Source organism: Dactylosporangium sp. CS-033363 (assembly GCF_050942475.1).
Taxonomy (GTDB): domain Bacteria; phylum Actinomycetota; class Actinomycetes; order Mycobacteriales; family Micromonosporaceae; genus Dactylosporangium.
Window position 1 is genome coordinate 10013220 of sequence record NZ_CP192032.1, and the last position, 225985, is coordinate 10239204.

The following is a 225985-nucleotide window of genomic DNA, read 5'->3' on the forward strand; positions in this document are numbered from 1 at the left end:
CGGCGCTGGCCGGAGCGTTCGCCTATTTCGCGGCCAAGGTCCACCCGGACGTCCGGCTCGTGCACGAACAGGGCAGCCTGCTCGCGGATCGCTTGGAACAGGCACGCGCGGCCGGTGCAGTTGCCATGCTGGCGTTTGTGCTGCCCAGGTATCCACGCGAGGCGGTCGACGCGCTCCGCGAGGCGCGGGCCGCCGGGCTTCGCGTGGTCACCGTGACGGACTCGCCGGTCAGCCCGGCGGCCGCGGAGTCCGATCTGGTCCTGCCCGCGCCCGTGGGCTCCCGCCTGGTGTTCGACATGCACGCCGCGCCGATGGCCATGGTGACGATGCTGCTCCAGGCGATGTGCGACGCCGAACCGGCCGAAACCCAGGAGCGGCTCGAGGCATTCGAGCGCTCCGCCGCCACCCGTCAGGTATTCCTGCCCTAGCCGAGGAGAATCATGGAACCAGTCCGTGCCCCTCGGGGCACCCAGTTGACGGCGCGAGGATGGCAACAGGAAGCCGCCCTGCGCATGCTCATGAACAACCTCGACCCTGACGTCGCGGAGCGCCCGCAGGACCTGGTGGTCTACGGCGGCACGGGCAAGGCCGCGCGCGACTGGCCCTCCTACCGCGCGCTGGTCCGCACGCTGACCACCCTCGCGCCCGACGAGACGATGCTGGTGCAGTCCGGCCGCCCGATCGGCGTCCTGCAGACCCACGAGTGGGCGCCGCGGGTCCTGATCGCCAACTCCAACCTCGTCGGCGACTGGGCCAACTGGCCGGAGTTCCGCCGGCTGGAGGCGCTCGGCCTGACGATGTACGGCCAGATGACCGCCGGCTCCTGGATCTACATCGGCACGCAGGGCATCCTGCAGGGCACCTACGAGACGTTCGCGGCGGTGGCGGAGAAGCGGTTCGGCGGCACCCTGGCCGGCACGCTGACGGTCACCGCGGGCTGCGGCGGCATGGGCGGCGCCCAGCCGCTCGCGGTCACCATGAACGGCGGCGCCTGCCTGATCATCGACGTCGACCGGGCCCGCCTCGAGCGCCGCGTCGCCACCCGCTACCTCGACGTCGTCGCCGACTCGCTGGAGGACGGCGTCCGGCTCGCGCTCGAGGCCAAGGCCGGCCGCAAGGCACTGTCGGTCGGAGTCGTGGGCAACGCCGCGGTACTGCTGCCGGAACTGCTCCGCATGGGCGTCGCGGTCGACATCGTGACCGACCAGACCTCCGCGCACGATCCGCTGTCCTACGTCCCGAGCGGGATCGCGCCCGAGGACGCGGCCGACTACGCGGCCAAGAAGCCCGAGGAGTTCACGGACCGGGCCCGCCAGTCCATGGCGCGGCACGTCGAGGCGATGGTCGGGTTCCTCGACCACGGCGCCGAGGTGTTCGACTACGGCAACTCGATCCGGGGCGAGGCCCAGCTGGCCGGCTTCGATCGGGCGTTCGCGTTCCCGGGGTTCGTCCCGGCGTACATCCGGCCGCTCTTCTGCCAGGGCAAGGGCCCCTTCCGCTGGGCCGCCCTGTCCGGCAACCCCGCCGACATCGCCGCCACCGACCAGGCGATCCTCGACCTGTTCCCGGAGAACGAGTCGCTGCACCGCTGGATCACGATGGCCCGCGAGCGCGTCGCGTTCCAGGGTCTGCCGGCCCGGATCTGCTGGCTCGGCCAGGGCGAGCGCGACCGCGCCGGCCTCCGGTTCAACGAAATGGTCGCCGACGGGACGCTGGAAGCACCGATCGTGATCGGCCGCGACCACCTGGACACCGGCTCCGTCGCCTCGCCGTACCGCGAGACCGAGTCCATGCGCGACGGCTCCGACGCGATCGCCGACTGGCCCCTGCTCAACGCGCTCGTCAACACCGCCTCGGGCGCCTCGTGGGTCTCGATCCACCACGGCGGCGGCGTCGGCATCGGCCGATCCATCCACGCCGGCCAGGTCTCGGTCGCCGACGGCACCGCCCTCGCCGCGCAGAAGCTGGCCCGCGTCCTCACCAACGACCCCGCCATGGGTGTACTGCGACACGTCGACGCCGGCTACGAGGACGCCACCGACGTCGCGGACGCACACGCCATCCGAATCCCGATGCGCGAGGCGCCAACCGGCGAGCGGACCGACGAGCGGACGCCGTCCGTCCCAGCTGGGCCCCGCGAGCAGGTGCGCATCAGCGGCCCCGGAGCCAACGAGCAGGCAGCAGCCACGGCCGGACCGGCAGACGAACGGACACAGGCCGGAGGCGGCCAGATCGGCGTGACCGGAGCCGAACACGGCCAGGCCGGCGTGACCAGAGCCGAACACGGCCAGATCGACGTGCCCGGAGCCGAACACGGCCAGATCGGCGTGGCTGGAGCCGAGCACGGCCAGATCGGCGGCGGAGGGGCTGGTGAGCGGGCGTGATGAGCGCTGAGCGGTTCGCCGCGCTGTGGGGCTCGCTGAGTCCGGTCGGGAAGGCCGGGGACGACGGCGGGTACGTGCGGCACTCCTGGACCGACGCCGACATGGTGTGCCGGGAGTGGTTCGTCGAGGAGGCGCTGGACCGCGACCTCGAAGTCGAGATCGACCGGAACGGCAACCTGTGGGCCTGGTGGGGCGAGCCGGAGCAGGGCGGCGCCGTGGTCACCGGGAGCCACCTCGACTCGGTGCCACACGGCGGCGGGTACGACGGGCCGCTCGGGGTCGTGTCGGGGCTGCTCGCCATCGACCGGCTCCGGGAGCGGGGCGTGAAGCCGGCGAAGCCCGTGGCGGTCGTGGTGTTCACCGAGGAGGAGGGCGCGCGGTTCGGAGTGCCGTGCCTGGGCTCCCGGCTGATGACCGGCGCGTTCGACCCGGCGAAGGCGCTGCGGCTGCGGGACCGCGAGGGCTTCCACCTCGCCGAGGCGATCGGGCGGGCCGGGCTCGACCCGGAGCGGCTCGGCCCCGATCCGGAGCGGCTGGCGCGCATCGGGTCGTTCGTCGAGCTGCACATCGAGCAGGGACGGGCGCTCGACCACCTCGACGTACCGGTGGGCGTGGCGAGCGCGATCTGGCCGCATGGGCGGTACCGGTTCGACTTCACCGGCGAGGGCAACCACGCCGGAACGACGCGGATGTCGGACCGGCACGATCCGATGCTCACGCTCGCGGCCACGGTGCTGGCAACGGACGAGGTCGCCCGGATGCACGGCGCCCACGCCACCGTCGGCCGCGTCGACGTCGCCCCGAACGCCACCAACGCGATCGCCGCGCGCGCGTCGGCCTGGCTGGACGCCCGTGCCGCAGACGGCGAGACACTGCAGAAGCTGGTCGACGCGATCCGCCTGCGGGCCGAACGCCGCGCCCGCCTCGACGGCACCCGGGTCACCCTGGCCACGGAGTCCCTGACCGGCGAGGTCGGCTTCACAGGCGACGTCAGCCGGCTCGCCGCCCTCGAACTCCAGGCACCCGTACTCCCCACCGGCGCCGGCCACGACGCGGGCGTGCTCGCAGGACACGTCGACACGGCCATGCTGTTCGTCCGCAACCCGACGGGCATCTCCCACGCCCCGCAGGAATCCGCCTCCGACGCCGACTGCGCTGCCGGGGTGGAGAAGCTCACCGACCTCCTGGGCCGGCTATGCCAGTGACCCGGCACCGCACGCCCGGCAACGCGGTCGCAGCCGCGGTTGAGACCGACCGCGCCGTTGAGGGCAGCGTTGGCGCGCAGGCCGGCCACGCAGTTGGAGGCGCGGCGGGCACTGACCGCACCACCGCACACGGCGTCGACGTTCCGAACGGCCGCCGCGTCGCTGTCCCAGCCGAAACCGACCGCGCCGTTGGCAGCAGCGTTGGCAACCAGACCAGCCACGCGGTTGAAGGCGCGGCGGGCACTGACCGCACCACCACAGACGGCGTCGACGTTCCGAACGGCCGCCGTGACGCAGTCGAAACCGACCGCGCCATCGCCATCGCCGTCGGCGTCGGCGTCGGCGTCGGCGTCGGCGTCGTGAACGGTCGCCGTGACGCAGCCGGAACCGACCGCGTCGTTGCCGGCAGGGGTGGCGTGCAGACCGGACGTGGCGTGCAGACCGGGCGTGGCGTTGGAGTCGGGGGCGGGACACGCGGCGATCGGGTGGGGCAGCCATGTCGGTGACGCGGTTTCACTGTGCGCATGCCTGGTTGCCGGGTGGGGCGGCCGAGGACGTGCTGGTCGAGGTTGCGGGCGGGCGGTTTGTGGCCGTGCGGCCGCTGACGCCTGTGGACGCGCCTGAGGCTGAGGGGGCGGTTCGGCTCGGCGGGATGACGTTGCCGGGGCTGGCCAATGCGCACTCGCATGCGTTTCATCGGGCGTTGCGGGGGCGGACGCAGCGGGAGCGGGGGACGTTCTGGACGTGGCGGGAGCAGATGTACGCCGTGGCGGGGGCGCTCGATCCTGACTCGTATCACGCGCTGGCTACCGCGGTGTATGGGGAGATGGCGCTGGCCGGGATCACGTGTGTGGGTGAGTTTCACTACCTGCATCACGGGCCTGGTGGGGTGCGGTACGGGGACCCGAACGCGATGGGTGAGGCGCTCATCGCGGCTGCGGCGGATGCGGGGATCAGGATCACGCTGCTGGACACGCTGTATCTGGCGGCGGGAGTCGGTGGGGAAGAGCTGCAAGGGGTACAACTCCGGTTTGGGGACGGGTCCTTCGAGGGCTGGTCGAGCCGGCTCGATCGGCTGCGGGGGCGGCCCCATGTCCGGCTGGGGGCGGCGGCGCACAGTGTGCGGGCGGTGCCGGCGGAGGTGCTGGCGGCGTTTGCCGAGCGTACCGATGGGATGCCGACGCACGTGCACCTCTCGGAGCAGCGGGCGGAGAACGAGGCCTGCTTGGCGGTGCACGGGCGTACGCCGACGGAGTTGCTCGCCGATCACGGGTTGCTGGGCGGGCGGGTGACGGCGGTGCACGCGACGCACCTGTCGGACACGGATCGGACGGAGCTCGGGGACAGCGGCACCGGGGTGTGTTTCTGCCCGACGACCGAGCGGGATCTGGCCGACGGGATCGGGCATGCGCGGGCGCTCGTCGAGGCCGGGAGTCCGCTGAGCCTGGGCAGTGACAGCCACGCGGTGATCGATCTGTTCGAGGAGGCGCGCGGGGTGGAGATGCACGAGCGGCTGCACACCGAGCACCGCGGGCACTTCACCGCGGGCGAGCTGATCGATGCGGCCACGGTGGCCGGACATGCGGCGCTCGGCTGGTCGCACGCCGGGTCGATCGCGGTCGGGGACCGGGCGGATCTGGTGAGCGTGGCGCTCGACTCCCCGCGTACGGCCGGGTGCGAGCCAGGGGCCATCGCCTTCGCGGCCACGGCGGCGGATGTGCGGCACGTGGTGGTCGACGGCCGGGTGGTCGTGCGCGACGGAGTCCACCTGGGAATCGGCGACGTCGGAGCTGCGCTGGCGGAGGCGATCGCCATGCTCGGCGAGCGCGCCGCCGGAAACGCCGAGCGGATCGGGGCGGCACGATGAGGTCGCTGCCAGCCACCGCCACCGCGAGGCCGGATCGCCAGGAGGCGATGAGGGCACGCCCAGCGGATCGGGGCGGCGCGACCAAGTCGCTGCCAGCCACCGTCAGCACGAGGCCGGATCGCGGCAGGGCCATCAGGTCGCTACCAGCCACCGCCGCCGCGAAGCCGGATCGCCAGGAGGCGACGAAGGCCCTCCGAGCGAATCGGGACGGCGCGACGAGGGCGTGTTCGACCGCAGACGTCAGTGCACCGGCGACCGCGAAACAAAAGCGCGGCGAGGCAACAGCGTCGATGGGAGCGCCGCGAGGCGGGGAGAACGCTGCGCGGATCGGGGCGGGGCGATGAGGTCGCTGCTGGTCACGAACATCGGCGAGCTGGTCACCGGCGATCCGAGCTGGGGCGAGGGGCCGCTCGGCATCAGGCGGAACGCGGCGCTCGTCGTTGACGGTCGGCGGGTTGAGTGGATCGGGCGGGCCGGGGATACGCCGGCGGCCGATGCGCGGCTCGATGTCGATGGGGCGGCGGTGCTGCCGGGATTTGTGGACAGTCACTCGCATCTGGTGTTCGGGGGCGATCGGGCGGCGGAGTTCGCGGCGCGGATGGCGGGGCAGGCGTACACGGGGGGCGGGATTCGCACGACCGTCGGAGCCACTCGGGCGGCCGACGACGAGCAGCTGCGGGCGAACGTGGCTCGGCTGCGCAATGAGGCGTTGCGGCAGGGCACGACGACGATGGAGATCAAGTCCGGGTACGGGCTGAGTGTGGCCGATGAGGCTCGGTCGTTGCGGATCGCGCGGGAGTTCAGCGGGGAGACGACGTTTCTCGGGGCGCATGTGGTGCCGGCGGAGTATGCGGACCGTACCGATGACTACGTGAGCCTCGTGTGCGGGCCGATGTTGTCGGCGGCGCGGGGGGCCGGGGCCAAGTGGATCGACGTGTTCTGTGAGCGGGGGGCGTTCGACGCCGATCACTCGCGGGCGATTCTGACCGTGGGGGCGGCCGAGGGGCTGGGGGTGCGGGTGCATGCGAATCAGTTGTCGGAGGGGCCCGGCGTACAGCTGGCGGTGGAACTGAACGCGGCGTCGGCGGACCACTGCACCCATCTGACGGAACGGGACATCGCGGCGCTGGCCCAGGCGGACACGGTCGCGACGCTGTTGCCCGGGGCGGAGTTCTCCACTCGGTCGCCCTATCCGCCGGCTCGGAGACTGATCGACGCCGGGGCCACCGTGGCGCTGGCCACGGACTGCAACCCGGGTTCCTCGTACACGACGTCGATGCCGTTCTGCATCGCGCTCGCCGTGCGCGAGATGAACATGACGCCGGCCGAGGCCGTGCTTGCCGCCACGCGCGGTGGGGCGGCGGCGCTGCGCCGGGATGACATCGGGCGGCTGACGTACGGGGCGCGCGGCGACCTCGTCGTGCTGGACGCCCCCTCGTACGTGCACCTGGCCTACCGGCCCGGGGTGCCGCTCACCAACCACGTCGTGCTCAATGGGGAGCTGGTTTGATCACCATCACCGCCTCTGGCATCAGTCCCGACGACCTGATCGCGGTCGCCCGGGCCAACGCGCGGGTGACCCTCGCGCCGGACGCGCTCGACGCCATGCGCGCGAGCCGGTCCATTGTGGACGCGATCGAGCGGGACGGGCGCCCGGTGTACGGGGTGTCGACCGGGTTCGGGGCGCTGGCCAACACGTTCATCGCGCCGGAGCGCAGGGCCGAGCTGCAGCACGCGCTGATCCGGTCGCACGCGGCCGGGGTCGGGGCGCCGATGCCGCGCGAGGTCGTGCGGGCGATGATGCTGCTGCGGATTCGCTCGCTGGCGATGGGGCGCTCGGGCGTGCGGCCCGAGGTCGCGCAGGCGCTCGTCGAGTTGCTCAACGCCGACATCACGCCGTGGGTGCCGGAGCACGGGTCGCTCGGGGCCTCCGGCGATCTTGCGCCGCTGGCGCACTGCGCGCTGGTGCTGATCGGCGAGGGATGGGTACTGGCGAAGGACGGAACCCGGATCAGCGCGCTGGACGCCGGGGTGTCGCCGATCGCGCTCTCCTCGAAGGAGGGGCTGGCGCTGATCAACGGCACGGACGGCATGCTCGGGATGCTGATCATGGCCATCGAGGACGCGCGGCATCTGTTCACGATGGCGGACATCACGGCGGCGCTGTCGATCGAGGCGATGCTCGGGTCCGACCGGCCGTTCATGCCGGAGCTGCACGAGATCCGGCCGCATCCGGGGCAGGCGGCGTCGGCGGCGAACATTCACCGGCTGCTGCAGGGCTCGCCGATCATGGATTCGCACCGGGACGACCTGGTGCACGCGGTGCAGGACGCGTACTCGATGCGGTGCGCGCCGCAGGTGGCCGGGGCGGCGCGGGACACGCTGGAGTTCGCGGCCACAGTGGCCGGGCGGGAGCTGCGCTCGATCGTGGACAACCCGGTGGTGCTGACCGACGGGCGGGTCGAGTCGACGGGCAACTTCCACGGGGCGCCGCTCGGGTTCGCGGCGGACTACATGGCGATCGCGGCGTCCGAGGTCGGGGCGATCGCCGAGCGGCGGGTCGACCGGCTGCTCGACGTGACGCGGTCGCGGGAGCTGCCGCCGTTCCTGACGCCGGACGCGGGCGTGAACTCGGGGCTGATGATCGCGCAGTACACGGCGGCGGGCATCGTCGCGGAGAACCGGCGGCTGGCCGCGCCGGCGAGCGTCGACTCGCTGCCGACGTCGGGGATGCAGGAAGACCACGTGTCGATGGGGTGGGCGGCAACGCGGAAGCTGCGGACCGTGCTCGACAACCTCTGCAGCATTCTGGCGGTCGAGCTGCTTTCGGGTGTACGGGGTATTCAGCTGCGAGCCCCGCTCGAACCCTCGCCGGCCGGGAAGCTGGCGGTCGAACTGGTCGAGCAGTTCGCCGGCCGACCGGGGCCGGACGTGTTCCTGGCGCCGGTGATGGAAGCGGCCCGCGGCATGGTGTGGTCGCGAGAGCTGAAAAAGGCGATCGAACAGGTGGCGGGGCCGCTCAGCTAAAGCGCCGGCGACCCCGCGGAAGAAGCAGCAACAGAACCAGAAAAAGAAGCAGCAAAGAAGCAGCAAAGACCTACAGAACGGCGGCGAGGGCGCGGAAGGCGATCCCCCGGTGGCTGATCGCGTCCTTGGCATCGGGCGAAAGCTCGGCCGTCGTCTCCGAGTGCCCGTCGGCGACGAAGATCGGGTCGTACCCGAACCCGCCCTCGCCCCGCGGCGCGCGGATCAGCCGGCCGCGCATCTCGCCGCGGAAGACCTGCTCGCGGCCGTCCGGGTACACCAGGGCGGCCGCGCAGACGAAGGCCGCGCCCAGGTGCTCGTCCGGCACGTCCCCGACCTGCGCGAGCACGAGCCGGAGGTTGGCGCCGTCACGGTCGGGGGCGCCGCTCGGCAGCCCCGACCAGCGCGCCGAGAACACGCCGGGCATCCCGTTGAGCGCGTCCACGGCCAGGCCGGAGTCGTCGCCGATGCTGGGCAGCCCGGTGTACTGCACCGCTTCACGGGCCTTCAGCAGCGCGTTCTCCTCGAAGGTGAGCCCGGTCTCGGGCGCCTCGGGGTAGGTCTCGACGTCGTCGAGCCCGACGAGCTCGATGTGCGGCGCCGAGGACTCCAGGACGCGGCGCAGCTCCACGAGCTTCTTCTTGTTGCGGGTCGCGAGCAGCAGCTTCATCCGGCCAGCGCCTTCTGCTGCAGCGCGGTGAGCTCGGCGCAGCCCCGCGCGCCCAGGTCGACCAGCGTGTCGAGCTCGGCGCGGGTGAAGATGCCCTGCTCGCCGGTGCCCTGCACCTCGACGAACTCGCCGTTGCCGGTGCACACCACGTTCATGTCGACGTCGGCGATCACGTCCTCCTCGTAGCAGAGGTCGAGGCGCGGGTCGCCGGCGATGATCCCGACCGAGACGGCCGCGACCGAGCGGTGCAGGACGTCGGCGGGCTTGCCGGCGAGCTTGCGCTGGGTGGCGAGCCAGCCCACGGCGTCGTGCAGGGCGACGTACGCGCCGGTGATCGCGGCCGTGCGGGTGCCGCCGTCGGCCTGGAGCACGTCGCAGTCCAGGACGATCGAGTTCTCGCCGAGGGCCTTGAGGTCGATGCAGGCGCGCAGGCTGCGGCCGATCAAGCGCGAGATTTCGTGGGTACGGCCACCGATCTTGCCCTTCACGCTCTCGCGATCGCTGCGGGTGGTGGTGGCGCGCGGGAGCATCGAGTACTCGGCGGTCAGCCAGCCCAGGCCGGAGCCCTTGCGCCAGCGCGGCACGCCCTCGGTGACGCTGGCGGTGCACAGCACGCGGGTGGCGCCGAACTCGATGAGCACGGACCCCTCCGGGTGCATGCTCCACTGGCGGGTGATCGATACGGGTCGGAGCTGGTCGGCGTTACGTCCATCGGGTCGGGCCATGACAGCCAGCCTACGGAAACGCCGCACGCAGAACTCAGGCGACCTTCCCGGAAACAGCGACGGGGTCCAACTCCAAAGGCGACCCATGTCGCCACTCGGACCAGGCGAGGCGCACCAGGCCGGGCAGCAGGTCGGTCGAGCGGCGGATCACCCACTGCGTGCCGGCCGTGGACAGCCACAGCCCCTGCGCGAGCTTCGACGGCGGCCGGCTGCTCGGCTCCGCGGCCGGCCGCTGCGGGTCCAGCCCGTCCGCGAGCAGCGACTTCACGACCCCCCGCTCGTCCAGCAGGTCGAAGAACGAGCAGGCCAGGAACCGGTGCCCGCGCTCGCTCGGGTGCAGGCGGTCGACGCTCCACATGTCCCGCTGGTACGAGTCCGGGTGCCCGGCCGCGTCGAAGTGCACGGTGTCGTACTGCACCGAGACCCGGTCCGCCGCCTCGTTGATCTCGGCCATGCGGCGGGCGAGCGGCCGGGCCAGCGGACCGGGCAGGCCGAAGATCGCGCCGGGGGCGGGCAGCCGGATGGTGAGCACCTCCGCCCCCGAGTCGCGCAGCGCGCCGACGGTCCGCTCGAGGTGGCCGGCGAACCGGTCCGCGTCGAACGGATCGCGCAGCGTGTCGTTGGTCCCGATGACCACGGCGGCGACGGTCGGGGCCACCGCCAGGGCCTTGGGCAGCTGGTCGCGCTCCAGGTCGTGGACGCGCGCCCCGCTGGACGAGAAGTTGTGCAGGCGCAGGCCGAGCGCCTGGGCGAAGATCGGCGCCCAGCCGCGCCACTTGCCCTTGACGCGGTCGCCGTAGCCCGCAGTGGTCGAATCACCAAGAGCAGCGAACACGGTCACAGGATCACCCCCGAAGAGCGGGTCCGGAGCAGGCACGGATCACGAGACCGCTCCGGACAGGACGAGCGAGTGGTGCACGGCCAGGAACCCGGCGACCGCGGCCGGCCAGGAGAACTGCTCGGCGCGGGCGCGGGCGTCGGCGCGACGGGCGGCGTCGGGGCGCTCGAGCACTTGCAGTACACCGGAAGCGAAATCGTTGGTGACGGCGACACCGGCGGCGCCGATCACCTCGGGCAGGGCGGACGCCGCGTCCACGACGACGGGCGTGCCGCAGGCGAGCGCCTCCAGGGCCGCCAGCCCGAAGGTCTCGATCGGGCCGGGTGCGATCACCACGTCCGCCGTGGCGAGCAGGGACGCGACCGCGGTGCGCTCGGTCACGAACTCCATGAAGTGCACCTCGTGCCCGCGGGCCTGCTCCTGCAGCCGGGCGCGCAGCGGTCCGTCGCCGGCCACCACGAGCACCGCGTCGACCCCGCGCTTGCGCAGGGCCACCAGGGCGTCGAGGGAGCGCTCGGGCCGCTTCTCCGAGGAGAGCCGGCCGCAGTGCACGAGCAGCACCTGGTCGGGCTTGGCCCAGCGGGCCCGCAGGGCGTCGTCGTAGCGCGACGGGTTGAACAGTTCCAGGTCGACGCCGAGCGGCACCTGGGCGAGGTTGCGGGCCCCGATGCGGCGGAACTCGTTGGCCGCCCAGCCGGTCGTGCAGACGATCCGGTCGTACGAGCGGAAGCTGCGCGTGTTGAGCATGTTCGCCCACGGATTGCTCAGCGGGCCGGCGAACGTGAGCAGCCCGGCGAGGCTCTCGTGGGAGATCATCACGGACGGGATGCCGCGCTCGCGGGCCCAGCGGCCGGTCCAGCGCAGCGTGAAGCGGTCGGAGACCTCGAGCCGGTCGGGTTCGAGGTGCTCGAGCAGCTTCTGCAGCCGCCGCCGGGACAGGATCACGCGGTACCCGCCGGTGCCCGGCACGACCGGCCCGGGCAACGTGATCACGCGGCCCTGCGAGGTCATCTCGTCGCCGTACTCCGACCCGGGCACGATGAGGATCGGCTCGTGCCCCGCGGCGAGGTACCCCTCCCCCAACGCCTGCAGCGCGGTGCGCAGGCCACCGGAGCGCGGCATGACGAAGTTCGCCAGCCGCACTATGCGTGAGCTCATGCGGGAATCGGGACGGACCGCGCGGCGATGCCGCCCGAGTGCACGTCGACGTAGTGCTTGATCAGCTCGTCCCCCACCGCGGCCCAGGTCCGCGAGGCCACCGCCACGCGGGCGGCCACCCCCATCGCCAGCCGCCGCTCGGTGTCGTTGACCAGCGAGGCCACCGCCGCCACGAGCGACGAGGCGTCGCACGGCGGGACCAGCAGCCCGGTGCGGCCGTCGTCGACCAGGTCCAGCGGGCCGCCCTGGGCCGGCGCGACCACGGGGACGCCGCTGGCGAGGGCCTCCTGGATGGTCTGGCCGAACGTCTCGAACGGCCCGGTGTGCACGAAGAGGTCGAGGCTGGCGAAGATCCGGGCCAGCTGCGCCCCGCGCCGCTCGCCGACGAAGACCGCGTCCGGCATGGCCCGCTCGAGGTTGGCCCGGGCGGGGCCGTCGCCGACCACGACCACCCGGACGCCGGGGATGCGGCTGACCGGGGCGAGGAGATCGACGCGCTTCTCGACGGCGAGCCGGCCGACGTAGCCGACGATCACCTGTCCCTCGGCGGCCACCGCGCGGCGCAGGGCCGCGGAGCGGTGCCCGGGGTCGAAGCGGGAGGCGTCCACGCCGCGGCGCCACAGCCAGACCCGCTCGATGCCGTGGCTGTGCAGGGCGGTGGCGGCGGCGGTGGACGGGGCCAGGGTCCGGTCGGCGGCGTTGTGGATGTGCCGCAGCCAGCGCCAGGCGGCCTGCTCGCCGAGGTTCGACTTGTAGTACAGGCGGGCGTAGGCGGGCACGTCCGTCTGGTAGACGGCCACCGTGGGCAGGCCCAGCGACGCGGCGACCGTCATGCCCCGGGCCCCGAGCACGAACGGGCTGGCCAGGTGGACGAGGTCGGTGCGGTGCGCCTTTAACGCGGCGGCCAGGCGGCGGCTGGGCAGGCCCAGCCGGAAGCTCCCATAGCCGGGCGTGGCCACGGAGGGCACCCGGATGATCTGGTACGGGAACGAGCCGGTGACCGAGCGCGCCCCGGAGGACGGCTGAGGAGCGATCACGAGCGGCTCGTGGCCACGCGCGACGAGGTGTTCGGCGACCCGGACGACGGAGTGGGCCACACCGTTCACATCGGGCGGGAACGATTCGGTGACGATCGCGATCCGCATGCCATGACCATGAGGGGGGTGTCCATGCATGCGGCCACAGTAGGTTGACCAGTCGGCAAACGGGGCCCTAAATGTCGTACCTGGCCCCGGGTCGGACGATATCAATTTGGCCAGCGAAGGCGCTCGATGCCGCCTCGAGCGTCAGGGCCTCGCTCCCCCAGGCCGGGACCAGGTGCGTGAGCAGCAGCCGGCCGACTCCCGCCTTGGTCGCGTGCTCGGCCGCCTCCCGGCCGGTCAGGTGCAGGTCGGGCGGGTTGTCGACGCCGTCGAGGTAACTTGCCTCACACAAAAACGCGTCGGCGCCCTGGGCCAGGCGGATCAGGGCCTCGCAGGGCGCGGTGTCGGCCGAGTACGCGAGGACCTTGCCGTCGTGTTCGAGGCGCACGCCGTACGTCTCGATGGGGTGGTTGACGCGGTCCACGGTCACGCCGAACGGGCCGATGGGAAAGCTGCCGGGCTGCAGGGCGTAGAAGGTGTACACGTCACCGATGGACATCGGCTCGTTCTCGCCGCCGTAGGCCGAGGAGATCCGCTCGGGGGCGTTCACCGGGGCGTAGACCGGCAGGGGCGGGAACGGTCCGGCGGGGGCGTAGCGACGGGCCACGATGTACGAGCAGGCGTCGAGCATGTGGTCGCAGTGCAGGTGCGACAGCAGGATGGCGTCGACCGCGTAGAGGCTGCCGTAGCGCTGCAGCGCCGACATGGAGCCGGGGCCGAAGTCCATCAGCAGGCGGAAGCCGTCCGCCTCCACGAGGTAGGCGGAACAGGGCGCCTCAGGCCCCGGAAAGCTGCCGGCGCAGCCGAGAACCGTGAGCCTCATGATGCTGCCCTCAACCCGCCGTCTCCTCGTCTTCGTACCAAACCGTGGATCGCATATGGCCAGGACCCGTCAGGGTGAGGATAGATCCAATCCTTGAACAGGCACGGCTTGGCCCGTTCACGCTGCGCAGCCTACGCCGCGGGGGCTGCTCAGGCCGAAAGATCGGGGGCCGGATGTCGCCAACGTGACACGCTCGCGTCACGGTCGCCTGCCTCGCTCGTTGCACGCTGTGAAGCGGTAACAGAGGAGGCGACCGTGTCGGTTGACGTGTCCCGAGCCAAGCGGCTGCGCCGGCAGCTGCCCGACGCGTTTCGCCTGCCCACGGAGGCCGACCCGCGCCCCGACAACCGCCAGATCGCCGCGGTCTGCGCGTGGGCGGCGGCGCTGGGCCTCGGGGGCATGGCGGTGGCGCTGCGGGCGTTCGTCGGGCTCATCGCCGAGTACCGCGTCTGGTACGGCCCGGTCGTCATCACCATCGGCCTGCTCGGCCTGGCGTGCACGATCGCCGCGTTCGCGAGCGTGCACCGCCGCCGCCTTCCGTACGCGCTGCTCGGCGCCGCCTCGGTCAGCCTGCTGGTCGGCTGGGTCGTGACCGGGCTCTAGGCCCAGAGCTGGCCCTCGAGCGCGGTCTCCGCCTCGGCCAGGGTGCCGCCGTAGGCGCCCGTCGAGAGGTACTTGAACCCGCCGTCGGCCACCAGGAACACCACGTCGGCCCGCTTGCCGGCCTTGAGCGCCTGGTGGGCCACCGCCAGCGCGGCGTGCAGCACGGCGCCGGTCGAGAAGCCGACGAACATGCCCTCGACCTCGACCAGCTGCCGCGTGCGCAGCACCGAGTCCTGCGTGCCGACGGAGAAGCGGCGGGTCAGCACCTTCGCGTCGTACAACTCCGGCACATAGCCCTCGTCCAGGTTGCGCAGGCCGTAGACCAGCTCGCCGTAGCGCGGCTCGGCGGCGATGATCTCGATGTCCTCGACCTTTTCGCGCAGGTACCGCCCGACGCCCATGAGCGTGCCGGTGGTGCCCAGGCCGGCCACGAAGTGCGTGATCGTGGGCAGGTCGCGCAGGATCTCCGGCCCGGTCGACTCGTAGTGGGCGCGGGCGTTGGCCTCGTTGCCGTACTGGTACAGCATCACCCAGTCCGGATGCTCGGCCGCGATCTCCTTCGCCACGGCGACGGCCCGGTTGGAGCCGCCGGCCGCGGGCGAGGTGATGATCTCCGCGCCGTACATCCGCAGCAGCGCGGTGCGCTCGGCGGAGACGTTCTCCGGCATCACGCACACCAGCCGGTAGCCGCGTAGCTTGGCCACCATGGCCAGCGCGATGCCGGTGTTGCCGCTGGTCGGCTCGATGATCGTGTCACCGGGGCGGAGGCGGCCCGATTCCTCGGCCGCCTTCACCATCCACAGCGCCACGCGGTCCTTGACGCTCCCCGTCGGGTTGCGGTCCTCGAGCTTGGCCCACAGCCGCACGTCGGCGCTCGGCGAGAGCCGGGGCAGGCCGACGAGCGGCGTGTTGCCGCACGCGTCGAGCAGGGACTCGTAGCGCGCCACGGGATCAGCCGCGCAGGGCGTGGGCGGCGGCGAACGCGAACGCGCCACCCGCGACGGCGGGCAGGATCGTCACGGAGTCGCCGTCGTTGAGCTTCGCGTCGAGCGCGCCGAGGAAGCGGACGTCCTCGTCGTTGATGTACACGTTGACGAACCGGTGCAGGCCACCCTCGCCCGTGATCAGCCGGTCCTTGAGCCCCGAGTGCCGGGAGTCGAGGTCGGTGAGCAGGTCGGCGATGGTGTCCCCGGAGCCCTCGACGGTCTTCGCGCCGCCGGTGTAGCTGCGCAGGATGGTGGGGATGCGAACCTCGATAGCCATGGCAAAACTCTCTCTTGATGAACGACTGGACAAAACGGGTCAGAACGGATGGGGCGGCTGATCAGCTGCCGGTCTGACACTCGTAGTCGACGGTCGCCGGGCTCTGCCCGAAGAGGTACTTCTGGACGGCGTTCGAATCCACGACTGCATTCACTACCCGAACCGGCTCCTCGGTGACGGCTCCGTCCACGATGCGGAACGAGCGGACCTCGGTCACCTCGGGGTCGCGGGTCGAGACGAGCAGATAGTGCGCGCCCGGCTCGCCGGCGAAGGAGACGTCCGTGCGCGACGGGTAGGCCTCGGTCGCGGTGTGCGAGTGGTAGACCACGACCGGCTCCTCGTCCGCGTCGTCCATCTCCCGCCACAGCCGCAGCTGCTCCTTGGAGTCGAACTCGTAGAACGTCATGGAGCGGGCCGCGTTCTCCATCGGCACGTGCCGCTCCGGCCGGTCGGAGCCGGCCGGACCCGCGACGATCCCGCACGCCTCGTCCGGGTGATCCCGGCGGGCGTGCGCGACGATCGCGTCGAGGATCGCGGCGTCGATGGTCAGCACGCCCACAGCCTACCGAAACCCCGGCGTCACTTGCCCGTGACGGGTGTCTCAGCCCATCAGCGCGCCGACGAGCGACTCCTGCAGGTAGGTGAGGTACTGGTAGACCGACAGCTGCGCGACCCGGGCCGAGGTGGGGTCCTTGAGGATGGCGTCGTCCAGCTCGTCCTCGATGTCCACGTCGTCGTCGGCGATGCCCAGCCGCAGCCCGAGGGTGAGCCGCACGTCGGTGAGCGCCCGGAGCCACGCCTCCGCCTGCTCCTCGTCCAGCGCCACCTCGCCGCCCTCGACGGGCAGGGCGTCGAGCAGCAGTGCCGCCTGCTCCAGTTTCGAAGAGCGAAGATCGTCTTCCGTGTACCGCCTGAGCTCCGCCGACAGCGCCGGATCATCGCGGTACACGTCGGGGAACAGGCGCTCGATCACCGGATCGGTGCGGTCGAAGCCCTCGGACAGCAGCGTGATGACCTCGAGCATCACCTCGTTGAGCACGGCCGCCTCGCCCGGACCGAACCGGGCCACGCAGACGGTGCCGGCGCGCACGAACATGGTCACGACTGCTCCACCGTCGCCCAGAGGCCATGGGCCTGCAGCCGGGATGCGTCGTACTCCATCTTCTCGCGGGCGCCGCTGGTCACGATCGCCTTGCCCTTGTGATGCACGTCGAGCATGAGGCGTTCGGCCTTCTCCTTGCTGTACCCGAACAGCTTCTGCAGGACCCAGGTCACGTAGCTCATGAGGTTGACGGGATCGTTCCAGACGACGGTCACCCACGGACGGTCGGTCTGGGGCACCTCGTCAACCTCGACATGGGTCTCTTCGATCGGTAGGACCTGCGGCGCCGCCATACCAACATGGTGCCATCAAGCGAGCAGCACGCCATGGTCGACCGCGTCTCCAGCGATGATCGACAGCGCCTGGCGCAGCTCGGCGTAGCGCTCGCTGAGCTCGTGGCCCAATTCGACCTCGATCTCCCGCAGCGCGTGTTGCAGCCAGCGCCGGCAGTCCTTCTTGTCGGGCAGCTTCGGCGGGCCGCCCGGGCCGGTGCGGGGCTGCCACATCGCGTACGACCCGGCGTTGAGCCCCACCCCCAGCGGGGAGAGCACCTGGCCGTCCTCGGGGCCCGTCCCGGTCGCCGAGAGGCTGTCCAGCGCGCCGGCGCCGGCCAGCGAGGCCACCCCCGAGGTGGTGGTCACCAGCAGCGCGCGGTCGCGGTCGCGGCCGTCGTCGCGGCCGTTGTCCACGGTGCGGCGGGCGGCGGTGGCGATGCGGGCCAGCACCACCTCGTCGGGCGGGGTGTCCAGCAGCGCGCCGAAGACCGAGTCGATCACCTCGCGGGTGTCCACCCGCAGCTGCCGGGAGCTGCGCACGGAGAGCGCGTGCAGCTGCCGGTCGAGCACCCGGGGCAGCTCGGGGCAGCCCTTGCCGGAGCCCAGCTCCTGCACGCAGCGCACGTGGATGGTGGCCAGGTCGATCGAGACCCGCTCGACGGCGGCCAGGCGGCGGGCCCGGATCTCCCGGTCCAGCAGCTCCTGCCAGGCGTCGCCGGTGGCCGAGACGGTGGCCGCGGCCACGCCGCCGGCCCGGGGGCCGGTCGCGGCCTGCTCGTCGGCCCAGGCCTCGAGCTGGTGGCGCAGCTCGGCGACGCCGAACGTGGACGCCGGGTCGAGCGAGACCGGGAACCAGGGCGCGGTCGCCAGGCGCGGGCCCCGCGCGGCGAGCAGCGCGCGGTTGGCCGCCAGCATCTCCGGCCACTCGTCGTGCTGGTCGATGCGGGTGAGCACGAACGCGATGCGCTCCAGCCGGTCGGCCGCGGCGGCGAGCAGGTCGAGGTCGGCGCGCCCGAGCGGGGCGGCGGCGTCGACCACGAAGAGCAGGCCGAGGCCCTCGGCGGCGGCGTCGAGGGAGATCTCGGCGGTCACCGGATCCAGGCCCCCGCTGCCGGGCGTGTCGATCAAGGAGACCCGCTTGAGCAGCGGCGACGGGTGCGCGACCTCGATCCGCCGGGCCGGGCGGACCGGGCCCTTGACCGTGCTGCGCTCGGGGAACGGCCGGGGCTCGCGGCGGCCGGGCACGTAGGCCCACGCGTCCGCGCGCTCGCCGTGGCGGAACACCACCCAGGCGTCGCCGGCGTCGATCGGCCCCGCGGCGCGCCGGATCAGCGCGTCGACCAGGGCGGTCTTGCCGGACCTGGCGGTGCCGGCCACGATCGCGCAGGCCCGGTGGGGCGGTTGGGACGGGGCTGTGGATTGCCGGTGGTTCCGGCTACCGCGAATCGGCATGGCGGCTGCTGATCTCCCGCTCGTCGTGATGCCGAAGGCCGGCGCCGACGTGACGGTCAGTTCGATCAGCGGTGCCTGCATGACCCCGAAGCCCATGTGTGCGACCTCCTTGTGCACGCCCGGAGAGCCCGTCCGACACGCTGCCGGGCAGCTTTGCCGGGCGGGGCATCGGAACGCTACGTGAACGGGCACTTACAACAGCAGGGTTTCTGGTACTCACTGGGGCCGAACGCACTACTCAAGTTCGTGCGTCCGCAGGTACACGCAGTAATCAACGTATCGATATGCTGCGACGGTGCCTCCCTGGAGCTTTGTCGGCAGAAACGCAGAACTCACCCGTGTCGCCGAGGCGGCCTCCGGTTCCACCGGTCGCGGTCTGATTCTCGGCGGCCCGCCGGGCATCGGCAAGAGCCGATTGCTGCGCGAGGGCGTCAATGCACTTGACCAGGACAGACTCGCCGTCTGGACGGCCACCGCCAACGCCGCGACGGCCGGCCTGCCGCTCGGCGGGCTGGCCCAGGTGCTGCCGCCCGACCAGCCCGCCGGCGGCTCGCCCGCCGGGCTGCTGCGCTGGGCGGTCGACGCGCTGCACCGCCAGGCGGCCGGTCGCCCGATCGTGGTCGCGATCGACGACGCGCACCTGCTCGACCCGCTGTCTGCCGCGCTCGTGTACTACGTCGCCCGCTCGGAGAACGCCACGGTGATCGGCACCGTGCGCACCGGCGAGCCGGTGCACGACCCGATCAGCGCCCTGTGGAAGGACGACCTGGTCGAGCGGATCGAGCTCGGGCCGCTCACCCTGCAGGAGACCTCCGACCTGCTGCAGCAGGTGCTCGGCGGCCCGGTCGACTCGGCCTCGGTGGACCGGCTCTGGCAGCTCTCCCAGGGCAACGCCCTGCTGCTGCGGGAGCTGGTGATCGGCGCGCACGCGGCCGGCGAGATCATCGAGAGCTACGGCATGCAGCGCTGGACCGGCAAGGTCGACCTGGCCCCGACCCTGACCGAGGTCGTCGACGCGCGCATCGGCAAGCTCACCCCGCAGGAGCGCGCGGTGCTGGAGCTGGTCGCCTTCGGTGAGCCGATCGGCCTGCCGCTGCTGGTCAAGGGGACCGACCTGGCCACGGTGGAGACGGCCGAGGAGCGCCAGCTCGTCCGCGTGGTCGTCGAGGACCGGCGGACCACGGTGCGGCTGGCCCATCCGCTGTACGGCGAGGTCGTCCGCCGCCGCTGCCCGGTCACCCGCAACCGGCGCCTGCTCGCCGACCTCGCCTCGCTGGTCGAGAACTGCGGTGCGCGGCGCCGCGACGACCTCCTGCGCGTCGCGGTCTGGCGGCTCGACTCCGACACCGCGCGCGACCCGGTGCTGCTGCTCAACGCGTGCCGGCTGGCCTTCGCGACGTACGACATGGCGCTGGCGATGCGGCTCGGGCGTGCGGCGGTGGCGGCGGGCGGCGGGTTCGACGCCGCGGAGACGCTCGCCACGATCCTCATGTTCGCCAACTGCCCCGACGAGGGCGCGCTGCTGCTGGACCAGAACGAGGACCAGATCGGCGACGAGGGCCAGCGCAGCCGCTGGCTGGCGATCCGGCACATCATCTCGCACTGGGGCGTCGGCGACTCGTCGACCGCGGACGAGATGGACCGCCAGGCGCACAAGATCGTCGACCTGCGCGAGCGCTCCCTCGCGCTGTCCGTCGAGTCGACCATGCGGCTGCACCGCGGCGACTTCGGCCAGGCCCTGACGCTGGCCCGCACGGTGCTGGACAGCCCCGCCTCCGCCCCCGGGCCGCGCGCCCTCGCCCGCTCGATCATGGGCCACCTCCAGGCGATGCGCGGCACGCCGGTGCAGACGGTCAAGGCGATGGCGCTGCTGGACGCGGACGCGACGCAGTGGCGGGCCGAGGTGCCGTACATCCAGCTGGGCATCGAGCTCGCCCGCGGCACGGCCATGATCCTCGCCGCCGACCTCGGGGCCGTCGACGCGATCGTGGCCACCGAGTTCGCGGGCATGGCCGACGCCGGCAACTTCCTGCTCGGCTCCGGCTACCTGCAGATCGTGCGGGCCCAGGCGGCCCGGCTGCGCGGGCACCTGCAGGAGGGCGGCCGGGCCGCCAGCCAGGCCAGCGCCATGCTCGCCACCGGCCGGATCTTCGTCGCCCTGGCCCACGCCGAGCGCGCCCACATCGCCGCGCTGCAGGGCGACGCGGCCGGGGCCGCCGCGGCGTTCGCGCTGGCCGAGGAGGCGCACTACCGGTCCATGGAGGTCCTGTACCCGTGGCTGGAGGAGGCCCGCGCCTGGGTCGCCGTGGCCGCGGGCGACGTGACCACGGCCGCCGAGGTGCTGCGCCTGCTCGCCGCGCGCAACCGCAGCGACGGGTTCGCCGCGCACGAGATGTTCGCCCTCTACGACCTGGGCCGCCTCGGCTTCGCCGCGGAGGTCAACGAGCGCATCGGGGCCCTCGCGCAGACGGTGGAGGGCCGGCTCGCCCCGGCCATGGCGTGGCACGTGCGCGCGATGGCCGAGGAGGACGGCGGCGCCCTGCTCTCGGTGGCCGAGGAGCTGGCGGACATGCAGCTGTACCTCTTCGCCGCCGAGGCCGCCGCCGGCGCCGTCACGCTGCTGCGGGGCATCCGCTCGCCGCAGACGCCGCGGGCCGCCCAGCGCCTGGCCGAGCTGCGGGTGGAGTGCCCGCACGCGGTGACCCCGGCCCTGGTGGTCCCGCAGCCCATGCTGACCGGCCGGGAGCGCCAGATCGCGCGGCTGGCGGCGGCCGGGGTGCCGTCGAAGGAGATCGCGGACCAGCTTTATCTGTCCTCTCGTACCGTCGACAACCACCTCATGCGCGTCTACGCCAAGCTGGGCGTGACCGGCCGGGCCGAGCTCGCGGCCGCGCTGCGCTCGCTGCCGCCGGAGGAGTGATCGCCGGACTGCAGCGCTTGGAAGCCGCCGCGCCCCGCTCGCTGCCGCCGACGAGTGATCGCCGGACTGCAGCGCTTGGAAGCCGCCGCGCCCCGCTCGCTGCCGCCGACGAGTGATCGCCGGACTGCAGCGCTTGGAAGCCGCCGCGCTCCGCTCGCTGCCGCCGACGAGTGATCGCGGTCCTATAAGCCTTGGAATATGTTGTTCATGTGACGACGAGCGCGTTCCTGACCGACCACTACGAGCTGACCATGCTGTCGGCGGCCCTGCGCGACGACACCGCCGACCGGAGTTGCGTGTTCGAGGTGTTCGCCCGGCGGCTGCCGATCGGGCGGCGCTACGGCGTGGTCGCGGGGACGGGCCGGCTGCTCGACCTCATCGCCGAGTTCACCTTCGGCGATGAGGAGATCGCGTTCCTGCGCGAGCGCGGGATCGTGGACGACGCGACGGCCGATTGGCTCGGGAAGTACAAATTCCGGGGTGACGTCGACGGGTATGCCGAGGGCGAGCTGTTCTTCCCCGGCTCCCCCATCCTGACCGTGAGCGGCACGTTCGCCGAGTGCGTCGTGCTGGAGACGCTGATCCTGTCGGTGCTCAACCACGACAGCGCGATCGCGGCGGCCGCGGCCCGGATGGTCACCGCGGCGCGCGGGCGCTCGGTGATCGAGATGGGCTCGCGGCGCACCCAGGAGGAGGCGGCGGTCGCGGCGGCCCGCGCGGCCTACCTGGCGGGCTTCGCGTTCACGTCCAACCTCGAGGCCGGCCGGCGCTACGGCATCCCGACGACCGGCACCGCCGCCCACGCCTTCACGCTGCTGCACGACTCCGAGCAGGCCGCGTTCCGCTCCCAGGTCGAGACGCTGGGCAAGCAGACCACGCTGCTGGTCGACACCTACGACATCGCCCAGGGCATCCGCAACGCGATCGCCGTGGCCGGCCCCGAGCTGCGCGCGGTGCGCATCGACTCCGGCGACCTGAGCGTGCTCGCGTCCGAGTCCCGGGCGCTGCTGGACTCGCTGGGCGCCACCGACACGCAGATCGTGGTCTCCGGCGACCTGGACGAGTACGCGATCGCCGCGCTGGCCGCCGAGCCCGTCGACGTCTACGGCGCGGGCACGGCCGTCGTGGTCGGCTCGGGCGCGCCGACCGCCGGGCTGGTCTACAAGCTCGTCGAGGTCGACGGCCGGCCGGTCGTCAAGCGCTCCGAGCACAAGGGCACGGTGGGCGGGCGCAAGACGGCGGTACGGCGGCACAAGCCCACCGGCACCGCCACCGAGGAGGCCGTCGTCTCCCTCGGCACCCCCGACGCCCAGCCGCACGACCGGGCCCTGCAGCGGCCCCTGCTGCGCGGCGGCGAGCCGGTGGCGGACCTGCCGACGCTGCGCGAGTCGCGCGAGCACCTGCGCCAGTGCCTCATCTCGATCCCCTGGGAGGGGCTCAAGCTCTCGGCCGGCGACCCCGCGGTCCCGGTGGTCATGACCGGCGGAATCTCAGGAGGCACCGCATGACGCGGGCGTTGATCGTGGTGGACGTGCAGAACGACTTCTGCGAGGGCGGCTCCCTCGCCGTGGCCGGCGGGGCGGGCGTGGCGAAGGAGATCTCGGCCGCGCTGGCCGCCGGCGGTCCCTGGGACCACGTGGTGGCCACCCAGGACCACCACATCGACCCGGGGGCGCACTTCGCCGAACACCCCGACTACGTGAGCACCTGGCCGGTGCACTGCGTCGTCGGCACCGGCGGGATCGGCTTCCACCCCAACCTGGACACCAGCCGGGTCGAGGCGGTCTTCGAGAAGGGCTCCTACCAGGCCGCGTACTCCGGTTTCGAGGGCGCGTCCGACGGCCGGGGCCTCGCCGAGTGGCTGCGCGAGCGCGACGTGACCGAGGTTGACGTGGTCGGGATCGCCACGGATCACTGCGTCCGCGCGACGGCGCTCGATGCGGTCCGGGCCGGCTTTGTTACAACCGTGCTCCTCGGCCTGACCGCGGGTGTCATGCCCGCCACAACCGAGTCCGCCCTGGTTGAGCTGCGGGAAGCCGGCGTGACCTTGGTTGGTGAACCGGTCGTGGCCGGGAGCTGACCGTCCGGCGGATGGCACATGGCTGGACTTGCCGTGTAACAACCGACGTGTACCGTCATCCGGGCAAGCCGGTTCCGCGGCACCGATGTGAGGACTTCTCACGTCACTACGTAAGGAGCACCTACACGGAGCGTGGCGAAAATGGTAAGACTTCGCTACGCTTGCGGGACCTCGAAGGGTCGTCCATGGTGGACGGCTCAGCACCAGGAGGGTCACGTGAAGTTGTCGATCGAGACTCGCCCTTCGGATCAGCGAGAGTCAGTGCTGACGCTGAGTGGCGAAATCGACTATGAGACCGCTCAGGAGCTCCGCACCGCGGTGAGCTCAGTGCTCGACGGAAGCATCGACCTCCTTGTCATCGACCTTCAAGGGGTCACCTTCCTCGACTCCACCGGCATCGGCACCCTCGTCGTTGCCAAGCGCATCTGCCACAGCATGGGCGTCAAGCTCGACATTCGCCGGCCCAACCCCTTCATCGCGCGGCTGTTCGCGGTGGTGGGAGTGAGCGACATTCTCGGCGTGCCGATCCCGCCCGGCACCGTGTCCGGCCGCCTGCCCGCCCCGCGCGGCGGGGTCACCCAACCGGCCTGACACGCATTACGGAACGTATTACTCTCCCGGCTCCGGCCGAACCCCACCTTGACGACGCGCGCGGAGCGCCCCACCCCTACCCCGGGCGGCGGCGCCTCCGCGCTGACGACGATTCCAGGTGCACGCTGCGTTACTGCCGCAGCTACCTTCTGTGAGTGAATCACTCACTCGGGTGATCACCGCGGCTTTTTCACGAAACTGTCACAACGCCGTTTTGCCCGATTCGTCCGATCTCTGGCCGGCCCGCTGAGTCGGCCGTGCCGCCGTGCCGCCGTGCCGCCTTGCCGCCTTGCCGCCTTGCCGCCTTGCCGCCTTGGGATGACGCCGGCCCGCTCAGTTGGCCGCTGCCGCCGCGGACGACGCCGGCCCGCCTGCCGCCGCGGACGACGCCGGCCCGCCAGCCCGGCCATTGCCGCCCTGCATGACGCCGGCCCGCTCAGCCAGCCGCTGCCGCCGTGGGTGACGTAGGCCGGCAACGGAACGCCCCCGACCGCTTGTGGCGATCGAGGGCGTTCAGAGCCTGTCCGGCGCGGGCGCTACGACTGTTCCTGGTAGCTGGCCCCACCGTCGGCCTCGTGGCTGAGCGGCTTGGCCCCACCGGGCGGCGGCGCCTCCAGCGAATGGCCGGGCGCGTGGGCCGGGTACCGGGCGTCGAACGCCGGCCGCTCCGAGCGGATGCGCGGCATGCTGTCGAAGTTGCGCAGCGGCGGCGGGCAGGACGTGGCCCACTCCAGCGACATGCCGTGACCCCACGGGTCGTTCACCTCGACCACGCGGCCGGTCTTGTACGACTTCCACACGTTCCAGATGAACGGCAGGGTCGACAGGCCGGTGATGAACGAGCCGATCGTGGAGATCGTGTTCAGCGTGGTGAAGCCGTCGCTGGCCAGATAGTCCGCGTACCGCCGAGGCATGCCCTGCGTGCCCAGCCAGTGCTGCACCAGGAACGTGGTGTGGAAGCCGATCGTGGTCAGCCAGAAGTGGACCTTGCCCAGCCGGTCGTCGAGCATCCGGCCGGTCATCTTCGGGAACCAGAAGTAGATGCCGGAGTACACCGCGAAGACGATCGTGCCGAAGAGCACGTAGTGGAAGTGGGCGACCACGAAGTAGGTGTCGGAGACGTGGAAGTCGATCGGCGGGCTCGCCAGGAGCACGCCCGACAGGCCGCCGAAGAGGAAGGTCACCAGGAAGCCCACCGCGAAGAGCATCGGTGTCTCGAAGGTGATCTGGCCCCGCCACATCGTGCCGATCCAGTTGAAGAACTTCATGCCGGTCGGGACCGCGATGACGAAGCTCAGGAACGAGAAGAACGGCATCAGGACCTGGCCCGTGGCGAACATGTGGTGGGCCCACACGCTCATCGACAGGGCACCGATCGCGATCGTGGCGCCGACGAGGCCCTTGTAGCCGAAGACCGGCTTGCGGCTGAAGACCGGGATGACCTCGGTGATGATGCCGAAGAACGGCAGCGCCACGATGTACACCTCGGGGTGGCCGAAGAACCAGAACAGGTGCTGCCAGAGCATCGCGCCGCCGGTCTCGGCGTCGTAGACGTGCGCGCCCAGGCGGCGGTCGGCCTCCAGGGCCAGCAGCGCGGCGGCCAGGATCGGGAAGACCATGATCACCAGGACGCTCGTCACCAGGATGTTCCAGGTGAACATCGGCATCCGGAACATCGTCATGCCGGGCGCGCGCAGGGTCAGGATCGTCGTGATCATGTTGACCGCGCCGAGGATCGTGCCGAGGCCGGAGAGCACCAGGCCGACGATCCAGAGATCGGCGCCCACGCCGGGCGAGTTGATGATGCTGTTGAGCGGCGCGTAGGCGAACCATCCGAAGTCCGCGGCGCCGCCCGGCGTGATGAAGCCGATCAGCGTGATCGAGCCGCCGAACGCGTACAGCCAGTACGCGAAGGCGTTCAGCCGCGGGAACGAGACGTCCGGCGCGCCGATCTGCAGCGGCGTGATGTAGTTCGCGAACGCGAAGACGATCGGCGTCGCGAAGAACAGCAGCATGATCGTGCCGTGCATGGTGAACAGCTGGTTGTACTGCTCAGGCGAGAGGAACTGCAGCCCCGGCCGGGCCAGCTCGGCGCGCATGAGCAGCGCCATGAACCCGCCGATCATGAAGAACACGAACGACGTGGTGAGGTACATCAGGCCGATCTGCTTCGCATCCGTGGTGCGCAGCAGCCGAGCGAACGCCGAGCCCTTGACCGGCTTGTGCACCGGCCAAGGCCTGGTGACGATCGGCTTCGGTGCGACGGTGGTCACGAAAGGCCTCCTGAGGCTGTTGAACCAGCTGGCGAGCCAGCTCCGCGAGGCTCCGGGCGATCGGCAGTGCGATCAACACGTCACCCCGCAGGCAGAATAGTCCCTTCGCCCGACGCGAAAACGCTGGGGTTCAGCTCCCGCCCTTGGCCCCGAAATCAAAGCTGATGGCACCCGCCGCGATGGCGGCCAGCACCAAGAGCATGATCCCCCAGAAGATCAGCCGATCGGCGGGAGTTGGGCTTTTCACCGCGCCGATGAGCCGGCTGCCGAGCGGCTCGGCCCGCGGGGCCGGCGGGGCGTCGACCACGACGGTGTCGGCATTGTCCGCGACGGGCGCCACCGGGGCGGGCGCCAGGCGGCGCTCGGGGAGGGCCTGCAGCACGATCAGGACGGCCCCGGCGAGCACCAAGAGCACCCCGAGCACCGCGACGATCACAGCGATCCAGTCACGCATCCTTGCCTCCTTCGATGCGCAGAGGCTAGAGAACCCGGTGGGTGCGCGTCGAGACCTGACTCACGGCCCGGCGCTGAAATTTACAGTCAGAACCCCGGTAGCGAAACCTTGCGGCAATCTCGTGTTGACACCGCAGAAACCGTGTATGACGCTCCGATATGGAAGCGCTCCCAAAATCGACGACTTGCTATCTAAGGAGGTCGCGATGTCGATTACCGCCGCTCCGGAAACGCAGGATCCCACGCACGACCCCATGCGTGACACCGCCGAACACCCCACCCTCGCCCACGTCGCCGCGCTCGCGGGCGTTTCTTCCGCCACCGCATCGCGCGTGCTCAACGGCTCCGCCCGCGTCTCCCCGGCCGCCCGCCAGCAGGTCCGCGACGCTGTCGACCGGCTTGGTTACGTCCGTCAGCGTGCCGCCCGCGCTGTGGACCGCCGCCCCCGCTCCGTCGCCGCCGTGGTGTGCGAGCCGAACGCACGCCTCTTCGCCGATCCGTTCTACTCCCGGGTGCTCGCCGGGGCCAGTGCCGCGTTCGCCGAGCGCGACATGCCCATGCTGCTGGCGGCGGGCGAGCGGCCGGCGTCGCTGCAGCGGTACCTCAGCAGCGGCCACATCGACGGCGTACTGCTGATCTACTGCCGCAGCAGCCACCCCCTCGTCGTCACGCTCCCCGCGCTCGGCGTACCGGTCACCCTGATCGGCCGCCCGTTGCAGGGCAGCGCGCTGTCGTACGTCGACGCGGACAACCGCGGCGGCGCCCGGCAGGCGGTGGAGTACCTGGCCCGCACCGGCCGCCGCCGCATCGTGACGATCGCCGGTCCGCCGGACGTCTCGGCCGGGGTGGACCGCCTCGCCGGGTTCCGTGAGGGCCTCGAGCGGGCGGGCCTGGACCCGGGCCCGATCGCCTACGGCGACTTCACGCGCCCGGCCGGCGTACACGCGATGACCCGGCTCTTGGATCATCGCCCCAACCTCGACGCCGTCTTCTGCGCGTCGGACCTGATGGCCGTCGGTGCGCTGCACGCACTGCGGCAGTCGGGCCGGCGGGTGCCCGAGGACGTCGCGCTGGTCGGCTTCGACGACCTGCCGCTCGCGTCGTTCACCCAACCGCCGCTGACCACGATCAAGCAGCCGGTCGAGGAGATCGGCGCGGCCGCGGCCCGCCAGCTGCTCGCGCAGATGTGCAACGAACCCTGGGACGAACCGCCCGTCCTGCCCACCACCCTGGTGCGCCGGCAGAGCGCGTAGATCGGCGTTGCGGCCGCCGGCCGCGACGTGTCCACCCCTCGCAACGAGGCATGAAGCGTTCCCACGGCGGCCTCCTGCCGGTCGCCGGCAGCACCGCCCCCGGGAGTTCGGACCCCACACCCGCGCTCCCGGTGCATCCAAGCGCCGCTATCCAGGCGAATGACTGGGTATGCGGCTCTTGGACCTGTTGGACGCGGCCCGGGACCTGGACAGCGGCGCCGTCGCCGGCATCGTCGTCACACTGACGGCGCGGCACGGCGTCGCCAGGACCTGGACCGGGGCCTGCGTACCCGCCCTGCGTCGGGCCGGGGCGGGTGGCGGCCCCTTCGACATCGCGGTCGAGCACGTGCTCAGCGAGGGCATCGCCCGCGGGCTCGACCTGTCCAGCGTCCCGCGCCACGGCGACATCCGCAGCAACCACGTCCTGCTCGCGTGCGCCCCCGGCGAGGAGCACGACCTGCCGCTGAAGGCCCTCTCCGCCGCCCTCTTCGAGTGGCGCATCGGCACCTTCCCGCTCGGCGCCGACGTCCCGTGGCGGGCGTTGCGGGCGGCGACCGAGCGCACGGCGGCCGGTACCGCCGTGATCTGGTCCCAGACCGCCACCACCGCCGACGCCGCGGGCCTGCTCGCGACGGCCGCCGACTTCCCCGCCACGACGTTCGCCCCGGCGGGCCCCGGATGGCTCGCGGCCGGGGTGGTGCCGGCCCTCACCCGGGCGGGACTTTGCCATCTCACCTCCCTCGACCTGGCCATATCCGCCTGCGCGCGGGTCCCGGAGCCGCTAGACATGGAGGCGTGAAGGCGATCACGCTCACCGCGGAGCACACGCTGGCCCTGCGGGACCTTCCCGACCCGCGCCCGGCTCCGGACCAGCTCCTGCTGGCCATCCGGGCAGCCGGTGTCGACCGCTCCGACCTGGACCTCGACGACGGCGCTCCCGCGTCCGCGCCCGGTCCCACCGCGCCGGCGTCCGCGCCCGGTGCCGGCGCAGCCGCGGCCGGGCCTGGTTCCGGCGCAGCCGCGGCCGGGCCTGCTGGCGACGCGTCCGCGCCCGGGACCGCTTCCAACGCAGCCGGGTCCGGGACCGCTCTCGGCACGTCCGCGACCGGGCCCGCTTCCGGCACGTCGGCGTCCGGAACCGCTCCCGGCGCGCCCGTGTCCGGAACCGCTTCCGGCGCGCCCGCGACCGCTTCCGGCTCGTCCATGGCCGGGCCCGCTTCCGGCTCGTCCATGGCTGGACCTGGTTCCGGCGCGTCTACGGCCGGACCTGCTTCCGGCTCGTCCGCGGCTGGACCCGGTTCCGGCGCGTCCGCGCGGCGGCCTGGGGAGAGCGTGCCCGGGCGCGAGGTGGCCGGCGTCGTGCTCGCCCACGGGCCCGAGGTCACTGGCTTCGTCGTGGGCGACGAGGTCTACGCCTGGACCGAGGGCGCCTACGCCGAGCGGGCCACGGTCCCGGCGCGCGCCGCCGCCCACAAGCCGGCGGGTCTGACGTTTGTGGAAGCCGCAGCGGTACCGAGGGCAGCCGTCACCGCCCTCCAAGCCCTCCGCGCCGCGGGCACCGGCGAGGGCGACGTGGTGCTGATCCACGACGCGGCGAGCGGCGCGGGCCACTTCGCCGTGCAGATCGCGAGAGCTCTCGGCGCCGAGCGCGTCCTGGGCACGGCCCCCGAGGCCGACCGCGACTTCCTGCGCGAACTCGGCGCCGAGCCCGTCGAGGACCCCATGGAACCGGTGGACGTGGCCGTGGACCTGGTCGGCGGCGAGACGACGGCGGCCACCCTGCGCGAGGTCCGCGACGCCGCGCGCGCCGTCTCGACGGTCAACCCGGCGATCGCGGCGGCCGGCGGGCGGTACGTGCCCGCCGAGCCCTCCGCGGCCGACCTGCGCTGGCTGGCCGACCTGGCCGACCGCGGCCGCCTGCGGGTGGCCCTGCACCGCGAACTGCCACTCGCCGAGGCCGCCGACGCGCACCGCCTCCTGGACGCCGGCCATGTCCGGGGCAAGCTGGTCTTGACGCCATAAACCGCCCTGAGCTGCCGAAACACGACTCGGCCGGGGCGCCCGTGACAGGGTACGTTCGCAGCCATGATCAACGCCCCCACCGCCTACACCGGCCGGCGGCGGGCGCGGACGCATAGACCGGCACCCGTGGTACTGGCGGCGGCACTGATCGTGATCGCGGCGGCCTTCCTGCTCGTCAACGCCCTCACCGACCCGACGCCGCGCGATGTGATCTGGGACGCGGGCGCACCGGCGACCCCGCCGCTGTCGCTTCCTTCGCCGTCCCCGTCCCTGTCGCCGTCCTCGCCGTCTTCATCGCCGTCGCCGTCTTCTTCGCCGTCGTCGCGCCCCTCGAAGTCCCCCACGCGCAGCCCGTCCCGGACGCCGTCGAAGGCTCCGGCGGCCGTCACGGTGGAGGCGGAGGCGGGCGGCCGCTCGGGTCAGATGGCGATCCGGGAGGTGCGCGGAGCCTCGGGCGGCCGCGCGGTCACCGGCGTCGGCAACGGCCGGCTGCTGACGTTCCCGGGCGTGACGGTGCCGGCGCGCGGCGAGTACCGCCTGACGATCTCGTACCTGTCGGCCGAGACCCGCCGCTGCTTCCTCGGCGCGGGCCGGCGCTGGACCCTGATCACGTTCCCGCCGAGCGGTGGGGCCGACAAGGTCGCCACGATCACCGTCACGGTCCGCCTCGAACAGGGCCGCAACACAGTCGAGGCCGGGAACACCCCCGGCAGGTGGTGCCCCGACCTCGACCGCATCAGCGTCGCCCTTTAGCTGACCACCCCAGCGAGGCAACGACATGAGCAACGTTTTGGCGTGACCGCGCGCCGGTGGACCATCCAGGGAGGCTTCCGGTTTTTCCGGCGCCGGTCACACCAAGAACTATGCGGGCCTGACCTGGGGACCGCCCCAAACGGCGCTGTGAAGTTCCTGAGTACGCGGCCGCTCAGGCCACCCGCAACGTCTCCCCGAGCACCCGCACGACGTCCCCCTTGTGCAGCTGCCGCCCGCGCCGCGTGTCGACCTCGCCGTTCACGGACACCTCGCCGTCGAGGATGAGCTCCTTGCTCTCCCCACCCGACTCCATGACGTCGGCAAGCTTCAAGAACTGCCCCAGCCGAATCATGTCGCCCCGGATCTCGATGTCTCTCACATCGCGCAGCGTATCCGCCCCCGCGCGGACGCGGATGCACGCCGCCCCGCCTCCGACCAGCCGCAACCCCACCACGCCGCGCAGCCGCGAGCCGCGCCCTCAGGCCACGCCGCGCGGACGCAGGCCACGCCGCACCCACGCAGCCCACGCCGCGCGGACGCGCGGAGGCGACGCCGCGCGGACACGGAGGTGCGCCGCGCGGACGCGGAGGTGCGCCGCGCGGACGCGGAGGTGCGCCGCGCGGACGCGGAGGTGCGCCGCGCGGACGCGGAGGTGCGCCGCGCGGACGCGGAGGTGCGCCGCGCTCGCCTCCAACCAGCCACAACGCCGCCACGCCGCGCAGACGCGAGCCGCGTCCCACGCACGCAGGTCACGCCGCGCGGACGCGGAGGCCACGCCGCGCGGACGCGGAGGTGCGCCGCCCTCGCCTCCAACCAGCCACAACGCCGCCACGCCGCGCAGACGCGAGCCGCGTCCCACGCACACAGGTCGCGGCGCGCGGACGCGGAGGCCACGCCGCACGGACGCGGAGGCAGGCGGCGTGGATCTCGGGTGGCGATGGCGGCGATGGAGCGGGCGGCGCGGCCGTCGCGGCGGTGCGGAGCCGGGTGCCCTGACCAGCGGCGGCGCCGCTAACCAAAGTGCTCCCGAAAAAGCGTTGCGGGTGATCCACGGTGCTGGCTAAGTTGGGCGTACACGGGAAAGGAGGTGGTCCAAAGTTGTGTAGCAATGGGACTCGTGAGGTGACTGTCCGCTAGTCGCCGTCCTCTGGACTCGCACTTCGTGTGTCCGCCCGGATGGCGGTCAGGCGAATACGAGACAGCCACCCAGCCCCCGAGGCTTTCCGGTGTCAGTCCAACCGGCCCACGCGCAACAGCGCGGGAACCTCGGGGGCTGTTCCATGTCCGGAGAAAAGTCCGGAGAAAAGTCCGGAGGATGGGCCCCGAACGAGGGGCCTCCGGAACCACGGGGCCGTCCGGCGGTTCTCGTGCGGGCCGGGAATTCCCTATCCTGTGGCGGTGATCTCCGCCAAACGGCTTCGCGCTCATGTCGAGGCGCTCACCGCGCTCGGGCCCAGGTTCGAGGACCAGCCGGGGGTACCGGGCTGCTTGCGGTACATCACCGACCAGCTCTCGGCGATGGGGCTGAAGGTGCGCGTCGAGCGGTACGGGACCGAGCTGCACCAGGTGAACCTCGTCGCCGAGATCGAGGGGGGCACCTCCGACGACGCGGTCGAGCTCTGTGCGCACTGGGACTCCGTGGAGCACACGCCCGGGGCCGATGACAACGCGAGCGGGGTGGCCGGGGTGCTGGAGGCCGCGCGGGTGCTGCGCGATGCCGAGCTGCCGGCGCGCACGATCCGGTTCTGCCTGTTCGGCGGGGAAGAGGCGCACTTCGACGGGAGTGCCGCGCACCAGGCGTTCATCACCGCGCAGACCGAGGCGATCGTGTTCGAGATGATCGGGTACACCGCGGCCTACCAGCGGTTCCCCGAGGAACTGGCCGGCTTCATCCAGGCGCCCGAGCGCGGGGACTTCATCGGGCTGGTGGCCGACGAGCCGTCGCAGGGGTTGCTGACGCGGTTCGCGAGGCACATCGCAGTACCGACGCTGCCTCTTGTTCTTCCGGCATTCGCGCAGGAAGTGGCGATGCGCAGCGATCACGTGCCGTATTGGGAGGCCGGGCGGCGGGCGCTGCTGGTGACCGACACGGCGGACTATCGCAACCCGAACTATCACGGGCCGGGCGACACCGCGGACACGCTCGACTACGACTTCGCGGCCGGGGTCGTCGAGGCCGCGGTGCAGACGATCGCCGAGCTGGCGCAGTGACGCAGATCACGATGGGGTGCGGTGGCCGGTGTCCATTCGACTGCTGATCGCCGACGACCAGGCGCTCGTGCGCGGTGCGCTCGCGGCGCTGCTGGATCTCGAGGCCGACCTGAGCGTGGTGGCCGAGGTCGGGCGCGGGGACGAGGTCGTCGCGGCCGCGCGGGAGCACCGGCCCGACGTCGCGCTGCTCGACGTGGAGATGCCGGGGCTGGACGGGATCGCGGCCGCGGCGGCGCTGCGCAAGGCCGTGCCGTCGTGCAAGGTGCTCATGGTGACCACGTTCGGACGGCCGGGATATCTGCGCCGGGCGATGGCCGCGGGCGCGTCCGGCTTCGTGGTCAAGGACACGCCGGCCAAGCAGCTCGCCGACGCGGTCCGCCGCATCGCTCAGGGCCTGCGCGTCGTCGACCCCACGCTGGCCGCGGAGACGCTCGCGAGCGGGGACAGTCCGCTGACGCCGCGCGAGGCCGATGTGCTGCGCGCCGCCCGCGAAGGGGGCACGGTCGCCGACGTCGCCGGGCAGCTCGGCCTCTCCGAGGGCACCGTGCGCAACCATCTGTCGGCGGCGATCGGCAAAACGGGGGCGCGCACACGCGCGGAAGCGGTGCGGCTGGCGGACGAGAACGGCTGGCTCTAAAGGGATGGGCGTCAACCTAAGGGCTGAATGATTCCGGCCGGGGACGTAGAGTCGCGGCATGACCGCACTTCTCGCCAGCGGCCGCGACGCGGACATCTATGCGCTCGACGAGCGGCGAGTACTCCGGCGGTACCGGCGCGGCGGGGACGTGACGGCGGAGGCGGCCACGATGCGGTACGTCGCCGATCATGGATTTCCGGTCCCGCGCATCTACGAGGCCGAGGGTGCCGACCTGGTCATGGAGCGCCTCGAGGGCCCGACCATGCTGCAGGCCCTCGGCGACAACACGCTCGACCTGAGCTCCGGCGCCACCGTGCTGGCCGACCTGCTGGAGCGGCTGCACAAGGTGCGCGTGCGCTCGGCGACCGACCCCGGCACCCGCATCCTGCACCTCGACCTGCACCCCGAGAACGTCATCATGACCGAGGGCGGGCCCGTCGTCATCGACTGGCGCAACAGCTGCGAGGGGCCGCCGGAGCTGGACGTGGCGATGACGGCGCTCATCATCGCGACCGTCTCGGTGCTGCCCGGGCACCGGTTCGAGCACCAGGCGGAGCCGTTTCTCGACACCCTGATGAGTTGTACCCGCGACAACCCGCTCTCCCAGCTCGAGGCGGCCGTGCACCGGCGGGTGGCCGACCCCAACGTGACCGCCGAGGAGAAGGCGCACCTCCACGAGGCCAAGCTCCTGGTGACCACGGCGGCGCGGGCGCACTTTTAAGGCCCGAGATAACCCGATCGGGGCGGCGTCCGCGCGTCCGGGCGGCGCCACGCTTCTGTTCATGGAAGAACTCTTCGTCCGGCAGGTGGACATCGGCGTGGCCGACATGGACATCGAGGTCGACGACCGGCTCACCACCACCCGCGTCGTCGTCGAGCGGGCCACCGCCACGGACCGCCACGGCGGCAAGGACCGCGAGCTCCTCCTCGTGTACGGCGCGGCCGAGACGAAGGCCGTGGCCGAGGCCCTGCAGCGCGCGTCGGAGCTCGCCGGCCACTAGCTATTGTTGAGTGCTCAACTAAAGCGCTACTCTCCAGTACATGACCGAACTGCCCCTCCTCGCGCAGCACCTCGCCGAGGCCGTCCCCGCCAGCCGCGACCAGCGGATGTGGACGCCCGAGGACGGGGCGCTGCCGAGCCTGTACATCAGCCACGGCGCCCCGCCCCTGCTCGAGGACGCCCAGTGGATGCGCGAACTGCTCGACTGGACCCTCCAGCTGCCCAAGCCCAAGGCGATCCTCATCGTCAGCGCGCACTGGGAGTCCGCCCCGCTCAGCGTCTCCGCGACCCCGGCCGCCACCCCGCTGGTCTACGACTTCGGCGGGTTCAAGCCGGTCTTCTACCAGCTGCAGTACAACACGCCCGACGCCGCCGGCTTGGCCGAGCAGGTGGCCGCCCTCATGCCCGACACCGAGCCGCTGTACGAGCACCGCAGCCGCGGCCTCGACCACGGTGCGTGGGTGCCGCTGATGGTGATGTACCCGCTCGGCGACGTTCCGGTGCTGCAGCTCAGCCTGCCCACGCACAACCCGGACCGGCTGCTCGAGCTCGGCCGCCGGCTCCGGCCGCTGCGCCAGGAGGGCGTGCTCGTGATCGGCTCCGGGTTCATGACCCACGGGCTGCCGTTCCTGTCCCGCGAGCACTGGACCGGGCACGGCAACCCGCCCGGCTGGTCGGCCGACTTCGACGCCTGGGCCGCCGACGCCCTCGCGCGCGGGGACGTCGACACGCTGACGCGGTACGCCACCCAGGCCCCCGGCATGCCCTACGCGCACCCGACGGCGGAGCACTACTCGCCGCTGTTCGTCACGCTGGGCGCCGCCGACCAGCCCGACGCGCCCGTGCGCTCGGTCATCGACGGGTACTTCATGGGCCTGTCCAAGCGCTCGCTACAGACGGCCTAGGACCTTCTCCCGGGTCCGCTCGGGCAGCGCGGTCGCCACCACGAGCCGGGGCAGCAGCTCCGGCTCGATGGTCAGCGCCCGGAACGCCAGGCCGATCGTGACGTCGTGCGCGGGCGTGTGCACCACGCGGATCTCGTCGCCGGCGCGCACCGCGCCGGGCGTGATCACGCGGAGGTACGCGCCCGGAATCGCGCGCTGCGTGAACGTCTTGATCCAGCCGCGCTCGCCCAGCCAGCCCGCGAACGTGCGGCACGGGATGCGCGGCGCGCTGACCTCCAGCACGACCTCGTCGCCGATCAGCCACCGCTCGCCGATGCGCGCGCCGGTGACGTCGAGCCCCGACGTGCTCAGGTTCTCCCCGAACACGCCGCCGGCCAGCTCGCGCCCGAGCTCGGCGGACCACTTGTCGAGGTCCTCGCGGGCGTACGCGTACACGGCCTGATCGGGCCCGCCGTGGTGCCGCGTGTCGCCGACCAGGTCGCCGGCCACCCCGGTCTCGACGCTCCCGCGCGGCCCGGGCACGCCGATCGCCACCGGCCCGTCGACCGGCCGCTTGTCGATGCCGGTCAGGTCGACGTCGGAGTGGTCGGTCGGCACGAGCGCCCCGACGTTCACGGAGATGAGGTAGGCCACTCCGGCAACCTAACGGTAAGGCGCCGATGACCACCAGGTCATTTCAGGCGCTGATCAGCGCAAGGTCCTCGCCCGCGCGAATTCCAGGCCCGCCGACGGTACTGACAATGCCCCCCGGCCCCGCATGCACCACCCGCGCGCCCGCGAGGTAGCGGATGGCCACGTTCTCCGCGAAGTTCCGGCCGTTCGGGAGCCCGCCGGCGGCCATGATCGTGCCGATGTCGACGCCCCACACGCGGTGCCCCTCGTGCCCGTCGCGGAAGAGCACGGCCACGTCCCCGCTGAGATAGGCGTCATAGACGATCCGCACACCGAGATTGATGCGCAACGCGAGCAGCTCGTCCCCGCTCGCTCCCGTGGCGAGTTCGACGCTGGACGATTCGACGGTGTCGGCACCCCAGACGTGCTCATACCAGAGGCGCTGCCCGTTCGGGATTTCGATGTCGTACCGCACGTGCTCCCCCGCCACCACCCCGCCGATCGGCGACCACAGGTGGGCCGCCGTGGCCGTCAGCTTCGGAGCGTCCCCGAGCGGCAGCTCGACCGGCTCGGAGCCGACCCCGGTGATCGAGGCGCTCGCGACGCGCAGCGTGGTGGTCACGGGCGTCCACCCGTGCGTGCCGTGCAGCAGTCCGTCGATCTGCACCCGGTCCGGCGCCCGCCCGAGGCACTCCCCCGCGGCCTCGGCGAGCCCCTCCTCGCCGAGCCCGAAGAGCTCCACCTCGGCCGCGCTCGTCGCATGGCGGTCCTGCCCGTGGGCATTGACGCTCGACGACGCATAACACTGGCCCGCAACGATCGACAGCTCAATGCTCATGACCGGCCCCCGAAAGATCACGCAACGTTACGCACACGTTACAGCCAGCCGAACGGACTTGACCTTGGAACCGGGCGCCCGCAACTAGCGTGATATTCGGACAAATGCTGATATAGGAGATAAGTCGCGGCGCGTCAGCGCCCGACTTATCTGAGCCAGCCCCTACGAGCCGGCGGGCGCCGTCAGGAACGAGGGCGCCGACTGTTCGGCCGGCTTCACCGCGGTCGCCTTGCACAGGCGGAGCTCCGCGTCGAAGGACTCGTCGTCCAGGCTCCGCTTGGCCGCCGCCGCCATGTCGGCCGCGTTCGCCGTGTGCCGCTCGATCTCCGAGGCCTCCTGGTACGCGCGGAACTTCCGGTCGCGGATGACCCGCTGCAGCATGAGCTGCTGCGCGAACGGGTGCGCCTTCGGGTCCCAGCCGTCGCGGTGCATCAGGGCGTCCGCGAGGTCGCTGGCCGAGATCTCGCCGCGGTCGTGGGCGGCGTTCACCATGCGCACGAGGTGGCGGCGGCGGTTCTCCGGGTCGTCGCCGGTCAGCGGGAAGGCGTTCGCGCGGCGCAGGCGGCTGACGTCCTGCTCCGACTCCTCGAACGCGCGCCAGGCCGCCTCCTGCGTGCGCTGGGCCGCCTCCCATTCGTTGCGGCGGCGGTCGGCCATGGCGGTGGCGCGCTCGGCGGCGACGGCGACTTCAGCGCAGTACCGCTGCAGCTCCTGAAGCTCTTGGGCACCTCGCTCGGCCTTGGCGAGCTTCTCGCGCTTCGCGTCGGGGTCGCGGATCGCCTTGCGCAGGCGGCTCCACCACGACGGGCCACCCTGGCCGCGCCGGGACATGTGGGACATCACGAAGAACGCGATGATGGCGGCGGCCAGCAGGGCCAGCCAGATGGTCAGGGCTTGCTGCATGCCGTGCGAGAAGTTCTGCATGACTGGGGCACCTCGGGGGGAACGAGACCGGTCAGGGAGAGGTTCGTCTCACGCCAGGTGCGGCGGTGGGGCCCGGCCCGCGACCGCGCCCACGGACCGGCCGTCGGGCAGGACCAGGTCGGCGGTGACGGCGGCCGGCGCGGCGAGCGCGGCCGGCTGCGGAGAGTCCACTGTGGACTCCTGCGCAACCGCCGGGGCGGCGTGCAACGACACCGCGGCCGGGCGCTGGGGGTCCACTGTGGACGGCAGGGCGGGGGTGAAGCCGGCGCCGATGATCAGGGCGCACACGGCCATCGCGAGTCGTCGCACGCTGCGCCGCAGACGGCTGGGCGGCGAGACGACCTGCATGCCATCAAACATGCCCGCTCGGGCCGAAGGTCGCAACCGGAGGTGAAAAAACCTACAGTGGCGCGGTGGATCTGACCGTCATCCTCGGCCCGATGAAGAGCGGCAAGTCGCTCGAGCTGGTGAGCCTGCTCTCGCCGCTGCAGTACACGGACGCGCGGCACCGCGTGTTCCAGAGCGCGCGGCACGTGCGCGACGCCGGCGTGGTCTCGCGCAGCGGCGCCGCCCTCGCGACCGTCAAGGCCACGTCGCTCGCCTCCGCGCTGGACGAGGAGCTCGACGTCGTCGGCATCGACGAGGTGCACATGTTCAACCTCGCCGACATGGACGTCGTGCGGCAGCTGCTGGTGCGGGGCACCCGGGTCGTCGCCGCGGGCATCGACCTCGACCACCGCGGCGAGCTGTTCGCCCCGGTCCGGGCGCTGCTGGAGCTCGGCCCGGCCGCGGTCACCTACCGCCGCGCCGTGTGCGACTGCTGCCGTTCCTTCTCCGCCGTGTACACCCAGGTGCTGGAGCACGGCCGCCCGATGATCCGCGAGCTGCCGCCCTCGACCGCGCTGCCGGACGACGGGACGTACACGTACGAGGCCCGCTGCCGCATCTGCGTCGTGCTGCCGAGCGTCACGCCGCGGCCGGCTCCAGCGCGAACCGGGGATTAGGCGTCGGCCGGCCGAAGTGGTAGCCCTGGGCGTAGCGGTAGCCCAGCCGGTACAGCTCGGCCGCCTGCTCCGCCGTCTCCACGCCCTCGGCGATCGCGTCGAGGTTGAGCCCGTCGCTGACGTTGATGAGCGCGGTCGCGATGACCGAGTGCCGGCCCGCCATGGTCACGTTGTCGACGAAGGACTTGTCGACCTTGAGGATGTCGACCGGGCACGTCTGCAGCAGCCCGAGCGACGAGTGGCCGGTCCCGAAGTCGTCCAGCGCGATCCGCACGCCCAGGCGGTGGACCGCGTCGAGCGCCTCGATGGCCCGTCCGCCGCCGAAGACCGCGGTCTCGGTGACCTCGATCGCGAGGCGCTCTGCGGGCAGGCCGGTCGCGGCCAGTACCGCGGCCACCACCTCGGCGAAGTCCGGCTCGGCGAGCTGGCGCGCGGACACGTTGACGCTGACCTTGCCCGGCGCCGCCGGCCCCAGCTCGGCCAGCCAGGCCGCCGCCTGGGAGCACGCCTCGAGCAGGATCCACGCGCCGAGCTCGACGATCTGGCCGTTGCGCTCGGCGACCGGGATGAAGTCGGCCGGGCTCATGAACCCGAGCTCGGGGTGGTGCCAGCGGATCAGCGCCTCCACGCCGGCGAGCTCGCCGCGCGGGAGGGCCACGATCGGCTGGTACACGAGCTGGAACTGGCCCTTGTCCAGGGCCTCCCGCAGCTGCGCGCCGAGGCGGGCGTGCTCGGACGCGCGCTGGTCGAACTCGGGGCGGAAGCGTTCCTGGCGGGTCTTGGACTCCTTCGCGGCGTACATCGCGACGTCCGCCCGGCGCAGCACCTCGAACGGGTCCCGGGTGCCCTCCGCGTCCGCGACGCCGATGCCGGCCTGCACGAGCAGGTGGTGCTCCCCGGCGTACACGGGCTGCTCCAGCGCCGCCGCCAGTTCCCCGACGAGCGCGTCGGCCGCGGCCGGGCCGGTGTCGGGCATCAGCACCGCGAACTCGTCCCCGCCGAGCCGGGCCACCCGGTCGCCCGGGCGCAGGACGCCGGTGAGCCGCCGCCCGACCGCCGCCAGCAGCTGGTCGCCCACGGCGTGGCCGAGCCCGTCGTTGATCCCCTTGAAGTCGTCCAGGTCGATGAAGGCGACCTGCGGGTGCCCGCCGCGCCCGAGCTCCTGGCGGATCATCTCCTCCAGCAGCCGCCGGTTGGGCAGGCCGGTGAGGTCGTCGCGCATGGCGAGGTCGCTGAGCTGGTCGGCCTGGGTCTGCACCTGGGCCACCAGGCCGCCCATCCGCACCACGACGAGCAGGAACAACACGGCGGCGACGGCCCCGATGGCGAGCCAGTCCATCCGCTCGACGCCGGCGAGGCCCTGGGCCAGCAGCAGGGCCGGCGCGATGAGGGAGCTGACGGCGAGGACGGCCAGGCGCCCGCGCGACAGGCTCGACCCGGCCGGCCCGGCGGGCTCGGTCAGCGTGCGCATGGACGGGTGCAGCGCCGCCGCGCCGAGCGCCGCGTAGGACGCGAGCCAGCCGGCCTGGATCAGCCCGGCGGGCAGGGCGGAGCGGGTCGCCAGCACCGTGAAGCCCACGTCGGCGACGCACATCAGCAGCGTGCTCGCGACCAGCAGCCAGTAGCTCGGCGTGCGCCTGACCCGCCCGGTGAGCAGCCGGGCGAGCAGCACGAGCAGGATCACGTCGGCCATCGGCGAGGCCAGGGCCAGGCCCCGGTCCAGGAACGGGACGCCGCGGGCCTCGGCGAGCGGCTGCACCACGAACACCCAGAACAGCAGGCCGGCGCCCGAGGCGGTGATGCCCGCGTCGATCAGCCCGGCCTTGTCCCGCCCGTGCGCGCGCAGGAGGCGCCAGAGGCCGATCGCGATGGGGACGTACGCGCCCAGGTAGAAGACGTCGGTCACCGAGGGGAAGGGGACGGTGCCGCGCTGGCGGTAGATCAGGCCGTAGATCACGTCGCCGAGGGCCCACAGGGCCATGCCGGCGGCGAGCAGGTGCCACACGCCCGGGCGCGCGGGCCGGTGCCACCGCACGCCGAGCAGGATCATGATCACGGAGCCGAAGCCGAGGCCCTCGTAGGCGGCGCTCGCGGCCCAGGACATCCCGGGCAGCAGGGGGTGCGAAGCGGCCGCCAGACCGCCCACCAGAAGCCAGACGACCCACAGCCGCCGGCTCATCCGCTCTCCCACGCGTGGGCTATCGGCACCGCCCCCACCGGGTTGAGCATTGTGACCTGGTTTTATACCCCCCGGGGGTTCCAGGAAAGCGCGCTATGCTTTCCGGCATGACTGCGCCGACGCCGCGCGGGTACACCGCGACGAAGGACCAGCTCCAGAGCCGCCTGCGCCGCATCGAGGGCCAGGTCCGCGGCGTGGAGAAGATGGTCGACGAGGACCGCTACTGCATCGACGTCCTCACGCAGATCAGCGCCATCCAGGCCGCCCTGGACAAGGTGGCCCTCGGGCTGCTCGACGACCACGCCCGCCACTGCATGCACAACGGTGCCCAGGAGGGCAACGGCGAGGAGATGGCCACGGAGATGATGGCCGCGGTTGGCCGCCTGCTCCGCCGGGGATAACGCCTCCATGCCCGACTATGCGTACGTGCGGCAGACGGACGGTTTCACCTGCGGCCCGACGGTCGCCATGGTCGCCGCCGCCGCCCTGGACCCGCAGTACGGCGCGACGGTCACCGACCCCGCGACCGAGCAGCACCGCATCCACGCCGCGGCCAACCGGCTCTGGCCCCGCAAGCTGGGCACGACGCCCTGGGGCGTGGCCGCGTTCATCTCGCGGCACACCGCTCCGCTCGGCGTGCGGTACGGCTGGCGGCTCTTCCGCGGTGACCTCGGCCCGGCCATCGCGGCGGTCGAGTGCGACTGGCCCGTCGCCATGCTGATCGGCCAGGGCGTCCCGCGGCACTGGGTTCTGATCGTCGGCCACGAGGGCGACGAGCTGCACTGCTTCAACCCGGCCCGCGGCGTGGTGACCACGATCCCGGTCGCCGACGTGCGGGAGCGCCGGCTGGAGCCGCTGGGCTTCCCGCGCGCCTACGCGCTCGTCCTGCCGCGCCACGTCGTCTGATTTCGTGCCGTGGTACCGCTGACCTACCTCAAGGGCGACGCGGCCAGCCCCCAGGCCGCCGGGCCGAAGATCATCGCGCACGTCTGCAACGACCTCGGCGGCTGGGGCAAGGGCTTCGTGCTCGCCGTCTCCCGCCGCTGGCCGGAGCCGGAGCGCGACTACCGCGCCTGGCACCGCGAGCGCGCCGGGAACGACTTCGCACTCGGCGCGATCCGGGTCATTTCCGTCAGAGCGGACATCTGGGTCGCGAACATGATCGGCCAGCACGGCATGCGCACCGGCTCGAAGGGCCCGCCCATCCGGTACGACGCGCTCGACCGCTGCCTGGCCGCGCTGGCCGGCCACGCCCGGCGCCTCGGCGCGTCCGTGCACATGCCGCGCATCGGCGCCGGCCTGGCGGGCGGAAAATGGGAGCGCATCGAGCCCTTGATCATCGAACGGCTCTGCGCCCAGGAGATCCAAACCGTCGTGTACGACCTAACCTGAACACCGACGCCGCCGAACATCGTCCGCTGGGAGTGTGCAGTGAGGCGCATCCTGAGTCTGCTGCTGGTCGCCGTCGTGGTGGCCGGCTGCTCCAACGACGAGAAGAGCATCCCGGAGCCCGGCACGCCCGCCGCCGGCCCGGTCAAAGCCATGAAGCACGCCGACGCGCAGGCGCTGGCCGACAAATACCGCACCGAGGCCGTGGACACCCTCGGCACCCCGCTGTCCGGGACCCCGACGAGCAACCTGATGGCCTGCGAGGGCACGGGCACGTTCACCGCCATCACGTACGGCGATGTGCCCGTCCCCGCCGCCCAGCAGCCCGCGGCCCTGCAGAAGCTCCGGGACCACTACACGAGCGCGAACTACACCGTCGCGCCCGCACCGACCGACGGCACCAACGTCCTGAACGCCACCACCGCCGACCGCGTCATGATCACCATCGACGCCGACAGCCCCGACACCCTGCGCGTCAACGTCGCGACGCCCTGCTACTCGTCGGACGAGCCCCTCTAGATCGCGTCGCGGACCCGGTCGGCGAAGGCGACATCGCGCCCGGCCGGGAACGCCGCCGCGAAGCCGAGCACGCCGCGCTCGTCGTGCAGCCGCACCAGCACGTGCGGGCACCCGTCCCCGCCCAGCGCCGCCATCCCCGCGGTCGCCAGCAGCGCGACCGGCTCCCGCGCGCCCACCGCCCGCACCGCGGGGCGCGACGCGATCCCGACCACGGTCCCGGCGACGACCCGCCCCTCCCGCCGCAGCTCCACCCGGTCCCCGACCCGCGCCCCGCCGCCCACGAGCAGCATCTCGGCGGCCCCGGCCGGCATCCGCCCTTCCTGGAGAGCAAAGCTGCGCATGGCGGTGTCGCCGGTCGCGGTGACCGCGGTCCCCTCACGTTGCCCGGCCACGCTGACGCCGTACAGCTGCTCATCGCACTCGGCGGCCGCGACGTCCGGCCTGGCCCGAATGGCCGCGACCTCGTCGGCGCTGAACGGCCCCTGCACCCGCACGTGCGCGCTTCCGGCCAGGTCCGCGAAGTGCAGCCCCGACTCCTGCACCAGGTCGTGCGCGGCGAACAGCACCACCCCGGCCAGCACCGCCACCGAGATAACCGCCGTGCGTATGTCCACGGGCGGATGATATGCAGGGAAGGTGACGTACGTGACTGACCCGCGCGTCGACGCGTACATCGACGCACTGCCGGCCTGGCAGCAGACCATCTGCCGCCAGGTCCGCGACCTCGTGCACGCGGCCGACCCCGAGGTGACGGAGACCGTCAAGCGCACGGTCCAGCCGTACTTCGTCCTGCAGGGCAACATCTGCGCTCTGCTCGCGGCCAAGACGCACGTGAACGTCTTCCTCTACGACGGCGCCATCGTCCCCGATCCGGACGGCATCATCACGGCGGGCCACGACAACAAGACGGCCCGCACGGTCGCGGTCCACGAGGGCGGCGAGCTGCCCACCGCCCCGCTCCTGGCGATGTTCCGCCAGATCATCGCCAACAACCGCGCCGGCGGCTGGCGCAAACTCAAGCCCCGCGACTAGGCGATCTCGCCGTACAGCCGCAGCAGGCTGTTGAGTTTGCGCAGCTTCTCGATGGTCCCGGCCGGTGGCGGATCGGGGTTGAAGTGCATGACGTCGTTGCGGATCTGCCGGATCTCGTCTAGCCGTTCGATGAAGGTCGCGCGGTCCAATGGCCAGCCGAGGCTCGACCAGACGCCCGGATCGGCGAGCACCCGCTGGTACTCGCCCATCGTCAACTCGTCGAACGAGCGCACCCGGCGGTTGCACACCGCGCCCACCTGATCGAGGTCGACGTCCCGCGCGATGATCCGCCGGAGACTGCGGTCGAGCTCGCCGATCTGGAAGAACGGCATCGCCATCTCGCCGTACGCCTGCACCACGTCCGAGGTGGTGACGATGCCGGCCACGATGTTCTGCTCGTTGCGGACGAAGACGAACCCGTTGCGCTGCAGATCCGGCAGTACGTCGATGAGCTCCTTGTCGTACCGCACGTCGACCGCCTCCGGGTCGATCGCATCTGAGAGCTTGGCGTGCGGATCGGCGTGCCGGGCGTGCGCGATCGACTTCCAGGTGATCGCGCCGCGGAGGTTCCGCGGACCATTGAGCACGGCCAGCTGCGAGAAGTCGTTGAGCAGCAATTTGGTGATGGCCTCCTCGAACGTCGCGTTCGGCGCGACGGACTTGAGGCCGCCCAGCGCGGAGGGCAGGTTGCCGACGGTCAGGCCGATCGGGTCGTCGGCGGCATCGCTCTCGTCGGCTGCGGCCGCGGGCGCCCCGACCTGCGCCACGGACGCCTCGTCGGCGTCGCCGGATGAGACGATCAGCCGGACCGTCGAGTCCAGCGTCACCTTGCGGAAGCTCGGCGAGGTGATCAGCCCGTGGTTGGCGAGGTCGGCCTCTATGCGGGTGATCTGGTCGCCGCGGTCCTTCGCGCCCCACAGCGACAACAGCTCACGGACCGAGAACTCCTCCGGGTGCTGCTCGTCCGCGCGCCGACGGGCCTCGCGGAGCCGCTCGTGCACCCGCAACTCCCGGGTCTCGTCACCGGGCTCCTCCGTCGCGGTCGCCACGGCGCGGTCGAGCAGATCCTGGCGCAACGCGTCGAGCGGCTTGCCGGTCTCCACCACGGTCCAGGCCAGCCAGCCGTCGACGGCGCGCATGCCGGCTGCGACCATCGCGGCCCGGGACGGCGACTGGAACTCCTGCCCGTCCGGGATCAGCCGCACCTTTCCGGCCTCAGTGACCTCGGCGTGGTACGTGTCGCCGACCCGGCGGCGGACGAACCGCAGCTTCGCCCCGGGCCTTAGCAGCCTGGCCTCAAGCAGATCGCGGACCTGCACCCGTCGGCCACCGAGCAGGTACATGGAGCGCTGCGCGGGCACCGCCGGCACGGCGGTCAGAACGGTGTCGGTCATGGATTCCACGTCCTCATCCGGCCCGCAGCCCGGCGTGCTTGCTACGGGCGGCGACGAGCAGGTTCAGAATCCGCCGGGCCAGGTCGGGCTTGGTGCCGCTCGACGGGATGTTGAGCGTCTTGGCGACCGACTTCAGGTTCGTCGCCGACAGGTTGTGCGCCGCCAGCCGTTGGGTGGCCTCAGCCACCGTCTCGCAGGCGCGAAGCTCGGCCACGACCGCCTCCGCGTCGAACTCGACGTTCCGTGCAGCCGGCTTGCGCAACTTGGGTGCGACCGTGATCGGGAGGGCCGACGCAACTGGAGCCGTAACCGCGACCGGACCGGATCCGCCGTCGACGACCCCGAACGACAGGCGACCATCGGCGAGCGCGGCGAGCTGATCGGCAGGCAACTCGGCCAGGAACGCCGAGACGCGGGCCTGGAGCCGTAGGAACAGCGCAATGTCGCTCACCTGGCAATGCCCTTGTCAATGCCGCGCTGGATCTCGGCCGCCAGGGTGCGGAACTCGACCACGACCTCGTCGGTGACCGGCGACCGCAGCACCATCGGCACTCCGTCCTCGCCGGCGTCCCCGAAATGACGCGGGCTGTCGCGCATCACACCGCTCAGCACTGGGATCTCGCCGTTGAGGCGCACGTCCTCGATGTAGTACTGCTGCGTCCCGATCGGCTTGTTGGCGTAGAACTTCACCATCGTGAAGACCACCCCGAGGAACCGCGTCTGGATCGGCCGGTCGGCTCCGGCACCGTGGGCGGCGTAGTCGTTGTACTCGGCGACGAGGGTGTCGCAGTTGCCGACGAGGTACTGGATGCCCAGTGTCGACAGGTAGTCGGCCTTCGCCGGCACCAGTACGTGGTCGCTCGCGACGATCGCGGTCTTCGTGACGAGACCGAAGTTCGGCGCGCAGTCGATCAGGATCAGGTCGTACTCCTGGAACCGCTCGTGCTGCAGGGCCCGCGCCAGGCAGCCATGCAGGTCGAGGAACTTGCGCTTGGACTCGCCCAGCGTCGTGCCCCCGCCGAGCCGGGCCGCAAGCTTGAGGTCGATGTCGATCAGTTTGAGGTGCGAGGCAATGAGGTCGAGCCGGCCACCCGTCTCGGTGAGCTGGTCATTGACCGTGGGCGGCGTGACGATCAGGTCCTGCAGCGCTATCTCACGGCCGGGCATGTCGCCCTCGTACCACCGCATGATCGTCGTATCTTTGCGCAGTTCCTCGCGCCATTCGTCCATGCTGTAAAACGAGAACGTGAGGTTCGCCTGAGGATCAAGATCGATCAGCAGCACCTTTTGTCCGAGATTGGCGATCTCGGCGCCGAGATTGGCGGTGAGCGTGGTCTTGCCAACGCCACCCTTGTAGTTCATGACCGCGATGACCTGCATGATGGTCCTCCAACGATCGGTCTGCCGGGTATCGCGACCCTAACCGGCACACCGGCCGGGAAACATGCCCGATCCCGGAGAAGAAATCACCGATGGCGCGAATTATCGCGGCGACACTGGCGGGGCGCTGCAGCTATTCCGACTTTACGACCATCCCCGCTGGCAGCGGATTGCAACACCTGTCGGAATGAAATTCCGGTTTGGTCGCAACCCAAAATTATCGCACGTGGCCCACGCAGGGGTCGACCACGTGCGATCGGATGAAGATTTCGGCATGTTCGGCGCTTCGCCGCGACGGATGGATCCGTGTAGGGCTAGGCCGGCCGGAGGACCGGCCGGCCCGCGTGGACGCGCTCGCGGAGGGCGGCGAAGCCGACCAGGAGCTCCGCGCCGCCGCTGATCGTCTCGCCTTCCACCAGGTCCGGTTCGAACTCGGCGTCGTAGGCGATCGCGCCGGCGCGCAGGTCACCGTGGATCATCACCAGCTTGTCGGTCATCTCGCCGGCGAAGAGGCCGACCTCGACGTTCCCCTGGACGATCAGCTTGGGATCGCACCAGAGGAAGACGTCGCGCGCCCTCAGCGTGCCGAGCACCACGAGCGCGGCCGCGCCGTCGTCCTCGTCGTAGAGGTTGCCGTCGACGGTGAGGGAGCCGTCGACGATGTACCCGGTGACGGCGCCCGCGCCCGCGCCGAACGGGTCACCGTTGAGCCGCAGGTCGCCCGCGAGGTGCGTGTCGCCGCTCACGAGCAGGTACTCCTCGTCGTAGAGGTTCTCGTACGACGACTCCGGCAGCCCCCGCCGCTCGAAGAGCTGCACGGCCTCGTCCCACGTCAGTTCGCGAGTCTGCATGCGGCACGGTAGCAAGCCGTGATCCACTCACCGGCCCGATGGGGTTCGCTCCAGCTCGGCCTGGTGCTCGCGAGCGGTGTGCGCGCCGTTGGGGTGACGTCGCGTGCGGAAGGCGAGCAGGAGGAGTACCGAACCCAGAAGCGCGACGAGAGCGGCCGTCGCGGCGGTCGTGTGCATGGCCGCCACGAAGGCGTCGTTGGCCTGCTCGGCGAGGTCGGGCCGGTGCAGGGCGTCCGCGACCGCGCGGGTGTGCTCGGCCGAGGGCTCGGCGGCCGCCCGCGCGGCGTCGGGCAGGCCGGACAGCGCCGGGCCGATCCGGTCGCGGTACGTCGTGGCCAGCACGGTGCCCAGCAGCGCGATGCCGAGCACGCTGCCGACCTGCCGCACGGTGTTGTTGACGGCCGATCCGGCGCCCATGCGGTCCAGCGGCAGCACGGCGATGACGGCGGCGACGGTGGGCGCGATCGTCATGCCCATGGCGGTACCGCTGACAAGGCCGACAAGGCAGAACCAGACCAGCGGCGTGTCGACGTCGAACCACAGGTTGGCGAGGAACGACGCGGCGACGACGAGCAGGCCGCCGCCGCTGACCAGGGCCACGCCGTGTCGCTTGGCCAGCCGCGCGCCCAGCACGGAGCCGAGCGCGACGCCGAGCGCGCCGGGCAGGAACGCCAGGCCGGTGTCGAGCGCGCCCATCCCGCGGGCGCCCTGTAGGTAGAAGTTGCCGTAGAACATCTGGCCGGTGATCGCGAAGAACAGCGCGGCCAGCGCGACGTTGCCGGCGCTGAACCGGCCGTTGCGGAACAGCCGCGGGTCGAACGACGGCTCCCGCGAGCGCCACTCGAAGACCGTGAACGCCGCGAGCAGCGCCAGCCCGGCCAGCACCGGCCCCCACACCCGCACCCGGGCCCAGTCGGTGTCCTGCCCGGCCTCGATGAGGCCATAGGCCAGCGCGGCCAGCCCCGCGGTGGACAGCACCAGGCCCAGCGGATCGGGACGGCGCTTCGTCGCCAGTTTCGGATTCGGTACCACCAGTGCCACGCCGATCAGCGCCACCGCCACGACGGGCAGGTTCACCAGGAAGACCGACCCCCACCAGAAGTGGTCCACGAGCACGCCGCCGAGCAGCGGGCCGAGCGCGACGCCGACGCCGCTGGACGCCGACCAGGCCGCGATCGCGCCCGCGCGCCGCTCGGGCGGGAACGTCGCGCCGATGATCGCCATCGAGGTCGGCATCATCATCGCCCCGCCGAGGCCCATCAGGCCGCGGGCCAGGATCAGGCCGGTCGCGTCGCCGGCCCAGGCGGCCCAGATCGAGGCGGCCCCGAAGACGGCGAGGCCGAGCACCAGGATCGTGCGGTGGCCGTACCGGTCGCCGAGCGCGCCGGCGGCGAACAGGGCGGTGGCGAAGAGCAGCGCGTACGAGCCGACGGCCCACTGCAGCTGCCCGGGCGTCGCGCCGAGGCCGGTGCGCGGGTCGGCGATGCGCTCCAGCGCGATGCCGAGGATGGTCGTGTCGATCCAGATGAGCACGGCCGCGAAAACGAGCACCGACAGCACGCGCCGCTGCCGAGGTAGATTTATTGACAGGTCCCTGACGGTCATGTTGGCCACACTCCACGATTGACAGGTTCCTGTCAATCGTGGCGCGGCGCACAATGTGGAGGTGACTCCTCCGATCGACGCCTGCTCGACCTTCCTCGTCCGCCACGCCTGGCTCACCCTGCGCGGCGTCGTCGCCGAGGCGCTGATCGAGCACGAGCTCTCGGTCGCCCAGTTCGCCTCGCTGCTGCTGCTGGACGAGTCGCCCGGCATGTCCGTGGCCGACGTGGCCCGCAAGGTCTCCACCGCCCGGCAGTCGGCCAACGAGATGCTCACCGGCCTGGAGAAGGCCGGCCTGGTCGAGCGTCGTCAGCACCCGAACGATCGGCGCTCCCAGCAGATCTTCCTGACCGACGCCGGACGGGCCCGGCTGGGCGAGGCGGTGCCCGCCGTACAGGCCGTCGAAGCCCGTCTGGCCAGCGGTTTCACCCAGGAGGAGCTGGGCGTCGTGAACGCCTGGCTGCGCCGCATGACCGAGGCGCCGGCTGCGGAGAGCGAGGAGATCCCCACGCTCTGAGCTGGACATGGGTGTGTCCCGCGTCACATCATGGAGTGGGCGGGAGGTGCGGCATGGAATTGCTCGGCGGCATTCACGGCATGCAACACGCCATCCAGACACCGGTCGGCGACCCGGCGTTCGGCACCCGGGTGTCACACGCGGTGGCGGAGCTCAAGGCGGCGTTCGCGGAACACATCGAGGTGACCGAGGGCCCGGGCGGGCTCTACGCGGGGGTGATGCACGACGCCCCGCGGCTGGCCCCCTACCTCAACAGCCTGGTCGGCGACCACCGTTCGGTGTGGACGGCGCTGGACGAGCTCGAGGGGCGGCTCTGCGACCGGCACTCGCCCGAAGTGGTGCGCCGGGACGCGGACCGGCTCATCCAGGAGATGTGGGAGCACCGGCAGCGGGGCGCGGACCTGCTGTACGAGGCCTACACGACCGACCTCGGCGGCGAGACCTGACGATCCCCTTACGTCCCCGGCGCTCGTGCGGCGATCCATCGTCCGCGCTTTAGGCTCGAACAATGGGGCAACGCGTACTGGTGGTTGACGACGACCCGACCGTCAGCGATGTCGTGCGGCGATACCTGGAGCGGGCCGACTTCGGCGTGCGTCTGGCGGGCGACGGGCAGTCGGCGCTGGACGAGTACACCCGCGAACGCCCGGACCTCGTGGTGCTGGACCTGATGCTGCCCGGCATCGACGGGCTCGAGGTGTGCCGGCGGCTGCGCACCCAGGACCCGACCCTGCCCATCATCATGCTGACCGCCCTCGGCCAGGAGTCCGACCGGGTGCTCGGCCTGGAGATCGGCGCCGACGACTACGTCACCAAGCCGTTCTCGCCGCGCGAACTGGTGCTGCGGGTGCAGTCGGTCCTCCGCCGTACCGTCCCCGCGCCCGCCGCCGACCGCTCGGACGAGCTCGTCGACGGCGACCTGCGCGTGGACGTCGCGCGCCGCATCGCCACCCTGCGCGGCCACGAGCTCGGGCTCACCGTGCGCGAGTTCGACCTGCTGGTGTTCCTCATGCGCAACCCGGGCCGGGTGCTGCGCCGCGCGGAGCTGCTCGAGCAGGTCTGGGGCTGGACCTTCGGCGACCAGTCCACCGTCACCGTCCACATGCGACGGCTGCGGGAGAAGGTCGAGGACGACCCGGCCGAACCGAAGCGGATCCTCACGGTGTGGGGCGTCGGATACCGGTACGAACATGTCTGACAACATCCCCGACGTCCTGCGCACCTTCGCGCTGGCGCTGACGGTCTCCCTGTTCGTCGCCGTCATCGGGCTGGTCGTGCTGCGCGCCCTGCGCGGCCGCTCGGTCACCGCGCACATCGTCGTCATCCTGTTCATCACCGTGCTCAGCGTGCTCGCCGGCATCGTGAGCTCCGCGCTGGCCATGTTCATCTCGGATCACGACCTCGACGTGCTGCTCATCGTCGTCGGTACCGCGGCCACGGTCTCCCTCGCCGTCGGGCTCTGGGCGGCCCGGCGCCTGGCCCGCGCCAGCATGTGGGCGGTCGAGGCGCGGGAGCGCGAGCGCACCGCCGAGGCGCGCCGCCGCGAGCTGGTCGCCTGGGTGTCGCACGACCTGCGGACCCCGCTGGCCGGCCTGCGCGCGATGGCCGAGGCGCTCGACGACGGCGTGGTGGACGACCCGGAGACCGTCGCGGAGTACCACCGCCGCATCAGCGCCGAGGCCGACCGCATGGCCGGCCTGGTCGACGACCTGTTCGAGCTGTCCCGCATCAACGCGGGCGCGCTGCGGCTGGCCTTCGCCGACGTACCGCTGGGCGAGCTGGTCTCCGACGCGATCGCCTCGGCCTCACCGCTCGCCGCGGCCGAGCGGATCAGCATCGTGGCCGAGCCGACCACGGGCTGGCCGGTGGTGCGCGGCTCGGTCCCGGAACTCTCGCGCGTCGTGGACAACCTCATCCGCAACGCGATCCACTACACCCCGCCAGACGGCACGGTCACGGTCACCGGCGGCCAGGACGACGACGGCGGCGGCTGGCTCGCGGTGAGCGACACGTGCGGCGGCATCCCGGACGCCGACCTGCCGCGGGTCTTCGACGTGGCATTCCGGGGCACTCCGGCGCGGACACCCGCCCGCGGTGCCGGCGGCGGGCTGGGGTTGGCCATCGTCCAGGGACTCGTCGAGGCCCAGCACGGCTCCGTCGCCGCGTCCAACGTCGGCGAGGGCTGCCGCTTCATCGTGCGGCTGCCCAGTGCTCTTATGGGAGAAGGCCGTCCAGCGCGTGCCGGCGCGGGACGGCCGGGGCCCGCTGCCGCTTAGCACTCAGTGCTGCAGGCCGTCCAGCGCGTGCCCGCGCGGGACGGCCCGGGCCCGCGGCTGCTGCCTAGCTCTCTTTGGAAAGGCCGTCCAGCGCGTGCCGGCATGGGTCGTCCGGGTTCTGCGGCAGCTGCGGGATGAGGTCGAGCAGGACGCCGCGCAGGCGGTCCGTGTTCTCCCCGAAGACCCGGAAGACCTCCTCCTGGGTGACCCCGTGCTCGCCCTCCACGCCCGCGTCGAGGTCGGTGACCAGGGCGATCGAGGTGTAGCAGAGCGCCAGTTCCCGGGCCAGCACCGCCTCCGGGTGCCCGGTCATGTTCACCACCGCGCCGCCGATCGCCGTGAACCACCGCGACTCCGCCCGGGTCGAGAAGCGCGGCCCCTCGACGACCACCATCGTCCCGTCCCCGGCCTCGATGCCGTGCTCGGCCAGCACTTTCTTCGCTGTTGTACGGCCTGTGGCGCAGTACGGATCCGCGAAGTTCACATGCACCGCGCCGGAGTCGTAGAAGGTCTGCACCCGCCCCGACGTGCGATCGATGAGCTGGTCCGGCACCACGAACGTCCCCGGCCCCAACTCCGGCCGCAAACCCCCGACCGCACAGGGCGCCAGCACCTGTGACACGCCGATCTCCTTCAGCGCCCACAGGTTCGCCCGATAGGGGATCCGATGCGGCGGAAACCGGTGATCCTTTCCGTGCCGGGGCAGAAACGCGACGCGCCGCCCGCCCACCGTGGCGACCGTGATCGGGTCGGACGGTGGGCCATACGGCGTGTCGACCACGTGTTCCTCGGCGTCGTCGAGGAGGGCGTACAGCCCCGATCCGCCGATCACGGCGACGTCCGCGAGTGAGGTCACGGAACAGACCCTAACCGGGACGCGCGGGTCAGGCTATGGTGCGAGACATGACCCTCGCACCGCCCTTCGACGTTTGCTGGTGGGGCTGATGTCCATGCACGGGGATCTCGGTGAGCCCCCGACCGGTCGCGGGTCACCGAGACCAGGCAATTCCGGCACGGGCCGGGGAACGTCCAGGCAGCGTCGAGGGAGGGCGATGGAGTCGCTGACGGGCCGTCTGCTGGTGGCGACGCCCGCGCTCCGCGACCCCAACTTCGAGCGCACCGTCGTCCTGGTAGTCGCCCACGAGGAGGGCGGCGCCCTGGGCGTGGTGCTCAACCGCGCCACCGAGGTCCAGGTAGCCGACGTCCTCGGCGGCTGGGGCGCCCTGGCGGGCGAACCCCCGGTCGTCTTCGAGGGCGGCCCGGTCCAGCCCGAAGCCGCGATCTGCCTGGCCCGCACCCGCCCCGGCGTGGAGGACCTGGCGGGCTTCAACCGAGTCTCCGGCGCGGTGGGCACAGTAGACCTGTCGGGCGACCCCGATCTGCTGGTAGCCGGAGTCCTGGGCGTACGAGTCTTCGCCGGCTACGCGGGCTGGTCCCCCGGCCAGCTGGAACGCGAAATCGAGGGCGGCTCCTGGTTCGTCTTCGACGCCCTCCCGAGCGACGCCTTCGCCCCGCGCCCCGACGACCTGTGGCACATGGTCCTGCGCCGGCAGGGCGGCCTGATGGCGGCGGTCGCCCACTACCCATCGGACCCGACCCAGAACTAGGGATACCCGATGTGACCCCTACCCCGGGTATGTGTACTATTCCGTGAGTGCCCGCGAGAGCGGAGCACACCAGATGGGGCCGTGGCGCAGCTGGTAGCGCACCACACTGGCAGTGTGGGGGTCAGGGGTTCGAGTCCCCTCGGCTCCACCCGTCTGAGAGCACGACAAACGCCCTGGTCATCGCGGGTCACCGCGACGCCAGGGCGTTCACCGTTTCAGGGCTTAACCGGCCCGCGTGCCACTACCGTGCCACTTCAGGCGTTGATCTTGCTTCCGGCCGTCTCGATCAAGGCATCGAGGGCCGACGCGATCGCGTGATCCCGATCACGAGTGGCGTGCTGGTAGATCATGGCCGCCCGGGTGCTGGAGTGGCCGATGCGGGCCATGAGTTCCTTGAGGGTGGCGCCGCTCTGCGCCGACCAGGTGCTCCCGGTGTGCCGGAGGTCGTGTAGGTGCAGGTCGAGATCAGGTGAGATGCCCGCATCCCGCAGTGCCTTGCGCCAGATCCGGTTGAAGTTGCGGCGCCGCGGGATGCCGCCCTGCGGGCCGACGAACAGCCGGCCGTGCGGACCGGGCTGGGCGTACTCGGCCAGGTGCGACTCAATGTCGGCCCGCAACCCGCCGGGAAGGCTGATCGGGCGCTTCCCGGCCTCGGATTTCGGGTCGTCGTCAACCTGCGTGCCGTCCTCCATCTCGACGGTTGCCCGGCGCACCCGCAGCTCCATCGTGTCGAGGTCGATGCTCCGGCGCCGCAGCGCGACCAGCTCCCCGAACCGCAGTTGCGCGAAGGTCGCCAGCAGTACGAGCAGCCGATAGCGGGGCTGGATGCCGGCGGCGATGGCGAACACCTGATCGAGGGTCGCAATCGGCCGCTCCTCCGACTTGAACGTCGCGGCGCCCTTGATCCGGCACGGGTTGCGCCGGATGAGGTCGTCGTCAACGGCCGTGTTGAACACCGCGTGCAGGATGCGGTACGTCTTCGCCACGGTCGACCGGCCAACCTCGGCGTCGAGCAGCCCGGTACGCCACGCACGGACCTTCGGCGGCGTGATCTGGATCAGCGTCGAGGTACCGAAGGCGGGCAGGACGTGTAGGCGGATGTGCCGCTCGTACTCCTCTCGGGTGCGCGCCTTCAGGTCGCGGTCGCGGAGCCAATCGGCCAGGTACTCCCGCAGCGGCACGTTCCCGGCGTCCGGATCAAGCCACTCGCCGCGCAGCATGTCCGCCTCGGTCTTCACCAGCCACCGGTTGGCGGCCTTCTCCGACTCGAAGGAGTGTGGCGCCGGGCGCTTGATGCCGTCCGGACCGGTGTAGCGGACCTGGTACCGGCCGGAAGGGAGCTTGCGCACGCTGCCGAAGCGGCGGCGCTTCGGATCGGTCTCCGGCACTACGCAGCCCTCCGGCGGCGCGGCGCCACGGTGCTCGCCTCGATGTAGGCATCGAGCACCGAAGCGGCGATGCGCACGTGCCGGCCGAACCGCTTGAACTCGATGCGCCGTTCCTCGATGAGCCGCCGGGGGAACCGTTCGGTCGTGCCGAGCACCTCGGCAACCTCGGCAACGGTCAGGTAGCGGTCACGGGAAGCGCGTTCGCGCGCGTTCTGGGGCAAGTTGAGGGCCTTTCCGGGAGCGGGGCGTTCCGGTGCATGGTCGGCGGCAGTAGCCGATGCGGAGCCACTCGCGGCCCGCTGTACGGGTCGTGGCGGCAAGATCTTACGCATGTCTATGTCTTCCTAACCGCGAAACGTTCTGAAGGGCTCTCAGCGGGCCGCCGACGATCGGCGGCGGGGGCATCTCGGCCCGAAGGGGGCCGGAGGCGGTGACACGGTGACAGCGGCGTGTTTCGGCCGTGTCTTCGCTGTTCAGATGGGGTGAGGTGCTGTCACCGCCCTCCGGTGACAGGCGGTGACAGCGGTGACAGCACGGTTGGACTGTCACCGCTGTCACCAGTTGTCACCGGGGGGCGGTGACAGCTACCGACTTGCCTTCACCTGCGGAAACGTCGCCGTCGAGGGCCGTTGTCACCGTGTCACCGCTTTCCGCCCCGTCTGGCGGCGCCTCGGCGTAGTCCGCGGCGCGCGGGTGCAACTCGTAGCCCGCGTCGGTGGCCCGCACCCAACCGTGCGCGGCGAGGGTGTCGAGCACGGCGACCACTTGGGCGGCCTTGGGTAGCTGCCGCTGCACGCGGCGGTGGAGCTCGCGCCGGGTGAAGGTGGCCATCCCCCGCTCGATCAGCGTGGCGAGCACGGACCGGGCGGTGTCGGTCACCGGGTCGTCGCCGATGACGTGCTGCGCGGCCTGGTAGTGGGCGATGAAGAACCCGGTCAGGCGGACCGCCTCGGCCATCCGGTCGGCGTCGATCGGCTGCCGCCACCCGTCAGCGGGGTGGTGCGCGACGTGCAGCAGCCCGGCCAGCCGGATTGTGGTGCCGGAGAGCTTGTTGGCCCACTCGCGGATGTCGCGCAGTGTCCCGCCCGGCCGGAGTTGCCGCTCAATGCGGTTGGCCGCCTCGGAGCGCACGGCCTTGGCCTCGTCGGTGAGGGTTACCACGGCCGGGTCGTCCCATTCGGCGAGCGTGGCGGCCAGGTCGTGAATCTGCCGGCCGTAGCGCTCCCCGGTGTGCTCGGGAACCGGCGCGGCGTCGTCGTTGCGCCACCCCGCCCGGGAGCGGGGCAGCGCGAACAGGAACCGCGCGGGCAGGCCACGCCCGGCCAGGTCGCCATTGCCGCCGAACTTCCGCAGTACGGAGGGCTGCGCCATGACGCCGACGGTGAGCGCGGGCCGGAGGATGTACTCCCCTTCCCGCCCGGTGCGGTCCACGAGCATCGGCCGTCCCGCGTGACCCTTCAGGTACGGGTCAAGGTTCGGGCTGGCCGAGTACCGCCCGGCGAGGGTGTCGAAGATGCCGCCCTCGTCGGAGATGAGCGCCATCCGCCCGCCATTGGCCGCCATGAGGCCGGTGAGCTTCTCCGGCGTCACGTCGTCGGCGACGAGGCGGGGCAGCGACGGCACGGTGATGGCCTCGGCGGCCAGGGCGGCGGCCACCGCCTCGGCCGTAGCGTCGTCGCGCTTGCCCGACTCGGCCCGCGCGGCGGTCGCCTTGGCCTGTTCGGCGGCGCGGGCGGCCACGTCCTTGAGCGTGGCCGCTTCCTCGATGCGCGGCCGGGCCAACTCGGCGAGGGTCTGTTGCGCGGTGAACAGCGGTGCGGTCAGCGCACCGTGCACGGGGCTCTTGCGCTCCCCCGGCTCGGCGATGACGGCCACGAACACGTTGACCGGCTCCCGCCAGCCCGGCTTGGCCTCGACTTCCAGCCGCCCGCCGGCACACGCGGAGAGCACGGCCAGGGCGACGGTGCCCGCCATCGCGGTGTCGGTCTGGGTGAACTCCGCGACCCCGGCCACCATGTCGGCCAGCCATCCCGGGTAGACGTCGACCGGGAACGGCGGCGGCGCCGCTCGCCCGCCGAGCGGCACGGGCATGTCCCACAGCGCCGGGGCCGGGGCAACCGGCGGCGCGTCGCCGGTGACGAGTTGCAGGCGCGGCGCGGTCATGCCGCCCGCCCCTCGACCACGACCGCCACGTGCTCGGCGCGGAATCCACCGAGGATCGCCGCGCGGATCTCGCGGTCGGTCTGCTTAGCGCGGCGTCCGGCGTCGGTCAGGGCGGCGACGGCGGCGGCCTGGTCGAGGGCTCCGACGGCCACCATCCGCGCCACCCCGCGGGCCGCGCCGTACAGCGTGGTCCGGCGGCGCCCCTTCGGCGCAGCGGCCACCTTAGTGAGGTGCGCACGCAGCAGCGCCGCCGGAGATGAGATGCCCCCCGCGCTGCGCGTCGGCGTAGGCCCCGTCGGGCGCTCCAAGGCGGGGGTCTCGTTCGGCCGGCACGCCGCCACCAGTGCGCGGGGCATCTCAACCATTGCCCGCCCACCGACCCACCGGTACGGGCGGCCGGTCCGCGGGTGGATCGAGGGCGGCAGCACCACGTAGCCGCCGTCGGCGCGTACGTCGATGCCGTTGCCGAGGCGGCCTTGGCTGCACAGGACCGGTTCGGCGGGGTGGCGGTAGTAGAGGTGCCAACCGCCGCTGCCGGTTGCCACGCTCGCGGTGGGCGGCATGAGCGCCGGGTCGACCTGGCCGCCGTGACCGGGGTCGATGTCGACCACGACCGTCCCGGATGGCGCGCCCGTGCGCAGCGCCAAAAGGCCGCGGGGGTTGGCCGCGCACATCGCCTGGATGCGTCGCGCGTCGGTGGTCGCGGCGTAGAACCCGTGGCAGGTCAGGCAGCCACAGGCGGCCGGGTTGTGCTCGGCGTCGGCGTCCCGGCAGGGCGGACAGTTGGCCATCGGGCGCTTAGTGCGGCCGAGCAGGAACACGGGCCAGCCGTGCTCGGCGTAGCGGATCGCGTTGCGCAGCAACGCATCAGGGGCCGTACGAGGTTCCAACGTAGGTGCTCCCAGAGTCGAACGTGACGGCGCCTCAGGCCGCCCAGCCAGCGCGGCCGGGGTGTGGACCGGGCAGCGATGACCGGGCAGAAAGTGGCGGACGCCGACAGTGGCGCCGCAGTGCCGGCGCAGGGCGGCGAAGTAGAAGTCGCAGGCGTTCGTCATCACGCCGCCCGGCGCACGTTCGCCGCACGGCCGATGACCGCCTTGAGATCCCGTACGACCCCGCCGAGCTGCACGCGGGCGGTCAGGTCGTCGGCGTCGAGGGCGACGGTGAGCCGCACCTCGGCGTGCTCGCGGCCGTCGGCGTCCTGCACGCGGGTGAGAACGGCGCGGCCGAGGCCGGGAACCTCCACGGTGAGCGGGGCGCCCCGGTGCTCGCCGAGGCCGCAGCGGTGGCCCTGCGCGCACCACGCGGGGTGCTCGCCCCGGCGGACGGCGCCGATGCGGCGGTGGTTGAGGGCGCTCATCGGGCGTCCCGGCGGACGCTGGCGAGGTGGTTGTAGATCCAGCGCCCGGCGCGCAGGCGGCGGCCGGAGCCGTCGCAGCGGCGGCAGACCCGGAACGCGCGGCGCGACGGGGACCGGCGCTTGCCGGTGCCGTCGCAGCGCGGACAGGCCTTGAACGGCCAAACCCAGCACGCGAACGCGTAACCGAGCGTGACAGCCACGCCGAGCAGGAACAGGATGATAGTGAGTTTGGTTCGGGGGTCCACGAGTGCCTCCAGGGCCGGTTTTTGGGCGTGAAGGGCTGTGGGCTGCTAGCTACTAGCGCCCAGGTGGGTGATCGGATTGGTTGCTAGCGGGGGTGCTAGCGCTAGCAGGGCTGGCCGCTAGCGCTAGCACCCTGGGCGGGGTCAGTCGCCGCGTGACTTTCGGTCACGCTCCGCGATCGCGTCGAGGACGTCGGCGTGCTTGATGCCGCGCCGGGTGGTGGCCTTACCGTCGATCCGCCGGCCGATGTCGCCGACCTTGACCGCCCGGTGCGGCTTCAGCGCCGTGGACAGTTGCGCAGGCTCCCACCCGCCGTAGACATCGGGCCGCAGCTCCGCGAGCAGGGCGCACAGCGTCTCGTTCCACGCCGCCTTCTCTCCCGCCGGCCAAACCTGCGCGAGGTCGCCGAGCAGGTCGAACGACGGCGCCGCCGCGCGGGTCTGCTCCTCGGGGTTGGGCAGCGTCCCGGCCTTCACCCGCAGCGCGACCGCACGGGCCACGATGCGCTCGGCCGCGGTCGTGTCCACGTAGTACGACCGGACCGGTGAGGGCTTGCCGAACCCGGCCAGGATGCCCCACCCGGCCTCCACGACCGGCTGAAACACGGTGGCGCGGTAGCCGTTCTTGTACGCCGACGTGCCCAGGATCATGTCGTTCGCGGTCTGGTCAGCGACCGAGAGGCAGAACCGGGAGTTGACGTTGCGGGTGATCCCGGTCGGCAAGCTGTCCTTGTCCGGAATCTGCGTCCCGATCAGGATGATGACGCCCAGAGCACGGCCGAGCTTGATGACCTTCTCCAGGATCTCCCCGGCGTCCTTGCCGTACTTGGAGGTCATCAGTTCTTGCAGCTCATCGAACCACGCCACGAGCGGGTGCAGCCCAGACCCCTTGAGGGACGCCAACTCTGGCGTGACCTTGTTCTCCGGGGCCTTGCCGAGCTTGGCGTAATGCGCGATGCGCTGCGAGCGGCGGCGGCACTCCTCGTACAGCCACTCAATGAACGCGAAGCACGCGGCGAGGGTGTCGTCATCGAACCCGTTGCCGTACTCCGCCATCACCGGCGCCGCCACCGCGAAGTCGCCGACGCCCTTCAACTCGTACCCGCGGATCTCCACCCGCGGATCCAGCGCGGCAGCGAGGATCAGGTCCCGCAGCGCGAACGTCTTGCCGCTGCCGGGCTGACCGCCGAACAGGTAGTTGCGGAACATCAGATCGATGTCCACGGCATCCAGCCGCGGGGTGGTGGCGAACGGGAACGCCTTGAACACATCCACCCGCGCCGACGCCGACAGCAGCGGCCACGCGGGCTGCTTCATCGCCGACGCCGGTTCGTAGCCGACCCACAACGCCAGACGGCCCGTGTGCCCCGGCGCGGGCTCCGGCCACACCTGATCCAGCGGCAGCCGCATCGCCGAGGCCAGCTTGCCCCGCCGCGCCACCACATCGGACGCCTCCACCCCGTACGGCAGATCAACGATGGCGAGATGCCCCGGCCCGTCGCGGTGGATCTCGGTCGGGAACGTGATCGCGTTCGGGTCCTTGGCCACCGCGCTGTTGATGGCGGCCATCTGCAACGACGTGAGCGCGCGGCGCACCAGCTCGGCGGTGAGCTTGCGGTACCGGTTGCCCTCCATCACCCGGTCGGTAAGCGGCTTGTCCGCCGGACGCCCCACCCGGGCCAGCACCGGCACCACCAGCGCGGCGGCGGCGTAGCGCCACCACATCGGCCCGAGCGCCACCGCGACCGCTCCGGCCGACATAGCAGCCGCCGACAGGCCGACCACCCACCACCGCCACGTCGACTGCCGCTGACGGCGGGCGTCAAGCTTGAGCCACGCGTCATCGTCACCGCGACTCGCGGCGGCCTGCCGCAACGCCCAGTTCCCCTCTTCCGCGCTGGCCCAGTGCAGCGCCCGCCCGATGCCGCGGAACAGCCCGACCGGCGCGTACACGGCCGTTTTGGCGGCGTACTTCGGCAGCCGCACGCCGTGATACGCCGCGACGTACCCGGCATCCTTCAGCCCGTGCCGGACAGCAGCGCCGAATGCCCGCCGCGACCGCGCCCACTCGGCCAGAATCGGCCGGCGCTTGCTCTGCCGCGCGTACGCCTCAGCCGGGATCTCCCCCGCGGCGTCGACCAGGCCACCGACGCGGCCGGGGCCGCCGTCGACCGCCTCGGCGTCGTCGCCCAGGTCCTCACCGTCGACCGGCGCGGCCGGGCCGGCGCGCCGAGCACGGGCCGCACCGAGGTCGACCACATCGGCCACTTCGTCTTCGTAGGTCTGCCAGTCGAACCCGTTCGGGTCATCGCGTTCCGGGATGTTGCTCGTCATGCTGAAGGTCTCCTGACTCCTTCGAGGGGAAAGGGGACCGGTGCGCGGCCGGATGGCCTAGGAACCGAGGCCGCGCACCGGGCAGAGCTACTCGTGGTTGGCCTGGATCAGGTGGGCCAAGGCCGCGCCCATGCCGAGCACGGCGACGGGCAGGCAGGCGACCGCGGTGGTGATCCACCACGGGGCGTGGGTGATGCCGGCCGCGGTGAGCAGGTGGTAGGCGACCTGGCCGAGGCCACCGAAGACCAGGGAGCCGATCGCGGACCAGCGGGCGAACCGTCGTGCGGCGACCGGGGCGGTCCCTGTGAGCCAGACCGCGAGGGCGTACGCGGCGTAGGTCTCCACGCCGATCGGAAGCGTGATCGCGGTGTTCAGGCTGAACGAGTCGAGGATGCCGGGCAGCGGGTGAACCACGCCGAACCCGGTCAGTTCGCCGAGGCCGACCCACCCGGACCAGATGGCCACGAACGCGGGCAGGGCCAGCAGCACCACCGGCCACGACCGCGGCTTGCGGGCCTTCCCGGCCGGGCGCGGCCCGCTGACGTGCGGGATGTGCTCCGGCTCGGTGATGGTGATGGTGGTGGTGTCCGGGTGTCCGGCCCCCGTGGGCAGCGGCTCCGGCTCGACCGGGGCGGCGGTCGGGAGCGGCTCCACCGGGGTCGGCGGCTCGGCGGGCTCGGTGTCCGGCTCCAGGTCCGGCACGAGGTGCAGCGGGCGGGCCGCGGGCGGCTCCGGCTCGGCCGGCGCCTCGGTGTCGGTGTCGGTGAGGGCCTCCAGCACGGCCGTGGCCTTGGGCGCGCCGATCTTGAATTCCTTCATGAGCGCGTTGCGGGAGGGGGTGTGGCCGAGGCGGTCGGCGAGGTCGCGGGCCTGCGGCAGGAGGGCGGCGATCGGGGGCGGGTAGGCGCTGGGGGCGGTCGCGGTGGTCATGTGGTGGGCTCCTGGTCAGTAGGTGCGGACGCGGCCGGAGACGGTGTGGGCGGCGAGGCGGATCGGACCGACGGCGCGGATGTTGCCGGAGACAGAGCGGGCGTTGAGTTCGCTCGGGGCGGTTGAGGTGACGGTGATGTCGCCCGAGACGGTCTCGATGGAGCCGATGCCGATCAGGTCGGCGACGGTGACGCGGCCGGAGACGGTTTCGAGTTGCGGACCGGCGACCGTGTCGAGCCGGATCGCGCCGGAGGTGCTCTGCACGTAGGCGGTGAGCAGCGGCCCGGTGACGTCGACGGATGCGGCCACCGTCTCGACGCACAGCGAACTGCTCGGCGGCAGCCGGATGTCGATGTCGGTGCCGCTCGCGGCGACCCCGCCGAAGACCATCCCGGTGGTCTGGTGGGCGTTGCCGTGCATGATCAGGCTGCCGTAGACGACGCCCGCGACCATCCCGACGTTGCCGCCTGCGATGTGGATGGGTCCGCCGAACGGCTGTGCCGGGGAGTCCGGCACGTGCACGGAAAGCTGCTGGAAGGACTCGGCGAAGCGCGTGCGGTCGATGACGTCGGCGTCCGGGCCGATGATCGTGACCTCGGCGTGGTCGCGGTCCTCCACGATCACCCGGACCGACCCAGCCGGGACGCGAACATCCACCATCAGGCAGCCAGACGCGGCGGCGGTGTACGTACGAGACTTCATCACAGCCGCCCTCACGCAGCCCGGCGAGGTGCATTGAACCGGCGCATGTACCAGCGCAGCGCCTCGGCGACCACCGCGTCACGCGACCGGCGCAGACGCTGCGCCGTCACCTCGTCCACCGGGCCGTGCGCCGACATGATCCTGATCTGCACATCGAGGAGATCGACCTCCGCCTCAATCAGCGGCATCTCGTCTTCGATGGCCGTCAACTCGGCGGCCGTTGGTTCGTCGTTCAACTCAGGTCCTTTCTAACCGTTCCAGAGATGCGATTCTCTGTTGCGCAACACGTTAGCGATACGCAGGCCAGTTGCGCAAGAGGGTTGCGGTACCGTGTGCGGGTGAGCGATGAACCCACGGGCGATGTCCGAGATGAGCTGACCGCCGCGACGAAGCGCTACCGGCGCACCGAAACCGCCCACGAGCAGGCCAGACAGGAAGCCATCGCGGCCGTGGTCGCGGCACTCAGGGCGGGCGTTCCGCCTACCGAAGTCGAGCGCTTGTCACCCTTCACCGGCGCGTACATCCGCAAGGTCGCACGCGACCACGGCATCCCACCGGCCCCGCCCGGACCGAAGCGCCCGGTAACGGCGTCGTGAACTGTCCCCGTCATGCGTCAAGCACACCAGTTGAGCGGCCGACATAGAACGACAACGATGCGGCAGCCAATCGTCAGGCTGTAGGCATCCGCTAGGCATCCGGCGTCACTACGGCGCTTCGACTACCTGGGGAGGTACCAAAGTGCCGTCGAGCGCGGCAGACGCTACGCCGAACGTCGTGCTGTACAACCTGCGCGACAGCGCCGGCGAAACGCAGCAGGACGTTGCCGAGGCGCTCAACGAGCTGGGGGCTCAGGCCGGTCGAGCGCTCGCCATCACGGCCAACCAAGTGAGCCGGTGGGAGCGAGGTATTACGCGCCCCTCGGCCTTCTACCGCAAGTTGCTCGCGGAGCACTTTGCCGTCTCCGTCGCCGAGCTCGGCCTCACGCGCCCTCGGCTGACCGGCCCGCAACGGGCCGACCAGACGGACGCATTCGCGATCCGCACCGACACAGAGCAGCCCGAGATGCCCCGGCGCGTCGCCGATAGCCAGCAGCAATGGAGGGCGACTCGCCGCGCGCTAAATGTGCACCGGGTCGCCTTGGCGCGCGAAGCCGCCCGCCTCTACGACGACCACTTGCGCATCGGCCAGACCGGGTTGATCGCGCCGCCGAGATGGATGCCGAACGCACCTCTCGACCTGACCGACTTCGGCATCGCGCTCGACAGCAGGACCGATGAGCCGACTGTCATCGGTACCGAGGACGCCAGCGCGCACACGCGCCCACTGGCCAGCGAGGAACGCCGATACGCGCGGTACAGCCAGGCCATCCGCGACGTGGATCACCCGCGCCTGTTCGAAAACCGGCTCGCGTGGCGCCTCACCGGCGTCGACTGGGACCAGGCCGACGCGGCGCTGAGCTTCGGAACGTCCACCTACTTCGGCATGGTCGACACCGCCGAGGCCCTTGCACACGAAATGGCCGCGCAACACGTGACCGGCGCGCCGGGGGGCATCTCATCCGCCTCGTGGCGGGGCCTGACCTTCCGCCGGCACCTCGGCGACCCGTTCGACCTCCACCGCCGCGCCCTGGTCTCCTCCACCGACACCCTGACCATCCGGCTCGACGCGGACGGCGCCTCGTTCGTGCTGCACAACCGAAGCGCGGGCAACGTCGCCGTGGCCGGAGGCATGCTCCACATCATGCCCGCGGGCGTCTTCCAGCCGTCCAGCATTCTGCCCACCGCGCAGGCTGCCGACTTCGACCTGTGGCGCAACATCATGCGCGAGTACAGCGAAGAGTTCCTCGGCAACGCCGAGCACGGCGGCGACGGCAACCCGGCTGACTACGGCACCGAACCGCTCGCCTCGTTCGAGGCTGCCCGCGCCGCCGGCCGAATCCGCGTGTACTGCCTCGGCGTCGCGCTCGACGCGCTCACCCTCTACGGGGAGTTGCTCACCGTCGCGGTCTTCGACGGAGACACGTACGACCGGCTGTTCGCCGACATGGTCGACCACAACGACGAGGGCACCGTGGTCAAGACCGGCAAGGTGCAACCCACCTCAGCCCTGCCGTTCACCCGGCACGTGTTGGATGAGCTGGCCCACGGCGGGCGCCTCGCACCCGCTGCGGCAGGATGTCTTGAACTGGCTTGGCAACACCGCGACACGATCCTCGGGAGGAACTGACGTGCGGGTACTGGTCACCGGCGGACTTGGCTACCTCGGACATGCCGTCACGCTCGAACTCCAGGCCGCCGGCCATGAGGTCACCGTCATGACCCGCGGCCGGGCCGACGCGAAGCCGCCCGCCGGCGCCGAGCTGGTGGAGGGCGATATCCGCGATCGCGAGGGCGTTGCCGGCATCGTGCGCGCCGGGCAGTACGACGGCGTGTGCCACCTGGCCGCGGTCACCCAGGGCCGCGAGTCCTTCGCCGACCCGCTCACGTACTGGGACGTCAACACCGGCGGGACACTCAACCTGTTGTTGGCGCTAGACGCGGTCAAGCACGAGCTGGCGCCCGTCCGGCTTGTCTACGCCTCGTCCCACGTCGTGTACGGCGCGGACTACCAGGAGACGTTGACCGAGGACCTTCCGATGCGGCCGAACAGCCCGTACGGCGCTTCAAAAGCCGCGGCAGAGGATCTCGTACGCGCCTACGCAGCAACCGGCGCCGTCGATGCGATCACGCTGCGGTTCTTCAACCTCGCTGGAGCGGTCGACGGGCTCGGCGACACCGACACCGCCCGCATCATCCCGAACGTCTTCCGTGCGATTACCGGCCAGCTCGAGTACGTCACGCTCAACGGCACAGGGTCGGCGGTGCGCGACTTCGTGCACGTCCGGGATGCGGCCGGAGCGGTGCTCAGCGCCGTTAACGCGGCTCGGCCTGGCGAATGCCACACGTACAACATCGCCAGCGGACGAGGCGTCAGCGTCGCCGACATCATCAAGGCTGCCGAAATGGTGAGCGGCCGGGAAGTCCCGGTGCGGCACAACCCACCGAAGCCGGAGGCACAGCACCTCGTCGCCGACGTCGCGCGCGCCACGCATGACCTCAGTTGGACACCCCGCCACTCGTCGCTAGACGAGATCATCAGAGATGCGTGGAACACCTGGCAGTAGAGCAGCAGAGCGGGCCCGCACGAAAGTTATGTGGCGGCGTCTTTTGCGGCTTCAGGCGGGTTGGAGGTTGCCATAAGGTCGAGCGCCTCGAACAGCCGTTCGGCATACGTATCGGCCGTTTGTCGTACCCAATACTCACGAACGAAAAACAGCCACATCCCGAGCAGAACGGCATGTGCGGCCACAACCAACCACCATGCGCCCGACGTACCGTTGGAATTCCATGCGTAGTAGTCGATGGCGGCGGCAACTCCGACGATGACGAGAGCATATGGTCGGAGCGCGAGCATGTTCCTTGCCCTGTTGTAGGCAATGAGTTCTCGGCGCACCAAGGGAAACTCGTCCTTGCGTGCGCGCACACGGTTGATGAGATGGCGGGTCGCAGCGACGTAAAGCTCATCAGCGCTTGCCGGATTTACTTGCTCCTGGCGCTTCGTTGGTAAGGTAGCGCCATACAGCAGCTCTAACGCCTTCCGGCGGCGCGTGAAGACCGCAAGATTGCCCGCCTCGCTATGCCGAAGCATGTGCGTGGTCGGCATCCCATTCCAGTCCCGAACGAGCCGCACCTCCAAGTCTCTGCCGAGGTTTCTCACCACGATCGCTAGCAGAACCACGAAGCCACTGGCCACGAGAATTGGGAATAGGGCTACCTGCGGCCCCTTGGGAGCAAGCACCGCGCCGGCAATTCCAATCGGCGCAACTGCCCAGAGTCCGGGCAGGGCCCGCGTTCGGCGGGAAAAGTCGTCGAAATGGCTGAGGATGTCGTTAGTCATCGTCGTCCTCGGCGAAGGTGGGAAACTGCGTGGCGACATTCCATCCCGGCCGGACGACGTCCGCGTGCATGACCGCATTGCCCTCAGTGGCCCAAACCCCGCAGCCACGCCGCTTGAGAGCGTTGACCACTTTTGGCGACGGGTGCTTGATGGCCGCCTTGGCGGAGCTAACGTAGGCCGCGCAGGCAGGACTGTACGGCGCACCCCGCTCGCCAAGAATACGGTCAAGGATCGTAGGGCCAACATTGCGTTTGCTGCCGTGGTGCGGCGCCTGAAAGAGAGACAACGGATTCCAGAGGAACGAACCGACAGTGCTCTCATACTCGGCCGCCGCCGGTCCGAGCGCGGGGATTCCAGCATCACCCGTGAACAGCATGCGCTGTTGACTAGCCGTCACCAGTGTGATCACCGACGAATTGTTGCGGGGCGTCGTTTCGCCGTCGTCTGTGAGCGTTTCGAAGGGGAGGGAGGCGAGGGCACGTTCCGCCAGACGCGACGCGCGCTGCAACCAGGTTGCCTGGGCGCTGGCGCTGAACGCGCCGGCCTTCTCCTTGGCCAACTGCTCGCGCAGGTGTTGCTCATAGAAGTCCTCGGTGGGCCCGAGGATGCGGAGCTGCCCATCGAAGCGGACGAGGCCAGTGAACGGCTCGGTCAGAGTGACACCGCGGCGCTTAGCAAGCGCGATCAGGTTATCCAGATTTTCGAGGTTGCTGAAGTCGGACACATCGAAAACGTGACGGCGCGGCTGGTGGATCAACAGCTCGCCGACGTAGAGCTGCTCAAGCACCTTCGTTAGGCCGTTCAGATGATCCATGTCCGGGTGAGTCGAGATCACCAGGTCGACCGTGCTCGTGCCGTAGTACCGCTTGATGTGCTCCACCAGGTCGTCGCCGATGTCGGTGAAGCCACCGTCGATCACGACCACCGCCTCTCGCCCGGTGGCATCGACACTGAACTTCATGGCGATGGCATCACCGCTCTTTCCCCCGTCCTGCTGATCGTTTTCAACCGGCAGGAAGTCGACCTGATACACCTTTACCCTCCGTAGTCATCGTGGCCGCGATCGCACATATGATCGAATCGGCTAGTCAATGTACGCCTCACGCTGCGCACTTGCAACAGGGTATGGCTGTGCCGATATTCCCGGAATGACCTAGCCGAATGGCTCGTCTTGTCTACAGATAGTGACCAGACTGCAAAATACTTAAGATCATGACTGAGGGTGATCGATTACGTGAAGAAAGCCCCTCACGGCGCAGCAAATTCAACGACGTCGAGCCGCAGGCAACGCCGCGTCCGAAGCGGCGTGCCACCGGCGTGCCACAACCGAAAGTTGATCACGGTGTCCAGAGGGGAAGTGCGGGGATTCGGGCCGGTAACACCGTCGTGAGCTGCGCACACGTCAGCCGACTTCTCAAGATCGGTCCTGGCAGTGTGGGGGTCAGGGGTTCGAGTCCCCTCGGCTCCACCCATCGAAATGGCGCTCCCTGCTCAAGGCGGGAGCGCCTTTTCACGTCGGCGACGGGTGGATTCCCCGCGCACCCGTGTCCCCGCCGCATCGGAAAGCGGGGTTAGCATCGGGCCATGCCCCTGGCCGCCGAGTACGTCGATCGGTTCGAGGCCTCCCGGCGGCGCCTGGAGGCCATCGCGTATCGCATGCTCGGCTCCGCCGCCGAGGCCGAGGATGCCGTGCAGGAGACCTATCTGCGCTGGCAGGCCTCCGACGTCGGGCGGATCGAGGTGCCCGAGGCGTGGCTCACCAAGGTGCTCACCAACCTGTGCCTGAACCAGCTCACCTCGGCGCGGGCGCGGCGGGAGACGTACGTCGGGCAGTGGCTCCCCGAACCGCTCCTCGCCGGCGATCCCATGCTCGGGCCGGCCGACACCGCCGAGCAGCGGGAATCGCTGTCGTACGCGGTGCTGGTCCTCCTGGAGCGCCTGTCCCCCAACGAGCGGGCCGTGTACGTGCTGCGCGAGGCGTTCGACTACCCGCACCGCGAGATTGCCGGGATCCTCGACCTGACCGAGGCCTCCAGCCAGCAGATCCTGCACCGCGCCAAGCAGCACGTCGCCGACGGCAAGCAGCGCACCGCGGTCGACGCCGCGGCCGCGCGGAGGGTCGTCGAGGAGTTCCTGGCCGCGGCCACGAGCGGGCAGACCGAGCCGCTCGTGCGCCTGCTCACCGCGGACGCCGTGTCGATCGGCGACGGCGGGGGCAAGGTGCCGGCGCGGGCCAAGGCGTTCGAGGGAGCGGCCGCGGTCGCCCGGTTCGTCTGGGGTCTGTTCCGCCCCGGTACGGCCAAAGAGAAGCTCATCGGCGGCCGCCCGGAGATCTACCCGTGGACGGCGAACGGCGGCCCGGCCGCGATCGCGGTGATCGGCGACCGCGTCGTCGGCGTGATGTGCCTGGAGGTCACCGAGGCCGGCATCACCGCGGTCCTCAACCAGGTGAACCCCGACAAGCTCGAGCGCGCCACGGCCCGGTGGAACGCGACCGACCACGGAAAAGCGCTGTTCACGGCGCTGTGAGCCGCTTCACAGCCCGCTCCTGTCATGAATCGCGGCCCCGCCCGGCTCAAAGGGCACAAGCCGCACAGGACAGGAGCACACCATGCACCGCATCGTCGTACTGGGCGCCGGCTACTCCGGAGCCATCGCCGCCGGCCGCCTCGCCAAGCGCCTGCGCCGCGAGGACGTCGCCATCACCCTGGTCAACGCCGAACCCGACTTCGTCGAGCGCGTCCGCATGCACCAGCTCGCCACCGGCCAGCAGCTCAAGCCCCGCCCCCTGGACAGCATGTTCGCGGGCACCGGCGTCGAGGTCCGCATCGCCCGGGTGACGGCCATCGACACCGACCACAAGACGGTCTCCCTGGCCGGCGCCGAGGACCTCGCCTACGACACCCTCGTCTACGCCTTGGGGAGCGGTTGGAATGCCCAAGCCGCATCCGGTACCGCTGAGCATGCCTTTGAAATCGCCGGCCGCCCGGGCGCGCTCCGGCTCCGCGAGCGCCTCGCCAACCTCCCGAACGGCACACCCGTCACCGTGGTGGGCGGCGGCCTCACCGGCATCGAGGCGGCCACCGAATTCGCCGAGTCCCGCCCCGACCTCGACATCGCCCTGATCACCACCGGCGAACTCGGCGACTGGCTCTCCCCGAAGGGCCGCGCCTACGTCCACAAGGTCTTCGACGGCCTGCGCATCACCGTCCACGCCAACACCACCGTCACCGCGGTGGAGCCGGACCACGTGACGACGTCGGACGGCCGCACCATCCCGGCCACGGTCACCGTGTGGACGGGCGGCTTCGCGGTCCACCCGATCGCCGCCGCCACCACCCTGCAGGTCACCGAGGCGGGCCAGATCGTCGTCGACGAGTACATGCGCTCCGTCTCCCACCCGGACGTGTACGCCATCGGCGACGCCGCCTACGCCATCGGCCCGGCCGACAAGCCCCTGCGCATGTCGTGCGCCTCGGGCACCCCGGAGGCCTGGCAGGCCGCGGACGCGATCGCCGCCCGCCTGACCGGCGGCAAGCTCCCGCACGCCCCGTTGCGCTACTTCAACCAGTGCATCTCGCTGGGCCGCAAGGAAGGCCTCATCCAGTACGTCACGGCCGACGACCGAGCCGTGCCGGCCGCACTGACGGGGCGGTTGGCCGCGCTGTACAAGGAACTGGTCTGCAAGGGCGCGGCGTGGAGCGTCGCCAACCCGATGCTCGGCATGCCGACCCGCCGCCGCCCGGTCACCACGCCGAGCGGTGCCAAGGCCGCCGCGACCGCCAGGACCGCGGTGTAACCCGACGGAGAACCGGGCCGGGTGCCGGAATACTTTCCGCAACCGGCCCGCCATTCGTCAATATTTACGGCCGCGTCGAGGCTTATTCACAAAAGCCGATCACCCTCGATGCCGAAAAGTCGGACCGGGCCGGCAGGTTTGCCATCCGCATCGCTGTGGGTAGCGCTCCGCTCGGGCATGGTGACATATGTCAGCCCAAGGATGAACCAGGAGAACTCGATCACCGCCGGGTCCGCATGGCCCGGCGAGGCCTTCAAGAAGGGAAACTCGCTGGTCGGAGGGCTGCGACCCCGGGGGTACAGGAGTCGGCGGATGCGCTAGGGTTTGCGCGCGGACGCGCGTGCGCCCGTCGAGATTTCGCGCGGTCGTGTCGTCCGCATGAGCGCGCACTCCCCACGGTAGCCTGTTCGCAACATCGCAGCGGAGGACGCAAGACGTGGAGACAACCCGCGCCGTCATCGAGTCGCAGTCCCACCGGGCCGGCGACATTTCGCTGCAGCTTCTCCTCACCGTGCGGGATGACGAGTCGGCGCTTGCCAAGTCGATCCGGAGGGTCACCGATGCCGCTCGGCGGGGTCGCCCGAACTCGGTCGCAGCGTTCAACAACTACATCTGACGCTGCCGCCAAGCCGATAGGCCAGGTTCTGCTGAAGATCCATAGTCGCTGCAACCTTTCCTGCGACTATTGCTACGTATATACGCACGTCGATCAAACGTGGCGCAATCAACCCAACGTCATGCCGGATCACGTGGTTGAGCAGGCCGCACGCCGGATCGCCGAGCATGCGGAAATTCATGATCTTAAATTAGTAACCGTGATCTTACACGGTGGTGAGCCGCTGCTCGCCGGGAAAGCGATGATCAGGCGCACGGTCGAGACCGTGCGGTCACGAGTCCGCCCGCAGACGAGTATTTCCTGGCATCTCCAGACGAACGGCCTGTTACTGGACGACGAATTCCTCCGCCTGTTCGAGGAGTGCGGCATCCGAATCGGCGTGAGCCTCGATGGCGGCCAGGAGCAGAATGACCGCCGCCGGGTATTCGCGAATGGCCGGGGAAGCTATACGGCCGTCGCCTCGGCACTGCACCGGCTCGCGGCTCGCCCCGACCGATACGGCGGCATTCTGTGCACGATTCATCTGGACAACGATCCGCTGGACGTCTATCGCGAATTGCTGTCCTTCGCGCCGCCCCGCATCGATTTCCTGCTGCCGCACGGAAACTGGACCACGCCGCCGCCCGGAAGGGACCCGGGCACCCCGGACACCCCGTATGCCGATTGGCTGATCCCGATTTTCGACGAATGGTTCGGCGCGCCGGCCCAGCCGACCGGCATCCGGCTCTTCGAGTCGATACTCGACCTGCTGCTCGGCGGCTCCAGCAGCAGCGAGGCGATCGGGCTCGACCCGGTCGACCTGCTCATCGTGGAGACGGACGGCTCCATCGAGCAGGGTGACGCGCTGAAGACCACCGAGCCGGGCATGGCCGCGACCGGCCTGCACATCCGGACGGCGAGCTTCGACGATGCGCTGGCACAGCCGGGGTTCCAGGCCCGGCAGGGCGGGCTCGCGGGGCTGCCGGCGACGTGCCGGGCCTGCCCGGTCGTCAGCGTCTGCGGCGGCGGCCTGCAGGCGCACCGGTACCGCGCGGAGAACGGCTTCGACAACCCGTCCGTGTACTGCCCGGACCTGATGAAGCTGATCCGCCACGCGTACGGGCGGATGGCGGAGCAGCTTCAGCCGGGCTGACGGCCGATCACAGCTGGGACAGGTCGATCTCGCAGTCCCATCGCTCGCGGCTCGCGATCGCCGCGGTGATCGGGTGCTCGCGGCCGAGCGACCGGACCGCGAGCGCGTGCAGCACCGTCCGGAAGTCGTCCAGCCCGTCGGTGTCGCCGAGCATCGCCCGGCTCGACGCCACGTTGCACCCGGCGACGAGCCGCTCCGGGTGGGCCGCGCCGAGCACCTGCTCCATCCGGGTGTACGCGTCGAGTTCCATCGCCAGCGCCGCGGCCGGATCGCCGGCCGCGAACCGCGTGTTCGCCCCGATGATCGTGCACTGCAACGCGTTCGGGTGGTCGGGGCCGAACGCCTCCACCAGGCTCTCCAGCGCGTCGTCGGCCTCGAACCGGGCCGTGTCGACCTCCCCGGCCCGGCGCAGGATGACCGCCAGGTTGGCGCTCGCACCGAGCGAGAACGAGTCGTCGCGGCCGAACTTGTCCAGGCAGCGGTCCACGCACTCCTGCTGCAGCCGGAGCGCCTCGGTCTGGTTGCCCAGCCCCGAGAACGTCATGGCCAGCGTGTTCAGGCAGTGCAACCGGTCCTGATGGTCGAGCGGCCGGTCCGCCTGGTACGCGTCGCGCACCAGGTCGCGGGCGACCTCGAGTTCGCCGAGCCGCCGATGGGTGGCGGCCAGCTCGACGGAGGCCCGCAACGCCGTCGGGTCGTGCTCGCCCAGCAGGGTCCGGCAGCCGTTCAGCGTGGTCTCCAGCAGCCGGCGCGAGCCCCGGTAGTCGCCGACGAAGCGCATCATGCGTCCGTAGCTGACCGCCGAGTAGAGCGTGTCGGGATGCCGCTCCGACAGCAGCCGCCGGCGTCCCGCGTACGCGCTGGCGTGCAGCCGCAGCGCCTCCTGGTAGTCGCCCACCCGCTCGAGTTGCACCGCGAGGTTGTTCATCGCGCGATAGGTCCGCCGGTGCTCCGGACCGAACAGGTCGACCGAGTTGCTCAGCGCCTCTTCGAGCAGGCCCCGGGAGCGCTCGTACTGCCCCTGCGGCCACAGATCCGCCGCGAGTCCGGCCATGCTCATGATGCTGTACTGGTTGCGCGGGCCGATCGACCCCATCAGCCCCGCGTAGGCGATCTCACTGAGCGCCAGGCTGCGGTCCAGATCGCCGGCGGCCCGCACCGCGTTGGCCAGAAACACCGTCGCGATCAGTGACTTCTCGTCGTCGGCCGGCCGTTGCGACGACCAGACCTTCAGGGCCGCGTCGGCGAGCTCGGCGCTGCCGGCGAAGTCGGATCGGCGGTAGAGGTACCGGATCACCTCGAGGACCAGTTGCCGCGTGGCGTCCTCGGTGGCGTGCAGCGCGTCGGAGGTGACGACGTGCGGCCAGAGCGCGTCCCAGCGGTCCCAGGTCTCCGGGCGGTCGGAGTCGCCCGGGGCGGCCTCGACCAGGATGCGGTGGACCTGGCGGCGGTACATGTCGGCGCCCTCGATCGGCAGGCTCTCCCGGATCACCGCGAGCACCAGCCGGTGCATCTGCAGCGACTCCTCGGCCTCGTCGAAGGTCGCCAGGCCGAACCGGCGCACCTCGGCGATCAGGTTGCCGAAGGCCACGTCGTCCCGCAGACCCGGGTCGTCGCCGGCCACGAAGTCGATCAGGTCGTGGCTGTACAACAGCGAGGCCGGCACCGGCTCCGGGCCGAAGAACGCCATCAGCTCGACGAGCCGGGCCGCGGCCGGGGAACGCCCGCGGAGCTGGTCCAGCGACAGCAGCCAGGTGATCGCGCCCGCCCGCTCGTAGCCCGCCGGCGGGTTCTCGGCGAGCATCCGGGAGAGCTGGCTGTCGACCAGCGCGAGGTACCGCTCCACCGGCATTCTGGTCGCGGCCAGCCAGGACCCGGCCTGCTCGATGGCGAGCGGCAGGTCGCCCAGGCGCTCGGCGACCCGGTCGGCCTCGGCCGGGCTGAGGGCGGGCAGCCGCAGCCGCAGCAGCTCGACGCTCTCCTCGCGGCTGAACGGCATGACCTCGATGCCCTCGATCGAGTCGCCCCAGGCCGGGCTGCGCGAGGTGATCAGCACATGCCCGGGGCCGTCCGGGATCAGGCCGTTGAGGTCGGACGGATCCCGGGCCGAGTCGAAGATGATCAGCCAGCGCGGGAACGGCCGGCCCTGCCGCAGCGCGTCCAGCAGCAGCCGGATCCGCTCCGCGGAGGTCTCGGTCGCCGGCACGTGCAGGTCGTCGGCGAGGTCGACGAGGTTGGCGCGCACCATGCTGCTCTGCGCCGCCGGCACCCACCACACCACGTCGTAGTCGGCGGCGAAGCGGTGCGCGTACTCGGTCGCGATCTGGGTCTTCCCGACGCCGCCGAGGCCGCTGATCGCCACGGGCGCGGTCGAATCCGAGCGCGGCGACAGGTGCTCGCGGATCGTGGCGAGCACCTCCCGGCGGCCGGTGAAGCTCAGGTTTCGCAGGGGCAGTCGCTGGACCGCGGGAGGATTGCCCGGGTAGCGCGGCTCGTCGAGGCCGCCCGTCCGCGGCTCGTTCACCGGCCAGTTCAGCGCGGTGAGCAACGCGGTGCGGGCCCGATCCGCGGTCATGCCCGACAGTTCGATGGCCCCGAACCCCTCGAGTTCCAGCGGCGGGTTCGCGCCGTCGAGCGAGATGGGCAGGACCGTCGGCCGGCGCAGGCTCACGTTCGCCGAGCGGCGCAGCCACTCCGCGCTCTCCGGCGGAAGGCGGTACGACGCCGAGAGCAGCACGGCCACCAGGTCGACGTGCGGGTCGGGTTCGGGCGTGGGGGCGGTGGTGTCGCGCAGTACCGTCGGAAGCCCCACCTCGTTCAGGACGCCCGAGATCCACTCGGCCCACATGCGGTCCTCGGCCGCGTGGCTGATCAGGACGCGGGTCATCGCGCGCGGGCGGGTGCGCTCGAACTTGGCCAGCCAGAAGCGGCGCACCGACTCGTCCATCGGGGTGGCGTCGGGCAGGTCGCGGGGGCCGGCGATGCGGCGGGCGAGGCGCTCGTACGCGGCCAGGAGCGTGGCGGGCTGGCCCGGGCGGTCGCCGAAGACGCTGAGGATCTCCTCGTAGGCGTAGTAGACGCGGTACGGGATTTCGACCTCGGCCCAGTACCGTGTCATCTGCTCGACGTCGAGGTCGTCGAGGAACTGCGCGAACCGCAGCCACGCGTGATCGCGCCCCGCGTCGAGTTTGCCCTTCTCGCCGTCTTCGACCCGCATCGGTACCGGCAGCTGGCGCACCGGATCGTCGAGGCGCTGGTTGCGGATGGAGCGGGCGACCGTCACGGCGCCGTCGATGCTCTGGGTGCTCAGGGTGAAGCAGTTGACCACGGTGTCCGGCATGAGCACGGTGCAGATGCCGGCGCTGTCGCTGAGCCCGGTCCGGCTGTCGATGAGGACGAAGTCGTAGAGCTCGCGCATGTTGTCGCGCAGGGCGGCCAGGAACGCGGCGCCGCCGAGCCCGTCGTAGAAGCTCGGCCAGTCGAACGTGCTCACGGTGGCCGAGTACGCCGGCCCCTGGCGCCCCGCGGGCAGCAGGTCCAGCTCGCCGCCGCCGGCGAAGCGCCAGTCCAGCGACACGGCGTACCGGCGCACGTCGGCGGCCGGCAGGTCGGCCGGGTCCGGCTGGCTGGCGGCGATCGCGGCGTACTCGCGGATCAGGTCGATGACGCCGTCGGAGGTGTGCAGCTGCGGGTCCTTGAGGAACGGGTGGAAGAACCGGTGCACGCCCGGCGACTCCAGGTCCCAGTCGACCACGAGGACGCGGTGGCCGGCGCTGGCCAGGATCCACGCGACGTTGGCCACGGCCATCGTGCGGCCGGTGCCGCCCTTGTACGAGTAGAAGGTGACGACCTGGCCGGGTCCGCGCTGGTCGTGGGTCATCGTGTCCCTCTCAGGGTCCCTCGAGGATGGGCCTGTTCGTCCCGGTGCCGTACGGCGTGGACGGCAATGCTCGGCTGGTCGCGAAGACCCGGTTCCGGGCGGTCTCCAGCACGATCTGGAGGTCTTCGTCGAAGGCCCGGTGCGAGATGATGTCCTGGCGGTAGGCGAGCGCGTCGCGGGTGGCGATGCGGTCCAGGAAGACGCTGCGCAGCCCGTCGGACAGCAGCCGCCAGTGATGCTCGGTCTCTGCGTCCTCGGTGTTGCGCGGCACCAGCGCCGCGGCCGCCCGCCGGCGGTCCTCGTGCCGCTCGACCGCCTGCCGGTACGCGTCCAGCTGGCTCGTCCAGGCGTCCACGAGCAGCACGACGATCCGGGCGCCGCTGTCCGGGCTCTCGGCCGCGGCCGGGTTCAGCGGTATCGCCGACGCACCCGCCGTGAGCCCGCGCTTCGCGGCGACGTCGCGGGCGTACCCGGCCAGCGACATCGTGTGCGTGGGCGCGTACGGCATCCAATCCAGCGACTGCTCGCCGTAGTAGCTCACGTCGCCGCGCACGGCGCGCGCCTCGTGGCGGTTCGGCGCGGCGATGATGAAGTGCACGTCGTCCGGCTTCGGCGGGGCCGGTGCCGTCTCGTCCGCGGTCTCGGCATGGAACGCGCTGGGCGCCGACGCGAACTCGATGCGCTCGGTCGGGGGCAGCGGCGGGAGCCGGTCCACCTCGGCGTTGTCGACGATGTGCTGGGCCAGCACGGAGATCGCCTCGAGGTACTCGTCGTGGTACCGCGCCAGCCGCATGAGCTGCCGCAGCCCGTCGCGCCGGTACGCCTCGCTGAAGCGCTCCTGGTCGTACTGCACCCGCTGCACCGCCTCGGGCATGTTGCGCGGCGGCAGCCACAGTGCCGGCACCAGGGCGGTCGAGCGCCGGCCGGACTGCTGCGCGAAGTGCTCGCACCGCTGCGCGAACAAGTGCCACTCCTGGCCGCACGGCTCGCTCACGACGTACCGCGGCGAGCACAGGCCGATGAAGGTCGTGCACATCGCCAGCGCGTCGACCAGTTCCTTCGACCAGATCGTGCCCATCTCGAGGTTGCGGTCGAGGAAGCCGACGGTCTCGCTGCTGCTCACGCCGGCCCGCACCCGGACCTCGCCGGAAAGTTCCTTGAAGAACTGTTCGACGTACGGATCGTCGTCGCTTCGGGCGTAGCTCAGAAAGAAGTACGGAGGCGCCGGCCGGCGCGGTGGCGGGATCGGCAGACTGATGGAGCTCATCGGGTGGCCCCATCGTGCAGATACGCGACCGGATGGTGCCCGAAGGCGTCGAAATCGACACCTTCGGGATTTCTCATGGCCTGTGGATCGCGCACCGTCGGACGTCCTGACTGGTCGTCGCCTGGCAATGCGGACATGATCTGAACACATCCCCGAAACGGTGGTCAGAAGACGGCGGCACGGGAACGACGATGTACCCGAGTCGATCCCGCAGTCTCATCATGCCTGCCGCACGCCAACTTTGGTAAGGGCGCGGCCGGAAAGATCATTCCGCGGGTTGCCGATCGCGATCCATTATCGGTGCCCTGAATTGCCGGATTCCACTGGCCGTTCGGACTAAAAGATCATTGTCGTGTGCCAATATTTGACGGACGTCGGCGATTTGCTTGTCAGGCGCGGCCCATCAGGCGTTCGACGTCGGCGAGCTGGGCGGGGGTCAGCGGGCCGTGGGCCAGCGCGCCCGCGTTCTCCTCGACCTGCGCGACCGTACGGCACCCCGGAATCGGCACCGCCCGCTCGTCGTACGCCCACAGCCACGCCAGCGCCCCCTGCGCGAGCGTCCGCCCGTCCGAGGTGAGCACGTCGCGGATGCCGTCGATCCGCGCGAGGAACTCGGGCGTCGGGCGGCCGTCGGTGAAGTACGTCATCCACTCCGGGCTCAGGCCGCGCACGTCGTCGTGCGGCAGGGCGGCCGAGGTGCTCGTGTACCGTCCGCCCAGCAGCCCCATGGCGAGCGGGCCGCGAATGATGACACCGAGATCGTGCTTCGCGGCGACGGGAAGCACCGCGAACGAGCCGCGCAGCACCGACAGGTCGGCCTGGATGGTGGCGCAGCGCCGGCCCGCCGCGGCGAAGGCGTCCGCGCGTTCCGGGAAGTCGGTGCTCCAGCCGTACGCGCGGATCAGGCCCTGCTCCACCAGGTCCTCCAGGGCCGGGATCAGGTCCAGGGCCTGCGGGATCGGCAGCCCGTTGATGTGCAGCTGCAGCAGGTCGATCCGATTGGTCCCCAGCCGGCGCAGCGAGTCGCGGACCGAGCGCCGCAGGTTCTCGGGGCTGCCGTCGTCGGGGCCGACCTGGCGGGTCCGCTCGTCGAAGGTGCCCCCGAACTTGGTGGCGAGCACGACCTCGTCGCGCCGGCCCGCCAGCGCCCGGGCGAGGATCTTCTCGCTGTGCCCGGCGCCATAGACGTTGGCCGTGTCGAAGAACGAAACGCCAAGATCGAGCGCCCGGTGTACCGCACGAATCGACTCGTCGTCGTCCACCTCGCCCCAGCCGAGCGGCTGTTCGCCCGCCCAGAACGGGCCGCCGATCGCCCAGCAGCCCATGCCCAGCGCGCTGACCTCGATGCCGCTGCGTCCCAGGAATCGCGTATCCATGCCGGTCACGATTCCACCTGGAGCGCGCTCCAGGTCAAATGAGCGCCTCGATGGCCGCCAGTACGGCCGGCCGCGGCTCGTCGCGCCGGGAGACGAGGTACCAGGGCCAGTGCGGCTCCGGGTTGACGACCGGGCGCTGGACCAGGTCCGGCGGGATCGGATCGGTCTGGCCCTTCGGCGAATTGAGCACCGGCACGCGCAGCCGGCGGACGTGGTCGAAGAAGGCCGGGCCCGTCACGCCGCCGTCCTCGATCCGGATCATTTTCGCGTCGGTACTGCGGGCAAGTCGCTCGGCAAACCGGTTCCACGAGGACCAGGTGGCGGTGTCGGCGTCAAGCAGTACAACCGCGTCCTTGGCTTGAATCGCCGACGTGTCGGCGCCGACGTCGACGGCGAACAGCCGGTCGGTGCCGAGGTGGTGGGCGGCCAGGTCGAGTGCGGCCAGGTCCTCCTCCTCGATCCAGCAGATGGCCAGGTCGAGGGTGCCGTCGGCGACGCGGGCGGCCTGGGCGTGGGACGGCAGGACCCAGGTGTCGACGTGCAACTGGACCACGCCGGAGGTGCGGGCGGCCAGGTCGGGCGGGCGCCAGTTGACGTAGCCGAGCCGCACCGGCTCCCCGGCCGACAGGCCCGCGGCCGCGCGGCGCAACTCGTCGGCGCGGTCGAGAAGTGCCTGCGTGCGGGGCAGGAGCGCCTCACCCGCGGCGGTGAGCGCGACCGAGCGGCGGTCGCGGTCGAAGAGGCGTACACCCAGATCGCGTTCCAGGCTCTTGATCTGCTGCGAGAGCGACGGCCCGGCGATGCGCAACCGGAGCGCGGCCCGGCCGAAGTGCAGCTCCTCCGCGACGGCGACGAAGTAGCGGAGCTGGCGCAACTCCATGCGCCCAACGTACTGCGCCGTTAGTCTCCTCCTCCCAGCAGCGAGCAAGCCGGTCCTGGCACCTCCCGCGCGGCCGCCCCAGGATTCGATGCATGAGCATGCACAAGGTCGCCATCATCACCGGCGCTTCGCAGGGGATCGGCGCGGGACTGCTGGCCGCGTACCGCAAACTCGGCTACGCGGTCGTCGCCAACTCCCGCACCATCCCGCAGTCCGACGACCCCATGATCGTGACGGTCCCGGGCGACATCGCCGACCCGGCCGTCGGCACCGGCCTCGTCGCGCAGGCCCTGGCCACGTTCGGCCGCGTCGACACCCTGATCAACAACGCCGGCGTCTTCGTGGCCAAGCCCTTCACGGAGTACACGGCGGACGACTACGCCCTGGTCACCGGCGTCAACCACGGCGGCTTCTTCGAGATCACCCAGCGCGCCGTCACCGCGATGCTCCCGCGCGGCGCCGGCCACGTCGTGAACATCACGACGAGCCTCGTCGACCACGCGAACAGCAACGTCCCGTCCGCGCTGGCGGCCCTGACGAAGGGCGGCCTGAACGCGGTGACCCGCTCCCTGGCCGTCGAATACGCAACCCGGGGCATCCGCTTCAATGCGGTTTCCCCCGGCATCATCCGCACCCCGATGCACGCCCCGGAAACGCACGATTTCCTGGCCGCCCTCCATCCGGTGGGCCGCATGGGCGACATCAGTGACATCGTGGACGCCGTGACCTACCTCGAATCAGCCCCCTTCGTCACCGGCGAAATCCTCCACGTCGACGGCGGCCAGAGCGCGGGGCACTGAAATGACTCCCGTGCTGCAGACTGTTCTCGAGCAGTGGAAATCCGCCGTGAACGCGCACGACCCACGCCGGGTGGCCGCATTGTTCACGGACGAGGCGATTTTTCAGGGCCTGCATCAGTACAGCGTGGGGCCGGACGGGGTCGCCGCCTATTACGAGGCGCAGCCGATCGGGTTGACCGCCGCGTACGAAATCCTGGAGACCCGCCACCTGGCGGACGACCTGCTGCTGGGGTACCTCGCGGTGGAGTTCACCCGGCCGGACCGGACGATGGTGAAGGGGTACCTGAGCGTCCTGCTGCGCCGGGGCGAGGAGCGGTGGTTCATCGACCACTACCAACTCTCCCAACTCGGCTGACGCGGCCACCGTCCAACACGGCCCCTGCCCCAAAGCAGGGGCCGCTCCACCCGCGGATGTGCATCGGGGCACTGCGTCGACCAGACCGAGGACGACGCATGCTGTGCGACCGCTCCCCGCGACCTCGACGAGCGCTTGGTGAGCCGGTACTGGGACCTGACCGACCGGAAACGCGCCGCCGTCGAGCGGTGACTGTCCACCCCGGCGGTCCGGGCGATGCCACATGAGGAGAAAACAACTCCGGCGGCCACTCCTGTGGGGAGTGACCGCCGGAGTCGATCTCCAGTGGTGGAGGTGCCGGGAATCGAACCCGGGTCCTTCGTCGCTTTGTTAGGGCTTCTCCGAGCGCAGCTCGTTAAGTCTCTACTCGGCCCCACCAATCACACGAGCAAGTTGGTATGACAGGCCCAGTCACAATTAATCTCACCGCGCGAGCCCCGTGACCGGACTCGGTTGGCCAGCCTTCTAGCTGATGCCGGTTACTGGGCCGAAGGCAATCCCAGACCGACAGAGCTCGACTCTAGCTTAGGCAGCGAGAGCGAGCTCGGAGCGCTTCATATCGGCGCTTATAACTTTCCGACGGCTGATTAGCGAGACAACGTCGGCTTCCTCGGCTCGCTTCCCCTATCGCTGCAAACAAAGTCGAAACCAGTCACCCCCGCGCGGGTGGTGTTGGCTGCCGCGCCACCAACGGTGCGACCGATCAAGAGTAACGCGTCCGCGCCCGGGTTTCATCCCGGTATACCCGGGGCGTCATCCGGTGGCGACGGTGCAGCTGCGGGTGTCGATCGCGCAGGTGAAGGGCTCGTTGCGCACGCCCAGGCCCTCGACGTCGAAGCGGACCGCGGCCGTGGCGCCCGGCTTGATCGTGCGGGTGGCGTCCACCGGGGTGAAGTTGAGGTGGCCGTCGGTGCGGGCCAGCACGGCGCCGTTGACGTTCGTCACGCTCAGGTCGAGCAGCGGGAGCTGGACCACCAGCTGCCAGTTCGACGCGGTGATGGCCGTGGGGTTCGCGATCGTCACGGTGACCCGGTACGCCGTGAGCGACAGGTCCTCCGTGCGGTACGCGGCGGTGAGCTGGGCCGCACCGACCGGCGCGGTGGCCGGGAGGGTCGTGGGCGAGGCCGGGAGGGCAGACGGCGGGCGGGAGGCGGCCGAGACGATCGGGTTCGAGGTGGCGCGGGTCGGGGCGATCGCGGCGCCGGGGACGGTGACCTGGACCGGGCCGGGGCTCTCGCCGCCGGTGCGCGGGGGCTTGGCCGGGTGCAGCGCCGTCGCCTTGCCGATCAGGATGGCGGCCAGGGCGAGCAGGAGCAGTACCGCGGCACCGGTCGCGACGGCCTGGCTGCGGCGGTCGGCGGACCAGTCGCGGGCGCCCGCCAGCCGGCGCCACACCGCGCGAAGCCAGGAGCGGCCGCGGTCAGAAAAGCGGTGCCAGGAACGGCCGCGCTCAGAAAAGCGGTACCAGGAACGGCCGCGCTCAGAAAACCAAGAGCGGCCGTGGGCAGGAGCAAAGGCGACCGTGGGCTCGGTGACCTTGGCGACGCCGGTGGCCCGGGCGCCGAGGACGGCCGCCGCGAAGCCCGGCATCGTCGTGGTCGGGCGCGGGCCGGCGGTCGAGCGCCGGGAGGAGCTCAGCCCGGGCGCCGAGCGGCTCGGGGCGTTGAGCTGGCGCGGCAGGCGGTTGAAGGGACCGCCGTCATTGCGCCGAGGAGTCGGCTCGGCCGCGGGCGGCGCCGGTGGCGGGGCTGCGGCGATCTTGGCCAGGGTCGCTGTCAAAGGACCCTTGAAGAGGCTCGTGTACGTCCCGAGCAGCGTCCGCCGCCGCAAGGTCCCCTGCGGACCCAGGAAGCCGCTCTGGGTCATCGTGAGCCGCGTGCCCTCACCCCGCTCGGCGAGGGTCACGGCGACCACGGTGTGCAGATTGCTGGCCTCCCAGCGCATGACCAGCCGCCGCTCGCTCTCGACGGTGACGATCTGGCCCTCGATCGGGTCCTCGAGGCCGGTGAGCTCGGTCGCCTGGAAGGTGAACGAGCCGTCGTCGCGGATCATGAACCGGGTCGTCGGCAGCCAGTCGGTGACGAGGTGGGCCTCGGTGAGCGCGCGCCACACCACGCTGGGTGGGTGCTCGAGGTCGACATCGACCCGAATCTCGGTCACGCAGGGACTATATGGCCTTGACGCATTGCTCGCAGTACCGCGACACGTTACTCACGCGCCGGAGGCTTTTTACTCTGCGTCGCCCTTGCCACGGCGGCCCGCAACGCGAGCAATCTCCCGCTCCGCGTCGCGTTTGGCCAGCGTCTGACGCTTGTCGTAGGCCTTCTTACCGCGCGCGAGCGCGAGCTCGACCTTCGCCCATCCGTCGGAGAAGTACACCGACAGCGGCACCATCGTCAGGCCGCTCTCCCGGACCTTCGCCCCGATACGGTCGATTTCCTGCCGCTTCAGCAGCAGTTTCCGGACGCGGCGGGGCGGGTGGTTGGTCCACGTGCCCATCGTGTACTCCGGGACGTGCATCGCGTGCAGGTAGACCTCCCGGTCGGAGATCTGCCCGAACGCGTCCACCAGCGAGCACCGCCCGGCCCGCAGCGACTTGACCTCGGTCCCGGTCAGCGCGATGCCAGCCTCGAACGTCTCGAGGATCTCGTAGTCGTGCCGCGCCTTCCGGTTGGACGCGACCAGCTTGCGCCCCTTTTCGCGCGGCATGGACCCCTCCTGAGTCTCCCCGATCGAAAGTCTCTCGATCGAAGAGAAGCGTAGCGCGCCCGGCAAGAGCATTTGCTCAGCAGAGGCATCCCGGCAGCCACGTGAGCGGCTGTACGGGCGAACCGTTGAGCCGCACCTCGAAGTGCAGGTGGTACCCGGTCGACGCGCCGGTCGTCCCCACCCGCCCGATCAGCTCGCCCCGGCTGACGTGCTCGCCGACCTTCACCAGGATCGCCGACTGGTGGGCGTAGCAGGTCGCGAGCCCCTTGCCCTGGTACAGCCCGTGCGAAATACAGGTGTAGTTGCCGTTGCCGCCCGACGGCCCGGCGCGCACCACGACCCCGTCCGCGGCCGCGACGATCGGCTGCCCGCCCCCGGCGGCGATGTCGACCCCGGCATGCAGCTGATAGACCTTGTAGACCGGGTCGAACCGCATCCCGAAGTTGCTCGATTTCCAGCCGTGCACGGGCATCAGGAGGAACGCGCCCACCTTCGGGCCGATGACGGTGTTCGGGGGTGCGTTTTTCGCGTTGGTACCCCCAGTGCTCTTCCTGGCCCGCCTGGCCTCCGCCTGCGCCTCGGCCCGCAGCTGCTCGGCGACCCGGTCGCTCTCCTGCTTCAGCGCGTCGTAGCGGGCCAGCACGGCGCCGCGCTCCTGGTTCGCGGTGGCCTCGGCCTTGGCGCTCTGATCGAGCAGCGTCTGCACGTCGGCGGCGGCCTTCTCGGCGCCGGCCTGGGCCGCCTGGGACTCGTCGAGGCTGCGCCGCGCGGCGTCGGCGGTCTCCTGGGCCCGGCGCAGCGCCAGCTCCGCGACGGCGCTGTGCTTCTTGGCGTCCATCCGGGCCGCGGTCAGCTCGTCCACGGCGGCCTGGTTGGCCATGGCGACCTGGTTGAGGTACTCGATGCGCAAGGCCAGATCCGTCGGCCCGCCGGAGTCGAGGACCGAGTTGACCATGGCGAACCCGCCGCCCTTGTACGTGGCCGCGACGAAGACCGACACGTCCTGGCGCGCCTTGTCGACCTGGCGCTTGGCCTCGGCGTACCCCGCGTCGGCGACCTCGGCGGCCGCGTCGGCGGCGGTGCGGTCGCGCTCGGCCTGCCGTACCGCCGCATCGGCCGCGATCACGCGCCCCTTGGCGTCGTCCAGGCCCTGCTGCGCCCCGGGGAGGGCGGCCTGGGCGCGATCGTGGTCGGCCGCGGCCTGCTGCGCCTTGTCGGTCGCCGCCTCGAGCGTGGCCTGCGTCTCCTGCAGCTGCTTGTCGAGGCGGGCCTTGTCGTCGCCGGCGTCGGCCCGCGCGGCAGTACCCGGGCCGAGCAGCATCAGCACGACGCCGACAACTGCGGCGCCGACCCGAATTCGGTTCACGGAAGCAACCCTCCAAGTACCACTTGGGGGTTACGGTACGCCGGAAAAAGCCCATAAGTCCGAAATTTCCGATAAATGCGCCATTCGTGGCGGGGACACGCAAAAGGGCGGACCCCCGCAGTGGGAGCCCGCCCTCGAAGCGTGCGAAGCGATCAGACGCGCACGTAGAACCGCAGCGTGACCCAGGCCGTGACGGCGCTGACCAGACCACCGGCGCCACACAGGACCGGCAGCATGACCCACACGTTGCCCCAGTCGACCGGCAGCAGCACCGTTGTCAGCGCCTTGAGCGAGCCGTCGATGAAGAAGATCTTCGCGGCCACCAGCGCACCGAAGGCCAGGATCGCGCCGATCAGGCCGGCGAAGACCGCCTCCAGCACGAACGGCATCTGGATGAACCAGTTCGAGGCGCCGACCAGCTTCATGACCGCGACCTCACGCCGCTTGCTGTACGCGGCGACCTGGATGGTGTTGGCCACCAGGAGCAGCGCGGCCGCGCCCTGGACCACGGCGACCGTCAGCGCCAGCGTCTGCAGCGCGCCGAGCAGGTCGAAGACCCGTTTCAGCAGCTGCTTCTGGTCGATGATGTCGCTGACACCCTCCTGGGTGCGGAACTGGTCGCTGAACTCGGCGACCTTGTTCGGGTCCTTCAGCTTGATCCGGAACGACTCCGGCAGCGAGTCCTGCTTGGTCGCCGCCACGAGGTCGGGCGCGTCCTTGAACTGCTCCTTGAAGCGGTTCCAGGCGGCTTCCTTGGTCTCGTGCTCGTACGACTTCACCAGGCCGTTGGACTTGAGCGCGCTCTCGATGGAGCTGCGCTGGTCGTCGGAGACGTCGGCCTTGAGGAAGACGGAGACCTCCACCCGCTGGTAGAAGAAGTCTTCCATCTTGCCGACCTGGAAGAACAGCAGCAGGCTCGCGCCGAGCATGGTCAGCGAGACGGTCATCGTGATGATCATCGCGATGGTCATCGTGACGTTGCGCCAGAGTCCGGTCAGGACTTCGGTCAGGATGTATCTCACGCGCATCGGGTGGGGGTTCCTTCCCAGCGGGCCCAGCAGGAGGACGGGGGGCGGTGCGGACTAGGGCTGGGGGTCAGCCGTACACACCGCGGGGCTGGTCCCGCACGATCCGGCCGCTTTCGATCTCCACGACCCGCCGGCGCATCTGGTTCACGATGTTGGAGTCGTGGGTGACCATGACGACCGTCGTGCCGGTCCGGTTGATCCGGTCCAGCAGCCGCATGATCTCGATCGACGTGTCCGGGTCGAGGTTTCCGGTCGGCTCGTCGGCCAGGAGGATCAGCGGCCGGTTGACGAACGCCCGGGCCACGGCGACGCGCTGCTGCTCGCCACCGGAGAGCTCGTGGGGGTAGCGGTGCTCCTTGCCGCCCAGGCCGACGAGCTCGAGCACCTCGGGCACGACGCGGCGCGCGACGCCCTTGGACTTGCCGATGACCTCGAGGGCGAAGGCCACGTTCTCGTACGCCGTGCGGTTCGGCAGGAGCCGGAAGTCCTGGAACACGCAGCCGATCTGGCGCCGGAAGGCCGGGATCCGCCACGAGCGCATCGACGTCACGTCCCGCTCGTTCACGACGACCTTGCCCCGGTTGGGCTGGACCTCGTGCAGCAGGAGCTTGATGATCGTGGATTTGCCTGAGCCGGAGGGACCGATGAAGAAGACGAACTCGCCCTTTTCGATGTTGACGGAGACATCGTCAAGAGAGGGGCGAGACGCCTTCGGGTACGTCTTCGTCACGTGGTCAAGCCGAATCACGGGAGTGGAGTCTACGCGGTGTGACAAGTGGGGCTAGTACACGCCGTGCGTCATGTGCGATTTGTGAGGAATGCGGACCCGAACCGGGGACGCTTCCCGCAGGGCAGCGCTTGATTCCGGATTAAGGTGTGATGTACGTAACACTTTGACGGAGACGCACGGCATCACGGTGTGTCATCGACGCACTGCGAAGAGATGATCAAGCGGTCCTTACGCGGCCGGGTCGAGCTCCCGCTGCTTGCGCCAGCGGATGCCCGCATCGATGAACGCGTCGATATCGCCGTCGAACACCGCGGTCGGATTGCCCGTCTCGTGCTCGGTCCGAAGATCCTTGACCATCTGGTACGGGTGCAGCACATACGAGCGCATCTGGTCGCCCCAGGAGCCGGCCACGTCGCCGCGCAGCGCATCCATCTTCGCCGCCTCCTCGGCCCGCTTGACGGCCAGCAGCTTGGCCTTCAGCACGCCCATGGCGGTGGCCTTGTTCTGGATCTGCGAGCGCTCGTTCTGGCAGGACACCACGATGCCCGTCGGGATGTGCGTGAGCCGCACCGCCGAGTCGGTGGTGTTGACGCCCTGGCCGCCGGGGCCGCTGGAGCGGTACACGTCCACGCGCAGTTCGTCGTCCGGGATGTCGACCTCGTCGGTCTGCTCGACCACCGGCACGACCTCCAGCGCCGCGAACGAGGTCTGGCGGCGGCCCTGGTTGTCGAACGGGCTGATCCGCACCAGGCGGTGCGTGCCGGACTCGACGGAGAGCGTGCCGTACGCGAACGGGGCCTTGACCGCGAAGGTGGCCGACTTGATGCCCGCCTCCTCCGCGTAGGAGGTGTCGTAGACGTCGGTGTCGTAGCCGTGCCGCTCGGCCCAGCGCAGGTACATGCGCAGGAGCATGTCGGCGAAGTCGGCCGCGTCGACCCCGCCCGCGCCGGCCCGGATCGTCACGAGCGCCTCGCGGGCGTCGTACTCCCCGGACAGCAGCGTGCGGACCTCGAGGTCCTCGATCGCCTTGGACAGCCCGGTGATCTCGCCGGCGACCTCGTGCAGCGAGGCGGCGTCCCCCTCGGCCTGCGCGAGCTCCAGCAGCACCTGGGCGTCGTCCAGCCGCGAGCGCAGCGACTCCAGCCGGTTGATCTCGCCCTGGACGTAGGACAGGCGCGAGGTCACCTTCTGCGCGGCGGCCGGGTCGTCCCACAGGTTGGGCGCCGACGCCTGCTCCTCGAGATCGGCCTTCTCCTTGCGCAGCCGACCGAGGTCGAGCACCGCCTCGATGTTGCGCAGGGTGCCGTCGAGATTCTTGAGGGCTTCGGCGTGGTCCAGAGCAGTCACGCATCAAGGGTACGCCGAACCGCTGCCGCCTATTTCCCCGGCGCGCTCTTGAGCCAGGTGATCGCCGCCTTGTGATAGCCGACCGCGAACTCCAGCGAGGCGGCGAAGAAGTCGTCGCCGCTCTTCTTGGCCTCTTTCGCCATTTCCCGCGCCTCGGTCAGCGCCGCATTGTGGTATTCCGCGGCCTGGGCATAGACGTCCTGCAGTTGCGTGGCCGATTGCTGGGCGCCGAAGGCCACCCGCAGGGCCACGGGATTGCGCAGCGCCTCGCGGCCCGCCGGCTCGGACAGCCACCGGGCGAAGGCGCGCTTGCCGGCCGGAGTGATCGCGTACGGCTGGCTGGAGCGCGCCCCCGGCTTGCCGAGCTTGACGTAGCCGGACTCGGCGAGCGCCGGCAGTTCGCGGTAGACCTGGCTTCGCGTCATGGACCAGTAGGGCCCGAGCCGGCGCTGCGCGGCCGCCATCAACTGGCCGCCCGTCATCGGTCCCTCGTGCAGCAGCCCCAGCAGGGCCGCCGCGGTCGCGTTGACTCCAGAATCCGCCATGCCTGCCACGCTGCCATCTTTCGACAGCTCAGTCCAGCATTTCGGCAAATCCACTGTGAACTGTCGCGCTGCGACTGTCGACTTAGGACATCCGTACGGGGGCGCTCATTGCTTGAACGTCGGGAACGCGGGCATGCTCGGCATCGTCGGGAACGGGGGCATCGGGTCGCCGATGCCGGGCAGTCCGGTCTTGGTGGGCTCGGGAGCGGTCGTGGGCGCCTTCTTGGTCGGCTTGGCGTCGCCGCCCGCGCCCAGGTCCTCTGTCGCGCCCGGGTCGGCGGTCGTCTCCCCCGGCGTGGCGCTCGCGGCGGGCTCGCCGCCGGCGGGCGTGGACGCGGCCGGGGCCGGCGTGGTGGCGTTGACCTTCTTGTCGCCCGTGTTGTCGGTTTTGTCGTTTCCGCCGGTCAGCAGCAGGGCGGCGACGGCGACGATCGCGATGAGCAGCAGGCCGCCGCCGATCGCGGCGAGGACGCGCCGCTGCTTGCGCCGGGTGTCGGTCGGCTTGCCGTCGCCGGTGGGCGCGCCGTGCTCGCCGAACTGCTCGAACAGGCGGTCGGCGGTCTCCTCCGGGGTCGCGGCGGCCGGGCGGACGACCGGCGGGTCCTGGCCGAACAGCACAATCGGTACAATTGGCGCGGTTGGCTCTTCGGGCCTGGAAACGATCTCCGTCTCGGGCTCTTGCGGCGCGGCGGACCCGGCGCGGAGCTGGGTGGGCGGCTCGTCGGGCGAGGCGTTGCGCTGCGGCGGGATGATCATCTCGGGCGTGGCCGGGCCGGCCCACAGCGGCGTGCCGGCGGCGACCGCCTCGGCTGCCGGGTCAACCGCTTCGGCCGCCGGGTCGGGTGCCGCGTCGACAGCCGCGCTGACTGCCGCATTGCGTGCCTGGTCAGGCGACTGGTCGGGTGCCGGGTCCGGCGTCGGGGACGGGGTCGCGGTCGGGGTCTGGGTCTGGGTCGCGTTGATCGCGGGAGCGTTTGCGGGCGTGCTTACGTCAGTCAGGTTGGGCGCCGGGGCGCTCGTTTCGCTACCGTTGAGCGCGGACATGCTCGCCGCGATCATCTCGGTTGCCTGACCGCTCGTTTCGCTCGTTTCGCTCGCTTCGGTTGCGGGCTGGCTCGTCTCGGACGCGGGCGTGCTCGCTTCGGTCGCGCCGGCTGCCTGCGCGCTCGTCCCGATCACGCTGGTTGCCTGCGCGCTCGTGTCGATCACGTCGGTGGGGCGCTCGGAGATCGGGATCGCCATCATCAGCGCCGCCGAGGCGGCCGCCGGGGACGTCGGGGCGGTCGGCAGCGGGACCCAGTCGACGCGGCGGACGGGCGCCGAGACGGGCGCGGTCAACTCGGCCGAGCGCTGCCAGAACGTGACTGCCTCCGCGGGCAGCCGGGGCAGCGGCTCGAACCCGTCGAGCGCGCCCTCCGCCGCGCGCAGGCGCCCGACGATCGAGGACGCCGTGGGCCGCATGCGCGGGTCGATCTCCATGCACGCCTCGATCACCGGCCAGAGCGCGGCCGGCATGCCCGGGGGCGGGACCGGCACGCAGTCGGCGTGGCGGCGCAGCACGTCGTTGGGCGAGCCGCCGCGGTACGGGCTGCGGCCGCAGATCAGCTCGAACAGCACGACGCCCAGCGCGTAGACGTCCGCGGCGGGGGTCGGCGTGCCCCCGGCGACGACCTCGGGCGCCACGTACTCGGGCGTGGCGTGCGTCGGCCCGGCCGGGCGGTCGAGGCGGCGCGCCACCCCGAAGTCGGCCAGGCGCACCGGCCCGCCGTCGGTCGGGACCAGCACGTTCCCGGGCTTCACGTCGCCGTGCACGATGTTGTTCGCGTGCACATAGGCGAGCGCGTCGGCCACCTGCGCGACCACCTCGGCCGCGACCGCGGGCGGCAACGGCCCCTCGGCCCGCAGCCGCCGGCGCAGGTCCGGCCCGGTGACCAGCTCCATGGCGATCGCGAGCATGCTCTTCTCGCTGACCAGGTTCTTGACCCGGATCACGGACGGGTGATCGAGCCCGGCCAGCAGCTCGGCCTCGCCGAGAAAGCCGTCCTTGAGCTCCGGCACGGACGCGGCCTCGGGGCGCAGCACCTTCACCGCCACCCACTCGCCGGCCTGCGTGTCGTACGCGCGCCAGACCGCGCCGATCGCGCCCCGGGCCACCTCCGACTCGAGCCGGTACCGGCCGCCCAGGATCGTCTTCTCGCTCGTCTTCGCGCTCGTCTTCATGACCGTCCCTCCCCTTACCCGAGACGGTAGGCGAGGTCCGCCACGCGTTTTCCATTCGGCGCGCCCGATGGCACAAACCGGGGAGTCTCCTGCTACATGCGGCTGCGCAGTTCCCACAGCTCGGGGTAGAAGCGCAGCTCGACCCGGGAACGCAGGTACGCCCCGCCCGCGCTGCCCCCGGTCCCGGCCTTGGTCCCGATCTGCCGCTCCGCCATGAGCACATGCCGCGCCCGCCACAGCGACCACGCCTGATCATGGGCGACCATGGCCTCGGCAAGATCCCACAGCGGCCCGTACCGCTCCCGGTCCCGCGAGATCGCCAGCAGCGACTCGACCCGCTCCTCGGCGCTGGACACCGCGAACCCGTGCTTGCCGAGCATGGTCAGGAACGCCTCCCACAGACTCGGCTCGGCCAGCCGCCGCTCCAGCCGCTCCCTCTCCACCTCGGACAGCCCGCGGAACCGCTTGAGGTACGTCGGGTCCTTCAACCCCGAAAGAAACTCGATCTCCCGGAACTGCCCCGACTGAAACCCGGACGCCGGCGACAACTTGTTGCGAAAGCGCAAAAAGTCCTGCGGGGTCATGCTGTCGATCACGTCAACCTGCCCGACGAGCACCCGCTGAATCGACAGGCACCGCTCCAACCGAACCCGCGGCAGATACGTCTCCCCGTTGAGCAACCGGTCGCGAGCGTCCTCGAGCTCGTGCAGGACGAGCTTGAACCACAGCTCGTACACCTGATGAATCGTGATGAAGAGCAGTTCGTCGTGCGCGGGCGGATCGGACTCGGGAACCTGCGCTTCGAGCAGCCCGGACAGGCGCAGATAGTCACCGTACGTAAGGGTGCCGCCCTGCTCCCCGAAATGCGCATCGTTCCAATTCCCGGCGGCCCGGTTGGTTCCGTTCTCGCTGCCGGCGCTGTCGGTTTTGCCGATGCCGCCGCCAGGGTTGCCGGCAGCGCCGCCGGCGGATTCGTTGGTCACCGGCCCACGCTATAAGGTCACCTGTCGTGACGAGAGGCGCACTGGTCCGCTGGCTGCAGAGTCTCGAGGCGCGCGACCTGGGCGAGGTCCTCCGCCGCCGCCCGGACGCGCTGATCGCCCCGTCACCCGCCGACCTGGTACAGCTGGCGGGCCGCCTGACCACCCGAACCGCGGTCAGCGAGGTGGTGGCGGGCCTCCCCCTGCCGGCGGTACAGGTGCTGGAGGCGCTGACCCGCTTGGGCCCACCCCCGATCCCCCGCACTCACCTGGCCGAGGCCCTGGACCGCGCTCCGGACGACACCGAGCTGGACGCCACCTTGCGGGTCTTGAGCCAACGAGCCCTGGCCTGGCCGGACGGCGACGACCTCTGGCTCTCCCCGGGCCTGCTCCTGGAACTGCCGGACGAGGACCCCACCCCCTTCGCCCCGGTACCACCCGCCCCCGCCCTGATCCCAGCCGACCGATCAGCAATCCGCGAGGCGGCGGCCCAGGCGGCCCGCGCACTGCTCGAATACGCGGCCGACCCGAGCCTCGACGTGCCGCTGGCCAAGCACTACCGCCAAGTGGTCCCGCAGCCAGGCCCACCGGCCCCGGACGCCACCCGCCTGGCGCACATCCTGTCGACCTGGTGGTCGGGAGGCTCCCCTTTGCGCCGAGTCGTGGTGCGGGTCCTGCACGACCTGCCCCCCGACACCGCGGTACTCGGCACCGACTCCCTGGCCCCGCTGGTGCGCTGGACGGCCCCGCTTCCCTCGCGCGCCGCAACCCTGCCGCCACCTCGCACCACGCCACGCCCCCCTTCCGCCGCCCCGCCGCCAGCGACGCGCGCCGAAGCGACGGGCGAAACGACCCGCGGGCCGGCCCGCAGATTGACGTCCGTGCCCCGAGACGACGCAGCGCCCGAAACGCCCGCGGGCGCGGCGCACCGCCGATCCGGCGACGCGACGAATCCAGCACGTGGCGAAGCAGCCGACGAACCAAGCGAAGGAGCGATCCGCGGGCCAGTCCGCAGACTGACGTCCGTGCCACCGGACGGTGCAGTGCCCGCCACGCCCGCCGACACGACACGCGGGCCCTCCGACAGCGCGGCGCCCACAGCGTCCAGCAGCGCGGCGCCCACAGCGTCCGGCGGCGCGGGGCAGGCAGCGTCCGGCGGCGCGAGGCCGGCAACCACCCTGGCCGATGTCGTGACCGGCATCGTGGCCGAGGCGACGCTGCTCGGCGTCTGCGTCATGCTCGACCCCGACGTCTTCGCGATCAGCCCGTTCGGCCGCGCCCTGGCGGACGGCCGCTCGGTCGCCGAAGTGGCCTCGCACCTGCTCCCGGAGCCCTCACTGAAGGTCCTGGCCCCGCCCAGCGTGATCGTCGCCGACGACCCCGCCCTGCTCGACACCGTGACGGACGCGCTGCCCGAGCTGGATCGTCTGGCTCCAACGGTTGCCGCCGCGCCGTCGTCGGCTGACGACACCCTGGCCGCCCTCCGCGAGGCCGGCTTTCACGCCTCCACCGAGGCCGCGAAGGTCACCGTGACTCGTCCCCCGTCTGCCGCACGTCCCGCTCCCTCCCAACGCTCCCGCCCGGCCGTCGATCCGGTCGAGCTCGCCGCCCGCCTGACCGTCCCCCTGCAGCGCGACGCCTCGCCCCTGGAGCAGATCCGCCACCGAGCGCCCCAGCTGCGCCCGGAACAGGCCCAACTCCTGGCCGACGCGGTCGAGCACGGCACCCCGGTCTGGATCCGCTACGTCGACGCCAACGGCCGCGCCTCGGAGCGCGTCATCGAAAACGCCGAACTCGCCGGCTCGACCATCGAAGCCTGGTGCCGCCTACGCCGCGACGAACGAGCCTTCACCCTCGACAAAATCGTCGCCGTGGCCCGCCCTCGCCACTAATTCGCCGTCCAATCGACGCACCTCCCTTTCGGCGCCGCCAAACACTCCACCGAACCAGTCGACTCGGAACTCGCCGGCCCGAGTAACCCCGATCGACCCACCACGAACCCTACGCGCGGGGTACGACACTTTTCCGAGCCCGAAAACCCGACCGCGCACCCACTCCGCGCACTCACAGAAACGCGGCCCACCAACGCCAGGCCGCTCTAGCCACATCCACAAACGCGGCCCGCCACCAGCACACCGGCCAGAGAAAACGCGAAAGCCGCGACGCAACGACCCCAAAAGGCCCACGCCGCGGCTCTCACAAAAGAAACCCCCGCCAAAAGCGAGATCACCCCATGTGCGGATACCGGTGATCGGTAGGCGGCACGAACGTCTCCTTGATCGTGCGAGGCGACGTCCACCGCAGCAGGTTGTGCCAGGACCCGGCCTTGTCGTTGGTCCCCGAGGCCCGCCCACCGCCGAACGGCTGCTGCCCGACCACGGCCCCGGTCGGCTTGTCATTGATGTAGAAGTTCCCCGCGGCGAACCGAAGCGCATGCGAAGCCCGCTCCACCGCCTGCCGATCGGTCGCGAAGATCGACCCCGTCAGCGCGTACGGCGCGGCCGACTCAGCCTGCGCCACCACGTCGTCGAAGGACGAGTCGGGGAACACGTGCACCGCGAGAATCGGCCCGAAGTATTCCGTCGTGAAGACCTCGTGCGAGGGGTCCGTGCACTCCACGATCGTCGGGCGGACGAAGAATCCTTCGGCGTCATCGGCAGTACCACCGGCGACGACTGTGCAGGCCGAGGAGTTCTTGATGCGGTCCAGCGCCGCGGCGTGCCGGTCGAAGGCGCGCCGGTCGATCACCGCCCCGCCGAAGTTGCTGAAGTCCGTGACGTCGCCGTAGGTGAGCGACTCGGCGGTGGCCACCAGCTCGTCCTTGATCTGCGCCCACAGGCTGGCCGGCACGTAGGCCCGCGACGCCGCCGAGCACTTCTGCCCCTGGTACTCGAACGCCCCCCGAATCAGCGCCGTGATCAGCGGCGCCGGGTCGGCCGACGGGTGCGCGATCACGAAGTCCTTGCCGCCGGTCTCGCCGACGACGCGCGGGTACGAGCGGTACACATTGGACGCCACGGTCCGGTTCAGCGTGCGGAACACCGCGGTCGAGCCGGTGAAGTGGATGCCGGCCAGCTCCGGATCGGCCAGGGCCACGTCGGACACGGCCAGCCCGTCGCCGGTCACCATGTTGATCACGCCGGGCGGCAGGCCGGCCGCCTCGAAGAGCCGCATCGTGTAGTGCGCGGCGAGCTGCTGGGTCGGCGACGGCTTCCAGACCACTGTGTTGCCCATGAGCGCCGGCGCGGTCGGCAGGTTGCCCGCGATCGCGGTGAAGTTGAAGGGCGTGATCGCATAGACGAAGCCCTCGAGCGGGCGGTGGTCGAAGCGGTTCCACACCCCCGCCGACGAACGGGGCTGATCGGCGAGGATCTGCTGCCCGAAGTACACGTTGAAGCGCAAGAAATCGATCAGTTCACAGGCGGCGTCGATCTCGGCCTGGATCGCGGTCTTGGACTGCCCGAGCATCGTGGCGGCGTTGAGCGTGTCCCGCCACGGGCCGCTGAGCAGGTCGGCGGCGCGCAGGAAGACGGCGGCCCGCTCGGCGTAGGGCAGGTCCCGCCAGGCCGGCGCGGCCCGCTTGGCCGCGTCCACGGCGCGCGCGGCGTCGTCGGTGGTCGCGTTGTGCGTCACGCCCAGCACCTTGCTGTGCTGGTGGGGTTGCACGACCTCGATCGGGTCGCCGGCGGCCATCCGCCGCTCGCCGTCGATGGTCATCGTCAGCTCGTGCCGCTCACCGGCGAGTTCGCCGAGGCGGCGCTGCAATCTCGCCCGCTCCGGGGTGTCGGGGGCGTATCCGTGCACCGGCTCGTTTACGGGCTCAGGCACGTTGAACAAGGCATCCATGAGGGTCTCCCACGTCGTCTCGGCAGCGTTGGCGAGGTTTTCTCCATCCTCGCACGGGTCGGGAGGGGGTCCGGATTCCGCTCACAGAGCGTTGTTTTCGGTCACGCAGCGTGTCATCGCACGGGTCGCGGGTTGACAAACCGGCTCGCGTACGCTTCTACCCCGTGGGTGCGAAGCGTGCTGAGGTGACCGAGAAACCCGTGGAGACGTGGCGGCCGGTGCGCGCCGTGTTCGTGGCCGGGTTCGCGCTCGTGCTGCTCTTCCTGACCCTCTTCTCCGCATACGGGCACGTCCCGGGGCCCGCGGTGGCCGCGCTGGTCCTGCCTGGCATCCTCACGCCGACCCTGATCGCCGCCGCCGCGCTGGGCGTTCTTTCGGTCGGACGCTTCGCGCCAGAAGCGAAGATCCAGAAGCGGCTCTTGTACGGCATGATCGGCGGCCTCCCCATCGGCCTGCTCGCGATGGGCGGGATGCTCGCGGCGTACCACTCGGGACCTTCGGTGACCTATGTCGCGGTCACCGTCGCCGTCGCCGGTCTGCTCGGTGGCCTGGTCGCGGCGGCCCAGCCGATCAGCACCATCGCCGCGGGCGCGGCGGCGGGCGTGGTGGCCTCCGCGATCGGCCTCCTCGTGGCGTACTTTCAGAACGACCTCGTCAACCTCTTCGGCAACCAGGAAACGGTCGGCAGCATGGCCGACGCGTCGTACCGGCTGCAGCTGACCTCGTCCATCGTCAGCGGCATCGCGGCCGGCGCGCTGGCCTTCGGCTACCTGCGGCGCACCGGGCTGGCCCTGCCCTGGCCCGCGTACCCGCTCGCCGGCGGCATCCCCGGCCTGCTCACCCTGGGCGCGGCGCTGATCGGCTGGATCGGCGGCCTGCCGCTCTCCCACGCCGTGGCGAAGGAGAGCGAGTTCGACGCCGCGATCATCGCCAACCGCCTGCCGGAGCAGGTCAACCACGGCCTGATCCTGCTCTTCGCAGGCGCCTTCGTGGCGATGATCCTGGTCGGGCGCACGCTGAAGCGGAACTAGCCGACGAGGGTGTCGAGTTCCGTCGGGTCGTACCACTCGAGCTCGTGGTCTTCGGCTCCATCGACGGTGAACTGTGCGTCCGGGTCGCCGGCCTCGGCCTCCTCGACCACGTCCGCCGCCGCCGCGATGTCGGCCTCGGCCGCCTGCCCGTCCACGTGGATGGCCGCGACGGTGCGCAGGGCGATCCGTCCGGAGATGTCGACCAGGCTCGATCCGAGCTCGAGTCCGTCCATCTTCACGTGTACCGCCGGCAGGTCCGCCGAGATCACCACGCGCCGCCGCGGGGCCTTGGCGTCGTGGCGCAGGAGCCGCAGCGCGCTCTGGGCGGCGCGGGTGAAGGCGACGTACTCCAGTTCCTCCTCGTCGCCCTCGGCGTACCACTCCCGAAGCGACGGAGTGACCGCATGCGCCTCCGTCGGCGGCGGCAGTTCGCCGCTCTCGCGCAGGACGGCGAGCTGAGCGAGCGTCGCGGGCAGATACACGCGCGTGGAGTCCGTCGTCACGCTCTTGTCCTACACCCTTGCCCGGGTTTCGACACGCATGTCGGGCGTGTCATGACCGGTCTTCTCGCGATCGTCGTAACCAGTGACAAGCGAACGATGGCAAACTGAGCCGATGGAGCCGCGGTTTCTCCTCATGGCCGACGTAGCCGAGCAGCTGAACGTGTCGGCCTCGCAGGTGTACCACATGGTGCGCAGCGGAGAACTGCCGGCGATCAAGGTCGGCGGCCGCGGCCAGTGGCGCATCGAGCGCAGCAAGCTCGAGGAGTACATCGAGCGCAAGTACGCCGAGACCGCCGAGTGGGTCCGCACCAATCCCCTGGTCGACCGCGAAGATCCAGACCTCGCCTGACTCCGGTCATTTCGGTCACGGATGGTCCGCGTGCGCGAAAGGACGTACGCGACTCAACCGGGTCATAGGCCAACGTAAGCAAACGCAGGCTTCTTGACGGTGTCGTGCGCCCTCGATACAACGTTTGGTGGAGGCAATCGAAGGCAAACGCAAGCATCGGGGGGCTTCTCATGGCGGCGATCACCGAGCAACGGCCGAGCCGCACCACACGCGCCCGGCGGCACCAGCAGCCGAGCCATGGCCTCCGCGCACCCGGCCAGACCACGGCCCCCGGCCCGGCAGTGGTCCTGCGCCTACCCCCGCCCCTGGACCCCCCGGTGGTCGACCCGCCGCGCCTGCGCCTGGTCGACCCGCCGCCCTACGACATGGACCAGCTCCCGCTGGACTGGTCCGGCGCCACACCCGGCCCACAGCCGGCCAAACCGGCCGCGGCTCCAGCGCCGCTGCCAACGAACCGTTCGGAGGCCTACCAGGCAGCGAAGCGCTTCACGAGCCTGTGCGTGGAGGTGCTGAACGGGTACCGCCCGCCGAACCAGCTCCGCCCGCTGGCCCACCCGAAGAGGTTCGGCGACATCAGCGACCAGCTGCTGCGCCGTACCGTCCGCATCCGCATGACCCCCGGCCAGGCCGCCCGCCAGGGCACTCTGGTCCGCATCCGCCGCCTGCTCGTGACCGAGCCAAAACCGGGCATCTCCGAGGGCGTGGTCGTGCTCGAACACGGCCCGGTCGCCTGGGCGATGGCCATCCGCATGGAGAAACAGGACCGCCCGAACACCGGCGTACTCGGCTGGATCTGCACCGTCGTCACCGTCATCTGACCACCACGCACACCACGGCGGCGGCCGGTCCGTCCCGGCACGGGGCAGGACGGCCCGGCCACCGCCGTCGCACCCGCCGCTCGCTTGGGGAGGGACCGGCCGAGCGGCGGACCCGGAGGGCACCTACCCGGATTCGGTGGGCCGGGCGGGCAGCCCTCCACCGGCGGCCATCGCGCCCACTCGTGCCGGGGCGCGATGGCCGCCACCCACCGCACGTTCCCCCGGTGTGCTCGGTAGCTCTCGAGGCGGCGGGTGCACTGGGATCCAACCCCCACCGACGAACGAGCGCGGCCGTCGCGAAAGCCGGGATGGCCGCCCCGAACGCGGTCGCCGTGGATTGATGGGCCTCGTCCACGGCGGCCGTCCCGACAGAGGAGACCCCACCACCCGAGCGCGGCCGCCGCGGATCCGATTCGCCTCCTCCGCGGCGGCCGCCCGACCAAAGCCCACCGCCCGACTCAAGCCCACCGTCCAACCAGAGCCCCACCGCGCAACCAGAGCCCCACCGCGCAACCAAAGCCCCACCGCGCAACCAAAGCCCAGCGCCCAACCAAAGCCCAGCGCCCAACCAAAGCCCAGCGCCCAACCAAAGCCCAGCGCCCGACCAAGGCCCAGCGCCCGACCAAAGCCCAGCGCCCAACCAGCGCCCAGCCCAAGCCCAAGCCCACCGCTCGACCAAGCTCACCGCTCAGCCAAGCCCCACCACCCCAAAGCGCGGTCGCCGTGGATTCGCTGGGCCACGTCCACGGCGACCGCCCAAACCAAGAGACCCACCCACATGAGCGCGGCCGCCGCACTCCCCCAAGAGCACTTGCGGCGGCCGCCCCTCATGCCCGGCACACCGCAACCCCAGCCGCGGCAAAGAACCGAGGCAACCAGGCGGCGAACCAGAGCACGCACGAACCAAAAGAAGCAGGAACACAAGAAAGCGGGCGCCCCCACCAAAGGGGACGCCCGCTTCCGAAAAGCCGAAATCAACCGCCGATCAGGCCGGCCCGCCCGGGGCGCCGTGGCAGCGCTTGTACTTCTTCCCAGAGCCGCAAGGGCAAGGCGCATTCCGCGAAGGCCCGTTCCCCGCCACAGCCTGCCCCGGCGATGGCTTCCGCACCCCAGGCGAAGGCGGACCGGACCGCCGAGCCGCCGAAGGCGAAGGACGCTCGCCGGCCGAAGAGCCGTTGGTCCCGAGCCCGAGCGCCGGCGCCTGCTCCTGCTCGATCACGACCCCGGCCTCGCCGGCCGCGCCGTCGATGGTGGGGGCGGAGTACTGCAAGGAGCGCGGCATCCGGTTCCCGCCGAGGCCCTTGGCGCGGATCTCGACCGGGTGGTCGGAGAGGCGCACCGCGGGGGCGTCGCTGTCGGCCTCGTCGTCGGACTCGGTCGGGATCTCCTCGACCGCCTCCTCGACGTGGACCTCCAGGTTGAAGAGGAAGCCGATCGCCTCTTCCTTGATGCCCTCCTGCATCTGCTGGAACATGTCGAAGCCCTCGCGCTGATATTCCACGACCGGGTCGCGCTGCGCGTAGGCGCGGAGGGTGATGCCCTCCTGGAGGTAGTCCATCTCGTAGAGGTGCTCGCGCCACTTGCGGTCGATGACGTTGAGCAGCACCTGGCGCTCGAGCTCGCGGACGGCCTCGGCGCCGAGTTCCTCTTCGCGGCGGTCGTACGCGGCGTGGGCGTCCTCGATGAGCTGGACGCGGAGGAACTCGGGGTCGATCTGGCCGCCGCCCTCCTCCTCCAGGTCCTCGATCGTGACGCCGACCGGGTAGAGCTGCTTGAGGCTGGTCCACAGCTGCTCGAGGTCCCAGTCCTCCGCGGTCTCGCCGAGGGAGGTGGCGCCGACGACGTAGGCGCCGATGACGTCGTCGACCATGTTGCGGACCTGCTCGCTGAGGTCCTCGCCGTCGAGCACGCGCTTGCGCTCGGCGTAGATGACCTTGCGCTGCTTGTTGAGGACCTCGTCGTACTTGAGGACGTTCTTGCGGATCTCCGCGTTCTGCGCCTCGATCTGGGTCTGCGCGCTCTTGATCTGGCGCGTGACCATCTTCGACTCGATCGGCACGTCCTCGGGGATGTTGAACCGGTCCATGACCGCCTCGACCGCGCTGGCGCGGAAGCGGCGCATGAGCTCGTCCTGCAGCGAGAGGTAGAAGCGCGACTCGCCCGGGTCGCCCTGCCGGCCGGAGCGGCCGCGGAGCTGGTTGTCGATGCGGCGGGACTCGTGCCGCTCGGTGCCGAGCACGTAGAGGCCGCCGGCGTCGGTGACCTCGTCCGACTCGTCCTCGACGAGCTTCTCGAACTCCGGGAGGATCTCGGCGAACGCCTTCTCGTACTCGTCCGGCGTCTCCTCCTCGGTGATCCCGCGCTGGCGCAGCTCGGCGTTGGCGAGGTACTCCGCGTTGCCGCCGAGCAGGATGTCGGTGCCGCGGCCGGCCATGTTGGTGGCGACCGTGACCGCGCCCTTGCGGCCGGCCTGCGCGACGATCTCCGCCTCCTTGGCGTGGAACTTCGCGTTGAGCACGGCGTGCGGGATGCCCTTGCGGCGCAGCAGCTGGGAGAGCAGCTCGGACTTCTCGACCGAGACCGTGCCGACGAGGATGGGCTGGCCGAGGCTGTGCCGCTCGACGATGTCCTCGACGACGGCGTTGTACTTCGCCTTCTCCGTCTTGTAGATCACGTCGGGGTGGTCGATGCGGATCATCGAGCGGTGCGTCGGGATGGACACGACGCCGACGTTGTAGACCTTGTTGAACTCGGCCGCCTCGGTCTGCGCGGTACCGGTCATGCCGGACAGCTTCGAGTACAGGCGGAAGAAGTTCTGCAGCGTGATCGAGGCGAGGGTCTGGTTCTCCTGCTTGATCTCGACGCCCTCTTTGGCCTCGATGGCCTGGTGCATGCCCTCGTTGTACCGCCGGCCGTGCAGGATGCGGCCGGTGAACTCGTCGACGATGAGGACCTCGCCCTCGTTGACGACGTAGTCCTTGTCCTTCTTGTACAGCTCCTTGGCCTTGATCGCGTTGTTGAGGTACCCGACCAGGGGCGTGTTCACCGACTCGTACAGGTTGTCGATGCCCAGCTGGTCCTCGACCTTGGTCACGCCGCGCTCGGTGACCGAGATGGTCCGCTTCGACTCGTCGACGTCGTAGTCGGCCTCGCCCTCCTTGCCGCGCTTCAGGCGGTTCACCACGCGGGCGAACTCCTGGTACCACCGGGCCGACTGCTCGGCCGGGCCGGCGATGATCAGCGGGGTGCGGGCCTCGTCGATGAGGATCGAGTCGACCTCGTCGACGATCGCGAAGTTGTGGCCGCGCTGCACGAGCTCGTCCTTCGACCAGGCCATGTTGTCGCGCAGGTAGTCGAAGCCGAACTCGTTGTTCGTGCCGTACGTGATGTCGCACTCGTAGGCGGCCTTGTGCGCGCTGGACGGCTGGTTGGGCAGCACCGTGCCGACGGTGAGGCCGAGGAAGCGGTGCACGCGCCCCATCCACTCGGCGTCGCGCTGGGCCAGGTAGTCGTTCGTGGTGATGACGTGCACGCCCTTGCCGGACAGCGCGTTGAGGTACGCCGGAAGGACACAGGTCAGGGTCTTGCCCTCACCGGTCTTCATCTCGGCGATGTTGCCGTAGTGCAGGGCCGCGCCGCCCATGATCTGCACGTCGTAGTGGCGCTGGCCCAGCACCCGGGAGGCCGCCTCGCGGGTGACCGCGAACGCCTCCGGCAGGATGTCGTCCAGCGTCTGACCGTCGGCGAGCCGTTCCTTGAACTGTTCGGTCATGCCGGCGAGCTCTTCGTCGGTCAGGTCGGCATACTCGTCCTCCAGCGAGTTGACGGCGTCGGCGACGGCCTTCAACCTGCGCACCATCCGGCCCTCGCCGGCGCGGAGGATCTTCTCGAAAATCGACACGGGTCAGCGCTCCCTCAAACGTCTGCGACCCATCGTAGGCGGCTTCTCCGCCGACCTGCCGCCCCTGTCCACCCGCTCAACGGACATTCATCACTAAACCGGTACAAAACGCCCAACAAACCGCGGAAATATCCGCCTCCGGGCGGCGACCCATGAGGCAGGATCGGCGTTCATGGACCCGATCGAACTCGCCACCGGTGACGGACTCGTCCTGCGCGCCTGGCAGCCCGAGGACGCCGATGACGTGTTCCGGGCGTGCCAGGACCCCCTCATCCAGCGCTGGACCATGGTGCCCGTCCCCTACCTGCACGAACACGCCGCGGACTTCACCGGCGCGCTCACCCGCGCGGCCTGGGCGACCGAGACCTCGGCGCCGCTCGGGGTCTTCGACGCCCGCTCGGGTGACCTGCTCGCCTCCGGCGGCCTGGTCGCGCTCGACCGGGCCCGGGGCGACGCGGAGGTCGGCACCTGGGTGGCGCCGTGGGCCCGCGGCCGCCGGGTCGCCGAGCGGGCCGGGCGCGCGGTCGCGCACTGGGCGTTCGAGGTGCTCGGGCTGCGCCGGCTGATCTGGCGCGCGGAGGTCGGCAACCACGCCTCCAAGCTGTCGGCCGAGCGGGTCGGGTTCACGTTCGACGGGTACGTGCGCGCCGCCCTTCCCGCCCGCGGCGGCGGCTTCGCCGACGGCTGGCACGGCGTGCTGCTGCCCGGCGAGGTCTGCGACACCCCGCCGGCCTGGGTGGCGCCCGGCGGCCCGGGTGCGCGCCGCGCCCACGCGCTCAGCCACCCGCCGATCCGCCTGCCGGCCGGCCCGGGCACCCTGCGCACCCTGCGCGACGAGGACCTCGACGACGTGGTGGCCACGTTCCGGGATCCCGACACCATCCAGTGGACCTCGATCCCGCTGGACTACCGGCCGGAGCAGGGCCGCGACTTCATCCGGCACGCGTACCCGGCGATGTGGCTGCGCGGTACCGGAGCGGGCTTTGCCTTTGCCGACGGCGACGACCGCTTCGCCGGCACCGTCGATCTGCGCATCAGCGCCCTCGACCCGGTGACCGCCGAGGTCGGGTATTCGGCCGCGCCGTGGGCCCGCGGCAAGGGTTTCACGACGGAGGCCGTGCGCGCCGCCTGCGCCTTCGGTTTCGAGCGCCTCGCCCTGGGCCGTATCGTGTGGCGCGCCCACGTGGGCAACGACGCGTCCCGCCGGGTGGCGGAGAAGGTGGGGTTCGTGGTGGAGGGCGTGCAGCGCGACAGCTGCGTCCAGCGCGGCGAGCGCGTCGACGGCTGGGTGGCCACCCTGCTGCCGGGAGACCTCACGTGAGCGTGGTCCTGCGCGCGTGGCGCCCCGAGGACGCCGGCGTCATCGTCGAGGCCTGCAACGACCCCACGACGCAGATGTACATCCCGACGCTCCCCGCCCCCTACACGCGCGCGGACGCCCTGGACTTCATCGCGCGCGGCGAGCACGAGCGGGCCGCGGTCGACGGCGAGACCGGCGAGGTGCTCGGGTGCGTCGGCTGGATGCCGCGCGGGCACGGCGTCGCCTCGGTCGGCTACTGGGTCGTCCCGGCCGCGCGCGGGCGCCGCGTGGCCACCGCCGCGCTGGAGTTGCTCGGGGCCGAGCTCTTCAAGGACAAGATGCAGCGTTTGTACCTTGAAATCGAGGCCGAGAACGCCGCCAGTCAACGGGTCGCGATCGCCGCCGGGTACTCCCGGGAGGGCGTCGCCCGCGGCGCGGGCGAGCGGCGCGACGGCACACGGTACGACCTGGCGGTCTTCTCGCGGCTGGCCGACGACCCGGCCGGTCCCGCCCCGCGCCCGCTGCCCGATCTGCCGGACGGCGAGCTCACCGACGGCGTGATCGTCCTCCGGCCGCTCGGTGCCGGTGACGCCGACGTGACGTACAACCTGCGGATCCTGCCGGACGTGAGCGGCCGGGCCGTCGTGCACTCGCCGCTCACGCCGACCCTCATGGCGCGCAAGTGCGCCGAGTCCGCCTCGCGGTGGCTGGCCGGGGAGCGCGCGGAGCTGACGATCCGGCGCGCGGCCGACGACGCGTACCTCGGTGAGATCGCGCTGTACTACAGCGATCCCGTGCTGCGCGAGGCCATGATCGGCTACAGCCTGAGCCCCGAGGCGCGCGGCCACGGGTACGCGGCGCGCGCCGCGCGGCTCGTCACCGACTGGGGCTTCGAGATCGGGATGAACCGGATGGTCGCCGGGACCGCCGGGGACAACGAGGCCTCGCAGCGGGTGCTGGCGGCGGCGGGGTACTTCCGCGAGGTCGTACAGGAGAAGCGCCTGCCCGGTCCGGCAGGTGACTGGATCGACAACGTTGCGTTCGCCAAACTGCGCCCGGCGGCCACCTGATCGTCATGTGACGTTGCGGTCGGGCCTCTTTTGTAAGGGCCATGCGTCGTCGTGCAGTGATTTCCGGGATGAGCGTGGCGGCCGGCGCGGCCGTGCTGCCCGCTGCCCTCGTCAGCCCCGCCGTCGCCAACGCCGCCGACTCCCAGACCGACCGGGATCGCCACCGCCCGGCCCGACCGCTGGTCATCGGCCACCGCGGCGCCAGCGGGCACCGACCCGAGCACACCCTGGCCTCCTACCGCCTCGCCATCGACCTCGGCGCCGACTTCATCGAGCCCGACCTCGTGCCGACCAAGGACGGACAGCTCGTCGCCCGGCACGAGAACGAGATCGGCGGCACCACCGACGTCTCCACCAAGCCGCAGTTCGCCTCCCGCAAGACCACCAAGACGGTCGACGGGGTCGCGGTGACCGGCTGGTTCACCGAGGACTTCACGCTCGCCGAGCTCAAGACGCTGCGCGCGGTCGAGCGGCTGCCCGCGGTGCGCACGCACAACACCATCTACAACGGGCTGTTCCAGATCCCGACCTTCCAGGAGGTCATCGACCTCGCGCGCGAGGAGGGCAAGCGGGTCGGGCGGACGATCGGGGTGTACCCCGAGACCAAGCACCCCACCTATTTCAACTCGATCGGCCTGGCCCTCGAGCCGCTGGTCGCCCGGGTGCTCAAGCGCAACAACCTCGCCGGGCGCAACGCGGCGGTCTTCCTGCAGTCCTTCGAGCCGACCAGCATCAAGAAGCTGCGCGGGCTCGTCGACACCCCGTCGGTCGTCCTGCTCGACGCCGCCGGCCAGCCGTTCGACTTCAAGACCAGCGGCGACCCGCGCACGTGGGCGGACCTGGCCAAGCCGGCCGGGCTGGACTACCTCAAGGCGTTCACCGACGGCGTCGGGGCGACCAAGAACCTGGTCATCGCCCGCGACACGGCCGGCAACCTGCTGCAGCCCACGCCGCTGATCCACGACGCGCACGCGCGCGGGCTCAAGGTCCACGCGTGGACGTTCCGCAACGAGAACCAGTTCCTGCCGCTGAACCTGCGCGTGGGCGACGACCTCAACGCGTGGGGCAACATCCTCGAAGAGGTCAGGGTCTTCCTGGCGGCCGGCCTCGACGGGGTCTTCGCCGACTACCCGGACACCGCGTTCCTGGCCCGGGACCTGTTCCTGCAGTCCCGTTAGGCAACCTGCTTCGGTGGGATGCCCCGGCACCGGGCGTCCCACCGAAGCACGGTCGGTTATGTCGTTACATCCCGAGGCTCATGACGCCGTAGTCGTACGCCCGGCGGCGATAGACCACACTCGGGCGCCCCGACTCCTTGTCGTTGAACAGATAGAAGTCGTGGCCGAGCAGCTCCATGTGGAACAGCGCGTCGTCGACGGTCATCGGCTCACCGGGGTGTTCTTTCTCGCGCACGATGTGCCACGGCTGCTCATCGGCCTCCTCGAGGAGGTCGATGCCGTCCACACGCTCCGATTGGAGCAGCTCGGTCTGGGTGACGAGCGCGGTGGTGCCGTACTGCTCGGGCGGCGTGAATGCGAGTGACGCGGTCGCGGCGGCCACGGAGACCGGCGAGTGCCGTCCCCGGTGTACCCGCCGTCGATCGGCGGCGCGGCTCAGCCGGCTGTCCAGCTTGCTGATCGCGGCGTCCAGGGCGCTGTAGAAGTCGGCGGCGCAGGCCTCCGCCCGGATCACCGGACCACGCGAGTAACACGTGATCTCGACTCGCTGACAGTGATCGGATTGGCGCGGATTGCGCTCGTGAAACAACTCGACGTCGACACGGATGAGCTTGTGGTCGTAGCGCTCGACCTTCGTCAGCTTGTCAGCGACATGCTGCCGGTAGTGATCGGGCACCTCGACGTTGCGGCCCTTGACGACGATGTCCACTCCTGACCTCCCCCACGGGTTCTTCGCAGATTTCGGGTTCGGGTTTCGGTTTCGAGACTCGGCCGGAACGCGCCTCCCCAGAGGCTGAGCCCTACGCGGTACGCGACCGAAACAGCGGGTGTCAGGTCCTCCCTTCGCGGCCTTCTCACCGCGGCTCGCCCGGGAGCGCCGCCGTGGCGAGCATTGGTCGTCTCTCGACGTTAAACCGAGGACAGCCGCTAGTCACCCCTGGTTCAGAAGAACGGCCATTTCCCGACGCGAAACCCACCCCGAGGGATTACCGCAGGCTACGCACGAAGTTACTATCCGTACAAATCGGGTAAATCTCGTGATCTACCGCTGACGTTGCGTAGCGCCCGTTGCCCACCGGCCTCACTCCCACACCGAACGGCCGCGAGGAGAGGATGCCCGCCGCGCGACGGGTTAATCCGCCACCCTCGACGCCCGGTCGCGACGCCACCGATCCGCGACGGCGGCCGGACCGCCGGCCAGCTGAGCCGGCGGCCGTTCCCGGCGGCGCTGAGTCGCGGCCTCCGGGTGAGCGGGCGGCCGTTCCCGGCAGCGCTGAGTCGCCGCCTCCGGGTGAGCCGGCGACCGTTCCCGGCGGCGCTGAGTCGCCGCCTCCGGGTGAGCGGGCGGCCGTTCCCGGCGTCGCTGAGTCGCGGCCAGCACCGCGGCGCGATGCACCGGCACGCCCGCCTCCTCCAGCCGGCGCGCGGCCGCGGTGAGGGTGACCCCGGTGGTGACGATGTCGTCCAGCACCACGACCACGGCCCCGTCCCGCTCGACCCGGGCCCTCAGCGCGGCCGCGTCCCCGGTCCGCACCGCGAAGGCGTCCCGTGCGGCGGCAGCCCGCTGAGCGGCCGTCAGCTCGGCCGAGTCGTCCCGCCGGGGCAGCGCCCGCAACGGCCGCGCGATCGCCGCTCCAGGCCGCCCACGCGCCGCCGCCCGGGCCAGCCGCAGCATGTGATCACCGTGCCGCCGCCGTACCGCCGCCGCCGTGGAGGGCACCGGCACCAGCACCACGGGCGCCCCGGAACCCGCCACGGCCCGATCGACCACCCGGCCGAGCAGCCCACCGAGCGCCCCGGCCAGCTCGTGCCGGTTCTTCTCCTTGAACTGCACGACCGCCCGCTGCAGCACCCCGGCATAGGCCGCCAGCGCGTACGTGGGCGGCATCCCGTCCGGCGCCGGATCGGGCCGCGTCGCCCGCGGTGGCACCCGGTGGAGCGCCGCCAGGCAGGGATCGCACAGCGCCCGCGCCGCCGGCTCGTCGCACCCCGCACACGTGGCCGGCAGCACGAGATCCAGCAGCGCGTCGACAAACCCGCGCACCGCGGTCACGACGCCACCGCGCCCAACGCAACCCCGGCCCACCGCCACGAACCGGCCCCACCCGACCACGCGGAACCGGCGCACGCGAAACCGGCGCCGCCCGGACAGGCGAAACCAGCGCCACCCGACCACGCGGAACCAGCACACGCAGAACCGGCACACGCAGAACCGGCGGACACACAACCGGCGGACACACAACCGGCGCCACCCGACCATGCGGAACCGGCGCACACGGAACCGGCGCACACGGAACCGGCGCACACGGAACCGGCGCACACGGAACCGGCGCACACGGAACCGGCGCACACGGAACCGGCGCACACGGAACCGGCGCACACGGAACCGGCGCACACGGAACCGGCGCACACGGAACCGGCGCACACGGAACCGGCGCACACGGAACCGGCGCACACGGAACCGGCGCCGTCCGGGCGGGTGGGCGCGGCGGGCGGCGGGGAAAACACGCTCAGTCCGCGAAGAACGGGGAGGTCGGGTTGTTGCCCGGCACCGGGGTGGCCGGCGTCGCGCCCGTCTGCGGCCACATCGCCTCGCTGCTGCTGGTGAACATGCGCTGGGCCACGCCGTTCGCCTCGTACAGGACCGGGTAGTCCATCGGGAAGCCCGGCCGGTTCACGCGGCACACCAGCTCGGTCACGTCCGAGACGGCCTCCGGGCGGGTCAGGCTCTGCGGCAGCGGCTCCTCCTGCGCCCCGTCGATGGTCACGGCCACGAGGTTGTAGCGCGGCTCGGCGATGTTCGGGGCGATCGGGTGGGTCGACTTGGCGTTCGGCTTGCCGCCCACCGCGAGCGTGGTCTCGGTCAGCCAGCCGACCGCCTGGTTGTCGCCGAGCGAGGTGCTCACCTGCGTCGGCGCGCCGATGCTGAACTTGCCGTTGTCGTCCACCGTCAGCGTGGCCACCATCAGGGTGCCGGCCGAGACGAAGGCGATCCGCCGGCCCTCCGGTGCGACCGCGAACGCGCTGATCGGCACCTGGGACAGCGTGCCCAGCTCGACCGGGTCGAGCTCGCGGCCGTTGGCGGCCTTGCTGACGTACAGGCGGGTGCCGTCCGAGATCATCAGCCGCTTGGACGGGTAGGTGATCCAGGCCGGTCGGCTCAGTCTGGGCCCGGCGATGTTGGTCGCCTCGTAGCGGGGCGGGTTGGCCACCGGCGGGTCGGCCGAGACGTACAGGCGCTGCTCGGCCTTGGACCCGGTGCCCGACTTGCGCACCAGCGCGGCCCGGTCGCCCTGTCGGTTGAGCGCGGCCGCGACCACGCCGGTGTTGTCGGGGCCGGCGACGAAGAGCGGGTCCTCGGGCGTACCGGAGTCGATGATCTGACTCCGCACGCTCTCGTTCACCACGATGTACCGCGTCTGGTCCACCTGGGACGCCTCGACCGCGGGGTTGTCGTTGAGGTACCCCTCCGAGTCCACCCCGGCGGAGTCCTGCGACTCGATGCTCAGCTTGACCGGCTGGTGGTCCGGCAGCGACCAGCGCAGCTGGCGGGCGAGCCGGGAGAGCACGTCCTTGCCCTGTGAGTTCGCCTTGCCGCTGAGGTTGACCTTGACGTCGTTGTCCTCGATGACCGGGGTGTCCTTGAACTCGATCGAATCCGGCACCCCCGCGACGGTGCTGCCGAGCAGCTGGCCGGGGCCGGCGCGCAGCCACCGCACGGTCTCGGCGACCTGCTTGGCCCGCGACAGCGTGCTCGGCATGTACCGCAGGTCCGGCACCAGCCGCGCGTCCGCGGCGTCGTTGCTCCAGAAGTAGACGGGCTGCTGGGCGTACCAGTTCCGCAGCCCCGTCTCCGAGATGAACACCTGGTCCCGGGGCGCGTCGTCGAAGCGGCGCTGCCCGCCGACCAGCACGGTCTGGTAGAAGGCCTCGATCGCCGGGCTGCCGGCCCACGCCCGCACATCGCCGTTGTTGGTCAGCGTGCCCAGCGGCTGCAGCTGCAGCGTGACGTTCTCCCGGCCGTTGCCGATGCCGACCGACTTGATCTGCGGGTCGCGCACGATGACGATGCCCTTGGTGGTGGTCGGCTTCCAGTTGGCGGCCGCGCCGGGCGTCATGTACCCCCGCATCCGGATCAGCGCCTCCTGGTTCGCGTCCGGCTCGGCGTCGCTGGCCAGGTTGGCGCCGACGGAGGCGGACAGGAACGAGGCGACCAGCTGCTCGCTGGTCAGCCCGTCGGTCGGCTTCGGCGGGGTCTTCTGCCCGCCCTGCGCCGCCGCCGGGCTCTGCGCGGGGCTGACGTACTTCGGTTCGGTACCGGACGGCAATCCGCACCCGGAGAGGGCCAGCACGGCGACCGTCGCGGCCGCCATCCCGGCGCGGATCAGCAGCCTCACGGCGTCTCGCCGATCAGCGCGGCCTCGTCGGCCCGGGCGTCGTCGGGCACCAGGCGCAGCGGCGAGGACACCAGCCGGTCGCCGTTGCGGGCCGGCAGCGTCAGCCGGAACTGCGCGCCCTTGCCCGGCGCGCCCCAGGCCTCCAGCCACCCGCCGTGCAGCCGCGCGTCCTCCAGGCTGATCGACAGGCCGAGCCCGGTGCCGCCGGTCTGCCGGGCCCGGGACGGGTCGGCCCGCCAGAACCGGTTGAACACCAGCTTTTCCTCTCCCGGCTTGAGCCCGACGCCGTGGTCGCGGACGGTCAGCGCGACCGCCGAGCCGTCGGCGGCCAGGGTCACCACGACCGGCTTGGCCTCGCCGTGCTCGACCGCGTTGCCGACGAGGTTGCGCAGGACGCGCTCGACGCGGCGGGGGTCGACCTCGGCGATCACCTCGGCCTCGGGTACGACCACCTGCAGCTCCACCTTGCACCGCTCGGCGAGCGAGGTGAGCTGGTCGGTGACCCGGCGCACGACCGGGACCAGGTCGGTCGGCTCGGCGTCGAGCGCGGCGAACCCGGCGTCGAACCGGCTGATCTCCAGCAGGTCGGTGAGCAGCGCCTCGAACCGGTCCAGCTCGGCCTGCAGCAGCTCCGCGCTGCGCGCCGCGGCCGGCTCGAACTCGTCGCGGGAGGCGAAGAGCAGGTCGGCCGCCATCCGCACGGTCGTCAGCGGCGTCCGCAGCTCGTGCGACACGTCGGAGGTGAACCGGCGTTGCAGCCGGGACATCTCCTCCAGCCGCACAATCTGGCGTTGCAGGTTCGCGGCCATCTGGTTGAAGGCGGCGGCGAGCCGCGCCAGATCGTCCTCTCCGCGCACCACCATGCGCTGGTCGAGCAGGCCGGCCGAGAGCCGCTGGGCGGTCCGCGCGGCGACCCGCACCGGCGTGACGACCAGCCGGGTCATCATGGCGGCGATCAGGGCGAGCAGCGCCACGAGGGCGATGCCGGTGCCGGTGACCACCGCCCCGGTGAAGCGGACGAGCTCGTCCTCGGTGCGCAGGGGGATCACGTAGTACAGCTCGATCGGCACCGAGCCGACGGCGACCGGCGTGCCCATCACGAGGTACTTCTGCGTCCCGTCGCCGATGTCCAGCGTCGCGATCTGCTGGTAGGTGCCGCCCTTCTCGCCGACCACGAGCGAGCGCAAGCCGCTGACCTGCGGGTTGTCCATGACGTCGGGATTGCGGCTCGGCGGCCAGGAGGCGTTGAGGTCGCCGCTGCGGCGCAGCATGACGACCTCGGCGTCCTGGTTGTTGATCGAGCCGTAGAGCTGGGTGACCACGTTGCGCAGGCTCGGCGGCAGGCTGGGGTCGTCGGGCTGGGTGAAGCCGGCCAGCTCGCGCATGGCGTAGCCGGACCCGTTGTCGATCATCACTTTGGACTGGTCGAGCTTGTTCTGCAGCACGCCGTTGCTGATCAGCGAGGCGACCGTGTAGCTGAAGGCCAGCACGAGCGCCGCGGAGAGCAGCAGGGTGATGCCGACGACCCGGAACTGCAACGAGCGGCGCCACTGCCGGCGGGCCACGGCCCAGAGCCGGCGCAGGCGCCGGCTCATGGCCTGGGGGACGAGCCGCCTGGGTCGCAGGCGGCGCGCCCGCACGATGATCGGGTCGATGCGCACCACGGTTCAGGCCTATCCGGTTCCGGCCTTGTAGCCCACCCCGCGCACGGTGAGGATGATCTCGGGCTTCTCGGGGTCCGGTTCGATCTTGGCCCGCAGGCGCTGGACGTGGACGTTCACCAGGCGGGTGTCGGCCGCATGGCGGTAGCCCCAGACCTGCTCCAGCAGCACCTCGCGGGTGAACACCTGGCGCGGCTTGCGGGCGAGCGCGACCAGCAGGTCGAACTCGAGCGGGGTCAGCTTGACCTCTTCCCCGTCGCGCATGACGGTGTGCGCGGGGACGTCGATGGTGATCTGGTTGCCGGGTGGCCCTATGGTCAGCAGCTCCGGCGCCACGTCCTCGCCCCGGCGCAGCCGCGCGCGCATGCGGGCGACCAGCTCCTTGGGCTTGAACGGCTTCATCACGTAGTCGTCGGCCCCGGACTCCAGACCCAGCACCACGTCGACCGTGTCGCTCTTGGCGGTGAGCATCACGATCGGCACGCCCGACTCGGCCCGGATGGACCGACACACGTCGATCCCGCTCATGCCGGGCAGCATCAGGTCGAGCAGGACGATGTCGGGGCGGGTGTCCCGGAACGCGGCGAGAGCGCGCTCACCGTCGGCGACGAAGGACGGAAGGAATCCCTCGCTGCGCAGGACGATGCCGAGCATCTCCGCGAGGGCGGGGTCGTCGTCGACCACCAGGACACGGGCTCTCATGCGGTCCAATATTTCACCTCCACGCCCAAACTTGGGAACCCGTCGGCCGATCATGGATTTTTCGTGCCCGGTAGTGTCGATCATGTGACGCTGTGTAACGCGGGCTCCCGAACTCGCATGGGCCGACTACGGTGTCCCGCGTGGAGGAGACCCGGGCCGTGATCCCGATGCGTCCGCTCACCTTCGGTGAGTTGCTCGACGCGGCCGTGTCGCTGCTGCGCGCCCAGGCTCCCCTGCTGCTCGGCGCCGCGTTCGTGCTGGCCCTGGCCGAGCAGGTCGCGCTCGGCCCGCTGCGCGACTGGGCCCACATGAGTCCCCCGCTCTACTGGCTCGACTCCGATCACATCGGCCAGTCGTGGCTGGTCTTCTGCTTCGGCATGGCCCTGGAGGCCGCGATTCTGGCCCTGCTCGGCGGGTTCACCGGTGCGGCGGCCGGCCCGGGCCTGCTCGGCCAGGCGGTGCCGCGCAAGACACTGCTGCGCCAGGTGGGGCGGCGCACCCTGCCGCTGCTGGTGATCGCGCTGGTGGCCGCCGCGCTGAGCTTCGTCACCGCACTGGTGCTCATGCTTCCCTGGCCTTTCGTGTACGGCCTGCTCGGCCTCGCCTCCCCCGCGCTCATGATCGACCGGGTCGGGCCGTTCCGGGCCGTCGGGCGCTCGTTCAAGCTGGCCGGCCGCGGGCTGCGGGGCGTCTTCATCCGCGTCGGCGCCTACCTCAGCTGGGCCGCGATCCGCCTCGCCCTGGGCCTGGGCGCCGCCGCGCTGCTGGAGATCTGGCTGGGCCGGCAGACCACGCTGCACACCATCGCGCTGATCCTGGCCTGGGCGATCGTCGACACCGTGGCGTACGCGACGCTGGCCTGTATCGACGCCGTGCTCTACCTCGAGGTCCGGATGCGGGTCGAGGGCCTGGACGTGGCCATCGGACGGCTGCGGCGCCTGGACCGGCCGGTCGACCTGGCCAGCTCGGTGATCCTCGGGGCGGCGGTGCGATGACCAGGGCCTGGGCGACGTTCCTGCAGTTCGTCGACGACTGGATCGGCGTCCCGCTGGCCGGGCTCCTGCTGCTCCTGGCCGCGATCGTGTTCGCCCTGCTGTACTACTTCTACCCCCGCTGGGTCCCCAAGCGCTTCCCCGGCCTGCGCTTCGGCCGCCAGCGCAAGGGCGGGGAGGAGCAGCTCGACCTGGACCTCGACGAGGCGGAGATGCCCGAGCCGGAGCCCGAGGCGGCCGCCGGCGAGGAGGTCCCCGAGTTGCCCGCGCACGTGTTCGCCTCGCTGGCCGACCGGCTCGCCGCCGAGGGCCGCTACGCCGAGGCGGTCCGCGAGCGGCTCCGGGCGATGGTCCGCGGCCTGGTCGAGCGCCAGGTCATCGAGCACCAGCCGGGCATGACCGTCACCGAGCTGGCCCGCGCGGCCGGCACCGCGAAGCCGGCGGTGGACGCCCCGATGCGGAGCGCCTCGACGATCTTCTCCGACATCTGGTACGGCGAGCGCCCCGCCACCGCCGAGCACGACCATCGGATGCGCGACCTGGCCGCGGAGGTCGGTCGATGAGCAGAAAGCGAAGCCGGCGGTGGCTCCGGCTGGTCGTCCCGCCCGTGGCCGTGTTGCTGCTGATGCTGCTGGGCACCGTGGTGTACCAGTGGGGCGAACCGGACCTCGACGACCCCGCCTACCTCGCCCCCGACAACGTGTCCGGCATCGGCGCCTCCCAGCTCGCGATGCGCGTCCGCCAGGCCGGGGTGGAGATCATTCCCGAGCGGCAGAGCTCGGACGCGCTCGTCGCGGCGTACGCGGGCAACGCCACCCTGCTGCTGACCACGCCGCAGCTGATGCACAAGTACTACCTGCGCATGCTCAAGCTCCTGCCCGCCACCACGCGCGTGGTGATCGTCGAGCCCGACGGCACCACGATCGCCGAGGGGCTGCTGCCGATGCGGGGCTCGGCGCGCAACTACGTGGCCAAGACCGCGGCGCCCGGGTGCGACTACGCGCCCGCCGCGCAGGCCGGGACCGCGGCGGTGGTGCGCACGCGCTACGGCGAGGTCGACCCGGAGTACGGCCGGGAGGTCGCGCGCTGCTATGCCGGCAGTCTCGTGGCGTACCAGCGCAATGGGGTGAACGTGACGGTCGTGGGCTCGGCCGATCCGTTCCGCAACGACCGGGCCGCTGAGCACGGCAACGCCAAGCTGGCCACCGCGCTGCTCACCGGCGCGCCGCGGCTGATCTGGCTCGACCTGCACCACCGCGAGCCGCCGCCCGGCGTCACCAACGACCCGGCGCTCGCGGGCGGGCCGGCCGCGCCGCCGTCGCTGCGCCCGCACCAGCCCGGCGACCCGGACGACCCCGACTTCCCGGTGAAGGGCAAGGGTGCGAATCCGCCCCCGCCGGGCCAGGGCAACGTCGGCGGCGACGACGGCGACCAGAACCGCGACAGCGAGCCGCCCAACCCGCTGTGGAGCGCGTTCCCGCCGTGGACGTACGTCGCGACGGCCCTGCTCGTCCTCGGCGCCGTCGCGCTCGCGGTGGCGATGGCCCGGCGGCTCGGCGCGCCCGTGGTCGAGCCGCTGCCGGTGGTCGTGCGCTCCAGCGAGACCGCGATCGGCCGGGGCCGGCTCTACCAGCGCGCCAAGGCCCGCGCGGAGTCGCTGCAGATCCTGCGGGACGCGGCGATCGTCCGGCTGACCCGGCTGCTGCGGCTGGAGCCCGACGTGCAGCGGCCGGTGCTGGTCGAGGCGGTCGCGGCGAGCAGCGGCTGGCCGCCGGCCGCGGTCGAGCACACGCTGTTCGGCCCGCCGCCGGACAACGACCAGGAGCTGGTCGGCGCCGCGGTGCGCCTGGAGCAGCTCGTCACCGCCGTCACGACCGAAAACCCGGGTGCGCAGCCTGGAAACGCCGTCACGACCGAAAACCCTGGCGCGCAGCCTGGAAACGCCGTCACGACCGAAAACCCTGGCGCGCAGCCGGTCGCGGCCGCGCCGATCGAAGGAGAGCCACGGTGACCGACATCGCCACCCCGCCGATCCAGGGTTCGCCCGAGGCCGGCGCGCAGCAGGCCCGGGCCGCGCTCGGGCGCCTGCGCGCCGAGGTCGGCAAGGTCGTGGTCGGGCAGGACGCGGTCGTGACCGGCATGGTCATCGCGCTGCTCGCCCGCGGCCACGTGCTGCTGGAGGGCGTGCCCGGCGTCGCCAAGACGCTGCTCATCCGTACCATCGCGGCGGCCTTGGATCTTGATTCCAAGCGGGTGCAGTTCACCCCCGACCTGATGCCCGGCGACGTCACCGGCTCGCTGATCTTCGACGCCCGCAGCGCCGAGTTCCAGTTCCGGGAGGGGCCGGTCTTCACCAACCTGCTGCTCGCCGACGAGATCAACCGGACCCCGCCGAAGACCCAGGCCTCGCTGCTGGAGGTCATGGAGGAGCGCCAGGTCTCGGTCGAGGGCACCCCGCGGCCGCTGCCGGACCCGTTCCTGGTCGCGGCGACGCAGAACCCGATCGAGTACGAGGGGACCTATCCGCTGCCGGAGGCGCAGCTGGACCGGTTCCTGCTCAAGCTGACGGTGCCGCTGCCGACCCGGGACGAGGAGCTCGGCGTGCTGCGGGCGCACCATCACGGCTTCGACCCGCGCCGGCTGCGCGAGGCCGGCGTGCAGGCCGTGGCCACCGGGGCCGACCTGGCCCTCGGCCGCGCCGCGGTGCAGCGGGTGGCGGTGGCGGACGGGGTCCTCGCGTACATCGTCGATCTGTGCCGGGCGACCCGCGTCTCGCCGTCGCTGGAGCTGGGCGCCTCCCCGCGCGGCGCGACCGCGCTGCTGGCCGCGTCCAAGGCGTGGGCCTGGCTCACCGGGCGCGACTACGTGACCCCGGACGACGTGAAGGCGCTGGCCCGCCCGACGCTGCGGCACCGGGTGCGGCTGCGGGCCGAGGCCGAGCTGGAGGGCGTGACCACGGACAACGTGCTCGAGTCGGTGCTCGCCACGGTGCCGACGCCGCGATGATCACCTGGCGGGCGGCGGCGCTGCTCGGGGCCGGCGCCGTCCTGCTGGGGCTCGTCGGGTCGATCGCGGGCGACGCGATCGACCGGCCCTGGCTGTGGATCGCGGCCGGCCTGTTCGTGCTGGCCGTCGCCGCCGCGTGCCTGCTGGACTGGCTCAACGCGGCCTCGCCGAAGCTGCTGCGGATGAGCCGGACCGGCGACCAGTCGCTCTGGCTGGGCGAGACCGGGCAGGTCACGCTGCTGCTGCAGAACAAGTCCGACCGGGTGCTGAGCGGGCGGGTGCGCGACGCCTGGGTACCGTCCGCCGGCGCCACCCCCGGCCCCCGCGACGTGCGCATCGAGCCGGGCCGCACGGTCGCCCTGGTCACCACGCTCACCCCGACGCGGCGCGGCGACCGGCCGGCCGTGCGGGTGCTGGTGCGCTCGTTCGGGCCGTTCGGGCTGACGTACCGCCAGACGAGCAGACGCACCGCGGAGCGCCTCACGCCCGCGTGGCGCCTGCGGGTCTTCCCGAGCTTCCGCAGCCGCCGCCTGCTGCCGGAGAAGCTGTCCCGCCTGCGCGTGCTCGACGGCTCGGTGGTGACCCGGGGCCGCGGCCAGGGCACCGAGTTCGACACGCTGCGCGAGTACGTGGTCGGCGACGACGTGCGCTCGATCGACTGGCGCGGCAGCGCCCGCCGCTCGGACATCGTGGTGCGCACCTGGCGCCCCGAGCGGGACCGGCGGCTGGTGTGCGTGCTCGACACCGGGCGCACGTCAGCCGCGCGCATCGGCGACGAGCCCCGCCTGGACGCGGCCATGGACGCCGCCCTGCTGCTCGCCTCGGTGGCCGCCCGCGCGGACGACCGGGTGGACCTGCTCGCCGTGGACACCGCGGTGCGCGCCTCCGTCACCAACGTGGAGAAGCGCACGCTGCTCTTCCGCCTGGTCACGGCCATGGCCCCGCTGGAGCCGGCGCTGGTGGAGACCGACTTCGGCCTGGTCACGGGCGAGGTGCTGCGCCGCGAGCGCAAGCGGGCGCTGGTGGTGCTGTTCACCGCCCTGGAGCCCGGCGCGCTCGGCGAGGGCCTGCTCCCGGTCCTGCCCCAGCTCGCCGCCCGGCACAAGATCATCGTCGCGGCCGTGCACGACCCGGAGCTGTCCCGCATGGCCCACGTTTCACCCGATGCAACCCCGGCCGACGTGTACGCCGCAGCCGCCGCCCAACGCGCGCTCGCCGAACGGGACCGCGTGGCGGCCGCGCTGCGCCGGCACGGGGTGGAGGTCGTCGACGCCCCGGCGGACGAGTTCGCGTCCCGCCTGACCGACCACTACCTGGCGCTCAAGCACACCGGCCGGCTCTGATCCTCGAGCGTTCGCGCGCGCGGCAACAGCAGCGGGGTCAGCAGGATCAGCCCGCCCGCCACCGCGATGGCGATCCGCGGGCCGGTGAGCTCGGCCAGCACCCCGCCGAGCGCGCTGAACACCGCGATCGCCAGGCCGCTGCCGATCGACCAGGCGGACAGCGTGCGCGCGACCCGCTCCGGCGGCAGCTCCTCCAGGCGGTACGTGGCGAGCACCGGCATGTACAAACTCATGCTGACGATGATCGCGAGCTCGACGGCGATGACCGTCACGAGCCCTGCCACGCCGGGTTGCACGAACGCCAACCCGATCAGCCAGATCGCGCGCAGGGTGCCGACCACCCGGATCACCCGGGACCGGCCGAACCGCGCCACGACCCGGGGCGCCAGCCGCGAGCCCAGCAGCCCGCCCAGGCAGGGCGCCGCGAACGCCAGCCCGTACTCCCACGGCGCGAACCCGAGGTCCCGCAGCAGCAGCACGGCCAGCAGCGGCTCGGTCGCCATGATCAGCCCGCTGACGAGGAGGTTGTTGGCGTAGAGCGCGCGCAGGCCGGGGTGCGCCCACAGGAACCGCCAGCCGTCGAGCAGCCCGGTCACGCGCGCCGGCCGGGCGCCGACCGGCCGCTCCTCGCGGTCCCGGATCGCCGCGATGCCGAGCGCGGACAGCAGGTAGCTCGCCGCGTCGGCCGCGATGCTCGCCACCGGCCCGAACAGCCCGACGGCGGCGCCCCCGAGCGGCGGCCCGACCGCGATCGAGCTCCAGTTCGTCGACTCGAACCGGGCGTTGGCCACCAGGAGGTCCCCGGGCCGGACCACGCGCTTGAGATAGGCCCCGCTCGCGGCGCCGAACGCGATCTTGGCCGCCGCCACCGCCGCGGTGACCACCAGGAGCTGGACGAAGCTCAGGATGCCCAGCAGGTAGGCCAGAGGCACGCTCAGCATCGCCGCGAACCGGGCCAGGTCCGTCCCGACCATCACCGGCCGCTTGCGCCGGAACTCGACCCACGGCCCCAGCGGCAGCGCCAGCAGCGCGCCCACCGCCGGGCCCACCGCGGCCAGCGCGGACACCTGCCCGGGGCTCGCGTGCAGCGCCAGCACCGCGATGAGGGGGACGGCGCCGAAGCCGAGCCCGGATCCGTACGCGCTGACCGCGTACGCCGCCCACAGCCACCCGAACTTCCGCCCCAGATTCCGCCGCGCCACCGCCAGATCCAAGCAAGCCGCCGCCCGCCGGATCAAACAACATCCCCGGCGGCGAGCCACAACGCGCGGTTGTATCCCTAGGCTGCACGGATGGATCTGGACGCCGTGCGCACCTTCGTCACTGCCGCGGACGCCGGGCAGTTCCAGGAGGCCGCCGCCCAGCTGTCCATCACGCAGCAGGCGGTCTCGAAGCGCATCGCCGCCCTGGAGCGCGACCTGGAGGTCCGGCTCTTCACCCGCACCGCGCGCGGCGCCCGGCTCACCGTCGACGGCCAGGCGTTCCTCCCGCACGCCCGCGAGCTGCTGCGGGTGGCCGACCGCGCCGACGCCTCCGTGCGCCCCGGACGGCGGGCCCTGCGCGTGGACGTCGTCAACCGCCGCATCGCACCCGCGGTCCTCCTGCAGGAGTTTTATCGCTCGTACCCGATGTGCTCCCTCGACGTCGTCACGCTCGCGGCCGGCGTGGACGCCGCCGTGGCCGAACTCGTCGCGGGGGCGATCGATGCGACGTTTCATGCGGTACCGGATGAGGAATGGGACGGCATCGAGTCCATCAGGGTGATCGACGAGCCCCACGAGCTGCTCGTCGGCCCGCGGCACCCCTTCGCGGCGCGGGCCTCGGTGACGCCCCGCGACCTGGCCGGCCACCGCATCCGCATGCCGGGCCTGTCGACGGCCACCGAGTGGGGCGTCTACTACGAGGAGCTGGCGGCGGCGTTCGCCCTCACCATCGACCCGGGCGGCCCGATCTTCGGCAACGAGGCGCTGCTGGCCGAGATCGCCGGCTCCCCCGACGTCGCGACGCTCGTGGGGGCCGGCTCCTGGTACATGTGGCCGGACGCCTATGACCTCAGGCGGATCCCGATTCTCGACCCCGCCCCGGTGTACCCGATGTCGCTGCTCTGGCGCCGCACGAACCCCCACCCGGCGCTGGCCCAGCTGCGCGCCTTCGCGGCCGATCGGTACACGGCCCCGGCGCCGGACGTCTGGCTTCCGAGCTGGGTCAGACGGCCGGCAGCGACTCCGGCGCGATCTCGCCCTCGATAGCGGCGCTCGCCCCTTCGAGATGCGCCCGCCGCCCCAGGATGAACACGTAGAGCAGGAACGCGGCCCAGACCACGAAGCCGATGAAGTCCCGCACGACGTACGGCAGCAGGCTCGCCGGCGTGACGAACGCTTCGAGAAGGCCGCTGACGAACAGGACGGCCACCAGCCCGAGCGCGACGAGCATGCCCTCCATCGCCGTCTCGGCGAGCGCCCGCCCCCGGGTCCGCAGCGGCCCCGGCGCCACCCACGACCAGCCGATCCGCAGTCCGACCCCGGCCCCGACGAACACCGCGGTCAGCTCCAGCAGCCCGTGCGGCACGATGAGCCCGAAGAACGTGTCCGCCCGGCCATAGGCGATCATCACGCCGCCGATGAGCCCGACGTTGAGCGCATTCTGGAACAGCAGATAGATGACGGGGAAGAAGACGACGCCGGCCGCGAGGCATTCCCCGGTGAGCAGCGCGTTGTGCGTCCACACGCGCAGGAACTGGTTCTGCGGGAGGTAGGCGCTGTAGTACCCCTCGAACTGCTCGTTGACCAGGTCGCTGATCTCGCCGTCGGACAGGAAGTAGCCGGCCACCTCGGGATTGGCGGCGACGTATCCCATGAGCACGAACGTGAAGAGCGAGAACGCGGTGGCGACCCCGCACCACCACGGCCAGGCGCGATAGACCGCCATCGGGAAGGTGTGCGTGAAGAACCGCCCGACCGTGGCCATGGAGAACGACGGCGCCCCGGTGAGCGCGTTCCGCCCGGACAGCACGAGCCGCGACAGCCGCGCCACGAGCATCGGCTCGGGCGAGCGGCTGCGGATCAGCGACAGGTGGGTGGCCGCGCGCTGGTAGAGCGCCACGAGCTCGTCGGCCTCGCCGGCGGTGAGCTTGCGCCGCTTGGACAGTTCCTCGAGCCGCCGCCACTCCGCGTTGTGCTCAGCCACAAAGGCGTCGAGGTCCACCCCGGCAGCGTAGACGCCGCTCGCACCCCTGTCCGACCGCTTGCGCCCCCCGGCAGGTGCACCGCTGTAGCAGACTGTCAGCCATGACGGACACCTCGGCTCCCGCCGCTGCGCTCGGGGAGCGCCTCGTCAGCGGCGAGGCCGTCGAGCTCGAGGTGCGGGTCGCACGGGCCGGTTCGCGGGTGCTGGCCCTGATGCTCGACATCGTCCTGCAGTTCGTGCTGCTGCTCGCGCTGCTCGTGGCCACGGCCCTCGTCGTGTACCTGACGGTGCGCACCAACATCTTCGACCAGGGCCTGCTCGAGGCCATCGTCGTGATCCTGATGGCGACCGTCCTCGTCGGGTACCCGGTCTTCTGGGAGACCATCCTGCGCGGTCGTACGCCCGGCAAGGCGGCCATGGGGCTGCGCGTGGTGCGCGACGACGGGGGGCCGGTCCGGTTCCGGCACGCCCTCGCGCGGGCGCTCGTCGGACTGGCCATCGAGTGGCCCGGGCTGCTGTTCCCGGTCGTGTCCTGGCTCGGCAGCCTGGGCGTGCTGATGCTCAACCCCAGCGGCAAGCGCATCGGCGACCTGGTGGCCGGCACGATCGTCATCCACGAGCGGACGCCGGCCGCCTGGGGCTGGGTGCCGGCGATGCCGCCGCCGCTGACCCGCTGGGCCGCGCTGCTGGACCTGACCGGGCTGGACGACAGCCTGGCGCTGGCGGTCCGGCACTTCCTGGCCCGCAACCGCGAGATCGCCGAGCCGGCCCGGACCGCCCTGGGGCAGGCGCTGGCCCGCGAGGTGGCGAGCCGTACGACCCCGCCGCCGCCCCCGGGGGTGCCGGGCTGGGCCTACCTCGCGGCCGTGCTGGCCGAGCGGCACCGGCGCTCCAGCCACCGGCTGGCCCGCGCGCGGGCGGCTTCGGCGGCGGTGTGGCCGGGCCTGTACACGGCGATCACCCCGAAGCCGCCGGCCAGCCTGCCCAACCTGACCAGCCCCTGGACCCCGCCCACGGCACCGCCCACGCCCACGCCGCTCTCCACGCCGGCCATGCCGCTCGCCACGCCGGCCATGCCGCGGCCGCCGGTCCCGCGCCCCTGACGTTCGCCGGGCCGATCAGCGCCAGGCCTCTGACTGAACCCCACCCACGCCGCTCGCCACGGCGCCCACGCCGCTCGCCACGCCGGCCATGCCGCGACCGCCGGTCCCGCGTCCCTGACGTTCGCCGGGCCGATCAGCGCCAGGCCTCTGCCTGAACCCCACCCACGCCGCTCGCCACGGCGCCACGCCGCTCGCCACGGCGCCACGCCGCTCGCCACGGCGCTCGCCATGGCGCCGACGCCGCCCACGCCGCCCATGCCGCGGCCGCCGATCCCACGTCCCTGACGTTCGCCGGGCCGATCAGCGCGCCAGGCCTCTGACCTGCGAAAACCCGCTTGGACCAGCGCCGTAACCGACATATCCCCCGCCAGGGTATAAGTCCGAAATGTCGCGGCGCGCCAGCGCCCGACATTTCGTGACCAGGCAAATCAGGCGGAGCGAAGCCCCCACTCCTGAATGTTGTAGGTGGGACCCCAGACCGAGGGATTGTCGCGGATGTTCGCGTATTCGGAGTACGTGAACGTCAGCGTCGGTCGCTGCATCAGCGGCAGGACGTAGGCGTCCTTCGTCAGCAGGTCGTCCGCCTGGTTCAAGGTGTCCGCCGCGTGCCGGGCGTCCACGTCGATGGCCGCCGAGTGCACCAGCCGGTCCAGCTCCGCGTTGCTGTAGCCGCCGTAGTTTCCCACCGCGCCCGTGGCCCAGCGGCGCTCGGCCGCGCCCTGGTACAGGGGGCCGTTCACGAAGTCCGCCAGCACCAGGTCGAAGTCGCCCGCCGTCAACGTCTGGGGCAGGCCGTCCGTGGTCTCCGGGCGGGCGTCGATGCCGATGTTCTTCAGCGCCGCCGAGATGAGTTCGGCCGCGGCCGCGCGGGTGGCGTTGCCCTTGTCGTAGCGCAGGCGCAGGGCCGGGATCGCCTCGCCGGCCTTGGTCGACAGGCGGCCGTTCTCCAGCTTGTAGCCCGCGTCCGTCAGCAGCTTCTTGGCCTTCTCGCTGTCGCCGGTGCCCTGGCCGGTGCCGGAGATGACGTCCTTGTAGGCCATGTCGCCGGGGACGAAGTTGTGGCTGCCCAGCGGCTTGAGGCTCTTGTCGAAGGCGCCGTACGTCTTCTCGACCACGGTCTTGACGTTGACCTCGGTGAACAGGGCGCGGCGCAGCACCGGGTCGGCCAGGTACTTGTTGCGCACGTTGAGCATCAGGTGCTCCCACGCGTAGCCCTCGCCGACCTCGTAGATCACCCCGGGGGTGCCCGCCACGCCGGCCACCAGGGCCTGGCTGGGGCTCGGGGACATGCCGGTGATCTCCTTGGCCTTCAGGGCGGGGAGGATCGCGGCCGGGTCGGTGATGAACTTGAACGTGATGGTGTCCAGGGACGGCTTGGTCTTGCCGTACCACTTGTCGTTCTTCTTCAGCACCAGGCTCTGGCCGGGATTGTAGGTGTCGATCTGGTACGGCCCGCCGGACCACAGCGGCACCGTGCGCGCGAACCAGTCCATGGCCGCCCCGACGCCGTCCGGCTTGGCCAGGTCGAAGCCCTGCTTGGTGGCGAGGTGCGAGGGGTACAGCCCGTCGTTGGAGAAGTCGCCCTTCCAATCGCCGAACGTCTTGCCGTCGGTGAAGGTCATCGTGACGGTCTTGCCGCCGTCGGAGCCGACGATGCTCTTGATGATGTCGTACCCCGCGGTCGCGGCCGGGGTGCAGCCGGCGCAGTGCTGCGGGTTGCCCGAGTTCTGCTTCCACGAGAACACGAAGTCGTCGGCGGTGATCGGGATGCCGTCGCTCCAGACCGCGTCGGGACGGATCTTGTAGACGATCGTCTCGGGGTTCTGGTTCGTGATGTCGGCCGAGCTCACCAGGTCGGCGTTGAGCTGCAGGCGGCCCTGCGGGTCGACCTTGAACACCTGCGGCAGCACACCGGACAGGGCCTGCCTGGTGGCCGGCGCCGCGCCGTCCTTGGTGTTGACGTTCCAGTTGGCGATCGCCTGCTCCAGGCCGTACGTGTACGACCCGCCGAGCCGGATGTCGCCACCGTTGCAGGTGGTCGGGTTCTTCTCGCAGTCCGCGAACCCGATGGTGGCCGTCGGTGACGGCTTGCCGGAGCCGCCCCCCGTGCACGCCCCGAGCAGGAGCGCGGCCGCCGCCAGCGCCGCGATCGAGCCCCGCATCTGCCTTCCAGTTACAAACGCCACCCGGCAACCATAGGGGGCGGACCTAGACGAAGAGGCCACGACCCCACGAGTCGTCCGCGCCCGACACACCCGGCGGGCAGGCGAACAGCCCGCTGGAGACGTGCCGGATGTACTCGTTGAGCGCGTCCTGCCGCGACAGCCGGGTCTGGATCGGCACGAACTGCTTGCGCGGGTCCCGCATGTAGGCGATGAAGAACAGCCCCGCGTCGAGGCGCCCGAGGCCGTCGGAGCCGTCCACGAAGTTGTACCCGCGGCGCAGCAACCGGGCCCCGTCGTTGAAGTTCTGGTGGGCCAGCCGCACGTGCGCATCGACCGGAATGGTCTCCCCGTCGAACACCGGCTCATCGAACTCCTTCGCGGAGCCCAGCGCGGCACCCTCGCCCTTGTTGCGGCCGATGATGGCCTCCTGCTCGCCGAGCGAGGTCCGGTCCCACGTCTCGATCAGCATCCGGATCTTCCGCGTGACCATGTAGGACCCGCCGGTCATCCACGCCGGCCCGTCGCCCGCGGCCACCCACAGCTGCTCGTCGAGCAGCTTGGTGTCCTCGGCCTTCAGGTTCGCCGTGCCGTCCTTGAAGCCGAACAGGTTGCGCGCCGTGGCCTGCGAACGGGACGTCGAGGAGGTACGCCCGAAGCCCAGCTGCGACCACCGCACGCTCACCACCCCGAAGCCGATCCGGGCCAGGTTGCGCACGGCGTGCACCGCCACCTGGGGGTCGTGCGCGCACGCCTGCACGCAGATGTCCCCGCCCGAGATCTCCGGCTTCAGCGTGTCCTTGGCGAACTTCGGCAGATCGGCCAGCGCCTCCGGCCGCTTGTCCGCGATGCCGAAGCGGTCCTTGCCCTCCGCGGTGCGGAAGAACGTCGGGCCGAAGCCGACGGTCAGCGTCAGCCCCGACGGCGGCAGGCCGAGCGCCTCGCCGGTGTCGTCCGGCGCCGCCTCCGGCTGCCCGCCGACCGCGCCGATCGTCCCCGCGTCCTTGCCCTCCGTCATCCGCGCGGCCGCCGCCGTCCACTTCTGCAGCAGCTCGACGACCTCCGCCTTCTTGTCGGTGATGACGTCGAAGGCGACGAAGTGCAGCCGGTCCTGGGCGGGCGTGACGATCCCGCCCTGCCGGGAGCCGTAGAAGGCCTCCGCCGCGCCCGGGTCGTTGGCCCGGGCGGGCGGCGGCTCGTCGAAGATCTGCACGCCGACGGCCCCGCCGGCCGCGGCCCCGAGGGCCCCGGCTCCGGCGAGTCCGAGCATCTTGCGACGATCCATGGCAAGAAATCCTTAAAAGAGCACTACTTGGACGCGACGAGCGGGGCGACCTTGCTGATCGGCTCGGCGAGCGCGTTGATCGCGTCGGCGAGCGCCTTGAGCTGGGCCTCGGAGAGCTCGTTGTGCAGCTTCCAGCCATCCCCGCTGCGGTACTTCTCCAGCTCCGCCTGCGCCGCCGCGAACTTCTCGTCCAGGCTCTTGGCCAGGGCGGCGTCCTTCTCCTCGATCACCGGGCGGAGCGCCGCGATGGCGGCCCGGGAGCCCTCGAGGTTGGCCTGGAAGTCCCACAGGTCGGTGTGCGAGAAGGTGTCCTCCTCGCCGGTGATCTTGCCGGTCGCGACCTCGTCGAGCAGCTCCTTGGCCCCGTTGGCCAGCTCGATCGGGGAGAGCTGGACCGTCTCGGCCTTGCTGACGATCGTCTTGACGTCCTCGAGCAGCTTGTCGGCGGTCGGGCCGGACTTGCTGATGTCCTTGGTGACCCAGAGGTCCTTCTCGATCTTGTGGAAGCCGGTCCACTCCTGGCCGGGCTCGAGGTCGGCCTCGCGGGCGTCGATGGCCGGGTCGAGGTCGCCGAAGCTCTCGGCCACCGGCTCGATGCGCTCCCAGTAGGTGCGGGCGATCGGGAACAGCGCCTTGGACTTCTCGATGTCGCCGCCCTTGACCGCGTTGACGAACTCGGTCGTCTTGTCGATCAGCGCGCCGGTGTTGTTCTTGACGTACGTCTGGTAGTCCTTCGTCGCCTGCGCCAGCTTGGCGTCGTCGGTCAGCGGCTTGCTCTCGCCGGTGGCCTTGAACTGGCCGCGGATGCCGTTGCCGACCATGCCCGGCTTGCAGGCGGTCTCGTAGCTGCCGGCCGGCAGCTCCACGATCAGGTCGCGAGTGAGACCCGGCGCCACGTTCTCCACCTCGCCGACGATGCGGTCGCCGGTGGCGTACACGTAGAACTCGGTGACCTTGCCGCCCTTGTTGCTGACGGTGAAGGTGACCGGCCCGGACGCCGTCTCGGTCCGCTCGATCTTGCACTCGGTGTCGGTGGCGGTGACGGCGATCTTGCCGTTCCCACTGGCGGCTGCGCCCGGCTGGCTGTCCGATTTGTCGTCGCCGCACCCGGCGAGGGCCGCGACGGCCAGGGCCGGCACGGCGCTCAGGGCGAGCAGGCGTGAAGTACGCATGGTTCTCCTACGAAACTGTGGGAAGGGGGTAAGAAATCAGGCGTTCGCGACAGGTGCCGGCTCCGGTGCCGGCTTGCGGACGAGCGGCAGCAGGAACAGCACGAGGACCGGGATGCCGTAGGCGACCCAGGCGATGGTCTCCAGCACCGACGGCTGGGGCGTGAAGTTGAACATGCCGCGCAGCAGCTCCGCGTACCACGCGGTCGGCGGCAGCGCGCCGGTGAGATCGAAGGCGTGGTTGTTCAGGCCCGGCAGGATGTTGGCCTCCTGCAGGTCGTGCACCCCGTACTTGAAGATCCCGGCGGCCACGAGCACCAGCAGCGCGCCGGTCCAGGTGAAGAACTTGGTCAGGTTGATCCGGATCGCGCTCGCGTAGAGCAGCCAGCCGAGCACGACCGAGGTGAGCAGGCCGAGCGTGATGCCGACGAAGGGCTGCCAGTCGTCGGCGCCCTGGGCCGCGGCGAAGAACAGGATCGAGGTCTCCAGGCCCTCGCGGGCCACCGCCAGGAACGCCATGCCGGCCACCGCGAAGGTGCCGACCTCGATCGCGTCCTCGAGCCGGCCGCGCAGCTCCTTGGCCATCTGGCGGGCCATCCGGCGCATCCAGAAGATCATGAAGGTCACGAAGACCACGGCGATCAGCGAGGCGATCGCGTCGACCAGCTCCTGGTGCGGGCCGGACAGGTACGCGGTGCCGGCCTGCAGCAGCGCGGCGACGCCGATGGACAGCAGGGCGGCCGCCGCCACGCCGGCCCAGACCCACTTCAGCAGGTGCTTGCGGTCGCTCTTGACCAGGAAGGCGACGAGAATCGAGACCACCAGGGTGATCTCGAGTCCTTCGCGCAGGCCGATCAGGTAGATGGCGGTCATGCCGAGCTCCGCAGGTTGGTTAGCCGTACCTTACTTAGGTCAGCTTTACCTTAGACCTCACGCGTACCTACTACAAGCGTGTGGAACTTGACTGAACTTGAACACAAAGGACCCCGCCGGCGACTCGCGCGGCGGGGTCCTCCTGCGAACGATCAGTACCGGTAGTGGTCCGCCTTGAACGGGCCCTCGACCGGGATGCCGAGGTACTCGGCCTGCTTCTTGGTCAGCTCGGTGAGGTGCACGCCGAGCGCGCCGAGGTGCAGCCGGGCGACCTTCTCGTCGAGGTGCTTGGGCAGCACGTAGACGCCGATCGGGTACTCCTCGGTCTTCGTGAACAGCTCGATCTGCGCGATCGTCTGGTTCGCGAAGCTGTTGGACATGACGAACGACGGGTGCCCGGTCGCGTTGCCCAGGTTGAGCAGGCGGCCCTCGCTCAGGACGATGATCGACTTGCCGTCGTCGAACTTCCACTCGTCGACCTGCGGCTTGATGTTGATCCGGGTCACATCCGAGCGACGGGCCAGGCCGGCCATGTCGATCTCGTTGTCGAAGTGCCCGATGTTGCCGACGATCGCCTGGTGCTTCATCCGGCTCATGTGCTCGGCGGTGATCACGTCGAGGCAGCCCGTGGCGGTGATGAAGATGTCGGCCGTCTCGACGACGTCCTCCATGGTGGCGACCTGGTAGCCGTCCATCGCGGCCTGCAGCGCGCAGATCGGGTCGACCTCGGTGACGATGACCCGGGCGCCCTGGCCGCGCAGCGACTCGGCGCAGCCCTTGCCCACGTCGCCGTAGCCGAAGACCACGGCCACCTTGCCGCCGATGAGCACGTCGGTGGCGCGGTTGATGCCGTCGATGAGCGAGTGGCGGCAGCCGTACTTGTTGTCGAACTTCGACTTCGTGACGGAGTCGTTCACGTTGATCGCCGGGAAGAGCAGCGAGCCGGACTGCTGCATCTCGTACAGGCGGTGGACGCCCGTCGTGGTCTCCTCGGTCACGCCCTTGATGGAGGCGGCGGTGCGGGTCCAGCGGCGGTTGTCCTCGCCGATGGAGCGCTGCAGCAGCTTGAGGATGACCGCGTACTCCTCGGAGTCGGCGGTGTCCGGCGACGGCACGGCGCCCGCGCCCTCGAACTCGGCGCCCTTGTGCACCAGCAGCGTGGCGTCGCCGCCGTCGTCGAGGATCATGTTCGGGCCCTGGCCGTCGGGCCAGAGCAGCACCTGCTCGGTGCACCACCAGTACTCGTCGAGGGTCTCGCCCTTCCACGCGTACACGGGCACGCCGGCCGGCTTCTCGGGGGTGCCCTCCGGGCCGACGGCGATCGCGGCGGCGGCGTGGTCCTGGGTCGAGAAGATGTTGCAGCTCGCCCAGCGCACCTGCGCGCCGAGGGCGACGAGCGTCTCGATCAGCACCGCCGTCTGGATCGTCATGTGCAGCGAGCCGGTGATCCGCGCGCCCTTGAGGGGCTGCGTCGCGGCGAACTCGCGCCGGATCGCCATCAGGCCCGGCATCTCGTGCTCGGCGAGCTGGATCTCCTTGCGCCCGAACGCGGCGAGGGACAGGTCGGCCACCTTGAAGTCACCGTCGGCGACGGTCTTCGGCGGCAGCGTGCTGGTCAATGCGATCTCCTGGTCTGCAGACGTCGTACGGCGACCCTTCACGGTACGCGGCGGCCTCCGAGCCCTCCAAGCACCCCTGGAGGAGTCGGCACGCAGGAAGTACCTGGACAGCGAACGGGGCGGCGGGATTGCTCCCACCGCCCCGTTCTTCCCCCCGGTTTGGTTCCCCCGCAATTGGCTTGGACGCTGTCACAAACCCTGCGTAGTTAGAAGATTACCGCCTGCAACCGGAATGTCAAGCATTTGCTACTAAATCGGACACCTTGGATTGGTAACGAGACCGGGCGCCCCGCGAAGTCCGCGGAGCGCCCGGTTCAACAGCTCGTGTGAGTTACGCCTGCGTCACGGCGTGGCCGCCTGGAAGGCCTCCCCGTTCCCGCTGAGCGAGAGCTCCGGGCGGCTGGCCGGCGCGAAGGCCGCCTGACCGGGGCCGAGCGTCACCGGTACGGCCCCGTCGTCCACCCGCACCGAGCCGCGCGTGCACAGCACGATCCGCGGCCCCCCGCCCGGCAACCGGACGGCCGGCCGGGTGGCGTCCAGCACGGCCCGGTGCAGCGCGAAGTCGGGCACCGGCACCGGGTAGGCCCACAGGCCCCCGCCCAGCTCCTCGGCGTGCGTCACCGGCTCGTCGAGCACCTCGAAGCGCAGCACCCGCAGCAGCTCGGCGACGTCCACGTGCTTCGGGGTCAGCCCGCCGCGCAGGACGTTGTCGGACGCGGCCATGATCTCGACCCCGACGCCGCGCAGGTAGGCGTGCAGGTTGCCGGCCGGCATCCAGACCGCCTCGGACGGGCGCAGCCGGATGCGGTTGAGCAGCGTGGCCACGATCACCCCGCTGTCGCCCGGGTACTGCTCGGCCAGGGCGGCGATCAGGTCGTACGCCGGGCGCTCGGCCGCCCGCGCGCCCGCCGCCGCCACGACCTCCCCGACCAGGTCCGCGTCCGGGTTGCCGAGCAGGCCGCGGACGGCGTCGTGCAGCGCCGCCGCCGGGTCGGCCTGGCTCAGCGCGTCGATCGTGGGCTTGAGCCGCTCCACGCCGAGGGCGGCGAGGTCGGCCGCGGCCGCCGCCGGGTCGCGGAAGCCGCACAGCGCGTCGAAGTCGGTCAGCGCGACCAGCATCTCCGGCTTGTGCCAGGCGTCGACGTAGGACGGGTGCCCGCCGGCGTGCGCCGCCCGGGCCTGCTCCAGCGTCGGGTGGGCCTGCAGCGACAGCGGCTGGGCGGCCGCCAGCACCTTGAGCAGGAACGGCAGCCGGGTGCCGAAGCGCTCGACGTTGACCCTCCCGAGCAGCGTCTCCGGGTCGGCGGCGATCGCGTCGACCAGCGACCGGCCGCTCACCGCCAGCCGGGACGGGCTCGCCGGGTGGGCGCCCATCCACAGCTCGGCCTCGGGGTCGGTGGTCGGCGCGGGCCGGCCCTGCAGCGTGGCGATCGCGGTGTGCGAGCCCCACGCGTACTTGCGGATCGGGCTGTCGAGAAGTTCCACGGATCAGTGCGCCTCTGCAGGATCGGCCGCCGGGGCGGTGGTGTGGTCCGCCTCGCCGGCCTTGGTCGCCCGGTAGATGTCCGGCTCCAGGTAGATCACGCGGGCGATCGGCACCGCGGCCCGGATGCGGGCCTCGGCGGCGTCGATGCCGCGGGCGATCTCGTCCGCGGTCTCGTTGTGCCGCACCGCGATCTTGGCCGCCACCAGCAGCTCGTCCGGCCCGAGGTGGACCGTGCGCATGTGGATCACGCGCTCGACCTCGGGGCCGTCCACGATCGCCGCCTCGATGGCGCTGACCTGCTCCTCGGTGGCCGCCTCGCCCACGAGCAGGCTCTTCATCTCCACCGCGAGCACGGCCGCGACGGCGATGAGCAGCACGCCGATGGCCGCGGTGCCGACGCCGTCCCAGATGCCGTTGCCGGTGATCAGGGTCAGCCCGACGCCGAAGAGGGCCAGCACGAGGCCGATCAGGGCGGCGAGGTCCTCCAGGAGGATGACCGGCAGCTCCGGCTCCTTGGCCCGACGGATGAACTGGACCCAGGTCGCCTTGCCCTTGATCTTCTTCGTCTCGCCGATCGCGGTGCGGAAGGACAGGCTCTCCATGACGATCGCGGCGACCAGCACCACGACCGGCACCCACTGCCAGGACTCGATCGGCTCCGGGTGGGACAGCTTGTGCCAGGCCTCGTAGATGGCGAAGACGCCACCGACGAAGAACAGCACGACGGCGACGATGAAGGCGTAGATGTACCGCTCCCGGCCGTAGCCGAACGGGTGGCGCGCGGTCGCCTGCTTCGTGGCCTGCTTGCCGCCGAGCAGCAGCAGGCCCTGGTTGCCGGAGTCGGCGACCGAGTGGATGGCCTCGGCCAGCATCGACGACGAGCCGGTCAGGAAGAACGCGACGAACTTGGTAGCGGCGATGCCGAGGTTGGCGGCGAGGGCCGCCAAGATCGCTTTCGTCCCACCCTCAGTGCTCACGGAGACACCAGATCCTTCATCTCGGAGACAGCCGGCACGGCCATGGGGTCGAAGCCGTGCGCCAGACCAAGGTAGATCGAGGTGAAGTCCGGAACGGCGACGAGCGACGCCAATCGTTCCAGAGCGGAGCCACCCTCGGCGGTGATCAGGCTCACCCGCACGCCGCGGCGCTCGGCCAGCTCCTGGACCGCCTCGGCCCGCCGCTCCTCGACCGCGACCGGCTCGCCGTCGTCCTCGTCCTCGCCGGTCAGCCCGCCGTCGCGGAGCAGCACCAGGCGCAGGCGGGTGCCCTTGGCGCCCTCGTCCTCGTCCTCGTCGGGATCGGCGAAGATGTCGCGGTCGGCCTCGGCCAGCCCGCCGTAGACGCCGTCGAGCAGCCCGACCCGGCCGCGGCCGGCCTCGCCGAGCGCGCCGACGACCGCCGGGTAGCGCGCGTTGGCCGACAGCGTGTCGCCGAAGCGCCGGGCGGCCACCGTGGCCAGCGGCGAGGAGCCCCAGACGATCGGCACCGAGTGGGCCAGGTCCAGGGCCAGGCTCTTGCCCGGGTTGACGAACGTCTCCATCGCCGTGCGGCACCGCTCGGCGTCGGCGTCGAGCCGGGCGGCGGTCTCGGCGAAGTCGGCCTCGGTGACCTTGACCAGGCCCAGCTGGCGGGCGGCCAGCAGGACCGGGACGGTCAGCCCCCAGAGGCTGGCCCGGGCCGGCGCGCGCCGCGGCACCGGGATGAACGGCGCCCGGAAGCGGTCGGCCAGGGCGTGCAGCTGGGTGTCGGGGGCCCCGATGGCCACCAGCCGGGCCCCGCGCCGCCCCGCTGCCTCGGCGGCCGCGAGGGCCTCCGGGGAGCGGCCGGACGCCGAGACGGCGATGACCACGTCGGCCGCGCCGACCCAGCCGGGGATGCCCGCGCTGCGGTGGGCCAGCACCGGCACCGGGCAGCGCGGCCCGGCGACGGTCTCCAGGATGTCGCCGGTGCGCGCGGCCGTGCCGACACCCGCGACGACCACGGCGCGCGGGCGGCCCTCGTCGGCCAGGGCGCTCAGGTCGGTCTCGGCGGCCAGCGTGGCCGCCTCCCGCACCTGGGCGCCGGCCGACGCGGTCGCCCGCAGCATGCCGCCCGGGTCGTTCTTCTCCAGTCCCTCGGCGTTGTCCAGCAGCGCCAGGTCGATCTCGCGATGCCCGCGGACCCCCGCGGTGCCCTCCAGCGGATTCACGCCTCACCACCCTCTTCGGCATTGGCGGTTTCCCCGCCGTCGGCGTTCTCAACCGCGTCGCCGGACGCGGGCTGGCGCGCCTCGTCCAGCAGCAGCACCGGGATGCCGTCGCGGATCTCGTAGATCCGTCCGCACTCGGTGCAGGTGAGCGTCTGGGCCTCGGCGTCGAGGGTCAGTTCGGCGTGATGCTCGTCGGGGCAGCGCAGGATCGACAGCAGGGCGGGGTCCACGGACACGCGTTCCACTCCTCGTTCAGCGGCGGATGACGGCCAGCATCTCATCGCGCAGGGCCGCCATCCGCTCGGCGGTCGGCGCCTCAACGTTAAGCCGCAGGAGCGGCTCCGTGTTGGACGGGCGGACGTTGGCCCAGCTGCCGTCGGGGAACGTGAGGGTGATCCCGTCGAGGCGGTCGATCTCCACCGGGAACGCCTGCTCGATCTCCGCCATCTTCCCGGCAGTGTCGGCCACCGTCGAGTTGATCTCCCCGGAGGCGGCGTAGCGCTCGAAGTCCTTGGCCAGCGCCGAGAGCGGCGCGGCCTGGCCGCCGAGCAGGGCCAGGGTGTGCAGGGCGGCCAGCATGCCGGTGTCGGCGCCCCAGAAGTCGCGGAAGTAGTAGTGGGCCGAGTGCTCGCCGCCGAAGACGGCGCCGGTCCGGGCCATCTCGCCCTTGATGAACGAGTGCCCGACCCGGGTGCGCACCGGCTGCCCGCCGTGCTCGCGGACGATCTCCGGCACCACCTTCGAGGTGATGAGATTGTGGATGATCGTGCCGCCCGGGTCCTTCTCCAGCTCCCGGACCGCGACCATCGCCGTGATCACCGACGGCGAGACGGCCTCGCCGCGCTCGTCGACGACGAAGCAGCGGTCGGCGTCGCCGTCGAAGGCCAGGCCGATGTCGGCCCCGGTCTCGCGCACCTTGGCCTGCAGGTCGACCAGGTTGGCCGGCTCCAGCGGGTTGGCCTCGTGGTTGGGGAAGGTGCCGTCCAGCTCGAAGTAGAGCGGGATGATCGTCAGCGGCAGCCCCGAGCCGAGCACGGCCGGCACCGTGTAGCCGCCCATGCCGTTGCCGGCGTCGACGACCACCGTCAGCGGCCGGATGTCGGAGAGGTCCACGAGCTTGAGCAGGTGGGTCGCGTAGCGCTCGAGCAGGCTGTACTGCTCGATGCCGCCCTTGAGCCCGCCCTCCTGCACCCGGGTCCCGCCGTCGAGGATCTGCTGGGCCCGCTCGCGGATCTCGGCCAGGCCGGAGTCCTGCCCGACCGGCTTGGCGCCCTGCTTGCAGAGCTTGATCCCGTTGTACTGCGCCGGGTTGTGGCTGGCGGTGAACATCGCGCCCGGCAGGTCCAGCACGCCCGAGGCGTAGTACAGCAGGTCGGTGGAGCCCAGGCCGGCCTCCAGCACGTCGGCGCCCTCGGCGCGCGCACCGTTGGCGAAGGCGGTCGCCAGGGCCGGGCCGGAAGCCCGCATGTCATGCGCGGTCACGATCTTCTCGGCGAACTCGCCACGGTTGCGCAGCGTCTGCACGAACGCCCGCCCGAGTGCCTCCGCCACCGGCTCGTTGAGCTGGTCGGGCACCGTCCCCCGCACGTCGTAGGCCTTGACGATCCGGCTCAGGTCGATCACAGTCTCGCACCCCTAGTCGTGGTCGCTGTTCCTACGAGGGAGCCTAGTGCGGTTGCGTTCCGTACACGTGTCAGTCCCAAGTTGCTCATGGTGCGAACCCGCGAAGCTTGTAGGGCAGGATGAACGCATGGCGGAGGAAGGCAACTCGCTGCGGGCGATCGTCGCGGCGCTCGCGGCGAACCTCGGCATCGCGCTGAGCAAGTTCGTCGCGTTCCTGTTCACCGGCTCGTCGTCGCTGCTCGCGGAGGCGGTGCACTCGGTGGCCGACACCGCCAACCAGGTGCTGCTGCTCATCGGCGGCCGGCGGGCCCAGCAGCGGGCGAGCCAGCTGCACCCGTTCGGGTACGCCCGCTTCCGGTACTTCTACGGCTTCCTCGTCACCCTGGTGATCTTCCTGGTCGGCGGCGTGTTCGCGCTGTTCGAGGGCTGGGAGAAGCTGCACAGCCCGGAGCCGGTGCAGGACCCGATCTGGGCGTTCGTGGTGCTCGGCATCTCGGTCGTGCTGGAGTCGTTCTCGCTGCGCACCGCCGTGCACGAGGCCCAGCCGTCCCGCCGCGGGGCGCCCTGGCTGCGCTTCATCCGCACCACCCGCTCCCCCGAGCTGCCGGTCGTGCTGGCCGAGGACTTCGGCGCGCTGACCGGCCTCACCTTCGCCTTCCTCGGCATCACCCTCGCCGTCGTCACCGGCGACGGGCGCTGGGACGCGGCCGGCACGCTCGCCATCGGCGCCCTGCTGGTGGTCATCTCGATCACCCTGTCCCAGCGGATGCGCAGCCTGCTCATCGGCGAGTCGGCCGACAACGGCACGCTGCTGCAGATCGAGGCCGCGATCGAGCGCGAGCCGCTGATCGAACGCATGATCCACCTGCGCACCATGCACCTCGGCCCCGACCAGCTGCTGATCGCGGCCAAGGTGGCGGTGCGCGCCGACGAGACCATGGCCCACGTCGCCCAGGCCATCGACCGCGCCGAGAAGCGGGTCCGCGACGAGCTGAGCTACGAGTGCTTCATCTTCCTGGAGCCCGACGTGTTCAACGCGAAGCTGTACGAGACGGCCGAGCGCCCGCCGGGCTCGTCCTCCGCCGAGCCCCGCGAGGCGTGGGAGTAGCTAGAGCTGCAGGCCCGTGAGGACCATGACGCGCTCCTCCGTGTAGTCGGCCATCGCGCTGGCCAGGCCCTCGCGGCCGACGCCGCTGGCCTTGGCCCCGCCGTACGGCATCTGGTCGGCCCGGTAGCTCGGCACGTCGCCGACGATCACGCCGCCGACCTCCAGGACCCGGTGGGCCTCGAAGGCGCGGTCGAGCCGGCGGGTGAAGACGCCGGCCTGCAGGCCGTACTGCGAGGCGTTGACCGCGGCGAACCCGTCGGCGTCGGAGGCGACCCGCTCCAGGACCAGCACCGGGCCGAAGACCTCCTCGGTGCAGACCTTGGCGTCGGCCGGCGCCCCGGCCAGCACGGTCGGGGCGTAGGAGGCGCCGTCGCGGGTGCCGCCGGCGAGCAGCTTGGCCCCGGCCGCGACCGCCTCGCCGACCCACGCCTCGACCCGCTTGGCCGCGTCCTCGCTGATCAGCGGGCCGACGTCGGTCTGCTCGTCGGACGGGTCGCCGGTGCGCTGGGCCTCCACGGCGGCCACCAGCTTGTCGGCGAGCGCGTCGTGGTGGCGCTCGTGGACGTACACCCGCTGGACCGCGATGCAGCTCTGCCCGGCCTGATAGTTGGAGAAGGTCGCGATCCGGCCCGCCGCCCAGTCGAGATCGTCGTAGTCCTCGCACACGACCACGGCCGCGTTCCCGCCCAGCTCCAGCGTGACGTGCTTGCGCGGCACGGCGTCGCGGATCTGCCAGCCGACCGGGCCCGAGCCGGTGAACGACACGACCGGCAGGCGCGGGTCGGCGACCAGGGCGGGCGCGCGGTCGTTCGGGATGGGCACGATCGACCACATGCCCGCGGGGAGGTCGGTCTCGGCCAGGATCTCGCCCAGCAGGAGCGCGCTGAGCGGGGTGGCCGGGGCCGGCTTGAGCACGATCGGCGCGCCGACCGCGAGCGCCGGGGCGACCTTGTGGGCGACCAGGTTCAGCGGGAAGTTGAACGGGGAGATGCCCAGCACCGGGCCGCGCGGCACCCGCTTGACGATCGCCAGGCGGCCGGTCGCGGCCGGGTCGGTGTCGAGGCGCTGCAGCGAGCCGGAGAACCGGCGGGCCTCCTCGGCGGCCCAGCGGAACGTCGAGACGGCCCGGGCGACCTCGCCCCGCGACCACTTCATCGGCTTGCCGTTCTCGGCCGTGATGAGCCGGGCGACCTCGTCGGCGCGCTCCTTGAGCCGGGCGCTGACGTGGTCCAGGGCGGCGGCCCGGGCGCTGGCGGGCAGGGCCGCGGCCTCGGAGGCGACGGCGGCCGCCGCGGCGACCGCCCGTTCGACCTGCTCGGGGGTGGCATTGGAGGTGGTGCCGACCTGACGCCCGTCGTAGGGGTGGCGGATCTCGACGGCGTCGTCGCTGGTTGCCGGGCGCCCGGCGATGAAGAACGGGGTCACGATTCCACCCTAACTCCCACGGAAACAGTTGCCCGAGGGCTTGTGCGCCACGGATTCGATGGAAAAAATAGCCGTGCCGGCCCCAAGGGAGTGGACATGACCAAGCAGCTGCAGAACTTCGTCGACGGCGAGCACATCGACCCCGCCGACGGGCGATACTCCGATCTCGTTGATCCATCCACCGGTGAGGTGTTCGCCTCGGCGCCGGTCTCCAGCGCGGAGGACGTCGACCGGGCGGTGAAGGCGGCGGCCCGGGCGTTCGAGACCTGGCGCGACGCCACCCCCTCGGAGCGGCAGCGCGCCCTGCTCAAGCTGGCCGACGCCATGGAGGACCGGGCCGCCGAGATCATCGACGCCGAGGTCCGCAACACCGGCAAGCCGCGCGCGATGACCGCCAGCGAGGAGCTGCCGCCCTCGATCGACCAGGTCCGGTTCTTCGCCGGCGCCGCCCGGGTGCTCGAGGGCCGGTCGGCCGGGGAGTACATGAAGGGCCACACCAGCTACGTGCGGCGCGAGCCGATCGGGGTCTGCGCCCAGGTCACGCCCTGGAACTACCCGCTCATGATGGCGATCTGGAAGATCGCCCCGGCGCTGGCCGCGGGCAACACCGTCGTGCTCAAGCCCTCCGACACGACCCCGGTCTCCACGCTGCTGCTGGCCGAGCTGGCCGCCGAGTTCCTGCCGCCGGGCGTGCTCAACGTCGTCACCGGCGACCGGGACACCGGCCGCGCCCTGGTCGCCCACCCGACCCCGAACTTCGTCTCCATCACCGGCTCGGTGCGGGCCGGGCGCGAGGTCGCCGCCGGCGCCGCCCCCTCCCTCAAGCGCACCCACCTGGAGCTCGGCGGCAAGGCCCCGGTCGTGGTCTTCGACGACGCCGACCTGGCCGCCGCGGCCGAGGCGATCGCGGTCGCCGGCTACTTCAACGCCGGGCAGGACTGCACCGCGGCCACCCGGGTGCTGGCCGGGCCCGGCATCTACGACGACTTCGTGGCCGCCCTGGCCGAGCAGGCCGCCGGCACGAAGACGGGCGCCCCGGACGACGAGGACATCCTGTACGGCCCGCTCAACAACGCCAACCAGCTGTCGAGGGTCGGCGGCTTCATCGACCGGCTCCCCGACCACGCCAAGCTCAACACGGGCGGGGCCCGGGTCGGCGACCGCGGCTTCTTCTACTCCCCCACCGTCGTGTCCGGCCTGCGCCAGGACGACGAGATCATCCAGGACGAGGTGTTCGGCCCGGTGATCACCGTGCAGCGCTTCACCGACGAGGACGAGGCGGTGCGCTGGGCCAACGGCGTGGAGTACGGGCTGAGCTCCTCGGTCTGGACCCGCGACCACGGCCGCGCGATGCGGATGACCCGCCGGCTCGACTTCGGCTGCGTCTGGGTCAACGCCCACATCCCGATCGTGGCCGAGATGCCGCACGGCGGGTTCAAGCAGTCCGGCTACGGCAAGGACCTCTCCATGTACGGCCTGGAGGACTACACCCGGATCAAGCACGTCATGCACAACATCGAGCTGTGACCATGACGAACTCGGCCGACCTGCACAAGCGCCGCTCCGCCGCCGTCGCCCGCGGGGTCACCAGCATGATCTCCTCGTACGTCGAGCAGGCCGGGGGCGGCACGCTGACCGACGTCGACGGCAAGGAGTGGATCGACCTCGCGGCCGGCATCGCGGTCACCAACGTGGGCAACTCGGATCCCAGGGTGGTGGCCGCGGTCCAGCGGCAGGTCGAGCGGTTCACCCACACCTGCTTCATGATCGCGCCGTACGAGGGCTACGTGGCCGTCTGCGAGCAGCTCAACGCGCTCACCCCGGGCGCGTTCGAGAAGCGCTCGGCCCTGTTCAACTCGGGCGCCGAGGCGGTCGAGAACGCGGTCAAGATCGCCCGGCACGCGACCGGGCGGCGGGCCCTCGTCGTGTTCGACCACGCGTACCACGGCCGGACCAACCTGACCATGGCGCTCACCGCCAAGGACATGCCGTACAAGCACGGCTTCGGCCCGTTCGCCGGCGAGGTCTACCGGGTGCCGATGTCGTACCCGTTCCGCGACGGGCTGGCCGGCCCGGACGCGGCCGCCCTGGCCATCGGCATGATCGAGAAGCAGGTCGGGGCCGACCAGGTGGCCGCCGTGCTCATCGAGCCGATCCAGGGCGAGGGCGGCTTCGTGGTACCGGCGCCGGGTTTCCTCCCCTCGCTGGCCGCCTGGGCCAAGGCGAACGGTGCGCTCTACATCGCCGACGAGATCCAGACCGGCTTCTGCCGCACCGGCGACTGGTTCGCCAGCACCCACGAGAGCGTCGAGCCGGACCTGATCACCACGGCCAAGGGCATCGCCGGCGGGCTGCCGCTGGCGGGGGTCACCGGGCGCGCCGAGCTCATGGACGCGGTGCACCCGGGCGGGCTCGGCGGCACCTACGGCGGCAACCCGATCGCCTGCGCGGCCGCCCTCGCCGCGATCGAGACCATGCGGGAGCTGGACCTCGCGGCGGCCGCCCGGCGGATCGAATCGGTCATGCTGCCCCGCCTGCGCGCGCTCCAGGAGCGCTTCCCGTTCGTCGGGGACGTCCGCGGGCGCGGCGCCATGCTGGCCATGGAGATCGTGGTGCCCGAGTCCGCCGCGCCGGGCACGCTGACGGCGGAGCGCGGCTGGGCCAAGGGCGCACCGCTGGGCGCGACCCCGGACGCCGCCCGCACGGCCGCCGTCCAGCGCCGGGCCCACGAGGCCGGGCTGCTGCTGCTCACCTGCGGGACGTACGGCAACGTGATCCGTTTCCTCCCCCCGCTCGTGATGGACGACGCGACCCTGGAACGCGCGCTCGCCCTGCTCGAATCTGGCCTTGGCGATCAAGGGTGACGCGGGTCACTATTGGGCATGCGAAATCCCTGGCTCGCGCTGCCCACGGGGGCTGACCCCCGCGAGCGGAGCGGTCAGGTCGGCCGCGCCTGGGACACGTTCCTGGGCGACGGCCGGGTCGGGGACCAGGTGCGCGGGGTCGTCGCCGACTCGTGGCGGCGCAGCGCGGCGGCCCGGCTCGACCCGGACGCCACCGCGCCGGTCGACCTGGGCGACGAGGAGCTGGAGGAGTACCGGCGCGGCCACCCGCTCCGGCACGCGCTGCCGCTCTTCCGGGACCTGCTCGGCAGCTTCGCCGAGGACGGCGACCACCTGATGGCCATCTGCGACGCCGACGGCCGGCTGCTGTGGGTCGAGGGGCACCCGACCGTCCTGCGCCGGGCCGAGGACATGAACTTCGTGGCCGGCGCGCAGTGGGACGAGGCGCACGCCGGCACCAACGCACCCGGCACCGCGATCGCCGTCGACCACGAGGTGCAGATCTTCGCGACCGAGCACTTCAGCCGCCGGGTCCAGCGCTTCACCTGCTCGGCCGCGCCGATCCACGACCCGCGCACCGGCCGGCTGCTCGGCGCGATCGACGTCACCGGCGGCGACCACCTGGCCAACCCGCACTCCCTGGCGCTGGTCGTGGCCACCGCCCGGGCGGCCGAGGCCCACCTGGCCACGCTGGTCTCGGTGGGCCCCTCCTTCAGCGCCCTGGGCCGGGATGAGGGAGTCCTGCGCTCGCGGCGGCTGAGCCGGCGGCACAGCGAGATCGTCACGCTGCTGTGCGCGCACCCGGAGGGGCTCACCGGCGACCAGCTCGCCCTGGAGCTCTACGGCGACGAGTTCGTCAACCCGGTCACGCTGCGGGCCGAGCTGTCCCGGCTGCGCCACGCCCTCGGCCCGCTGCTGCTGTCCCGCCCGTACCGGCTGGCCGATCCCGTCCGGGCCGACTTCGCCGAGATCGCCGACCTGCTCGCGGCCGGCGACGTGGCCGGGGCCCTGCGCGCGTACCGCGGCCCGCTCCTGCCCCGCTCCGATGCGCCCGGCATCGTCCGGCTGCGCCGGCTCATCGAGGGCCAGCTGCGCGCCGGGGTCCGGGCCAGTGGCGACCCCCGCCTGCTCTCCGCGTGGACCGGAGCGCCGTGGGGGGCCGAGGATCTCTGGATGTGGGAGGCTCTCGCGGCCGCGCTCCCGCCCGGCTCGCCCCGCCACGCCCTCGCCATGGAACGGGTGGACAACCTGTCGAAGGAGTACGCAACGTTGTTGCAACGTCCGCGTAACTAGCGTTCGGGCATGACGCGCTATGCAGCCCCCGGCCAGGAGGGTTCCCTGGTCAAGTACGAGTCCCGGTATGACAACTGGATCGGCGGCGAGTACGTCAAGCCGGTCCGCGGCCAGTACTTCGAGAACCCCAGCCCGGTGACCGGGCAGGCATTCTGCGAGATCGCGCGGGGCACCGCCGAGGACGTCGAGCTCGCCCTCGACGCCGCGCACGGCGCCGCCGACGCGTGGGGCCGCACCTCGGTCGCCGACCGGGCCAACATCCTCAACAAGATCGCCGACCGGATCGAGTCCAACCTCGAGGCCCTCGCCGTCGCCGAGACCTGGGAGAACGGCAAGCCGATCCGCGAGAGCCTGGCCGCCGACCTGCCGCTGGCGGTGGACCACTTCCGGTACTTCGCCGGCGCCATCCGGGCCCAGGAGGGCAGCCTCGGCGAGATCGACGACGACACCGTCGCGTACCACTTCCACGAGCCGCTGGGCGTGGTCGCGCAGATCATCCCGTGGAACTTCCCGCTGCTCATGGCCACCTGGAAGCTGGCCCCGGCGCTCGCGGCCGGCAACGCGGTCGTGCTCAAGCCGGCCGAGCAGACGCCCGCCTCGATCCACGTGCTCATGAGCCTGATCGCCGACCTGCTCCCGCCGGGCGTGGTCAACATCGTCAACGGGTTCGGCGTCGAGGCCGGCAAGCCGCTCGCGAGCAGCGCGCGGGTGGCCAAGGTGGCGTTCACGGGCGAGACCACGACCGGGCGGCTGATCATGCAGTACGCCAGCGAGAACATCAAGCCGGTGACCCTCGAGCTCGGCGGCAAGAGCCCCAACATCTTCTTCGACGACGTCTCGTCCGCCAGCGACGCCTTCTACGACAAGGCGCTCGAGGGCTTCACGATGTTCGCGCTGAACCAGGGCGAGGTGTGCACCTGCCCGTCCCGCGCGCTCGTCCAGCAGGGCCACTACGGCACGTTCATGGAGGCCGCCACCGAGCGCGTGCGGGCCATCAAGCAGGGCCACCCGCTCGACAGCGAGACCATGGTCGGCGCCCAGGCCTCCAACGACCAGCTCGAGAAGATCCTCTCCTACCTGGCCATCGGCAAGGAGGAGGGCGCCAAGGTGCGCATCGGCGGCGAGCGCGCGGACCTCGGCGGCGAGCTGTCCGGCGGGTACTACGTCCAGCCCACCGTGTTCGAGGGCGACAACGCGATGCGGATCTTCCAGGAGGAGATCTTCGGCCCAGTGGTCTCGGTGACCTCGTTCTCCGACTTCGCCGACGCCATCAAGCTCGCCAACGACACCCTCTACGGCCTCGGGGCCGGCGTGTGGACCCGCGACACGAACACCGCCTACCGCGCGGGCCGGGCCATCCAGGCCGGTCGCGTGTGGACCAACTGCTACCACGCGTACCCGGCGCACGCCGCGTTCGGCGGGTACAAGCAGTCCGGCATCGGCCGCGAGAACCACAAGATGATGCTCGAGCACTACCAGCAGACCAAGAACCTGCTCGTCAGCTACAGCCCGAACAAGCTCGGGTTCTTCTAGAGATGGAGCGAGTGGCGGTGACCCCCGCGGCGGCCGACCTGATCCGGTCGCTGCGGGGGACGCACGGACCCCTGATGTTCCACCAGTCCGGTGGCTGCTGCGACGGCAGCTCGCCGATGTGCTACCTGGAGGGCGAGTTCCGCACCGGCTCGTCGGACGTCCTCCTGCAGTCCATCAAGATCGACGGCGTGGACGAGCCGGTGACGTTCTGGATGTCGAAGTCGCAGTTCGAGCTGTGGCGGCACACGCACCTCACGGTCGACGTGGTGCCCGGACGCGGCTCCGGCTTCTCGCTGGAAGCGCCAGAGGGGGTGCGTTTCCTGATCCGCTCGCGGCTGCTGACCGAGGAGGAGCTAGCGGCCTTGGAGTAGCGGCTGCCGGGGGTCCCAGGGGTCCCCGCGGCGCCTCCGGGCGATCGCGGACAGGGCCTCCAGGACGACCCGGTTGGCGAGGAACGCGGTGATCTCGGCGTGGTCGTAGGGCGGCGAAACCTCGACCACGTCGACACCGACGATCGGCAGCTCGTAGCAGCAGCGGCGGACCGCGTCGAGGAGTTGCCGCGCGGTCAGGCCGCCCGGCTCGGGGGTGCCCGTGCCCGGGGCCATGCCGGGGTCGACCACGTCCACGTCGACGGAGAGGAACACCCCGTCGCACTCGTCGGTGGCGATGGTGAACGCCTCGGCCAGGCACTCGTCGAGCCCGCGGGACACGATCTCGCTCATCTCGTACGAGCGCAGGCCCTGCTGCGCCATCCAGTCCAGCGTCTCCGGCTCGGGCCAGTAGCCGCGCAGGCCGAGCTGCAGGAAGCGGTCGCCGCGCAGGGCCCCGGACTCGATCAGGCGGCGCATCGGCTGGCCGTGGCCGATCAGCGAGCCATGGTCGGTATCGCCGGTGTCCGCGTGCGCGTCGAAGTGGACCATGGAGACCCGGCCGTAGCCGAGCTTGCGGGCCACGCCGGTCGCGTCCGGCCAGGCGATCGTGTGGTCGCCGCCGAGCACGACCGGGATCGCGCCGGTGTCGGCCACGGCGAAGACGGCGTCCTCGAGCTTCTTGAGCGACGCGGCCGAGTCCGGGGCGTACATCTCGATGTCCCCGGCATCGAACACCCGCAGGTCCTTGAGGGCGTCCACGCGCATGGCGAGCGACGGGCGGGACCCGTCCTGCGGCAGGTAGTCGGCGCCGCGGATGGCCTGCGGGCCGAACCGCGCGCCGGGCCGGTGAGAGGTGCCGCCGTCGTAGGGCGCGCCGATGATGACCACGTCCGCCTCCGGCAGCGCGGCCAGGTCACACGCGGGCACGCCGAGGAACGTGAAGCTGGGCCCGTACTGGTTCATAGCTCCTGCATACTCCACGGCACGCCGTACTCGGTGAGCAGATCGAGAAACGGCCGCGGCGGCATCGCCTCCGGGCCGAGCACGCCCGCGCCGCTCCAGGTGCCTGCGGCCAGCAGTTCGAGGGCGACCACGGCGTTGACCGCGGTCTGCCACACGACGGCCTGGCAGCGGTACTCGCGCATGGTCCAGGCGTTGTCGACGACGTGGTACAGGTAGGTGGCCCGCGGCCGCCCGTCGCGGCCCAGGCCGGTGACGTAGGTGCCGGCGCAGGTGCGGCCGTGCATGCGCTCGCCCAGCGTCGCCGGGTCGGGCAGCACTGCGGCCACCACGTCGCGCGGGGACACGTCGACCCCGCCCACCCGGACCTTGCGCGTCGAGTCCAGGCCGAGCTTCTGGATGGTCTTGAGGATCTCGATGAACTCCTGGCCCAGGCCGTACTTGAAGGTGACCCGCCGCACGTCGATCCAGCGCGGGATGAGCAGCACCTCCTCGTGCTCCACGTTCACGCACTCGACGGGCCCGATGCCGGCCGGGAAGTCGAAGATCTCGGGCTCGGAGAAGGGGCGCGTGACGTACACGCCGCGGTTCTTCTCGTAGACGAGGGGCGCGTTGAGGCACTCCTCGATCGTCGTCCAGATCGAGAAGGACGGCGCGAACTCGTAGCCCTCGACCACCAGGTCGGAGCCGTCCCGGACGCCGATGTCGTGGATCTCGGCGAACAGCACGTCGGCGGCGTAGCGGGCGAACACGTCGGACAGGCCGGGCTCGACGCCCATGCCGACCAGGGCGAGCCGGTTCGCCGCCAGCCACTTGTCCTCGGCCTCGAACTGCTCCTCGCCGAGCAGCCGGCCGATCTTCTCGTAGGGCCGCTCGGGGTGCGGCTGCGACAGCGACATCGCCATGTCGATGTAGTGGGCGCCGGCCTCGTACGCGCCGGTGAAGACCGGCATGACGAAGCGGGGGTCGACGGCGTTGAAGACGTGCGTGATGCGCAGGCTGCGGCAGAGTTCGGCGACGGCGGGCGCGGAGGAGGCGTCCAGGATGGCCGCGACGAAGCGGGGATCGTCGGCCGCGGCCACCGCGGCCTCGGCGCGGTTGGGGTCCTGATCGGTGACGACGCACTGCTCGAAGAAGGATCGGCGGGCGGCGATGCGCACCGCGGCGGTGCCGACGCCACCGGCGCCGACGATCAGTAATCGCATGACTCCTAGGCCTTCCTCCGGCGAAGGCGCGGCAACTGTCCGATGAGGACGATCAGGAAGGAGATGAGGAACATCGCGGTGCCGATGACGTTGATCTGGGCGGGAATGCCGCGCTGCGAGGCCCCCCAGACGAACATCGGGAACGTCACGGTGGTCCCGGAGTTGAAGTTGGTCACGATGAAGTCGTCGAAGGACAGCGAGAACGACAGCAGGGCGGCCGCCACGATGCCGGGCAGCACCAGCGGCAGGGTGACCCGCAGGAAGGTCTGCCGCTCGTCGGCGTAGAGGTCCATGGCCGCCTCCTGCAGCCGCGGGTCGAGCCCGGCGAGGCGGGCCTTGACCGTGACGACCACGAACGACAGGCAGAACATGACGTGCGCGATGACCACGGTCCAGAAGCCCAGCGGGACCCCGGCCGCGACGAACAGCGCCAGCAGCGACGAGCCCATCACGATCTCGGGCGTCGCCATCGGCAGGAAGATCAGGGTGTTGGTGGCGCCGCGGCCGCGGAAGGCGTGCCGGGCCAGGGCGAAGGACATCAGCGTGCCGAGCACGGTCGCGCACAGCGTGGCCAGCAGCGCGATGCCGATGCTGAGCCAGAACGCGTCGCCGATGCCGGCCACGCCGAACGGGTGCTTCCAGTGGTCCAGCGTGAACTTGTAGTTGTCCAGCGTGTAGGGGGCGTTGGCCCGGGCGTCCCGGAACGACATCGCGGCGACGACGCCGATGGGCACGAAGAGGTACAGCAGGACGACGAGCCCGATCCCCAGCACCCAGTGGTCGGCGAGGAACCTGCGCAGCCTGTGGAGCATCACAGCACCTCGTCCGTTCCGGCGCGCCGCACGTAGACGAAGACCAGCACGAGGATCGCCGCCATCAGGGTGAACGACAGCGCGGCGGCCGCCGGATAGTCCCCGACCTTGAGGAACTTGGACTGGATCACGTTGCCGATCATGAACTGCCGGTTGGTCCCGAGCAGCTGCGCGTTGATGTAGTCGCCGGCCGCCGGGATGAACGTCAGCAGCGTGCCGGCCACCACGCCGGGCATCGACAGCGGCAGCACGACGCGGGTGAAGCGGGCCACCGGGCGGGCGTAGAGGTCCCCGGCCGCCTCGATCAGCCGCGGGTCGAGCTTCTCCAGGCTGGCGTAGAGCGGCAGAACCATGAAGGGCAGGAAGTTGTACACCAGCCCGGCGATCACGGCCGGCGTGGTCGCCAGCAGCCGGCCGTCGGGCAGCGGGACGTGCAGCGCGTTGAGCACCGACACGACCGTGCCGTTGTCGGACAGGATGACCTTCCAGGCCAGCGTGCGGATCAGGAAGCTGGTGAAGAACGGCGCGATGACGCAGATGAGCATCACGTTCTTCCAGCGGCCGGCCTTGAGCGCGATCGCGTACGCCAGCGGGTAGCCCAGCAGCAGCGAGAACGCGGTGGTGAGCAGGGCGTACCAGAGCGACCGGCCGAACTGCGGCAGGTACTCCACGAAGGCGTCGCTGTAGTTGCCGAACGCCCAGGTCATCGCGTAGCCGTCCTCCAGCGACCCGCTCGGGTCGTAGAGGCTGGTCGCGAACAGCTGGATGCACGGGATCGCGAAGAACAGGATCAGCCAGAGTCCGCCGGGGAGCAGCAGGAGGTACGGCAGCCACTTGCGGCGCGGCTTCTCCAGCTTGACCGGGGCGGCGGTCCCGGCCCCCAGTTGCCCGAGGGCGCTCATGCCGCCACTTCCTCCGCGTCCACCACCGGCGCGTGGGTCTGATCGGCCGGGCGCGGCAGCAGGAAGGCGTGCTCCGGCCGCCACGACACGGTCACTTCACTGGCCACCGCGAGCGGCGCGGCCACACCGGAGTTCGGCGAGAACACCGTCAGCTCGTCGCCCCAGGGCGCCCGCACCAGGTACTGCGTGCTGACACCCATGTACGACGAGTCGGTCACCAGCCCGGTCACCGCCTGATGCCCGGCCGGCACCTCACCGGTGGTCAGGTGCATCTTCTCCGGCCGCACGCCCAGCCACACCGTGCCGTCGCTCGCCCGGGCCCGCGTCGCCGGGACCGAGTAGCGGCCACCGTAGGCGTCCAGCAGCAGGTCGTCGCCGGAGCGGCCGGTCACGTCGGCGGCCAGCAGGTTGGACTGGCCCAGGAAGTTGGCCACGAAGGCGGTACCCGGGAAGTCGTACATCTCCACCGGCGCCCCGAGCTGCTCGATCTTCCCGGCGTTCATCACCGCGACCGTGTCGGCCATCGTCATGGCCTCCTCCTGGTCGTGGGTGACGTGCACGAACGTGATGCCGACCTCGGTCTGGATGCGCTTGAGCTCGACCTGCATCTGCCGGCGCAGCTTGAGGTCGAGCGCGCCCAGCGGCTCGTCGAGCAGCAGCACCTGGGGCTGGTTGATCAGGGCCCGGGCCAGCGCGACCCGCTGCTGCTGCCCCCCGGACAGCTGCGCGGGCCGGCGCTTGCCGAAGCCGTCGAGGTCGACCAGGTGCAGCATCTGCTCCACCTGGTCGGCGCACTTGCGGATGCCGCGCCGGCGCAGGCCGAACGCGACGTTGTCCTCGATGCTGAGGTGCGGGAAGAGCGCGTAGCTCTGGAACACCGTGTTGACCGGCCGCTTGTACGGCCGCAGCCGGGTGATGTCCTGCTCGCCCAGCTGGACCTGGCCCTCCGTGGGCTCCTCGAGCCCCGCGATCATGCGCAGGGTGGTCGTCTTGCCGCATCCGGACGCGCCCAGCAGCGCGAAGAACGAACCCCGGGGCACCGTCAGGCTCAGGTCGTCGACCGCGGTGAACTGGCCGAATCGCTTCGTCACACCACTGAGGCGAAGGTCCATGTATCAGGCCCCCGATACGGCTTCGAACTTGGCGGCGTACTTCTTGTCCTCGTCCTCGGTCAGCGCCTTGAACGAGTGCGTCTTGGCGAGGGTCGCCGCGTCCGGGAAGATCAGCGGGTTGGTGGCCAGGTCCGGGTCGATCTTCGTCATCGCGTCCTGCGCGCCCTGGACCGGGCAGATGTAGTTGACCGTCGCCGCCACCTGCGCGGCCACGGCCGGGTCGTAGTAGTAGTCGATGAGCTGCTCGGCGTTGGCCTTGTGGGTCGCCGGGGCCGGGATGAGCAGGTTGTCCGACCAGACGATCAGGCCCTCCTCGGGCGTGACGAAGGCGACCTTCGAGCCCTCCTCGGCGGCGAGCTGGATGACGTCGCCGGACCACGCGATGCACGCCGCGAGGTCGCCCTTGGCGAGGTCCTCCTTGTAGTCGTTGCCGGTGAACTTGCGGATCTGCCCGGAGTCGACGGCCTTCTTGAGCTTCTCGATCGCCGCGTCGAAGTCGGCCTCGGTGTGGTTGGCCGGGTCCTTGCCCATCGACAGCAGGACCAGCCCGACGGTGTCGCGCATCTCGGTGAGCACGGCCACCTTGCCCTTGAGGTCGGGGCGGGTCAGCAGCTCGTCGATGGTCTTGACCTCCTTGGTCACCGCGCCGTTGTACGCGATGCCGGTGAGGCCGGACTGCCACGGGGCGGCGTGGGTCATGTCCTTGTCCCACGGGCGGTTGCGCAGCGTGGGCAGGACGTTCTTGGTGAAGTTCGGGACCTTGGCGGGGTCGAAGGGCTGCACCCAGCCCAGGTTGACCACCCGCGAGGCCATCCAGTCGGTGAGGACCATGACGTCCCGGTCGATCGACTGGCACGCCTGCAGCTGGTTGCGCACCTTGCCGAAGAACTCGTTGTTGTCGTTGACGTCCTCGGTGTAGGTCACCGCGATGCCGGTCTTCTGGGTGAACGCGTCGAGCGACGGGCGCTTCTTGTCGTCGTTGGCGTCCACGTCGATGTACAGCGGCCAGTTCGACCAGGCGAGCTTCTTCTCGGTGGCCGAGGCGTCGGTGCCGACACAGGCGGCCTTCTCCGCGTCGTTCTTCTTCGCGGGCTTCGTGCCGCAGGCGGCCAGTGTCCCGCCGGACGCGACGAGGGCACCGCTGGCCAGCAGACTGCGAATCAGGGTCCGGCGCGAGAGGCCGGCGGCATTGTTTCGCACAGGGGGCTCCTACGGATCTCGATCTCGGTCGCCGAAGCTGGGGGGATGGCGACCGACGACTGATCCTGACACGAGGTGCCATCACTCACAAGGGATTCCGTTGTCACGATCGGGCCGCACAACGAAAAACGCGATGAAATCAAGAGGAAGTCACGGCTGTCACCTGGCCGCAACAGGGACAAACAGTGTCCTACGGCTTCCCGGCCGTCGGCAACCCTAACGAATCCGCAGACAAGTCGTTGAGTGGCCATGGAATCAGTTGCCAAAGGCCGATTGCTGAGCAAGAATCCACACGTGAGCGAGCCCGTCACCGCCCTTGACGACGTCAACAAGCGGATCATCGAGCAGCTGCAGCGCGATGGTCGCATGTCCTACGCCGCCCTGGCCAAGGTCGTGGGCCTGTCCGAGGCGGCGGTCCGCCAGCGGGTGCAACGCCTGCTGGACACCGGCGTCATGCAGATCGTCGCGGTCACCGATCCGCTCACCCTGGGCTTCGCGCGCCAGGTGATGATCGGCGTCAAGGTCGAGGGAGATCTCCGGCCGGTCGCCAAGGCGCTCGCCTCGGTGCCCGAGATCGACTACGTGGTGATCTGCGCCGGCGGCTACGACCTGCTCGTCGAGCTGGTCTGCACCGACGACGAGCACCTGCTCGACCTCATCAACGACACGGTGCGGAGCATCCCCGGCGTCACCGCGACGGAGACCTTCGTCTACCTCAAGCTCGCCAAGCAGACCTATGCGTGGGGGACCCGATGAACGACCAACAGCCCGACTCCGCCGCGCTCGACGCGTCCGCGCGCGATCACCTCTGGATGCACTTCACCCGCCTGTCGGACTACGCGCAGAACCCGGTGCCGGTCATCGTGCGCGGCGACGGGGCATACATCTACGACAGCCACGGCCGCCGCTACCTCGACGGGCTCTCCGCGCTGTTCGTGGTGCAGACCGGCCACGGCCGCCAGGAGCTCGCGGAGGCCGCCGCGAAGCAGGCCTCCGAGCTCGCGTACTTCCCGCTGTGGTCCTACGCGCACCCGAAGGCGATCGAGCTGGCCGAGCGGCTCACCAGCCTGGCCCCGGGCGACCTGAACCGGGTCTTCTTCACCACCGGCGGCTCCGAGGCGGTGGAGAGCGCCTGGAAGCTGGCCCGCTCCTACTTCCGCAAGGTCGGCAAGCCGCTGAAGACCAAGGTGATCTCCCGCTACGTCGCCTACCACGGCACCTCGATGGGCGCGCTGTCGATCACCGGCGTCCCGGCGTTCCGGCAGGACTTCGAGCCGCTGGTGCCGGGCGCGTTCCGGGTGCCGAACACCAACTACTACCGCCGGCCCGACCAGTCGATGTCGCCCGAGGAGTTCGGGATCTGGGCCGCGGACCGCATCGCCGAGATGATCGAGTTCGAGGGCCCCGACACGGTCGCCGCGGTCTACCTGGAGCCGGTGCAGAACGCGGGCGGCTGCTTCCCGCCCCCGCCCGGGTACTTCCAGCGCGTGCGCGAGATCTGCGACCGGTACGACGTGCTGCTCGTCTCCGACGAGGTGATCTGCGCGTTCGGCCGGCTCGGCGAGTACTTCGGCGCCGACCGCTACGGCTACCAGCCCGACATCATCACCTGTGCGAAGGGTCTGACCAGCGGCTACGTCCCGCTGGGGGCGATGCTGGTGTCCGACCGGCTGGCCGAGCCGTTCCTGAGCGGGCGCAACTGGTTCGCGCACGGCATCACCTACGGCGGGCACCCGGTCGGCTCGGCGGTCGCCCTGGCCAACCTCGACATCTTCGAGCGCGAGGACCTCAACGCGCACGTGCGCACGAACTCGCTGCTGTTCCGCTCGTACCTCGAGCGCCTGCACGACCTGCCGATCGTCGGCGACGTGCGGGGCGACGGCTACTTCTTCGGCATCGAACTGGTCAAGGACAAGGCGACCCGGGAGACGTTCAACGAGGCCGAGTCCGAGGCGCTGCTGCGCGGCTTCCTGTCCAAGGCGCTGTTCGAGGCGGGCCTGTACTGCCGCGCCGACGACCGCGGCGACCCGGTGATCCAGCTGGCCCCGCCGCTGATCTGCGACGAGACCCACTTCGCCGAGATGGAGCAGATCCTGCGCTCGGTGCTCACCGAGGCGTGGGCGCGCCTGTAGAGCGCACGCGGATCCGCCGCCTGCCCGACAAGGCGGTCCGCGAGCGCTCCACGCTGCACGCCGTGCTCGACGCCGGGATGGTCGCCCACGTGGCGTTCGTCCACGATGGACACCCGTTCGCCGTCCCGGTCGCCTACGGCCGCGACGGCGACTCGGTGCTCTTCCACGGCTCGTCCGGCAGCCGGCTGTTCCGCCACCTGGCCGGCGGGTCGCCCTGCTGCCTGACGGTCACGCTGCTGGACGGGCTGATCCTGGCGCGCAGCGCGTTCGAGGCTTCGATGCGGTACCGCTCGGCGATGGTCCTCGGCGCCTGCTCGGTCGTCGAGGACCAGGAACCGGCCCTGCGCCTGATCAGCGAGCACCTCACGCCGGGCCGGTGGGCGGTGGTCCGCCCGCCGTCGCGCAAGGAGCTGGCGGCGACGCTGGTGCTGCGGCTGCCCCTGGACGAGTGGTCGCTGAAGGTGAGCGACGGCTGGCCGGACAGCGGCCCGGAGGACGAGGGCTGGGACCCGCCGACCGGCGTCAGGCCGATCCGGACGGTGATCGATCCCCTGGTGCTCGAGCCATGAGCTTCTGGATGTCGGTACTGCCTGAGCTGCCGCCGCGCGCCGCGCTGGACGGCGGCGCGGAGGCCGACGTGTGCATCGTCGGCGCCGGCTACACGGGCCTGTGGACCGCGTACTACCTCGCGCTGGCCGACCCCGCGCTGCGGATCGTGGTGCTGGAGGCCGAGACCGCCGGTTTCGGCGCGAGCGGCCGCAACGGCGGCTGGTGCTCGGCGCTGTTCCCCAAGTCGGTCGGCGCCCTGGACCGCATGTTCGGCCGCGACGCCGCGCTCGCGCTGAACGCCGCGATGGAGTCCACTGTGGACGAGGTCGGCCGGGTCGCCACCGCGGAGGGCATCGACTGCGACTGGGCCAAGGGCGGCACCGTGGTCCTGGCCCGCACCGGGGCGCAGCTCGCGCGGGCGCGGGCCGACGTCGCGGAGGCCGCCGAGTTCGGGCTCGACCTGGTGCTGCTCTCCGCCGCCGAGGCGCGGGCGCGGGTGGGCGCGACCGAGGTGCTGGGCGGCACCTACACCCCGCACTGCGCCGCGATCCAGCCGGCCAAGCTGGCCCGCGGGCTGGCGGAGGCCTGCGAGCGGCGGGGCGTGCGCATCTACGAGCGGTCGCCGGTGACCCGCCTGGCCGCCGGGCGCGCGGAGACGCCGTCGGGCACCGTGCGCGCCCCGATCGTCGTGCGGGCCACGGAGGGCTTCACCCCCCGCCTGCCCGGCTTCAGGCGATCCATTGCTCCCTTGTACTCCCTGATGATCGCCACCGAGCCCCTGCCCGCCGAGTTCTGGGCCGCGGCCGGCCTGGCCCGTCGCGAGACGTTCGCCGACTTCCGGCACATGATCATCTACGGGCAGCGGACGGCCGACGACCGGCTGGCCTTCGGCGGGCGGGGCGCGCCGTACCACTACGGCTCGACGATCGACCCGGCCTTCGACCGCGAGCCGCGGGTCTTCGCCGAGCTGCGGCGCGCGCTGGGCGAGCTGTTCCCGGCGCTGGGGGACGTGCCGGTGGCGGCGACCTGGGGCGGGCCGCTGGGCGTGGCCCGGGACTGGATGGCCTCGGTCGGGCTGGACCCGGCGACCGGCCTGGCCTGGGCCGGCGGGTACGTCGGCGACGGCGTGGCCACCACCAACCTCGCCGGGCGGACGCTGGCCGACCTGATCACGCGGACCGGCTCCGACCTCGTGCGGCTGCCGTGGGTGGGGCACCGGTCGCCGCGCTGGGAGCCGGAGCCGCTGCGCTGGCTGGGCGTGAACGCGAGCCTGCGGCTGATGGGCTCGGCGGACTCGGCCGAGGCGCGCTCGGGCCGCACCGCTCGCCGGGCCGCGCTGATGTCCCGGATGCTCGGCGGCTGAGCTCGGGCGGCCGGTGGAGCTCAGCCCTCGAGTTCGTCCGGCGAGACGCCGAGCAGGTTGGCGACCTGCTCGATGATCACGTCGTGCACGAGGTCGGCCAGGTCGTCGTGGTCGGCGGCGCGGAACTCCAGGGGGCGGCGGTAGAGCACGATCCGGGGCGGCACGCCGTGCCGGCCCGGCCGGCCGGGCAGCAGGCGGGCCAGCGGGACCTCGCCGTCCTCGAGGACGTCCGAGTCGTACACGTTCAGCTCCGGCGGCACGTCCTCGACGGCGAACTCCACCCCGGCCAGCTCCTGGGAGAACCGCTGCTCGAGCTGCTCGACCGAGTCCAGGACGAGATCGTCGAACATCTCGGCGCGGGTGCGGGACATCGGCAGCGACGCCGGCACCAGGCGGCCGCGCAGACCCCGGCCGTGCCGATCGCGACCGCGCCGTCCCGGTCCACTGCGTCGTCGGTCTGGGCTCGCCACGCTCATCAGCGTAACGCCCAGCCGCTCACCCTGACGCCGCCGCCACCGCGCGGACACGCCGATGCCCCGCGGGAGCGACACGCCGCACCGCTCCGGCGCCCCGCGCGGGCGGCGGGGCCGGGTGAGCCGGGGGTGAGCGGGGCCAATCAGACAGATCGCCCGAGTGGGCGTGTCGCCGTGGTCACCCCGGCGTGTCGCGGGGCTTTCCCGGCGACACGGGGGCCTTCGAGCGATACCGTCTGGCCGTGAGGACCCCACGTCGATGCTCGCGCAACGGTTGCCCGCGATCGCCCGTTGCGACGTTGACGTATGTTTATGCCGAATCGACCGCAGTTGTCGGCCCGCTGGCCGCGTTCGCCGAGCCGCACTCCTACGACCTGTGCGAGTCGCACGCCCGCGGGCTGACCGCGCCGCGGGGCTGGGATCTGGTCCGGCACGAGGGCGAGTACGGTCCGCCGCCGCCCACCAACGACGACCTGGTCGCGCTGGCCGAGGCGGTGCGCGAGGCGGCCCGGCCGGCGCCGAACCGCGAGGAACCCGATCAACAGCACCCGCTCGGCCGGCGCGGACATTTGCGAGTTATTCCCCCGGACGCATAATAATTACAAAGAAAGGGGCGCCGACCCCCAAAAGGGAAATCGACGCCCCAATTCGAAAAATCCGATCCCGCTAAGCAGCCCGGCGCTTGAGCTTGCGGCGCTCGCGCTCCGAGAGCCCGCCCCAGATCCCGAAACGCTCATCGTGCCCGAGCGCGTACTCCAGGCAGTCCGCCCGCACCTCGCAGCGCGAGCAGATGCGCTTGGCCTCGCGCGTCGACCCGCCCTTCTCCGGGAAGAATGCCTCCGGATCCGTTTGCGAACACAAAGCGCGCTCTTGCCACTCCGGAGCGTTACCCAGCAGGTCGGCCACGACTGGTCGGCCGTCCATCAGCGTGCCTCCTTCTTGCGCACCGGCGTCAATGCCGGCGCAACCCCCCACGCGGAAGGCGCATGTCCTACAAGGTTGCTGTACCTCGGCGCGGTGTTCCTTATGTCCGCTTGATGGCTCTTGCAACGCCACCCGGCGAACATCCCCCGTGAAATTACACGCGTGTAATGCGTGCGTCGTCAAGCCGAACCTGATAAATAGGCCCGCTCGGGCGATCGCTTGCACCCCGTGCCGTACCCATACCGACCAAGCACCGCCGGAGGTAACGGGCGACACGCCGGACGCGCCGGAAGAGTTCCGGCGAGTTTGCTCAACCCGCGCGTGGCCCGGCCGAACTGCGCCGATGTGCGGCAAAAGTTGAGCTCCATCCTCACGGCCCGCTCATGATCCGTCGCTTGCTTCTGGGCGCCGCCGTCTCCGCGATCCTGTTCGCCGTCGGCGTCGCCGGCCTGGGCTGGAAGCCCTACGTCGTGATGTCCGAGTCCATGGCCCCCGCGATCCACCGCGGCGACCTGATCCTCGTCGATCCCCACGCGAAGTCCGTGGCGCAGTACGAGATCGTCACCTACAACGACCCCCGCGGCCCCATCACCCACCGGGTGATTTCCGAGGCGAACAACGGCGCGTTGATGCTCAAGGGCGACGCGAGCGCCCAGCCGGAGCCGGCCGCGGTCGACCGCAAGCGCGTCGTGGGGCCGGTGCGGCTGATCCTGCCGCACGTGGGCTGGCCGGTCATGCAGGTGCGCACCCACCCCGTGAAGATCGCGGCGGGCGCGCTGCTGCTGGCGCTGTTGATTCCCGGCCGGCGCATCCTGGGCCTGCTCCTGCTGGGCGTGCTGGTGGCCGTCGTGGCGATGGTGCCCACCACGATTGGTTAGGAACTACACCCGCCCGTAGACCGTGGTGCGGCGGCGGACCGGGCGGCCGGCGGCGTGGCCGATCGCCTCGAGCTCCTCCTTGGTGCGGGCCGAGCCGTGCTCGGAGCCGGCCATCCGGGAGATGGTCTCCTCCATGAGCGTGCCGCCGATGTCGTTGGCCCCGCCGCGCAGCATCGCCACCGTGCCCTCGTCGCCGAGCTTGACCCAGGAGCACTGGATGTTGGGGATGCGGCCGTGCAGGAGGACCCGGGCCATCGCGTGCACCGCGCGGTTGTCGCGCCAGGTCGGGCCGGGGCGGGCGATGCCGGCGAGGTAGATGGGGGCGCTGTGGTGCACGAACGGCAGCGCCACGAACTCGGTGAAGCCGCCGGTGCGGTCCTGGATGCCGGCCAGCACGCGGAAGTGGCCGAGCCAGTGGCCGGGGTGGTCGACGTGGCCGTACATCATCGTGGAGCTCGACCGGATGCCCAGCTCGTGCGCGGTGCTGACCACCTCGACCCACGCCGACGTGGGCAGCTTGCCCTTGGTGAGCACCCAGCGGACCTCGTCGTCGAGGATCTCGGCGGCGGTGCCGGGGATGGTGTCGAGCCCGGCCTCCTTGAGCTGGGTCAGCCAGTCGCGGATGGACACGCCGGCCTTGGCCGCGGCGGTGACCACCTCCATCGGGCTGAACGCGTGCACGTGCATGCCCGGCACGCGCTGCTTGACCGCGCGGACGAGTTCCGCGTACGCGCCGACGGGGAGCTTCGGGTCGATGCCGCCCTGCATGCAGACCTCGGTCGCGCCCGCGTTCCAGGCCTCCTCGGCGCGGTCGGCGACCTGCTCGTAGGAGAGGCGGTAGGCGTCGGCGTCGCGCTCGCGCTGGGCGAACGCGCAGAAGCGGCAACCGACGTAGCACACGTTGGAGAAGTTGATGTTCCGGTTCACCACGTAGGTGATGTCGTCGCCGGCCGCCTCCTTGCGCAGCACGTCGGCGATGCGGACGAGCTCCTCCAGCCCGGGACCGTCCACATTGAACAGTGCCAGGGCGGCCGCCTCGTGCTCCGGGCGCAGCAGCGCGCCGGGGTCGCTCTCGGCCAGCTTGAGTCCACTGTGGACCTCCTGGTCGAGGCGCGCGGGCGCGTTGTGCGGCACGCGGGTGGCGACCTCGCTCCAGTCGCCGTAGACGGTGTCGAAGTCGCCGCGGCGGTCCGCGCTGCGCCCCTCGTCGTCGATGGCGGTGTGCAGGTCGGTGCGGCCGCTGTCCTCGTGCCCGCCGTCCGGCTCCTGCCACGGCAGCCCGGTGGGCAGCGCCTCCTCGTCGGCCAGGCCGGTCTCGGGGTCCATGAGGGCCTCGACGTGCGCGACCAGGCGGGCGTCCAGCCACGGCACCCCGCGGCGGGCGTACTCGGGGTAGATGGTCAGACGCTCGTGCAGTACGAAACCGGCGTCTTGTGTTTTGGAAGCCAGCTCGTCGAGGGCCGGCCAGGGGCGCTCGGGGTTGACGTGGTCCGGCGTCACCGGGCTCACGCCGCCCCAGTCGTCGATGCCGGCCCGGATGAGCAGGGCGTACTCGTCGTCGATGAGGTTGGGCGGGGCCTGGATGCGCGCCTTCGGGCCGAGCACCAGCCGGGCCACGGCGATGGTCGCGGCCAGGTCCCGCAGCTCGGCGTCGGGCATCCCGCGCATGGCCGTGTCCGGCTTGGCGCGGAAGTTCTGGACGATCGTCTCCTGGATGTGGCCGTACTCGCGCATCGTCCTGCGGATCGCGAAGAGCGAGTCGGCCCGCTCGTCGAGCGTCTCGCCGATGCCGATGAGGATGCCGGTGGTGAACGGCACCCCGACCCGGCCGGCGTCCTCGAGCACGCGCAGCCGGACCGCCGGCTCCTTGTCCGGCGAGCCGTAGTGCGGGCCGCCCGGCTCCGACCACAGGCGCGTCGCGGTGGTCTCCAGCATCATGCCCATGCTCGGCGCCACCGGCTTGAGCCGCTGCAGCTCGGCCCAGGACAGCACGCCGGGGTTGAGGTGCGGCAGCAGGCCGGTCTCCTCCAGCACGGCGATCGCGCAGGCCCGCACGTACGCGAGGGTGTCGTCGTAGCCCCGCTCGTCCAGCCAGCGGCGGGCCTGCGGCCAGCGCTCCTCGGGCCGGTCGCCCAGCGTGAACAGGGCCTCCTTGCAGCCCTGCTTGGCGCCCTCGCGGGCGATCTCGAGCACTTCGTCCATTTCGAGGTACTCGGCGGGCAGCCGGTGCGGCACGGTCGCGAACGTGCAGTAGTGGCACCGGTCGCGGCACAGCCGGGTCAGCGGGATGAAGACCTTCTTGGAGAACGTGATGACGCCCGGGCGGCCGGCGTCGGCCAGGCCCGCGTCGCGCACCGCGCCGGCGATGCCGAGCAGCTCGTCCAGGGCCGCCCCGCGCGCGGTCAGCAGGACGGCGGCCTCGGTCGCGTCGAGCGTGCGGCCGTCCGCCGCGCGCCGCAGGGCCCGCCGCATCGCGTTGCCCTCGGTAGTTCTGCCTTCAGACGTCACCACCTGAGCGTAGGCCGCCCGCGGGCGAATCTTCGCGAGCCGGGTGTGTGACGTGTTCCCTCTCGTGCATCGCTTTGTCACACGGGGTTCCCCGTGGCCGCGGGGGTGCCGCGGCCACGGGGGCCCTGCTCAGTTACTCGGCGGGATCGCCTGGGTGCGCTGCGTCTCGTCGCCGCCGTCGTCCTTCTTGTCGCCGGGGCGCAGGACGGTGGTGCGGTCCGGGTCCTCGTCGGCCGGCTTGACGACCGGAGCCGCCTGGGTGGCGTCGGGGTCGGCGGCCGGGGTGAGCACCGCGGTGCCTTCTTCCTCAGCGGGCGTGATCGCCGCGGTGCCCTCTTCGTGCGCCGGGGTGATCGCCGCGGTGCCCTCTTCGTGCGCCGGGGTGATCGCCGCCGTGCCCTCTTCATGAGCCGGAGTGATCGCCGCCGTGCCCGTTTCCTCCGACGAAGCCGGCGGGGTGGAGTGGCCGCCCGGCCAGCCGGCCTGGGCGAAGCCGCCCGGAGGCGTCGAGGCGCCCGCGTCGGCCGGGGAGGCCGAGACCGGCTCGTCGGTGACCGGGGTCGGGGCCGGCGCCGTGTACGCCGCGAACGGCGAGCTCAGCGGCGGGCCCGAGGCCGGCTGCGCGGGCTCGGCGGCCGGCGGCTGCACCGGGGCCGCGGGCTGGGTGTAGGCGGGCGTCGCGGGCTGGGCGTAGCCCGGGGTCGCGTAGCCGGGGGCGGCGTAGCCGCCGGAGGTCGGCGCGGCCGCCGGAGCACCGGTCGTGGGCGCACCCGTCGTCGGCGCGCCGGTCGTCGGGGCGACGTAGCCGGGCTGGGCCTGCGGCTGGGCGTAGGCCTGCGGCTGCTGCTGCGGCTGCGCCGCCACCGCGGGCGTGCTGCCCGTCGTCTGCCAGCCGCCCGTGGCCGGCTGCTGCTGCGCATACGCAGCCGGGTAGGCCTGCTGCTGCGCCGCCGCCGGCTGGGCGCCGGTGACGTACCCGGTCTGCTGCGCGTACTGCTGCTGCGGGTAGCCGTAGCCCTGCTGCTGGTAGCCGTAGCCCTGCTGGTAGGGCGCGGCGACCGGCTTCGGGGCCGAGTAGGCGCCCAGGAAGATGCGCGCGGTGAGGAAGAGCCCGAGGCCGATCAGCCCGAGGCCCGCCAGGTGCTCCAGGAACCCGCCCAGCGCCCAGCCGATCGGGCCCTCGCTCTGGAAGTCGCCGATGAGCCCGGCGAGCAGCAGCACGAGGCCGAGCACGGCGGCGATCGCGTACTCGACCAGCGCGCCGATCACGACCATCTTGGCCCGCGGCGTCACCGGGTCGAGGAGCAGGACCAGCACGACGGCGACGATCGGCAGCAGGATGACCTCGAAGCCGATCACGTTGCCGAACGAGGCGGTCGCCGTGGCCAGGAACGAGTTGAACAGGCCGGTGAGGACGCGCACGAGGCCGGCCAGCAGGATCAGCGCGACCGCGCCGAGCAGGCCGAACGCGGTCAGCTCGCGATAGGGCTCCAGCAGGCCGCGGGCCTTCTTGGCGTCCGGCGGCGGTGCCGGGGCGGCGGCGGGAGCTTGGACGGCCTGGTACTGCTGCGCGGCGCCCGAAACGGGAGCGGTCTGGGCCGCCGGGGTCTGGTACTGGGCCGCCGGCTGAGGCTGATAGGCCCCGGTGGCGTTCGGATCGGGTGGCTGGGTGCTCACTGGCTCTCCCGAGGTGAAGCGTTCCGTGCAACAGGTCGCCAGCAGCCTAGCTCCCACCGGCCAATCTCGCGTGCGTGAGAGACCCCGAGCGGCCGCGCTCCGTGAGTGGGGCAGGATTGGAGCCATGCGGATCGTGGTTCTTGCAGGTGGCATCGGCGGCGCGCGCTTCCTGCTCGGTGTGCGCGCGGTCGCCCGGGAGACGGGCGCCGACGTCACCGCGGTGATCAACGTGGGCGACGACGTGACCCTGCACGGGCTGCGCATCTGCCCGGACCTGGACAGCGTGATGTACACCCTGGGCGGCGGCGCCGACCCCGAGCGCGGCTGGGGCCGGGTCGGCGAGAGCTGGACGGTCAAGGAGGAGCTGGCCGCCTACGGGGCCGAGCCCACCTGGTTCGGCCTCGGCGACAAGGACATCGCCACGCACCTGGTGCGCACCCGGATGCTGGAGGCGGGCTACCCGCTCTCGGCCGTCACCGAGGCGCTGTGCGACCGCTGGCAGCCCGGGATCCGGATGCTGCCGGCCAGCGACGACCGCGTGGAGACGCACGCCGTGGTCGAGGTGGACGGGGCGACCCGCGCCATCCACTTCCAGGAGTGGTGGATCCGCTACCGCGCGGAGATCCCGACCCAGCGCTTCGTGTTCGTGGGGGCCGACAGCGCCAAGCCGGCGGCCGGCGTGCTGGACGCGATCGCCGCGGCCGACGTCGTGCTGGTGGCCCCCAGCAACCCCGTCGTGTCGATCGCGCCGATCCTGGCCGTGCCCGCCGTGCGCGACGCGGTCGCCACCGGCAAGGCCCCGGTCGTCGGTTTCTCCCCCATCATCGGTACCGCTCCAGTGCGCGGCATGGCCGACAAGTGCCTCGCCGTGATGGGCGTGGCGTGCACCCCCGAGGGCGTCGGCGGGCTGCTCGGCGCCCGGGCCAACGGCGGCGTCCTCGACGCCTGGCTGGTCGACGAGACCGACGACGGCGTGCTCGTGCCGGGGCTGACGGTCCGCGCCGTGCCGCTCTGGATGACCGACGAGGCCGCCACCGCCACCATGGTGCGCGACGCGCTCGGCACGGTGGGTGTCGCATGATCCCGTCCATCGAGATCCACCCGGTCGTCGGCATCGGCGACGTCAAGCCCGGCGACAACCTGGCCGACCTCATCACGGGCGCGGCCGACTGGATCCGCGACGGCGACGTCGTCGTGGTGACCAGCAAGATCGTGAGCAAGTCCGAGGGCCGGCTGGTCGAGCTGCCGCCCGACGAGCCCGAGCGCGAGGCGGCCCGCGAGGCCGCGCTGCGCGCGGAGACGGCCCGGATCGTGGCCCGGCGCGGCCCGACCCGGATCGTGCAGACCCACCACGGCCTGGTGCTGGCCGCGGCCGGCATCGACGCGTCCAACGTCGACGCGACCCACCTGGTGCTGCTGCCCAAGGACCCGGACGCCTCGGCCCGCGCGCTGCGCGAGGAGCTGCGCGACCGCTTCCAGCTCGAGGTCGCCGTGGTCATCACCGACACGATGGGCCGGCCCTGGCGGCTCGGCCTGATCGACGTGGCGATCGGCGCGGCCGGGGTGGACGCGATGCTGGACTACCGCGGGCTCAAGGACGCGTACGGCAACGAGCTCCAGCTGACCCAGATGGCCCAGATCGACCAGCTCGCCTCGGCCGCGGAACTGGTGCAGGGCAAGACGACCCAGGTGCCGGTGGCGATCGTGCGGGGCTTCGCGCGGGCCTTCCCCTACGCGCACGGTGCGGGTGCGGCCGAGCTCATCCGGGGTGCGGACGCCGATCTCTTCTCACTCGGTACCGCCGAGGCCGTCGCCCGGGGTTTGCGCGTGGCCGGCGAACTGCCCGACGCGACCGCGTTCAGCCCGGCCGATCCGCCGGTGCGGCTGCCCGCGCTGCCGTTCCCGTCGACACGCAGCGTGACGGTCCCGGACAACACCGTGGCCGCCGTGATCGTGTGGGCCCCGGCCGGGGATCTGCGCGCGGCCGCCGAGGCGGGCCGCCAGGCCGAGCGGCTGCGGGCCGTTCTCGCTGCTGACGGGCTTGCGAGCGGCTGGCTGGAGATCGCCGATCCGGCCGCGCTGGCCGCCGAGGTCCCAGCCGGCGGCGTGCCCCTCGGCGTGCTCGCCATCGGGCGCGGTAGCCTGCCGTCACTATGACGCTGCACGAGAACGCACTGGCCGTGCTGTCGGGATGGACGGCTCCGTCCGCGGAGGCCGAGGCGACCCGGCAGCGGTTCCTGGATTTTGTACGGCCCGATCCCACCACCGTCTGGCGCGAGCACCACGGCGGCCATGTCACGGCGAGCGCGCTGGTCGTGGACGCCGCGGCCGAGCGGGTGCTGCTGTGCCTGCACGGCCGGATCAAGCGCTGGGTGCAGCTCGGCGGGCACTGCGAGCCGGGCGACGCCACGGTCGCGGGCGCCGCGCTGCGGGAGGCGACCGAGGAGTCGGGCATCCTGGGCCTGCGCATCAGCGAGGCCCCGATCAACCTCGACGTGCACCACGTGCACTGCTCGGGCGGGCCGTCGCTGCACTACGACATCCGGTACGCGGCGATCGCCCCGCCCGGCGCGGTGGAGACGGTGAGCGCGGAGTCGAACGCGCTGGGCTGGTTCGCGCCGGACGAGCTGCCGGAGCCGCTGGCGGACGCGACGGAGATCCTCGTCGCGCCCGCGCTCGCGTGGGCGCTCACAGCAGCTCGGACGAGCCCCGCTCCTTCAGGGAGTCGACCAGCTTCTTGACGTCCTGGGCCCGGGCGCGCGGGCAGATCAGCAGCGCGTCCGGCGTGTCCACGATGATCAGGTCGCTCACGCCCACGGCGGCCACGAGCCGGCCCGAGCGGGGGACCACGACCACGCGCTCCGCGTCCTGCATGAGGACCGTCGGCTTGTTCTGACCGCCGGCCGCCGGGTCGTCGATGACAGCGCCGAGCTCGACCACCACGTTGCCCGCGGTGTCGGTCTCGAGCAGCTCGCCGAGGGTGTGGAAGTCGCCGACGTCGTTCCAGCCGAAGTTGCCGGGGACGGTGCCGACGAGCCCGGCCCGGCCCGCGCCCTCCATCACCCCGAAGTCGACCGAGATCTTCGTGAGCCCCGGCCAGATCTGGGCCAGGATCTCCTCGCGGTCGTGGGTGTCCCAGGCCTCGGCGATGCGCCGCAGCCCGTCGTGCAGGCTCGGCTGCTGGCGGGCGAGCTCGTCGAGGAACACGTCGACGCGCCAGACGAACATGCCGGCGTTCCAGAGGTACTCGCCGGAGTCGACATAGCGCTGGGCGACGTCGTAGGCGGGCTTCTCGGCGAACTCGGCCACCTTGCACACGTCGCCGGTGCCGGTGGGCTCGCCGACGTGCAGGTAGCCGTAGCCGGTCTCGGGATGCGTCGGCGTGATGCCGATCGTCATCAGCAGGCCGTCCTCGGCGCCCTGGATCGCCCGGTGCAGCGTGTCCTGGAACGCCGGCACGTCGCGGACCAGCTGGTCGGCGGCGAACGCGCCCATCACGGCGTGCGGGTCGCGGCGGGCGATCACCGCCGCGGCGAGCCCGATCGCGGCGCACGAGTCGCGCGGCGTCGGCTCGACGAGGATGTTGCCCTCCGGAAGGCCCGGCAGCTGCCGGGCCACGGCGGCCGCGTGCGCCACGCCGGTCACCACGAAGGTGGACTCGGGCATCGCCAGGCCTTCGAGACGGCCGTACGTCGCCTGGAGCAGCGACAACGGGGTCCCGGTCAGGGCGTGGAGAAACTTCGGATGGCCGGCTCGCGACAGCGGCCAGAGCCGCGTGCCGCTGCCACCTGCAGGAATCACCGCGTAGAACACGCGCCCATCATGCCCGGAATAGGGCACCTTTCCACAACTCGGGGGTGCCAACACCATCACCGAAATCGCCCGGCCCCACCTCAGGGGGTGACGCCGTGGTGCACATCGGGTCAGATGCCGCGGGGTCCGGCGGCTCTCGCCCACGCGGCGAGGTGAACCTCGGCGCTGGACTCCCAGGTGAACTCCTTGGCGCGCGCGGCGCCGGCCTTTGCCAAAGCGTTACGTCGCTCGGTGTCGTCTAGCAGTGCCGCCAGGTCACGGGCGATCTCGTCGGGCTGCGGGCCGGTGTACGCCACCGCGTCCCCGCCCACCTCCGGCAGCGACAGCCGCGGCGTGGTGAGCACCGGCGCGCCGCAGGCCATGGCCTCCAGGATCGGCAGGCCGAAGCCCTCGCCGAAGGACGGGTAGGCCGCCACCACGGCGCCGCCGAGAAAGCCCGGCAGGTCCGCGTAGCGCAGGTAGCCCGGGCGCAGCAGCCGCAGGTGGCTGGGCACCTCGGCGATGGCCGCGTCGATCTCGTCGTCGTGGCCCTGGCCGCCCGCGACGACCAGCGCCGGCGGGTCCTGCCGGTCGCGCACGGCGGAGATCCAGCCGCGCACCAGGCTGGGCACGTTCTTGCGGGGCTCCTTGGCCCCCAGGAAGGCGATGTACTCCGTCGAGCCCAGCCCCAGCCGCGCCCGCACCCGGGCCTTCTCGTCGTCGGTGGGCGCGTGGAACGCCTGCGGGTCGACGCCGTGGTAGGCCACGTCGATGCGGGTCGGGTCGGCGTCGAGCAGGCGGATCAGCTCGTCGCGGGTCGCCTTGCTGGGCACGATCACCCGGCTGGCGCGGCGCAGCGACGTCTTGATCGCCGAGCGGAAAAAGGTGCGCCGGGACTTGTCGTAGTGCTCCGGCTCGGTGAAGAACGTGGCGTCGTGGACCGTGACCGTCACCGGGCAGCTCGCGCGCAGCGGGCAGGTGTAGAAGGGCGAGTGCAGCACCTGCGCCCCGACCTGCTGGGCCAGCATCGGCAGGCCGGTCTGCTCCCAGGCCAGGCGGGCCGGGCGGTGCGCGGCCGCGGCCGGGGCCGACATGATCCGAGCACTGGGCAGCAGCCGCCCGTAACGCTCCGCATCGGTGCGCTGGCACACCACGGCCAGGTCGGCGTCCAGCGCGCCCAAGGCGCCCAGCAGACCGTCGACATAGCGCCCCACACCGCCTCGGTCGGCTGGGACACTCGTGGCGTCGACGAGCACGCGTGGCGGTCGGCCGGGGGTCACAGGGCACTCCCTTTTGGACTCGATGCGGATCTTCGGTGCGGCGGTCTCGCGGCAAAGCCTACGCCCGATCCGCCGGTGATCGATGTCCACGACGCGACTCGCATCGTGAGTTCCACCCAGGATTCAGCCTGAATCAACTCACGTGTCGGCAACGAAGTTCAAGTTTTGCTCAATTCAACGGCATCGGTACGTCTCCGGGCGCTCCCACCTCGTACTTCCCAACCGCGCGCACGTCGAACCGCCCGTCGTGCCACACCGCGAGGTCCGCCTTGCCGTCCCCGTCGTACTGGCCCGGCACCGGCGTGTCGCCCGGGTCGCCGAGGCGCACCGCGGCCAGCCCGGTGACGGTGAACTGCTGGGTCGCGGGCGACCAGACGGCCGGGTCGAGCTTGCCGTCGCCGTCGTAGTCCGCGGGCACCGCGATCGCGCCGGGCTCGCCGAACTGCCACTCCCGGATCGCCCGGATCGCCCAGAGTCCCGTGGACGGCCGCCAGATCGCCGGCTCGGCCCGCCCGTCGCCCGTGTAGTCGCCGGGAACGGGCTGGTCACCGGTCTGCCCGAGCTGCAGCTCGCCGCCGCCCTTGATGTACCAGACCCCGTTGGACGGGCGGAACACCGCGAGGTCGGCCCGGCCGTCCCCGTCGTAGTCGGCCGGCGCCGGCGCGTCGCCGGGCAGGCCCCACTGGACCACCGAGCGCCCCTCGCCGGTCAGCAGCATCGTCCAGTTGCCGGTGATCGGCGACCAGGTGGCCACGTCCGCCTTGCCGTCGCCGTTGTAGTCGGCCGGCACCGCGATCTCGTTCGGACCCGAAGTGAAAATCGGATCCGGTACTCCCTGCAGGCGCACGGTCCCGTCGGCCGGGCGGTAGGCGGCCATCAGCGACCGTACCGTCTGCGGCTTGGTCAGGTCCCCCAGCAGCCCGGCGGCCCGGTCGCGGATCGCCGGGAGGACGTCCATCCCGCGCGCGCCGGGGCACTCGGTCGCGTTGGTCTGCCGGTGCGGCATGACCCGCGGGACGGTGACCGCGGTGCCGGCCGGGTACTTCGACGTCGAACCGCCGCCGGTGAGCGTCACGCTCCCGCGCGGGTCGAGGGCCTGGTTCAGTGAAAGTTTCCAGGCGGTGTACTTCGCGGCCGACTCCACCACCGCGGGCGGGACGGCCGTGGTGCGGTAGTCGCCGATCATCGCGATGCCCGCCGTGCCGGTGTTGAAGCCGCCCGCCTGGGCGCCCACCACCGGCCGGGACAGCCCGCCGGAGCGGCCCTCCCAGAGCCGGCCGAACCGGTCGACCAGCACGTTGTAGCCGATGTCGCCCCAGCCGCGGCTGACCGTCTGGTACTGGTAGATCGAGCGCAGGATCTTGGGCACGTCGGCCTCGGCGTAGTCGTTGCCCGTCGCCGTGTGATGCAGCACGACCGCCTTGACCAGCGGCGCGTACTGCGGCTTCCAGTCCATGAGCTGCTCGTCGGCACCCCAGGAGGCGCGGCGGTTGATGGCCGGCATGAACGGGCGCAGGGCGACCGGCGCGTCCTCGGCGACGGGCGCGGGCGGCATGGGCGGCACCGCGTCGGCCGGCGTGTCGGCCGGGTCGATGAGGTCGGCCGCGAGATCGTGCGGGGCCGAACCACTCGTCGAGCTGACGGTGATCTGCACGCCGTCGCTCGGCCCGACCCAGACGAGGTCCGCACCACCGCGCTCGACCGGCCCAGACGCGGGCGCAGACGCGCTCGGCGACGGCGAGGCCTTGCCGCGCGGGCGGGGCCCGGCGGGGGCGGCCACCGGGTCGCGGTCGCTCTCCCCGGCCCCGACGGTCTGCCAGGCGCTCCAGGCCCCGCCCGGCGTGTGGTGGCGCACGGACACGCTGACCGCGCCGATGCGGGCCGTCTCGCGCCAGGTGACGCCGACCGCGCTGAACCGCTCGGTGGGTGTGCGGGTGACGGTCAGGGTGCGGCTGCGGGTCGTCCTGCGGTACCCGTCGGCGAGCGGCACGTCCTCCAGGACCCCGCCCTGAGCGCTCACCCCGCTCGCGGGCCGGTCGAAGTCGCCCAGCGGGACGCGGGTGACCCGGCTCGGCACGCCCTCGCCCCCGGGCGCGGTGGCCGCCGGGTTGGCCCACTCGACCGGCGCGGACAGGCTGTCGGAGGCGACCGGCGGCGAGGTCGTGCGGGCCGCCGCGGCGCCGCCGACGGCCGCCGCGGCAAGCAGCGCGAGGGAGCAGCCGGAGACGGCGACCCGCCTGCCGCGCCGGTATCGTCGCGTTGCCCAGACACCCATCTCGCTTGCCCCATCTCGCTAGAAATCAGGTGAGATGTTATGGAAGGGATAATTTGGACATATGGGGAATACAGTTCCTTCACTCTTTGCGGCAGTTGTGGGTAAAGACCCGTCACTTCCGTTCCTGACGTTCTATGACGACGCGACCGGCGAGCGAACGGAACTGTCGGGCGCGACCCTGGCCAACTGGGTCGCGAAGACCGCGAACCTGCTGGTCGACGGGTGCGGGCTGGGCCCGGGCGACGTGGCCGCGGTCCGCTTGCCGGCGCACTGGCAGACCGCGGCGATCCTGCTCGGGGCGTGGACGGCCGGCCTCAGCGTCACCTACGGCCAGCCGACCGGCGCCGGGGCCGACGTGGAGTTCGCCTCGCTGACCGCGGCGGAAACCGGCGCCCCCGGTCCGGCCGACCGCTACGTCCTCGGCCTCGCGCCGATGGGTCTCCCGATGCGGGGGGCGGTCCCGACCGGGTTCGCCGACTACGTGGCCGAGGTGCGGCAGTTCGGGGACCACCACCCCGGTCCGGTCGGCGGGGCCGGGACCGAGGACCTCGTCGAGCGCGCGCGGAAGCTGGCCTACCCGGGCGGGCGGCTGCTGATCGACGCGGTCGCCCACCCCGACCCGGTCGAGTGGCTCGTCGGCCCGCTCGCCGCGGGCGCCAGCATCGTGCTGAGCGTCAACTCCGACCCGGGCAAGCTCGCCGCCCGCGCCGAGTCGGAGCAGGCTACGAGCGTGCTGTGACGAAGTAGCGCTGGAAGTACTGCAGGGACTCGGGGTTGGCCAGGGCGCCCTTCGCGGCCGCCTGCTCCACCGGGGTCCCGGTCAGGATGCGCTTCACCGGCACCTCCAGCTTCTTGCCCGACAGCGTCCGCGGCACGGCCTCGACCTGGAACACCTCGTCGGGGACGTGCCGCGGGGACAGCGCCGTGCGCAGCTCGCGGGCGATCCGGGCCCGCAGCGCGCCGTCGAGGTCGGTGCCGGGGGCGAGCACCACGAAGAGCAGCAGCTCACCGGCGCCGCCCTCAGAATCCTCGAGGTGTACCACCACGGAGTCCACGACCTCGTCCAGCCCCTCGACCACGGAGTAGAACTCGCTCGTGCCGAGCCGCACGCCGCCGCGGTTCAGGGTCGCGTCCGAGCGGCCGGTGATGACGCAGGCGCCGCGCTCGTCGATGGTGATCCAGTCGCCGTGCCGCCACACGCCCGGATACGTGCCGAAGTACGCCTCCGCGTAGCGGTGCCCGTCCTCGTCGCCCCAGAACCCGACCGGCATGCTCGGCATCGGGGCGGTGATGACCAGCTCGCCGAGCTCGCCGATGACGGGGGTGCCGTCGGCCGCGAACGCCTCGACCCGCGCCCCGAGCGCCCGGCACGCGATCTCGCCCGCGCGGACCGGGAGCAACGGGACGCCGCCCACAAAGGCGGTGCACACGTCGGTACCGCCTGATGCCGACGCCAGCAGCACGTCCTTCGACACCGTCTCGTAGACCCACTCGAAGCCCTCGGGGGGCAACGGCGCTCCGGTCGAGCCGATGCCGCGCAGGCGGGACAGGTCGGCGAGCTCGGACGGTACGACCGCGGCCTTGCGACAGGACAGCAGGAAGGGCGCGGAGGTGCCGAAGTAGGTGGTGCCGGTCTCGTCCGCGACGCGCCACAGCCAGCCGAGGTCGGGGTGGGCCGGGTTGCCGTCGACGAGCACGACCGCGGCGCCGACGGCCGGGCCGGAGACGAGGTAGTTCCACATCATCCAGCCGGTGGTGGTGAACCAGAAGAACCGGTCCCCGGGGCCGAGATCGTGGTGCAGGGCCAGCATCTTGAGGTGCTCCAGCAGGATGCCGCCGTGGCCGTGGACGATCGGCTTGGGCAGGCCGGTGGTGCCGGAGGAGTAGAGGACGTACAGCGGATGCTTGAACGGCACCGCGTTGAACTCCAGCGGCTCGCCGGTTTCTTTTGTCAGCGCGGCCCAGTCGTCTTTTCGAGGATCCAGGTGGCCGATGCGGACCACGTGCTCGACCGACGGAAGCGCCTTGTGGATGGCCTCGACCTCGGCGGTGCGGTCGATGTCCTTGTCGCCGTAGCGGTAGCCGTCGACGGCCACCAGGACCTTGGGCTCGATCTGCTGCCAGCGGTCGACGACCGAGCGGGTGCCGAACTCGGGGGCGCAGCTGGAGAAGATGGCGCCGAGGCTGGCCGCGGCGAGCAGGAGCACGAACGTCTCGGGGATGTTGGGCGCGTAGGCCGCGACCCGGTCGCCCTCGCCGACACCCAGTCGCTTGAGTCCCGCCCGGGCGCGGCGGACCTGCTCCCGCAGCTCGGCCGCGGTCAGCTCGATCGGGCCGCGGGTCTGCGAGCGGGCGATCACGATCGGCTCGTCGTCGGCGACGCCGGGCATGCGCAGCACGTGCTCGGCGTAGTTGAGCCGGGCGCCGGGGAACCAGTCCGTCCCGGGCATGCGCGCGTCGGGGAGGGTGTCGGTGGGCGCCACATGCGCGACGACCTCGAAGTGGTCCCAGATCGCGCGCCAGAACTGCGCGGGCTCGTCGACCGACCACTGCCACAGGGCCTGATAGCCGGCGAACGCCAGGCCGCGCTCCGCCTCCAGCCAGCGCAGGAACGCCCCGATCCGGGTGTGGTCACGCACGTCGGCCGGGGGTTGCCAGAGCAGCTTCGCCATTGGTCCATCTTGCGGTACGCGTGAACGATCACTCAGTGTGGGCGGCCCCTACCCGATCCCTCGATCCGGTGTGGGCCGCCCCCTGCTGTTATTTGTTCTTCAGGGCCGGGGCCGGGCGCGGCTGGGTGCCGTAGTCGACCAGGCCCACGTTCTCCGGGGTGAGGGTCAGGTTCTTCTCCGGCCAGGCGGTGCCCGCGTAGCGGCCCGTGGCCGAGTCGAACAGCGAGCAGTCGACGGTGCCGGCATTGAGGTCGCGGTCCAGGCACACCAGGTCGTACGGCCTGTTGTCGATCTTCGCCGTGGTGGCCTTGACGTCGGGCATCTTGGCCAGGGCCTTGTAGATGGCGGCGCGCTGCTGCGGGGTCCAGAACGGCTCCGAGTAGTTGATCAGCTCGAAGGTGTCCTTCCAGAGCATGCCGTCGGCGTTGCGCCCCGGGTACTGCTGCGTGATCCACTGGCGCCAGGCCGTGAGCAGCTGGCCCGGGTCGGTGGGCAGGCTCGCCAGGTACTCGGCGGTCGGCCGGTACAGGTTCGCCGGACTCGCCGCGGCCTGGTCGATCTCCTCCTGGGCGCTGGTGCTGTCCAGCTGCTGGGTGTCGGTGCGGCGGACGCGCAGGGAGACCATGGTCTGCGGGTCGATCCAGACCTCGTGGAGGTACCGCTGGTCCGGCCGGTCGACGAGGTTGTAGGTCTTGATGTACAGCACCTGACCGGCCGGCACCGTCGTCGGCTGGACGTTCGCGGCCGCGCCGGCCAGCCGGTCCATCGCGGCGACCGCCTTGGCGTGCGTCGCGCCCCCGTCCGTGCTGATCTGCGCGTTGAGCGGTGCTTTGGTGCCCCTGCTGACCGGCAGATCGGCTTGAGTCGCTTTGGTCTGCGCCAGTGAAGGCTTCGCCGCGGGTTCCTGGCCGTTCTCCTTGTCGCCGGGCTTGAGGGCGGCGGCGGAGCCGACCACCACCGCCAGGGCCGCGGCCGCGCCGACGGACGCCAGCAGCCACTGCCGGCGCGGCCTCGGGCGGTCCTCGCTGCTCGCCATCCGGTACCGGCCGCGGACGAGGGCGCCCTCCGGCGGGTCGTCCAGCGCGCTGCGGAACTCGCGCAGCGCCTTGAGGTCGCTGTCGTCGGTGCTCATCGTCATCGCCCCGCCTCTTCCTCGGTTAGGGATTTGCGCAACTTGGCGCGGGCCCGGTGCAGCGCCGATTGCACCGAGCCGATCGGGAGGCGCAGGGCCTCGGCGATCTCGGCGTACGACAGGTCGGCGACCGCGTACAGCAGCAGGACGTCGCGCTGCCGGGCGGGCAGCTTGGCCAGTACCCGCGCGATGCGGCGGGCGCGCTGCCCCGCGTCGACGCGCTCGTCCGCCCGCGCCGCGTGGCTCTCGGCCGACATCTGCACCAGCAGCGGGTCCGCGCCGGTCCGGGCCAGCGCCCGGTAGCCGCGCACCTCGTCGCGGCGATGGCGGAACAGCACGTTGGTGGCGATGCCGAAGAGCCACGGCAGCGGGTCGGCGCCCGGCTCGACCGTGTGCCGCTTCTCGTACGCGATGAGGAACGTCTGGGCCACCGCGTCCTCGGCGAGGTCGGGCCCCACCCGGCGCGCGCAGTAGCGGTACAGCGCCTGCGCGTGCCGGTCGTAGAGGGCGGTGAAGCCGTCCGCGATCAAGAGGTTGCCTTCCGGGTCCACACACCTTCTTGTCCGGTGCGCCTCAGGCTGTTCCCGGGTTTTTTCAGCGGGTTGATCGGTGCTGCTGGATCGCTTCCCGGCGGGCGAGACGGTGCGCGCGTCGGATTTCCGCTTCATGCCACCGGCCCTCGTTCTCCGGCGAGTCGGGGGCGACGGCCGGGACGGGGCGGGGCTTGCCGTCGGCGTCGATCGCCACGAACACGAGGTACGCGGTGGCCACGACGAGCGGGGCGGCCTCGCTGACCTGGTCCCACCGCTCGGCGTCGAGCCGCACGCCGACCTCCATCGAACTCGTGCCGGTCCAGTTGACCTGCGCGAACGCGTGCACCAGATCCCCCACGCGGAGCGGCTCGATGAACGCGATCTCGTCGATCGAGGCGGTCACGGCCGTCCCGCCGCTGTGCCGCGCGGCGGCCGCACCGGCCACGTCGTCGATGAACTTCATGATCACGCCGCCGTGCACCGTGCCGTACAGGTTCACGTCGACCGCGGTCATGATCCGGCTCAGGGTGACCCGCGAGTAACTCGTGGCACGGCTGGGCGGTCGGACGGTGTGCTCGCTCATGCCAAAAACGGTACGGTGCGACCCATGCGACACGTCGGAAGCCTGATCGCGGGGATGTTCATCGCCCCGATCGCCTGGCTGCTGATCGCGATCGGTCAGCAGCAATCCGCGGATACCGTGGCAAAGTGGGTCGAGCGCGGCGCTTTCGACTCCGTCGACCTCCTCGCCCCCGCCGCGTACCTCCTCGGCGCCGGCCTGCTCATCGGCCTCATCGCCACCCTGCGCATCTCCCCCGTCGGCCCGATCGTCGCGGGCGCGGCCCTCCTCGCCACGTACGTCAGCCTCTTCATCGACCCCCTCTCGGTCATGAACAGCCTGCCCCGCGACCTGAAGCTCGCCGGCCTCACGATCGACACCCGCCTCCCGATCGTCAACGGCACCACGGCGGTGCTGGGGCTGGCGCTGTTGATCGCGGCCTTCAGCATCAAGCGCTGGCGCACCTGGCCGACCGCGCTGCCGGCCACGGTTGTGGCGGCCGACGGCGGACCGGCTGACGTGCATGAGTACCCGCTGGGTCAGGGGCCCGGTGCCGCTCCCCGGCCGGCGTACTCGCCGCCGTCGGCGCAGACCACGGCCTTCCCGGCGGCGTCCTCGTCGACCACGGTGTTGCCGGTGCACGGTTCGTTGCCCGCCAGCGACGAGACGCAGCCGGTGCCTTCGGTGGGGGCCTCCTCGCCATTCGCCCCGCATCCCCCGGCTTCGGCGCCGCCGTTTGCGCCTGGGGGGCCTTATGGCTCGCAGCAGCCGGCTTCTTCCGGCGCGCCGTTCGCCGCCGCGGGGCCGCAGGGCTCTTCTGGTTCACCGTTCGCCGCCGCCGGGCCTCCGGTCTCCACGCCGCCTTACGCCTCGCAGCCGCCGGCCTCCACGCCGCCTTATGCCTCGCAGCCGCCCGGGTCTCCTGGTGTGCCGTTTGCCGCCGCGGGTCCGCCGGTCTCCACGCCGCCTTACGCCTCGCAGCCGCCGGCCTCCACGCCGCCTTACGCGTCGCAGCCGCCGGCCTCGTCGGGTTCGCCGTTTGCCGCCGCGGGTCCGCACGTTTCCACGCCGCCGGCCCCGTCGGGTTCGCCGTTCGCGGCCGCGCCGCCGGTGGGTGGACCGCCGCCGATCCCGTACGGGGGGCCGACCGCCGGTCAGCCGCCCTTCGTTCCGCCGGTTTCCACGCCGCCCGCCTCGTCCGCGCCGCCGTACGTCGCCGGGCCGCCGGTTTCCTCCGCGCCGCCCGTCTCGTCTGCGCCGCCGGTCTCGTCTGCGCCGCCGGCCTCCTCGGCGCCGCCCGTTTCGTCGGCGCCTCCGGTGAGCGGGCCTCCGGTGAGTGGACCGCCGCCGGTTCCGTCGACGCCGCCGATGGTCTCCGGGCCGCCCGCCTCGACACCGCCCGGGCCTCCCGGACCGTTCCCGCCGGCGCCGCCTGGGTCCACACCGCAGCCGGTCTTCACGCCGCCACCGCCCGCGTCCGCACCTCCGATCTCCGGACCGCCCGCCTTCGGTGCGCCGACCTTCACGCCGCCGCCGTCCGGGGCGCCCGCGTCCGGCATGCCCGCATCCGGCGCACCCGCTTCTGGCATGCCCATGTCCGGCGCGCCCGCATCTGGCACCTCCGCGTCCGGCATGCCCATGTCCGGCGCGCCCGGATCCGGCTCATCCGCGTTCGGCATGCCCATGTCCGGCGCGCCCGCATCTGGCACCTCCGCGGCCGGCATGCCCGCGTCCGGCGCGCCCGGGTCCGGCCCATCCGCGTTCGGGGGTGCCGCATCCGGGGCTGCCGGTTCCGGGGCGCCGGTCGTCTCCGGGCCTCCGGCGTCCGTTCCTCCCGGTTCGGCGCAGTCCTCCGACGGCTGGCCGACCCCGGAGCCGGGCACCTCCCCCTGGACCGGCGCGCCCGCGGGTCAGCCGGTCGGGGAGGAGGCGGCGGCGACGGGCGCCATCGCGTACAGCCGAGGGGCGAGCTCCCCGCCCCCCGCCGAGGACGCCCCGCCCGCCTGGCCGGTCCCGGCGCCCGACTCCCCGGCCGCGCCGGTCGCCGACGCGCCGGGCATGACGCCGTCGGGTTCGTGGCCGGTCGTACCGGCGCCCGGTTCGTCGGCGCAGGTCGAGGACACCGAGGCCACCCGGCCGATCAACACCTCGGTCGGGCTGCCCTCCCGCGCCGCGCGGGGACCGGCCGACGAGGAGCGCTCGATCCTCGACGGCCCGTCGTTCGACGGCTTCGCCGTGTCCTCGCGGCCGGGTCGGGAAGAGGAGACCGAGGCGTTCCACCCCGGCAGCCAGTCCCCCGTCCCGCCGCGGCCGCGGCATGCCGCTCCCGGCACCGGGGAGTACTCGGTCGTCACGAACGCCGACGACCCCGACCGCCGTCCCCGGTTCCAGCCGATGGCCCCGCAGCCGGTGGACGAGGACCGGACCACTGCCCTGCGCGCCCCGGTCGACGACGGCGAGGCCACGACGATCATCCGTCAGGCCGACCCGGCCCCGACCTCCCCCGCGACCCGGGACACCACCTCGGGCACCAGCACCGACACCGCGGCGGCCACTGAGACGGCCACCGACTCGCCGGCCGACGCTTCGCCCGCCGAGGACGACGTCGCCGGCTCCGACGAGGCCACCACCCTGTGGCCGTACGGAGGCGCCACTCAGAGCTCCAACCAAAGCGCCGCCAACGACGAAGCCACGACCCGGTTCGAGGCCCCGGTGGAAGACGCCGACGCCACGGCCAACTTCGGCTTCGGCGACGGCGGCCTCACCCCCGAGGAGGCCGCCGAACGGCGCGCCGCCTTCGCCCGCGGCGAGGCCGAGCGCCGAGCCACCGCGGCCCAGTCCCAGCTCGACCGCATCGCCTCCGAGCGAGCGGCGGCGCAGCAGGACGACGAGGAGCAGCCCCCGCCCAAGCGGGACAACCCTCCGACGTCCCCCTGGGCCGACCCACCGCGCGACCGCAGCTAGTAAAGAACCGCAGCCAGTAAGAACCGCAGCTAGCAAAGAACCGCAGCCAGTAAGAACCGCAGCTAGTAAAGAACCGCAGCCAGTAAGAACCGCAGCTAGCAAAGAACCGCAGCTAGCAAAGAACCGCAGACCGGCCCCGCCGCAAGCCACAACGCGGCGGGGCCGGCCTATTTTCGGGCGCAACCCCAGAAAATGCTGATATGTCCGATAAGTCGCGGCGCGCCAGCGCCCGACTTATCGCCCCAACCCCTCCAGATACGTGGACCAGGTGAGCGACCCGGTCACAAAAGGCTCCCGCGGCAACAGCCCACCAGCCCGCACCCGCCCGGTCCCAGGAACGGGAATCGGCACCACGAGCCGCCGCCGCCCGGTCGACCGGAGATACGCGCGCTGCATCCCCGCCCACGTCAGGGGTTCCGGGCCGACCAGGTCGGGGACGCGGCCGGACGGCGGGCCCAGCACCAGCTCAACCAGCCGCTCCGCCACCGCCGCCGTGTCCACCGGCTGGGCGTGGAAGCCGGCCGGGACCGGGATCACCGGAAAACGGGCGAGGCGGCGCATCGGCTCCAGGAGGTACTCGAAAAACTGAGCGGCACGCAGCATCGTGAACGGCAGGCCGCTCGACGCGATCGCCGACTCGCACCGCAGCTTCTCCGCGGTGTAGCCCCAGCCCGGCACCGCGTCGACGCCCACGATCGAGACGTAGATCAGGTGGGGGCGGCCCGAAACCGCGGCGAGCAGGCGCTCGGTCGCGGCGGCATCGCCCTTCGGGGAGGAGGCGCAGTGCAGGATCACGCCGGCGCCGTCCAGCGCCGCGGGCAGGCCGTCGCCCGTCGACAGGTCGCCCACCGCGTCCGCGCCCGGTCTGCGGCTCAGCACGCGGACGGTCAGGTCCGTCGCGCGCAGGAGCGGTACCACCACCCGACCCAGCCGGCCCGTCCCGCCCGTCACCAGCACCGTCTGCGCCATCGCAACCGCCCCCTTGTTACATCCGCCGGTTCGTGCTCGTCAGACCGGGTGACGCAGGAGAGCGGGGGAAGGTAACAGTGACGATGGACGACGAGGAACTGGCCGCGGCGTTCGAGGGGCAGCGGGGGCGGTTGCGCGCGGTCGCGTACCGGCTGCTCGGGTCCGTCGACGAGGCCGAGGACGCGGTGCAGGAGGCGTGGCTGCGGCTCGCCCGCAACCGGGCGCCGATCGGGAATCTCGGCGGGTGGCTCACCACGGTGGTCGGGCGGATCTGCCTGGACATGCTGCGCGCCCGGCGGTACCGCGGCGGCGCGGAGCTGCCCGAGGACGCGGCCGGCGACGAGGACCCCGAGCGGGACGCGCTGCTCGGCGAGTCGGTCGGGGCGGCGCTGGGGATCGTGCTCGACACCCTGACGCCGGCCGAGCGGATCGTGTTCGTCCTGCACGACGTGTTCGCGGTGCCGTTCGAGGACATCGCGCCGATCGTCGGGCGCACGCCGGCCGCCGCCAAGATGCTCGCCAGCCGGGCGCGGCGGCGGGTGCGGCGCGCGGACGCGGCGGCCGGGCCGGCGACCCACCATGCCGTGGTCAAGGCGTTCCTCGACGCGGCACGGCGCGGGGACTTCGACGGGCTCCTCGCGCTCCTCGCGCCCGGGGCGGAACTGCGGCCCGATCACGTCACGCGATCGACGGGCTTCTTCGCGCCGGAGGCCGGTGGGCCCCGGGTCGCGCGGGCGTTCACGGGCCGCGCCCGCGGGGCCGCCACCGCGCTCGTGGACGGCGCGGCCGCGTGGGCCTGGGCGCCCGGCGGGCAGGTCCGGGGGCTTTTCCTGTTTACGGTGGTCGATGGGCTGATCGCCGCGATCGACATCGTCGGCGACCCCGCGGCGATCGCCGCGCGGGACATCGAACTGGCACCGCTTTAAGGTTCCCGACCCTTACATTTAATAATATTAACTGATAGCGTCCCTGCTCATCGATCCATCGATGGGCAGGAGGTCCCGTGAGATCTCGTCGTCGCACAATCGCCCTGGTGACCGGGGCGGCCGCGGCCCTCGTGGCCGCTCTCGCGCTCGCACCAGTGCTCGGGGCCCAGGCCGCCACGAACGCCGCCGCAGCCGCGTGTTCGGCCCCGAACTGGGCCGAGGGCAACACGTACACGGCCGGTCAGCAGGTGACGTACAACGGCCACACCTATCAGGCGCTGGTGACCCACACCGCCTATGTGGGCGCCGGCTGGAACCCGGCCGCGACGCCGTCGCTGTGGAAGGACCTCGGGGCCTGCACGGGCACCAACCCGACCACCTCGCCGTCGCCGTCGCGCACCACCTCACCGTCGCCGTCGACCTCGCCGACGCGGACCACCTCGCCGACCCCGACCAAGTCGCCGACCACCTCGCCCACGCCGACCGGCGGGACGGGTAGCTGCGCGGTCAAGTCGCGGCCGGGCGGCAAGGTCCTGCAGGGGTACTGGGAGAACTGGGACGGCGCCTCCAACGGCGTGCACCCGGGCCTCGGCTGGATTCCGATCACGGACGGCCGGATCGCCCAGCACGGGTACAACGTCGTGAACCTCGCCTTCCCGGTGATCCGCTCCGACGGCACCGTGCTGTGGGAGAACGGCATGGACGCGGGCGTCAAGGTGCCCACGCCGGCCGAGATGTGCCAGGCCAAGAACAACGGCCTGACGCTGCTGATGTCCATCGGCGGCGCCGCGGCCGGCATCGACCTGAGCTCCTCGGCCGTCGCCGACCGGTTCGTCTCGTCGATCGTGCCGATCCTGAAGGCCAACAACTTCGACGGCATCGACATCGACATCGAGACCGGGCTCACCGGCAGCGGCAACATCAACACGCTGTCGACGTCGCAGGCCAACCTGATCCGCATCATCGACGGCGTGCTGGCCCAGATGCCGTCGAACTTCGGCCTCACCATGGCGCCGGAGACGGCCTACGTGACCGGCGGCAGCGTGACGTACGGCTCGATCTGGGGCTCGTACCTGCCGATCATCAAGAAGTACCTGGACAACGGCCGCCTGTGGTGGCTGAACATGCAGTACTACAACGGCTCGATGTACGGCTGCTCCGGCGACTCGTACTCGGCCGGCACCGTCCAGGGCTTCACGGTGCAGACGCAGTGCCTGAACAACGGGCTGACCATCCAGGGCACGACGATCCGCATCCCGTACGACAAGCAGGTCCCGGGCCTGCCCGCGCAGTCGGGCGCCGGCGGCGGGTACATGGCGCCCTCGCTGGTGTCGCAGGCGTACAACAGCGTCTCCGGCATCAAGGGCCTCATGGACTGGTCGATCAACTGGGACGGCTCGAAGGGCTGGACCTTCGGCGACAACGTGAAGTCGCTCGAAGGCCGCTGACGGCAACGAAGGCGCCGTCGCTCTACCGCGGCAATCACGCTGCGCGGTAGAGCGGCGGCGCTTCCAGCAACGGGGGGATCGCGGCGGGATCCAGCGGCCGGTGCAGGTGGAAGCCCTGTCCAAGGCGACAACCCAGCCGTTGTACCGCATCCAGCTGCGCCTGGTTCTCGATGCCCTCGGCCACCACGCGAAGCCCCAGGATGTGCCCCAGCTCCATGATGGTCGAGACGAGCGCCATGTCCCGGCCGGTCAGCTGGGTCCGGGCGATGAACGCGCGGTCCACCTTCAGCTCGTCGACGGGCAGGTCGCGCAGGTACGCCAGCGACGAGTAGCCGGTGCCGAAGTCGTCGACCGACAGCTGCACCCCGCGCGCCCGCAGCCGGTTGAGGGCCAGCACCGCCGGCTTGGGGTCGCTCATGAGCACCGACTCGGTGAGCTCCAGCGTGACCGCGCTCGTCGGCAGCGCGGCCGCGGCCAGGGTGCGGGTCACGTCCTCGACGAAGCCGGGCCGGACCAGCTCGAGCCCGGAGATGTTGACGTTGAGCGTCAGCCCGGGCCGGCGCCGCCGCCACGCCGCGACCTGGCGGGCCGCGCTGGCCAGCACCCACTGCCCGATGTCGCCGATCAGCCCGGACTCCTCGGCGATCGGCAGGAACTCGCCCGGCGCCACGACGCCGCGTTCGGGGGAGTTCCAGCGCAGCAGCGCCTCGACGCCGACGACCGTGCCGTTGTCGAGACGGACCAGCGGCTGGTACTGCAAGGCGAACTCCCCGCCCGCGAGCGCCCGCTGCAGGTCGGCCCGCAGCGACAGGTAGTGCAGCGCGGCCGCGTGCATGGCCGGCTCGTAGACCACGACCCGGCCGGGGCCGTCCTGCTTCGCCCGGTACATCGCCAGGTCCGCGCAGCTCAGCAGCTCGTCGGGGGCCGAGCCGGCGGTGGCGGGCAGCGCGACGCCGATGCTGGCCCCGATGTACACGCTGCGGCCCTCGATCCGGAACGGCTCGCGCACGGCGGCGATGATCCGCTCGCCGGTCGCCACGGCCGAGTCCCGCGCGGCGTCGCCGACCAGCACCGCGAACTCGTCGCCGCCGAGCCGGGCCACCGTGTCGCCGACCCGCACGCAGCCGCGGATGCGCCCGGCCACGGCGGCGAGCAGCTTGTCGCCGGCGTCGTGGCCGAGGCTGTCGTTGACCGCCTTGAACCGGTCGAGGTCGATGAAGAGCACGCCCGCGCGGTCGCGGTCGTGGAAGGCCTTCAGGAACAGCGCGCGGTTGGGCAGGCCGGTGACGTGATCGTGGTGCGCCTCGTGAACCTCCTCGACGGTACGGGCATCCGTCAGCGCCAGCCCCGCCTGCTGCGCGAACGCCTCGACCTGGTCGGCGTGGTACCCGGCGGCGTCGGACAGCCGGGCCACCAGCGCCCCCGCCGTCTCCCCGGCCGCGAGCACCGGGACGGCGATGACGGTCAGCCCGTCGGCGTCCTCGTCGACGTAGAGCTCGTCGCTGCGCATCGCCGCGTCGGCGGCCGGGCAGCCCGTGTCGTCCCCGGCGAGCACCAGCCGCACCTCGGCCCCGAGCAGCTCGGCCGCGCCGCCGGTGATCGCGTCGAGGGTCTCCTGCAGCGGCCTCCGCGCGGAGATGCCACGCTGGATCGCCAGCAGGGTCTCGACCAGCCGCGCCTCCCGCTCGCGCTCGGCCCGCAGCGTCTGCTCGGCCGCGAGGGCGCGGGCGCCGCGCATGGCCGCCCCGAGCATCTGGGCCATGCCCTGCAGCGTCTGGCGCTCCTCGGGGCCGAACGGCTCGTCGAGGCGGCCCACGACCAGCGTGCCGGCCAGGCCGGAGCCGAGCTGGCTGGGCACCGCGTGCACGTCGCCGAGCCCGGGCAGGCGCACCACGGCGCCGGCGGCGGGCAGGGTCAGCAGCGGGGGCGCGGGCGCGCCGCGGCCGAGCCCCCACGCGCCGTGCGGGCGGCCGGCGAGCACGACGACGCCGACCTCGGCCTCGACGATCTCGGCGGCCCGCTCGACGGCGAGCGCCACGGCGGCGTCCTCGGTGGGCGCGGCGTTGACGGCGATGAAGTACTCGGTCAGCTGTTGCGTCGACCAGGTGGGCACGGCGTCCCCCCTCAGGCCAGCGCCAGGGCGACCAGGGTCAGCTGGTGCATCCCGGCCGCGCCGCGCACCCGGGCGATCTCGCCGAGGGTGTAGAAGCCGGCGAAGGGCACGTCGCCGAGCGCGGCGCGCATGGCCGCCACCTCGTCGCCGATGCCGTCCGCGCCCAGGGCGATCTTGCGGCCGCCGCAGTCGAACGCGAGCACGCCGAGCGGTTCGTGCCCGCCGAGGGCCGCGACCGCCTCGTCGATCGCGGCGCCGGCCCCGGCCACGATGTCGGCCTGCTTGGCGTCCATCGCCCAGACGAGCGAGCCCTGCGGGATCTCGGAGGTGCCGTACACGGCGGTGTCGCCGTCCGGGCCCACCTTCAGCGAGCGGATGTCGAGCCCGCTGCGCCGGGCCAGGCCGATCGGCTGCAGGAAGCCGCTGTCGGTGAACAGCCGCTCGGCCGTGCCGTCGGTGCCGCGGCGGCGCACCAGCGCGTCGAAGGCCGGCTCGCCGTCGAGCTCGCAGAGCCGCTCGCCCTCGGACCTGGTCACGATCATCGGCGGCTCGATCCGCCGCCAGCCGTGCGCCATGCCGATGCCGACCGGCCGCGGCGACCCGAGCGCGACGCCGATGACGCTGTTGGCCAGCACGCGGTCGCCACAGAGCTGCACGGGGTCCGCGGTCAGGCCGCCGACCATGGGTACCGCCGCGCCGACCACGGAATAGGCCCCGCGCACGATCTCGTGGGGCCCGAGCGCGGTGCCGTCGCAGATCAGCAGCAGCGCCGTGTACGGCGCGTCGATCTCGGCCACCGCCCGCGCCGCCTCCGCGCCCGCCTCCCGCGCGCCGAGCTCGCCGATGTCGGCCGTGCGCACCCGCGCGGTGAAGCCGTCCCCGCCCAGCGCCGCGACGGCGACGCCGTGCCTGGTCGCGCCGGCCGGGCTCAGCTCGCCGAAGCCGGTGCCGCCGACGACGACCGCGTCGCCCGCCTCGGCGCGCACGGCGGCGAGGACGGCGGCCGGGTCGTGCCCGCCGGAGGTGAAGGCGAAGACCGCGGCGGCCCGGCGCCCGGCGATCGCCGCTGCCGCCGCTTCCCCGCCGGCCTTGGCGGAGTCGGCGGCGGTGCTGTGCCCGGCCCCGAACCAGCGCTCACTCGTGCTCGACATGGCCCTGCTATCGGCACGGCGCCGCCGAAGTTGATCCCCTGAACGGTCAGTCCGTGGAGCTCGCAAAAAACACCGCCGCGAAGCGGGTCATCGCTCCAAGGTGGCCGCGAAGCCGTTCAGCAGCCAGTCCAGGCCCTCGTCGAAGTCGGCGATCCACTCCTCGACCTCGCCCCGCAGCAGCCCGTGCCGCCCCGCCTCGGCCAGGTGGGGCAGGTCGCCGCCGGCGACGAGGCCGGTGAAGTACGCGTCGGTCGACTCCCGCCACTCCTGCTCGGTCAGCTGGTCGCGCTGCCGGGAGGCGAGCTCCTGCCCGCTCAGCGCGGCAAACCCCCACAGGTACGTGTCGATCGCCCGCAGCAGCCGCACCTGCCGCTGCGGCGGCAGCCCGAGCCCGGCCAGCGCGGCCAGCGACTGCTCGGCGTGCCGCGCCGCGTTCGGCCCGATCGGCGCCCGCGCGCCGAACGCCCCCATGATCCACAGGTGCCGCCGGCCCACCTCCAGCTGCCGGTGCACGACCGCCTTGATGGCCCCGCGCCAGTCCCCGGCCGGCACCTCGTCCAGCAGCATCTCGGCCAGCACCTGGTCGAGCATCAGGTCGACGAGGTCGTCCTTGCGCTTGAAGAACGAGTACAGGCTCATCGGCCGGGCCGACAGCTCGGCCGCCACCCGGCGCACCGTGACCGCCTCGAGCCCCTCCCGGTCGGCCAGGTCGACCGCGCAGGCGACGACCGCCTCCTGGGTGAGCCGCTCGGGCTTGGCGGCGGGCGGGCGGGTCCAGACCGGTCCGCGGGTTTCCGTCACGCGGCCATTGTATCGATGTACGAACTGCCGATACAGTGTATCGGTCACTGATACGCCGTATCGTCAATCGCTACACCGTACGAAGGAGCTGGAGATGGCGGAGAAAATCCCCCGGGACCTGCTCGCGCTCGTGGGCGCGATCATGCTGGGCGTGTTCCTGGTCCAGATGGACTCGACGATGGTCAACATCGCGCTGGAGAGCCTGCGGCGCGACTTCGACGCCGGGCTGGGCACGGTGCAGTGGGTCAGCGCGGCGTACCTGCTGGCCATGTCCGCCGTGATCCCGGTGGCGGGGTGGGCGATCGACCGGTTCGGTGCCCGTACCGCGTGGCTCACCTCGCTCGGCGTGTTCACGCTGGGCTCGCTGCTGTGCGGCGTCGCCTGGTCGGCCGGCAGCCTGATCGCGATGCGGGTGGTGCAGGGCGTCGGCGGCGGGATGCTCATGCCCCTGTTCCAGACGATCCTGGCCCGCCGCGCGGCCGGCCGGGACTTCGGCAAGACGATGGCCATGATCGGCATGCCCATGCTGCTCGGCCCGGTGCTGGGCCCGGTCCTCGGCGGCGTGCTGGTCGACGGGGTCGGCTGGCGCTGGATCTTCCTGATCAACCTGCCGATCTGCGCGGTCGCGGCATGGGCGGCGGCCCGCGTGCTGCCGGCCGAGCGGATCGAGCGCCCGGCCCGCCTCGACGTGCTCGGCCTCGCGCTGCTCTCCCCCGCCATCGTCGGCATCGTCTGGGGCCTGTCCCAGGCGAGCACCGACGGCGGCTTCGGCCCGGCCACCGTGCTGTCGGTCGCGGCGGGCGTGGCGCTGCTGGGCTGGTTCGTCGCCCACGCGCTGCGGGTGCCCGCGCCCGTGTTCGACCTGCGCCTGTTCCGCAGCCGGACCTTCACGGCGTCGGCGGTGCTGATGTTCCTCGGCATGGTCGCGCTGCTCGGCACGATTCTGTTGATTCCGCTGTACTACCAGCAGGTCCACGGCTTCGGCCCGCTCCACGCCGGCCTGCTCATGGCCCCGCACGGGGTCGGCTCGGCGCTGGCCCTGACGGTCGCGGGGCGGTTCAGCGACCGCTTCGGCGCGCGCCCGGTCGCGCTGACCGGGGCCCTGCTCCTGCTCGGCGTCACCCTCGCGCTCACCCAGCTCTCGGCCGGCACCACCCAGTGGACCATCGCCGCGCTCATCGGCCTCGGCGGGGCCGGGTTCGGCTGCGTGATCGTCGGCGCCCAGTCCGGCGTCTACACGGGTCTGGATCGCGCGGCGGTACCCCACGCCACAACCGCCGTCCGCGTCCTCCAACAGGTCGGCGGCTCGTTCGGCGTGGCCGTCCTGGCCGTGGGCCTCCAGCGCAACGCGGCCGGCGCCGACTCCCTCGACGCGCTCGGCGACGCCTTCGGCACCACGTTCTGGTGGGCCGCCGGCGCCGCCGCTCTGACGCTGATCCCGATCGCCTTCCTGGCTCGCAAACGCCCGGCCGCCGAATCGCCCACCGCACCCGCAACCGCGCCGAGCGCCGCGCCCGACGTCAGGCCGGGCACCGCGCGGGGCGCCGCACCGGCGGGCGAGTCGGCGGGTGAGGCCGTCACGCCTGCTGCAGCGCCGCAGCCCGCGCCTGAACGCGCTTGACGTAGCGGACGTTCCAGAGCGCCAGCAGTACCATCGTCGCCACGAAAAGGATCGTGGAGGCGGTCACCGCGGCCGACGTGGACAGGCTCAGCACCAGCGGCACGCGCACGATCGCGTCGAACAGCAGGCCCGCGCCCCAGGCCGCGGACATCACGCGGAAGCTGCGGCGGAACCCGGGGAGGTCCCGCCACTTCTGCTCGAACTCCGCGGCCCGGGCCGGGTTGCCCTCCTGCATCCGCAGCGCCGCGTGGTAGATCAGCGGGCGCCCCACGAAGCACGACACGAGGAACGCCAGGCCGGCCAGGCCCGTCCCGAAGGACTCCTTGACCAGCAGGAACTTCGGCGAGCCGGTCACGAACGACAGGACCAGGCCGGCCAGGAACACGCCGAGCATCACGGCGGCGAACATGTCGAACCGGCGCGCCCGGAAGGCGACCCACAGCACCCGGGCCAGCGCGGCGATCGAGCCGCACAGCAGGGCCACGTAGTCACTGGCGCCGAGCCAGTGCGCGACGAAGTAGGCGGCGAGCGACAGCCCGACGTCCCAGAAGAGCGACTTCAGAACGGCCAGGAACCCCGGGGTCTCGGTCTTGTGCATCGCGTCATCCATATTCCAACCGTGACATGTCAGATCAGACATGTCAATGCCGTCATGTTGTATTCGACATGTCAAGTTCGACAGGTTAGGCTGTTCTCATGTCCCTTCGCCACGCCCTGCTGGGGCTGCTCGCCGACACCGCGCAGAACGGCTACGACCTCACCAAGCGGTTCGAGGGGACGCTCTCGTCGCATGCCTGGAACGCCGGGCACAGCCAGATCTACCCCGAACTCAAGCGAATGCTCACCGACGGCCTGATCGAGGTCGTGGACGAGGGGTCGCGGGGCAGCAAGGTCTACGGGGTGACCGATCCCGGCCGCGCCGAGCTGCGCCGCTGGATGTTCAGCCCGCTCGGCGAGACCCCGCCCCGCAACGAGTTCGTGCTGCGCCTGTTCCTGCTGTCATCGCTGGACCTGCCGGACGTACGCGTGCTCGCCGAGCAGATGGCCGGCTCCAGCGACGAGGAGGTGACCGACCTGGACCACGCCATCAAGGAGATGGACGACGCGGCCGCGGCCGGGCACGCGGTCGGCTACTCGCGCTTCGCCGCCGAGTTCGGCCGCCGGTACTACGCACTCCAGCGCGACTGGGCCCGCTGGGTCATCGAGCAGCTGGAGTCAGAAGCCAAGCACTAACGCATCCCCCGGTACACGCCGCGCAGCCGGTCCAGCCGCTGGCGCTGCTCGTAGGTGGCGCCGAGGCTGATCAGCAGCACGCCGGTGCCGGTGAACAGCAGCAGCATCATCCAGAACGGCAGGCCGATCCGGAACAGCTCGTTGACCGTGGCGATCACGGTCACCGCGGCGCCGACCGCGACCGGGGCCTTCTGCTGGCGGGCCGCGCCGATCGCCACGCAGATGACGCCGGCCAGGATCAGCAGCACCTGGCGCAGCTCGGGCGAGTCGGGCTGGGCCACGGCGATCGCCAGGCTGGGGCCGAAGCCCGCCACCAGCGCCGGCCCGTAGGCCAGCCAGCTGCCCAGCTCGGGCCGGTTGCGGATCTCGATCAGACCGGTGATCAGGGCGAGCGCGGCGAACGGCAGGGTGTACGCCTCGGGCACGGCTACCCGCACGGTGATCAGCAGCAGCCAGATCGCCAGCAGCTCGGCGATCGACGCGGCGATGATGAGGATCGTGCGCTGGCGCGGGCTGCGGCCCTTGCGCGCCGCCGACAGGCCGAGGATCGCCCCGACGGCGGTCAGCGCGGCCGCGGTGTGCGCGGGTGAGCCCAGGGTGAGCAGCACGGCGATGCCGGCCCCGGCGTACCCGGCCGCCTCGACCGTCAGCGCCTCCCGGTTGATGCTGTCGCTGGGCCGCAGGCGGGGCAGCGCCGCCCCGAGCACCAGCAGCGCGGTCGCGACGATGAGCAGCGGGAACGCGCACTGCTTGAGGCTCAGCCCGGCCGCCAGCCCGGCGGCGATCGCAAAGCCCTCGGCGGTCGAGGCGGCCACGTGCCAGCCCAGCATCCGCGCGGTCGGGGTCTTGCCCCAGATGCCGCCGATCGCGCCGACCACGACCGAGCCGGCCAGCCAGGTCAGGGTCTGGCTCTTGGTGGCGAGGCTGCCCGCGCCGCCCGCGCCCGCGGCCAGCACGGCGATCACGAAGACCAGCCGGCGCGCGCCGACCATGAGCCGGGCGTCCGGGCTGTCGGACGTCGGCGGCAGGGTGAGGGCCAGCCCCAGCCCGGCGATGGTGGCCACCAGCAGGGCCAGCGTCGGCTGCACGGGCCACGGCGCGTCCAGCGCGGCCGGGGCGATGAGCATGGTCAGGGCGACGCCGGGGACCACGATCGCGACCGCCCGGTTGGCCATCGCCTCCGCGTCGCCGCCCAGGCCCACGGCCATCAGCGCGGCGGCGATGGTGAGCAGGAAGGCCCCCAGCACGTGGGTGTTGTTCCCGGCGTACTGCGCGAAGGACCCGAGATCCGCCGCCGTCTCCGGGGTGCCGGTCCAGGGGTGCTGAATCCAGCTGTACGGCGCGGCAAGCGCGGCCAGCAGCGCCGGCGCGAGGAACACGACGACGATGGCGGCCGGCACCCCCGCCGCCGCGGCGACCCCCATCGCGAAGTTGCGCGGGATGCGGTTCTGGTCCCGGGAGACCTCCCAGCGGGCCGGGGGCCGGCTCGCCCGGTCGGGCCGGAACCGGCCGAACTCGGGTTCGCGGGGGCGGTACCAGTTGGCCCGCAGCAGTTCGGCGAGCACCCCGAGCAACGCGGCGGCCGCGGCGTAGACCACCGCGCCCTGGCGGTCGACGATCAGGGCGATCACGGCGATCGTGGTGCCGGAGATCGCCACGCCGGTGCTGACGTAGGGCATGTAGCCGGGCGCCTGCTGGGCCCCGGCCGCGGCGGCGGCGAGCCCGACGGCGGCGGTGGCGAGCGCGGCGATGAGGATGGTGCTGGTCCGGTCCGGGTACAGGCTGCCGACCATCGCCGCGGCCGCGCCGGTGAACGCGAACAGCGCGCCCGCGATCCCGGCCCCGCCCACGACGGTCAGCGGGCCGCCGTCGATGTCGTCCGGGTCCTCGTCCTCGGCGCGCCGGTCGCCCTCGTTCGCCCGGCGCAGGACGACCGTGCGGGCCAGGGCGGCGATGATGGCGCCGCTGACGCCGAGCGCGGCCAGGGTGCCCGCGGTCGCGCCCGGGCGCACGAGGCTCGCCCCGGCCGCGTAGAGTCCGGCCACCAGGGCCGCCCCGAGGCGCGTGTAGACGCCGCGCCAGCTGCGGGCGAAGCAGGCCCAGGCGGCGACGGCGGTGGCCGCGGCCCAGCCGATGATCATCGGGGCCTGCCAGCCCAGGCCCAGCCCGATCGGGGCGCCGAGGGTGGCCAGGACGAGCGCGGCGGAGGCGGTGTCGTCGCCGTACGGCTGGGGCAGTGCGATCGCCGCCGCCCCGGCCAGCAGGAGCAGGGCGATCGGGATCTGCCAGCCGAACTGGGCCAGCCCGTGCGCGGTCTCGGCCCAGCGGGCGTCGAGCGGGGCGTGCCACATCGGGTCGGCCGCCTGGATCACCCCGATGGCGCCGATCACCGACAGGGCGCCCGCGTAGAGGCCGGTGCCGAAGCCGACCATGGCGGCGCCCGCGACCGGGCCGCGGCGCCACTCCTCCGGCAGCGACGAGCGGGCCGCCACCGCGACGAGGAACACCAGCAGGGCGAGGGTGACCACCTCGATGCCGGAGGCGGCCAGGGACACCGCCCGGGCGACCGCGCCGATGGCGGCGATGGTGACCGCCGCGGCGGCCGCGTCCGAGCCGCTGAACTCGATGCCGAAGGTCTGCCGGTCGTCCATCCGCGGCGCCGCCCACAGGGTCACCGCGGCGAGCACCATGAGCAGGCCGATGACGAAGTCGATGGTCTCGGCGCCGGGTGCGAGCACGGTGGCCAGGCCGACCGCGACCGCGGCGGCGGTGGCCCCGGCCAGCAGCGGCACGCTGGGCTCGCCGTTGCGCGCGACCTGGGTCAGGGCGGCCACGCCGAGGCTGACGGCGAGGGCCAGGAAGCTCAGGACCAGCACGACGGTGGCGCCGCCGGGCAGGTCGCCGAAGACGATCGCGGCGGCCGACGCGGCCGCGCCGGGCAGGGCGAACAGCGCGCCGCCGGCCGCCGCGTCGGCGACCCGCTGGGTGACCGCGAGCCGGTCGCCGTCGGTGTGGTGCGGGCGCGGCAGCCAGGCGATGGCCGCCCCGGCGACGGCGATCGCGGTCAGCGTGAGCGCGGTCGCGCCCGGGCGGACCAGGGCGGCCGCGGCGGCGTAGAGGCCGAGCACGAGCGCGGCGCCGAGGCAGACCCACGCGGTGTGCGCCGCGCGGACGCGCAGGGCCAGCGCGCCGGCGACGATGGCCGCGCTGACCGCGAGGGCCGGGATGGCCAGCCAGCTCAGCCCGAGCGCGGCCGGGGCGACGAGCAGAGTGAGGGCGGCGCCGACCACGGCGATGTCGACCCGCAGCTCGTCCGGCTCGACCGTGGGCCCGAAGCCGTCGCGCAGCTTGACCGTCACCGGGTCGGTGCGCCCGCTCAGCATCAGGATGCCGGCACCGGTCAGCAGCACGATCGCGATCACGAACTGCCAGCCGTCCGGCCCGACCGCGGCGTGGATTTTGCTCTCGTACTGGCTGAGGTCCGCCTTCCACACCGGCCAGGCCGCCCGCAGCGGGGCCGCGATGCCGGGGAACGCCCGCACCAGCACCAGCAGCGTGGCGGCGGCGGCCGAGACGGAAACGGCGTAGCGGGGGCCGCGGCGGGCGTCGGCGGGCAGGAGCGGTACACCCGCGGCGGCAACGGTGACCGCGAGCGCCAGGAACAGCGGCGTCGAGCCCGGCAGCCACACCGTGCCCACGCGCGCGATGGCGACGATGACGGCGCCGGTGGCCACGCCCGCGGCGATGTCCGGCAGCACGCCGCGGCGCCAGGTCAGCGCCCCGCCGACGCCGAGCGCGGCCGCGATCAGCATGGCCGTGGCGGCCTGCAGGGTCGGGACGCGCGCGTCGGTGACGGCCAGCCCGACCGCGGCCGCCAGCAGCGCGACCCCGGTGGCCACGGCGAACAGGATCCAGGCCAGGTCGCGCATCAGCCCGTCGGCGATCCGGTTGGTCCGGCCCGTGTGCGCGAGCTCGTCCTCGGCCGCGGCGTCCTCGTGGTGGGCGTCGATGCGGCGCTGGACCGACTGCTTCAGCGCGACCGCGAAGCCGAGGTCGATGAGCGCCACCCCGCACAGCGCGATCGCCCAGCCGGTCGGGCCGTGGATGGCGTCCCAGAACAGCAGCGGCAGGACGGGCTGCAGGGCCAGCAGGGTGGCGTAGCGGGAGGCGATGAGGTGGCTCTGCAGGCTGTACACGGCGGCGACCCCGGCCGTGAGCAGGCAGACGAGCCCGAGGTAGGTCAGGAACTGGGGCCGGTCGGCGCCCAGCAGCTTCTCCGAGCGCACCACGTAGCCGTCGAGCAGCACGAGCAGCAGGGCGACCGAGGCCACCGTCTCGGCGGTCGCGCTCAGCCCGCGCTTGACCAGCACGAGCGGCAGGGCCAGGGCGATCGCGGTGATGGCGGCCAGCGACACCACCCGCCCGACCGTGCCGATGCTGCCGAACGCGTCGAGGGTGAGCACGATCGCGGCGCCGGCCAGCAGCAGGCCGCCCAGCGCCAGGACCGACGCCTGCATGCTGCTCTCGGTGGCCTCGGGCTTGTCCCCGGGCGGGAGGCTCCGCTCGCCCGGGCGGGGGCGGCCGGGCGGCGGCCCGTCGAGCGGGGCGATGCGCGGGCGCCCGGCGGCGGGCACGTGGCCGCTCTCGACGGCGTGCGGGGCGCGCGGGGAGAAGCGCTGCTGCCCGGGGGCGACGGCCGGGAGGGCGGCGGTGGTGGTCGCGCCGGCCGTGGCGCCGACCGGCTGGGCGGTGGTCGTGGTGGTGATCGGCTGCGGGCTGGTCGGCGCGACGGACTCGGTCACGGCCGGCGGGGCGGCCTCGCGCTGGCGGCCGAGCAGCGGGCGCTTGGCCTTGGCGGCCTGGGCGGCGCGCTCGGCCTCGAGGGCGGCGCGGACCTTGCGCCGCAGGCTGTCGCGCTGCGCGGAGGTGTGCGCGAGCTGCTTGCGCAGCATCTGCGTGTTCTCGGTGAGGTCCCGCTTCTTCTGCTCCAGCGCGGCGACCGTGCGCTGGAACAGGGCGAGCGCCGCCGCATCCGGATCGTGCGGCCGGCCGCACGATCGGCAGCCGGTGGCCTCGCTGGCCGGCCCGCCACACGCCGGGCACGGGTACGTCTCCACGCCACTCCTCCCCCGGAGTTCGCGGCCGGGGCTCCATACCGCGGAGTCCCGGCCGTTCACGCCCTACTGGGAAGAATGCCTTGTTTCGCCGGGCGACGAAAGCGATGCGCCCGTTCGGGAGGTTCTCTACGAAACGACGGGGCGCCCCATGCCGCGGTACTCCCAGCCGGCAGCGACCCAGACGGCCTGGTCGAGGCAGTTGCGGCCGTCAATAACCTTCTTGGCTGAGACAAGTGCGGAGAGCGAGTTGGGGTCCGTGTTGCGGAACTCTTCCCACTCCGTGAGCACGCACACGAGGTCGGTGCCGGTGACGGCGTCGGTGAGCGTCTTGGCGTACGTCACGTCGGCGACCTCGGCCCGCGCCTGCTCCATGCCCTCCGGGTCGTACACCGTGACGTCGGCGCCGGAGCGGGCGAGCTTGCGCACGACCGAGAGGGCCGGCGAGTCGCGCACGTCGTCGGAGTTGGGCTTGAAGGTGGCGCCCAGCACCGTGATCTTGGTGCCGGCCAGGTCCGGGCCGGCCGGGCCGTAGCCGCGGCCGAGCAGCTCGGCCGAGAGCTGGACGATCTTCTGCCGGCGACGCTGGTTGATCAGGTCGACCTCGTGCAGGAAGCGCAGCGCCTCGCCGACGCCGAGCTCCTGGGCCCGGGCCTGGAACGCGCGGATGTCCTTGGGCAGGCAGCCGCCGCCGAAGCCGACGCCGGCGCGCAGGAACTTGTTGCCGATGCGGGCGTCGTAGCCGATCGAGCGGGCCAGCTGGGTGACGTCGGCGCCGGCGGCCTCGCAGACCTCGGCCATCGCGTTGATGAAGGAGATCTTGGTGGCCAGGAACGCGTTGGCCGCGACCTTGACCAGCTCGGCGGTGGCGAAGTCGGTGACGACGACCGGGACCTCGCGGTCCTCGGTGACGGCCAGGTCGAACACGCCCTTGTGGGCCGCGTAGAGCATGCCGGTCGCCCACTCGGACTTGATGCCGAAGATGACGCGGTTGGGGCGCAGCACGTCCTCGACGGCGACGCCCTCCTGCAGGAACTCGGGGCTCCAGGCGACCTCGACCCCGAGGTCGGAGGTGGTGTGCCGAGCCACCAGCTGCTCGATCCACTCGGCCGTGCCCACCGGTACGGTCGACTTGCCGACAATCAGCGCCTTGCGGGTCAGGTGCGGAGCCAGGTTCGACACGGCGCTCTCGACGTGGGAGAGGTCGGCGGCCATGCCGTCGGCGCGCTGCGGAGTGCCCACGCAGATGAAGTGGATGTCGCCGAACTCGGCGACCTCCTCGTAGGACGTCGAGAACCGCAGCCGACCGGCCGAGAGGTTCTTGCGGAGCAGCTCGTCGAGGCCGGGCTCGTGGAACGGCACATCGCCGCCGGCCAGCTTCGCGATCTTCGCCTCGTCGATGTCGAAGCCGATCACCTCGTAGCCAAGCTCCGCGAAGCAGATCGCGTAGGTCGCGCCGAGGTATCCGGTGCCCAGGAAGGTCAGCCGGGGCCGCGCCGAACCTGAGGGCGGGGCTACGACGGGTGGGGTGCTGGGGTACGCGATGGTCACGCCTCTGTCTCCGCTCGATCGGGGTCCGCGCCGCCGACCCACCTGGTGGGATCGGGCCGACGTCGCCACGGCGAGGATAGACCCTCGGCGCCGGTGGTGCCTCCGGCTGTTTCGTTACTCGTCGGTATGCTCACAGCGGCGGACCGCTGAACGGCGGTTCAGTACCGCTGTGACGAGGGGGTTTGCCATGTTCGAGGCCTATTCGCTGCCCGAGGAGCACGTCGCGGTGCGTGAGGCAGTGCGAGCGGTGTGTGACGGAAAGGTCGCACCGAACGCCGCGGCTGCGGACGAAACCAGCGAGTTCCCCCAGGCGTCCTACGACGCCCTGCGCGCCTCGGACTTCCACGCCCCGCACATCCCCGCGGAGTACGGCGGCGCCGGCGCGGACGCCCTGGCCACCGCCATCGTCATCGAGGAGGTCGCCCGCGCCTGCGCCTCGTCCTCCCTCATCCCCGCCGTGAACAAGCTCGGCACCATGCCCCTCATCCTGGCCGGCTCCGAGTCGCTGAAGCAGCGCTACCTCACCCCGGTGGCCGCCGGCGACGCCATGTTCTCCTACTGCCTCTCCGAGCCCGAGGCGGGCAGCGACGCCGCCGGCATGAAGACCCGAGCCGAACTCGACGGCGACACCTGGGTCCTCAACGGCGTCAAGCGCTGGATCACCAACGCGGGCGTCAGCGAGTACTACACCGTCTTCGCGGTCACCGACCCCGCCGCCCGCTCCCGCGGCATCTCCGCCTTCGTGGTCGAGAAGTCGGACCCGGGTGTGAGCTTCGGCGCACCCGAGAAGAAACTCGGGATCAAGGGCAGCCCGACCCGCGAGGTGTACCTCGACAACGTCCGCATCCCGGCCGACCGCATCATCGGCGACCCGGGCACCGGCTTCGGCACCGCCATGCGCACCCTGGACCACACGCGGGTCACGATCGCGGCCCAGGCCCTGGGCATCGCGCAGGGCGCCCTGGACTTCGCCCTGGGGTACGTCCAGGAGCGCCGCCAGTTCGGCAAGGCCATCGCCGACTTCCAGGGCATCCAGTTCATGCTGGCCGACATGGGCATGAAGCTGGAGGCCGCACGCCAGCTCACCTACACCGCGGCGGCGAAGTCCGAACGCGGCGACGCCGACCTGACCTACTTCGGCGCGGCGGCGAAGTGCTTCGCCTCGGACGCCGCCATGTCCATCACCACGGACGCGGTCCAGCTCCTGGGCGGCTACGGCTACACGAAGGACTTCCCGCTGGAGCGCATGATGCGCGACGCGAAGATCACCCAGATCTACGAGGGCACCAACCAGGTCCAGCGCATCGTGATGGCCCGCCAGCTCCTCAAGGGCTGACCTCTTCCTCGGGGCCACCGGCGGCCGGGTGCTTGCCGCAGCACGGCCGCCGGACCCGCGGGCACCGCGTCAGTCGAGCGCCTTCGGCGGCCAGACGTGCCACGAGGTGATCTCGACCACGGCCGTGACGCGGGGGCGTTCGCGGTTGGCGTACTGCTCGCCCGTGTAGTGCTTGGCGATCCGGTCGATGTCGGCCAGGTCCGGGTCCTCGCGCAGTTCCGCGACGGTGCCGGTCAGGGAGATGTGGGTGTACCAGTTCTCCTTGTCCAGCACCGTCAGGCTGACCCGCGGCTCCTCGCGCAGGTAGGCCAGGCGCTTCCGGCCCGCGTCCATGTTCACGAGGATGCGGCCCTCCTCGAAGACGTACCAGGTGGCCACGGAGACGGGCTGCCCGTCCTGCCGCACCGTGGCGATGACGGCCGGGTTGGGCTGGGCGAGCAGCCCCTGCAAACGCTCAGGAAGTGTCACGCGTCAACCGTACGGGACGCCGCGTCGTCGCGATCGTCCACTGTGGACGGGTCAGCCGATGCGGTCGCGGAGCCAGGCGATCAGGGCCGGGTATTCGCTCAGGACCCGGTCGACGGCGGCGTCGCCGGGGCGCAGGAGGCGCTGCTCGGTGACGCAGGCGGCCTGGTCGGCCTGCAGGCGGTCGCGCTCGGCGGCGTTGCCGTTGGCGACGGCCCGGTTGAGCAGGCGGGCGTAGCAGGCGATGGCCTCCTCGATGAGCTCGAGGGCGGCGTCGTAACGCGCACTGTCGCGGCGGTTGTACTCGAACGACTCGACCCCGCCGACCGCCGAGTAATCGGACATCGATCCCCCTCACCGTCCAGTGTCGCGGTCACTGTACCGCTACGACACCGCTGCGTGGGGTCACCGTCGGGGGCCGGAAAGGACTGACCTTTTCGATGCCTGCTCAGCGAACTGATCGACGGGCGTTGAAGACTCGTACAAGTCGGAGCAAGCGCGGCGCGACGGCCAGGATGACGCCGGCGAGGATCAGCAGGAGCGTGACGGACGCCACTCCGGCCACGACGACGTTGCTGATCACGCGGGCCGGCTCGCTGCCGGGCGCGTTGCCGGGCGGGGCCGCGGCCGCGGTGCCGAAGGCGAGGGCCGAGCCCACCGCGACGGCTCCGACCACCGCGCGCGCCACCCATCGGCCGAGCCTGTCGCTTCGCTGCGCCGTCGTCATGCCGTACCGCCCCTTGATCCGCTCGAAAGCCCTGCTCCGATAACGGAAGAAACAGACAAAGGGTTGCGCCCGTGAACCCGTTCGGCCCCTTGCGCAGAGACATGTGCGGTACCACCGTCCGCGCTACAACGGGAGGAAGCCGATGGAACCGTGGTGATGACCGAGCCGGGCCCCGACGTCGGGGCCGACGACGCCGCGGCCGTGCGCGACCCGCGCCTCTTCGCGGTGCTCTACGACCGGTACGCCGCGCAGCTCTACCGGTACGCGCACCGCCGGGTCGGCCCGGAACAGGCCGAGGACGCGGTCGCCGAGACGTTCCTGGCCGCGTTCCAGCGCCGGCACCGCTACGACGCGGACCGGCCCAGCGCGCGGCCGTGGCTCTTCGGGATCCTGACCCGCGAGCTGGCCCGGCGGCATCGCGCGGAGAGCGCCCGCTACCGCGCCCTCGCGCGGGCCGGCACCGACGACGTGCACCCGGGCTTCGCCGACCGCGTCGACGCGGCGGTCTCGGCCCAGGCCCTGCACGGCCCGCTCGCCGGCGCCCTGGCCCGGCTGTCCCGGGGCGACCGCGACGTGCTGCTGCTCGTGGCGTGGGGCGACTGCAGCTACGAGGAGGTCGCCGAGACCCTCGGCATTCCGCTCGGCACCGTGCGCTCGCGCCTGCACCGCGCGCGCCGGCAGATCCGTGACGCTTTGGGGAGCATCGATGAACGAGCTTGATGTGCTGCACGACCTCGGCACCGCCCTGGACCCGGCGACCCCCGGCCACGCGCCCGCGCGACTGCGACACCGCGTCCTGCGCGACGTCACGGGCACGGAGCCCGTCGCCCACCGCCCATGGCGCCGGACGACGCACAGCGTCCTGCGCGACGTCGCGGCCGGGCCGGGGACATGGAAGCGCCGCCTGGTGCTCGCCGGCGCCCTCGCCGCCGTGGTGACCGCCGGCCTGCTGATCACGCAGGCCCTGGCACCCAACGGCAGCGCCTCGGCCGCGGCGGCGGACGTGCTGCACGGCGCGGCCGCGGAAGCGCGGGCACAACCGCCGCTCACGCCGCGCGACGAGCAGTTCGTGTACATCGAGTCGCGCACCAAGGCCGCCGCCCTGATGCCCGGCGTCCGCGCGACGTTCCCGGAGGAGCAGCGGACGGTCTGGCTCTCGGCCGACGGCTCCCGCCCGGGCCTGCTGCGCACCGAGGGCGGCGATATCGCGCTGCCCGGACAACGCGGCTACCGGGCCGACCTGCCGACCGACACGGCCAAGATGCGCAAGTACCTCTACGACCACGCCTCCGGCGGCAACCCGCGCGACCAGCAGGCCTTCACCACCGCCGCCGACCTGATCCGCGAGGCCTACCTGTCGCCGGCCGCCCTGGCCGCCGTCTTCGACGCGGTGGCGCGCATCCCCGGCGTGGACGTGGTCGGCGCCGTCACCGACGACGCCGGGCGCCCGGGCGTGGCGGTGGCCCTGACCGAGGTGCAGGGCATGCGCACCGAGCTCATCTTCGACAAGGCGACCCACGCATTCCTGGGCACCCGTTCCGTCATGGTCCGCGACGACCCGACGAGCGGCCTGTTGCGCGGCGACATCTTCTCCTCCGCATCGGTACTGCGCGTCGCGATCGTCGACCGCGCAGGTCAGACCCCGTAGGGGAACTGTCCGCGCTCGACGAGCTGCAGCACCAGCGCGGCGATGTTCCACGCGTCATCGGCACCGTTGTGGTGCCGCCCCTCCAGTGGCAGGCCGGCCGTCCCCAGGGCGCCGGCCATGCCCTGTTTCCGCGTCCCGTGCGCCTCGGCGAAGGCGGCCTTGGCGTTGACGTGGACGGAGCCGAACGGGTACCGGACAATCCCGGCGCACTGCCGCTCGAACTGCTTGCGGTCGTAGTCGCCCCAGCTCGCCCACGGCCGCGAGTCCGCGCGGTGCTCGCGCTCGAGCCGCTCGCACGCCGCGGCGAAGCCGAGCCCGGCCGCGGCTTCCGCGGCGGTGATCCCGGTCAGCCGCGTGCAGAACGCGCTGACCGTCGACCGCGCCGGCCGCACCATGATCCGGTCCCGGCCGACCCGCTCCCGCGCGTCCAGATCGACGACGCAGACCCCGATCTCGATGATCTCGTTGGTCTGCCCGGGCGGCGGCGGGCCCTCCCAGCACGTCGCCTCGACATCGATCACATTGAGCAGCCGTCCCATGGCCGCCCAGCGTAGGTCACGGCGCGGCGGTCTTCGCCTCAATTAGGGAGGCGGACAGCGCGGCGTCCTTCTCGGCGACCATGGCCCGCAGCGACTCCTGGAAGTCGCGGACCTTGGCCAGCAGCTCCGGGTTCGCCGCCGCGAGGATGCGCACGGCGAGCAGGCCCGCGTTGCGCGCGCCGCCGATCGAGACGGTGGCGACCGGGATGCCGGCGGGCATCTGCACGATCGACATGAGCGAGTCCAGACCGTCCAGATGCTTCAGCGGTACCGGCACGCCGATCACCGGCAACGGCGTGGCCGACGCCACCATGCCCGGCAGGTGGGCCGCGCCACCCGCGCCCGCGATGACGACCTTCAGGCCCCGGGCCACCGCCTCGCCGGCGTAGTCGAGCATGAGGTGCGGGGTGCGGTGCGCGGACACGACGCGGACCTCGTGGCCGATCCCGAACTCGTCCAGCGCCTCGGCCGCCAGCCGCATGACCGGCCAGTCCGAGTCGCTGCCCATGATGACGCCGACCTCGATCACTGGCGCGCTCAATGCTGGTACCCCTCCTCGAGAATGCGAGCGGCCCGGCGGGCGCGCCTGCGGCAGTCGTCCAGGTCGTCCCCGAGCACCGTGACGTGCCCGATCTTGCGGCCGGGGCGGACCTGCTTGCCGTACAAGTGGACCTTGGCGGTTGGCTCTTCGGCGAACAGGTGGTGCAGGCGCTCGTCGATGGACATGCCGCCGTCCTCGCCGCCCAGCACGTTGGCCATCACGACGGCGGGCGCGGTGAGGTTGGTGTCGCCCATCGGGTAGTCGAGCACGGCCCGCAGGTGCTGCTCGAACTGCGACGTGCGGGCGCCCTCGATGGTCCAGTGGGCGGAGTTGTGCGGGCGCATCGCGAGCTCGTTGATGAGCAGCCGGCCGTCCGCGGTCTCGAACAGCTCGACGGCGAGGATGCCCACGACGCCGAGCCCGGTCGCGATGTCGATGGCGAGGCGCTGGGCCCGCACCGCGACGTCCTCGTCCAGCCCGGGCGCGGGCGCGAGCACCTCGACGCAGATGCCGCCCTCCTGCACGGTTTCCACGATGGGGTACGCCGCGACCTGCCCCAGCGGCGACCGCGCGACGACGGCGGCGAGCTCGCGGCGCAGCGGCACCAGTTCCTCGGCGATGACCTCGACCCCGGGCGGTACGTCGGCCATGGACTGCGCGACGAAGACGCCGCGGCCGTCGTACCCGCCTGTCGCCGTCTTCACGATGATCGGCCAGCCGACCTCGTCGCCGAACGCCGCGACGTCGCCGTCGGTCCAGCGCGGCATCGGGAACCCGAGCTTCCCGAGGTGCTCGCGCATGGCCCGCTTGTTCTGCGCGTACTGCAGCGCGTCCGCGCCGGGCAGCAGGGTGAACCCCTCGCCGGCGAGCTGCCGGATGAGCTCGCCGGGGACGTGCTCGTGGTCGAAGGTGACGACGTCGCAGCCCTTGGCGAACTCCCGCAGTGCTTCGAGGTCGTCGTGGCGGCCGATCCGGACGTCGGCCGCCACGAGCGCGGCCCCGTCGTCGGGCGAGACGGCGAGCACGCGCAGCGACTGGCCGAGGGCGATGGCCGCCTGGTGGGTCATCCGGGCCAGCTGCCCTCCGCCCACCATGCCGACGACGGGAAGTCCGGTTCGGGTGTCCATAGGCTGGCCAGCCTATCCTCAGCCCGGGCGGCTAGACCGCGGGGCCGCGCTTGCGCAGCTCGTCCACGGACTCCATGGCCTCGCGGAGTTCGGTCAGCCAGGTGTCGGCGTGCTGGCCGACAAGCGCCACGCACCAGGCGAGCGCCTCCGAGCGCGACCGCGCGACGCCCGAGTCGACGAGCGTGTCGAGCACCTGCCGCTCGGCCTGGCGCAGGCGCGTCATGACCGGCGCCGAGTGCGTGGTGAACAGCTCCCGGACCTCGCCGACCTGCACGCCCCACGCGACCTTGCGGCGGTACCGGCGCTCGAGCTGCTGCGCGATGCCGATCCGCTGGTCGCGCGTCGTCTCCCGGAATCCGGCGATCCGGCCCTGCTCGGCTGCGGTCTTGTCGGCGTCCGTGGCGCCCTCGGCCAGGGTCGGCTCGCTCAGCCGGCCCACGATCAGGATCTCGTCGCGGTCGATCGTCACCTCGGCCGGGCCCTGGAACCAGGTCTCCGGCAGTGCGCCGCCGATCCAGGCGGTCGCGTCGTCGGCCGGCGGGGGCTCGCTGCGCGGTCCGCCGCCACGCCCCCAGGGGGCGTCTCCTCGTCGCATCATCATGCTTACACGATTACACCGTTACAGCCTTGCAGCTACTGCAGAGCCTACGCCGACAGCGGAATCCAGAAGTGGTGTCATGTGGTGTCACATCCTCTTGTGGTGACACCACCGTGGTGCTACCTTGGTGTCATGGACATCGACCGGTACGTCTCCGAACTCCAGACGCAGCTCGCCGCGGCGGCGGAGATCGGTGACCCCGAGGCCCGCGCGGTCGCCGAGCGGCTCAGCGGGGCGCTCGACGCGGCCACCCGCCTGACCGTGCTGAACGTGCTGAGCGACGTGGCCAGCGAGATCACGCGGGAGATCGCCCCCGGTTCAGTCGATCTGGTACTGCGCGGACGCGACCCGCACCTCGTGGTGTCACGCGCCGCCGAGCCGGTCGCCGCGCCCGCTCCCGCCGCCCCGGCCGCTCCGGCCGCGGCGCCCGAGCCGGGCGACGACACCGTCTCCTCCCGCACCACGCTGCGCCTGCCCGACCGGCTCAAGGCCCGGGCCGAGCAGGCCGCCGCCGAGGAGGGGGTGTCGGTGAACACCTGGTTCGTCCGCGCGATCGCCGCCGCCCTCGACCCCGACACCACCCGCGCCGCCCCGCCGCGGCGCCCGAGCAGCAGCAAGGGCGACAGCTTCATCGGCTGGGCCCGCTAACCCACTCCGCCTTCTTCAGTCCTCGAGTCCCGGCGTCCGCGGCGGGGCTGACTCGCCATGCCCTCTGGAGGTCATCATGCCCAGCTACGACGTTTCCGGCCCGATCGACCTGGACGTCAACGTCGGCGTCGCCCTCGTCGACATCGTCGCCTCCGACACCACCGAGGCGGTCGTCGAGATCGTCCCGACCAACCCCGGCCGCGGCGGCGACGAGTCGCTCGCCCGCCAGTCCACCGTCTCCTTCGACGGCGGGCGGGTGCGGGTGAAGGTGCCGCGCCGGCTCAACCTGTTCGGCAAGGGCGACTCCGTCGACGTGCGCTGCGAGGTCCCGACCGGCTCGCGGGTCACGGTCGAGAACGCCTACGGCTCGGTCCGGGCCCGCGGCGCGCTCGGCGACACCCGCATCGTCGCGAAGTACGGCGGCGTGACCGCGGACACCGTGGCCGACCTCGTGCTCGACGCGCCGTACGGCAGCACCGACATCGCCGAGGTGACCGGCCGGCTCGACGTCACCGCCGGCCACGGTTCCCTGCGCATCGGCCACGTCCACGGCGACGCCAAGCTGCGCGCCTCGCACGGCAACCTCGAGCTCGGCACCACCGCCGGGCACGTGGAGGCGGCCACGTCGGGCGCGCTGACCATCGACCGGGCGCTGGGCGACGTGACCGCCCGCAGCGCCCACGGCGCCATCCGCCTCCGCGAGGTCAGCGGCGGCGCGATCCGGCTCGACAACGGCTACGCGGACATCGAGGTCGGCGTCCCGACCGGCGTCGCCGCCTGGATCGACGCCAGCTCGGCCAACGGCCGCGTGCTGAGCGAGCTCAAGCCCGACCCCGAGGCCGCGGCCAGCGACCGCACGGTCGAGCTCCACCTGCACAACAACTACGGCAACGTCAGCATCCGCCGCATCAGCCCCCGGAAGGACGCCACGTCATGACCAGCCCCGCCCCCGCGATCCACGTGCACGGCCTGGAGAAGTCCTACGGCACGACGCCGGTCCTGCGCGGCGTGGAGTTCGATGTCACCGCCGGTACCATTTTCGCCTTGCTCGGTTCCAACGGCGCCGGCAAGACCACCGTGGTGCGCATCCTGTCCACGCTGCTGCGCGCCGATGCCGGAACGAGCACCGTCAACGGCTTCGACGTCGCGGCGCAGCCCGCCAAGGTCCGCGAGTCGATCAGCCTCACCGGCCAGTTCGCGGCCGTCGACGAGATCCTCAGCGGCCGCGAGAACCTGATGCTCATCGCCCGGCTGCGGCACCTGCGCAACCCCGGGCAGATCGCCGACGACCTGCTGGCCCGCTTCTCGCTCACCGACGCGGGCGCCAGGAAGGTCGCGACGTACTCCGGTGGCATGCGCCGCCGCCTCGACCTCGCGATGAGCCTGATCGGCGACCCGCCGGTCATCTTCCTCGACGAGCCGACCACCGGCCTCGACCCGCAGGCGCGCATCGAGGTGTGGAACGCGGTCCGGGAACTGGCCGGGCGCGGGACCACGGTGCTGCTCACGACGCAGTACCTCGACGAGGCCGAGCAACTCGCCGACCGCATCGCGATCCTGCACGAGGGCCGCATCCTCGTGAACGGCACCCTCACCGAGCTCAAGCAGCTGCTCCCGCCGGCCAAGGTCGAGTACGTCGAGAAGCAGCCCACGCTGGAGGACGTCTTCCTCACCCTCGTCGGCACGGACAAGTAAAGGAACGACGATGTCTCACTTCTTCGGCGACACCGCCACACTGACCCGGCGCTCCCTGAGCCACATCGCCCGCAGCATGGACACCATCATCACCACGACGATCATGCCGATCGCCTTCATGCTGCTGTTCGTCTACGTCTTCGGCGGCGCGATCGACTCGGGCTCGGACAACTACGTGCAGTACCTGTTGCCCGGCATCCTGCTCATCACGATCGCGTCCGGCATCTCGTACACCGCGTTCCGGCTCTTCCAGGACATGCAGAGCGGCATCTTCGAGCGCTTCCAGTCGATGCCGATCGCCCGCTCGTCGGTGCTGTGGGCGCACGTGCTCACCTCGATGGTCGCCAACCTGGTCTCCGTCGTGGTGGTCGTGCTGGTCGCCCTGCTCATGGGCTTCCGCTCGGGCGCCGGCCTGCTGTCCTGGCTCGCCGTGACCGGCATCCTGCTGCTGTTCACGCTGGCGCTGACCTGGATCGCCGTCCTGCCGGGCCTGACCGCCAAGTCGATCGACGGGGCGAGCGCCTTCTCCTACCCGCTGATCTTCCTGCCCTTCATCAGCTCGGCCTTCGTGCCCACCGCGTCCATGCCGGGCCCGGTGCGCGCCTTCGCCGAGAACCAGCCGGTGACGTCGATCGTGAACGCCGTGCGGCACCTGTTCGAGCAGCAGCCGGTCGGCACGGACATCTGGATCGCCCTCGGCTGGTGCGTCGGCATCCTGGTGGTCGCGTACGCCTTCGCGATGCGGGTCTACCGCCGCAAGATCTCCTGACCCGTCAGGACAGCTTGGCCACCAGATCCTCGAGGGCCGTCACCGGCGCGTCGCACACGAAACCCCGGCACACATACGCCGTGGCCGTGTCGTCGCGCAGGGGGCGGCCCTCGAGCAGCGGTACCCCCGAAGCGTCCGGCGCCCCGGCGACGATCACGGCCCCGGGCGGCGCGTGCCACCACGCCGCCGCGACGAGCGGATCGGCCGGGTCGGCCGTCGCGATCGCGATCTCGAAGGGCCCGGAGTGCAGCGCCTCCCCCGCCGCGCACGCGTAGCCGGTGAAGCGCCCGTGCGTCGCGGCGACGACGGCCACGGTCGCGAGGCCGCGCTCGGCCGCCTCGCGGTAGGAGGTGTCGGCGGTCAGCGCCGAGTACGTCACCAGCGTCGCGCACACCGCCGACAGCCCGGACGGCGTCGCGTTGTCGGTGATGTCGGCGGGGCGGGCCACGAGCGTCTCGGCGTCGTCGGCGGTGTCGAAGAACCCGCCCGAGTCCGGGTCGCGGAAGTGCGCCAGCGCGACGTCCAGCAGCTCCTTGGCCAGCGCGAGCCAGCGCCCGTCGCCGGTGGCCTGGTGGACCGCGCAGAAGGCCTCCGCGACCGCGCCGTAGTCCTCCAGGACGCCCGCGGGCGCGCCGGCCACGCCGTCGCGGGACACGCGGCGCAGCCGGCCGTCGACGAGGTGGGTGCCGGCCAGGAACTCGGCGACCGCGACGGCGAGGGAGACGGCGTCGGGATCGTCGTACGCCTTGCCGTACTCGATCAGGCCCGTGACCGCGAGGCCGTTCCAGGCCGCGACCACCTTGCCGTCCCGGGCGGGCTGCGGCCGGGTCGCCCGCGCGGCGAGGAGGCGGGCGCGGATGTCCTGCCAGCGCTCGACGTTCATCGGGTCCTCGGGCAGCTGCAGCACCGACGCGCCGTGCTCGAAGGTGCCCTCGGGCGTGACCTGCAGCAGGTACCGCGCCCAGGCGCCGTCCACGTCGCCGAGGAGCTCGTCGAGCTGGGCGGGCGTCCAGACGTACGTCAGGCCCTCCTCCCCGTCCGCGTCGGCGTCGAGGGCGGAGATGAAGCCGTGCCCGTCGTAGAGGTCCTGGGCCAGGAACGCCACGATCTCGCGGGCCACGCGGCGGCCGGTGCCGCTGCCGGCGATGCGGTCGAGGTGGGTGTACACCCGCAGCAGGAGCGCGTTGTCGTAGAGCATCTTCTCGAAGTGCGGCACGGTCCAGGTGCCGTCCACGGCGTAGCGGGCGAAACCGCCGGCGAGCTGGTCGTACATGCCGCCGCGGGCCATCCGCTCGCAGGTGAACCGGACCGCGTCGAGGATCGCGTCGTCGCGCGTGCGCTGGTAGTGCCGCAGCAGGAACAGCAGCGCCATGTGCGGCGGGAACTTGGGCGCCCCGCCGAAGCCGCCGTGCTTGTCGTCGTAGGACTGCATGAGGGTGGTGGCGGCGGCTTGCAGTACCGATGCGTCCATGGGGTTGGAAGGCGGCCGCTCGGCGACCTTGCGGACCGCGTCGACCACCGCGGCACCCTGCCGGAGCACGTCCTCGCGCTGCTCCTGCCAGGCGTTGGCCACGGCCTGCACGAGGCGCACGAACGCGTCGCGCGGGAAGTAGGTGCCGCAGTAGAACGGCTCGCCGTCGGGCGTGGCGAACACCGTCATCGGCCAGCCGCCCTGGCCCGTCATCGCCTGGGTGGCCGTCATGTAGACCGCGTCGACGTCGGGCCGCTCCTCGCGGTCGACCTTGATCGGTACCGTCAGATCGTTGACGACCTTCGCGACGCCCTCGTGCTCGAAGGACTCGTGCGCCATCACGTGGCACCAGTGGCACGCGGCGTAGCCGACCGAGATGAGCACCGGCACGTCGCGGCGGCGCGCCTCCTCGAACGCCTCGGGCGACCACTGCCACCAGTCGACCGGGTTGTCCTTGTGCTGCTGCAGGTAGGGCGAGGTCGCCCCGGCGAGACGGTTGGCCATGTGGGTCAGGCTACCCAGGCCGGTTGAGTACATGTACGGATGAGCGCGGCACCCGCGCGACGTCACGCTGAATGGCATGCGTAACCGCTATGTGGACCTCCTGCGCGTCGTCTCCCTCGGCGTGGTGATCGCCGGGCACTGGCTCATGGTCATCGTCGAGCCGACGGCGACGGGCGTCCGCGCCACGAACACCCTGGCCGTGCTGCCCGGGCTGCAGCCGGCGACCTGGCTGCTGCAGGTGATGCCGGTGTTCTTCCTGGTCGGCGGGTTCTCGCACGCGACCGCCAGCGCGTCCGTGCGCCGGCGCGGCGGGGGCTACGCCGACTTCGTCCGCTCCCGCGCGGGGCGCCTGCTGCGGCCGACGGCGGTGTTCGTCGCGGTGTGGCTGGCGGTCGCGCTCGCGGTCGAGGCGTCCGGGCGCGACGAGGGGCTGCTGCGGCTCGCCACCCGCACGGTCGCGCAGCCGCTGTGGTTCCTCGGCGTGTACCTCGGGATCGTCGCCCTCGCCCCGCCCCTGCACCGCCTGCACCGCGCGCTCGGGCGCCGCGCGTGGGTCGTGCCCGTCGCGCTCGGGGGCGCCGCGGCGCTCGTCGACGTGCTGCGGTTCGCGGGCGGCGTGCCCATGGTGGCGTACCTCAACGTCGCGTTCGTCTGGCTCGCGGTGCACCAGCTGGGGTACCTCTACGCCGACGACCTCCTCGGCCGCCGCTCCGCCTGGCTGCTGGCCGGCGCCGGGCTCGCCGCGACGGTGGCGCTGACGACGGCCGGGCCCTACCCGGTCTCCATGGTCGGCCTGCCCGGCGCGCCGATCTCGAACATGTCGCCGCCCACCGTCGCGCTGCTCACCCACGCGCTCTGGCTGGTCGGCCTGGTGCTGCTGCTGCGCGCCCCGATCACCCGCTGGCTCGCGCGCCCGCGCGTCTGGGCAGCCGTGATCCGGGCCAACGGCGCGGCGATGACGGCGTTCCTGTGGCACCTGACCGTGCTGTTCGCGGTCCTCGGCGGGCTGCTCGCCCTGGACGTCGCGGGCCCGCCGGTGGGCTCGGGCGCGTGGTGGCTGCTGCGTCCACTGTGGATTCTTGGGTTGGCCCTGCCGACCGCGGCCATCGTCCTGGCCCTGCGCTGGGCCGACCGCCCGCGCAAGGCCTCGATCGCGGGGCCCCGACGCCCGGGCACGGTGGCCGCGATCGGCGGAGCGGTGCTGTGCACCCTGGGCGTGCTGGGGCTGTCGGCGGTGGGCTTCGGCGGCGTCCTGGCGGGCCGCACGGCGATGCTGGTGGTTCTCCCGGTGACGCCCGCCTCGGCCGCGGCCGCGATCGCCGTGGGCGCGCTGATGTTGTGGCTATCGCGGGGCCCGCAGGTTTTCGAGTCCGGCCCGCAGGTTTTCGTGTCGGGCCCGCAGGTTTTCGTGTCGGGCCCGCAGGACGAGCAGGTCGAGGGCGTCGATCACCGGGGCGGCCTGGTCGGCGGCCTTGAGCCGGGCGAGGCCGCGCGCATACGCGTCGTCGTCGATCAGCACTAACGGCGTGTGGGCGGCCCGGTCGAAACTGCCCAGGACGGCCGCCATGGTCGGCGCGGTGAGCTGCGGCACCGGTTCAAGAGCAAGGGCCACGAATCCGCTTGTACCGAATGATCCTGCGACCTCCGCCGCCGACGGAAACCGCGCGTCGAGCACGGCCGCGGCCTCGGGGAAGTAGCGGAACAGCGAGACGCCGTCGGGGCGGCCGGCGAACACGGACCGGATCAGCACCAGGCCGCCGGGGCGCAGCACGCGCCTGATCTCGGCCGCGGCCGCGCGCAGGTCGGGGATGTGGTGCACGACGGTGGAGAGCCAGACGGCGTCCACGGACCCGTCCGGGAGCGGGATGTGCGCGGCGTCGCCCTCCTCGATCCGCTCCGTCGCCGCGGCGCGCATGGCCGGGGACGGGTCGAGGCCGAGGGGGATCAGGCGGTACCAACGGCGAAAGGCCGACATCCAGTGACCGGTGCCGGCGCCGAGGTCGAGGATCCGCGTCCGCGCGTCGGGGCGCAGGTGGTGGGCGATGCGCTCGCGCCACGCGCGGAGGCCCTCGTCCTGCGGGTGCCGACCGGCCACGAACGCGGCCGCGGCCCGGGTGTCGTACTCGATGATCGCCACCCGCCCAGTCTGGACACGCGACCGGTTTCGTGCCACCGCGCCCGCGGCCCGGGTGTCGTGATCGATGATCGCCGCCCGCCCAGTCTGGACACGCGCCCCGTTTCGTGCCACAGTTCTAGAACAGTAGACAGTTCTAGAACTGTGGAGGCTCATCATGGCTGAGCTGCTCATCCGCCCGCGCCGGGACGTCGAGCGCGGGCCGCTCATGGGCGACCCCGGCGCGCTGGGGCGGTTCGGGGAGTACGGCGGGCGGTACGTGCCCGAGTCGCTCATCGGCGCCTGCCGCGAGGTCGAGGACGCGTTCCGCGAGGCGTGGGCCGACCCGGGGTTCCGCGGGCAGCTGGACCGGCTGCTCGCGACGTACGCGGGCCGGCCGACGCCGCTCACCCCCGCGCTGCGGCTGTCCGCCGAGCTCGGGCTGACCGTGCTGCTCAAGCGCGAGGACCTGACGCACACCGGCTCGCACAAAATCAACAACGTGCTCGGGCAGGCGCTGCTGGCCAAGCGCATGGGGCGGACGCGCCTGATCGCCGAGACCGGCGCCGGCCAGCACGGCGTGGCCACGGCGACCGCGGCCGCGCTGTTCGGCCTCGACGCGACGGTGTTCATGGGCGCCAAGGACATCGAGCGCCAGGAGCTCAACGTCTTCCGCATGCGCATGCTGGGCGCCGAGGTTGTCCCCGTGCACACCGGCGCGCAGACGCTCAAGGACGCGACCAGCGAGGCCATGCGGCACTGGGTGGGCGCGGTCGCGACGGCGCACTATTGCATGGGCTCGGTGCTGGGCCCGGCGCCGTACCCGTGGATGGTCCGTGAATTCCAGCGCGTCATCGGCGACGAGGCGCGCCGCCAGTGCGCCACCGAGCTGCGCGCCGCCGTGCCGGACTACGTGGTCGCGTGCGTGGGCGGCGGCTCGAACGCGGCCGGCACCTTCGCCGGCTTCGTCGACACCCCGGCCCGCCTGATCGGCGTCGAGGCCGAGGGCGGCGCGGGCGCGAGCCAGGGCTCCCTCGGCGTGCTGCACGGCGTGCGCTCGATGTTCCTGCAGGACGACGACGGCCAGGTGCTCGAGGCGCACTCCATCGCGGCCGGGCTGGACTATCCCGGCATCGGCCCCGAGCACGTGCACCTGCGGGACCTCGGGCGGGCGCGGTACGTCACGGTCGCCGACCCCGAAGTCGTCGACGCGGCCATGCGGCTGGCGCGGACCGAGGGCATCATCCCGGCCCTGGAGTCGGCGCACGCGCTCGCCTGGGTCATGCGGGGCGAGCTGCCGGCCGGTTCGACCGTGCTCGTCACGGTGTCGGGGCGGGGCGACAAGGATCTCGGGTCGCTGCGGGGGGCGCTGTGAAGCTGCTGATGCCGTACATCACGGCCGGCATCACGCCGTCGTGGACCTCGTACCTGCCGGCGTTCGCTTCCGCGGGCGCTTCCTATATCGAGGTCGGGCTGCCGTTCTCCGATCCCACTCTGGACGGTGCGACGATTCAGTCGGCTACGTCTTTGGCGCTTGAGCGCGGGGCGACGCTGGATCGGATATTTCGCGATTTGTCCGAAATCTCGGTTTCGGTGCCACTGATCGCCTCGACATATGCGAATCTGGTCATCCGCTCGGGCGCGGCGGCGTTCGGTGCCCAGCTGCGGGCCGCCGGCTTCACCGCGCTGATCGTGCCCGACCTGCCCCTCGAGGAGTGCGCCGAGGTGGCCGAGCACATCGACCTCGTGCTGCTCGCCTCCCCCGCGACTCCCGATGCCCGCCTGACCGAGATCGGGCGCCGCAGCAAGCATTTCGTGTACGGCGTGACGGTCATGGGCACCACCGGCGAACGCGCTGAGCTCGCTGCCTCCGCCGCGTCCCTGGCCACCCGCCTCAAGGCCAGGACATCGCTGCCGGTATTGCTAGGATTCGGCATCTCGACCCCGTCCCAGGCCGCCGAGGCCGCACAATTGGCCGACGGCGTCGTGGTCGGCGCGGCCGTGATGCGCCGAATCCTCGACGGCGCCACCCCGTCGGAGGCCGCCGCGTTCGTGGGCTCGCTGCGTTCGGCGATGTAGTGCTGAAGGAGGCTGGACGCTTGCCACGCGAGGGTGAACCCCGCTACCGAGCCATAGCCACCGACCTGGCGGCCAAGATTCGCGGCGGCTTCTACGCCCCCGGCAGCGCCTTGCCGGCCCAGCGCGACCTGAGCACGTCGTACGGCGTGACGCTCATGACCCTGCGCCAGGCCCTGCGCCAGCTGAGCGACGAGGGCCTGATCGTCCAGCAACCGGGGCGGGGCACCTTCGTGTCCCCGCCCCACCTGGCCTACCGCCTGGGCTCCCTGCGCAGCCTCACCGACGACCTGCGCGACCAGGGCTTCGAGGTCCGGACAACGGTCATCTCGGCCGCCCTGGTCGACGATGCCCTGCGCCTGGAGCGGGTCCGCGAGTTCCGCGGCCGCCCGTCGATCCACCAGATCTCCTGGGTCGCACCCCCACACGCTGCCGCGCTGGTCGACGTCGACTTCACCACGACGGCCCTCTACACCGCCCTGTCCACGATCGGCGTCCCGGTCGTCCGCGCCACGGAGACGGTGAGCCCGGCTGTGCTTCCCGAGCCTTCCCAGGTGTACTTGCGGGAGCCCCCCAACACGCCCGTCTTCATCAGCACCAGGGTCACGTACACGCTGGACGACACCGAGGTGGTCTCCGACCGCGCGGTGATCCTGGGCTCAGCCATGGAGATCAAAGCCGAACGCGCCGCGACGGCGCTGTCCCTGACCTGGTCCGGATTCTCGTAGTTTGCTGTCGTTGTCAGACGTGTCCTCTCAGCGATTCGTCGTACGTCACCACCGGGTCCCCGCCGAGCACGCCCTTCGCCGCCCGCTGGAACGCCGTGGCCTGACTGCGCCGCTTGAGCTGAATCGCCAGCTCCCCACACCCTGGGCGCCCGTCGAGCCGCGCGATGGCACTGGCGGGGAGCAGCGCGACGGCATCGGGCTGTCCGGAGGGCCGCGCCACGACTCCGACGACGCTCCCGGCCACCCCGCGCCCGGCCCTGGTCACGGTGACCCGTTCGCCGAGCTTGAGCCCCCGCCCGTCCACGGCAAGGATCTCGGCCTCACCCTGCACCGCGCGCCCCTGCACCAACGCGGCCCGCTGCAGGCCGGAGTTCCGTACCGCCGTCAGCACGGTCACCTGCTCGAGCTGCATCCGCGCGGTGGCCACCCCGACGTCGAACAGCGTGTCATCGCACTCAACGGCCTCGGCCTCGGGAAGCTCTCCCAGCCGCTCGACCTGCTGCGGCGTGAATCGGCCGACGAGCCGTACGTCAGCGCCGCCCGGCAGATCGGCGAACCGCTCGGTCCCCCCGAACCGATCGAGCACCACAAACGCCCCCACGGCAGCGACCGCAAACCCGGCGACCCCGGCAATCCCCCGCCTGCTCACACTCGGTGACGCTAGGCCACCACGCCCCCAGCACCGAACACCCGCGCCGGTGTGTCAGCCCACCTCACCCTGCCCCTCCCCCTTCCTGCGGCGGATTCACCGAAGTCCGATCGAGATAGGTCAACACCGCCACCACCCGCCGATCGTGCTGATGCGCGGACGCCGGCAACCCCAGCTTCGCGAACACCATGTTGATCTGATTGCTGACCGACTTCTCAGCAAGCCGCAACTCCCCGGCGATCGCCGCATTGGACTTTCCTTGCGCCATCAGCCGCAGTACGTCCAACTCCCGAGGCGTAAGCCCAGAAAACTCCTCCCGCACATCGAGCAGCTGCCCCACCACCTCCGGATCCATCACCGTCCCCCCAGCCGCCACCTGCCGCAACGCCTCGGTGAACTGCCGAACCTCCCCCACCCGATCCTTGAGCAGATACCCAACCCCACCAGCACTTTCGGACAACAGCTCCCGCGCATAGAGCCGCTCCACGTACTGCGAAAGCACCAGCACCGGCAACCCAGGCACCACCCGCCGAGCCGCAACAGCAGCCCGCAACCCCTCATCGGTGAACGTAGGCGGCATCCGAACATCAACCACCGCAACGTCGGGCCGCACCTCAATCAACCGCTCGGCCAGCCCTTCCCCGGACCCGACGGTCGCCACAACCTCAAACCCGTACGCCCCCAGCATCCGACTCATCCCGTCGCGCAGGAGCATCTGATCCTCAGCAATCAACACCCGCACGGCCGCCACCCCCACCCAGCCGCCACTTCGCCACCCATCGCCGCCCGAAGCAACAAGCCCAAGCCCCACGGCCCCACTCCGCCGCCGCACGCCCGCCCGCCGTTGCAGGCGCGGCTGCCGTTGCGGGCCCGGCTGCCGTTGCGGGCCCTCCCGCCGCCGCACCGGGCAACGAGCCGATGGCCCACCGCGCCCACTCCATCGCCGAGCGCCCGACTGCCGCCGCACACCCTCCCATCGCCGCACCCAACGGCAAGCCCACGACCCACCTCGCCCGCCCCACCGCCGAGCGCCCTCCTACGGCCCTGCCCCGCAATGAGCCCCGGGGCGGCCGCATCCGCCCGATCGCCGTGAGCCCTCCAACCGCAGCGGGCCCTCCTGCAGCCAAGCCAAACAACAAGCCCGAGGTCCGCCGCCAATGCACCGCCACGCACTCATCTAGCACCCCACCGAGCGAGGAGCTGGACGCCCGCCGCCCCCTGCTCGACCCCGACCACCCGCCCGCGCCAGTCCCCAGCACTCTGTCCGCGGCCAACCTCAGCGCTCCACCCGTGCTCGTCCTCTGCACCGCGCCCATGCTCAACGCATTGCCTGTCTCCACCCGGGCATCCTGTCGTGCCCAGCCCTAACCGCGCAGCCCCGGGATGCTTCTCCCTCCCATCACGATGCGGCTCGCCACTCCCACCAAAGCATCGCGAGATTCAGGGCTGGCACCCCGCCACTGCGTCGCGAGATTCCAGCGCCGACACCCGTCACAGCGTCGTGAGGTTCCAGGGCCAGCACTCCCGCCGCGGCCTCGTGAAGTTCCAGGGCCAGCACCCCCGCCGCGGCCTCGTGAAGTTCCAGGGCCAGCACCCCCGCCGCGGCCTCGTGAGGTTCAGAGCTTGCATGGCAGGTCCATGTCCAGCACCGTGGGGCCGCCCGGCGGGCTGTCTAGGCGCAGGCTGCCGTCGAAGGCCGACAGCCGCCGCTGGATGCCCAGCAGCCCAGTGCCGCGCTCCGGATCGGCGCCGCCGTTGCCATCGTCGGCCACGCTCATCGTCAGGCGCGGGCCCAGGTCGACCACGCTGACTTTGATGCGCTTGGCCCCGCTGTGCCGGATCGCGTTGACCAGGGACTCCGCGAGTACGAAGTACGCCGCCGCCTCGACCGGCGGTGTCAGCCGCCGCTTCAGCCGCAGGTCGAGATCCACCGGCAGCTTGCTCGTCAGCACCAGCGCCTGGATCGCCCCGGCCAGCCCCCGGTCGGCCAGCACCGGCGGATGAATGCCGCGCACCAGGCTCCGCAGTTCGGTCAGCGCCGCTCCGGCGTCGGCCCGCGCCTCGGCCAGCAGCGCCCTCGCGTTCGTCGGGTTGTCGTCGAAGACGTCGTCGGCGATCCCCAGGCTCATCGCGACCGAGACGAGCCTCGCCTGTGCGCCGTCATGCAGATCGCGTTCGATGCGCCGCAGCTCGGCCGCCGACGAATCGACGAACTCGCTCCGCGCCGCGGTGATCCACCGAAGCCGCGCCTCCGTGATCTCCCGCCGCCTCGGCCCGAGCAGCTCCGCCCCCATGCGTGCCTGCCAATCGACCAGGCGCTGCGCGATCCGCGCCGACTGGAAGCCGAGCCCGACGCCGATCGGCACCAGAATCCAGATCCACACCTCCGAGCGCCCGGTCAGCTCCAGCACCACGGGATCAAAGCCGGTCGGTTTCGGCAGCATCAGCTCCAGCAGCGGCGCCGTCACACACTCGACCGCGGCGATCCACAGCCCCGCGAGCAGCACGAACGAGAGCACACCCACGAAGGCCTGGCACAGCAGCCACGCGACATCGCGCCACGTCTGCGGGTCGGTGATGGTCGTCCGCAGCCAGGCCGTCACGCGCACCACGATCCGCGAGCTCAATTGCTTGTGCCGCGGCACGGCCCGGTAGATCGCGATCGGATCCCAGCCGTACACCGGTGTGCCGTAGTTCGCCGGGTTGCCCTCGTCATCGGCGACGACCTCGGTGTATCGGAACCGACGCCCGGCTGCGGTGTCCGGATCGCGGGCGAGCCGGCGCCGCTGTATCCGGGCCAGTCCTCGCGTGGCCATCACGGCCACCGTGAACAGTGCCACTCCCACGCCCGCGGCAAGACTCGTCGGCACCGAGACCACGAGCAGAACCAGAAGCGGCACCGCGGCCAAGCCAAGCAGCGCGCCGAGCGCCAGCCATCCGATATCGCCGATGTGAGCCTTGATCCGGTGTCTCATGGTGAGCGCCTCACTGGTGTTCGTTCCCCCGTGACGCCTCGAAGGTAGGCGGCGGCGCGGGTGACCGACAGGGTGCCTGCACCCCAATCGAATTCAGGTGCAGGCACCCTGGGCCGCCAACCCCCCAACCGACGAACCTCAACGTCGAACCAAGACGAGGAGGCACGTCGATGCAACGAGTCGCAAGAGCCGTGGCCGCCCTGGCCGCGGCGATCGCCGCAGCGATCATCCCGATGACCCCATCCCACGCCGAACCCGGCGCCGTGACCAGCACCGATGTCACCTTCACCGGCAGCGGCGGAGTAGTCCTGCACGGCACCGTCCTCACGCCCACGGGCGCGACAGGACGGCACCCGGCCATCGTGATGCTGGAGGGCGCAGGCAATCGCGGACGCGAATATCTCCGCCCGGGAGCCGAGGCCTACGCCCGCCAAGGCGTCGTGACGCTGATATACGACAAGCGAAAAGTTGGATACTCCCTGCTGCACCGCGACTACGCGGTGCTCGCGGGCGACGCCCTCGCCGGACTCCAGCTCCTCCGAGCCCGCCCGGACGTCGACCCCGCCCGAGCCGGGCTGTGGGCCCTCTCGGAAGGAGCGTTCGTCGCACCGATCGCCGCGACCCGCTCGAACGACGTCAAGTTCCTGATCACAGTCGGCGCCGTCGGCAACACCCCCGCCGCCCAAACCGCATGGGAGTACGACGAATACCTGCGCCACGCCGGCGTCTCAGCCGCGGTATCACGGGCCCTCCGCAAGGACATCCTGCCCGCCGCGATCGACGCCGGCCTGTTCCCGGAGCACGACTTCGAGCCGGCCCCGCTCTGGCGCCAGGTACGCCAACCGGTCCTCGCCGAATGGGGCGAACTCGACCGCGACAGCGTGCCCGCCGAGAGCAGCCGAATCATCGGGGACGCCCTGAAAGCCGGCGGCAACACGAGGTACCAGGTCAGGTTCCTGAAGGGTGTGAACCACAACCTGCACATCACCGCCGCGGACGGCTTCGACCGCCTACCCACCCTGCCGGACAACTACGCCCAGTTCGAAACGGCCTGGATCAGCTCCAGCCCCGACACCGACGGCCCCACCTCGAGCGAAACCGCAGCCGGCAACTCCAGCAGCTCGACGGACGGCTCGGTGACCTCGGCCGAGGCCACTGCCCTGGCATCTGATTCGTCGGCCGAGGCGATCGAGCGAGCGCCGTGGTACCACCGGTCGTGGCCGGTCGTCGTCGCCACCCTGCTGCTCCTCGCCGGGTTCCTCGTCGCGCCGGTCCGTCTGCGAGGCGGCCGCACCCGAGCGGTGTGGCTCGCGCGCTGGCTGGCGCTGGTCGGCCCGGCGGTCATCGTGGGCATGAACCTGTACTTCGTGTTCCTGCTCGCCACCGCCGGCAAGGTGACCGGTCCCGTCGTGTTCGGCCGGCCCCTGCCCTGGCTGGCGCTGGAGCTGCTGACCGTCGGCACCGCAGTGGTGGCCGTCGCTGCCGGGATCTCGTGGTGGCGCTCCGGCAATGGGTACCGCAACCGCGTGCGGCTCGGACTGTCCATCGGAGCCGGCGTACTGCTGCTGCCGTGGGTCGCGTCCTGGGGCCTGCTCGTGCCGTGACCACTGCCGCGGCGAATGGTCGGTCCTTCGGGGCCTGTCTGCCAAGACCGCGACTGGAGCTGGGTCGGGCTGCGGCTGCCGCGGCGGCGGTGGTTGCCTTGGCCGGGCGTTCCACGCGGCAGAGTCTTTGGCCGCTCGTGCCGCGACTGCAGTCACGGCGCCGGGCGCGTTGACCGGCTGTCCGGCGAGGCCGACGTCTCGCCGGGCTCAGGCCGTGACCGCCGCTGCCGTGACCGCCGCTGCCGTGACCGCCGCTGCCGTGACCGCCACTGCCGTGACCGCCACTGCCGTGACCGCCACTGCCGTGACCGCCACTGCCGTGACCGCCACTGCCGTGACCGCCACTGCCGTGACCGCCACTGCCGTGACCGCCACTGCCGTGACCGCCACTGCCGTGACCGCCACTGCCGTGACCGCCACTGCCGTGACCGCCACTGCCGTGACCGCCACTGCCGTGACCTGCGGTCCGGCAAGGTTGGCCGATGCCTCGCTGGCTTGTGCCGCGACTGCCGTGACAGCCACTCGGGGGGCGGGCGCATTTGGCCCGACGTCCAGCGGGGGCCACGTTCGGCGCGAGCGGCGCGATCGGGCCGTGGGGTCTCCCCCACGGCGCCCCGCGGCGGCGGTCATGGCCGGTAGTGGTTGGGGAGCGGGCGAGCGAGCGGAACGGCGCTAGGCGGTTGGTGCGGTCCAGTGGGGGTCGCGGCCGAGGTAGCGGAGGAGGGTTGCGGTGTCGTCGTCGGAGGGGGTGGCGGGGACGATCGCGGCGTAGGCGCCCCAGGCTCGGAGGGGTTCGGTGAGTTCCTGGGCGACCTTGAGCAGGTCGCGGGAGAGGGAGTTGTCGAGGGGGGAGGGCTGGTTGGTGGCTCGGGCGATGTCCCAGGCGTGCACGGCAGCGTCCAGGGCGCAGGCACCGGCGGCCAGCCAGGCCGGGAGTTTGCCCTGCGGGAGAGGGGTGGCTACCTCGGGGGCGTCCTGAGGGATGGCGGAGTACGTCGCGGCGGAGGCCCGCATCGTCTCCTCGGCGAAAAGGGCCAAAGCTGCGAAGTCGGCCGAGTCCGCGCCGGGCTCCGAAGCGGCCTCCGCACTGGCGTCCGAGGTGGCGTCCGAGGTGGCGTCCGAGGGCAGGTGGCCGGTCGGGGCGAAGGGGTCGAACGTTGGCCAACCCGTGCCGGTCACTGCGGCGGCGTAGCCGAGTTGGTCGCCTGCCGCGTGTTGGAGGACCTGGGCGACGTTCCACTCGGTGCACGGGGTTGGGCGGAGCCAGTCGGGGTTCTGGATGCCCGCGATGGCGGCACGCAGGGCTCGGTGGGCCTCGTCCAGCACGGTCCAGGTGCTCGTCGGCTGCTCGTTCATGGTTCCTGCTCCCATCGGGGCTCACCGTCCTTCTGACACCCTCATCCTATCAGAACGGAATGCTCCATTCCAATAGAACGAGCGAGATCGGCCACGCGGCGAGGAGGACACGGGAGACCCCCGAGGAGAAGAGGGCACGGAGAACCCACAGGGACCAGCAAGAGAGCTACATAAGTCTGGGGAAAGGGCCAGCGAGACCGGGCAAGGAGAGGAAGAGGTCAGCCCGTGCCTTCGGACCGCAAGTGGCGGCGTTGGACCTGGCGGCGTTCGCGGAGGACGGACTGCAGGCCCTCCGGGGACAACGGCGGGAAGAACAGGAAGCCCTGCGCCGCCGTGCAGCCCAACTCCGTCAAGCGGGCTCGCTGTTCCGGGTTTTCCACGCCCTCCGCCACCACGCGCAGGCCCATGCGGCGGGCCAGGTCGACCGTGGTTTGGACGATCGCGCCGGCCTTCGGGGAGTCGAGCATCTGGGCCACGAACTCGCGGTCGATTTTGACCTCCTGGACCGGGACTCGGGTCAGGAGGGTGAAGGCCGAATAGCCGGTGCCGAAGTCGTCGATCGCCAGCTGTACGCCCAGGCGTTGGACCCGCGACAGGACGTCGTCGATCACCGGGGAGTTGGAGAGCATCACGGTCTCGGTGATTTCCAGGACCAGGAACTCGGCGGGGAGGCGGTGGCGGGCCAGGAGGTCGTTGATCGTCTCGGGGAGTTGGCGCTCCGCGAGGCTCCGGGCCGAGATGTTGACGGCCACTGGTACCGCCAGGCCCGCCCGGCGCCAACCTGCGGCCAGGAAGATGGCTCGCTCCAGGACCCAGTGGGTCAGGGGGCCGATCAGTTCGCTCGCCTCTACGGCCGGCAGGAACTGGGCGGGCATCAGGCGGCCGCGGCGGGGGTGGCGCCAGCGGATCAGGGCTTCGACGCCGGTGACGGGAGCGGGGACGGCGGCGGCAGCTGCCGCCGGCTTGCCCGGGGTGCGCTGGCTCGGGATCGAGCGGCCGGGGACGGGGCCGCTGGAGACGACCGGTGGGGTCGAGCCCGGCACCAGGGCGATCGCCGGTTGGAGCTCCAGGGTGAGCTGGCCGTCGCCGGGGGCGTTCAGGGCCTCGCGGAGTTCGGCGAGGAGGGCCAGGCGGTCGGTGCTGGCGTCGTCGCGGGCCGGGTCGTACCAGGCGACCGGCTGGGCGCCGTTCTTGGCCTGGTACATCGCGATGTCGGCGCGGCGCAGGAGTTCCGTGAGGTCGGCCGAGCCGGCCGGGGCGACCACGACGCCGATCGACGTTTCCTTGGAGAGGGTCACGCTGTCGATCTCCATGGGGGCGGCGATCTGGGCGCCCAGCTTGCGGGCGCGCTCCACCGCGGCGGCCAGGGCCAGGTCGTCGGCGCCGGTGGCCATGTCGGTGATGAGGATGGCGAACTCGTCGCCACCCAAACGGGCACACAAGTCAGAGGACGGGGAGTCGAACGAGTCCTGGACCCGGCCGGCGATGACCTTCAGGACCTCGTCGCCGGCGGTGTGGCCGAGGGCGTTGTTGACCTCTTTGAAGTCGTTGACGTCCAGCAGCAGGAGGGCCACCGGAGCGCCCGGAGCGCGCGCGGCCAGCTGGAGGTTGCCTCGGGCCAGCAGGGCGGCGCGGTTCAGGAGGCCGGTCAGGGGGTCGCGCACCGCGTCGTACGTCGTGCGCTCGCTCATCGCCCGCAGCTCGCCATGCGTGATCGCGTCGTGCAGCGCGGCGGCCAGGGCGTCGCCGAAGGTGGCCAGCATCAGGCGGTCGCGGGGGCGCTGCGGCTCGGGGCCGGCCAGCTGGAGTTCGCCCACCGCGACCGTACCCACGGTCAGCGGGCGGCTCGTGTACGGGCCCGGCGGCAGCTCGCCGTGCGCGCGGCCGCCCGACAGGACGATGCGGGCCGCGGGGACGTGGAAGAGGCGGATCGCGCCCGTGATACCGGCGCTGGCGGCGTCGCGCTCGTTGAGGCGGTTCAGGTCGCGGGCCACGTCGGCGAACTCGGACCAGGTGCGGCGCTCGTCGTCCTCGCCGATGCGGTTCGCGTAGAACTGGTGCATCAGCCAGAGGACCGGCGGGAGCAGCAGGAGCAGGAAGCCGCTCGTCGCGCAGGCCCAGACGATCACCAGGCCGACGGCCACGTTGCCGACGAGCATCAGAGGGGTGCTGGTGACCATGGTGGAGACGGTGGCCCGCAGGTCGCCGCCCGCGGCCACGATGCGCAGGACGACCAGGGCGAACGTGGCCACGAAGTAGACCGCCGCGGCGGCGCACAGGGCGGCCACGAAGCGGGTCGGCAGGCCCTCGCGGTCCGGGCCGCTGCCCCAGATCACGACCATGACGAGGGTGGCCAGGCTGGCGCCGACGGTCAGCGCGGCGACGCCATAGATGCTCTCGCGCACCGGGCGGGCGCGGGTCGCGCGGGCGTCGACCACGTGGAGGGCGGCGTGGGCGGCGGCGAAGCCGAGCAGCGCCACGGGCGGGACCAGCTCGGCCGGCAGGCTCGCGAGCAGGACCACCACCGCGGCCTCGCCCCAGGCCAGCCGGGCCAGGCCGCCGCCGGCGCGGACGCGCAGGCGGGCCAGCTGGGAGACCATGGCGACGGCCGCGCCGACCAGGACCGCCGTCGGCACCGCGGGCAGCCTGTCGACACTGAACCGATTCAACGCGGCCGCGACCGCGCCCTCGGGCAGGCGGGTGGCGGCCACCAGAGCGGCGACGACGCCGAGACCGGCGACGGTCACCATGAGCGCGATCAGGCGCGTCGGCAGGGAGCGGTCGGCACGCACCGGGGCGGTCATCCGCACCACCTACAGCGCGCTGCGACGAGGCGGGATGCCAGGAGGCTGTTGGCCGTCACCGGTGCCCCTTTCCCCTGCTCCACAGGGATGCGCGCTCGGCAAGTGGAACGCGCACCTCGTGAAGGCTAAGCCACGCGGGATGGGGACAACAGTGGCCAACGATGCGTTTCTAACTCAGATCATCGACCGGCACTACTCAGGGGGACTGGCCGGGTCCGATGCCTGGTCGCCCTTCTTCGGGGCGTCCGGGTCGGGGAACTCGGCCGGCAGGCGGCGGATCCGCATGGTCATGTTGCGGATCAGGAAGACCGTCGCGATGCCCAGGAGCACGATGATGAGCAGCCCCATGGGGCCGGCCAGGCCCCCGGAGCGGGTGTCGCCGAAGTTGTTCTCGGCCAGAACGTCCAACGCGCCCATACCGTCACCTTACGCCGGTGAAGAGATCGTCTTCCGGCGTGCTGGTCTCGACGAAGGACTTGACCAGTTCGTAGTCCTCGGTGGGCCAGATCTTCTGCTGCATGGTCAGCGGTACCGCGAACCAGAAGCCGTCCGGGTCGACCTGGGTCGCGTGCGCGCGCAGGGCGTCGTCGCGGACCTCGAAGAACTCGCCGCACGGGACGCGGGTGGTGGTGCGCTGGTCGGCGTCGGGGTACTCCTCGCCGTCGTGCCGCTCCTGCCACTGCTTCAGCCATTCGGTGTACGGCGACTCCCCCGTCGCCTCCAGCATGGCCTCGTGCAGCATGGTCATCCGCTTCCGGGACCAGCCCATGTTGTAGTACAGCTTCTGCGGCTGCCACGGCTCGCCCGCGTCCGGGAAGCGCTCCGGGTCGTTGGCGGCCTCGAAGGCGGCCACGCTGACCTTGTGCGTCATCACGTGGTCGGGGTGCGGGTAGCCGCCGCGCTCGTCGTAGGTGGTGATGACGTGCGGCTTGAACTCGCGGATGAGCTTCACCAGCGGCTCGGCGGCGACCTCGGGGTCCATCAGGCCGAAGCAGCCCTCGGGCAGCGGGGGCAGCGGGTCGCCCTCGGGGAAGCCCGAGTCGACGAAGCCCAGCCACGCCTGGCGCACGCCGAGGATCTCGCGGGCGCGGTCCATCTCGGCGCGGCGGATCTCGGCGATGTTCTCCCAGATCTCGGGGCGGTCGAGCTTCGGGTTGAGCACGCTGCCGCGCTCCCCGCCGGTGCAGGTCACGACCAGGACGTCGACCCCGTCGGCCGAGTACTTTGCCATGGCGGCCGCACCCTTGCTCGACTCGTCGTCGGGGTGTGCGTGCACCGCCATCAAGCGCAACTGCTCGGTCACGAGCTATCCCTCCAGAGAGACCCGCCGCGAGGCGCGGCGACATTCCGACCCTATTGTGGTCAGTACCTCTGACAAAAAACGACGAGGACGCACTCCCGTGACAGCACCAGAAGAGACGCACGCCACAGTCAAGTACCCGCCCGGCCGCTACGGCCGCCGCCGGGAGCCGCAGCCGCGGCGCCGCTGGCTGGTGTTCGCGCTGGCCGCCGTGGTGGCGGCGGCGGGGCTGGCGATCGCGTGGCAGCTGTACCAGCAGTACGGGCCGCAGGACTTCGAGCCGCAGGTCCAGCGCTTCTACAACATCACCGACGACGGCATCTCGGTCGAGTTCGTCGTGCGCAAGGAGCCCGACCAGCGCGCCGTCTGCAGCGTGCGGGCGCGCAACGCCGCCGGCGAGGAGGTCGGCCTGGCCCAGGTCGACGTGCCGCAGGGGGCCGAGGCGTTCGTCACATACCGCCTGGCCACGAGCGACCGCCCGGTCACGGTCGAGGTCCCGGCGTGTTCGCCCCTCAAACAGCGATGAAATTGAAGTGGCGGCGGTGATGCGAGTCACTGGTACGTTAGTAGTTTGACCGAGCGTGCCCGTAAGGAGATCTTCAGTGTCGACCACCGACGGCAACCAGGCCACCACCTGGCTGTCGCAGGACGCCTATGACCGGCTGCAGGCGGAGCTCGACGAGCTCATCGCCAACCGCCCGGCGGTAGCCGCCGAGATCAACGCACGCCGCGAAGAGGGCGACCTGCGCGAGAACGGCGGCTACCACGCCGCCCGCGAGGAGCAGGGCAAGGCCGAGGGCCGCATCCTGTACCTCAAGGAGTTCCTCCGCAAGGCGGTCGTCGGCGACGCGCCGACCTCGAACGCCGTCGCGCCCGGCACCGTGGTCACCATCCAGTTCGACGACGACGAGGACGACACCGAGAAGTTCCTCCTCGGCTCGCGGGAGATCGCCGCGACCACGGACCTGACCGTGTACAGCCCGGAGTCGGCCCTCGGCAAGGCCATCCTCGGCTCGAAGCGCGGCGACGTGGTGACCTACACGGCCCCCAGCGGCGCCGCGATCAAGGTGAAGGTCATCGAGTTCGAGCCCTTCGGGGGCTGATAAATCGGACGAAACGGGCTACACGCCGAACGTGACCGTGTAGCCCGCCGTCCGAAGCGCATTGATCAAGCGGTCGGAGTGCTCGGAACCCCGGGTCTCCACCGAGAATCCGAGTTCCACCTCCCCGAGCTGCAGCCGGGAATCCTGCCGCCGATGCGCCACGTCGACGACGTTGGCCCCCTGCTCGGCGATGTACGTCAGCAGCTTCGCCAAATGCCCGGGCCGGTCCCCGCACCGCACGGTGAAGGTCAGGTACCGCCCCGCGGCCGCCAGCCCATGCTCGATCACCCGCACCATGAGCATCGGATCGATGTTCCCACCCGACAGCACGGCCACCACCGGCGTCTCCACCTGCACCACGCCCGCGAGCAACGCGGCGACGCCCACGCTCCCGGCCGGTTCGACGACCATCTTCCCGCGCTCCAGCAGCATCAGCAGCGCCCGCGAGATGTCCTCCTCGGTCACCGTCACGACCTCGTCGACCAGCTTGGACACGTGCGCGAACGTGATGTCCCCGGGCCGCCCGACCGCGATGCCGTCGGCGATCGTCCCGAACGCGCCGAGCCGCACGGGCCGCCCCTTGGCCAGTGAGGGCGGGAACGCGGCCGCCTCCGCCGCCTGCACGCCGATGACCCGCACGTCGGGCCGCAGCGCCTTGATCGCCACGGCGACGCCCGAGATCAGCCCGCCCCCGCCGGCCCCGGTGATCACGGTCTTGACCTCGGGCACCTGCTCGAGGATCTCCAGCGCGACGGTCCCCTGCCCGGCGATCACGTCCGGATGGTCGAAGGGATGGATGAACACCGCGCCGGTACGCTCGGCGAACTCCTGCGCCGCCACCAGCGCCTCGTCCACCGTGGACCCCGCGAACTCGACGGCCGCGCCGTAGCCCTTGGTCGCGGCGATCTTGGGGAGCGGGGCGCCGAGCGGCATGTAGACGGTACTGGCGATGCCAAGCAGGGCCGCCGCGAGCGCGACGCCCTGGGCGTGGTTGCCGGCGCTCGCCGCCACGACCCCGCGGCGGCGCTCCTCGTCGGAGAGGCGGGCCAGCCGCACGTAGGCCCCGCGGACCTTGAACGACCCGGCCCGCTGCAGGTTCTCGCACTTCAGCCAGGTCGGGCCGCCGAGCTTCGCGGTCAGGGGCCGGCTCGGTTCCACCGGGGTCAGGCGGGTCACGCCGGCCAGCAGCTTCCGCGCCGCTTCGATCTCGGTGAGGGTGACGAGATCCGCTGAAACGGTCATGCCCTGATGGTCCCACCTTCGGCGAGGACGGAGTCGCGGGCCCGCAGCCGCGCCACCCGGCCGTACTGCGCGCTGGTGACATGCGCGACGATCAGCACCGCGAACCCCGCCGCGAGCACGAACAGCGCCGCCGACGGGAGGTACAGGAGCAGCTCTCTTCCGAAAAGGTGCCCGGCGAGCGCGTCGTCGACCGCCCGCCCGTCGCGGGCCTGCGTGCGCACCAGCCCGATCTCGGCCGCGGTCTCCCGGCCGGCCAGCCAGGCGACCAGCAGCGTCGCCGCCCCGACCAGCGACGTGCCCCAGAACGCCCAGGTCAGCAGCGTCATGTGGCGGCGCGGCTCGGGCGCGCGGCCGACGCTGTCGACGACCCGGTGCGAGCGCACCCCGAAGGCGACCAGGTTGGACCGCGCGCGGCTCACCCAGCCGATCCACACCAGCGCCGCCGTCAGCAGCAGCACGGCGCGCCCGGCCCAGCCGACGAGTCGCAACGTGGTCGCCAGGGCGGCGGTTTCAGGGCCCGGATGGTGTACCGCATGCAGGTCCGCCAACGGCAGAAAGGCCATGCCGAGATTGAGCAGGGCCGCCGCCGCGACGGCCACCATCGCGGCGTTCGCCCAGTGTGCGAGGGCCCGGATCATCGGCGCCGCGCCGCCATCCGGGGCCAGCCCGGCGCGTGCCGGCGCCACGGCGCGGCCTGCTCGAGCTGTCCGGCCAGGGCGAGCAGGAGCGGCTCGGCGCCGGGCGGCCCGACCAGCTGCACCGCGGCGGGCAGCCCGTCCGCGCGCACGCCGACCGGGAAGACCAGGCCCGGGAAGCCGGCGAAGTTCCACGGCGCCGCGTAGGGCGCGTACCGCGTGTTGACCATCATGTTCGCCGCCCACGAGCGCGCCGACCAGCGATCCGCGGACGGGGCCGGGCCGGCCAGCGCCGGGGTGATCAGCACGTCGAAGCCGCCGTCGGCGAACCAGTGCTGGCAGCGCTCGCGCCAGGCGGCCCGGTCGGCCGCGCGCACCAGGCCCCGCTCGATCGCCCGCTCGCCGAGGGCCACGTGGCGGCGGCTGCGCGGCTGCAGCGCGGCCCGGTCCAGCTCGGCGGCGTCGATCGCGGCCCCGGCGAACCAGGTGGACAGCACCCGGGCGGCCAGGGCGGGGGTGTAGACCGGATCGGCCTTGACGGCGCCGTGGCCGTGGGCGAGCAACAGCCGTACCGCGTCGCTGAGGCCCTTGCGCGCCCCCGCGTCCGGGAACACGCCGGCGACGGGGCTGCGCGCGGACACCGCGACCCGCAGCCGGGCGGGTTCGGTGAGCGCGTGCGGCGTACGGCCGGACAGCACGCTGAAGCCCAGGTGCGCATCGGCGACCGTGGTGGCCAGGATGCCGTTCTCGGCGAGCCCGTACCAGTCGTTGCCGCCGATCCCGGCCGGCACCGCGCCCAGGCCCGGCTTGATCCCGACGATCCCGCAGCAGGCGGCCGGGATGCGGATCGAGCCGAGGCCGTCGTTGCCGTGCGCGATCGGCACCAGCCCGGCCGCGACCGCCGCCGCCGACCCGCCGGAGGAGCCGCCCGGCGTGCGGTCGGTGCGCCACGGGTTGCGGGTGATCGTGCCCGCGTCGTCGGTGGTGGCGAAGATGCCCAGCTCCGGCATGCGGGTCACGCCGACCACGACCGCGCCCGCGCCGCGCAGCCGCCGGACCACCTCGTGATCGCGGTCGGCGACGGGACTGCGCGCGGCCGCCGAGCCGCTCCAGGTGGGCAGCCCGGCGACCGCCACGTTCTCCTTGACCGCGACCGGCACCCCGGCCAGCGCCAGGTTGGCCAGATCGGGCTGGTCGTCGACGATCTCCGCCTCGGCGATCGCCGCCCCGCCGCGCACCTCGCGAAAGGCGCCGACGATCCGGTCGTACGCCCTGATCGAGTCGAGATGGTCCGCGACGACCGCGGTCGCCGAGGTGTCACCGCGCCGTACCGCACGCGCGATCTCCTTGGCCGTGCTCCCTACCCACGTGGTTGCGCGTGCCGGCATGAGGACACCTTTCCGTACCCGGGTGGCGGTGCGGTCAAGTGTGTCAACGAGCGAGCGCGTACTCCAGATCGGCCAGAAGATCGTCGATCGTCTCGATTCCGACGGACAACCGGACGAGGTCCCCTGGCACTTCCAGCGGGCTCCCGGCGGCACTCGCGTGGGTCATGCGTCCGGGGTGCTCGATGAGCGACTCGACGCCGCCGAGCGACTCCCCGAGCACGAAGAGCCGGGCGCGGTTGCAGATCTCGACGGCGTGCTCCTCGCTCTGCGCGCGGAAGCTGACCATCCCGCCGAAGCGGCGCATCTGCTTGGCCGCCGTCTCGTGGCCGGGATGGTCGGGCAGGCCCGGGTACAACACCTGCTTGATGTCCTTGTTCCTGGACAGGAACTCGACGACCTTCTCGGCGTTGTCGCAGTGCCGGTCCATCCGCACGCCGAGCGTCTTGATCCCGCGCAGGGTCAGCCAGGCGTCGAACGGCCCGTTGATCGCGCCCATCGCGTTCTGGTGGAACGCCAGCTCCCCGAGCAGGCCCTCGTCGCTGCCGACGAGCGCGCCGCCGACCACGTCGGAGTGCCCGCCGAGGTACTTCGTCGTCGAGTGCACGACCAGGTCCGCCCCCAGGTGCAGCGGCTGCTGCAGGTACGGCGAGGCGAAGGTGTTGTCGACCACCAGCAGCGCGCCGCGATCGTGCGCGACCTGCGCCAGCGCCGCGATGTCGGCGATGCCCAGCAGCGGGTTGGTCGGCGTCTCCACCCAGACGATCCGGGTCCGCTCGGTCATCGCCGCCCGGATCGCGTCGACGCTGTGGATCGAGGCGGCGGTCCAGTTCAGGCCCCAGCGCTCGGCGACCTTGGAGAACAGCCGGAACGTGCCGCCGTACGCGTCGTCGGGAATCACCACGTGATCGCCCGGCCGGCACACCGTGCGCAGCAGCGTGTCCTCGGCCGCGAGCCCGGACGCGAACGTCAGCGCGCGGCGGCCGCCCTCGATCGCCGCGAGGCACTCCTGCAGGGCGTCGCGCGTCGGGTTGGTGGTGCGGCTGTATTCGTACCCCTGCCGCGGGCTGCCCACGGCGTCCTGGGCGTAGGTGCTGGTCTGGAAGATCGGCGGCACGACGGCACCGGTGGCCGGGTCCGGTTCCTGCCCGGCATGGATGGCGAGCGTTTCGAAGCCGTGGGTCATAGGTGGACCCTAGTCGCGGCTAGTCTGGCGTTCGTGTCGGACTGCCTGTTCTGCTCGATCGCGTCGGGCGCCGCCCCCGGCTTCCTGGTGGCGTCCACGGACACCGCCGCCGCGTTCCTGGACGTCCGCCCGGTGTTCAAGGGCCACGTGCTGGTCGTGCCCAAGACCCACGTGGTGACGCTGACCGATCTCGACCCTGCAGACATTCCCGGGTACTTCGGGTTCGTCCAGAAGATCGCCGCGGCCGTCGAGACCGGACTGTCGGCGGGCGGGACGTTCGTCGCGATCAACAACCGCGTCTCGCAGAGCGTCGCCCACCTGCACACCCACGTGGTACCGAGGACCAAGGGCGACGGCCTCAAGGGCTTCTTCTGGCCGAGGACGAAATACGCGTCCGACGACGAGGCGTTGTCCTACGCGGAGAAGGTCTCCGCCGTAATGAGCTCATAAGGCCTTGCGGCGATTTTCGCGGCAAACTTGAGTCCGAGAGCCTCAAGTCTTAAGGAGTGGATCGTGTTTCTGCGGTACACCAAGCAGCTCGACCTGCCGACCGCCCAGTCGGCCATCCCCGGGCGCGACACCGAGATCCCGGTAGCCGCTTCGCATACGGTCCTCGGCACCCCGCTGCGCGGCCCCTGGCCCGCGGGCCTGGAGGTCGCCTACTTCGGCATGGGCTGCTTCTGGGGCGCCGAGCGCATCTTCTGGGAGATCCCCGGCGTGTACTCCACGG

Annotated in this window: 209 protein-coding genes, 1 tRNA gene, 1 other RNA gene and 2 pseudogenes (2 of these 213 only partly in view); 93 read left to right on the forward strand and 120 right to left on the reverse strand. The window is 71.8% G+C overall.

The window, feature by feature from the left end:
- From ACQPZ4_RS46155 to hutH, 7 genes and pseudogenes are all read left to right on the forward strand, one after another.
- On the forward strand, nucleotides 1–428 hold the end of the coding sequence (locus tag ACQPZ4_RS46155) for a MurR/RpiR family transcriptional regulator (RefSeq protein WP_433051519.1). Its footprint begins 436 nt before the window's first position; the window shows 428 of its 864 coding nt (coding positions 437–864); its start codon lies beyond the left edge, outside the window; it ends in the stop codon at nucleotides 426–428.
- Nucleotides 429–437: 9 nt separating this feature from the next.
- Nucleotides 438–2084, forward strand: a pseudogene (hutU, locus tag ACQPZ4_RS46160) (urocanate hydratase); the annotation flags it as partial.
- Between the two features lie 299 nt (nucleotides 2085–2383).
- Complete coding sequence (locus ACQPZ4_RS46165; protein WP_433051522.1) at nucleotides 2384–3589, forward strand: allantoate amidohydrolase; 1206 nt, start codon at nucleotides 2384–2386, stop codon at nucleotides 3587–3589.
- Nucleotides 3586–4095, forward strand: coding sequence for a hypothetical protein (locus tag ACQPZ4_RS46170; RefSeq protein ID WP_433051525.1), 510 nt, complete (start codon nucleotides 3586–3588; stop codon nucleotides 4093–4095). Before ACQPZ4_RS46165 ends, ACQPZ4_RS46170 begins: the two co-directional genes overlap by 4 nt.
- Nucleotides 4092–5456, forward strand: a complete 1365-nt coding sequence (locus ACQPZ4_RS46175; protein WP_433066998.1) for a formimidoylglutamate deiminase — start codon at nucleotides 4092–4094, stop codon at nucleotides 5454–5456. The genes ACQPZ4_RS46170 and ACQPZ4_RS46175 overlap by 4 nt, the downstream gene beginning before the upstream one ends.
- A 340-nt stretch (nucleotides 5457–5796) precedes the next feature.
- Nucleotides 5797–6966, forward strand: a complete 1170-nt coding sequence (gene hutI, locus ACQPZ4_RS46180; RefSeq protein ID WP_433067001.1) for an imidazolonepropionase — start codon at nucleotides 5797–5799, stop codon at nucleotides 6964–6966.
- On the forward strand, nucleotides 6963–8483 hold the full coding sequence (gene hutH, locus ACQPZ4_RS46185) for a histidine ammonia-lyase (RefSeq protein WP_433051528.1): 1521 nt from the start codon (nucleotides 6963–6965) through the stop codon (nucleotides 8481–8483). The genes hutI and hutH overlap by 4 nt, the downstream gene beginning before the upstream one ends.
- A gap of 70 nt (nucleotides 8484–8553) precedes the next feature.
- Here hutH and rdgB read toward each other — a convergent pair whose 3' ends face one another.
- From rdgB to ACQPZ4_RS46215, 6 genes are all read right to left on the reverse strand, one after another.
- A complete protein-coding gene (rdgB, locus tag ACQPZ4_RS46190; RefSeq protein ID WP_433051531.1) occupies nucleotides 8554–9150 on the reverse strand; it encodes an RdgB/HAM1 family non-canonical purine NTP pyrophosphatase in 597 nt (198 codons plus the stop codon).
- Nucleotides 9147–9875, reverse strand: a complete 729-nt coding sequence (gene rph, locus ACQPZ4_RS46195; protein ID WP_433051534.1) for a ribonuclease PH — start codon at nucleotides 9873–9875, stop codon at nucleotides 9147–9149. The genes rdgB and rph overlap by 4 nt, the downstream gene beginning before the upstream one ends.
- Before the next feature lie 34 nt (nucleotides 9876–9909).
- A complete protein-coding gene (locus tag ACQPZ4_RS46200; protein WP_433051537.1) occupies nucleotides 9910–10716 on the reverse strand; it encodes an SGNH/GDSL hydrolase family protein in 807 nt (268 codons plus the stop codon).
- 39 nt (nucleotides 10717–10755) lie between these two features.
- On the reverse strand, nucleotides 10756–11871 hold the full coding sequence (locus ACQPZ4_RS46205) for a glycosyltransferase (protein WP_433051540.1): 1116 nt from the start codon (nucleotides 11869–11871) through the stop codon (nucleotides 10756–10758).
- Nucleotides 11868–13016 (reverse strand): glycosyltransferase family 4 protein, encoded by a 1149-nt coding sequence (locus ACQPZ4_RS46210; protein WP_433051543.1) that lies wholly within the window; start codon nucleotides 13014–13016, stop codon nucleotides 11868–11870. Before ACQPZ4_RS46210 ends, ACQPZ4_RS46205 begins: the two co-directional genes overlap by 4 nt.
- Before the next feature lie 67 nt (nucleotides 13017–13083).
- On the reverse strand, nucleotides 13084–13836 hold the full coding sequence (locus tag ACQPZ4_RS46215; protein ID WP_433051546.1) for an MBL fold metallo-hydrolase: 753 nt from the start codon (nucleotides 13834–13836) through the stop codon (nucleotides 13084–13086).
- A gap of 255 nt (nucleotides 13837–14091) precedes the next feature.
- Between ACQPZ4_RS46215 and ACQPZ4_RS46220 the strand changes: the two genes are divergently transcribed.
- Nucleotides 14092–14439, forward strand: a complete 348-nt coding sequence (locus ACQPZ4_RS46220) for a hypothetical protein (protein WP_433051549.1) — start codon at nucleotides 14092–14094, stop codon at nucleotides 14437–14439.
- Here the strand turns inward: ACQPZ4_RS46220 and ACQPZ4_RS46225 are convergent.
- The 6 genes from ACQPZ4_RS46225 to ACQPZ4_RS46250 all read right to left on the reverse strand — a co-directional run bounded on the left by ACQPZ4_RS46225 (nucleotide 14436) and on the right by ACQPZ4_RS46250 (nucleotide 18627).
- A complete protein-coding gene (locus tag ACQPZ4_RS46225; RefSeq protein WP_433051552.1) occupies nucleotides 14436–15386 on the reverse strand; it encodes a PLP-dependent cysteine synthase family protein in 951 nt (316 codons plus the stop codon). The genes ACQPZ4_RS46220 and ACQPZ4_RS46225 overlap by 4 nt on opposite strands.
- Before the next feature lie 4 nt (nucleotides 15387–15390).
- On the reverse strand, nucleotides 15391–15702 hold the full coding sequence (locus ACQPZ4_RS46230) for a MoaD family protein (protein WP_433051555.1): 312 nt from the start codon (nucleotides 15700–15702) through the stop codon (nucleotides 15391–15393).
- Between the two features lie 61 nt (nucleotides 15703–15763).
- Entirely contained in the window at nucleotides 15764–16255 is a 492-nt protein-coding gene (locus ACQPZ4_RS46235) for a Mov34/MPN/PAD-1 family protein (RefSeq protein WP_433051558.1), read from the reverse strand.
- A gap of 48 nt (nucleotides 16256–16303) precedes the next feature.
- A complete protein-coding gene (locus ACQPZ4_RS46240; protein WP_433067003.1) occupies nucleotides 16304–16825 on the reverse strand; it encodes a DUF2017 domain-containing protein in 522 nt (173 codons plus the stop codon).
- Nucleotides 16801–17097 (reverse strand): ATP-dependent Clp protease adapter ClpS, encoded by a 297-nt coding sequence (gene clpS, locus ACQPZ4_RS46245; RefSeq protein WP_433051561.1) that lies wholly within the window; start codon nucleotides 17095–17097, stop codon nucleotides 16801–16803. Before clpS ends, ACQPZ4_RS46240 begins: the two co-directional genes overlap by 25 nt.
- 15 nt (nucleotides 17098–17112) lie before the next feature.
- Nucleotides 17113–18627, reverse strand: coding sequence for a hypothetical protein (locus tag ACQPZ4_RS46250; RefSeq protein ID WP_433051564.1), 1515 nt, complete (start codon nucleotides 18625–18627; stop codon nucleotides 17113–17115).
- Nucleotides 18628–18826: 199 nt separating this feature from the next.
- Between ACQPZ4_RS46250 and ACQPZ4_RS46255 the strand changes: the two genes are divergently transcribed.
- The 4 genes from ACQPZ4_RS46255 (at nucleotide 18827) to ACQPZ4_RS46270 (ending at nucleotide 24122) form a co-directional block, all read left to right on the forward strand.
- Nucleotides 18827–21451 carry a LuxR C-terminal-related transcriptional regulator gene (locus ACQPZ4_RS46255; protein ID WP_433051567.1) on the forward strand — a complete coding sequence of 875 codons (2625 nt, stop codon included), beginning with the start codon at nucleotides 18827–18829 and terminating at the stop codon, nucleotides 21449–21451.
- Between the two features lie 251 nt (nucleotides 21452–21702).
- Nucleotides 21703–22959, forward strand: a complete 1257-nt coding sequence (locus ACQPZ4_RS46260; RefSeq protein ID WP_433067006.1) for a nicotinate phosphoribosyltransferase — start codon at nucleotides 21703–21705, stop codon at nucleotides 22957–22959.
- Nucleotides 22956–23531, forward strand: a complete 576-nt coding sequence (locus ACQPZ4_RS46265; RefSeq protein WP_433051570.1) for a nicotinamidase — start codon at nucleotides 22956–22958, stop codon at nucleotides 23529–23531. Before ACQPZ4_RS46260 ends, ACQPZ4_RS46265 begins: the two co-directional genes overlap by 4 nt.
- A 261-nt stretch (nucleotides 23532–23792) precedes the next feature.
- Entirely contained in the window at nucleotides 23793–24122 is a 330-nt protein-coding gene (locus ACQPZ4_RS46270; RefSeq protein WP_433051573.1) for an STAS domain-containing protein, read from the forward strand.
- A 536-nt stretch (nucleotides 24123–24658) separates the two neighbouring features.
- On the opposite strand, the gene ctaD is transcribed toward ACQPZ4_RS46270, so the two are convergent.
- Both ctaD and ACQPZ4_RS46280 read right to left on the reverse strand, forming a co-directional pair.
- Nucleotides 24659–26395 (reverse strand): aa3-type cytochrome oxidase subunit I, encoded by a 1737-nt coding sequence (gene ctaD / locus ACQPZ4_RS46275; protein WP_433051576.1) that lies wholly within the window; start codon nucleotides 26393–26395, stop codon nucleotides 24659–24661.
- Nucleotides 26396–26525: 130 nt separating this feature from the next.
- Nucleotides 26526–26849 (reverse strand): hypothetical protein, encoded by a 324-nt coding sequence (locus tag ACQPZ4_RS46280; protein ID WP_433051579.1) that lies wholly within the window; start codon nucleotides 26847–26849, stop codon nucleotides 26526–26528.
- Between the two features lie 253 nt (nucleotides 26850–27102).
- On the opposite strand from ACQPZ4_RS46280, the gene ACQPZ4_RS46285 reads away from it, so the two are divergent.
- The 4 genes from ACQPZ4_RS46285 (at nucleotide 27103) to ACQPZ4_RS46300 (ending at nucleotide 30876) form a co-directional block, all read left to right on the forward strand.
- Nucleotides 27103–28101 carry a LacI family DNA-binding transcriptional regulator gene (locus ACQPZ4_RS46285; protein WP_433051582.1) on the forward strand — a complete coding sequence of 333 codons (999 nt, stop codon included), beginning with the start codon at nucleotides 27103–27105 and terminating at the stop codon, nucleotides 28099–28101.
- Nucleotides 28102–28270: 169 nt separating this feature from the next.
- Nucleotides 28271–28900 carry a transcriptional regulator gene (locus ACQPZ4_RS46290; protein ID WP_433051585.1) on the forward strand — a complete coding sequence of 210 codons (630 nt, stop codon included), beginning with the start codon at nucleotides 28271–28273 and terminating at the stop codon, nucleotides 28898–28900.
- A gap of 533 nt (nucleotides 28901–29433) precedes the next feature.
- The gene (locus ACQPZ4_RS46295) at nucleotides 29434–30123 is read left to right on the forward strand and encodes an NADP-dependent oxidoreductase (protein ID WP_433051588.1); all 690 of its coding nucleotides are present in this window, start codon (nucleotides 29434–29436) and stop codon (nucleotides 30121–30123) included.
- 126 nt (nucleotides 30124–30249) lie between these two features.
- The gene (locus ACQPZ4_RS46300) at nucleotides 30250–30876 is read left to right on the forward strand and encodes a hypothetical protein (protein WP_433051591.1); all 627 of its coding nucleotides are present in this window, start codon (nucleotides 30250–30252) and stop codon (nucleotides 30874–30876) included.
- 172 nt (nucleotides 30877–31048) lie between these two features.
- On the opposite strand, the gene ACQPZ4_RS46305 is transcribed toward ACQPZ4_RS46300, so the two are convergent.
- Entirely contained in the window at nucleotides 31049–31255 is a 207-nt protein-coding gene (locus ACQPZ4_RS46305; protein WP_433051594.1) for an RNA-binding S4 domain-containing protein, read from the reverse strand.
- Nucleotides 31256–32274: 1019 nt separating this feature from the next.
- On the opposite strand from ACQPZ4_RS46305, the gene ACQPZ4_RS46310 reads away from it, so the two are divergent.
- The 5 genes from ACQPZ4_RS46310 (at nucleotide 32275) to ACQPZ4_RS46330 (ending at nucleotide 35629) form a co-directional block, all read left to right on the forward strand.
- Nucleotides 32275–33087, forward strand: a complete 813-nt coding sequence (locus ACQPZ4_RS46310; protein ID WP_433051597.1) for a M20/M25/M40 family metallo-hydrolase — start codon at nucleotides 32275–32277, stop codon at nucleotides 33085–33087.
- 28 nt (nucleotides 33088–33115) lie between these two features.
- Nucleotides 33116–33724 carry a response regulator transcription factor gene (locus ACQPZ4_RS46315; protein ID WP_433051600.1) on the forward strand — a complete coding sequence of 203 codons (609 nt, stop codon included), beginning with the start codon at nucleotides 33116–33118 and terminating at the stop codon, nucleotides 33722–33724.
- Between the two features lie 58 nt (nucleotides 33725–33782).
- Nucleotides 33783–34445, forward strand: coding sequence for a phosphotransferase (locus tag ACQPZ4_RS46320; RefSeq protein ID WP_433051603.1), 663 nt, complete (start codon nucleotides 33783–33785; stop codon nucleotides 34443–34445).
- A 61-nt stretch (nucleotides 34446–34506) separates the two neighbouring features.
- Nucleotides 34507–34725: a hypothetical protein gene (locus tag ACQPZ4_RS46325; protein WP_433051606.1), complete on the forward strand. Its 219-nt coding sequence runs from the start codon at nucleotides 34507–34509 to the stop codon at nucleotides 34723–34725.
- 40 nt (nucleotides 34726–34765) lie between these two features.
- A complete protein-coding gene (locus ACQPZ4_RS46330; protein WP_433051609.1) occupies nucleotides 34766–35629 on the forward strand; it encodes a dioxygenase family protein in 864 nt (287 codons plus the stop codon).
- On the opposite strand, the gene ACQPZ4_RS46335 is transcribed toward ACQPZ4_RS46330, so the two are convergent.
- The 4 genes from ACQPZ4_RS46335 to ACQPZ4_RS46350 form a co-directional block, all read right to left on the reverse strand.
- Nucleotides 35615–36262, reverse strand: a complete 648-nt coding sequence (locus ACQPZ4_RS46335) for an MOSC domain-containing protein (RefSeq protein ID WP_433051611.1) — start codon at nucleotides 36260–36262, stop codon at nucleotides 35615–35617. The genes ACQPZ4_RS46330 and ACQPZ4_RS46335 overlap by 15 nt on opposite strands.
- Before the next feature lie 43 nt (nucleotides 36263–36305).
- Complete coding sequence (locus ACQPZ4_RS46340; RefSeq protein WP_433051614.1) at nucleotides 36306–37079, reverse strand: hypothetical protein; 774 nt, start codon at nucleotides 37077–37079, stop codon at nucleotides 36306–36308.
- Between the two features lie 162 nt (nucleotides 37080–37241).
- Nucleotides 37242–38003, reverse strand: a complete 762-nt coding sequence (locus ACQPZ4_RS46345) for a hypothetical protein (RefSeq protein ID WP_433051617.1) — start codon at nucleotides 38001–38003, stop codon at nucleotides 37242–37244.
- 48 nt (nucleotides 38004–38051) lie between these two features.
- On the reverse strand, nucleotides 38052–38351 hold the full coding sequence (locus ACQPZ4_RS46350) for a hypothetical protein (RefSeq protein WP_433051620.1): 300 nt from the start codon (nucleotides 38349–38351) through the stop codon (nucleotides 38052–38054).
- A gap of 65 nt (nucleotides 38352–38416) precedes the next feature.
- Between ACQPZ4_RS46350 and ACQPZ4_RS46355 the strand changes: the two genes are divergently transcribed.
- The gene (locus ACQPZ4_RS46355) at nucleotides 38417–39007 is read left to right on the forward strand and encodes a thymidine kinase (RefSeq protein ID WP_433051623.1); all 591 of its coding nucleotides are present in this window, start codon (nucleotides 38417–38419) and stop codon (nucleotides 39005–39007) included.
- Here ACQPZ4_RS46355 and ACQPZ4_RS46360 read toward each other — a convergent pair.
- Nucleotides 38970–41186: a putative bifunctional diguanylate cyclase/phosphodiesterase gene (locus ACQPZ4_RS46360; protein ID WP_433051626.1), complete on the reverse strand. Its 2217-nt coding sequence runs from the start codon at nucleotides 41184–41186 to the stop codon at nucleotides 38970–38972. The two genes, ACQPZ4_RS46355 and ACQPZ4_RS46360, sit on opposite strands and share 38 nt — an antisense overlap.
- A 107-nt stretch (nucleotides 41187–41293) precedes the next feature.
- On the opposite strand from ACQPZ4_RS46360, the gene ACQPZ4_RS46365 reads away from it, so the two are divergent.
- The 4 genes from ACQPZ4_RS46365 to ACQPZ4_RS46380 are packed head-to-tail and all read left to right on the forward strand — an operon-like array spanning nucleotide 41294 to nucleotide 43094.
- Nucleotides 41294–41587, forward strand: coding sequence for a metal-sensitive transcriptional regulator (locus ACQPZ4_RS46365; RefSeq protein ID WP_433051629.1), 294 nt, complete (start codon nucleotides 41294–41296; stop codon nucleotides 41585–41587).
- Nucleotides 41588–41594: 7 nt separating this feature from the next.
- Nucleotides 41595–42092 carry a hypothetical protein gene (locus ACQPZ4_RS46370; protein ID WP_433051632.1) on the forward strand — a complete coding sequence of 166 codons (498 nt, stop codon included), beginning with the start codon at nucleotides 41595–41597 and terminating at the stop codon, nucleotides 42090–42092.
- 9 nt (nucleotides 42093–42101) lie between these two features.
- Nucleotides 42102–42578, forward strand: coding sequence for a macro domain-containing protein (locus ACQPZ4_RS46375; RefSeq protein WP_433051635.1), 477 nt, complete (start codon nucleotides 42102–42104; stop codon nucleotides 42576–42578).
- A gap of 39 nt (nucleotides 42579–42617) precedes the next feature.
- Nucleotides 42618–43094 carry a lipoprotein gene (locus ACQPZ4_RS46380; RefSeq protein WP_433051638.1) on the forward strand — a complete coding sequence of 159 codons (477 nt, stop codon included), beginning with the start codon at nucleotides 42618–42620 and terminating at the stop codon, nucleotides 43092–43094.
- Here the strand turns inward: ACQPZ4_RS46380 and ACQPZ4_RS46385 are convergent.
- Complete coding sequence (locus ACQPZ4_RS46385; RefSeq protein ID WP_433051641.1) at nucleotides 43091–43708, reverse strand: hypothetical protein; 618 nt, start codon at nucleotides 43706–43708, stop codon at nucleotides 43091–43093. The genes ACQPZ4_RS46380 and ACQPZ4_RS46385 overlap by 4 nt on opposite strands.
- A 31-nt stretch (nucleotides 43709–43739) precedes the next feature.
- Between ACQPZ4_RS46385 and ACQPZ4_RS46390 the strand changes: the two genes are divergently transcribed.
- Entirely contained in the window at nucleotides 43740–44126 is a 387-nt protein-coding gene (locus ACQPZ4_RS46390; RefSeq protein WP_433051644.1) for a DUF1801 domain-containing protein, read from the forward strand.
- Here the strand turns inward: ACQPZ4_RS46390 and ACQPZ4_RS46395 are convergent.
- The 5 genes from ACQPZ4_RS46395 to ACQPZ4_RS46415 all read right to left on the reverse strand — a co-directional run bounded on the left by ACQPZ4_RS46395 (nucleotide 44123) and on the right by ACQPZ4_RS46415 (nucleotide 49302).
- The gene (locus tag ACQPZ4_RS46395; protein WP_433051647.1) at nucleotides 44123–45520 is read right to left on the reverse strand and encodes a hypothetical protein; all 1398 of its coding nucleotides are present in this window, start codon (nucleotides 45518–45520) and stop codon (nucleotides 44123–44125) included. The genes ACQPZ4_RS46390 and ACQPZ4_RS46395 overlap by 4 nt on opposite strands.
- 13 nt (nucleotides 45521–45533) lie before the next feature.
- Nucleotides 45534–45971 (reverse strand): hypothetical protein, encoded by a 438-nt coding sequence (locus tag ACQPZ4_RS46400; RefSeq protein WP_433051650.1) that lies wholly within the window; start codon nucleotides 45969–45971, stop codon nucleotides 45534–45536.
- Nucleotides 45968–46900: a ParA family protein gene (locus ACQPZ4_RS46405; protein ID WP_433051653.1), complete on the reverse strand. Its 933-nt coding sequence runs from the start codon at nucleotides 46898–46900 to the stop codon at nucleotides 45968–45970. Before ACQPZ4_RS46405 ends, ACQPZ4_RS46400 begins: the two co-directional genes overlap by 4 nt.
- Before the next feature lie 314 nt (nucleotides 46901–47214).
- Entirely contained in the window at nucleotides 47215–47751 is a 537-nt protein-coding gene (locus ACQPZ4_RS46410; protein ID WP_433051656.1) for a hypothetical protein, read from the reverse strand.
- 27 nt (nucleotides 47752–47778) lie between these two features.
- Complete coding sequence (locus ACQPZ4_RS46415) at nucleotides 47779–49302, reverse strand: MFS transporter (protein WP_433051659.1); 1524 nt, start codon at nucleotides 49300–49302, stop codon at nucleotides 47779–47781.
- Nucleotides 49303–49417: 115 nt separating this feature from the next.
- On the opposite strand from ACQPZ4_RS46415, the gene ACQPZ4_RS46420 reads away from it, so the two are divergent.
- The 4 genes from ACQPZ4_RS46420 (at nucleotide 49418) to ACQPZ4_RS46435 (ending at nucleotide 52146) form a co-directional block, all read left to right on the forward strand.
- Nucleotides 49418–49870 carry a MarR family winged helix-turn-helix transcriptional regulator gene (locus ACQPZ4_RS46420; RefSeq protein WP_433051662.1) on the forward strand — a complete coding sequence of 151 codons (453 nt, stop codon included), beginning with the start codon at nucleotides 49418–49420 and terminating at the stop codon, nucleotides 49868–49870.
- Nucleotides 49871–49923: 53 nt separating this feature from the next.
- A complete protein-coding gene (locus ACQPZ4_RS46425; RefSeq protein WP_433051665.1) occupies nucleotides 49924–50316 on the forward strand; it encodes a hypothetical protein in 393 nt (130 codons plus the stop codon).
- A 62-nt stretch (nucleotides 50317–50378) separates the two neighbouring features.
- Entirely contained in the window at nucleotides 50379–51068 is a 690-nt protein-coding gene (locus ACQPZ4_RS46430) for a response regulator transcription factor (RefSeq protein ID WP_433051668.1), read from the forward strand.
- Nucleotides 51069–51072: 4 nt separating this feature from the next.
- On the forward strand, nucleotides 51073–52146 hold the full coding sequence (locus tag ACQPZ4_RS46435; RefSeq protein ID WP_433067009.1) for a sensor histidine kinase: 1074 nt from the start codon (nucleotides 51073–51075) through the stop codon (nucleotides 52144–52146).
- A gap of 64 nt (nucleotides 52147–52210) precedes the next feature.
- Here ACQPZ4_RS46435 and ACQPZ4_RS46440 read toward each other — a convergent pair whose 3' ends face one another.
- Nucleotides 52211–53002, reverse strand: a complete 792-nt coding sequence (locus ACQPZ4_RS46440) for an S-methyl-5'-thioadenosine phosphorylase (protein ID WP_433051671.1) — start codon at nucleotides 53000–53002, stop codon at nucleotides 52211–52213.
- A 196-nt stretch (nucleotides 53003–53198) separates the two neighbouring features.
- Here ACQPZ4_RS46440 and ACQPZ4_RS46445 point away from each other — a divergent pair, with 196 nt between their 5' ends.
- The gene (locus tag ACQPZ4_RS46445) at nucleotides 53199–53753 is read left to right on the forward strand and encodes a YqgE/AlgH family protein (RefSeq protein WP_433051674.1); all 555 of its coding nucleotides are present in this window, start codon (nucleotides 53199–53201) and stop codon (nucleotides 53751–53753) included.
- 75 nt (nucleotides 53754–53828) lie between these two features.
- Nucleotides 53829–53901, forward strand: a tRNA-Ala gene (locus tag ACQPZ4_RS46450).
- A gap of 106 nt (nucleotides 53902–54007) precedes the next feature.
- On the opposite strand, the gene ACQPZ4_RS46455 is transcribed toward ACQPZ4_RS46450, so the two are convergent.
- The 10 genes from ACQPZ4_RS46455 to ACQPZ4_RS46500 all read right to left on the reverse strand — a co-directional run bounded on the left by ACQPZ4_RS46455 (nucleotide 54008) and on the right by ACQPZ4_RS46500 (nucleotide 63108).
- On the reverse strand, nucleotides 54008–55141 hold the full coding sequence (locus tag ACQPZ4_RS46455; protein WP_433051677.1) for a tyrosine-type recombinase/integrase: 1134 nt from the start codon (nucleotides 55139–55141) through the stop codon (nucleotides 54008–54010).
- Complete coding sequence (locus ACQPZ4_RS46460) at nucleotides 55141–55473, reverse strand: excisionase family DNA-binding protein (protein WP_433051680.1); 333 nt, start codon at nucleotides 55471–55473, stop codon at nucleotides 55141–55143. The genes ACQPZ4_RS46455 and ACQPZ4_RS46460 overlap by 1 nt, the downstream gene beginning before the upstream one ends.
- A gap of 232 nt (nucleotides 55474–55705) precedes the next feature.
- A complete protein-coding gene (locus tag ACQPZ4_RS46465) occupies nucleotides 55706–57304 on the reverse strand; it encodes a YfjI family protein (protein WP_433051683.1) in 1599 nt (532 codons plus the stop codon).
- A complete protein-coding gene (locus ACQPZ4_RS46470) occupies nucleotides 57301–58194 on the reverse strand; it encodes a bifunctional DNA primase/polymerase (protein WP_433051685.1) in 894 nt (297 codons plus the stop codon). The genes ACQPZ4_RS46465 and ACQPZ4_RS46470 overlap by 4 nt, the downstream gene beginning before the upstream one ends.
- Before the next feature lie 164 nt (nucleotides 58195–58358).
- Complete coding sequence (locus ACQPZ4_RS46475; RefSeq protein ID WP_433051688.1) at nucleotides 58359–58664, reverse strand: hypothetical protein; 306 nt, start codon at nucleotides 58662–58664, stop codon at nucleotides 58359–58361.
- A complete protein-coding gene (locus ACQPZ4_RS46480; protein ID WP_433051691.1) occupies nucleotides 58661–58909 on the reverse strand; it encodes a hypothetical protein in 249 nt (82 codons plus the stop codon). The genes ACQPZ4_RS46475 and ACQPZ4_RS46480 overlap by 4 nt, the downstream gene beginning before the upstream one ends.
- A gap of 141 nt (nucleotides 58910–59050) precedes the next feature.
- A complete protein-coding gene (locus tag ACQPZ4_RS46485) occupies nucleotides 59051–61240 on the reverse strand; it encodes a cell division protein FtsK (RefSeq protein WP_433051694.1) in 2190 nt (729 codons plus the stop codon).
- A gap of 87 nt (nucleotides 61241–61327) precedes the next feature.
- Nucleotides 61328–62170 carry an ABC transporter permease gene (locus ACQPZ4_RS46490; RefSeq protein WP_433051697.1) on the reverse strand — a complete coding sequence of 281 codons (843 nt, stop codon included), beginning with the start codon at nucleotides 62168–62170 and terminating at the stop codon, nucleotides 61328–61330.
- A 15-nt stretch (nucleotides 62171–62185) separates the two neighbouring features.
- Nucleotides 62186–62872, reverse strand: coding sequence for a DUF4097 family beta strand repeat-containing protein (locus ACQPZ4_RS46495; RefSeq protein ID WP_433051700.1), 687 nt, complete (start codon nucleotides 62870–62872; stop codon nucleotides 62186–62188).
- Between the two features lie 11 nt (nucleotides 62873–62883).
- Nucleotides 62884–63108, reverse strand: a complete 225-nt coding sequence (locus ACQPZ4_RS46500) for a DUF6284 family protein (protein ID WP_433051703.1) — start codon at nucleotides 63106–63108, stop codon at nucleotides 62884–62886.
- Between the two features lie 102 nt (nucleotides 63109–63210).
- On the opposite strand from ACQPZ4_RS46500, the gene ACQPZ4_RS46505 reads away from it, so the two are divergent.
- The 3 genes from ACQPZ4_RS46505 (at nucleotide 63211) to ACQPZ4_RS46515 (ending at nucleotide 66035) form a co-directional block, all read left to right on the forward strand.
- Nucleotides 63211–63468: a hypothetical protein gene (locus ACQPZ4_RS46505; protein ID WP_433051706.1), complete on the forward strand. Its 258-nt coding sequence runs from the start codon at nucleotides 63211–63213 to the stop codon at nucleotides 63466–63468.
- Between the two features lie 178 nt (nucleotides 63469–63646).
- On the forward strand, nucleotides 63647–65098 hold the full coding sequence (locus ACQPZ4_RS46510; RefSeq protein WP_433051709.1) for an XRE family transcriptional regulator: 1452 nt from the start codon (nucleotides 63647–63649) through the stop codon (nucleotides 65096–65098).
- 1 nt (nucleotide 65099) lies between these two features.
- On the forward strand, nucleotides 65100–66035 hold the full coding sequence (locus ACQPZ4_RS46515) for an NAD-dependent epimerase/dehydratase family protein (RefSeq protein WP_433051712.1): 936 nt from the start codon (nucleotides 65100–65102) through the stop codon (nucleotides 66033–66035).
- 26 nt (nucleotides 66036–66061) lie between these two features.
- Here ACQPZ4_RS46515 and ACQPZ4_RS46520 read toward each other — a convergent pair whose 3' ends face one another.
- Entirely contained in the window at nucleotides 66062–66808 is a 747-nt protein-coding gene (locus ACQPZ4_RS46520) for a hypothetical protein (RefSeq protein WP_433051715.1), read from the reverse strand.
- Nucleotides 66801–67841, reverse strand: coding sequence for a ComEC/Rec2 family competence protein (locus ACQPZ4_RS46525; RefSeq protein ID WP_433051718.1), 1041 nt, complete (start codon nucleotides 67839–67841; stop codon nucleotides 66801–66803). Before ACQPZ4_RS46525 ends, ACQPZ4_RS46520 begins: the two co-directional genes overlap by 8 nt.
- A 551-nt stretch (nucleotides 67842–68392) precedes the next feature.
- Between ACQPZ4_RS46525 and sigJ the strand changes: the two genes are divergently transcribed.
- The 4 genes from sigJ (at nucleotide 68393) to ACQPZ4_RS46545 (ending at nucleotide 72355) form a co-directional block, all read left to right on the forward strand.
- Entirely contained in the window at nucleotides 68393–69337 is a 945-nt protein-coding gene (gene sigJ / locus ACQPZ4_RS46530) for an RNA polymerase sigma factor SigJ (protein WP_433051721.1), read from the forward strand.
- An 82-nt stretch (nucleotides 69338–69419) separates the two neighbouring features.
- Nucleotides 69420–70607, forward strand: a complete 1188-nt coding sequence (locus ACQPZ4_RS46535; protein WP_433051724.1) for an NAD(P)/FAD-dependent oxidoreductase — start codon at nucleotides 69420–69422, stop codon at nucleotides 70605–70607.
- A 436-nt stretch (nucleotides 70608–71043) separates the two neighbouring features.
- Nucleotides 71044–71223, forward strand: coding sequence for a hypothetical protein (locus ACQPZ4_RS46540; protein ID WP_433051727.1), 180 nt, complete (start codon nucleotides 71044–71046; stop codon nucleotides 71221–71223).
- Nucleotides 71168–72355, forward strand: coding sequence for an FxsB family cyclophane-forming radical SAM/SPASM peptide maturase (locus ACQPZ4_RS46545; RefSeq protein WP_433051730.1), 1188 nt, complete (start codon nucleotides 71168–71170; stop codon nucleotides 72353–72355). The genes ACQPZ4_RS46540 and ACQPZ4_RS46545 overlap by 56 nt, the downstream gene beginning before the upstream one ends.
- Before the next feature lie 7 nt (nucleotides 72356–72362).
- Here the strand turns inward: ACQPZ4_RS46545 and fxsT are convergent, their stop codons facing one another.
- From fxsT to ACQPZ4_RS46565, 4 genes are all read right to left on the reverse strand, one after another.
- Nucleotides 72363–76235, reverse strand: coding sequence for an FxSxx-COOH system tetratricopeptide repeat protein (gene fxsT, locus ACQPZ4_RS46550; RefSeq protein WP_433051733.1), 3873 nt, complete (start codon nucleotides 76233–76235; stop codon nucleotides 72363–72365).
- A 10-nt stretch (nucleotides 76236–76245) separates the two neighbouring features.
- Nucleotides 76246–77502: a TIR-like protein FxsC gene (locus ACQPZ4_RS46555; protein ID WP_433051736.1), complete on the reverse strand. Its 1257-nt coding sequence runs from the start codon at nucleotides 77500–77502 to the stop codon at nucleotides 76246–76248.
- 389 nt (nucleotides 77503–77891) lie between these two features.
- Nucleotides 77892–78878, reverse strand: a complete 987-nt coding sequence (locus tag ACQPZ4_RS46560; RefSeq protein ID WP_433051739.1) for an aldo/keto reductase — start codon at nucleotides 78876–78878, stop codon at nucleotides 77892–77894.
- Between the two features lie 34 nt (nucleotides 78879–78912).
- Complete coding sequence (locus ACQPZ4_RS46565) at nucleotides 78913–79758, reverse strand: LysR family transcriptional regulator (protein WP_433051742.1); 846 nt, start codon at nucleotides 79756–79758, stop codon at nucleotides 78913–78915.
- A 92-nt stretch (nucleotides 79759–79850) separates the two neighbouring features.
- Between ACQPZ4_RS46565 and ACQPZ4_RS46570 the strand changes: the two genes are divergently transcribed.
- Nucleotides 79851–80558: an SDR family NAD(P)-dependent oxidoreductase gene (locus tag ACQPZ4_RS46570; protein WP_433051745.1), complete on the forward strand. Its 708-nt coding sequence runs from the start codon at nucleotides 79851–79853 to the stop codon at nucleotides 80556–80558.
- A gap of 10 nt (nucleotides 80559–80568) precedes the next feature.
- Nucleotides 80569–80913 (forward strand): YybH family protein, encoded by a 345-nt coding sequence (locus ACQPZ4_RS46575; RefSeq protein ID WP_433051748.1) that lies wholly within the window; start codon nucleotides 80569–80571, stop codon nucleotides 80911–80913.
- A gap of 286 nt (nucleotides 80914–81199) precedes the next feature.
- Here ACQPZ4_RS46575 and ssrA read toward each other — a convergent pair.
- From ssrA to ACQPZ4_RS46625, 10 genes are all read right to left on the reverse strand, one after another.
- Nucleotides 81200–81573, reverse strand: a transfer-messenger RNA (tmRNA) gene (gene ssrA / locus ACQPZ4_RS46580).
- A 93-nt stretch (nucleotides 81574–81666) separates the two neighbouring features.
- Nucleotides 81667–83073: an SRPBCC domain-containing protein gene (locus ACQPZ4_RS46585; RefSeq protein ID WP_433051751.1), complete on the reverse strand. Its 1407-nt coding sequence runs from the start codon at nucleotides 83071–83073 to the stop codon at nucleotides 81667–81669.
- 69 nt (nucleotides 83074–83142) lie between these two features.
- A complete protein-coding gene (gene smpB, locus ACQPZ4_RS46590) occupies nucleotides 83143–83622 on the reverse strand; it encodes an SsrA-binding protein SmpB (RefSeq protein WP_433051754.1) in 480 nt (159 codons plus the stop codon).
- Nucleotides 83623–83698: 76 nt separating this feature from the next.
- Nucleotides 83699–84988, reverse strand: a complete 1290-nt coding sequence (locus ACQPZ4_RS46595) for a peptidoglycan DD-metalloendopeptidase family protein (protein WP_433051757.1) — start codon at nucleotides 84986–84988, stop codon at nucleotides 83699–83701.
- A 152-nt stretch (nucleotides 84989–85140) separates the two neighbouring features.
- Complete coding sequence (gene ftsX / locus ACQPZ4_RS46600; protein ID WP_433051760.1) at nucleotides 85141–86016, reverse strand: permease-like cell division protein FtsX; 876 nt, start codon at nucleotides 86014–86016, stop codon at nucleotides 85141–85143.
- A 67-nt stretch (nucleotides 86017–86083) separates the two neighbouring features.
- Nucleotides 86084–86764, reverse strand: a complete 681-nt coding sequence (ftsE, locus tag ACQPZ4_RS46605) for a cell division ATP-binding protein FtsE (RefSeq protein WP_433051763.1) — start codon at nucleotides 86762–86764, stop codon at nucleotides 86084–86086.
- 210 nt (nucleotides 86765–86974) lie between these two features.
- The gene (prfB, locus tag ACQPZ4_RS46610) at nucleotides 86975–88093 is read right to left on the reverse strand and encodes a peptide chain release factor 2 (RefSeq protein ID WP_433051766.1); all 1119 of its coding nucleotides are present in this window, start codon (nucleotides 88091–88093) and stop codon (nucleotides 86975–86977) included.
- Between the two features lie 29 nt (nucleotides 88094–88122).
- On the reverse strand, nucleotides 88123–88638 hold the full coding sequence (locus ACQPZ4_RS46615; protein ID WP_433067012.1) for a PadR family transcriptional regulator: 516 nt from the start codon (nucleotides 88636–88638) through the stop codon (nucleotides 88123–88125).
- Nucleotides 88639–88743: 105 nt separating this feature from the next.
- Nucleotides 88744–90858, reverse strand: a complete 2115-nt coding sequence (locus ACQPZ4_RS46620; protein ID WP_433051769.1) for a protein kinase domain-containing protein — start codon at nucleotides 90856–90858, stop codon at nucleotides 88744–88746.
- A 92-nt stretch (nucleotides 90859–90950) separates the two neighbouring features.
- A complete protein-coding gene (locus ACQPZ4_RS46625; protein ID WP_433051772.1) occupies nucleotides 90951–91841 on the reverse strand; it encodes a tryptophan 2,3-dioxygenase in 891 nt (296 codons plus the stop codon).
- A 26-nt stretch (nucleotides 91842–91867) separates the two neighbouring features.
- On the opposite strand from ACQPZ4_RS46625, the gene ACQPZ4_RS46630 reads away from it, so the two are divergent.
- On the forward strand, nucleotides 91868–93730 hold the full coding sequence (locus tag ACQPZ4_RS46630; protein ID WP_433051775.1) for a hypothetical protein: 1863 nt from the start codon (nucleotides 91868–91870) through the stop codon (nucleotides 93728–93730).
- A gap of 334 nt (nucleotides 93731–94064) precedes the next feature.
- Here the strand turns inward: ACQPZ4_RS46630 and pruA are convergent, their stop codons facing one another.
- Entirely contained in the window at nucleotides 94065–95684 is a 1620-nt protein-coding gene (pruA, locus tag ACQPZ4_RS46635) for an L-glutamate gamma-semialdehyde dehydrogenase (RefSeq protein WP_433051778.1), read from the reverse strand.
- A gap of 185 nt (nucleotides 95685–95869) precedes the next feature.
- Here pruA and ACQPZ4_RS46640 point away from each other — a divergent pair, with 185 nt between their 5' ends.
- Nucleotides 95870–96715: a hypothetical protein gene (locus tag ACQPZ4_RS46640; RefSeq protein WP_433051781.1), complete on the forward strand. Its 846-nt coding sequence runs from the start codon at nucleotides 95870–95872 to the stop codon at nucleotides 96713–96715.
- On the opposite strand, the gene ACQPZ4_RS46645 is transcribed toward ACQPZ4_RS46640, so the two are convergent.
- Nucleotides 96712–97218 carry a DUF6912 family protein gene (locus tag ACQPZ4_RS46645; RefSeq protein WP_433051784.1) on the reverse strand — a complete coding sequence of 169 codons (507 nt, stop codon included), beginning with the start codon at nucleotides 97216–97218 and terminating at the stop codon, nucleotides 96712–96714. The genes ACQPZ4_RS46640 and ACQPZ4_RS46645 overlap by 4 nt on opposite strands.
- 112 nt (nucleotides 97219–97330) lie before the next feature.
- Between ACQPZ4_RS46645 and ACQPZ4_RS46650 the strand changes: the two genes are divergently transcribed.
- The gene (locus ACQPZ4_RS46650) at nucleotides 97331–97567 is read left to right on the forward strand and encodes a helix-turn-helix domain-containing protein (protein WP_433051788.1); all 237 of its coding nucleotides are present in this window, start codon (nucleotides 97331–97333) and stop codon (nucleotides 97565–97567) included.
- 170 nt (nucleotides 97568–97737) lie between these two features.
- The gene (locus ACQPZ4_RS46655; RefSeq protein ID WP_433051791.1) at nucleotides 97738–98385 is read left to right on the forward strand and encodes an Rv3235 family protein; all 648 of its coding nucleotides are present in this window, start codon (nucleotides 97738–97740) and stop codon (nucleotides 98383–98385) included.
- Between the two features lie 985 nt (nucleotides 98386–99370).
- On the opposite strand, the gene secA is transcribed toward ACQPZ4_RS46655, so the two are convergent.
- On the reverse strand, nucleotides 99371–102286 hold the full coding sequence (gene secA, locus ACQPZ4_RS46660; protein WP_433051794.1) for a preprotein translocase subunit SecA: 2916 nt from the start codon (nucleotides 102284–102286) through the stop codon (nucleotides 99371–99373).
- Nucleotides 102287–102458: 172 nt separating this feature from the next.
- Between secA and ACQPZ4_RS46665 the strand changes: the two genes are divergently transcribed.
- From ACQPZ4_RS46665 to ACQPZ4_RS46675, 3 genes are read left to right on the forward strand one after another with little or no spacing between them, the layout of a single operon-like run.
- The gene (locus ACQPZ4_RS46665; RefSeq protein WP_433051797.1) at nucleotides 102459–103607 is read left to right on the forward strand and encodes a GNAT family N-acetyltransferase; all 1149 of its coding nucleotides are present in this window, start codon (nucleotides 102459–102461) and stop codon (nucleotides 103605–103607) included.
- A complete protein-coding gene (locus ACQPZ4_RS46670) occupies nucleotides 103604–104656 on the forward strand; it encodes a GNAT family N-acetyltransferase (protein ID WP_433051800.1) in 1053 nt (350 codons plus the stop codon). Before ACQPZ4_RS46665 ends, ACQPZ4_RS46670 begins: the two co-directional genes overlap by 4 nt.
- A gap of 41 nt (nucleotides 104657–104697) precedes the next feature.
- The gene (locus tag ACQPZ4_RS46675) at nucleotides 104698–105834 is read left to right on the forward strand and encodes a glycerophosphodiester phosphodiesterase (RefSeq protein ID WP_433051803.1); all 1137 of its coding nucleotides are present in this window, start codon (nucleotides 104698–104700) and stop codon (nucleotides 105832–105834) included.
- A 64-nt stretch (nucleotides 105835–105898) separates the two neighbouring features.
- Here ACQPZ4_RS46675 and hpf read toward each other — a convergent pair whose 3' ends face one another.
- The 5 genes from hpf to mtrA all read right to left on the reverse strand — a co-directional run bounded on the left by hpf (nucleotide 105899) and on the right by mtrA (nucleotide 112594).
- Entirely contained in the window at nucleotides 105899–106543 is a 645-nt protein-coding gene (gene hpf, locus ACQPZ4_RS46680) for a ribosome hibernation-promoting factor, HPF/YfiA family (RefSeq protein WP_433051806.1), read from the reverse strand.
- A gap of 423 nt (nucleotides 106544–106966) precedes the next feature.
- A complete protein-coding gene (locus ACQPZ4_RS46685; protein ID WP_433051809.1) occupies nucleotides 106967–107887 on the reverse strand; it encodes a ComF family protein in 921 nt (306 codons plus the stop codon).
- Nucleotides 107888–108344: 457 nt separating this feature from the next.
- Entirely contained in the window at nucleotides 108345–110231 is a 1887-nt protein-coding gene (locus ACQPZ4_RS46690) for an LpqB family beta-propeller domain-containing protein (protein WP_433051812.1), read from the reverse strand.
- Nucleotides 110228–111826: an MtrAB system histidine kinase MtrB gene (mtrB, locus tag ACQPZ4_RS46695; protein WP_433067014.1), complete on the reverse strand. Its 1599-nt coding sequence runs from the start codon at nucleotides 111824–111826 to the stop codon at nucleotides 110228–110230. The genes ACQPZ4_RS46690 and mtrB overlap by 4 nt, the downstream gene beginning before the upstream one ends.
- A gap of 78 nt (nucleotides 111827–111904) precedes the next feature.
- A complete protein-coding gene (mtrA, locus tag ACQPZ4_RS46700; protein WP_223098678.1) occupies nucleotides 111905–112594 on the reverse strand; it encodes an MtrAB system response regulator MtrA in 690 nt (229 codons plus the stop codon).
- Nucleotides 112595–112734: 140 nt separating this feature from the next.
- On the opposite strand from mtrA, the gene ACQPZ4_RS46705 reads away from it, so the two are divergent.
- The 5 genes from ACQPZ4_RS46705 to ACQPZ4_RS46725 are packed head-to-tail and all read left to right on the forward strand — an operon-like array spanning nucleotide 112735 to nucleotide 117935.
- Entirely contained in the window at nucleotides 112735–113589 is an 855-nt protein-coding gene (locus ACQPZ4_RS46705) for a hypothetical protein (RefSeq protein WP_433051815.1), read from the forward strand.
- Nucleotides 113586–114149, forward strand: coding sequence for a DUF4129 domain-containing protein (locus tag ACQPZ4_RS46710; protein ID WP_433051820.1), 564 nt, complete (start codon nucleotides 113586–113588; stop codon nucleotides 114147–114149). Before ACQPZ4_RS46705 ends, ACQPZ4_RS46710 begins: the two co-directional genes overlap by 4 nt.
- Nucleotides 114146–115597 carry a DUF4350 domain-containing protein gene (locus tag ACQPZ4_RS46715; protein WP_433051823.1) on the forward strand — a complete coding sequence of 484 codons (1452 nt, stop codon included), beginning with the start codon at nucleotides 114146–114148 and terminating at the stop codon, nucleotides 115595–115597. Before ACQPZ4_RS46710 ends, ACQPZ4_RS46715 begins: the two co-directional genes overlap by 4 nt.
- Nucleotides 115598–115602: 5 nt before the next feature.
- Entirely contained in the window at nucleotides 115603–116592 is a 990-nt protein-coding gene (locus tag ACQPZ4_RS46720) for an AAA family ATPase (RefSeq protein ID WP_433067016.1), read from the forward strand.
- A complete protein-coding gene (locus ACQPZ4_RS46725; protein ID WP_433051825.1) occupies nucleotides 116589–117935 on the forward strand; it encodes a DUF58 domain-containing protein in 1347 nt (448 codons plus the stop codon). Before ACQPZ4_RS46720 ends, ACQPZ4_RS46725 begins: the two co-directional genes overlap by 4 nt.
- Here the strand turns inward: ACQPZ4_RS46725 and ACQPZ4_RS46730 are convergent.
- Nucleotides 117902–119137, reverse strand: coding sequence for an MFS transporter (locus ACQPZ4_RS46730; protein ID WP_433051828.1), 1236 nt, complete (start codon nucleotides 119135–119137; stop codon nucleotides 117902–117904). The two genes, ACQPZ4_RS46725 and ACQPZ4_RS46730, sit on opposite strands and share 34 nt — an antisense overlap.
- A gap of 90 nt (nucleotides 119138–119227) precedes the next feature.
- Between ACQPZ4_RS46730 and ACQPZ4_RS46735 the strand changes: the two genes are divergently transcribed.
- Nucleotides 119228–120184: a LysR family transcriptional regulator gene (locus tag ACQPZ4_RS46735; protein ID WP_433051831.1), complete on the forward strand. Its 957-nt coding sequence runs from the start codon at nucleotides 119228–119230 to the stop codon at nucleotides 120182–120184.
- On the opposite strand, the gene ACQPZ4_RS46740 is transcribed toward ACQPZ4_RS46735, so the two are convergent.
- Nucleotides 120141–121139, reverse strand: a complete 999-nt coding sequence (locus ACQPZ4_RS46740; RefSeq protein ID WP_433051834.1) for a stage II sporulation protein M — start codon at nucleotides 121137–121139, stop codon at nucleotides 120141–120143. The two genes, ACQPZ4_RS46735 and ACQPZ4_RS46740, sit on opposite strands and share 44 nt — an antisense overlap.
- 83 nt (nucleotides 121140–121222) lie before the next feature.
- Between ACQPZ4_RS46740 and ACQPZ4_RS46745 the strand changes: the two genes are divergently transcribed.
- Nucleotides 121223–122224 carry an RDD family protein gene (locus ACQPZ4_RS46745; RefSeq protein WP_433051837.1) on the forward strand — a complete coding sequence of 334 codons (1002 nt, stop codon included), beginning with the start codon at nucleotides 121223–121225 and terminating at the stop codon, nucleotides 122222–122224.
- Between the two features lie 428 nt (nucleotides 122225–122652).
- Here ACQPZ4_RS46745 and ACQPZ4_RS46750 read toward each other — a convergent pair whose 3' ends face one another.
- The 10 genes from ACQPZ4_RS46750 to ACQPZ4_RS46795 form a co-directional block, all read right to left on the reverse strand.
- Nucleotides 122653–124410 (reverse strand): ABC transporter family substrate-binding protein, encoded by a 1758-nt coding sequence (locus ACQPZ4_RS46750; protein WP_433051840.1) that lies wholly within the window; start codon nucleotides 124408–124410, stop codon nucleotides 122653–122655.
- 22 nt (nucleotides 124411–124432) lie between these two features.
- Entirely contained in the window at nucleotides 124433–125671 is a 1239-nt protein-coding gene (efeB, locus tag ACQPZ4_RS46755; RefSeq protein WP_433051843.1) for an iron uptake transporter deferrochelatase/peroxidase subunit, read from the reverse strand.
- A 23-nt stretch (nucleotides 125672–125694) separates the two neighbouring features.
- Nucleotides 125695–126843, reverse strand: coding sequence for an iron uptake system protein EfeO (efeO, locus tag ACQPZ4_RS46760; RefSeq protein WP_433051846.1), 1149 nt, complete (start codon nucleotides 126841–126843; stop codon nucleotides 125695–125697).
- A gap of 36 nt (nucleotides 126844–126879) precedes the next feature.
- Entirely contained in the window at nucleotides 126880–127713 is an 834-nt protein-coding gene (gene efeU, locus ACQPZ4_RS46765; protein WP_433051849.1) for an iron uptake transporter permease EfeU, read from the reverse strand.
- 152 nt (nucleotides 127714–127865) lie between these two features.
- Complete coding sequence (gene ahcY / locus ACQPZ4_RS46770) at nucleotides 127866–129332, reverse strand: adenosylhomocysteinase (RefSeq protein ID WP_433051852.1); 1467 nt, start codon at nucleotides 129330–129332, stop codon at nucleotides 127866–127868.
- Nucleotides 129333–129674: 342 nt separating this feature from the next.
- Entirely contained in the window at nucleotides 129675–130817 is a 1143-nt protein-coding gene (gene manA, locus ACQPZ4_RS46775; protein ID WP_433051855.1) for a mannose-6-phosphate isomerase, class I, read from the reverse strand.
- 3 nt (nucleotides 130818–130820) lie between these two features.
- The gene (locus tag ACQPZ4_RS46780; protein WP_433051858.1) at nucleotides 130821–131795 is read right to left on the reverse strand and encodes a cation diffusion facilitator family transporter; all 975 of its coding nucleotides are present in this window, start codon (nucleotides 131793–131795) and stop codon (nucleotides 130821–130823) included.
- Complete coding sequence (locus ACQPZ4_RS46785) at nucleotides 131792–132997, reverse strand: SIS domain-containing protein (RefSeq protein ID WP_433067018.1); 1206 nt, start codon at nucleotides 132995–132997, stop codon at nucleotides 131792–131794. Before ACQPZ4_RS46785 ends, ACQPZ4_RS46780 begins: the two co-directional genes overlap by 4 nt.
- A 5-nt stretch (nucleotides 132998–133002) precedes the next feature.
- On the reverse strand, nucleotides 133003–133242 hold the full coding sequence (locus ACQPZ4_RS46790) for a Trm112 family protein (protein WP_433051861.1): 240 nt from the start codon (nucleotides 133240–133242) through the stop codon (nucleotides 133003–133005).
- 16 nt (nucleotides 133243–133258) lie between these two features.
- Nucleotides 133259–134629 carry a phosphomannomutase/phosphoglucomutase gene (locus tag ACQPZ4_RS46795; RefSeq protein ID WP_433051864.1) on the reverse strand — a complete coding sequence of 457 codons (1371 nt, stop codon included), beginning with the start codon at nucleotides 134627–134629 and terminating at the stop codon, nucleotides 133259–133261.
- Nucleotides 134630–134756: 127 nt separating this feature from the next.
- Here ACQPZ4_RS46795 and ACQPZ4_RS46800 point away from each other — a divergent pair, with 127 nt between their 5' ends.
- A complete protein-coding gene (locus tag ACQPZ4_RS46800) occupies nucleotides 134757–135737 on the forward strand; it encodes a cation diffusion facilitator family transporter (RefSeq protein WP_433051867.1) in 981 nt (326 codons plus the stop codon).
- Here ACQPZ4_RS46800 and ACQPZ4_RS46805 read toward each other — a convergent pair whose 3' ends face one another.
- A complete protein-coding gene (locus ACQPZ4_RS46805; RefSeq protein ID WP_433051870.1) occupies nucleotides 135738–137162 on the reverse strand; it encodes an aldehyde dehydrogenase family protein in 1425 nt (474 codons plus the stop codon).
- Between the two features lie 96 nt (nucleotides 137163–137258).
- On the opposite strand from ACQPZ4_RS46805, the gene ACQPZ4_RS46810 reads away from it, so the two are divergent.
- The 5 genes from ACQPZ4_RS46810 to ACQPZ4_RS46830 are packed head-to-tail and all read left to right on the forward strand — an operon-like array spanning nucleotide 137259 to nucleotide 143202.
- Nucleotides 137259–138689 (forward strand): gamma-aminobutyraldehyde dehydrogenase, encoded by a 1431-nt coding sequence (locus ACQPZ4_RS46810; RefSeq protein ID WP_433051873.1) that lies wholly within the window; start codon nucleotides 137259–137261, stop codon nucleotides 138687–138689.
- A 2-nt stretch (nucleotides 138690–138691) separates the two neighbouring features.
- A complete protein-coding gene (gabT, locus tag ACQPZ4_RS46815; protein WP_433067020.1) occupies nucleotides 138692–140026 on the forward strand; it encodes a 4-aminobutyrate--2-oxoglutarate transaminase in 1335 nt (444 codons plus the stop codon).
- 18 nt (nucleotides 140027–140044) lie between these two features.
- On the forward strand, nucleotides 140045–141298 hold the full coding sequence (locus tag ACQPZ4_RS46820; protein ID WP_433051876.1) for a GAF domain-containing protein: 1254 nt from the start codon (nucleotides 140045–140047) through the stop codon (nucleotides 141296–141298).
- Nucleotides 141299–141307: 9 nt separating this feature from the next.
- Nucleotides 141308–142831 carry an aldehyde dehydrogenase gene (gene adh, locus ACQPZ4_RS46825; RefSeq protein WP_433051879.1) on the forward strand — a complete coding sequence of 508 codons (1524 nt, stop codon included), beginning with the start codon at nucleotides 141308–141310 and terminating at the stop codon, nucleotides 142829–142831.
- Nucleotides 142832–142833: 2 nt separating this feature from the next.
- Nucleotides 142834–143202, forward strand: a complete 369-nt coding sequence (locus ACQPZ4_RS46830; protein WP_433051882.1) for a DUF779 domain-containing protein — start codon at nucleotides 142834–142836, stop codon at nucleotides 143200–143202.
- Here ACQPZ4_RS46830 and speB read toward each other — a convergent pair.
- Genes speB through ACQPZ4_RS46860 form a run of 6 tightly spaced genes read right to left on the reverse strand, consistent with a single transcriptional unit; the run spans nucleotide 143185 to nucleotide 149393 of the window.
- Complete coding sequence (speB, locus tag ACQPZ4_RS46835) at nucleotides 143185–144165, reverse strand: agmatinase (protein WP_433051885.1); 981 nt, start codon at nucleotides 144163–144165, stop codon at nucleotides 143185–143187. The genes ACQPZ4_RS46830 and speB overlap by 18 nt on opposite strands.
- Nucleotides 144162–145367: a saccharopine dehydrogenase family protein gene (locus ACQPZ4_RS46840; protein WP_433051888.1), complete on the reverse strand. Its 1206-nt coding sequence runs from the start codon at nucleotides 145365–145367 to the stop codon at nucleotides 144162–144164. The genes speB and ACQPZ4_RS46840 overlap by 4 nt, the downstream gene beginning before the upstream one ends.
- A gap of 5 nt (nucleotides 145368–145372) precedes the next feature.
- A complete protein-coding gene (locus tag ACQPZ4_RS46845) occupies nucleotides 145373–146179 on the reverse strand; it encodes an ABC transporter permease (protein WP_433051891.1) in 807 nt (268 codons plus the stop codon).
- The gene (locus tag ACQPZ4_RS46850) at nucleotides 146179–147081 is read right to left on the reverse strand and encodes an ABC transporter permease (RefSeq protein ID WP_433051894.1); all 903 of its coding nucleotides are present in this window, start codon (nucleotides 147079–147081) and stop codon (nucleotides 146179–146181) included. The genes ACQPZ4_RS46845 and ACQPZ4_RS46850 overlap by 1 nt, the downstream gene beginning before the upstream one ends.
- Entirely contained in the window at nucleotides 147078–148193 is a 1116-nt protein-coding gene (locus ACQPZ4_RS46855; RefSeq protein WP_433051897.1) for an ABC transporter ATP-binding protein, read from the reverse strand. The genes ACQPZ4_RS46850 and ACQPZ4_RS46855 overlap by 4 nt, the downstream gene beginning before the upstream one ends.
- A gap of 3 nt (nucleotides 148194–148196) precedes the next feature.
- Nucleotides 148197–149393, reverse strand: a complete 1197-nt coding sequence (locus ACQPZ4_RS46860) for an extracellular solute-binding protein (protein WP_433051900.1) — start codon at nucleotides 149391–149393, stop codon at nucleotides 148197–148199.
- Between the two features lie 294 nt (nucleotides 149394–149687).
- Here ACQPZ4_RS46860 and ACQPZ4_RS46865 point away from each other — a divergent pair, with 294 nt between their 5' ends.
- The 4 genes from ACQPZ4_RS46865 to ACQPZ4_RS46880 are packed head-to-tail and all read left to right on the forward strand — an operon-like array spanning nucleotide 149688 to nucleotide 153437.
- The gene (locus tag ACQPZ4_RS46865) at nucleotides 149688–150149 is read left to right on the forward strand and encodes an Lrp/AsnC family transcriptional regulator (RefSeq protein WP_433051903.1); all 462 of its coding nucleotides are present in this window, start codon (nucleotides 149688–149690) and stop codon (nucleotides 150147–150149) included.
- Nucleotides 150146–151525, forward strand: a complete 1380-nt coding sequence (locus ACQPZ4_RS46870; protein WP_433051906.1) for an aspartate aminotransferase family protein — start codon at nucleotides 150146–150148, stop codon at nucleotides 151523–151525. Before ACQPZ4_RS46865 ends, ACQPZ4_RS46870 begins: the two co-directional genes overlap by 4 nt.
- Nucleotides 151510–152094, forward strand: coding sequence for a pyridoxamine 5'-phosphate oxidase family protein (locus tag ACQPZ4_RS46875; protein ID WP_433051909.1), 585 nt, complete (start codon nucleotides 151510–151512; stop codon nucleotides 152092–152094). Before ACQPZ4_RS46870 ends, ACQPZ4_RS46875 begins: the two co-directional genes overlap by 16 nt.
- The gene (locus ACQPZ4_RS46880; protein ID WP_433051912.1) at nucleotides 152091–153437 is read left to right on the forward strand and encodes an NAD(P)/FAD-dependent oxidoreductase; all 1347 of its coding nucleotides are present in this window, start codon (nucleotides 152091–152093) and stop codon (nucleotides 153435–153437) included. The genes ACQPZ4_RS46875 and ACQPZ4_RS46880 overlap by 4 nt, the downstream gene beginning before the upstream one ends.
- Before the next feature lie 20 nt (nucleotides 153438–153457).
- Here ACQPZ4_RS46880 and ACQPZ4_RS46885 read toward each other — a convergent pair whose 3' ends face one another.
- Complete coding sequence (locus tag ACQPZ4_RS46885) at nucleotides 153458–153907, reverse strand: metallopeptidase family protein (protein ID WP_350612063.1); 450 nt, start codon at nucleotides 153905–153907, stop codon at nucleotides 153458–153460.
- A 245-nt stretch (nucleotides 153908–154152) separates the two neighbouring features.
- Between ACQPZ4_RS46885 and ACQPZ4_RS46890 the strand changes: the two genes are divergently transcribed.
- The gene (locus ACQPZ4_RS46890) at nucleotides 154153–154506 is read left to right on the forward strand and encodes a DUF3499 domain-containing protein (protein ID WP_350612062.1); all 354 of its coding nucleotides are present in this window, start codon (nucleotides 154153–154155) and stop codon (nucleotides 154504–154506) included.
- A 70-nt stretch (nucleotides 154507–154576) separates the two neighbouring features.
- On the opposite strand, the gene ACQPZ4_RS46895 is transcribed toward ACQPZ4_RS46890, so the two are convergent.
- A complete protein-coding gene (locus ACQPZ4_RS46895) occupies nucleotides 154577–154834 on the reverse strand; it encodes a WhiB family transcriptional regulator (RefSeq protein WP_033364663.1) in 258 nt (85 codons plus the stop codon).
- 383 nt (nucleotides 154835–155217) lie between these two features.
- Here ACQPZ4_RS46895 and ACQPZ4_RS46900 point away from each other — a divergent pair, with 383 nt between their 5' ends.
- Nucleotides 155218–155712, forward strand: coding sequence for a signal peptidase I (locus ACQPZ4_RS46900; RefSeq protein WP_433051916.1), 495 nt, complete (start codon nucleotides 155218–155220; stop codon nucleotides 155710–155712).
- Nucleotides 155713–155715: 3 nt separating this feature from the next.
- Here ACQPZ4_RS46900 and ACQPZ4_RS46905 read toward each other — a convergent pair whose 3' ends face one another.
- Nucleotides 155716–158184, reverse strand: coding sequence for a bifunctional FO biosynthesis protein CofGH (locus ACQPZ4_RS46905; protein WP_433067023.1), 2469 nt, complete (start codon nucleotides 158182–158184; stop codon nucleotides 155716–155718).
- A gap of 165 nt (nucleotides 158185–158349) precedes the next feature.
- A complete protein-coding gene (locus ACQPZ4_RS46910; RefSeq protein WP_433051919.1) occupies nucleotides 158350–159897 on the reverse strand; it encodes a hypothetical protein in 1548 nt (515 codons plus the stop codon).
- A gap of 124 nt (nucleotides 159898–160021) precedes the next feature.
- On the opposite strand from ACQPZ4_RS46910, the gene cofD reads away from it, so the two are divergent.
- Genes cofD through ACQPZ4_RS46925 form a run of 3 tightly spaced genes read left to right on the forward strand, consistent with a single transcriptional unit; the run spans nucleotide 160022 to nucleotide 162638 of the window.
- The gene (cofD, locus tag ACQPZ4_RS46915; RefSeq protein WP_433051922.1) at nucleotides 160022–160978 is read left to right on the forward strand and encodes a 2-phospho-L-lactate transferase; all 957 of its coding nucleotides are present in this window, start codon (nucleotides 160022–160024) and stop codon (nucleotides 160976–160978) included.
- Complete coding sequence (locus ACQPZ4_RS46920) at nucleotides 160975–162054, forward strand: coenzyme F420-0:L-glutamate ligase (protein WP_433051925.1); 1080 nt, start codon at nucleotides 160975–160977, stop codon at nucleotides 162052–162054. The genes cofD and ACQPZ4_RS46920 overlap by 4 nt, the downstream gene beginning before the upstream one ends.
- Complete coding sequence (locus ACQPZ4_RS46925; protein ID WP_433051928.1) at nucleotides 162051–162638, forward strand: NUDIX hydrolase; 588 nt, start codon at nucleotides 162051–162053, stop codon at nucleotides 162636–162638. Before ACQPZ4_RS46920 ends, ACQPZ4_RS46925 begins: the two co-directional genes overlap by 4 nt.
- On the opposite strand, the gene ACQPZ4_RS46930 is transcribed toward ACQPZ4_RS46925, so the two are convergent.
- The 3 genes from ACQPZ4_RS46930 to ACQPZ4_RS46940 form a co-directional block, all read right to left on the reverse strand.
- Nucleotides 162586–163710 (reverse strand): mannose-1-phosphate guanylyltransferase, encoded by a 1125-nt coding sequence (locus ACQPZ4_RS46930; RefSeq protein ID WP_433051932.1) that lies wholly within the window; start codon nucleotides 163708–163710, stop codon nucleotides 162586–162588. The two genes, ACQPZ4_RS46925 and ACQPZ4_RS46930, sit on opposite strands and share 53 nt — an antisense overlap.
- Nucleotides 163711–163820: 110 nt before the next feature.
- Entirely contained in the window at nucleotides 163821–164969 is a 1149-nt protein-coding gene (locus ACQPZ4_RS46935) for a glycosyltransferase family 4 protein (RefSeq protein ID WP_433051935.1), read from the reverse strand.
- A gap of 169 nt (nucleotides 164970–165138) precedes the next feature.
- Nucleotides 165139–167244, reverse strand: coding sequence for an N-acetylmuramoyl-L-alanine amidase (locus ACQPZ4_RS46940; protein ID WP_433051938.1), 2106 nt, complete (start codon nucleotides 167242–167244; stop codon nucleotides 165139–165141).
- A gap of 97 nt (nucleotides 167245–167341) precedes the next feature.
- On the opposite strand from ACQPZ4_RS46940, the gene ACQPZ4_RS46945 reads away from it, so the two are divergent.
- Complete coding sequence (locus ACQPZ4_RS46945; protein ID WP_433051941.1) at nucleotides 167342–167983, forward strand: TIGR03089 family protein; 642 nt, start codon at nucleotides 167342–167344, stop codon at nucleotides 167981–167983.
- Here ACQPZ4_RS46945 and ACQPZ4_RS46950 read toward each other — a convergent pair.
- The 5 genes from ACQPZ4_RS46950 to ACQPZ4_RS46970 all read right to left on the reverse strand — a co-directional run bounded on the left by ACQPZ4_RS46950 (nucleotide 167967) and on the right by ACQPZ4_RS46970 (nucleotide 173864).
- Entirely contained in the window at nucleotides 167967–169916 is a 1950-nt protein-coding gene (locus ACQPZ4_RS46950; protein WP_433051944.1) for an acetoacetate--CoA ligase, read from the reverse strand. The genes ACQPZ4_RS46945 and ACQPZ4_RS46950 overlap by 17 nt on opposite strands.
- A gap of 88 nt (nucleotides 169917–170004) precedes the next feature.
- Complete coding sequence (locus tag ACQPZ4_RS46955; protein WP_433051947.1) at nucleotides 170005–171054, reverse strand: hypothetical protein; 1050 nt, start codon at nucleotides 171052–171054, stop codon at nucleotides 170005–170007.
- Nucleotides 171051–171599 (reverse strand): RNA polymerase sigma factor, encoded by a 549-nt coding sequence (locus ACQPZ4_RS46960; RefSeq protein WP_433051950.1) that lies wholly within the window; start codon nucleotides 171597–171599, stop codon nucleotides 171051–171053. The genes ACQPZ4_RS46955 and ACQPZ4_RS46960 overlap by 4 nt, the downstream gene beginning before the upstream one ends.
- Nucleotides 171600–171642: 43 nt before the next feature.
- Nucleotides 171643–172164: an acyl-CoA thioesterase gene (locus tag ACQPZ4_RS46965; protein ID WP_433067025.1), complete on the reverse strand. Its 522-nt coding sequence runs from the start codon at nucleotides 172162–172164 to the stop codon at nucleotides 171643–171645.
- Nucleotides 172165–173294: 1130 nt separating this feature from the next.
- Nucleotides 173295–173864 carry a hypothetical protein gene (locus ACQPZ4_RS46970; RefSeq protein WP_433051953.1) on the reverse strand — a complete coding sequence of 190 codons (570 nt, stop codon included), beginning with the start codon at nucleotides 173862–173864 and terminating at the stop codon, nucleotides 173295–173297.
- On the opposite strand from ACQPZ4_RS46970, the gene ACQPZ4_RS46975 reads away from it, so the two are divergent.
- The gene (locus ACQPZ4_RS46975; RefSeq protein ID WP_433051956.1) at nucleotides 173863–175104 is read left to right on the forward strand and encodes a hypothetical protein; all 1242 of its coding nucleotides are present in this window, start codon (nucleotides 173863–173865) and stop codon (nucleotides 175102–175104) included. The genes ACQPZ4_RS46970 and ACQPZ4_RS46975 overlap by 2 nt on opposite strands.
- A gap of 234 nt (nucleotides 175105–175338) precedes the next feature.
- Here ACQPZ4_RS46975 and ACQPZ4_RS46980 read toward each other — a convergent pair whose 3' ends face one another.
- A complete protein-coding gene (locus ACQPZ4_RS46980; RefSeq protein ID WP_433051959.1) occupies nucleotides 175339–176073 on the reverse strand; it encodes an SDR family oxidoreductase in 735 nt (244 codons plus the stop codon).
- A gap of 83 nt (nucleotides 176074–176156) precedes the next feature.
- Between ACQPZ4_RS46980 and ACQPZ4_RS46985 the strand changes: the two genes are divergently transcribed.
- Nucleotides 176157–176999, forward strand: a complete 843-nt coding sequence (locus tag ACQPZ4_RS46985) for a sigma-70 family RNA polymerase sigma factor (protein WP_433067028.1) — start codon at nucleotides 176157–176159, stop codon at nucleotides 176997–176999.
- A 131-nt stretch (nucleotides 177000–177130) separates the two neighbouring features.
- Complete coding sequence (locus ACQPZ4_RS46990) at nucleotides 177131–178447, forward strand: carbohydrate-binding protein (RefSeq protein ID WP_433067030.1); 1317 nt, start codon at nucleotides 177131–177133, stop codon at nucleotides 178445–178447.
- Between the two features lie 34 nt (nucleotides 178448–178481).
- Here the strand turns inward: ACQPZ4_RS46990 and ACQPZ4_RS46995 are convergent, their stop codons facing one another.
- The 3 genes from ACQPZ4_RS46995 to ACQPZ4_RS47005 all read right to left on the reverse strand — a co-directional run bounded on the left by ACQPZ4_RS46995 (nucleotide 178482) and on the right by ACQPZ4_RS47005 (nucleotide 182512).
- Nucleotides 178482–180560: a putative bifunctional diguanylate cyclase/phosphodiesterase gene (locus ACQPZ4_RS46995; RefSeq protein WP_433051962.1), complete on the reverse strand. Its 2079-nt coding sequence runs from the start codon at nucleotides 180558–180560 to the stop codon at nucleotides 178482–178484.
- Between the two features lie 11 nt (nucleotides 180561–180571).
- Complete coding sequence (locus tag ACQPZ4_RS47000) at nucleotides 180572–181711, reverse strand: FIST signal transduction protein (RefSeq protein WP_433051965.1); 1140 nt, start codon at nucleotides 181709–181711, stop codon at nucleotides 180572–180574.
- Nucleotides 181712–181798: 87 nt separating this feature from the next.
- Nucleotides 181799–182512 carry a TetR/AcrR family transcriptional regulator gene (locus ACQPZ4_RS47005; RefSeq protein WP_433051968.1) on the reverse strand — a complete coding sequence of 238 codons (714 nt, stop codon included), beginning with the start codon at nucleotides 182510–182512 and terminating at the stop codon, nucleotides 181799–181801.
- A gap of 94 nt (nucleotides 182513–182606) precedes the next feature.
- Between ACQPZ4_RS47005 and ACQPZ4_RS47010 the strand changes: the two genes are divergently transcribed.
- Nucleotides 182607–184133, forward strand: a complete 1527-nt coding sequence (locus ACQPZ4_RS47010) for an MDR family MFS transporter (RefSeq protein WP_433051971.1) — start codon at nucleotides 182607–182609, stop codon at nucleotides 184131–184133.
- On the opposite strand, the gene ACQPZ4_RS47015 is transcribed toward ACQPZ4_RS47010, so the two are convergent.
- On the reverse strand, nucleotides 184090–184743 hold the full coding sequence (locus tag ACQPZ4_RS47015) for a VC0807 family protein (RefSeq protein ID WP_433051974.1): 654 nt from the start codon (nucleotides 184741–184743) through the stop codon (nucleotides 184090–184092). The two genes, ACQPZ4_RS47010 and ACQPZ4_RS47015, sit on opposite strands and share 44 nt — an antisense overlap.
- 86 nt (nucleotides 184744–184829) lie before the next feature.
- Between ACQPZ4_RS47015 and ACQPZ4_RS47020 the strand changes: the two genes are divergently transcribed.
- Nucleotides 184830–185366 (forward strand): PadR family transcriptional regulator, encoded by a 537-nt coding sequence (locus ACQPZ4_RS47020; RefSeq protein ID WP_433051977.1) that lies wholly within the window; start codon nucleotides 184830–184832, stop codon nucleotides 185364–185366.
- On the opposite strand, the gene ACQPZ4_RS47025 is transcribed toward ACQPZ4_RS47020, so the two are convergent.
- Together ACQPZ4_RS47025 and ACQPZ4_RS47030 are read right to left on the reverse strand one after the other, a co-directional pair.
- Nucleotides 185363–190483: an SCO7613 C-terminal domain-containing membrane protein gene (locus ACQPZ4_RS47025; RefSeq protein ID WP_433051980.1), complete on the reverse strand. Its 5121-nt coding sequence runs from the start codon at nucleotides 190481–190483 to the stop codon at nucleotides 185363–185365. The two genes, ACQPZ4_RS47020 and ACQPZ4_RS47025, sit on opposite strands and share 4 nt — an antisense overlap.
- 126 nt (nucleotides 190484–190609) lie before the next feature.
- Nucleotides 190610–192031 carry a UDP-glucose dehydrogenase family protein gene (locus tag ACQPZ4_RS47030; RefSeq protein WP_433051983.1) on the reverse strand — a complete coding sequence of 474 codons (1422 nt, stop codon included), beginning with the start codon at nucleotides 192029–192031 and terminating at the stop codon, nucleotides 190610–190612.
- A gap of 187 nt (nucleotides 192032–192218) precedes the next feature.
- On the opposite strand from ACQPZ4_RS47030, the gene ACQPZ4_RS47035 reads away from it, so the two are divergent.
- On the forward strand, nucleotides 192219–193367 hold the full coding sequence (locus ACQPZ4_RS47035) for an acyl-CoA dehydrogenase family protein (protein ID WP_433051986.1): 1149 nt from the start codon (nucleotides 192219–192221) through the stop codon (nucleotides 193365–193367).
- Between the two features lie 69 nt (nucleotides 193368–193436).
- On the opposite strand, the gene ACQPZ4_RS47040 is transcribed toward ACQPZ4_RS47035, so the two are convergent.
- The 3 genes from ACQPZ4_RS47040 to ACQPZ4_RS47050 all read right to left on the reverse strand — a co-directional run bounded on the left by ACQPZ4_RS47040 (nucleotide 193437) and on the right by ACQPZ4_RS47050 (nucleotide 194559).
- Nucleotides 193437–193835 (reverse strand): PPOX class F420-dependent oxidoreductase, encoded by a 399-nt coding sequence (locus ACQPZ4_RS47040; protein WP_433051989.1) that lies wholly within the window; start codon nucleotides 193833–193835, stop codon nucleotides 193437–193439.
- Nucleotides 193836–193886: 51 nt separating this feature from the next.
- Entirely contained in the window at nucleotides 193887–194177 is a 291-nt protein-coding gene (locus tag ACQPZ4_RS47045) for a hypothetical protein (RefSeq protein WP_433051992.1), read from the reverse strand.
- Between the two features lie 103 nt (nucleotides 194178–194280).
- Entirely contained in the window at nucleotides 194281–194559 is a 279-nt protein-coding gene (locus ACQPZ4_RS47050; RefSeq protein WP_433051995.1) for a hypothetical protein, read from the reverse strand.
- 156 nt (nucleotides 194560–194715) lie between these two features.
- On the opposite strand from ACQPZ4_RS47050, the gene ACQPZ4_RS47055 reads away from it, so the two are divergent.
- On the forward strand, nucleotides 194716–195279 hold the full coding sequence (locus ACQPZ4_RS47055; RefSeq protein WP_433067033.1) for an RNA polymerase sigma factor: 564 nt from the start codon (nucleotides 194716–194718) through the stop codon (nucleotides 195277–195279).
- Nucleotides 195266–196207, forward strand: coding sequence for a CU044_5270 family protein (locus tag ACQPZ4_RS47060; RefSeq protein WP_433051998.1), 942 nt, complete (start codon nucleotides 195266–195268; stop codon nucleotides 196205–196207). The genes ACQPZ4_RS47055 and ACQPZ4_RS47060 overlap by 14 nt, the downstream gene beginning before the upstream one ends.
- Here the strand turns inward: ACQPZ4_RS47060 and ACQPZ4_RS47065 are convergent.
- The 4 genes from ACQPZ4_RS47065 to ACQPZ4_RS47080 are packed head-to-tail and all read right to left on the reverse strand — an operon-like array spanning nucleotide 196195 to nucleotide 199015.
- Nucleotides 196195–196746, reverse strand: a complete 552-nt coding sequence (locus ACQPZ4_RS47065) for an exonuclease domain-containing protein (protein ID WP_433052001.1) — start codon at nucleotides 196744–196746, stop codon at nucleotides 196195–196197. The two genes, ACQPZ4_RS47060 and ACQPZ4_RS47065, sit on opposite strands and share 13 nt — an antisense overlap.
- A gap of 16 nt (nucleotides 196747–196762) precedes the next feature.
- Nucleotides 196763–197254: a 5-(carboxyamino)imidazole ribonucleotide mutase gene (purE, locus tag ACQPZ4_RS47070; protein WP_433067035.1), complete on the reverse strand. Its 492-nt coding sequence runs from the start codon at nucleotides 197252–197254 to the stop codon at nucleotides 196763–196765.
- Nucleotides 197255–197283: 29 nt separating this feature from the next.
- Nucleotides 197284–198414, reverse strand: a complete 1131-nt coding sequence (locus tag ACQPZ4_RS47075; protein WP_433052004.1) for a 5-(carboxyamino)imidazole ribonucleotide synthase — start codon at nucleotides 198412–198414, stop codon at nucleotides 197284–197286.
- A gap of 31 nt (nucleotides 198415–198445) precedes the next feature.
- Nucleotides 198446–199015, reverse strand: coding sequence for a hypothetical protein (locus ACQPZ4_RS47080; protein ID WP_433052007.1), 570 nt, complete (start codon nucleotides 199013–199015; stop codon nucleotides 198446–198448).
- Between the two features lie 129 nt (nucleotides 199016–199144).
- Between ACQPZ4_RS47080 and ACQPZ4_RS47085 the strand changes: the two genes are divergently transcribed.
- The 4 genes from ACQPZ4_RS47085 (at nucleotide 199145) to ACQPZ4_RS47100 (ending at nucleotide 202124) form a co-directional block, all read left to right on the forward strand.
- Nucleotides 199145–199660 carry a toxin-antitoxin system HicB family antitoxin gene (locus ACQPZ4_RS47085; RefSeq protein ID WP_433052010.1) on the forward strand — a complete coding sequence of 172 codons (516 nt, stop codon included), beginning with the start codon at nucleotides 199145–199147 and terminating at the stop codon, nucleotides 199658–199660.
- 76 nt (nucleotides 199661–199736) lie between these two features.
- Nucleotides 199737–200597 (forward strand): DUF4097 family beta strand repeat-containing protein, encoded by an 861-nt coding sequence (locus ACQPZ4_RS47090; protein WP_433052013.1) that lies wholly within the window; start codon nucleotides 199737–199739, stop codon nucleotides 200595–200597.
- Nucleotides 200594–201355, forward strand: coding sequence for an ABC transporter ATP-binding protein (locus tag ACQPZ4_RS47095; protein WP_433052016.1), 762 nt, complete (start codon nucleotides 200594–200596; stop codon nucleotides 201353–201355). Before ACQPZ4_RS47090 ends, ACQPZ4_RS47095 begins: the two co-directional genes overlap by 4 nt.
- A gap of 10 nt (nucleotides 201356–201365) precedes the next feature.
- Nucleotides 201366–202124, forward strand: a complete 759-nt coding sequence (locus ACQPZ4_RS47100) for an ABC transporter permease (RefSeq protein WP_433052019.1) — start codon at nucleotides 201366–201368, stop codon at nucleotides 202122–202124.
- A gap of 4 nt (nucleotides 202125–202128) precedes the next feature.
- Here the strand turns inward: ACQPZ4_RS47100 and ACQPZ4_RS47105 are convergent, their stop codons facing one another.
- Nucleotides 202129–204099, reverse strand: a complete 1971-nt coding sequence (locus ACQPZ4_RS47105; protein ID WP_433052022.1) for a thioredoxin domain-containing protein — start codon at nucleotides 204097–204099, stop codon at nucleotides 202129–202131.
- A 76-nt stretch (nucleotides 204100–204175) separates the two neighbouring features.
- Here ACQPZ4_RS47105 and ACQPZ4_RS47110 point away from each other — a divergent pair.
- A pseudogene (locus ACQPZ4_RS47110) lies at nucleotides 204176–205201 on the forward strand (acyltransferase family protein); the annotation flags it as partial.
- A 240-nt stretch (nucleotides 205202–205441) separates the two neighbouring features.
- On the opposite strand, the gene ACQPZ4_RS47115 reads toward ACQPZ4_RS47110, so the two are convergent.
- Nucleotides 205442–206236: a class I SAM-dependent methyltransferase gene (locus tag ACQPZ4_RS47115; protein ID WP_433052025.1), complete on the reverse strand. Its 795-nt coding sequence runs from the start codon at nucleotides 206234–206236 to the stop codon at nucleotides 205442–205444.
- A gap of 154 nt (nucleotides 206237–206390) precedes the next feature.
- Between ACQPZ4_RS47115 and trpB the strand changes: the two genes are divergently transcribed.
- From trpB to ACQPZ4_RS47130, 3 genes are read left to right on the forward strand one after another with little or no spacing between them, the layout of a single operon-like run.
- On the forward strand, nucleotides 206391–207587 hold the full coding sequence (gene trpB / locus ACQPZ4_RS47120) for a tryptophan synthase subunit beta (RefSeq protein WP_433052028.1): 1197 nt from the start codon (nucleotides 206391–206393) through the stop codon (nucleotides 207585–207587).
- Nucleotides 207584–208291, forward strand: coding sequence for a tryptophan synthase subunit alpha (gene trpA, locus ACQPZ4_RS47125; RefSeq protein WP_433052031.1), 708 nt, complete (start codon nucleotides 207584–207586; stop codon nucleotides 208289–208291). Before trpB ends, trpA begins: the two co-directional genes overlap by 4 nt.
- Nucleotides 208292–208311: 20 nt before the next feature.
- Nucleotides 208312–209016 carry a GntR family transcriptional regulator gene (locus ACQPZ4_RS47130; protein WP_433052034.1) on the forward strand — a complete coding sequence of 235 codons (705 nt, stop codon included), beginning with the start codon at nucleotides 208312–208314 and terminating at the stop codon, nucleotides 209014–209016.
- A 13-nt stretch (nucleotides 209017–209029) separates the two neighbouring features.
- Here the strand turns inward: ACQPZ4_RS47130 and ACQPZ4_RS47135 are convergent, their stop codons facing one another.
- The 3 genes from ACQPZ4_RS47135 to ACQPZ4_RS47145 all read right to left on the reverse strand — a co-directional run bounded on the left by ACQPZ4_RS47135 (nucleotide 209030) and on the right by ACQPZ4_RS47145 (nucleotide 212640).
- Complete coding sequence (locus tag ACQPZ4_RS47135; RefSeq protein WP_433052037.1) at nucleotides 209030–209617, reverse strand: hypothetical protein; 588 nt, start codon at nucleotides 209615–209617, stop codon at nucleotides 209030–209032.
- A 112-nt stretch (nucleotides 209618–209729) separates the two neighbouring features.
- Nucleotides 209730–210407: a response regulator transcription factor gene (locus tag ACQPZ4_RS47140; protein WP_433052040.1), complete on the reverse strand. Its 678-nt coding sequence runs from the start codon at nucleotides 210405–210407 to the stop codon at nucleotides 209730–209732.
- A gap of 874 nt (nucleotides 210408–211281) precedes the next feature.
- Nucleotides 211282–212640 carry a sensor histidine kinase gene (locus ACQPZ4_RS47145; RefSeq protein WP_433052043.1) on the reverse strand — a complete coding sequence of 453 codons (1359 nt, stop codon included), beginning with the start codon at nucleotides 212638–212640 and terminating at the stop codon, nucleotides 211282–211284.
- 170 nt (nucleotides 212641–212810) lie between these two features.
- On the opposite strand from ACQPZ4_RS47145, the gene ACQPZ4_RS47150 reads away from it, so the two are divergent.
- Nucleotides 212811–214244, forward strand: coding sequence for an alpha/beta hydrolase family protein (locus ACQPZ4_RS47150; RefSeq protein ID WP_433052046.1), 1434 nt, complete (start codon nucleotides 212811–212813; stop codon nucleotides 214242–214244).
- A gap of 207 nt (nucleotides 214245–214451) precedes the next feature.
- Here ACQPZ4_RS47150 and ACQPZ4_RS47155 read toward each other — a convergent pair whose 3' ends face one another.
- The 5 genes from ACQPZ4_RS47155 to mca all read right to left on the reverse strand — a co-directional run bounded on the left by ACQPZ4_RS47155 (nucleotide 214452) and on the right by mca (nucleotide 219707).
- Entirely contained in the window at nucleotides 214452–214694 is a 243-nt protein-coding gene (locus tag ACQPZ4_RS47155; protein ID WP_433052049.1) for a hypothetical protein, read from the reverse strand.
- A 222-nt stretch (nucleotides 214695–214916) separates the two neighbouring features.
- Complete coding sequence (locus ACQPZ4_RS47160; RefSeq protein WP_433052052.1) at nucleotides 214917–215600, reverse strand: maleylpyruvate isomerase family mycothiol-dependent enzyme; 684 nt, start codon at nucleotides 215598–215600, stop codon at nucleotides 214917–214919.
- 218 nt (nucleotides 215601–215818) lie between these two features.
- The gene (locus ACQPZ4_RS47165; RefSeq protein ID WP_433052055.1) at nucleotides 215819–218404 is read right to left on the reverse strand and encodes a putative bifunctional diguanylate cyclase/phosphodiesterase; all 2586 of its coding nucleotides are present in this window, start codon (nucleotides 218402–218404) and stop codon (nucleotides 215819–215821) included.
- Nucleotides 218405–218596: 192 nt separating this feature from the next.
- Nucleotides 218597–218821, reverse strand: a complete 225-nt coding sequence (locus ACQPZ4_RS47170) for a hypothetical protein (protein ID WP_433052058.1) — start codon at nucleotides 218819–218821, stop codon at nucleotides 218597–218599.
- 4 nt (nucleotides 218822–218825) lie between these two features.
- On the reverse strand, nucleotides 218826–219707 hold the full coding sequence (mca, locus tag ACQPZ4_RS47175; RefSeq protein ID WP_433052061.1) for a mycothiol conjugate amidase Mca: 882 nt from the start codon (nucleotides 219705–219707) through the stop codon (nucleotides 218826–218828).
- Nucleotides 219708–219804: 97 nt separating this feature from the next.
- On the opposite strand from mca, the gene ACQPZ4_RS47180 reads away from it, so the two are divergent.
- Nucleotides 219805–220230, forward strand: a complete 426-nt coding sequence (locus tag ACQPZ4_RS47180; protein ID WP_433052064.1) for a DUF4307 domain-containing protein — start codon at nucleotides 219805–219807, stop codon at nucleotides 220228–220230.
- 76 nt (nucleotides 220231–220306) lie between these two features.
- The gene (gene greA, locus ACQPZ4_RS47185) at nucleotides 220307–220807 is read left to right on the forward strand and encodes a transcription elongation factor GreA (RefSeq protein WP_433052067.1); all 501 of its coding nucleotides are present in this window, start codon (nucleotides 220307–220309) and stop codon (nucleotides 220805–220807) included.
- Between the two features lie 18 nt (nucleotides 220808–220825).
- Here the strand turns inward: greA and ilvA are convergent, their stop codons facing one another.
- From ilvA to ACQPZ4_RS47205, 4 genes are read right to left on the reverse strand one after another with little or no spacing between them, the layout of a single operon-like run.
- Nucleotides 220826–222049, reverse strand: a complete 1224-nt coding sequence (ilvA, locus tag ACQPZ4_RS47190) for a threonine ammonia-lyase (protein WP_433052070.1) — start codon at nucleotides 222047–222049, stop codon at nucleotides 220826–220828.
- Nucleotides 222046–222735: a hypothetical protein gene (locus ACQPZ4_RS47195; protein ID WP_433052073.1), complete on the reverse strand. Its 690-nt coding sequence runs from the start codon at nucleotides 222733–222735 to the stop codon at nucleotides 222046–222048. Before ACQPZ4_RS47195 ends, ilvA begins: the two co-directional genes overlap by 4 nt.
- Nucleotides 222684–224072 (reverse strand): amidase, encoded by a 1389-nt coding sequence (locus ACQPZ4_RS47200; protein ID WP_433052076.1) that lies wholly within the window; start codon nucleotides 224070–224072, stop codon nucleotides 222684–222686. Before ACQPZ4_RS47200 ends, ACQPZ4_RS47195 begins: the two co-directional genes overlap by 52 nt.
- A 43-nt stretch (nucleotides 224073–224115) precedes the next feature.
- Entirely contained in the window at nucleotides 224116–225255 is a 1140-nt protein-coding gene (locus tag ACQPZ4_RS47205; protein WP_433052079.1) for a cystathionine gamma-synthase, read from the reverse strand.
- A gap of 33 nt (nucleotides 225256–225288) precedes the next feature.
- Here ACQPZ4_RS47205 and ACQPZ4_RS47210 point away from each other — a divergent pair, with 33 nt between their 5' ends.
- Entirely contained in the window at nucleotides 225289–225705 is a 417-nt protein-coding gene (locus ACQPZ4_RS47210) for an HIT family protein (RefSeq protein ID WP_433052082.1), read from the forward strand.
- A gap of 63 nt (nucleotides 225706–225768) precedes the next feature.
- Nucleotides 225769–225985 carry the 5' portion of a peptide-methionine (S)-S-oxide reductase MsrA gene (msrA, locus tag ACQPZ4_RS47215; RefSeq protein ID WP_433052085.1) on the forward strand. 449 nt of this gene lie beyond the right edge of the window, so 217 of the gene's 666 nt are visible here — the first part of the coding sequence; its start codon is at nucleotides 225769–225771; its stop codon lies beyond the right edge, outside the window.

Coding starts and splice junctions, on each gene's coding strand:
- ACQPZ4_RS46820 (WP_433051876.1), top strand. CDS start 140,045: ATGCGAAATCCCTGGCTCGCGCTGCCCACGGGGGCTGACCCCCGCGAG.
- ACQPZ4_RS46365 (WP_433051629.1), top strand. CDS start 41,294: ATGACTGCGCCGACGCCGCGCGGGTACACCGCGACGAAGGACCAGCTC.
- ACQPZ4_RS46340 (WP_433051614.1), bottom strand. CDS start 37,079: ATGAGCATTGAGCTGTCGATCGTTGCGGGCCAGTGTTATGCGTCGTCG.
- ACQPZ4_RS46810 (WP_433051873.1), top strand. CDS start 137,259: ATGACCAAGCAGCTGCAGAACTTCGTCGACGGCGAGCACATCGACCCC.
- rph (WP_433051534.1), bottom strand. CDS start 9,875: ATGGCCCGACCCGATGGACGTAACGCCGACCAGCTCCGACCCGTATCG.
- ACQPZ4_RS46475 (WP_433051688.1), bottom strand. CDS start 58,664: ATGAGCGCCCTCAACCACCGCCGCATCGGCGCCGTCCGCCGGGGCGAG.
- ACQPZ4_RS46650 (WP_433051788.1), top strand. CDS start 97,331: ATGGAGCCGCGGTTTCTCCTCATGGCCGACGTAGCCGAGCAGCTGAAC.
- ACQPZ4_RS47090 (WP_433052013.1), top strand. CDS start 199,737: ATGCCCAGCTACGACGTTTCCGGCCCGATCGACCTGGACGTCAACGTC.
- ACQPZ4_RS46545 (WP_433051730.1), top strand. CDS start 71,168: ATGCCGCTCGGCGGGGTCGCCCGAACTCGGTCGCAGCGTTCAACAACT.
- ACQPZ4_RS46920 (WP_433051925.1), top strand. CDS start 160,975: ATGATCCCGTCCATCGAGATCCACCCGGTCGTCGGCATCGGCGACGTC.
- ACQPZ4_RS46290 (WP_433051585.1), top strand. CDS start 28,271: ATGCGGCTCTTGGACCTGTTGGACGCGGCCCGGGACCTGGACAGCGGC.
- mtrB (WP_433067014.1), bottom strand. CDS start 111,826: ATGAGCCGGCGCCTGCGCCGGCTCTGGGCCGTGGCCCGCCGGCAGTGG.
- purE (WP_433067035.1), bottom strand. CDS start 197,254: ATGGGCAGCGACTCGGACTGGCCGGTCATGCGGCTGGCGGCCGAGGCG.
- efeU (WP_433051849.1), bottom strand. CDS start 127,713: ATGACCGCCATCTACCTGATCGGCCTGCGCGAAGGACTCGAGATCACC.
- cofD (WP_433051922.1), top strand. CDS start 160,022: ATGCGGATCGTGGTTCTTGCAGGTGGCATCGGCGGCGCGCGCTTCCTG.
- ACQPZ4_RS46250 (WP_433051564.1), bottom strand. CDS start 18,627: ATGGGCTTCGGGGTCATGCAGGCACCGCTGATCGAACTGACCGTCACG.
- ACQPZ4_RS47100 (WP_433052019.1), top strand. CDS start 201,366: ATGTCTCACTTCTTCGGCGACACCGCCACACTGACCCGGCGCTCCCTG.
- ACQPZ4_RS47010 (WP_433051971.1), top strand. CDS start 182,607: ATGGCGGAGAAAATCCCCCGGGACCTGCTCGCGCTCGTGGGCGCGATC.
- ACQPZ4_RS46285 (WP_433051582.1), top strand. CDS start 27,103: ATGCGTGACACCGCCGAACACCCCACCCTCGCCCACGTCGCCGCGCTC.
- ACQPZ4_RS47020 (WP_433051977.1), top strand. CDS start 184,830: ATGTCCCTTCGCCACGCCCTGCTGGGGCTGCTCGCCGACACCGCGCAG.
- ACQPZ4_RS47045 (WP_433051992.1), bottom strand. CDS start 194,177: ATGTCCGATTACTCGGCGGTCGGCGGGGTCGAGTCGTTCGAGTACAAC.
- ACQPZ4_RS46465 (WP_433051683.1), bottom strand. CDS start 57,304: ATGACCGCGCCGCGCCTGCAACTCGTCACCGGCGACGCGCCGCCGGTT.
- ACQPZ4_RS46555 (WP_433051736.1), bottom strand. CDS start 77,502: ATGAGCTCCATCAGTCTGCCGATCCCGCCACCGCGCCGGCCGGCGCCT.
- ACQPZ4_RS46345 (WP_433051617.1), bottom strand. CDS start 38,003: ATGCAGAACTTCTCGCACGGCATGCAGCAAGCCCTGACCATCTGGCTG.
- ACQPZ4_RS46215 (WP_433051546.1), bottom strand. CDS start 13,836: ATGAGGCTCACGGTTCTCGGCTGCGCCGGCAGCTTTCCGGGGCCTGAG.
- ACQPZ4_RS46980 (WP_433051959.1), bottom strand. CDS start 176,073: ATGGCGCAGACGGTGCTGGTGACGGGCGGGACGGGCCGGCTGGGTCGG.
- adh (WP_433051879.1), top strand. CDS start 141,308: ATGACGCGCTATGCAGCCCCCGGCCAGGAGGGTTCCCTGGTCAAGTAC.
- ACQPZ4_RS46445 (WP_433051674.1), top strand. CDS start 53,199: ATGGAGTCGCTGACGGGCCGTCTGCTGGTGGCGACGCCCGCGCTCCGC.
- ACQPZ4_RS46210 (WP_433051543.1), bottom strand. CDS start 13,016: ATGCGGATCGCGATCGTCACCGAATCGTTCCCGCCCGATGTGAACGGT.
- ACQPZ4_RS46520 (WP_433051715.1), bottom strand. CDS start 66,808: ATGACTAACGACATCCTCAGCCATTTCGACGACTTTTCCCGCCGAACG.
- ACQPZ4_RS46560 (WP_433051739.1), bottom strand. CDS start 78,878: ATGGATACGCGATTCCTGGGACGCAGCGGCATCGAGGTCAGCGCGCTG.
- ACQPZ4_RS46845 (WP_433051891.1), bottom strand. CDS start 146,179: ATGCTCCACAGGCTGCGCAGGTTCCTCGCCGACCACTGGGTGCTGGGG.
- ACQPZ4_RS46955 (WP_433051947.1), bottom strand. CDS start 171,054: ATGACGATGAGCACCGACGACAGCGACCTCAAGGCGCTGCGCGAGTTC.
- ACQPZ4_RS46360 (WP_433051626.1), bottom strand. CDS start 41,186: ATGAGCCGGCGGCTGTGGGTCGTCTGGCTTCTGGTGGGCGGTCTGGCG.
- smpB (WP_433051754.1), bottom strand. CDS start 83,622: ATGCCGCGCGAAAAGGGGCGCAAGCTGGTCGCGTCCAACCGGAAGGCG.
- ACQPZ4_RS46430 (WP_433051668.1), top strand. CDS start 50,379: ATGGGGCAACGCGTACTGGTGGTTGACGACGACCCGACCGTCAGCGAT.
- ACQPZ4_RS46895 (WP_033364663.1), bottom strand. CDS start 154,834: ATGGACGGCCGACCAGTCGTGGCCGACCTGCTGGGTAACGCTCCGGAG.
- ACQPZ4_RS46970 (WP_433051953.1), bottom strand. CDS start 173,864: ATGCCGGCCGCGGAGGTGCCAGATGCGGGCGCGCCGGACATGGGCATG.
- ACQPZ4_RS47095 (WP_433052016.1), top strand. CDS start 200,594: ATGACCAGCCCCGCCCCCGCGATCCACGTGCACGGCCTGGAGAAGTCC.
- ACQPZ4_RS46570 (WP_433051745.1), top strand. CDS start 79,851: ATGAGCATGCACAAGGTCGCCATCATCACCGGCGCTTCGCAGGGGATC.
- ACQPZ4_RS46410 (WP_433051656.1), bottom strand. CDS start 47,751: ATGCAGACTCGCGAACTGACGTGGGACGAGGCCGTGCAGCTCTTCGAG.
- ACQPZ4_RS46405 (WP_433051653.1), bottom strand. CDS start 46,900: ATGCAGGTCATCGCGGTCATGAACTACAAGGGTGGCGTTGGCAAGACC.
- rdgB (WP_433051531.1), bottom strand. CDS start 9,150: ATGAAGCTGCTGCTCGCGACCCGCAACAAGAAGAAGCTCGTGGAGCTG.
- ACQPZ4_RS47000 (WP_433051965.1), bottom strand. CDS start 181,711: ATGTCGAGCACGAGTGAGCGCTGGTTCGGGGCCGGGCACAGCACCGCC.
- ACQPZ4_RS47150 (WP_433052046.1), top strand. CDS start 212,811: ATGCAACGAGTCGCAAGAGCCGTGGCCGCCCTGGCCGCGGCGATCGCC.
- gabT (WP_433067020.1), top strand. CDS start 138,692: ATGACGAACTCGGCCGACCTGCACAAGCGCCGCTCCGCCGCCGTCGCC.
- speB (WP_433051885.1), bottom strand. CDS start 144,165: ATGAACCAGTACGGGCCCAGCTTCACGTTCCTCGGCGTGCCCGCGTGT.
- ACQPZ4_RS46985 (WP_433067028.1), top strand. CDS start 176,157: ATGGACGACGAGGAACTGGCCGCGGCGTTCGAGGGGCAGCGGGGGCGG.
- ACQPZ4_RS46350 (WP_433051620.1), bottom strand. CDS start 38,351: ATGCAGGTCGTCTCGCCGCCCAGCCGTCTGCGGCGCAGCGTGCGACGA.
- ACQPZ4_RS46260 (WP_433067006.1), top strand. CDS start 21,703: ATGCTGTCGGCGGCCCTGCGCGACGACACCGCCGACCGGAGTTGCGTG.
- ACQPZ4_RS47160 (WP_433052052.1), bottom strand. CDS start 215,600: ATGAACGAGCAGCCGACGAGCACCTGGACCGTGCTGGACGAGGCCCAC.
- ACQPZ4_RS46370 (WP_433051632.1), top strand. CDS start 41,595: ATGCCCGACTATGCGTACGTGCGGCAGACGGACGGTTTCACCTGCGGC.
- ACQPZ4_RS46320 (WP_433051603.1), top strand. CDS start 33,783: ATGACCGCACTTCTCGCCAGCGGCCGCGACGCGGACATCTATGCGCTC.
- fxsT (WP_433051733.1), bottom strand. CDS start 76,235: ATGACCCACGACCAGCGCGGACCCGGCCAGGTCGTCACCTTCTACTCG.
- ACQPZ4_RS46425 (WP_433051665.1), top strand. CDS start 49,924: ATGGAATTGCTCGGCGGCATTCACGGCATGCAACACGCCATCCAGACA.
- clpS (WP_433051561.1), bottom strand. CDS start 17,097: ATGGCGGCGCCGCAGGTCCTACCGATCGAAGAGACCCATGTCGAGGTT.
- ACQPZ4_RS46460 (WP_433051680.1), bottom strand. CDS start 55,473: ATGCGTAAGATCTTGCCGCCACGACCCGTACAGCGGGCCGCGAGTGGC.
- ACQPZ4_RS47165 (WP_433052055.1), bottom strand. CDS start 218,404: ATGACCGCCCCGGTGCGTGCCGACCGCTCCCTGCCGACGCGCCTGATC.
- efeB (WP_433051843.1), bottom strand. CDS start 125,671: ATGGATCGTCGCAAGATGCTCGGACTCGCCGGAGCCGGGGCCCTCGGG.
- ACQPZ4_RS46665 (WP_433051797.1), top strand. CDS start 102,459: ATGGACCCGATCGAACTCGCCACCGGTGACGGACTCGTCCTGCGCGCC.
- ACQPZ4_RS46620 (WP_433051769.1), bottom strand. CDS start 90,858: ATGAAGACGAGCGCGAAGACGAGCGAGAAGACGATCCTGGGCGGCCGG.
- ACQPZ4_RS46745 (WP_433051837.1), top strand. CDS start 121,223: ATGACGGACACCTCGGCTCCCGCCGCTGCGCTCGGGGAGCGCCTCGTC.
- ACQPZ4_RS47200 (WP_433052076.1), bottom strand. CDS start 224,072: ATGCCGGCACGCGCAACCACGTGGGTAGGGAGCACGGCCAAGGAGATC.
- ACQPZ4_RS46535 (WP_433051724.1), top strand. CDS start 69,420: ATGCACCGCATCGTCGTACTGGGCGCCGGCTACTCCGGAGCCATCGCC.
- ACQPZ4_RS46165 (WP_433051522.1), top strand. CDS start 2,384: ATGAGCGCTGAGCGGTTCGCCGCGCTGTGGGGCTCGCTGAGTCCGGTC.
- ACQPZ4_RS46905 (WP_433067023.1), bottom strand. CDS start 158,184: ATGCGGCGGGCCCTGCGGCGCGCGGCGGACGGCCGCACGCTCGACGCG.
- efeO (WP_433051846.1), bottom strand. CDS start 126,843: ATGCGTACTTCACGCCTGCTCGCCCTGAGCGCCGTGCCGGCCCTGGCC.
- ACQPZ4_RS46615 (WP_433067012.1), bottom strand. CDS start 88,638: ATGGCGGATTCTGGAGTCAACGCGACCGCGGCGGCCCTGCTGGGGCTG.
- ACQPZ4_RS46925 (WP_433051928.1), top strand. CDS start 162,051: ATGACGCTGCACGAGAACGCACTGGCCGTGCTGTCGGGATGGACGGCT.
- ACQPZ4_RS47060 (WP_433051998.1), top strand. CDS start 195,266: ATGAACGAGCTTGATGTGCTGCACGACCTCGGCACCGCCCTGGACCCG.
- ACQPZ4_RS46230 (WP_433051555.1), bottom strand. CDS start 15,702: ATGGCTATCGAGGTTCGCATCCCCACCATCCTGCGCAGCTACACCGGC.
- ACQPZ4_RS47145 (WP_433052043.1), bottom strand. CDS start 212,640: ATGAGACACCGGATCAAGGCTCACATCGGCGATATCGGATGGCTGGCG.
- ACQPZ4_RS46735 (WP_433051831.1), top strand. CDS start 119,228: ATGGATCTGGACGCCGTGCGCACCTTCGTCACTGCCGCGGACGCCGGG.
- ACQPZ4_RS46855 (WP_433051897.1), bottom strand. CDS start 148,193: ATGGACCTTCGCCTCAGTGGTGTGACGAAGCGATTCGGCCAGTTCACC.
- trpB (WP_433052028.1), top strand. CDS start 206,391: ATGGCTGAGCTGCTCATCCGCCCGCGCCGGGACGTCGAGCGCGGGCCG.
- ACQPZ4_RS46395 (WP_433051647.1), bottom strand. CDS start 45,520: ATGACCGACACCGTTCTGACCGCCGTGCCGGCGGTGCCCGCGCAGCGC.
- ACQPZ4_RS46715 (WP_433051823.1), top strand. CDS start 114,146: ATGAGCAGAAAGCGAAGCCGGCGGTGGCTCCGGCTGGTCGTCCCGCCC.
- ACQPZ4_RS47065 (WP_433052001.1), bottom strand. CDS start 196,746: ATGGGACGGCTGCTCAATGTGATCGATGTCGAGGCGACGTGCTGGGAG.
- ACQPZ4_RS46870 (WP_433051906.1), top strand. CDS start 150,146: ATGAACGACCAACAGCCCGACTCCGCCGCGCTCGACGCGTCCGCGCGC.
- ACQPZ4_RS46205 (WP_433051540.1), bottom strand. CDS start 11,871: ATGAGCTCACGCATAGTGCGGCTGGCGAACTTCGTCATGCCGCGCTCC.
- pruA (WP_433051778.1), bottom strand. CDS start 95,684: ATGGATGCCTTGTTCAACGTGCCTGAGCCCGTAAACGAGCCGGTGCAC.
- ACQPZ4_RS47085 (WP_433052010.1), top strand. CDS start 199,145: ATGGACATCGACCGGTACGTCTCCGAACTCCAGACGCAGCTCGCCGCG.
- ilvA (WP_433052070.1), bottom strand. CDS start 222,049: ATGACCGTTTCAGCGGATCTCGTCACCCTCACCGAGATCGAAGCGGCG.
- ACQPZ4_RS47170 (WP_433052058.1), bottom strand. CDS start 218,821: ATGGGCGCGTTGGACGTTCTGGCCGAGAACAACTTCGGCGACACCCGC.
- ACQPZ4_RS47205 (WP_433052079.1), bottom strand. CDS start 225,255: ATGACCCACGGCTTCGAAACGCTCGCCATCCATGCCGGGCAGGAACCG.
- hutI (WP_433067001.1), top strand. CDS start 5,797: ATGAGGTCGCTGCTGGTCACGAACATCGGCGAGCTGGTCACCGGCGAT.
- ACQPZ4_RS47035 (WP_433051986.1), top strand. CDS start 192,219: ATGTTCGAGGCCTATTCGCTGCCCGAGGAGCACGTCGCGGTGCGTGAG.
- ACQPZ4_RS46800 (WP_433051867.1), top strand. CDS start 134,757: ATGGCGGAGGAAGGCAACTCGCTGCGGGCGATCGTCGCGGCGCTCGCG.
- ACQPZ4_RS47105 (WP_433052022.1), bottom strand. CDS start 204,099: ATGGCCAACCGTCTCGCCGGGGCGACCTCGCCCTACCTGCAGCAGCAC.
- ACQPZ4_RS46725 (WP_433051825.1), top strand. CDS start 116,589: ATGATCACCTGGCGGGCGGCGGCGCTGCTCGGGGCCGGCGCCGTCCTG.
- ACQPZ4_RS46950 (WP_433051944.1), bottom strand. CDS start 169,916: ATGGCGAAGCTGCTCTGGCAACCCCCGGCCGACGTGCGTGACCACACC.
- ACQPZ4_RS46265 (WP_433051570.1), top strand. CDS start 22,956: ATGACGCGGGCGTTGATCGTGGTGGACGTGCAGAACGACTTCTGCGAG.
- ACQPZ4_RS46880 (WP_433051912.1), top strand. CDS start 152,091: ATGAGCTTCTGGATGTCGGTACTGCCTGAGCTGCCGCCGCGCGCCGCG.
- ACQPZ4_RS46830 (WP_433051882.1), top strand. CDS start 142,834: ATGGAGCGAGTGGCGGTGACCCCCGCGGCGGCCGACCTGATCCGGTCG.
- ACQPZ4_RS46325 (WP_433051606.1), top strand. CDS start 34,507: ATGGAAGAACTCTTCGTCCGGCAGGTGGACATCGGCGTGGCCGACATG.
- ACQPZ4_RS46490 (WP_433051697.1), bottom strand. CDS start 62,170: ATGACCACCGCGACCGCCCCCAGCGCCTACCCGCCCCCGATCGCCGCC.
- ACQPZ4_RS46940 (WP_433051938.1), bottom strand. CDS start 167,244: ATGGGTGTCTGGGCAACGCGACGATACCGGCGCGGCAGGCGGGTCGCC.
- ACQPZ4_RS46975 (WP_433051956.1), top strand. CDS start 173,863: ATGCCCGCGTCCGGCGCGCCCGGGTCCGGCCCATCCGCGTTCGGGGGT.
- ACQPZ4_RS46485 (WP_433051694.1), bottom strand. CDS start 61,240: ATGACGAGCAACATCCCGGAACGCGATGACCCGAACGGGTTCGACTGG.
- ACQPZ4_RS46900 (WP_433051916.1), top strand. CDS start 155,218: ATGATCCGTCGCTTGCTTCTGGGCGCCGCCGTCTCCGCGATCCTGTTC.
- ACQPZ4_RS46965 (WP_433067025.1), bottom strand. CDS start 172,164: ATGAGCGAGCACACCGTCCGACCGCCCAGCCGTGCCACGAGTTACTCG.
- ACQPZ4_RS47015 (WP_433051974.1), bottom strand. CDS start 184,743: ATGGATGACGCGATGCACAAGACCGAGACCCCGGGGTTCCTGGCCGTT.
- ftsX (WP_433051760.1), bottom strand. CDS start 86,016: ATGCGCGTGAGATACATCCTGACCGAAGTCCTGACCGGACTCTGGCGC.
- ACQPZ4_RS46710 (WP_433051820.1), top strand. CDS start 113,586: ATGACCAGGGCCTGGGCGACGTTCCTGCAGTTCGTCGACGACTGGATC.
- ACQPZ4_RS47050 (WP_433051995.1), bottom strand. CDS start 194,559: ATGACGACGGCGCAGCGAAGCGACAGGCTCGGCCGATGGGTGGCGCGC.
- ACQPZ4_RS47075 (WP_433052004.1), bottom strand. CDS start 198,414: ATGGACACCCGAACCGGACTTCCCGTCGTCGGCATGGTGGGCGGAGGG.
- ACQPZ4_RS47055 (WP_433067033.1), top strand. CDS start 194,716: ATGACCGAGCCGGGCCCCGACGTCGGGGCCGACGACGCCGCGGCCGTG.
- ACQPZ4_RS46655 (WP_433051791.1), top strand. CDS start 97,738: ATGGCGGCGATCACCGAGCAACGGCCGAGCCGCACCACACGCGCCCGG.
- ACQPZ4_RS46840 (WP_433051888.1), bottom strand. CDS start 145,367: ATGCGATTACTGATCGTCGGCGCCGGTGGCGTCGGCACCGCCGCGGTG.
- ACQPZ4_RS46565 (WP_433051742.1), bottom strand. CDS start 79,758: ATGGAGTTGCGCCAGCTCCGCTACTTCGTCGCCGTCGCGGAGGAGCTG.
- sigJ (WP_433051721.1), top strand. CDS start 68,393: ATGCCCCTGGCCGCCGAGTACGTCGATCGGTTCGAGGCCTCCCGGCGG.
- ACQPZ4_RS47080 (WP_433052007.1), bottom strand. CDS start 199,015: ATGATGATGCGACGAGGAGACGCCCCCTGGGGGCGTGGCGGCGGACCG.
- ACQPZ4_RS46330 (WP_433051609.1), top strand. CDS start 34,766: ATGACCGAACTGCCCCTCCTCGCGCAGCACCTCGCCGAGGCCGTCCCC.
- mtrA (WP_223098678.1), bottom strand. CDS start 112,594: ATGAGAGCCCGTGTCCTGGTGGTCGACGACGACCCCGCCCTCGCGGAG.
- ACQPZ4_RS46495 (WP_433051700.1), bottom strand. CDS start 62,872: ATGAAGTCTCGTACGTACACCGCCGCCGCGTCTGGCTGCCTGATGGTG.
- ACQPZ4_RS46675 (WP_433051803.1), top strand. CDS start 104,698: ATGCGTCGTCGTGCAGTGATTTCCGGGATGAGCGTGGCGGCCGGCGCG.
- ACQPZ4_RS46280 (WP_433051579.1), bottom strand. CDS start 26,849: ATGCGTGACTGGATCGCTGTGATCGTCGCGGTGCTCGGGGTGCTCTTG.
- ACQPZ4_RS46850 (WP_433051894.1), bottom strand. CDS start 147,081: ATGAGCGCCCTCGGGCAACTGGGGGCCGGGACCGCCGCCCCGGTCAAG.